222 protein-coding genes, 3 tRNA genes and 4 pseudogenes (1 of these 229 cut by a window edge) are annotated in these 225883 nt (G+C 56.8%); 140 read left to right on the forward strand and 89 right to left on the reverse strand.

From position 1 onward, the window contains the following. Positions 1-430, reverse strand: a pseudogene (locus tag ACR0L9_RS04340) (recombinase family protein); the annotation flags it as partial. Between the two features lie 19 nt (positions 431-449). Here ACR0L9_RS04340 and ACR0L9_RS04345 point away from each other — a divergent pair. Then, positions 450-638, forward strand: a pseudogene (locus tag ACR0L9_RS04345) (cupin domain-containing protein); the annotation flags it as partial. Positions 639-778: 140 nt separating this feature from the next. Here the strand turns inward: ACR0L9_RS04345 and ACR0L9_RS04350 are convergent. Next, the gene (locus ACR0L9_RS04350) at positions 779-2416 is read right to left on the reverse strand and encodes a GMC family oxidoreductase (protein WP_480894947.1); all 1638 of its coding nucleotides are present in this window, start codon (positions 2414-2416) and stop codon (positions 779-781) included. A 10-nt stretch (positions 2417-2426) separates the two neighbouring features. Next, complete coding sequence (locus ACR0L9_RS04355; protein WP_170396944.1) at positions 2427-3455, reverse strand: LacI family DNA-binding transcriptional regulator; 1029 nt, start codon at positions 3453-3455, stop codon at positions 2427-2429. A gap of 247 nt (positions 3456-3702) precedes the next feature. On the opposite strand from ACR0L9_RS04355, the gene ACR0L9_RS04360 reads away from it, so the two are divergent. The 8 genes from ACR0L9_RS04360 to ACR0L9_RS04395 all read left to right on the forward strand — a co-directional run bounded on the left by ACR0L9_RS04360 (position 3703) and on the right by ACR0L9_RS04395 (position 12657). Then, entirely contained in the window at positions 3703-5160 is a 1458-nt protein-coding gene (locus ACR0L9_RS04360; RefSeq protein ID WP_480895406.1) for an aldehyde dehydrogenase family protein, read from the forward strand. Positions 5161-5214: 54 nt separating this feature from the next. Continuing rightward, on the forward strand, positions 5215-6189 hold the full coding sequence (locus tag ACR0L9_RS04365) for an ABC transporter substrate-binding protein (protein WP_480894949.1): 975 nt from the start codon (positions 5215-5217) through the stop codon (positions 6187-6189). A 67-nt stretch (positions 6190-6256) separates the two neighbouring features. Continuing rightward, positions 6257-7792: a sugar ABC transporter ATP-binding protein gene (locus ACR0L9_RS04370; RefSeq protein ID WP_480453813.1), complete on the forward strand. Its 1536-nt coding sequence runs from the start codon at positions 6257-6259 to the stop codon at positions 7790-7792. Further along, positions 7777-8754, forward strand: a complete 978-nt coding sequence (locus ACR0L9_RS04375; protein ID WP_170512694.1) for an ABC transporter permease — start codon at positions 7777-7779, stop codon at positions 8752-8754. Before ACR0L9_RS04370 ends, ACR0L9_RS04375 begins: the two co-directional genes overlap by 16 nt. 3 nt (positions 8755-8757) lie before the next feature. Next, a complete protein-coding gene (locus tag ACR0L9_RS04380; RefSeq protein ID WP_170403549.1) occupies positions 8758-9753 on the forward strand; it encodes an ABC transporter permease in 996 nt (331 codons plus the stop codon). Further along, positions 9753-10853 carry a mandelate racemase/muconate lactonizing enzyme family protein gene (locus tag ACR0L9_RS04385; RefSeq protein ID WP_480762652.1) on the forward strand — a complete coding sequence of 367 codons (1101 nt, stop codon included), beginning with the start codon at positions 9753-9755 and terminating at the stop codon, positions 10851-10853. The genes ACR0L9_RS04380 and ACR0L9_RS04385 overlap by 1 nt, the downstream gene beginning before the upstream one ends. Further along, positions 10850-11890, forward strand: a complete 1041-nt coding sequence (locus tag ACR0L9_RS04390; RefSeq protein ID WP_170800148.1) for an alcohol dehydrogenase catalytic domain-containing protein — start codon at positions 10850-10852, stop codon at positions 11888-11890. Before ACR0L9_RS04385 ends, ACR0L9_RS04390 begins: the two co-directional genes overlap by 4 nt. After that, positions 11887-12657: an SDR family oxidoreductase gene (locus tag ACR0L9_RS04395; RefSeq protein ID WP_170663785.1), complete on the forward strand. Its 771-nt coding sequence runs from the start codon at positions 11887-11889 to the stop codon at positions 12655-12657. The genes ACR0L9_RS04390 and ACR0L9_RS04395 overlap by 4 nt, the downstream gene beginning before the upstream one ends. 30 nt (positions 12658-12687) lie before the next feature. Here the strand turns inward: ACR0L9_RS04395 and ACR0L9_RS04400 are convergent, their stop codons facing one another. The 7 genes from ACR0L9_RS04400 to ACR0L9_RS04430 form a co-directional block, all read right to left on the reverse strand. Then, complete coding sequence (locus ACR0L9_RS04400; protein WP_170466261.1) at positions 12688-13107, reverse strand: secondary thiamine-phosphate synthase enzyme YjbQ; 420 nt, start codon at positions 13105-13107, stop codon at positions 12688-12690. Positions 13108-13219: 112 nt separating this feature from the next. Continuing rightward, a complete protein-coding gene (locus ACR0L9_RS04405) occupies positions 13220-14083 on the reverse strand; it encodes a sugar phosphate isomerase/epimerase family protein (protein WP_480894953.1) in 864 nt (287 codons plus the stop codon). Between the two features lie 11 nt (positions 14084-14094). Next, the gene (locus ACR0L9_RS04410; RefSeq protein WP_480894955.1) at positions 14095-14985 is read right to left on the reverse strand and encodes an NAD(P)-dependent oxidoreductase; all 891 of its coding nucleotides are present in this window, start codon (positions 14983-14985) and stop codon (positions 14095-14097) included. Positions 14986-15209: 224 nt separating this feature from the next. Beyond that, the gene (uxuA, locus tag ACR0L9_RS04415; protein WP_480894957.1) at positions 15210-16391 is read right to left on the reverse strand and encodes a mannonate dehydratase; all 1182 of its coding nucleotides are present in this window, start codon (positions 16389-16391) and stop codon (positions 15210-15212) included. After that, complete coding sequence (locus ACR0L9_RS04420) at positions 16388-17440, reverse strand: Gfo/Idh/MocA family protein (RefSeq protein ID WP_170663782.1); 1053 nt, start codon at positions 17438-17440, stop codon at positions 16388-16390. Before ACR0L9_RS04420 ends, uxuA begins: the two co-directional genes overlap by 4 nt. Continuing rightward, positions 17437-18438 carry a Gfo/Idh/MocA family protein gene (locus tag ACR0L9_RS04425; RefSeq protein WP_480894960.1) on the reverse strand — a complete coding sequence of 334 codons (1002 nt, stop codon included), beginning with the start codon at positions 18436-18438 and terminating at the stop codon, positions 17437-17439. The genes ACR0L9_RS04420 and ACR0L9_RS04425 overlap by 4 nt, the downstream gene beginning before the upstream one ends. Then, on the reverse strand, positions 18435-19451 hold the full coding sequence (locus tag ACR0L9_RS04430) for a Gfo/Idh/MocA family protein (protein ID WP_480894962.1): 1017 nt from the start codon (positions 19449-19451) through the stop codon (positions 18435-18437). Before ACR0L9_RS04430 ends, ACR0L9_RS04425 begins: the two co-directional genes overlap by 4 nt. A 123-nt stretch (positions 19452-19574) precedes the next feature. Between ACR0L9_RS04430 and uxaC the strand changes: the two genes are divergently transcribed. Beyond that, entirely contained in the window at positions 19575-20918 is a 1344-nt protein-coding gene (gene uxaC / locus ACR0L9_RS04435; protein WP_480894964.1) for a glucuronate isomerase, read from the forward strand. Further along, positions 20919-22115 carry a mannitol dehydrogenase family protein gene (locus ACR0L9_RS04440; protein WP_480894966.1) on the forward strand — a complete coding sequence of 399 codons (1197 nt, stop codon included), beginning with the start codon at positions 20919-20921 and terminating at the stop codon, positions 22113-22115. Here the strand turns inward: ACR0L9_RS04440 and ACR0L9_RS04445 are convergent. The 10 genes and pseudogenes from ACR0L9_RS04445 to ACR0L9_RS04490 all read right to left on the reverse strand — a co-directional run bounded on the left by ACR0L9_RS04445 (position 22102) and on the right by ACR0L9_RS04490 (position 33106). Then, positions 22102-22965 (reverse strand): sugar kinase, encoded by an 864-nt coding sequence (locus ACR0L9_RS04445; RefSeq protein ID WP_170466274.1) that lies wholly within the window; start codon positions 22963-22965, stop codon positions 22102-22104. The genes ACR0L9_RS04440 and ACR0L9_RS04445 overlap by 14 nt on opposite strands. Beyond that, positions 22962-23843, reverse strand: a complete 882-nt coding sequence (locus tag ACR0L9_RS04450; RefSeq protein ID WP_480894968.1) for a DMT family transporter — start codon at positions 23841-23843, stop codon at positions 22962-22964. Before ACR0L9_RS04450 ends, ACR0L9_RS04445 begins: the two co-directional genes overlap by 4 nt. A gap of 3 nt (positions 23844-23846) precedes the next feature. After that, positions 23847-24767 (reverse strand): annotated as a pseudogene (locus ACR0L9_RS04455) (NAD(P)-dependent oxidoreductase); the annotation flags it as partial. 106 nt (positions 24768-24873) lie between these two features. After that, the gene (locus ACR0L9_RS04460; RefSeq protein ID WP_480894970.1) at positions 24874-25878 is read right to left on the reverse strand and encodes a Gfo/Idh/MocA family protein; all 1005 of its coding nucleotides are present in this window, start codon (positions 25876-25878) and stop codon (positions 24874-24876) included. Then, positions 25875-27377, reverse strand: coding sequence for a UxaA family hydrolase (locus tag ACR0L9_RS04465; protein WP_480894972.1), 1503 nt, complete (start codon positions 27375-27377; stop codon positions 25875-25877). The genes ACR0L9_RS04460 and ACR0L9_RS04465 overlap by 4 nt, the downstream gene beginning before the upstream one ends. 24 nt (positions 27378-27401) lie before the next feature. Next, positions 27402-28352 carry a phytanoyl-CoA dioxygenase family protein gene (locus ACR0L9_RS04470; RefSeq protein WP_170512728.1) on the reverse strand — a complete coding sequence of 317 codons (951 nt, stop codon included), beginning with the start codon at positions 28350-28352 and terminating at the stop codon, positions 27402-27404. Between the two features lie 10 nt (positions 28353-28362). Then, positions 28363-29985 (reverse strand): TRAP transporter large permease subunit, encoded by a 1623-nt coding sequence (locus tag ACR0L9_RS04475; RefSeq protein ID WP_170612546.1) that lies wholly within the window; start codon positions 29983-29985, stop codon positions 28363-28365. Continuing rightward, positions 29985-30827 carry a TRAP transporter small permease subunit gene (locus ACR0L9_RS04480; protein ID WP_255612041.1) on the reverse strand — a complete coding sequence of 281 codons (843 nt, stop codon included), beginning with the start codon at positions 30825-30827 and terminating at the stop codon, positions 29985-29987. Before ACR0L9_RS04480 ends, ACR0L9_RS04475 begins: the two co-directional genes overlap by 1 nt. Before the next feature lie 16 nt (positions 30828-30843). After that, positions 30844-32013, reverse strand: coding sequence for a mandelate racemase/muconate lactonizing enzyme family protein (locus ACR0L9_RS04485; RefSeq protein ID WP_480894975.1), 1170 nt, complete (start codon positions 32011-32013; stop codon positions 30844-30846). Positions 32014-32092: 79 nt separating this feature from the next. Continuing rightward, positions 32093-33106 (reverse strand): TRAP transporter substrate-binding protein, encoded by a 1014-nt coding sequence (locus ACR0L9_RS04490; RefSeq protein WP_170396175.1) that lies wholly within the window; start codon positions 33104-33106, stop codon positions 32093-32095. Positions 33107-33303: 197 nt separating this feature from the next. Here ACR0L9_RS04490 and ACR0L9_RS04495 point away from each other — a divergent pair, with 197 nt between their 5' ends. Further along, on the forward strand, positions 33304-33954 hold the full coding sequence (locus tag ACR0L9_RS04495; RefSeq protein WP_170396177.1) for a GntR family transcriptional regulator: 651 nt from the start codon (positions 33304-33306) through the stop codon (positions 33952-33954). On the opposite strand, the gene denD is transcribed toward ACR0L9_RS04495, so the two are convergent. Together denD and ACR0L9_RS04505 are read right to left on the reverse strand one after the other, a co-directional pair. Then, positions 33951-34919, reverse strand: a complete 969-nt coding sequence (gene denD, locus ACR0L9_RS04500) for a D-erythronate dehydrogenase (protein WP_170626582.1) — start codon at positions 34917-34919, stop codon at positions 33951-33953. The two genes, ACR0L9_RS04495 and denD, sit on opposite strands and share 4 nt — an antisense overlap. Then, positions 34916-35800 (reverse strand): NAD(P)-dependent oxidoreductase, encoded by an 885-nt coding sequence (locus ACR0L9_RS04505; protein ID WP_480894977.1) that lies wholly within the window; start codon positions 35798-35800, stop codon positions 34916-34918. The genes denD and ACR0L9_RS04505 overlap by 4 nt, the downstream gene beginning before the upstream one ends. 190 nt (positions 35801-35990) lie before the next feature. Here ACR0L9_RS04505 and ACR0L9_RS04510 point away from each other — a divergent pair, with 190 nt between their 5' ends. From ACR0L9_RS04510 to ACR0L9_RS04530, 5 genes are read left to right on the forward strand one after another with little or no spacing between them, the layout of a single operon-like run. Next, positions 35991-36749 (forward strand): SDR family oxidoreductase, encoded by a 759-nt coding sequence (locus tag ACR0L9_RS04510; protein ID WP_480894979.1) that lies wholly within the window; start codon positions 35991-35993, stop codon positions 36747-36749. Then, on the forward strand, positions 36746-38542 hold the full coding sequence (locus ACR0L9_RS04515) for an IlvD/Edd family dehydratase (protein ID WP_170612538.1): 1797 nt from the start codon (positions 36746-36748) through the stop codon (positions 38540-38542). Before ACR0L9_RS04510 ends, ACR0L9_RS04515 begins: the two co-directional genes overlap by 4 nt. Before the next feature lie 11 nt (positions 38543-38553). Continuing rightward, positions 38554-39402: a fumarylacetoacetate hydrolase family protein gene (locus tag ACR0L9_RS04520; protein WP_480894982.1), complete on the forward strand. Its 849-nt coding sequence runs from the start codon at positions 38554-38556 to the stop codon at positions 39400-39402. Beyond that, complete coding sequence (locus tag ACR0L9_RS04525; protein ID WP_480894985.1) at positions 39395-40318, forward strand: 2-hydroxyacid dehydrogenase; 924 nt, start codon at positions 39395-39397, stop codon at positions 40316-40318. The genes ACR0L9_RS04520 and ACR0L9_RS04525 overlap by 8 nt, the downstream gene beginning before the upstream one ends. Positions 40319-40334: 16 nt before the next feature. Continuing rightward, positions 40335-40925 (forward strand): LysE family transporter, encoded by a 591-nt coding sequence (locus ACR0L9_RS04530; RefSeq protein WP_170403474.1) that lies wholly within the window; start codon positions 40335-40337, stop codon positions 40923-40925. Between the two features lie 47 nt (positions 40926-40972). Here ACR0L9_RS04530 and ACR0L9_RS04535 read toward each other — a convergent pair whose 3' ends face one another. Then, entirely contained in the window at positions 40973-41740 is a 768-nt protein-coding gene (locus ACR0L9_RS04535; protein WP_170817980.1) for an SDR family oxidoreductase, read from the reverse strand. Positions 41741-41809: 69 nt separating this feature from the next. On the opposite strand from ACR0L9_RS04535, the gene ACR0L9_RS04540 reads away from it, so the two are divergent. Both ACR0L9_RS04540 and ACR0L9_RS04545 read left to right on the forward strand, forming a co-directional pair. Then, the gene (locus tag ACR0L9_RS04540; RefSeq protein ID WP_480894987.1) at positions 41810-42868 is read left to right on the forward strand and encodes an L-idonate 5-dehydrogenase; all 1059 of its coding nucleotides are present in this window, start codon (positions 41810-41812) and stop codon (positions 42866-42868) included. Next, positions 42861-43679 carry a phytanoyl-CoA dioxygenase family protein gene (locus ACR0L9_RS04545; protein WP_480589864.1) on the forward strand — a complete coding sequence of 273 codons (819 nt, stop codon included), beginning with the start codon at positions 42861-42863 and terminating at the stop codon, positions 43677-43679. Before ACR0L9_RS04540 ends, ACR0L9_RS04545 begins: the two co-directional genes overlap by 8 nt. A gap of 446 nt (positions 43680-44125) precedes the next feature. On the opposite strand, the gene ACR0L9_RS04550 is transcribed toward ACR0L9_RS04545, so the two are convergent. Together ACR0L9_RS04550 and ACR0L9_RS04555 are read right to left on the reverse strand one after the other, a co-directional pair. Further along, the gene (locus ACR0L9_RS04550; RefSeq protein WP_170663766.1) at positions 44126-44317 is read right to left on the reverse strand and encodes a hypothetical protein; all 192 of its coding nucleotides are present in this window, start codon (positions 44315-44317) and stop codon (positions 44126-44128) included. Between the two features lie 109 nt (positions 44318-44426). Continuing rightward, complete coding sequence (locus ACR0L9_RS04555; protein WP_480894989.1) at positions 44427-45206, reverse strand: MOSC domain-containing protein; 780 nt, start codon at positions 45204-45206, stop codon at positions 44427-44429. 401 nt (positions 45207-45607) lie between these two features. On the opposite strand from ACR0L9_RS04555, the gene ACR0L9_RS04560 reads away from it, so the two are divergent. The 13 genes from ACR0L9_RS04560 to ACR0L9_RS04620 all read left to right on the forward strand — a co-directional run bounded on the left by ACR0L9_RS04560 (position 45608) and on the right by ACR0L9_RS04620 (position 59875). Next, complete coding sequence (locus ACR0L9_RS04560; protein WP_480894991.1) at positions 45608-46927, forward strand: ABC transporter substrate-binding protein; 1320 nt, start codon at positions 45608-45610, stop codon at positions 46925-46927. 79 nt (positions 46928-47006) lie between these two features. Then, complete coding sequence (locus ACR0L9_RS04565) at positions 47007-47954, forward strand: carbohydrate ABC transporter permease (RefSeq protein WP_170403466.1); 948 nt, start codon at positions 47007-47009, stop codon at positions 47952-47954. Beyond that, positions 47951-48889, forward strand: coding sequence for a carbohydrate ABC transporter permease (locus ACR0L9_RS04570; protein ID WP_010442361.1), 939 nt, complete (start codon positions 47951-47953; stop codon positions 48887-48889). The genes ACR0L9_RS04565 and ACR0L9_RS04570 overlap by 4 nt, the downstream gene beginning before the upstream one ends. After that, entirely contained in the window at positions 48886-49074 is a 189-nt protein-coding gene (locus tag ACR0L9_RS04575; RefSeq protein WP_170399676.1) for a hypothetical protein, read from the forward strand. Before ACR0L9_RS04570 ends, ACR0L9_RS04575 begins: the two co-directional genes overlap by 4 nt. Before the next feature lie 2 nt (positions 49075-49076). Continuing rightward, positions 49077-50174 (forward strand): ABC transporter ATP-binding protein, encoded by a 1098-nt coding sequence (locus tag ACR0L9_RS04580; RefSeq protein ID WP_480894993.1) that lies wholly within the window; start codon positions 49077-49079, stop codon positions 50172-50174. Next, positions 50167-51159: an ABC transporter ATP-binding protein gene (locus ACR0L9_RS04585; RefSeq protein WP_170663763.1), complete on the forward strand. Its 993-nt coding sequence runs from the start codon at positions 50167-50169 to the stop codon at positions 51157-51159. Before ACR0L9_RS04580 ends, ACR0L9_RS04585 begins: the two co-directional genes overlap by 8 nt. Before the next feature lie 11 nt (positions 51160-51170). Beyond that, positions 51171-52793: a dihydroxyacetone kinase subunit DhaK gene (locus ACR0L9_RS04590; protein WP_170511813.1), complete on the forward strand. Its 1623-nt coding sequence runs from the start codon at positions 51171-51173 to the stop codon at positions 52791-52793. Between the two features lie 37 nt (positions 52794-52830). Next, positions 52831-53859, forward strand: a complete 1029-nt coding sequence (locus tag ACR0L9_RS04595) for a LacI family DNA-binding transcriptional regulator (protein ID WP_170511815.1) — start codon at positions 52831-52833, stop codon at positions 53857-53859. 28 nt (positions 53860-53887) lie between these two features. Further along, complete coding sequence (locus ACR0L9_RS04600; RefSeq protein ID WP_480894996.1) at positions 53888-54943, forward strand: sugar phosphate isomerase/epimerase family protein; 1056 nt, start codon at positions 53888-53890, stop codon at positions 54941-54943. Further along, the gene (locus ACR0L9_RS04605) at positions 54943-56097 is read left to right on the forward strand and encodes a Gfo/Idh/MocA family protein (RefSeq protein ID WP_170403456.1); all 1155 of its coding nucleotides are present in this window, start codon (positions 54943-54945) and stop codon (positions 56095-56097) included. The genes ACR0L9_RS04600 and ACR0L9_RS04605 overlap by 1 nt, the downstream gene beginning before the upstream one ends. 76 nt (positions 56098-56173) lie before the next feature. Further along, entirely contained in the window at positions 56174-57631 is a 1458-nt protein-coding gene (gene xylB / locus ACR0L9_RS04610) for a xylulokinase (protein WP_480771561.1), read from the forward strand. Positions 57632-57639: 8 nt separating this feature from the next. Beyond that, positions 57640-58587 carry an aldose epimerase family protein gene (locus tag ACR0L9_RS04615; protein WP_170511823.1) on the forward strand — a complete coding sequence of 316 codons (948 nt, stop codon included), beginning with the start codon at positions 57640-57642 and terminating at the stop codon, positions 58585-58587. Further along, positions 58577-59875 (forward strand): cytochrome-c peroxidase, encoded by a 1299-nt coding sequence (locus ACR0L9_RS04620; protein ID WP_480894998.1) that lies wholly within the window; start codon positions 58577-58579, stop codon positions 59873-59875. Before ACR0L9_RS04615 ends, ACR0L9_RS04620 begins: the two co-directional genes overlap by 11 nt. Here ACR0L9_RS04620 and ACR0L9_RS04625 read toward each other — a convergent pair whose 3' ends face one another. Beyond that, the gene (locus ACR0L9_RS04625; protein WP_480895000.1) at positions 59876-61384 is read right to left on the reverse strand and encodes a CRTAC1 family protein; all 1509 of its coding nucleotides are present in this window, start codon (positions 61382-61384) and stop codon (positions 59876-59878) included. Continuing rightward, entirely contained in the window at positions 61374-62591 is a 1218-nt protein-coding gene (locus tag ACR0L9_RS04630; RefSeq protein WP_480895002.1) for an ROK family protein, read from the reverse strand. Before ACR0L9_RS04630 ends, ACR0L9_RS04625 begins: the two co-directional genes overlap by 11 nt. Before the next feature lie 151 nt (positions 62592-62742). On the opposite strand from ACR0L9_RS04630, the gene xylF reads away from it, so the two are divergent. The 5 genes and pseudogenes from xylF to ACR0L9_RS04655 form a co-directional block, all read left to right on the forward strand. After that, complete coding sequence (xylF, locus tag ACR0L9_RS04635) at positions 62743-63762, forward strand: D-xylose ABC transporter substrate-binding protein (RefSeq protein ID WP_170512769.1); 1020 nt, start codon at positions 62743-62745, stop codon at positions 63760-63762. 63 nt (positions 63763-63825) lie between these two features. Next, the gene (locus ACR0L9_RS04640; protein ID WP_170396208.1) at positions 63826-65124 is read left to right on the forward strand and encodes a sugar ABC transporter permease; all 1299 of its coding nucleotides are present in this window, start codon (positions 63826-63828) and stop codon (positions 65122-65124) included. Next, positions 65124-65927 (forward strand): ATP-binding cassette domain-containing protein, encoded by an 804-nt coding sequence (locus ACR0L9_RS04645; protein WP_170403439.1) that lies wholly within the window; start codon positions 65124-65126, stop codon positions 65925-65927. The genes ACR0L9_RS04640 and ACR0L9_RS04645 overlap by 1 nt, the downstream gene beginning before the upstream one ends. Positions 65928-65936: 9 nt before the next feature. Then, positions 65937-67244 carry a xylose isomerase gene (gene xylA / locus ACR0L9_RS04650; protein WP_170512772.1) on the forward strand — a complete coding sequence of 436 codons (1308 nt, stop codon included), beginning with the start codon at positions 65937-65939 and terminating at the stop codon, positions 67242-67244. A gap of 91 nt (positions 67245-67335) precedes the next feature. Beyond that, positions 67336-67686, forward strand: a pseudogene (locus ACR0L9_RS04655) (DDE-type integrase/transposase/recombinase); the annotation flags it as partial. Positions 67687-67809: 123 nt separating this feature from the next. Here the strand turns inward: ACR0L9_RS04655 and ACR0L9_RS04660 are convergent. The 4 genes from ACR0L9_RS04660 to ACR0L9_RS04675 all read right to left on the reverse strand — a co-directional run bounded on the left by ACR0L9_RS04660 (position 67810) and on the right by ACR0L9_RS04675 (position 71020). Further along, a complete protein-coding gene (locus ACR0L9_RS04660) occupies positions 67810-68832 on the reverse strand; it encodes an adenylate/guanylate cyclase domain-containing protein (protein WP_170396212.1) in 1023 nt (340 codons plus the stop codon). A 3-nt stretch (positions 68833-68835) separates the two neighbouring features. Further along, complete coding sequence (locus ACR0L9_RS04665; RefSeq protein WP_170396214.1) at positions 68836-69195, reverse strand: group I truncated hemoglobin; 360 nt, start codon at positions 69193-69195, stop codon at positions 68836-68838. 117 nt (positions 69196-69312) lie between these two features. Continuing rightward, the gene (locus tag ACR0L9_RS04670; protein WP_480895004.1) at positions 69313-70143 is read right to left on the reverse strand and encodes a class I SAM-dependent methyltransferase; all 831 of its coding nucleotides are present in this window, start codon (positions 70141-70143) and stop codon (positions 69313-69315) included. 64 nt (positions 70144-70207) lie between these two features. Continuing rightward, positions 70208-71020 (reverse strand): alpha/beta fold hydrolase, encoded by an 813-nt coding sequence (locus ACR0L9_RS04675; protein WP_255612043.1) that lies wholly within the window; start codon positions 71018-71020, stop codon positions 70208-70210. 287 nt (positions 71021-71307) lie between these two features. Here ACR0L9_RS04675 and ACR0L9_RS04680 point away from each other — a divergent pair, with 287 nt between their 5' ends. From ACR0L9_RS04680 to ACR0L9_RS04700, 5 genes are all read left to right on the forward strand, one after another. Beyond that, the gene (locus ACR0L9_RS04680) at positions 71308-73539 is read left to right on the forward strand and encodes an ATP-binding protein (RefSeq protein ID WP_480895006.1); all 2232 of its coding nucleotides are present in this window, start codon (positions 71308-71310) and stop codon (positions 73537-73539) included. Continuing rightward, entirely contained in the window at positions 73532-74245 is a 714-nt protein-coding gene (locus ACR0L9_RS04685) for a response regulator (protein WP_170396223.1), read from the forward strand. Before ACR0L9_RS04680 ends, ACR0L9_RS04685 begins: the two co-directional genes overlap by 8 nt. 38 nt (positions 74246-74283) lie before the next feature. Continuing rightward, positions 74284-75174 (forward strand): adenylate/guanylate cyclase domain-containing protein, encoded by an 891-nt coding sequence (locus ACR0L9_RS04690; protein ID WP_480895008.1) that lies wholly within the window; start codon positions 74284-74286, stop codon positions 75172-75174. A gap of 113 nt (positions 75175-75287) precedes the next feature. Beyond that, on the forward strand, positions 75288-75752 hold the full coding sequence (locus ACR0L9_RS04695; protein WP_170396227.1) for a hypothetical protein: 465 nt from the start codon (positions 75288-75290) through the stop codon (positions 75750-75752). A 15-nt stretch (positions 75753-75767) separates the two neighbouring features. Continuing rightward, positions 75768-80186 carry a WD40 repeat domain-containing serine/threonine protein kinase gene (locus ACR0L9_RS04700; protein ID WP_480895010.1) on the forward strand — a complete coding sequence of 1473 codons (4419 nt, stop codon included), beginning with the start codon at positions 75768-75770 and terminating at the stop codon, positions 80184-80186. 71 nt (positions 80187-80257) lie between these two features. On the opposite strand, the gene ACR0L9_RS04705 is transcribed toward ACR0L9_RS04700, so the two are convergent. From ACR0L9_RS04705 to ACR0L9_RS04730, 6 genes are read right to left on the reverse strand one after another with little or no spacing between them, the layout of a single operon-like run. Next, positions 80258-81196 (reverse strand): HAD-IIA family hydrolase, encoded by a 939-nt coding sequence (locus ACR0L9_RS04705; RefSeq protein ID WP_480895012.1) that lies wholly within the window; start codon positions 81194-81196, stop codon positions 80258-80260. Next, positions 81160-81975 carry a phosphonate ABC transporter, permease protein PhnE gene (gene phnE / locus ACR0L9_RS04710; protein WP_170396234.1) on the reverse strand — a complete coding sequence of 272 codons (816 nt, stop codon included), beginning with the start codon at positions 81973-81975 and terminating at the stop codon, positions 81160-81162. The genes ACR0L9_RS04705 and phnE (ACR0L9_RS04710) overlap by 37 nt, the downstream gene beginning before the upstream one ends. Then, positions 81975-82790: a phosphonate ABC transporter, permease protein PhnE gene (gene phnE, locus ACR0L9_RS04715; protein WP_480895014.1), complete on the reverse strand. Its 816-nt coding sequence runs from the start codon at positions 82788-82790 to the stop codon at positions 81975-81977. The genes phnE (ACR0L9_RS04710) and phnE (ACR0L9_RS04715) overlap by 1 nt, the downstream gene beginning before the upstream one ends. Continuing rightward, entirely contained in the window at positions 82787-83581 is a 795-nt protein-coding gene (gene phnC / locus ACR0L9_RS04720) for a phosphonate ABC transporter ATP-binding protein (RefSeq protein WP_170396238.1), read from the reverse strand. Before phnC ends, phnE (ACR0L9_RS04715) begins: the two co-directional genes overlap by 4 nt. Positions 83582-83639: 58 nt before the next feature. Further along, complete coding sequence (phnD, locus tag ACR0L9_RS04725; protein WP_170396240.1) at positions 83640-84614, reverse strand: phosphate/phosphite/phosphonate ABC transporter substrate-binding protein; 975 nt, start codon at positions 84612-84614, stop codon at positions 83640-83642. Positions 84615-84627: 13 nt separating this feature from the next. Next, positions 84628-85482: a DeoR/GlpR family DNA-binding transcription regulator gene (locus ACR0L9_RS04730; protein ID WP_480895016.1), complete on the reverse strand. Its 855-nt coding sequence runs from the start codon at positions 85480-85482 to the stop codon at positions 84628-84630. 224 nt (positions 85483-85706) lie between these two features. Here ACR0L9_RS04730 and ACR0L9_RS04735 point away from each other — a divergent pair, with 224 nt between their 5' ends. The 5 genes from ACR0L9_RS04735 to ACR0L9_RS04755 are packed head-to-tail and all read left to right on the forward strand — an operon-like array spanning position 85707 to position 91110. Next, the gene (locus ACR0L9_RS04735) at positions 85707-86171 is read left to right on the forward strand and encodes an NUDIX hydrolase (protein WP_170396245.1); all 465 of its coding nucleotides are present in this window, start codon (positions 85707-85709) and stop codon (positions 86169-86171) included. A 59-nt stretch (positions 86172-86230) separates the two neighbouring features. Then, positions 86231-87256: an ABC transporter substrate-binding protein gene (locus ACR0L9_RS04740; RefSeq protein ID WP_170565762.1), complete on the forward strand. Its 1026-nt coding sequence runs from the start codon at positions 86231-86233 to the stop codon at positions 87254-87256. Continuing rightward, positions 87257-89470 carry an ABC transporter permease gene (locus tag ACR0L9_RS04745; protein ID WP_480895018.1) on the forward strand — a complete coding sequence of 738 codons (2214 nt, stop codon included), beginning with the start codon at positions 87257-87259 and terminating at the stop codon, positions 89468-89470. It abuts the gene before it with no gap. Between the two features lie 11 nt (positions 89471-89481). Next, complete coding sequence (locus tag ACR0L9_RS04750) at positions 89482-90543, forward strand: ABC transporter ATP-binding protein (RefSeq protein ID WP_170663744.1); 1062 nt, start codon at positions 89482-89484, stop codon at positions 90541-90543. After that, positions 90544-91110 (forward strand): histidine phosphatase family protein, encoded by a 567-nt coding sequence (locus tag ACR0L9_RS04755; protein ID WP_480895021.1) that lies wholly within the window; start codon positions 90544-90546, stop codon positions 91108-91110. Positions 91111-91114: 4 nt separating this feature from the next. Here the strand turns inward: ACR0L9_RS04755 and ACR0L9_RS04760 are convergent, their stop codons facing one another. The 7 genes from ACR0L9_RS04760 to ACR0L9_RS04790 all read right to left on the reverse strand — a co-directional run bounded on the left by ACR0L9_RS04760 (position 91115) and on the right by ACR0L9_RS04790 (position 96953). Beyond that, positions 91115-91906: an inositol monophosphatase family protein gene (locus ACR0L9_RS04760; protein ID WP_480895023.1), complete on the reverse strand. Its 792-nt coding sequence runs from the start codon at positions 91904-91906 to the stop codon at positions 91115-91117. 214 nt (positions 91907-92120) lie between these two features. Beyond that, positions 92121-92195 (reverse strand) — tRNA-Glu (locus tag ACR0L9_RS04765). Between the two features lie 22 nt (positions 92196-92217). After that, positions 92218-92292, reverse strand: a tRNA-Glu gene (locus tag ACR0L9_RS04770). 109 nt (positions 92293-92401) lie between these two features. Then, positions 92402-94144, reverse strand: a complete 1743-nt coding sequence (gene recJ / locus ACR0L9_RS04775; RefSeq protein WP_170817961.1) for a single-stranded-DNA-specific exonuclease RecJ — start codon at positions 94142-94144, stop codon at positions 92402-92404. A 90-nt stretch (positions 94145-94234) separates the two neighbouring features. Beyond that, on the reverse strand, positions 94235-95218 hold the full coding sequence (glpX, locus tag ACR0L9_RS04780; RefSeq protein ID WP_170422349.1) for a class II fructose-bisphosphatase: 984 nt from the start codon (positions 95216-95218) through the stop codon (positions 94235-94237). A 71-nt stretch (positions 95219-95289) separates the two neighbouring features. Next, complete coding sequence (locus ACR0L9_RS04785) at positions 95290-96576, reverse strand: homoserine dehydrogenase (RefSeq protein ID WP_170403375.1); 1287 nt, start codon at positions 96574-96576, stop codon at positions 95290-95292. A gap of 128 nt (positions 96577-96704) precedes the next feature. Then, complete coding sequence (locus tag ACR0L9_RS04790; RefSeq protein WP_170396262.1) at positions 96705-96953, reverse strand: hypothetical protein; 249 nt, start codon at positions 96951-96953, stop codon at positions 96705-96707. Between the two features lie 100 nt (positions 96954-97053). Here ACR0L9_RS04790 and ACR0L9_RS04795 point away from each other — a divergent pair, with 100 nt between their 5' ends. Continuing rightward, a complete protein-coding gene (locus ACR0L9_RS04795) occupies positions 97054-97641 on the forward strand; it encodes a TetR/AcrR family transcriptional regulator (protein ID WP_480895025.1) in 588 nt (195 codons plus the stop codon). Between the two features lie 7 nt (positions 97642-97648). Here the strand turns inward: ACR0L9_RS04795 and ACR0L9_RS04800 are convergent, their stop codons facing one another. Then, on the reverse strand, positions 97649-98560 hold the full coding sequence (locus ACR0L9_RS04800; protein WP_480895027.1) for a pirin family protein: 912 nt from the start codon (positions 98558-98560) through the stop codon (positions 97649-97651). Between the two features lie 159 nt (positions 98561-98719). Here ACR0L9_RS04800 and ACR0L9_RS04805 point away from each other — a divergent pair, with 159 nt between their 5' ends. Further along, positions 98720-99190 (forward strand): hypothetical protein, encoded by a 471-nt coding sequence (locus ACR0L9_RS04805; RefSeq protein WP_170396268.1) that lies wholly within the window; start codon positions 98720-98722, stop codon positions 99188-99190. Here the strand turns inward: ACR0L9_RS04805 and ACR0L9_RS04810 are convergent. The 3 genes from ACR0L9_RS04810 to ACR0L9_RS04820 are packed head-to-tail and all read right to left on the reverse strand — an operon-like array spanning position 99187 to position 102111. Next, positions 99187-99783: a TadE/TadG family type IV pilus assembly protein gene (locus tag ACR0L9_RS04810; protein WP_480895029.1), complete on the reverse strand. Its 597-nt coding sequence runs from the start codon at positions 99781-99783 to the stop codon at positions 99187-99189. The two genes, ACR0L9_RS04805 and ACR0L9_RS04810, sit on opposite strands and share 4 nt — an antisense overlap. Further along, positions 99770-100387, reverse strand: coding sequence for a hypothetical protein (locus tag ACR0L9_RS04815; protein WP_170512803.1), 618 nt, complete (start codon positions 100385-100387; stop codon positions 99770-99772). The genes ACR0L9_RS04810 and ACR0L9_RS04815 overlap by 14 nt, the downstream gene beginning before the upstream one ends. Then, positions 100384-102111 carry a Tad domain-containing protein gene (locus tag ACR0L9_RS04820; protein ID WP_480895030.1) on the reverse strand — a complete coding sequence of 576 codons (1728 nt, stop codon included), beginning with the start codon at positions 102109-102111 and terminating at the stop codon, positions 100384-100386. The genes ACR0L9_RS04815 and ACR0L9_RS04820 overlap by 4 nt, the downstream gene beginning before the upstream one ends. A 129-nt stretch (positions 102112-102240) precedes the next feature. Between ACR0L9_RS04820 and ACR0L9_RS04825 the strand changes: the two genes are divergently transcribed. The 9 genes from ACR0L9_RS04825 (at position 102241) to rpoD (ending at position 113668) form a co-directional block, all read left to right on the forward strand. Then, positions 102241-102549 (forward strand): hypothetical protein, encoded by a 309-nt coding sequence (locus tag ACR0L9_RS04825; RefSeq protein WP_170396276.1) that lies wholly within the window; start codon positions 102241-102243, stop codon positions 102547-102549. Then, entirely contained in the window at positions 102536-103966 is a 1431-nt protein-coding gene (locus ACR0L9_RS04830) for a Glu/Leu/Phe/Val family dehydrogenase (RefSeq protein ID WP_170396277.1), read from the forward strand. Before ACR0L9_RS04825 ends, ACR0L9_RS04830 begins: the two co-directional genes overlap by 14 nt. Before the next feature lie 196 nt (positions 103967-104162). Then, a complete protein-coding gene (locus ACR0L9_RS04835) occupies positions 104163-105416 on the forward strand; it encodes a sarcosine oxidase subunit beta family protein (protein ID WP_480895032.1) in 1254 nt (417 codons plus the stop codon). Positions 105417-105471: 55 nt separating this feature from the next. Further along, complete coding sequence (locus tag ACR0L9_RS04840) at positions 105472-105735, forward strand: sarcosine oxidase subunit delta (RefSeq protein ID WP_170396281.1); 264 nt, start codon at positions 105472-105474, stop codon at positions 105733-105735. Beyond that, positions 105732-108665, forward strand: a complete 2934-nt coding sequence (locus ACR0L9_RS04845; protein WP_480895034.1) for a sarcosine oxidase subunit alpha family protein — start codon at positions 105732-105734, stop codon at positions 108663-108665. Before ACR0L9_RS04840 ends, ACR0L9_RS04845 begins: the two co-directional genes overlap by 4 nt. Beyond that, positions 108658-109203, forward strand: a complete 546-nt coding sequence (locus ACR0L9_RS04850; RefSeq protein WP_480895036.1) for a sarcosine oxidase subunit gamma — start codon at positions 108658-108660, stop codon at positions 109201-109203. The genes ACR0L9_RS04845 and ACR0L9_RS04850 overlap by 8 nt, the downstream gene beginning before the upstream one ends. 35 nt (positions 109204-109238) lie before the next feature. Further along, positions 109239-109535 carry a hypothetical protein gene (locus ACR0L9_RS04855; RefSeq protein ID WP_170396287.1) on the forward strand — a complete coding sequence of 99 codons (297 nt, stop codon included), beginning with the start codon at positions 109239-109241 and terminating at the stop codon, positions 109533-109535. 80 nt (positions 109536-109615) lie between these two features. Continuing rightward, complete coding sequence (dnaG, locus tag ACR0L9_RS04860; protein ID WP_480895038.1) at positions 109616-111565, forward strand: DNA primase; 1950 nt, start codon at positions 109616-109618, stop codon at positions 111563-111565. Between the two features lie 114 nt (positions 111566-111679). Continuing rightward, complete coding sequence (gene rpoD, locus ACR0L9_RS04865; protein WP_170396291.1) at positions 111680-113668, forward strand: RNA polymerase sigma factor RpoD; 1989 nt, start codon at positions 111680-111682, stop codon at positions 113666-113668. A gap of 177 nt (positions 113669-113845) precedes the next feature. Here rpoD and ACR0L9_RS04870 read toward each other — a convergent pair whose 3' ends face one another. Continuing rightward, the gene (locus ACR0L9_RS04870; RefSeq protein ID WP_480895040.1) at positions 113846-114859 is read right to left on the reverse strand and encodes a helix-turn-helix domain-containing protein; all 1014 of its coding nucleotides are present in this window, start codon (positions 114857-114859) and stop codon (positions 113846-113848) included. Positions 114860-115007: 148 nt separating this feature from the next. Further along, positions 115008-115130: a hypothetical protein gene (locus ACR0L9_RS04875; protein ID WP_255612047.1), complete on the reverse strand. Its 123-nt coding sequence runs from the start codon at positions 115128-115130 to the stop codon at positions 115008-115010. Between the two features lie 68 nt (positions 115131-115198). Between ACR0L9_RS04875 and ACR0L9_RS04880 the strand changes: the two genes are divergently transcribed. The 6 genes from ACR0L9_RS04880 (at position 115199) to ribD (ending at position 118751) form a co-directional block, all read left to right on the forward strand. Then, positions 115199-115624, forward strand: coding sequence for a DCC1-like thiol-disulfide oxidoreductase family protein (locus ACR0L9_RS04880; protein WP_170396296.1), 426 nt, complete (start codon positions 115199-115201; stop codon positions 115622-115624). Continuing rightward, entirely contained in the window at positions 115614-116168 is a 555-nt protein-coding gene (locus ACR0L9_RS04885; protein WP_480895042.1) for a DUF4166 domain-containing protein, read from the forward strand. Before ACR0L9_RS04880 ends, ACR0L9_RS04885 begins: the two co-directional genes overlap by 11 nt. A gap of 77 nt (positions 116169-116245) precedes the next feature. Beyond that, positions 116246-116647, forward strand: coding sequence for a hypothetical protein (locus ACR0L9_RS04890; protein WP_255612048.1), 402 nt, complete (start codon positions 116246-116248; stop codon positions 116645-116647). Positions 116648-116653: 6 nt separating this feature from the next. Continuing rightward, on the forward strand, positions 116654-117064 hold the full coding sequence (locus tag ACR0L9_RS04895) for a secondary thiamine-phosphate synthase enzyme YjbQ (RefSeq protein ID WP_480895044.1): 411 nt from the start codon (positions 116654-116656) through the stop codon (positions 117062-117064). A 119-nt stretch (positions 117065-117183) separates the two neighbouring features. Then, on the forward strand, positions 117184-117654 hold the full coding sequence (gene nrdR, locus ACR0L9_RS04900; RefSeq protein WP_039534475.1) for a transcriptional regulator NrdR: 471 nt from the start codon (positions 117184-117186) through the stop codon (positions 117652-117654). After that, the gene (gene ribD, locus ACR0L9_RS04905) at positions 117651-118751 is read left to right on the forward strand and encodes a bifunctional diaminohydroxyphosphoribosylaminopyrimidine deaminase/5-amino-6-(5-phosphoribosylamino)uracil reductase RibD (protein ID WP_480759046.1); all 1101 of its coding nucleotides are present in this window, start codon (positions 117651-117653) and stop codon (positions 118749-118751) included. The genes nrdR and ribD overlap by 4 nt, the downstream gene beginning before the upstream one ends. A 3-nt stretch (positions 118752-118754) precedes the next feature. On the opposite strand, the gene ACR0L9_RS04910 is transcribed toward ribD, so the two are convergent. From ACR0L9_RS04910 to ACR0L9_RS04920, 3 genes are all read right to left on the reverse strand, one after another. Continuing rightward, positions 118755-120752 carry a capsular polysaccharide biosynthesis protein gene (locus ACR0L9_RS04910; protein WP_480895046.1) on the reverse strand — a complete coding sequence of 666 codons (1998 nt, stop codon included), beginning with the start codon at positions 120750-120752 and terminating at the stop codon, positions 118755-118757. Positions 120753-120755: 3 nt separating this feature from the next. Then, positions 120756-121889, reverse strand: coding sequence for a polysaccharide biosynthesis/export family protein (locus tag ACR0L9_RS04915; RefSeq protein WP_170663731.1), 1134 nt, complete (start codon positions 121887-121889; stop codon positions 120756-120758). 80 nt (positions 121890-121969) lie between these two features. Continuing rightward, positions 121970-123268 (reverse strand): capsule biosynthesis protein, encoded by a 1299-nt coding sequence (locus tag ACR0L9_RS04920; protein WP_480895048.1) that lies wholly within the window; start codon positions 123266-123268, stop codon positions 121970-121972. 141 nt (positions 123269-123409) lie between these two features. Here ACR0L9_RS04920 and ACR0L9_RS04925 point away from each other — a divergent pair, with 141 nt between their 5' ends. Next, positions 123410-123997 (forward strand): riboflavin synthase, encoded by a 588-nt coding sequence (locus tag ACR0L9_RS04925; protein WP_480895050.1) that lies wholly within the window; start codon positions 123410-123412, stop codon positions 123995-123997. A 3-nt stretch (positions 123998-124000) separates the two neighbouring features. Here the strand turns inward: ACR0L9_RS04925 and ACR0L9_RS04930 are convergent, their stop codons facing one another. Beyond that, a complete protein-coding gene (locus tag ACR0L9_RS04930) occupies positions 124001-124888 on the reverse strand; it encodes a phosphatase PAP2 family protein (RefSeq protein WP_480895052.1) in 888 nt (295 codons plus the stop codon). 500 nt (positions 124889-125388) lie between these two features. Here ACR0L9_RS04930 and ribB point away from each other — a divergent pair, with 500 nt between their 5' ends. The 4 genes from ribB to ACR0L9_RS04950 are packed head-to-tail and all read left to right on the forward strand — an operon-like array spanning position 125389 to position 127908. Continuing rightward, on the forward strand, positions 125389-126510 hold the full coding sequence (gene ribB, locus ACR0L9_RS04935; RefSeq protein ID WP_480895054.1) for a 3,4-dihydroxy-2-butanone-4-phosphate synthase: 1122 nt from the start codon (positions 125389-125391) through the stop codon (positions 126508-126510). Positions 126511-126512: 2 nt separating this feature from the next. Beyond that, positions 126513-127064, forward strand: coding sequence for a 6,7-dimethyl-8-ribityllumazine synthase (locus tag ACR0L9_RS04940; protein ID WP_170396313.1), 552 nt, complete (start codon positions 126513-126515; stop codon positions 127062-127064). Then, positions 127061-127543, forward strand: coding sequence for a transcription antitermination factor NusB (gene nusB / locus ACR0L9_RS04945; RefSeq protein ID WP_170396315.1), 483 nt, complete (start codon positions 127061-127063; stop codon positions 127541-127543). The genes ACR0L9_RS04940 and nusB overlap by 4 nt, the downstream gene beginning before the upstream one ends. A 59-nt stretch (positions 127544-127602) precedes the next feature. After that, entirely contained in the window at positions 127603-127908 is a 306-nt protein-coding gene (locus tag ACR0L9_RS04950; RefSeq protein WP_480895056.1) for a hypothetical protein, read from the forward strand. Between the two features lie 215 nt (positions 127909-128123). Here ACR0L9_RS04950 and ACR0L9_RS04955 read toward each other — a convergent pair whose 3' ends face one another. Together ACR0L9_RS04955 and ACR0L9_RS04960 are read right to left on the reverse strand one after the other, a co-directional pair. Beyond that, complete coding sequence (locus ACR0L9_RS04955; protein WP_170396319.1) at positions 128124-128549, reverse strand: SRPBCC family protein; 426 nt, start codon at positions 128547-128549, stop codon at positions 128124-128126. After that, positions 128546-128866, reverse strand: coding sequence for an ArsR/SmtB family transcription factor (locus ACR0L9_RS04960; RefSeq protein ID WP_480895058.1), 321 nt, complete (start codon positions 128864-128866; stop codon positions 128546-128548). The genes ACR0L9_RS04955 and ACR0L9_RS04960 overlap by 4 nt, the downstream gene beginning before the upstream one ends. A gap of 105 nt (positions 128867-128971) precedes the next feature. On the opposite strand from ACR0L9_RS04960, the gene ACR0L9_RS04965 reads away from it, so the two are divergent. Then, positions 128972-129403: an MmcB family DNA repair protein gene (locus ACR0L9_RS04965; RefSeq protein WP_480752738.1), complete on the forward strand. Its 432-nt coding sequence runs from the start codon at positions 128972-128974 to the stop codon at positions 129401-129403. Here ACR0L9_RS04965 and ACR0L9_RS04970 read toward each other — a convergent pair. After that, on the reverse strand, positions 129400-129588 hold the full coding sequence (locus tag ACR0L9_RS04970; protein ID WP_170396325.1) for a DUF6324 family protein: 189 nt from the start codon (positions 129586-129588) through the stop codon (positions 129400-129402). The two genes, ACR0L9_RS04965 and ACR0L9_RS04970, sit on opposite strands and share 4 nt — an antisense overlap. A 78-nt stretch (positions 129589-129666) precedes the next feature. Here ACR0L9_RS04970 and ACR0L9_RS04975 point away from each other — a divergent pair, with 78 nt between their 5' ends. The 7 genes from ACR0L9_RS04975 to ACR0L9_RS05005 all read left to right on the forward strand — a co-directional run bounded on the left by ACR0L9_RS04975 (position 129667) and on the right by ACR0L9_RS05005 (position 134264). After that, on the forward strand, positions 129667-130149 hold the full coding sequence (locus ACR0L9_RS04975; protein WP_170403306.1) for a GNAT family N-acetyltransferase: 483 nt from the start codon (positions 129667-129669) through the stop codon (positions 130147-130149). Between the two features lie 47 nt (positions 130150-130196). Beyond that, positions 130197-130273, forward strand: a tRNA-His gene (locus tag ACR0L9_RS04980). A gap of 92 nt (positions 130274-130365) precedes the next feature. Next, positions 130366-131385, forward strand: coding sequence for a tRNA dihydrouridine(20/20a) synthase DusA (gene dusA / locus ACR0L9_RS04985; protein ID WP_170403303.1), 1020 nt, complete (start codon positions 130366-130368; stop codon positions 131383-131385). 28 nt (positions 131386-131413) lie between these two features. After that, entirely contained in the window at positions 131414-132238 is an 825-nt protein-coding gene (locus ACR0L9_RS04990) for a sulfite exporter TauE/SafE family protein (protein ID WP_480895060.1), read from the forward strand. Beyond that, positions 132232-133017, forward strand: coding sequence for a hypothetical protein (locus tag ACR0L9_RS04995; protein ID WP_480895062.1), 786 nt, complete (start codon positions 132232-132234; stop codon positions 133015-133017). The genes ACR0L9_RS04990 and ACR0L9_RS04995 overlap by 7 nt, the downstream gene beginning before the upstream one ends. A gap of 36 nt (positions 133018-133053) precedes the next feature. Further along, positions 133054-133680, forward strand: coding sequence for a SpoIIAA family protein (locus tag ACR0L9_RS05000; RefSeq protein ID WP_480895064.1), 627 nt, complete (start codon positions 133054-133056; stop codon positions 133678-133680). 383 nt (positions 133681-134063) lie between these two features. Then, a complete protein-coding gene (locus ACR0L9_RS05005; RefSeq protein WP_480895066.1) occupies positions 134064-134264 on the forward strand; it encodes a hypothetical protein in 201 nt (66 codons plus the stop codon). 9 nt (positions 134265-134273) lie between these two features. Here the strand turns inward: ACR0L9_RS05005 and ACR0L9_RS05010 are convergent, their stop codons facing one another. Genes ACR0L9_RS05010 through ccmI form a run of 3 tightly spaced genes read right to left on the reverse strand, consistent with a single transcriptional unit; the run spans position 134274 to position 136206 of the window. Continuing rightward, positions 134274-134507, reverse strand: a complete 234-nt coding sequence (locus tag ACR0L9_RS05010) for a DUF1289 domain-containing protein (protein ID WP_170663723.1) — start codon at positions 134505-134507, stop codon at positions 134274-134276. Between the two features lie 17 nt (positions 134508-134524). Then, a complete protein-coding gene (gene ruvX, locus ACR0L9_RS05015; protein WP_170403288.1) occupies positions 134525-134989 on the reverse strand; it encodes a Holliday junction resolvase RuvX in 465 nt (154 codons plus the stop codon). Beyond that, complete coding sequence (gene ccmI, locus ACR0L9_RS05020; RefSeq protein WP_480895068.1) at positions 134986-136206, reverse strand: c-type cytochrome biogenesis protein CcmI; 1221 nt, start codon at positions 136204-136206, stop codon at positions 134986-134988. Before ccmI ends, ruvX begins: the two co-directional genes overlap by 4 nt. A gap of 178 nt (positions 136207-136384) precedes the next feature. Between ccmI and ACR0L9_RS05025 the strand changes: the two genes are divergently transcribed. From ACR0L9_RS05025 to ACR0L9_RS05040, 4 genes are all read left to right on the forward strand, one after another. After that, on the forward strand, positions 136385-137629 hold the full coding sequence (locus ACR0L9_RS05025; protein ID WP_480895070.1) for a sarcosine oxidase subunit beta family protein: 1245 nt from the start codon (positions 136385-136387) through the stop codon (positions 137627-137629). Between the two features lie 88 nt (positions 137630-137717). Further along, the gene (locus ACR0L9_RS05030; protein ID WP_170396347.1) at positions 137718-138047 is read left to right on the forward strand and encodes a sarcosine oxidase subunit delta; all 330 of its coding nucleotides are present in this window, start codon (positions 137718-137720) and stop codon (positions 138045-138047) included. A 43-nt stretch (positions 138048-138090) separates the two neighbouring features. Further along, entirely contained in the window at positions 138091-141105 is a 3015-nt protein-coding gene (locus ACR0L9_RS05035; protein ID WP_480895072.1) for a sarcosine oxidase subunit alpha family protein, read from the forward strand. Continuing rightward, positions 141098-141664, forward strand: coding sequence for a sarcosine oxidase subunit gamma family protein (locus ACR0L9_RS05040; protein ID WP_170422292.1), 567 nt, complete (start codon positions 141098-141100; stop codon positions 141662-141664). The genes ACR0L9_RS05035 and ACR0L9_RS05040 overlap by 8 nt, the downstream gene beginning before the upstream one ends. A 109-nt stretch (positions 141665-141773) precedes the next feature. Here ACR0L9_RS05040 and ACR0L9_RS05045 read toward each other — a convergent pair whose 3' ends face one another. Continuing rightward, on the reverse strand, positions 141774-142541 hold the full coding sequence (locus tag ACR0L9_RS05045; RefSeq protein ID WP_480895074.1) for an FkbM family methyltransferase: 768 nt from the start codon (positions 142539-142541) through the stop codon (positions 141774-141776). A gap of 101 nt (positions 142542-142642) precedes the next feature. On the opposite strand from ACR0L9_RS05045, the gene ACR0L9_RS05050 reads away from it, so the two are divergent. Together ACR0L9_RS05050 and ACR0L9_RS05055 are read left to right on the forward strand one after the other, a co-directional pair. Continuing rightward, positions 142643-143242, forward strand: coding sequence for a superoxide dismutase (locus tag ACR0L9_RS05050; RefSeq protein WP_113789565.1), 600 nt, complete (start codon positions 142643-142645; stop codon positions 143240-143242). A gap of 284 nt (positions 143243-143526) precedes the next feature. Further along, entirely contained in the window at positions 143527-143979 is a 453-nt protein-coding gene (locus ACR0L9_RS05055) for a baeRF12 domain-containing protein (RefSeq protein WP_170396355.1), read from the forward strand. Between the two features lie 49 nt (positions 143980-144028). Here the strand turns inward: ACR0L9_RS05055 and ACR0L9_RS05060 are convergent, their stop codons facing one another. Then, on the reverse strand, positions 144029-144580 hold the full coding sequence (locus ACR0L9_RS05060) for a TIGR00730 family Rossman fold protein (RefSeq protein WP_170626633.1): 552 nt from the start codon (positions 144578-144580) through the stop codon (positions 144029-144031). A gap of 126 nt (positions 144581-144706) precedes the next feature. Here ACR0L9_RS05060 and ACR0L9_RS05065 point away from each other — a divergent pair, with 126 nt between their 5' ends. The 3 genes from ACR0L9_RS05065 (at position 144707) to ACR0L9_RS05075 (ending at position 148378) form a co-directional block, all read left to right on the forward strand. Then, positions 144707-146047 carry a LysM peptidoglycan-binding domain-containing protein gene (locus tag ACR0L9_RS05065; protein WP_480895076.1) on the forward strand — a complete coding sequence of 447 codons (1341 nt, stop codon included), beginning with the start codon at positions 144707-144709 and terminating at the stop codon, positions 146045-146047. A 59-nt stretch (positions 146048-146106) separates the two neighbouring features. Beyond that, positions 146107-147918, forward strand: a complete 1812-nt coding sequence (locus ACR0L9_RS05070; protein ID WP_170565844.1) for an ABCB family ABC transporter ATP-binding protein/permease — start codon at positions 146107-146109, stop codon at positions 147916-147918. Between the two features lie 136 nt (positions 147919-148054). Beyond that, positions 148055-148378, forward strand: coding sequence for a hypothetical protein (locus ACR0L9_RS05075; RefSeq protein ID WP_170663717.1), 324 nt, complete (start codon positions 148055-148057; stop codon positions 148376-148378). A gap of 46 nt (positions 148379-148424) precedes the next feature. On the opposite strand, the gene ACR0L9_RS05080 is transcribed toward ACR0L9_RS05075, so the two are convergent. Next, the gene (locus ACR0L9_RS05080; protein ID WP_480895078.1) at positions 148425-152240 is read right to left on the reverse strand and encodes an efflux RND transporter permease subunit; all 3816 of its coding nucleotides are present in this window, start codon (positions 152238-152240) and stop codon (positions 148425-148427) included. Beyond that, a complete protein-coding gene (locus ACR0L9_RS05085; RefSeq protein ID WP_480585410.1) occupies positions 152237-153460 on the reverse strand; it encodes an efflux RND transporter periplasmic adaptor subunit in 1224 nt (407 codons plus the stop codon). Before ACR0L9_RS05085 ends, ACR0L9_RS05080 begins: the two co-directional genes overlap by 4 nt. Positions 153461-153686: 226 nt before the next feature. Here ACR0L9_RS05085 and ACR0L9_RS05090 point away from each other — a divergent pair, with 226 nt between their 5' ends. The 5 genes from ACR0L9_RS05090 (at position 153687) to ACR0L9_RS05110 (ending at position 159058) form a co-directional block, all read left to right on the forward strand. Further along, entirely contained in the window at positions 153687-154358 is a 672-nt protein-coding gene (locus ACR0L9_RS05090; protein WP_170396370.1) for a hypothetical protein, read from the forward strand. A 40-nt stretch (positions 154359-154398) separates the two neighbouring features. After that, positions 154399-155721: an outer membrane protein assembly factor BamB family protein gene (locus ACR0L9_RS05095; RefSeq protein ID WP_170396372.1), complete on the forward strand. Its 1323-nt coding sequence runs from the start codon at positions 154399-154401 to the stop codon at positions 155719-155721. A gap of 49 nt (positions 155722-155770) precedes the next feature. After that, positions 155771-157234: a ribosome biogenesis GTPase Der gene (gene der / locus ACR0L9_RS05100; protein ID WP_170597963.1), complete on the forward strand. Its 1464-nt coding sequence runs from the start codon at positions 155771-155773 to the stop codon at positions 157232-157234. A 164-nt stretch (positions 157235-157398) separates the two neighbouring features. Continuing rightward, positions 157399-158385, forward strand: coding sequence for a fatty acid desaturase (locus ACR0L9_RS05105; RefSeq protein WP_480895081.1), 987 nt, complete (start codon positions 157399-157401; stop codon positions 158383-158385). Between the two features lie 88 nt (positions 158386-158473). Further along, on the forward strand, positions 158474-159058 hold the full coding sequence (locus ACR0L9_RS05110; RefSeq protein ID WP_480895082.1) for a helix-hairpin-helix domain-containing protein: 585 nt from the start codon (positions 158474-158476) through the stop codon (positions 159056-159058). A 52-nt stretch (positions 159059-159110) separates the two neighbouring features. Here ACR0L9_RS05110 and serS read toward each other — a convergent pair whose 3' ends face one another. Both serS and ACR0L9_RS05120 read right to left on the reverse strand, forming a co-directional pair. Then, entirely contained in the window at positions 159111-160403 is a 1293-nt protein-coding gene (serS, locus tag ACR0L9_RS05115; RefSeq protein WP_170565858.1) for a serine--tRNA ligase, read from the reverse strand. A gap of 72 nt (positions 160404-160475) precedes the next feature. Further along, positions 160476-162140 (reverse strand): mechanosensitive ion channel domain-containing protein, encoded by a 1665-nt coding sequence (locus ACR0L9_RS05120; protein ID WP_170663713.1) that lies wholly within the window; start codon positions 162138-162140, stop codon positions 160476-160478. A gap of 192 nt (positions 162141-162332) precedes the next feature. On the opposite strand from ACR0L9_RS05120, the gene yajC reads away from it, so the two are divergent. From yajC to ACR0L9_RS05170, 10 genes are all read left to right on the forward strand, one after another. Beyond that, positions 162333-162620, forward strand: a complete 288-nt coding sequence (gene yajC, locus ACR0L9_RS05125) for a preprotein translocase subunit YajC (RefSeq protein ID WP_155151194.1) — start codon at positions 162333-162335, stop codon at positions 162618-162620. A gap of 33 nt (positions 162621-162653) precedes the next feature. After that, on the forward strand, positions 162654-164315 hold the full coding sequence (gene secD / locus ACR0L9_RS05130; protein ID WP_170403231.1) for a protein translocase subunit SecD: 1662 nt from the start codon (positions 162654-162656) through the stop codon (positions 164313-164315). Position 164316: 1 nt separating this feature from the next. Beyond that, a complete protein-coding gene (secF, locus tag ACR0L9_RS05135; protein WP_170396385.1) occupies positions 164317-165285 on the forward strand; it encodes a protein translocase subunit SecF in 969 nt (322 codons plus the stop codon). Beyond that, complete coding sequence (locus ACR0L9_RS05140) at positions 165278-166024, forward strand: TSUP family transporter (protein ID WP_170597973.1); 747 nt, start codon at positions 165278-165280, stop codon at positions 166022-166024. Before secF ends, ACR0L9_RS05140 begins: the two co-directional genes overlap by 8 nt. 10 nt (positions 166025-166034) lie before the next feature. After that, a complete protein-coding gene (locus tag ACR0L9_RS05145) occupies positions 166035-166388 on the forward strand; it encodes an Mth938-like domain-containing protein (RefSeq protein ID WP_170626639.1) in 354 nt (117 codons plus the stop codon). Between the two features lie 130 nt (positions 166389-166518). Beyond that, positions 166519-167133 carry a heme ABC exporter ATP-binding protein CcmA gene (ccmA, locus tag ACR0L9_RS05150; protein WP_480895085.1) on the forward strand — a complete coding sequence of 205 codons (615 nt, stop codon included), beginning with the start codon at positions 166519-166521 and terminating at the stop codon, positions 167131-167133. Next, positions 167130-167786, forward strand: coding sequence for a heme exporter protein CcmB (ccmB, locus tag ACR0L9_RS05155; RefSeq protein WP_170396393.1), 657 nt, complete (start codon positions 167130-167132; stop codon positions 167784-167786). Before ccmA ends, ccmB begins: the two co-directional genes overlap by 4 nt. Positions 167787-167847: 61 nt before the next feature. Beyond that, positions 167848-168621, forward strand: coding sequence for a heme ABC transporter permease (locus ACR0L9_RS05160; protein WP_170396395.1), 774 nt, complete (start codon positions 167848-167850; stop codon positions 168619-168621). Then, positions 168618-168776, forward strand: a complete 159-nt coding sequence (ccmD, locus tag ACR0L9_RS05165) for a heme exporter protein CcmD (RefSeq protein ID WP_170422269.1) — start codon at positions 168618-168620, stop codon at positions 168774-168776. The genes ACR0L9_RS05160 and ccmD overlap by 4 nt, the downstream gene beginning before the upstream one ends. Next, complete coding sequence (locus tag ACR0L9_RS05170; protein WP_170396396.1) at positions 168769-169311, forward strand: DsbE family thiol:disulfide interchange protein; 543 nt, start codon at positions 168769-168771, stop codon at positions 169309-169311. The genes ccmD and ACR0L9_RS05170 overlap by 8 nt, the downstream gene beginning before the upstream one ends. Here ACR0L9_RS05170 and ACR0L9_RS05175 read toward each other — a convergent pair. The 3 genes from ACR0L9_RS05175 to acnA form a co-directional block, all read right to left on the reverse strand. Further along, positions 169306-170007 (reverse strand): SDR family NAD(P)-dependent oxidoreductase, encoded by a 702-nt coding sequence (locus ACR0L9_RS05175; RefSeq protein WP_170422266.1) that lies wholly within the window; start codon positions 170005-170007, stop codon positions 169306-169308. The genes ACR0L9_RS05170 and ACR0L9_RS05175 overlap by 6 nt on opposite strands. Positions 170008-170122: 115 nt before the next feature. Continuing rightward, complete coding sequence (locus ACR0L9_RS05180; protein ID WP_170612401.1) at positions 170123-171625, reverse strand: BCCT family transporter; 1503 nt, start codon at positions 171623-171625, stop codon at positions 170123-170125. A gap of 117 nt (positions 171626-171742) precedes the next feature. Continuing rightward, positions 171743-174433 carry an aconitate hydratase AcnA gene (acnA, locus tag ACR0L9_RS05185; RefSeq protein ID WP_170626640.1) on the reverse strand — a complete coding sequence of 897 codons (2691 nt, stop codon included), beginning with the start codon at positions 174431-174433 and terminating at the stop codon, positions 171743-171745. A gap of 226 nt (positions 174434-174659) precedes the next feature. On the opposite strand from acnA, the gene ACR0L9_RS05190 reads away from it, so the two are divergent. After that, positions 174660-175361: a DUF1223 domain-containing protein gene (locus ACR0L9_RS05190; protein WP_170396404.1), complete on the forward strand. Its 702-nt coding sequence runs from the start codon at positions 174660-174662 to the stop codon at positions 175359-175361. Here the strand turns inward: ACR0L9_RS05190 and ACR0L9_RS05195 are convergent, their stop codons facing one another. The 4 genes from ACR0L9_RS05195 to purB all read right to left on the reverse strand — a co-directional run bounded on the left by ACR0L9_RS05195 (position 175362) and on the right by purB (position 179759). Next, a complete protein-coding gene (locus ACR0L9_RS05195; protein ID WP_170396406.1) occupies positions 175362-176285 on the reverse strand; it encodes a lysophospholipid acyltransferase family protein in 924 nt (307 codons plus the stop codon). It lies immediately after the preceding gene. 85 nt (positions 176286-176370) lie between these two features. Further along, complete coding sequence (locus ACR0L9_RS05200) at positions 176371-177438, reverse strand: flagellar motor switch protein FliG (RefSeq protein WP_480895407.1); 1068 nt, start codon at positions 177436-177438, stop codon at positions 176371-176373. A gap of 93 nt (positions 177439-177531) precedes the next feature. After that, entirely contained in the window at positions 177532-178074 is a 543-nt protein-coding gene (locus tag ACR0L9_RS05205) for a hypothetical protein (protein WP_170403198.1), read from the reverse strand. A gap of 380 nt (positions 178075-178454) precedes the next feature. Next, entirely contained in the window at positions 178455-179759 is a 1305-nt protein-coding gene (gene purB / locus ACR0L9_RS05210; protein WP_170396410.1) for an adenylosuccinate lyase, read from the reverse strand. A gap of 88 nt (positions 179760-179847) precedes the next feature. On the opposite strand from purB, the gene ACR0L9_RS05215 reads away from it, so the two are divergent. From ACR0L9_RS05215 to ACR0L9_RS05235, 5 genes are all read left to right on the forward strand, one after another. Continuing rightward, positions 179848-180180 carry a hypothetical protein gene (locus ACR0L9_RS05215; RefSeq protein WP_170396412.1) on the forward strand — a complete coding sequence of 111 codons (333 nt, stop codon included), beginning with the start codon at positions 179848-179850 and terminating at the stop codon, positions 180178-180180. Then, on the forward strand, positions 180177-180599 hold the full coding sequence (locus tag ACR0L9_RS05220) for a DUF6314 family protein (protein WP_170422260.1): 423 nt from the start codon (positions 180177-180179) through the stop codon (positions 180597-180599). The genes ACR0L9_RS05215 and ACR0L9_RS05220 overlap by 4 nt, the downstream gene beginning before the upstream one ends. A 75-nt stretch (positions 180600-180674) precedes the next feature. Continuing rightward, positions 180675-181262, forward strand: coding sequence for a biotin transporter BioY (locus tag ACR0L9_RS05225; protein ID WP_010442062.1), 588 nt, complete (start codon positions 180675-180677; stop codon positions 181260-181262). Between the two features lie 139 nt (positions 181263-181401). Further along, positions 181402-181959, forward strand: coding sequence for a hypothetical protein (locus ACR0L9_RS05230; RefSeq protein ID WP_170512898.1), 558 nt, complete (start codon positions 181402-181404; stop codon positions 181957-181959). A gap of 10 nt (positions 181960-181969) precedes the next feature. Next, positions 181970-182320, forward strand: coding sequence for a hypothetical protein (locus tag ACR0L9_RS05235; protein ID WP_170511970.1), 351 nt, complete (start codon positions 181970-181972; stop codon positions 182318-182320). 55 nt (positions 182321-182375) lie between these two features. On the opposite strand, the gene ACR0L9_RS05240 is transcribed toward ACR0L9_RS05235, so the two are convergent. Continuing rightward, a complete protein-coding gene (locus ACR0L9_RS05240; RefSeq protein ID WP_170663701.1) occupies positions 182376-183590 on the reverse strand; it encodes a bifunctional alpha/beta hydrolase/OsmC family protein in 1215 nt (404 codons plus the stop codon). Between the two features lie 255 nt (positions 183591-183845). On the opposite strand from ACR0L9_RS05240, the gene ACR0L9_RS05245 reads away from it, so the two are divergent. Next, complete coding sequence (locus tag ACR0L9_RS05245; RefSeq protein ID WP_170396424.1) at positions 183846-184040, forward strand: hypothetical protein; 195 nt, start codon at positions 183846-183848, stop codon at positions 184038-184040. Positions 184041-184050: 10 nt separating this feature from the next. Here ACR0L9_RS05245 and dddP read toward each other — a convergent pair whose 3' ends face one another. After that, complete coding sequence (dddP, locus tag ACR0L9_RS05250; protein ID WP_170422254.1) at positions 184051-185394, reverse strand: dimethylsulfonioproprionate lyase DddP; 1344 nt, start codon at positions 185392-185394, stop codon at positions 184051-184053. A 124-nt stretch (positions 185395-185518) separates the two neighbouring features. Here dddP and ACR0L9_RS05255 point away from each other — a divergent pair, with 124 nt between their 5' ends. Further along, positions 185519-186262 carry a heme-dependent oxidative N-demethylase family protein gene (locus tag ACR0L9_RS05255; protein WP_170612390.1) on the forward strand — a complete coding sequence of 248 codons (744 nt, stop codon included), beginning with the start codon at positions 185519-185521 and terminating at the stop codon, positions 186260-186262. Positions 186263-186298: 36 nt separating this feature from the next. On the opposite strand, the gene ACR0L9_RS05260 is transcribed toward ACR0L9_RS05255, so the two are convergent. From ACR0L9_RS05260 to ACR0L9_RS05280, 5 genes are all read right to left on the reverse strand, one after another. Further along, on the reverse strand, positions 186299-187228 hold the full coding sequence (locus ACR0L9_RS05260) for a hypothetical protein (protein ID WP_255612055.1): 930 nt from the start codon (positions 187226-187228) through the stop codon (positions 186299-186301). 176 nt (positions 187229-187404) lie between these two features. Next, positions 187405-188199 carry a lytic murein transglycosylase gene (locus ACR0L9_RS05265; RefSeq protein WP_480895089.1) on the reverse strand — a complete coding sequence of 265 codons (795 nt, stop codon included), beginning with the start codon at positions 188197-188199 and terminating at the stop codon, positions 187405-187407. Positions 188200-188267: 68 nt separating this feature from the next. Next, entirely contained in the window at positions 188268-188915 is a 648-nt protein-coding gene (locus tag ACR0L9_RS05270; protein ID WP_480895091.1) for an MSMEG_1061 family FMN-dependent PPOX-type flavoprotein, read from the reverse strand. A 128-nt stretch (positions 188916-189043) separates the two neighbouring features. Beyond that, complete coding sequence (glnA, locus tag ACR0L9_RS05275; RefSeq protein WP_170396436.1) at positions 189044-190450, reverse strand: type I glutamate--ammonia ligase; 1407 nt, start codon at positions 190448-190450, stop codon at positions 189044-189046. Positions 190451-190483: 33 nt separating this feature from the next. Then, entirely contained in the window at positions 190484-190822 is a 339-nt protein-coding gene (locus tag ACR0L9_RS05280; protein ID WP_170422248.1) for a P-II family nitrogen regulator, read from the reverse strand. A gap of 169 nt (positions 190823-190991) precedes the next feature. Between ACR0L9_RS05280 and ACR0L9_RS05285 the strand changes: the two genes are divergently transcribed. The 3 genes from ACR0L9_RS05285 (at position 190992) to tig (ending at position 195516) form a co-directional block, all read left to right on the forward strand. Further along, on the forward strand, positions 190992-192575 hold the full coding sequence (locus ACR0L9_RS05285; protein ID WP_480895093.1) for an NAD(P)H-hydrate dehydratase: 1584 nt from the start codon (positions 190992-190994) through the stop codon (positions 192573-192575). Between the two features lie 300 nt (positions 192576-192875). Further along, complete coding sequence (locus tag ACR0L9_RS05290) at positions 192876-194000, forward strand: porin (protein ID WP_170565895.1); 1125 nt, start codon at positions 192876-192878, stop codon at positions 193998-194000. A 184-nt stretch (positions 194001-194184) separates the two neighbouring features. Beyond that, positions 194185-195516, forward strand: a complete 1332-nt coding sequence (gene tig, locus ACR0L9_RS05295; RefSeq protein ID WP_170396960.1) for a trigger factor — start codon at positions 194185-194187, stop codon at positions 195514-195516. A gap of 94 nt (positions 195517-195610) precedes the next feature. On the opposite strand, the gene ACR0L9_RS05300 is transcribed toward tig, so the two are convergent. The 6 genes from ACR0L9_RS05300 to rpsF all read right to left on the reverse strand — a co-directional run bounded on the left by ACR0L9_RS05300 (position 195611) and on the right by rpsF (position 199445). Beyond that, positions 195611-196465 carry an acyl-homoserine-lactone synthase gene (locus ACR0L9_RS05300; protein WP_480895095.1) on the reverse strand — a complete coding sequence of 285 codons (855 nt, stop codon included), beginning with the start codon at positions 196463-196465 and terminating at the stop codon, positions 195611-195613. 119 nt (positions 196466-196584) lie between these two features. Continuing rightward, positions 196585-197286: an autoinducer binding domain-containing protein gene (locus ACR0L9_RS05305; RefSeq protein WP_170396446.1), complete on the reverse strand. Its 702-nt coding sequence runs from the start codon at positions 197284-197286 to the stop codon at positions 196585-196587. 278 nt (positions 197287-197564) lie between these two features. Continuing rightward, positions 197565-198050: a lytic transglycosylase domain-containing protein gene (locus ACR0L9_RS05310; protein WP_170511990.1), complete on the reverse strand. Its 486-nt coding sequence runs from the start codon at positions 198048-198050 to the stop codon at positions 197565-197567. Between the two features lie 153 nt (positions 198051-198203). Further along, positions 198204-198824, reverse strand: coding sequence for a 50S ribosomal protein L9 (gene rplI / locus ACR0L9_RS05315; protein WP_170396450.1), 621 nt, complete (start codon positions 198822-198824; stop codon positions 198204-198206). 12 nt (positions 198825-198836) lie between these two features. Continuing rightward, positions 198837-199064: a 30S ribosomal protein S18 gene (gene rpsR / locus ACR0L9_RS05320; RefSeq protein WP_005608650.1), complete on the reverse strand. Its 228-nt coding sequence runs from the start codon at positions 199062-199064 to the stop codon at positions 198837-198839. A gap of 27 nt (positions 199065-199091) precedes the next feature. Further along, on the reverse strand, positions 199092-199445 hold the full coding sequence (gene rpsF / locus ACR0L9_RS05325) for a 30S ribosomal protein S6 (protein WP_068332653.1): 354 nt from the start codon (positions 199443-199445) through the stop codon (positions 199092-199094). Between the two features lie 278 nt (positions 199446-199723). Between rpsF and ACR0L9_RS05330 the strand changes: the two genes are divergently transcribed. Beyond that, complete coding sequence (locus ACR0L9_RS05330) at positions 199724-200233, forward strand: hypothetical protein (RefSeq protein ID WP_480459283.1); 510 nt, start codon at positions 199724-199726, stop codon at positions 200231-200233. Positions 200234-200359: 126 nt separating this feature from the next. After that, positions 200360-200932 (forward strand): YceI family protein, encoded by a 573-nt coding sequence (locus tag ACR0L9_RS05335; RefSeq protein WP_170422240.1) that lies wholly within the window; start codon positions 200360-200362, stop codon positions 200930-200932. A 53-nt stretch (positions 200933-200985) separates the two neighbouring features. Here ACR0L9_RS05335 and ACR0L9_RS05340 read toward each other — a convergent pair whose 3' ends face one another. Further along, positions 200986-202215 (reverse strand): cytochrome b/b6 domain-containing protein, encoded by a 1230-nt coding sequence (locus ACR0L9_RS05340; RefSeq protein WP_170396455.1) that lies wholly within the window; start codon positions 202213-202215, stop codon positions 200986-200988. A gap of 172 nt (positions 202216-202387) precedes the next feature. Here ACR0L9_RS05340 and fabD point away from each other — a divergent pair, with 172 nt between their 5' ends. The 7 genes from fabD (at position 202388) to mltG (ending at position 208726) form a co-directional block, all read left to right on the forward strand. After that, the gene (fabD, locus tag ACR0L9_RS05345) at positions 202388-203326 is read left to right on the forward strand and encodes an ACP S-malonyltransferase (protein WP_480895097.1); all 939 of its coding nucleotides are present in this window, start codon (positions 202388-202390) and stop codon (positions 203324-203326) included. Positions 203327-203370: 44 nt separating this feature from the next. Further along, entirely contained in the window at positions 203371-204108 is a 738-nt protein-coding gene (gene fabG / locus ACR0L9_RS05350) for a 3-oxoacyl-[acyl-carrier-protein] reductase (protein WP_480895099.1), read from the forward strand. Positions 204109-204318: 210 nt separating this feature from the next. Then, complete coding sequence (locus tag ACR0L9_RS05355) at positions 204319-204552, forward strand: acyl carrier protein (protein WP_008756330.1); 234 nt, start codon at positions 204319-204321, stop codon at positions 204550-204552. Positions 204553-204692: 140 nt separating this feature from the next. Further along, positions 204693-205232 carry a GNAT family N-acetyltransferase gene (locus ACR0L9_RS05360; RefSeq protein ID WP_170403143.1) on the forward strand — a complete coding sequence of 180 codons (540 nt, stop codon included), beginning with the start codon at positions 204693-204695 and terminating at the stop codon, positions 205230-205232. 123 nt (positions 205233-205355) lie between these two features. After that, positions 205356-206099: a 1-(5-phosphoribosyl)-5-[(5-phosphoribosylamino)methylideneamino]imidazole-4-carboxamide isomerase gene (locus tag ACR0L9_RS05365; RefSeq protein ID WP_170396463.1), complete on the forward strand. Its 744-nt coding sequence runs from the start codon at positions 205356-205358 to the stop codon at positions 206097-206099. Positions 206100-206302: 203 nt separating this feature from the next. Further along, entirely contained in the window at positions 206303-207568 is a 1266-nt protein-coding gene (gene fabF, locus ACR0L9_RS05370; RefSeq protein ID WP_480895101.1) for a beta-ketoacyl-ACP synthase II, read from the forward strand. Beyond that, entirely contained in the window at positions 207569-208726 is a 1158-nt protein-coding gene (gene mltG, locus ACR0L9_RS05375) for an endolytic transglycosylase MltG (RefSeq protein ID WP_480895102.1), read from the forward strand. 113 nt (positions 208727-208839) lie between these two features. Here the strand turns inward: mltG and ACR0L9_RS05380 are convergent, their stop codons facing one another. Continuing rightward, entirely contained in the window at positions 208840-210099 is a 1260-nt protein-coding gene (locus tag ACR0L9_RS05380) for a DEAD/DEAH box helicase (RefSeq protein WP_480895104.1), read from the reverse strand. Between the two features lie 328 nt (positions 210100-210427). On the opposite strand from ACR0L9_RS05380, the gene ACR0L9_RS05385 reads away from it, so the two are divergent. The 3 genes from ACR0L9_RS05385 (at position 210428) to ACR0L9_RS05395 (ending at position 213119) form a co-directional block, all read left to right on the forward strand. Further along, a complete protein-coding gene (locus tag ACR0L9_RS05385) occupies positions 210428-211315 on the forward strand; it encodes a DMT family transporter (RefSeq protein ID WP_480895106.1) in 888 nt (295 codons plus the stop codon). Positions 211316-211495: 180 nt separating this feature from the next. Then, positions 211496-211840, forward strand: a complete 345-nt coding sequence (locus tag ACR0L9_RS05390) for a hypothetical protein (protein ID WP_039536221.1) — start codon at positions 211496-211498, stop codon at positions 211838-211840. Then, complete coding sequence (locus ACR0L9_RS05395; protein WP_480895108.1) at positions 211749-213119, forward strand: DNA-packaging protein; 1371 nt, start codon at positions 211749-211751, stop codon at positions 213117-213119. The genes ACR0L9_RS05390 and ACR0L9_RS05395 overlap by 92 nt, the downstream gene beginning before the upstream one ends. A gap of 32 nt (positions 213120-213151) precedes the next feature. On the opposite strand, the gene ACR0L9_RS05400 is transcribed toward ACR0L9_RS05395, so the two are convergent. Beyond that, complete coding sequence (locus ACR0L9_RS05400) at positions 213152-213403, reverse strand: hypothetical protein (RefSeq protein WP_480895110.1); 252 nt, start codon at positions 213401-213403, stop codon at positions 213152-213154. Between the two features lie 359 nt (positions 213404-213762). Between ACR0L9_RS05400 and ACR0L9_RS05405 the strand changes: the two genes are divergently transcribed. The 16 genes from ACR0L9_RS05405 to ACR0L9_RS05480 all read left to right on the forward strand — a co-directional run. Next, positions 213763-214566: a methyltransferase domain-containing protein gene (locus tag ACR0L9_RS05405; protein WP_170512008.1), complete on the forward strand. Its 804-nt coding sequence runs from the start codon at positions 213763-213765 to the stop codon at positions 214564-214566. Between the two features lie 120 nt (positions 214567-214686). After that, a complete protein-coding gene (locus ACR0L9_RS05410; protein ID WP_480895112.1) occupies positions 214687-215847 on the forward strand; it encodes a phage portal protein in 1161 nt (386 codons plus the stop codon). After that, the gene (locus tag ACR0L9_RS05415) at positions 215840-216058 is read left to right on the forward strand and encodes a GTA head formation protein, RCAP_rcc01685 family (protein ID WP_170635229.1); all 219 of its coding nucleotides are present in this window, start codon (positions 215840-215842) and stop codon (positions 216056-216058) included. Before ACR0L9_RS05410 ends, ACR0L9_RS05415 begins: the two co-directional genes overlap by 8 nt. Positions 216059-216084: 26 nt before the next feature. Then, positions 216085-216630 (forward strand): HK97 family phage prohead protease, encoded by a 546-nt coding sequence (locus tag ACR0L9_RS05420; RefSeq protein ID WP_480585373.1) that lies wholly within the window; start codon positions 216085-216087, stop codon positions 216628-216630. Between the two features lie 34 nt (positions 216631-216664). Next, positions 216665-217843 (forward strand): phage major capsid protein, encoded by a 1179-nt coding sequence (locus ACR0L9_RS05425; protein WP_170512014.1) that lies wholly within the window; start codon positions 216665-216667, stop codon positions 217841-217843. 172 nt (positions 217844-218015) lie between these two features. Next, complete coding sequence (locus ACR0L9_RS05430) at positions 218016-218615, forward strand: head-tail connector protein (protein ID WP_480895115.1); 600 nt, start codon at positions 218016-218018, stop codon at positions 218613-218615. Further along, on the forward strand, positions 218612-218950 hold the full coding sequence (locus ACR0L9_RS05435; protein WP_480895117.1) for a head-tail adaptor protein: 339 nt from the start codon (positions 218612-218614) through the stop codon (positions 218948-218950). Before ACR0L9_RS05430 ends, ACR0L9_RS05435 begins: the two co-directional genes overlap by 4 nt. After that, on the forward strand, positions 218947-219360 hold the full coding sequence (locus ACR0L9_RS05440) for a DUF3168 domain-containing protein (protein ID WP_170635226.1): 414 nt from the start codon (positions 218947-218949) through the stop codon (positions 219358-219360). Before ACR0L9_RS05435 ends, ACR0L9_RS05440 begins: the two co-directional genes overlap by 4 nt. 20 nt (positions 219361-219380) lie before the next feature. Next, positions 219381-219794, forward strand: coding sequence for a phage major tail protein, TP901-1 family (locus ACR0L9_RS05445; protein ID WP_039536206.1), 414 nt, complete (start codon positions 219381-219383; stop codon positions 219792-219794). After that, positions 219794-220108, forward strand: coding sequence for a gene transfer agent family protein (locus tag ACR0L9_RS05450; protein ID WP_480895119.1), 315 nt, complete (start codon positions 219794-219796; stop codon positions 220106-220108). The genes ACR0L9_RS05445 and ACR0L9_RS05450 overlap by 1 nt, the downstream gene beginning before the upstream one ends. Beyond that, entirely contained in the window at positions 220105-220314 is a 210-nt protein-coding gene (locus tag ACR0L9_RS05455) for a rcc01693 family protein (RefSeq protein WP_170374019.1), read from the forward strand. The genes ACR0L9_RS05450 and ACR0L9_RS05455 overlap by 4 nt, the downstream gene beginning before the upstream one ends. Next, positions 220301-220963 (forward strand): phage tail tape measure protein, encoded by a 663-nt coding sequence (locus ACR0L9_RS05460; protein WP_480895121.1) that lies wholly within the window; start codon positions 220301-220303, stop codon positions 220961-220963. Before ACR0L9_RS05455 ends, ACR0L9_RS05460 begins: the two co-directional genes overlap by 14 nt. Before the next feature lie 12 nt (positions 220964-220975). Then, positions 220976-221608 carry a phage distal tail protein, Rcc01695 family gene (locus ACR0L9_RS05465; RefSeq protein WP_480895123.1) on the forward strand — a complete coding sequence of 211 codons (633 nt, stop codon included), beginning with the start codon at positions 220976-220978 and terminating at the stop codon, positions 221606-221608. Beyond that, positions 221608-222492 (forward strand): DUF2163 domain-containing protein, encoded by an 885-nt coding sequence (locus ACR0L9_RS05470; protein ID WP_480895125.1) that lies wholly within the window; start codon positions 221608-221610, stop codon positions 222490-222492. Before ACR0L9_RS05465 ends, ACR0L9_RS05470 begins: the two co-directional genes overlap by 1 nt. Next, positions 222492-222932 (forward strand): NlpC/P60 family protein, encoded by a 441-nt coding sequence (locus ACR0L9_RS05475; RefSeq protein WP_480895126.1) that lies wholly within the window; start codon positions 222492-222494, stop codon positions 222930-222932. The genes ACR0L9_RS05470 and ACR0L9_RS05475 overlap by 1 nt, the downstream gene beginning before the upstream one ends. Next, a protein-coding gene (locus tag ACR0L9_RS05480) for a baseplate multidomain protein megatron (RefSeq protein WP_480895128.1) crosses the window boundary here: on the forward strand, positions 222932-225883 show its 5' portion. The gene runs 1029 nt beyond the window's last position; only the first 2952 of its 3981 coding nucleotides appear in the window; the start codon lies at positions 222932-222934; the stop codon falls past the right edge of the window. The genes ACR0L9_RS05475 and ACR0L9_RS05480 overlap by 1 nt, the downstream gene beginning before the upstream one ends.

Genomic DNA, 225883 nt, shown 5'->3' on the forward strand with positions numbered 1-225883 from the left:
TTCCCGTTCAAACTGAGCAAAGGACAACAGCACGTTCAGGGTCAGTCGGCCCTTGGATGAGGAGGTATGGTGCGGGCGAGGCCACAGAGACAAAGGAACAGTTCGCCTGTTCCAGCCGTTCGACCAGCTTCGAGAAGTCGGCGAGCGACCGGGTCAGCCGGTCGATCTTGTAGACCACAACCATGTCGATACGCCCTGCATCGATCTCTTCAATATGGCGCTTCAGGGCGGGTCGCTCGAGTGTGCCGCCCGACAGGCCGCCGTCATCGTAATGCTTGGCCAATAGGACCCAGCCTTCGTGTCGCTGGCTGGCGACATAGGCCGCGCAGGCCTCATGTTGCGCGTCCAAGGAATTGAAGTCCTGATCCAGCCCCTCGTCAGATGACTTGCGCGTGTAAATCGCGCATCGGATTTTGCGGCGCGGGCTCATTTGGCCACCTTTCCGGTGAGCCCATCCGCATGTGCAGTCGACATTTGTGCGGTCCGGGCGGTTCAACTTTGTCATCGGAGATCAGGAGCGAGCGTTGGAACCCGGTGACAGCCTGACTATTCCGTCCGGTGTAAGCCATGGTTGTGTTTGCCTGGCTGCCGGAGAGTTGATCGACTGCTTCACGCCCAGGCGGGACGATTTTCTGTAAGGCGTTTTCCGTCCGCGCCATGACCTTTGGCCACGTTCTGCGCATTGAGGCAGGGTAGTCTATTTTCGGTGGGTCGGGCAGGGCGACGCCATATTCTGCGTTAGAAGTCGGATCAATGACGGGCGACGCCGCAGCTCAGGTTAGGAATTGCGTATCTCGCGGGCTGATCCGATGCCGAGGATCAGGTCGGCGCATCGTTCGCCCAGCATCATGGCAGGTGCGTTTGTGTTGCCGGCGTTGATGTCGGGCACGGCTGACATGTCGCACACCCGCAAGCTCTCGATTCCGCGCACGCGCATCCTGGCGTCCAGCACGGCCATTCCGTCGCCGTCCCGGCCCATTTTGGCAGTGCCCGCCGGGTGATAGTTGGTTTTTACGAATCGCTTGCAATGTGCTCGTAGCGTCTGGTCGTCGTCCGCTGTGGGAATGACGATTTCGCGAACCCTTTGAGCAAGCGGGCCCGAAGTGAATGCCCGACGAAAGAACCGCTGCCCCCGGATCATCTCTTGCATGTCGTCTTCATGCTTCAGAAGGTTGGGCGAGACCACTGGCATGGTTTGAGGATCGGCCGAGCGAAGCCGGACCTCTCCGCGTGATTTCGGTTTGACCACGACGGTCGTAACGGTCAGGCCAAAGTCATCCTGCACCTCGTCCAGAGCGTCGCGATCCAGATAAACAATTGGCACGCAAAAAGCTTGAATGGTTGGTTCTCCATCAGGAATCGACGGATTGACAAACGCGCCGGCTTCGACTCCGGCGGAAGTCACCGGTCCGCTGCCGAACAGTTTGAACTGGATGCCGTTGCGAAGCATCCGCCAGCCCTCACCTTGTTTGAAGTATCCGTAGGGACCGTTGGCAAAGGCGGTAATTGGAACTTCGGGGTGGTCGATCAGGTTCTGGCCAACCCCAGGCAATGGGCAGATCACGGGAATACCGTGATCGGCAAGATGTGCATCAGGTCCGATGCCTGATAGCATTAGGATTTTTGGCGTCACCAGAGCGCCCGCCGCAACGACAACTTCACCATCGCACCGGACCGTGTGGGCTCCGCGTTTGTCTCGATACTGCACGCCGACGGCCTTATCGTTTTCGATGATGACTTTGTTGACCGTTGCGCCAAGCTGGATGGTCAAGTTCGGGTTCGTCTCGAGAGGGGCGAGAAACGCATAGGCTGACGAACTGCGCTTACCGGCGCGATTGGTGAACTGATAGAACCCGACACCGCGCTGCGTTGCGCCGTTAAAGTCCGTGTTGAATGGTTCGCCAAGGGCCTGCACCGACTGAACGAACCAACGTGACATGTCGTCGATATGCCCCGGATCCGAGACCTGCACCGGACCGTTGCTGCCATGCAGGTCATTGTGAAGCCTGTTATTGTCTTCCATTCTACGGAAGTAGGGCAGCACATCATCCCATCCCCAGCCGACCCCGTCGTTGGTCTGTCGTAGCAGGTCGTCCCACGCGTCATAATCAGAAGGGCGGCCGCGCATATAGACCTGGGCATTCACAGACGACCCGCCACCCAGCACGTTGGCCTGCGGAATGTCATGCACGCGACCGTCCAGGTGGTCCTGCGGTTCGGTCTGGTGGTAGGTCATGAACTTGGACCCGTTGATCATCTTGAAGATACCCGGCGGCATGTCCAGCAACGGATGGCGGTGCGAATGCCCGGCCTCCAGCACCAGAACCCTGCACTTGCCCTGGTTGACCAGTCGCGCTGCAGCGGCTGCGCCGGCAGAGCCGCCGCCGATGACGATATGATCGAAGGTTTCCGTCATGAGTTCGCCTTCAGGCCCGGCGTTTGGGTTCGCTGATCGAGTCGCGCTCCACCAGTTCGCATTCAAGCTTCACGAGAGGGTGTCGCTGACCATCCGTCGGACCGTGGAACAACTGTTCGATGACCCAGCGTCCCATCGCCCTAGTTGGAAGGATCATCGAGGTCAGGGGGGGCGACAGGTGTCGCGCGGTTTCGTCATCGTCAAATCCGATGACCGAGATGTCTTCGGGGATGGATAGGCCAAGTTCCTTGAGCGCCTCATAGCAGCCGATTGCCATTCGGTCATTCTGACAGAAAATGGCGGTTGGCGGAGAGGGCAGGTCCATCAATTCGCGCGTGGCAGCATAGCCTGCGCTGGGCAGCCAGTTGCCCTCGATGACCAAATCCTCGTCAAATGGGATGTCGGCGGAAGCAAGGGCGTTTCTGTACCCGGTCGTTCGCCCTGCGGCGCATTCCATGAACGGCTCGCCGGTGATGGTGGCGATTCGTTTGTGCCCCGCCTTGATCAGGGCGTTGGTCGCCGTATGTCCAGCAGCGACTTCGCCGGGGATCACCGCAGGAAAAGAGAGGTCGTCGCAAAAGCAGTTCAGCAGCAGAACCGGGGTTGCGGTCTGCCTGAGTATTTCCGGAACGACCACCCGCCGGGTGAAAACGGTTGCGTAAATGATGCCCGCAACCTGTTGGTCGAGGAAATACCTAAGCGTTCTGGGTTCGACCTCGGGGTCGTTTTGGGTTTCTGCCAGCAATACAAGATTTCCCGTGTCCCGAACGGCCTGTTTCACGCCATTAAACGCGTTTACCATTTCGGGGCTCGACGCCAGATCGTCCACGACAAAAGCGATGGTGCCGTCTAACGCCGAGGGTCGAGGCGCGCTGTCCTGGGGTTTCCTGAGTTGAGAGGGCATGGCGTATCCAAGCGTGTTGGCGGCATCCAAGACTCTTTGCTTTGTGTCCTCGGAGATTTTGACGGAATCGTTCTTGTTTAGAACCAGCGATACTGTCGTCTGTGAGCACCCGGCGACGCGTGCAATATCATGCATCGTTATGCGCTGCCGGCCCGCGACTCGTCCCACGCCCCTGTGCTGCCCGGTCTTGTTCGCTTGATCGTTCATCGCTCAACCTTTTTGTTCGCTTCCTTTTTATCGACTATGCGAAGGACACGCAACTAATATTAGTGAATAGTAATTAATATTAGTGTTGACGAAATAATATTATTAGTGTTTTGATCGGCAGTGCGGTCGCCAATGTGGTCTGACCGAGCAAACGCGGGAGGCGAAATTGCGGTCTGTGGTGGGGGAGTTGGGTCAGGTGGTTCGGCATTCGATGTTCATCGATGGCCGCTTTACCGACTCTGACGCGGACACGGTTGGTGTCGAGAACCCTGCAAATGAAGAGATCGTTGCGCAAGTTCCAGATGGCGGTGCCGCTCATGCGGATGCGGCCGTCGAGGCGGCCCATCGTGCTTTTGGCTCGTGGTCCTCGCGCCCGGCGATCGAGCGGGCGCGACTGGTTCAGCGGTTGGCCGAGGCCATTCGGATTGACGCCGGGCGTCTGGCAGCCTTGATCACGGTCGAGCAGGGCAAGCCGATCACGCAGGCCCGAAGTGAAGTTGATGCTGCTGTTACCTTTCTTTGCCATGCGGCTGAAGAGGCCCGGAGGATTTCGGGTGACATAGTGGCATCGGACAACAAGTCCGAGGAAATCCAGATCCGGCGTCATCCTTATGGCGTTGTTGTTGCGTTGACGGCCTGGAACTATCCGCTGGCATTGGCCGCCAGGAAAGTCGGGCCTGCGCTGGTCGCGGGCAATACTGTTGTTCTGTTGGGGCACGAAATCACGCCGCTGTCCGGTCTCGCGATCGCCGAGCTTGCCGAAAAGGTCGGGTTTCCGGCCGGTGTTCTGAATGTTCTGACAGGCAAGGGGCCGGTGGTAGGGCAGCGGTTGGTCGAACACCCCGATACCTCACTGATCACAATGACCGGCAGCACACGAGCCGGTAAAGAGATTTTTCGCGCCGCGGCCGACCGGATCAAGGTTGTCCGGCTCGAGCTTGGCGGTAAGGCTCCGTTCATCGTGATGGAGGATGCGGATATTGACGCTGCTGTTTCGGCCGCCATTGCCGCCCGGTTTGCCAATTGCGGCCAGATTTGCACCTGCAACGAGCGTATGTATCTACATCGCAGCATTGCGGATCAGTTTCTTGAAAAATTCGTGTCTGCGACCCGCGCTTTGTCGATCGGGGATCCGATGGAGGACTGCGATCTGGGTCCCAAAGTAAGCAAGGCCGAGGTGTCCAAGGTCGCCGAAATCATCCAGCGCAGCATCACAGAAGGTGCCACGGTTCATCTGGAAGGCGGGCCCCTTTTGGACAGCGCGCACCGCAAAGGACACTGGATGTCCCCGACGGTTCTTGAGGTCTCCGACAACGGCAATGCCGCGATGCAAGAGGAGGTCTTTGGACCCGTGGCGACAGCCATGCGAGTCGATGATTTTGATCAGGCGATAGACGTAGCGAATGACACATCATTCGGGCTGTCTGCCTATCTCTTTACGGCATCGCACCGGCGATTGATGGAGGCCCCGAGCCGTTTGAAGTTCGGCGAATTGTACCTGAACCGCTCCAATGGTGAGGCCGTACAGGGATTTCACACCGGTTGGGGTTTGTCCGGGGTTGGGGGCGAAGACGGCGCGTATGGCTTTGATGGCTATCTGAGGAAACAGACGACTTACATGAATTGGGCATGACCTAAAACTCGCGGTCAAAACGGAGGCGACCGCACCAATGGAGGAGGAATAACCATGAAACGCAGAACTCTTTTGATCTCGACGGTTGTCGCGGGTGCGCTGTTGGGCACGACTGCGATAGCGCAGGATCTGCCACCGCTTAAGCAGAAAGATCGCTACAAGGTCGGCTTTGCGCAGATGGAGTCGAACAATCCGTGGCGCATTGCCGAGACAAAATCGTTCCATGATACGGCCGAGGCCTGCGGCTGGGACCTTATCGCGACGGATGCAGCCGGATCTGCGGCAAAGCAGGTTGCGGATGTGGACAGCATGATCGCCCAAGGCATCGACGTTCTGTTCCTGCCCCCGCGGGAAGAAAAGCCGTTGATCCCAGCCGTTATGAAGGCCCGTGCAGCGGGAATCCCGACCTTTTTGGTGGACCGCTCGGTTGATCCGGCGGTTGCCAAGCCGGGCGAGCATTTTGTGGCGTTCCTTGGGTCGGATTTCATTGATCAAGGCAACCGGGCCGCACAGTGGCTGATGGAGAATTTCGACGGCGACAATGGCGTCATCGTCCAGTTGGAGGGCACGACTGGTTCTTCACCTGCAAATGACCGCAAAAAAGGTTTCGACGACGCGATTGCAGCGGATGACCGCTTTGAGATCGTGGCTTCTCAGACCGGTGACTTTGCGCGCGACCTGGGTCGTCAGGTGATGGAAACCCTGCTGCAGGCGCACCCCGATGTGAACGTGGTCTACGCCCACAATGACGAGATGGCGATCGGTGCGATCCAGGCTCTGGAACTGGCCGGCCGCAAGCCCGGCGAGGACGTGACCATCGTTTCGATCGACGGGACACGCGATGCACTTCAGGCTATTATCGATGGCAAGATGGGGGTGACGGTGGAAAGCTCGCCCTTCTTCGGCCCTCTGGCTTGTGAAGTCATGAATAAATACGCAGCTGGCGAGACGATCCCGGAATGGGTGAAAGTCGAAGATCGCATCTTTACCAAGGACAATGCGGCCGATCACATCGACGAAGCCTATTGATTCTCCCTGGTGGGTGGTGCTGGCCTGTGGTCGGCGCCGCCTGCAAGCAATCGGAGGAAGACATCTCATGAATGCGCTCGTCTCGATGTCGGGAATTGAAAAGTCGTTTGCCGGCGTACCGGCACTTAGCCAGGCCAACCTGGAAATCGCGCCCGGCGAGGTTCATGCGCTGATCGGCCAGAACGGTGCCGGAAAATCGACGATGATCAAGGTTCTGACCGGAGTTTACGATCGGGATGCCGGCGACGTTCATCTGGCGGGTGTGCCGAGCCGCATCTCCACTCCGCGCGAAGCGCAGGAATCCGGAATTGCCACCATCTATCAAGAGCTCAACCTGGTACCGCTGCGGTCAGTGACTGAAAACATCATCATGGGGTACGAGCCCAAACGTCTCGGCTTTCTGGTCGACTGGCGCGAGGGCAACAGGCGCGCACGCGAGGTGCTTACGCGCTTTGGCATAGATATCGACGTGACCGAGCCGTTAGGAAATTTCTCGACAGCGATCCAGCAGTTGGTTGCAATTGCGCGGGCTGTTTCGTTGGATGCGAAACTTGTCATCATGGACGAACCCACGTCGTCGCTGGATGCCAGCGAAGTCGAGGTGCTGTTCGGTGTTGTGCGCGAGTTGAAGAAACAGGGCGTGTCTGTTCTTTATGTTTCGCATTTCCTCGATGAGCTGTTCCAAATATGCGATCGAGTCACAACGATGCGAGATGGGCGCACCGTCAGCACGCGTAACGTCCAGGACACGACCAAACTGGAAATGATCGCGGACATGCTGGGCCGCAACAAGGATGAGATCGCGGCAGACGGTTTGACGGACTTCGCAGGTGCCAAGGCCAAGAAAGGCGATATCGTTTTACGGGCGGACTCTGTTTCAACAGGCCCGCGGCTGACGCATTTCGACCTCACGCTCCACCGCGGGGAAATCGTCGGGTTGGGCGGATTGCTGGGCTCTGGCCGGACCGAGGCGGCGCGCGCTTTGTTCGGAGTGGACGGGAAACGCAGCGGCGCAATCGAGTTGCATGGCACGGTCGGTCAACCGTCCGGACCGGGTGACGCGATCGCGAACGGCGTCGGCTTTCTGACCGAAGATCGCAAGGCCGAAGGGATCATTCCAGACATGTCCGTGCGCGAGAACATGACGCTGGCCCTGCTGCCGAAACTGGCCAGTCGTGGTCAAATCGACTTTGCCCGCGAGCGCGAGATTGTTCAGGCGTTCATCGACGATCTGGGCATCAAGGCAGCGCATATGGACCAGCCCATTCGCGAATTGTCCGGCGGCAACCAGCAAAAGGTGTTGCTTGCCCGTTGGCTGGCGACGCAGCCCGACATCCTGATACTCGACGAGCCGACCCGAGGCGTGGATGTTGGCGCCAAGCGAGAGATCCAATCGTTCATTCGGTCTTATGTCGAGAAGGGGTTTGGTGTCGTCCTCATTAGTTCGGAATTCGAAGAACTGGTGGAAGGCGCTGACCGCATCGTTGTCATGCACGAGGGACGCTCGGTCAAGGAACTGACCAACCCCGGGGTCACCGAGAACATACTGGTGCGCGCGCTTGCGCATCATGAAGAAGGAACTGGTTCATGGACCGCGCAATGAAGTTGCCGCAACGGGTCGCATCAATGCCCTTCCGCTTTCACGGCGGCATCGCCGCGTTGGTCGCCCTATTGGTATTCAACGCGTTTTTCACACCTAATTTCCTGCAACTGCAAACCCTGTTCGTAAATATCAGCCAGGTCGCTACGATCGCCATCGTGGCCATGGGGATGACGCTGGTAATCGCCACGGGTGGGATCGATCTGTCGGTTGGGGCGGTCATGGCGCTGGCGGGGGCGCTTGCTCCGCTGATCTTTCTGTCGGATCTGGGTGCTGCCAATCCGATGCTAGGCGTCACTTTGGCCATTGTCCTGCCGCTGTTCATTGCGGGGCTATGCGGGGTATTCAACGGCGTGATGGTTGCCGTGTTGAACGTGCAGCCCATCGTTGCAACGCTCATTCTATTCATCTCTGGTCGCGGTATTGCCCAAGTCTTGACGAACGGGAACCTGCAGACGTTTTCAAACCCTTCATTCAGTTATCTTGGAACTGGTAAAGTGCTTGGTTTGCCGTTCCAGGGCTGGCTGGCGCTGGCCATTGCCTGTGTGCTGTTTTGGGTGATCACCAGAACCACATGGGGCCGTTACTTGCTGGCCATAGGGGGCAATGAACGCGCGGCCTATCTGTCGGGTGGTCCCGTTCGACGGGTCAAGATCGGGGCCTATGTCATCTGCGCGGTGCTTGCGGGCCTAGCCGGTTTGATCGTGGTTGCAATCAACTCGGCCTCGGACGCCGCGCGCAACGGCAATCTGATGGAGCTTGATGCCATTGCGGCCGCGGTTGTTGGCGGGGCTCTTTTGCAAGGCGGGCGAGCGCCGATCTTTGGTGCCATACTGGGTGCCGTCATCATCCAGTTGGTCAAATATACATTGTTGGCCAACGGGGTAGAGGACGAAGTTGCACTGATCGCCAAGGCCGTCATCATTATCCTGGCCGTTTGGGTCCAGCAGTTTCGGAGGGCTTAAACGATGTTGGATGAAACGGCTTTTGACCTGCGAAAATACCTTCGACGTAATTCGGCCTCGGTGACGGTGTGGATCGCACTGCTGGCTTTGATTCTGTTCGGGCTGATGCGCTATGACAACTTTGGCAGCGCCTACAATTTCTCGTCTTTCCTGAATTACAACGCGATGTTCATCGCGATTGCGCTGGGCATGTGTTTTGTGATCATGACCGGCGGGATTGATCTGTCGGTCGGATCAGTGGCGGCCTTTACCTCGGTTGTTGCGGCCTATCTCAGCCCGTATGGGATTCAGGTTGCGTTGCCGGGGGCCGTTCTTGCCGGGGTTGGTTTCGGGGCGATCAACGCCTTTTGCATAATCATCCTTCGGATCCCGCCCTTCATCGCCACGCTGGCCACCATGCTGGCCGCAAAAGGCGGCGCATTGGTGATTTCGGGCGCCCAGACAATTTCGGTCGATTGGGGGTCGAACTTCACCAAGCTTGGCATGGGGCAGGCGTTTGGCCTGTTTCCATGGGCGATCGTCATCGTGGCCGGACTGACTCTGGCACTTTGGCTGGTGCTGGAAAGAACAACCATCGGGCGGACCGTCTTGGCGATCGGTGGCAGCGAGGATGCCTCGAACCTCATGGGTCTCAAGGTCAATCGCGCCAAGGCTTTTGTCTACCTGCTGTCGGGGGGCTGTGCGGGGCTGGCCGGAGTCTTTCTGGCCTCGGGTTTTGGAGCTGGGCAACCCCTTGAAGGCATCGGATGGGAATTGTCAGCCATCGCTTCCGTGGTTGTAGGCGGCACTTTGTTGACGGGTGGGATGGGATCGATCCCTGCGACGGTCGCTGGCGCGCTGTTGCTGGGACTGGTCTTCAACGTTCTAAACTTTGAAAACGGTCAGGGCACCATCAGTTTCAGTGCCTATTGGCAAATGGTCATACGTGGAGGCTTTCTATTTGCGGTCATCCTTTTACAGTCTCGGGTTATTGCCAGGCAGCAGAAGGTCTTAGGTTAGTGAATCGCATAGAAAGTGTATCAGCGCGGCTGTTCAACGTTCCGCTCGCAGAGGTCCTGGTCGATGCCAAACATGGGGATCACACTTTTTTTCAATTGATCACTGTCACCATTCAAACCTCTGATGGGGTCGAGGGGGTCGGGTATACCTATACCGGGGGCAAGGGTGGTCATGCCATCTTAGCGATGATCCAGCATGACCTGGCACCGTTCCTTGTTGGACAAGACGCCGAACAGATCGAAAGCCTGTACGATGCCATGCAGTGGCACGTGCACTACGTCGCACGGGGTGGGATCGCCTCGTTTGCCATCTCGGCCGTAGATATTGCACTGTGGGATATTCGCGGCAGAACGCAGAATGCGCCATTGTGGCAGATGGCCGGTGGAGCGTCCAAACGGTGCAAGGCCTATGCCGGCGGGATCGACCTGAATTTCTCGTTGGAGAAACTGCTGCGTCAGACCGAAGGGTACCTTGCGCGTGGGTTCAACGCAGTCAAGATCAAGGTCGGTCAACCAGACCTGGCCGACGATCTTGCACGTGCCCGGGCGGTACGCGAGATGCTGGGGCCGGACCGGTTCTTCATGGTCGATGCGAATTACTCTATGAGTGTCGAACAGGCCATCGTCGCTGCTAGAGGGTTCGCCGACTGCGATATCCTGTGGTTCGAGGAACCGACAATTCCAGACGACTACAAAGGTTATAGCCGAATTGTCGAAGCGACGGGCGTTCCCCTTGCCATGGGTGAAAACCTGCACACCATACACGAATTTGAATACGCCTTTGATGACGCGAAACTGAGTTTTATCCAGCCCGATGCCTCAAACTGCGGCGGAATCACCGGCTGGCTGCGCGTGGCCGCGCTAAGCGCACAGCACGGCATTCCGGTTTGCAGTCATGGGATGCAGGAGCTTCACGTCAGCCTTGTTTCTGCGCAACCCAACGCAGGCTGGCTAGAAGTACACTCATTCCCGATAGACCAGTACACGACCCGTCCACTAGTTGTCGAAGACTGTCTGGCCGTGGCCCCGGATGCCCCGGGAACCGGAGTGGAATTCGACTGGGACAAATTGAATGCGGAACACAAGGAGATGCATAGATGACGACCCAGACGATCACTGCCGCATACTACAGGGGCGATAAGAGCTTTGCAGTAGAGCAAGCCCAAGCGACAGATCCGGGTCCCGGCGAGGCTGCCATTCGTGTTGCCTATTGTGGGATTTGTGGGACGGATATGCACGTCTACCACGGCAACATGGATGCCCGCGTCGGCCTGAACCGGGTTATTGGGCATGAGATGTCAGGTGTGGTCGAAGCGGTGGGCGAGGGCGTCGATACGGTCGAACCCGGCCAGAAGGTCGTTGTCCGACCGCTTGATCATTGCGGAGAATGCCCAGCTTGCAAGCGGGGGCATCAGCATATCTGTCAGAATCTCAAGTTTCTCGGCCTCGACACCGATGGCGCGATGCAAGAGATCTGGAGTGTTCCGGCCCACACGTTGCACGTTCTGCCGGATGACTTGCGCATGGATCACGCGGCGCTGATCGAGCCGGTTGCCGTTGCCTGCCACGATGTGCGGCTGTCTGACCTGCAACCTGGAGAGGACGTTGTCGTTATCGGCGGCGGCCCGATTGGCATCCTGGTTGCCATGGTTGCGCGGGACGCGGGTGGAAATGTCGTGATTTCCGAAGTGAATCCGAACCGTCTTGCGATTGCTGAAAAACTTGGCTTTGACACGATCAACCCAATCGAAACCGATCTGGTGTCCACAATCAACGCGCGCACGGGCGACAAAGGGGCAGATGTGGTTTTCGAGGTGTCAGGAACGCAGCCCGGTGTCGATGCAATGACCGCCGTTGCCGCGACTCGGGCCCGGATCGTAATGGTCGCGATCCATGCTCAAAAGCCCCAGATCGACCTGTTCCAGTTCTTCTGGCGAGAGCTGCGACTGATCGGTGCTCGGGTCTATGAGCCAGAGGATTACGAGAAAGCCATTGCAGTTGTCGCCTCGGGCGGAGTGGACGCGGATGTTGTGATCACGGACGTCAGCCCTCTGGCAGACATCCAGGCCGCGTTCGAAGCACTGGATCGCAGCCCAACCGCAATGAAAAGCCTGATCGAAGTAGGACCGCGTTCATGAGTGTTTTGCAAAGTTTCGACCTGACGGGAAAGACGGCCCTTGTGACCGGGTGCAAACGCGGTATCGGGCGCGGTATGGCCGAAGCATTGGCATCGGCCGGAGCCAATATCATCGGAGTGTCCGCCTCGCTCGAGCTGTCTGGCTCGGATGTCGAAAAAGCCGTGACGGCGATGGGACGCAATTTCCGGGCCTACCAATGTGACTTCTCGGATCGCGCCGCGCTGCATGGGTTCATTGATCAGTTGAGGGCCGACGGACAAACCCCTGATATACTTGTCAACAATGCCGGCACGATCAAACGCAAACCCGCCGCCGAACACCCGGACGACTGGTGGGACGAAGTGATGGAGGTGAACCTGTCCTCGCAGTTCGTTCTGTCACGCGAGATCGGCAAGGACATGCTGGCGCGCGGCTCGGGGAAGATCATCTTCACTGCATCGCTGCTTACTTTTCAGGGCGGCATCACCGTTCCGGGCTATGCGGCCTCGAAAGGCGGGATTGGACAGCTGACCAAAGCCTTGGCCAACGAATGGGCCGGGCAGGGCGTAAACGTGAATGCGATCGCGCCTGGCTACATCGCGACCGACAACACCCAAGCCCTGCGGGATGATCCGATCCGGTCGAAGTCGATCCTGGAACGAACACCCCAAGGCCGTTGGGGTACGCCTGTTGATTTTGCGGGACCGGTGGTCTTTCTGGCCTCGGCTGCGTCGGACTTCGTCAACGGTGAAATCCTTGTAGTCGACGGGGGCTGGATGGGGCGTTAGCACTGCCAACGCTCCATGTGATCCAAGGCATCACGTCCCGATGTAGTGCACCTTCAATCGGCGTGCCTTGGGTGCTTCCCGATGTTCGAACAGGTACAGGCTTTGTACGCGACCCAGCGGAAGCTGCCCCTGTTCGACCGGGATCGATACCTGAGTTTGCGTCAACAGCGCCCGCAGATGCGATGGAGCGTTGTCGTCCTCGGTCGGGCGGTGGTGATACTTGCCTGGTGACTTGGGTACGAGTTTCTCGAAGAACGTCTCGATATCCTTGAGCACTTCGGGATCGGCATTGGCCTGCACCAACAGCGCGGCACCGGTGTGGACGCACCAAAGGGTCAGCAGGCCCGAGACAAATTCGTGTTCGGACACCGCACGCTGAACGATCCCGCTGATGTCGATGAGGGATTTGCCCGGCGTTTCAATGGACAGGTCAAAAAACTCTTGCTTCATCCAGCAGGCCCTTTCCTTGATTTCACGCGATCGCGACCAGTCTCGTATACCCCATTCGGCATTCAGCTGCGGGGCTCAAATATCTGATTTATAGGGTATATTGACTGTAAGTTCATGCAAACAGGCTTTTGAACCTGTCCACACACAGACGAAAACCATCTTCGAAATTCCCGTTGCCGGGGTGATAAACACTCTCGAAGGAAATGACGCCATCATAGCCGTCGGATCTGAGCGCGTCCGCGATGGGTTGGAACAATGGCGCAAGCTGACCTTCCCCCATGCGGCGCACTTCCAGTGTTGCCCGCGGCGTGTCGATCTTTACGTCCTTGATATGAATGTGACCCAGATAGCCGCCGCGCAGTTCTTCATAACCGTCCGGGTATGCCAGTTCATGGCACCAGCAGTTGTTTCCGGGGTCCCACAGCACTTTCAAAGAGTCTTTGGCGTCCAACTCGTCAATCAGCTTTCGGGCTGTATAGTTGGAATTGACCAGCGTGCCGTTTCCGGTTTCCACGACAAGCGTCACGCCCTCAGCTCTTGCCAGTTCAACCGCCGGCGCGATCAGCGGCGGCATCGAGTCCCATACCCCATGCGCTACGTTCCACTTCTCGGCGCCGTTTTTTCCCCACAGTATCTGCTCTTTTCGTTGGGTCATGATCCGAACCAGCGGAGACCCAACAACATGCGCCATGTCGATTACGCGTTTCAAGGCGTCCATATGCCGAGTGTGCAGGTCGTCGCCGGGCCTATTGGCAGCTGTCATCCCAGCAAAGATATGGCGCGACAGACATGACACAGGCTTGCCTCGGTCGCGCAAGAGCGCGTTGATCTCGGCAATTTCCTGCGGGGAATGATCCCCGACCTCCGCATCGCCAACGAATTGAAGCTCTGCATAGTCCAGGCCGAACTCGTCCATCACGTCCACGGCATGCCGCAGATCGCGGGAAATGCCGTCGCAAATTACACCTAATTTCATGTCCAGTCCCCTCAGCGATGCAATTCTGCGCCAACGATCTCTTCGATGACGCGAGTACACACCCAGTTGTCGCCATTCGGGTATTTAGTTTTTCCTGCGTGAAAGATCTGCATTGCGGATGATGCTGTGTGCATTGGAACGCCCAACGCACCGGCCAGTGCCAGCGAGATCGTCAGGTCCTTATGCATGGTTGCGATATGGCTGCCGGTGGCCTCGAACTTGCGATCAATGATGTTTTCAAGGGCGGTATTCACGACGCCGCACCCCGCGCTGGAGGACGAGAACACATCAAGCAATGCCTGACCGCTGACACCGGCTTTGGCCGCCAGGGCCGCAGCCTCGAATGTGGCGGAAAAGATCGATCCGATCAGGGATTGCAGGCAGGCTTTCACGGTTTGCCCGTCGCCAGCGTTTTCGCCGACCCGATGAATTGTTGCCGACACTGCCTTCATGACTTCTGAATTTCGGTCCAGCACATCCGCAGCACCGGCAGCCATCATCGTCAATGTGCCGTTCTGCGCGCCGGGAAACCCACCTGAGACCGGCGTGTCGATTAAGTTAATCTCCGAGCCTTCCATATCCTGCCCGATGGCGCGGGCTTCGGCCGGGGTAATGGTCGCCGACAGGATGACCGTTCCGCCTTTGGCCATGTTCGCAACCAGACCGTTTTCACCCAAAATGACATCGCGGGCCTGATCTCCGTTCATTACCATGACAAACACACTGGCTGCGTGTTGACCGACTCGTCCCACGCTGTCCTTGGGCCGGCCGCCCATGTCAGAAAATGCCGTCATGCGCGTCTCGCTCAGGTCGAAACCTGATGTTTCGAAGCCATTCTTGATCAGGTTCTTGGCAAGGCCGCTGCCCATGTCGCCAAGACCTATTACGCCTGCAGTATTCATTTGGGCTCCTCCCGATATTTCGCCGTTGCCGTATGGCAGGCGTTTCGAAAAATGATGCCTAATCGCATCGGTTTTCGCGGGAGTTTCACGCGTCTTGAACAGACGTCGGGCGAGTCCGGAAGACACCCCGCTGCCCGTTTACGTACCGTAAGTAAACGAAGAATGCGGCGCTCAGGCAAGCAAAGAAGTGTTGCGGGCGAAAAGAAACCGCCTGATCCGACGCGTTAGGAGAACGCCGCCATGATGCCGCGCAGTTCCGCAAGCCCGCGCATACGCCCGATCAACGGATAGCCGGGAGTACTGTGTCCGCCCAGATCGCTCAGCAGTTCTTGTCCGTGGTCGGGCCGCATCGGAATTTGCCAGTCGCGACGCCCTTGGGATTTGCGGCGGCGCTGTTCGTTCATCAGTTCGCGAATTGTGCCGACCATGTCGGTGTCGCCCTCCAGATGCGAGGCCTCAAAGAAGTCCGGCTTCTGGCTGTCTGACCCGGCGATGCGTTGGGTATTCCGCAGATGGACAAAGTGAATTCGGTCGCCATGCCTGCGCACGAAGTCCGGCCCATCAAATTCGGGAGACACTCCCAGCGATCCGGTACACAACGTTGCGCCGTTCGCCAACAAATCAACCGCATCCAGAACGGCGCCGTAGTCATCGGTACTGGACATGATCCGCGGCAGACCAAGCAACGAGAACGGCGGATCATCCGGATGACAGCACAAGCGTAGTTCCAGTTCTTGGGCGACTGGGGCGACTTCTGACAGGAAGTCGATCAGGTTTGCGCGAAGCCGGTCACGGTCGATATGTGCATAGGTCTGCAACAAAGCGCGCACGTCCTGCACGCTCCACTGATCGTTGGCGCCGGGCAACCCCGCTGTGACATTATGCTGCAACTGGGCCTTGGATTTATCCGACATGCGCAAGAAGCGATCCTTGGCCGTTTGCTGGACGTCGCTGGAATAGTCTTCGGACGCGCCCGGACGTTCAAGAATATGTATGTCGAAAACAGCAAAATCGTTCAGGTCGAACAGCATGGCCGTTCCGCCGTGCGGCTGCGGTGCGCGAAGGGCGGTGCGCGTCCAATCCAGGATTGGCATGAAGTTGTAGCAAACGACTTTGATGCCACGGGCGGACAGGGACCTGAGGCTGGACTTATACGCCTGCAGATGTTCAGCCATGTCTGCGGACTGTGTTTTGATCGCCTCGGAGACGGGCAGGCTTTCGACAACGTCCCAACTGTACCCGGCAGTAGCCAGAACTGTTTGCCGATCGGCGATGCTTGGTTCGTCCCAGGGCTGTCCCGGCGGGATGTGATGCAGCGCGGTGACGATGCCCTGAACCCCGACTTGATGGAGAGCGGCCAAGGCGATCGGATCATCGGGTCCGAACCAACGCCAGCATTGTTTCATGGCAGCCATCCTTCATGCAGCGGGTGATCGGACCTGATGGGAAGAGCAACGCGCTGCCCGGTGCGCGCCGCGTGATAAATCGCTGTCACAAGGCCGATGGATGCAACGCCATCCTTCAGCGTAACGGCCGAATTTGCCTCGGACCGCAGCGCCCTGCCGACTTCGGTAAAGAACCCTTCGAAACCTGTTGGCTCGTCAGTGGCGGCTGCAAGGGCCTCGTCGATAGCGGCTTGATTCACAGGGTCCCGCGCGACGAATGTCCAGGGCGTTTGACCCGGGGCATAGGGTTCGGTGCCAGAGGTAGCGGTCACCTTTTCAAAGACGAACCGCAGGCGGGTTTCGTCCGTGGCGGCGCCCAAGGTGATATTGCTTGTGCACAAAGCACCGGAAGTCATGCCAAAACAGATCGCGGCGCAGTCTTCGGTCTCGATCGGGTTGACCCGCGTTGTGGCCATTGCAGACACCCAGGCGATATCACCCGCAATATGAGTCAGCAGATCATGGTTGTGGATGGCATGGCCCAGCACTGCGCCGCCGCGTTCACCGGCCCATGTTCCCCGCCACGGCACTGCGTAATAGTCAGCCCCTCGGGACCAATGGGTCTCAAGCGCGGCAGTTTGGACCGCTCCGGTCAGGCCTGCGCGTTGCAAGTGGCGCAATTGGGCAAGTGACGGGCCCCACCGGTATTGAAACACCGGAAACACCTGCTTGCCTGCGCTGCGTGTGGCTGCCGTGATCCGATCCACATCTTGCATCGAGGTCGCAAGAGGCTTTTCGCAGACAACGTGTTTTCCTGCGGCCAGTGCTGCAAGGGTGGTCGGTACATGCAGATGGGGCGGCAGGCAGATGTCGATGACATCAATCGCCGGATCATCCAGAGCGTCCTGAATGTTGGTTAGTGCTCGAAAATCCGAGTTCTGCCGTATCTGTTCGATCCGGTCCGTATTCTGGTCGACCACGGCGGCTACGCGAAAGGTGCGGTCAAGCCGTTCCAGAGCGTCCAGATGTTGCGCACCGATACCAGCGCCAAGGATCGCAACGTTGATCATCTGCGTTCCGCCATTTCCTGCGCGTGCAGTGCCAGCTCCATGACCGTAAAGCAGTGGGTCTGTGTCATCGCGGTTTCGGTCCGGTTGCGGATGTCATCGGCCAGGCGCGCGAAGTAGGGAAGGCCGGCGTCGGCTGCGTCGATCTTTTGGCAGGTTTCACCATTGACGAGGATCAGATGGTCTGTCCCTGAGGCCCCACCCACATCGACGTATTTCCGCAACTCGATATATCCTTCGGTTCCGAGGATCGTCAGACGACCATCCCCCCAGTTTGGCAAGGCATCCGGCGTGAACCAGTCAACCCGGATGTACCCGGTGCCATTCTCGCTTCTTAGATTGAGTTCTCCGAAATCCTGCAATCCGGAATCTTTGGGGTTTGCGTAGTTCGCCACATAAGCGTTCGTGATTTCTGCGGTTTTCGAACCTGTGTAATGCAAGAACTGATCGATTTGATGCGAGGCGATGTCGGTCAGAATGCCGCCATAGCGGTCACGCTGAAAAAACCAATCCGGCCGGGTTGCCCGGTTCAATCGGTGCGGGCCAAGCCCAACCGTCTGGATCACGCGCCCGATGGCACCGGACTCGACCAACTCGGTCGCCCGGGTGCTGACGGGCGTTTCAAATCGTTCGGAAAAATTCACCGACCAGATTCGACCGGTGTCGGCGACAGCTCGCTTGATCTGGTCGAGTTGCTCGAACGTCGTGCAGCCCGGCTTGTCGCTCATGACATCCATGCCGTTTTGCATGGCGCGGATCGTCAACGCGACCCTATCTGCCGGTATTGCCGAAATCAGCGCCAGATCCGCCCCACAGGTTAGGGCGTCTTCCAGTCGGGCCAGCCGCGGAATATCGGGAAACCTTTTGACGTAGCCCGGTAGCGTTTCCGGATCGCCTTGTGTCCAGTAGCCAACGCAGTCCACGCCGATTTTACGCATGTTTTCCGTCATGCCATAGATATGGCGGTGGTCCAGGCCAAGGGCGACGCAGGTCAGGCTCATGAGATGACTCGTGTTTTCTGGCCGGTTCGATTGGCGATCTGCATCGCGTCTATGACGGCGTGGGTCAAAAGGGCACTGCGTCCGGTGGCCATGGGCAGCGTGCCATCGGCAACAGCCTTGGCAAAATCCTCGATGACCGCCTGATGCCAAGTATGGGTGAACGCCATGGGATCGGCCCCTCCGCCTGTGGCGGACGTTTCGCCAACCGTGGATTTATGACCATCGAAAGTCGTTAAGGTCAGGACACCTGACTCCAGATGCGCTTTGGCGCGTGTGCCTTGGATGGTAATGGACTCAGCGGCCCCGGGATATTCGGCAGTAGTCGCCATCATAGTGCCCACGGCGCCTCTATCCGTTTCAAAGACTGCACCTGCCCAATCCTCAGCTTCGAGATCGTGTAACGGAGTTTTTCTCATCACGGCTTGAATGTCCGAGATCGGCCCCAGCAGCCACATCGCAAGATCAAGCGTGTGGATTGCCTGCGAGATCATGACACCGCCTCCGTCGCGCGCATAAGTGCCGCGACCCGGCTCGTCATAGTAGCTCTGATCGCGCCACCAGGGGACACGGATCTCCACCGTGGCGATCGCGCCCAGCTCACCCTGTTCAATGGCTGATTTCAGCGCCTGCGAGGCGGCGCGGGCGCGGTGCTGAAAGATTATGCCCAGCGGCACACCGGATACCTCGCACTGCTCGACGATGGCTGTCGCGGCGCCCAGCGTTCTCTCGATGGGCTTTTCCATCAGGATCGGTTTCGAAGCGCTCGAAAGAACCCGAACCAACTCTGTGCGCTGATCGGGCGGTGTTGCGATGATCGCAAAGTCGACGTTTGGGTCGTCTGCGATTTCCTCGATCGAGCCGAATGCGCGGGTGCCGTATCGCCGCGCGAACTCAGCTGCTTTTTCAGAGTTGCGCCCGAGGACGCCGGCAAGACTGAGGCCTTGATCCGATGCTTGAATGGCAGCGACATGCGTGCCCGAAACCATCCCCAAACCAATCAGCGCAATATTCATTCATTCCCCCGGATCACTCGGTCAGTCTGCGGGTTCGAACGGGAAAGATGCAACCATTAAAAACTGTGTTAACAATTGCGGGCAGCAGTATCGGAGGCAGAATTGACTGGCAATTTGAATGGCATGGCAGAAAACCTGTACTTGGGCATCAAGGACCTGCCAATCGTGTCTCCGCATGGTCACTGCGATCCGGGGTGGTTTGCAACCGATGAGCCGTTTCCCAACCCGGCAGAGCTGCTTGTGGTTCCCGACCATTACGTGTTCCGTATGCTCTATTCGCAGGGCGTTCCTTTGTCCGAACTTGGCGTTGGGGAAGAGGGGCGAAAGAAGGATCCCCGCGCCGTTTTTCGCACCTTTGCCGAACACTGGCATCTGTTTCTGGGAACGCCATCCCGGATCTGGATGAGCTACGTGCTGCACGAAACGCTGGGTGTGTTTGAGGCGTTGTCTTCTCGCACGGCTGACCTGATTTATGATGAGATCTCAGAAAAGCTGGCGCGACCCGAATTTCGTCCGAGGGCTTTGTTCGACAGGTTTGGGATCGAGGTTCTGGCGACCACGGATTCCGCTCTTGACGCACTCGTGGAGCATCGGGAGATCCGTACAAGCGGTTGGGGCGGGCGGGTTGTTCCGACGTTCCGCCCAGACGGGGTTTTGGATGGAGCGGACCCGGAGTTCGTACAGAACCTGAACAAGTTGGCCGAGCTGACAGGCTGCGATCTGGATAGCTATGATGGCTACCTCAACGCGCTGCGAATGCGGCGGGCTTATTTCATCCAGCTGGGATGTACTGCCACCGACCACGGTATCGAACGCGTAAAGACCGAGTGGCTGGACGACCCGGAAGCGCTGTACCAGCGGCTGAGACGGCGGGAAGGTACCGAACAGGATGCTCGCCGGTTCTATGGGCATATGCTGATCGAAATGGCGCAGATGTCTGTCGATGATGGCCTGACAATGCAGATACATGCTGGCAGCAAGCGCAACACGAACCACGCGGTACTGCGGGACTTCGGACGGGACAAGGGGGCCGACATTCCAATCGCGATGGATTGGGCCACGGGCCTTGAGGCGCTATTGAACCGGGTCGGTAACTCGGCGGAACTGCGCATCATACTTTTCACATTGGACGAAAGCACCTATGCCCGTGAATTGGCCCCGATGGCGGGACATTGGCCGTGCCTTAGGATCGGGCCGCCTTGGTGGTTCCACGACAGCCCAGCCGGGATTGCGCGGTATTTCGATCAGGTCGTTGAAACGGCCGGATATTACAATCTGGCCGGATTCAATGACGACACGCGGGCTTTTCTGTCCATTCCTGCACGTCACGACCTGTGGCGACGGGGTGTGGCGTTTCATCTGGCGGAGCAGGTTGCGCGCGGCTATTTCGGTCGGGACAGTGCCGAGCATCTGGCGAGATTGCTGGCGGTCGATCTGGCGAAACAGGTTTACGGGTTGCAAAGCTAGATGGGTACAATTCTTCACTTCGGTCTTGGAAACTTCGCCCGGGCGCATTTGCTGGACTACACCGATCAAGCGGGCGGATGGGACGTTGTCGGCGTCAGCCTGCGTTCATCCTCGGTTCGGGATGGATTGGCCCGACAGGGTTTCGAGTACGATTTGTGCGTACAGGGGCAGGGAGTCCGGCGCATCAAAGCTCTGCGTGACGTTCTGGTCGCGCCCAAGGATCGCGCAGAGATATTCGATGTGATGGCGGATGCCGAGATCATTTCGGCAACCGTTACCGAGAAAGGTTATCACTTGGACGCCGCGGGCAAGCTGAACCTTCAGGACCCGGCGATTGCCGCCGATCTGGCAGGGCAAGGGCCTGCGACGCTGATCGGGTTTTTAGCTTATGGCCTTGCTGAACGGCGCAGGCCAGTAACGGTACTAAGTTGTGACAATCGCATGGAAAACGGCAAGACGCTCGAAACGGCAGTTGCCGATTTTGCGGAAGCAGCCGGTCTGGACGTGAATTGGGACTCTGTTCGCTTTCCCAACGCGATGGTCGACCGGATCACCCCGGCTACCACGGACGCCGTTCGCGCAATCAGCGGCGATCCTATGGCTGTTCCGACCGAGGCGTTCTCGGAGTGGGTGATCGAAGACAGCTTCTCCGGTCCGCACCCGGATTGGCCGGGAGTGCAACTGGTCGATGACGTAGCCCCGCACGAGATGCGAAAGCTGCGCATGTTGAACGGTGCCCATTCCCTGTTGGCTTATGCCGGGTTGGAGCGGGGCATGACCTACGTCCACGAAGCGGTTCGAGACCCGGTTTTGCGCCCGCTGGTTTCTGAGTTGATGAAGGATGCGGGCGCAACGCTGCCCGCTGCACTGCAAGCACAGGTTCCGGATTATGCCGAGGCTTTGTTGCGCCGCTTTGAAAACCCCGAGCTGGCGCATCGTCTGGACCAAATCGCGATGGATGGCAGCCAGAAGCTGCCGTATCGGTTTGTTCCCACACTCCGTGAGACCGGCTCTCAGGCGGTGATTGCAGGGATGCGGGCCTGGATCTCTTTTTGCATGTCCGAGATCGCAAAGGGCAGGGCGCTGAACGATCCTTGCGCGTCGGAAATTGCCAAGGCCGTCAAGCAGCCGGACCCGGTAGCGCTGCTTTTGGGTCTCGTTGGCGCTGAGGATCTCGCGCCACTTATCCGGGAATGATCGCGCCGCGGAACTGAACAACGGTGGAAGCCAGATTGTGTCCAGCCATCAGGGCGTCGGCCTGTGATTTCCCCATCAGCAAGGCCGCGAGGTACCCACCGTTGAAACTGTCGCCCGCCGCTGTCGTATCCAGTACGTTTTTGGCAGGTTCATAGGTTTGGTCAGTGTTCTGACCGATGGACAAAGGGCCATTCTCTCCGCGTTTCAACGCACCGACACCGTGATGATCGGCAAAGCGTGCAGCCACCTGGTCCGCGCTTTCCCCGAACAATGCCATCTCGTCGTCAATGGACGGCAGGGCAATGTCCGCACGTTGCCAAAGCCGTTGGTTAATCTGCCGAGCGTGTTGGACGCTGTCCCAAAGACGCGGACGAAAGTTGCTGTCATATACCAACCGGACGGAAGAGCCTTCGAGCCAGTCCAGAAGCGCAAGCCTGACTGCATGCGGAAGAATGGCCACGGAAATCCCTGACAAGTACAGCACGTCGTAACCGTTGAGCGGGCTGAAGTCGTGATCGGCAAAAAGCTGACGGGCGGCCGCCTCGCTGCGCCAATAGGTAAAGCTGCGTTCACCGTCCGCAGATGTCGTGATCGCGTATAGTCCCGGAGAGGCGTTCGGAATGATACGGATGCCGGATGTTCCGATACCATGACTGGCGATGAAGTCCACGATACGCCTTGAGAACGGATCGTCGCCTAGACATGTCACATACTCCACCTGCAGGTCAGGCGCGGCACGGTGCATGTAGATGGCCGTGTTCAGCGTATCCCCCGCGACGCCCACCTTTGCGCCGGTTTCCAGCATGGACAATTCGATCATTGCTTCGCCGATGCAGGCAATTCGCGTCATTTCTTTTCTCTTTTCCAGATGATGAGACCGGCAGCCATGATCAGCGCAGCCCCCGCCAACGTGAATGCGTCCGGTACTGTGTCAAAGAACAGATAACCCCAGATTGCCACGTAGATTAGGAACGAATAGGTGAATGGCATCAACTGGTTCGCCGTTCCAAACCGATGCGCGTTCGTCAGCAGCTGATGCCCGCACCAGCCAAACACACCAAGGCCGATCAGTACAATCAGGCTCCACGTGTTTTCTGGCTGGACCCAAAACCAGACGGCGAACGGCAACAGGACCACCGTACCGGTAAGCCCGAGGTAGAACTGCATAGTGTCCACGGCAACAACCCCGGACAGCCTGCGCGTCATAATCGAGTACAAAGCCAAAGCGGTGGCATTGTATACGATCAGCAGCATGGTCGGATGAAAGGCCGAACCAAACGGCCGTACGACAACCAACACCCCCAGAAAGCCCAGGATGATAGCCGCCCAACGCCATGGGCCCACGCTTTCTTTCAATACAAAGACGGACAGAAAGCACACGATGACCGGGCTTGAGAACATGATTGCCGACACAACGGTCAGTGGCAAAAACCGTAGGGCATAAAAATTGAAAACGGTCGCCGAGATCAGCAGCAAGGCCCGGCTTATCACCTGCCACGGATGGTCAGTCTTGAACCGACCGGCCTCTATCCCGCCCTTGGCGATCACGCCCACTGAGATCACGAAGTGCCCCGCATAGCGCATGAACGCCAACTGAAATGCTGGCACTCCGGCCAACGCCAACCACTTGGCCCCAAGGTCAACCAACGAAAAGAACAGCCACGCCATCAGCATCAGCACAATGCCAAGGCGCGGCAGGTCAACGGTGGGGTTGGCGGAGACGGCCATCGATCAGGTGTTGAAACGCTTGACGTAGTAGTCAACCATCTGGCTTACCATGTCATCCGCCTGACCGTGGTCGCGGGCGTCATTCAGCGCCGAAAGCGCGCCCTGCGACATCACGCTGGTAACGCCTGCCTCGCGCGCCATTCGGTCATAATACCCGAGGTCTTTTGCCGCGTTCTTGATGGCAAAGGCCAGCTGATTTGGGTCGCTCTCAACGCCGTAGGCTTTGACGAAATCCATCATTCCGGAATGCAGCGGCCCTGCGGCCATCACATCATATAGCTGCTTGCGGTCAACACCGGTGATGTCAGCCATGGCAAAGGCTTCGGCCATCGCGTTCGCAACGGTCATTCCGAAGAAGTTGTTGATCAGCTTGATCGTGTGCCCGGACCCAACGGGGCCAAGGTAAAAAACGTTTTCGCCCAAATCTTTCAGTGTCGGCTCGGCCTTGTCAAAGGCAGCCTTGTCTCCAGACGTCATGATGTTGAGCTTGCCTTCTAGCGCGTGTGAAGGTGTCCGGCCAAGCGGTGCATCAAGATAGCTTCCGTCGGCTGCGGCAACCTCCTCGGCCAATGCGCGTGTGCTGCCAGGAAGCGAGGTGCCAAAGTCGATGACAATCGCGCCGGACTTCAATCCCGCAATCACTCCATCTGCACCGTGCATTCGGCTCTCGACCTGTTCGGAGGTGCCCATGCACAGCATCACGATGTCGCTGGCCTGAGCCAGTTCTTGGGCGTTTCGCATCTCGCGGGCGCCTCGGTCAATCGCGGCGTCCAGGTACGTGCGGTCGCGGTTTCCCAATACAGCGACCGAATATCCTTGGTCCAACAGTCGGCTAACCATGGCTCCGCCCATTAATCCCAAGCCGATAAACCCGATTGATGGTTTGCTCATTGGTTTCCCTTTCCGTGAATGTGTCTGGTTTTTGTTCTTGTGTTTGTTGCGGGCGGCTTTGCTTTTTTAATGCTCATATTGCCCGGAGGATAATCATTGGTTTTTGGGTGGTCCGGCATTTGGCCGGGCCGCATGTCCATCAGGCCGGCGCCCGCGCTCGAGTCGTTCGCGCCTTTAGCCCCTGTTCAATCCGTGATGTGACCTCGAGCGTTCGGGCTGCATCCTCGACGTCAATCAGTGGAGGAGCGCCATCGATCACGTCAAGGAAGTGATCCAGCTGCACCTCTAGCGGTGCGCGTTGTTGTTCCGGTCGTGTAAGTTGGTCTTTTTGGGCCGCAGTGCCCCAATCCTGTCCGCGCCACAGGGTCATGGAGGGAAAACTCACAGCGCCGCTGGTTCCCGTGATCCAGATCATGTCCTGATGGGTCGTGCCGATGTTCGGGTTTTCGCCGGTTCCGGCCTCAAACCCCCAGGGGCTGGGTGCGGTATCGGCGAAGCTGATAGTGCCCGTCGCGCCGTTTTCGAATGCGATCGCGACAGCCCCGCTTTCTATCCGTTCCGATCCGCGGATGGGCGCTCCGGGCAGGGCGACGACATCCGAGATTTCTCCGATCACAAAGCGCAGGACATCGATATCATGCACCAGATTGATCATGACTGGGCTGCCATCGGAAGTCCGCCAGTTCTGTTCAAAATAGCTGTCGGGTTTGCGCATGGCCCACAGCAACGAGACATTGATGACTTGTCCGATCGTACCTTGCGCGATCACCTCCTTCAGGTGTTGCAAGATTGTATGATACCGCCGATGGTGGCCTACAAGACTGCGGACATTGGCCTGGCGAACGGCCGTCTTCAGGCGCAGTGCATCATCGACCGACGCGGCAACCGGCTTTTCGATCAGCATGTGCCAACCGCGGGATGCGGCCAGAATGCCATGTTCGGCATGCAGGCGGGTCGGAGTGGCGATGATGACGCCATCTACCGGGTCCTGCACCTCGTCCATACTAGCAAAACGCGGCGCGTCGATCTGGATCGAGCCATCTGGATCGGCCAACCCGACCAACATGCAGCCGGGATGCTCAATCACGGCGCGGACGTGGCGGATACCGATTAATCCGCCGCCGGCTACAAGGATCCGTTTCACATCACCGCTCCGATTTGCCAGGGAACAAATTCGTAGTCACCCAAGCCCTGCGCCTCGGACTTGGTCCGCGCGCCAGAGGCGACTTGGAGCAGCCGTCGGTATATTTCCTGTCCTTTTTCTTCGACGCTGGCGCCTTTGGTCAGAATGTCGCCCGCATCCACGTCCATGTCTTCGGGCATGCGTGCTGCCAATACAGAGTTGGTAGCGATTTTCAGCGTGGGTGCCGGCTTGGACCCAAATGCAGAGCCGCGTCCCGTGGTGAAGCACACAAGGTTGCACCCAGCCGCGATCTGCCCGGTCACCGAGGCCGGGTCATATCCGGGGCTGTCCATGAAGGTGAAGCCTTTGGCGGTGATGGGTTCGGCGTATTTGAATACACCGGTCAAAGGGGTGGTGCCGCCCTTCGCCGCTGCCCCCAGCGACTTCTCTAGGATGGTCGTCAGACCCCCTTGCTTGTTGCCGGGGCTTGGGTTGTTGTCCATCGAACCGTGATTGCGAGCGGTATAGTCCTGCCACCAATCGATCAGTCCGATCAGTTTTTCCCCAGTTGTGCGACTAAGGGCGCGGCGGGTCAAAAGGTGTTCGGCTCCGTAAATTTCGGGTGTTTCCGCAAGGACACCTGTGCCGCCTTGCGCAACCAACAAGTCGCAGGCATGTCCGAGCGCCGGGTTCGCGGTCACGCCGGACCAAGCGTCCGAGCCACCGCATTGCAGCGCAACCATCAGTTCGGACGCCGGGGCTTCGCTGCGCCTCGCCTCATTGGCAATGGGAAGCATCTTTTTGATCTTGTTGATGCCCATTTCCACGGTCCGACGCAATCCGGCGACGTTCTGGATGTTCATCGTCTGGAAGATGGGACTTTGCTTCAGCCCATACGCGTCCAGCAGCCAGTCGATCTGGTTCATCTCGCAGCCTAGACCGACCATCAGAACGGCAGCGTGGTTGGGGTGTTTTGCAAACCCCCACATGACCCGTTGAAGGGCTTCAAAACCGTCGCCGGAATCGGCCATTCCGCAGCCCGTTCCATGGACAAAGGCCACCACGCCGTCGATGTTCGGAAACTCGGCCAGCTTGTCCGGCGTGAAGTGATTGGCGATCATGCGGGCCGCAGTCGCCGAACAGTTCACTGTGGTCAGAACCGCGATGTAATTGCGCGTGCCGACCCGACCGCTGTCCCGGTGGTAGCCCATGAATGTATCGACCGAGGTGGCAGGTTTGGTGGGCCTGTGATCCGTCGCAAACTCGTAGTCCACACTGGTGTTCCGGAACTCGACATTATGGGTGTGCACATGGTCACCGGGTTCGATCGGTTGGGTGGCGTAACCGATGATCTGGGCGTATTTTCTGACCGGATCGCCGAGCGCAAGATTCCGCGTGGCGACCTTGTGCCCCGAGGGGATGCGCGCATTGGTCGTGACATCCTCGACCATACTGCCGGCCTCCAGGTGCCGAGTTGCAACTACCACGCTATCCGTTCGATCTAAACGTACAAAAGTCATAATCAGCTTTCCTGGCGGCAGCAGCTAGGCGCAGAACGGTGAGTCCGATGTCCACCGGTGAATATCTATATGCGGCTTGCCGGACAGTCTTGCTCGCGCCGCCTCCCAATTGGACTTGCAGACGCGCCAATCTCGCAGCTCGGTTTCGGGGCGCGATCTGGACCTCGCGATGAAGCTGGGGAAATGATCTCGACCGGTCGGCTGGCCTGCCGCGCTAAAGCGGATGTCGAACGACCAGCGGAACCGGTCCGTTTTATTGATCAGCGAAGCGTGTGGCGTCAAAGGGTGAAACAGGATGATCCCGCCGGCCTTGACAGGAAGGGGCACGGCGCGGCCTTCATCAATGAACCCGTCGGCAATGCCTGTCTGCGTCCGGGCACAATGTGGCAGGATAGATTGGTCTTGTGCCATTGGCAGCACTTGCAGGCAGCCGTTTTCAACCGTTGCATCGTTGACGGCAATCCAAACCGTGACCATGTCGGTCTGATCAGCATCCTCCAGCGCAACCGCTCGGTCCTGATGCCAGTCCGTTGCGGTGATGTGCGCGCGCACCTCGTCCTTGGACAGCTTCAGGGCAGGTGGCTTCAGCCGAACGTGCTGGATTGGATTGCTCACCAACTCTGGCCCGATCAGCTGCTCGACAATGTCAAGCATGGGACGGGCCGTCAGCAAGTCGAACACTGCGGGCCCAATATGGAACGGTGTGTCCGCCATGATCCGATCGCCGGGCAGCGAGATGTCCAGCGGCTGGAAATAGTCGCATCCGGCCTGATAGGCGGACAGAAGTTTGTCCCAGAAGGTCATTCCGGACGGCTCGTCCTTGACCAGTCCTTTTTTGTACCAACAGTCATAGAGCCGGTTCAGGACATCTGAGTATTCCGCTTGCACCCGACCCAGGACATCGCGGGGAATTACATCCTCAACCACGAGGTATCCATCGGTCTGGAACTTGCCAATCGCATCTTGTGTCAGCATGGGTGCAACCTCACAACAGCAGCGCGATGATACCCGGCCAGATCAGAAGAACGGAAAGCGCCAGCAACTGGATCCCGATGAATGGCAGGAAGCCGCGGAAGATATCCGTTAGGCTAATATGCGGCGGGGCCACCGACTTCAGGTAGAACGCGGCCGGGCCGAAAGGGGGCGAGAGGAAGCTGACCTGCATGTTCATACAGAACACGACGCCGAACCAGATGGCGACATGACTCGGCTCCAACTGGCCAAAGACTCCGATTTCCTCGATAGGAAGGCGCAGGACGATCGGCAGAAAGACCGGAATGATCAACAGTACGATGCCGACCCAATCCATGAATGCGCCCATGAACAGCAAGATCAGCATCATTACCAGAATGACCAACATGGTTGGCAGCTCCTGGCCGACGATCAGGTCGGCCACGTATTGGGGCCCTCCAGCAATGGTGTAGGCACCCGCCAGCGCGGCGGCACCGATCGTAACCCAGATGATGGTGCCTGTGGATTTTAGTGTCCGCATCAAGCTGTCCCAAACCAGCTCGAACGATCCTTCGCCCCGTAGGATGGCGATGATCAGGACGGCGAAGGCGCCCATACCAGCAGCCTCAGTGATCCCTGTGATCCCGCCATAGATCGAGCCGAGCACGACGCCGATTACGACCAGCGGCGCGACGAGACCCTTGCCCATTTCCCAACCGATTTTTGCGCGTTGTCTGCCAAAGACGAAGAAAATCAGCAGAAGGGCGACGATCGTGATACCGGCAAACCAGGGCAGGTAGTCAGCTGTCCCCAATCGCGCTGGTTCGCCCTGGCTGGCAGCGTTGGAGCCTGACAGCTCGAAAAAAGCGGCCCGGATAAACAGAACGGTGGAAAATCCGGCGACGACGATGCTCATGAAGGCACCAAACAGTTTGCGTTTCTCGGCTGGTTCGGGGTCGCTTGGGTCCGGTTCCGGCAGCGGAGCGTGATGAGGATTCAACCGCGTGCGGATGATGATGTACAGGATGATCATCGAGGCCAGCATGAAGCCGGGAATGAAAGACGCGGTGAACAGTGACTTGATCGAGGTTTCGGTGATCAGCCCGTAGATGATCAGAACGATCGAAGGAGGGATCATGGTGCCCAGAGACCCTGAGGCGCAGATGACGCCGATCGCGAGATTCTGATCGTAGCCCAGGCGCAGCATCTGGGGCAGGGCGATAAGGCCCAGCAGGACAACCTCACCGCCGATGATGCCGGACATGGCAGCCATGATCACCGCCATGATCGAGGTCACGATCGCGATGCCGCCGCGTGTTCTGGACAGCCAGACATTCAGCGACGAATACATGTCGCGCGCGATCCCGGACCGCTCTAGCAGCGACGCCATGAAGATAAACAATGGCACGGATATGAGCACGTAGTCCGTTAAGAGCCCGTATATCTTCTGCGCCAGGATATAGAGCGGCCCAGTCCCTGGCCGACCGGTGAGAATCCCGTCGCCGAATGAAAACGGGTTTAAAAGCAGTGTCGGTTCGAACTTGAGCACAAGAACCAGAACCGCAAGCGAAGCCGAGGCCAGACCCAAGGGCATCCCGATCGCCAGAAGCACAATCAGGGCGACCATCAGGATGAGTGAGATTGTTCCAATGTCCATCAGTCTTGTCCCACCGCCCGTTTGATCATTTCAATTTCGTCTTCGTCCGGTTCATCTGTGTGGATTTCCGGTTCTTTGTTCCAATCCGCGACCAAGTTCAAAATTGCTTGCATTGCGACGAGCGTAATCACGATCAGCACCATCGGCTGCAACGTCGCCGGGATAGGAGGATTGAAGGCAGAGCCATAAAGCTCCCATTTGTAGAGCTTGTTGACGAACACCTGTTTGTAGCTGCCGTAGACAAGAAAGAAGGCAAATAGCACGATCAGTATAGTCGAAACCGTATCAAAAACGCGCTGAAGCCAACGTGGAACTGCGTCGTACATCAGGAATATTCGAATGTGACTGCGTTGCTGCATGGCGTAGTAGCCAGACATCAAAAACACAAAGCTGGCGAACCAGAGTGTCATTTCGTTCGCCCACTCGGTCGGCTTCTCCAGGATATAACGCATGAAGACTTCGTAGAGCATCACGACAGTCATGATTGCGATCATCATCATCGTCACTCGACCTATGAACAGGGCGAAACGGTCCATAACCGTCGAGCCTTCGAACTCCATCGTCGCCGGGCGCACGGTCTTGGTACCAATCACTGCAAGAAACGGTAGAAGGACGAGCGCGGCCATGTCGATGATGTCGACATACCCCCCGAATACGCCAGACAATTCGGGCGTAACGTCGCTGCGCAGATATATTTCAGTTACCTGACTTTTGAGGGATTCAGAGGTGTAAGGCAGCCAGTCCAATAGGAATGCGGGAAGATGCCAAACAAGCCAGCTGGCTGTTGCGACGAAGGCCAACGGTATGAGCCATTCAATTAGTCCGCCTGAGTTCTTGTGCATCGCGTAACCCTCGTCCTTATCCTTCGATCCTGTAGTGATCGATAAAGTCTCGGTCCGGCTCGGCACCCAATCCGGGGCCAGTCGGTATCATGACTCGGCCGTTGTTGGCCTTGACCTGATTTTGAATTTCCAGCGGTTCGGTCAGCAGATCGTCCCGAAACTTGTTGTCCGTTGTGTCGAACTCCAGCATCGGCTCCCATGGATGCAAGCCGCCTGGAATTGCGGGCATGGCCGCTAGTAAATGCAGATTAGTTGCGACGGCGATGGCGCTACCCCAGACGTGATTTACGACCGGAGTGAAATGTGCGTGGCATAGAGACAGTACCCTGAGATACTCTGAAACACCGCCCAAAGCACAAACCTCTGGCTGCGCGATATCGATGCCACGGTTTTCAAGAAGATTGCGCCATGCCCAGCGATTGAATACCGCCTCTCCGCCTGAGATGTTTACTTTAAGCGAAGTGCGCAGTTCGCGGTATCCGTCAATGTCTTCTGGCGCGACCGGTTCTTCGAACCAATATGCGTCCAGTTCTTCCAGCGCCCGACCGACAAAGAACGCGTCTGAAGTCGTATAGGCATGGTTTGCATCGACCATAAAAGGAAAGTCCTCACCAACTCCGCGTCTAACTGCTTCGCACAGTTTCACATCAGGCTTCGGGCCAAAGCCCGTTTTCATTTTGGTGGCGGTAAATCCCATTGACTTGATCTTAGCGGCTTCATCCTCAAAACGGCTTGCAAGACTAGAAATCGGTTCATCCCGGAGCATCATGCCGTAGCCGTAGCAAGGAACGCTTGCGCGATGAGCCCCGCCGACAAGCTTATGGAGGGGGAGGCCAGAGATTTTGCCGGTGATGTCCCAAAGTGCGATGTCCACCCCGGACAAAGCCTGTATTGGCATTCCGCTTTGGCCATGGTCTCGCAAAAGATTGTACACCTTGTGCCAGATCACGTCTTTGTCCAAAGGGTCCATGCCAAGGACCATTGGTTGGATAACCTTTTCCACGATGGATTTGTTCGCAATGGCTACGTTTCCGGGACCAAAGCACTCCCCCCAACCGGTTACCCCTTCATCTGTCTGAATCTCGACCAGATGGGTTGTACGCTTGTCATAATACTGTTGCGAGTAGCCCAGAATTTCCGGCATGTCGTACTGCAGTACATGACTTATTATTCTGGTGATTTTCATGAAGTTCTGGATCCCGGCGCCGATCCGGAGAGGCCGCAAGTGCGGCCTTTCCGTGTGTCGTAGTTCGATCGAAGCCTGATTATTGCATTGCGCCCAGGTCACGCAGGAAATTGATGTGGCTTTCCAAAAGTGCCTGTGCTTCAGGTGTCGTTGCGAACTCAGTCCAACCGACCTGAACGGCCGCGCGATACGCTGCCAGGTCTTCAGGCGACCATTCGTACAACTGAACGCCTTTTGCCTTCAGGTCTTTTGCAGTCTGAGCGTTCTGCACCTCATTGATTGTGGCATTGTGCAATGCCAGGCTATCCATTGCGACTTCCATGATCTTCTTGTGATGCGCGGGCATCGCTTCCCAGACGTCTTTGCGACAAGCTAGGTGATCTGCAGGCATCGAGTGGAAACCGGGATAGTTTGTGTGGCCTGCGATCTCGTACAGACCGAGGCCCACATTGTTCGTCAGGTTCGCAGCATCCGCACCATCAATGATGCCGGTTTCCAAAGCCGTGAAAATTTCGTTGAAATCCATCACGATCGGAGAAGCACCAAGTTCCGCGAACACCTTGGTTGCAAGGCCTGGAGGCGAGCGGAACTTCCAATCCTTGAAGTCTTCCACTTTTGCAATCGGCTTGGTCGAAGACAGCGACTCTGGCCCGGGAATCCACCATCCGATGAATTCCATGTCGTAGCCGTTGTATAGATCATTTACAGCTTCTCTTCCGCCGCCATGAAGAAGCCAAGCCATTTGCTGATATGGGTTCTGATATCCGCCGAGCAGGTCGCCCGCAAACTGGAAGGCCGGGTTTTTACCGGTCTGATAGCCGCCGCCCGTCATGTCGCAATCTAGAATTCCTGTAGCTGCGGCATCGAAGGTTTCAACTGATTTGACCACCGAAGAGGAATAGAACATTTCAACTTCGATTTCGCCGTTCGACATTTCTTGAATGTCTTCAACGAATTTTGCAGCCATTTGGCCTGACAGAGTTTCGGGCGAAAAATGGGTTTGAATTCTAAGCTTCGTTGTTTCAGCCATCGCGAAACCGGCTGCCATTGTCGTGGCTACGGCCGCCAGGGCCGCTGTCTTGACTATTTTCATATTGTCCTCCCAGACGTTGAGCGTGCGCGGTGTGGAAGATCTTGCCGCCTCCTTTGCTGTCGCGCAGGTAAACGTTAAGCCGAAGAATCGAATGCAACAAGAAAAAATTGAAATTTCTAAAAATTTCGAGATTCTTGCGATAATTCGAAAATAAGGTTAGGACGCTACTTGGACAAAACTTGAAGGTGCATACTGGAATGAACGACGAAATAGATATTTATCAAGATCTTAAGATGCGCCTGATCTCTAATGGATTCGAGCATGGAGCGAAGGTGCGGGCTGAAGAACTTCGTAAAGTGTATGGCTGTTCTGCGAGCGCCGTTCGTGAAGTCCTTTTTCGTTTGGCCGCTGTTGGTTTGGTGGACTTTCAGGAACAAAAAGGTTTCCGCGTGCCAATGCGTTCGCCGCAGAAGCTTATCGAATTGACGCACGTCCGTGTTCTGTTGGAGGCCGAAGGCACCGCAATGTCGATCCGTAATGGCGGGGTGGATTGGGAAGCAAGATTGACGGCCGCACATCACAAACTCAGCCATATCGAAAAACGCATTCACGCCACAGACGACCCGAGCGGCCTTATCGAGATATGGTTTGCCTCGGAAAAGGAATTTCACCAAACACTTATTTCTGCCTGTGGCTCGGAAACTTTAAAACAAATGCATAGCCGAGTTTACGCGCAGTTCAGGCAGCAGTTGATGGTTGCAGACCGGAACTTTGAATTCATTTCTCAGAACATAAGACACCATGCCGATATACTTGAAGCAGCATTGTCAGGGGATGAGCAGTTAACACGAGAGAAAATTCACGATCATCTGGAACGCCACCTAACTGGAAAGACGATGGGCGACTAAAGCCGAAAATCGTCTTCCAAATACACCTGAATGATTTCGTCGAAGCTTGATTCCGCCTTGAACCCCAACTCCAGAGCGCGATCTGTTTGAAAGTCTCGCGGCCAATTCTTGACTATTCGTTCGATTGTCTCGTCGGGTTCTTGCCTGATTAGGCCAACCGCTTCTTGGCCGGCCACTTTGCGCAGAGCTTCGATTTGTTCGGCGACGGTGCAACTTACGCCAGGCATGTTCAATGCGCGTCTGTCATTCAAAAGCTGCGTGTCCATTGTTGCTGCGTGGGTCAAAAAAGTCGCAGCGGCGCGGGGGCTGGCGTGCCAATGGCGAACGGTTTCGGCAACTGGCAAGACAGCCTCATCCCCATTCAATGGCTCTCGGATTATACCCGAAAAGAAGGACGAAGCGGCAGCGTTGGCTTTGCCCGGGCGCACACACAAAGTGGGCAAGCGCAAGGAAATACCGTCGATATATCCTTTCCTGCTGAAATCCGTGATCATCAATTCAGCGGCCGCTTTCTGCGCTCCGTAACTTGTCAAAGGTGCCGAGAGGAACTCATCGCTTATCTTTTCGGGGAATGGTGACCCGAAAACTGCTATGGACGAGGCAAAAACCAGACGAGGTGTGTACTCGTTTCCTGATGCCTCGTGTTCATCCTTAAGTTCGTTCAGCAGTGCCCACGTTGCCATAAGGTTTACATCCCAACCCAACGCAAAGTCTGTTTCAGCGTGGCCTGAAACGATAGCTGCAAGATGAAAAATGACGTCTGGCCGCTGCGTAGCAAAAGACTTAGCTATGCCTGACGCAGTCAAGTTCCCCACAATTTGATTACCTGCCGCACTGTCGGGCGGGAACGAGAGATCGAACAGTGAGACTTGGGCATCGGCTCCGAAGGTTTCTTGGGTCGACACGCGATGGGCCAGTTTCTGACCCAGCATTCCTCCGCCGCCTATAATCAGGATCCGCGTCACAGCATTCCGTTCCGTTTTTTGAGTTCTAGATACAAAGCCGAATGATCCAGTTCGGCCCCATCCATTTCGTCTATCAGATATTCGAAACGGTCGCGCACAGATCGGGTGCTAGGTAGCTCAACGCCAAGGCTTCCCGCTTCCTCCAGCGTGTTGTCCAAATCCTTTAGTTGAAACTTAGACAAACCTCCGGGTGCAAAATTTCCATCAGACATGCGTTCGCCATGTTGTTGCAAGATAATACTATCCGCAAAGCCCCCCTTCAGTGCGGCCCTCAACGCGGTGGGGTCCGCACCACCTTGCTGAGCCAGCAGAGTCGCTTCGGCGACAGCCGATATTGTTACGGCGACAATTGTTTGATTGGCCAATTTGCACAATTGACCAGAACCACTTGGGCCAACATGTACAGGCCGGCCCATTGCTGTCAGAACTGGTCGCACGCGCTCCATAACGTCCTGATCACCACCGACCATGATCGCAAGGGTGCCAGCTTCGGCACCCTTGGTGCCACCGGAAACCGGGGCGTCTAGATGCAGTACCCCCATCAAGGAAAGCTGCGCGGATTGCTCTCTTGCGTGTTCGGGTTTGGCGCTCGACATATCAATCCAGATCATCCCCGGTTTGAGTCGCTCGCGGAAAGCCTCGTCAGCAAGTAGCGCGCCGGTCGCATATCCATCCGAGAGCATGGTTATTATTACGTCTGCACCCGAAACCGCCAGCGGGGCAGTTTCCACCAATGTCGCGCCTTCTGCTGTCAACGGTTTTGCCTTTTTCAAGCTGCGGTTCCATACAGTGAGCGGAAACTCGGCGCGCAAAATATTCCGCGCCATAGGAGCTCCCATCAGGCCGGTTCCCAACAGAGCCACTTTGAACTGCTTGCTCATCATCTACTGTCCTTCCGAAGGTGCGCCACGCATGGTTATGGCCAAACCAAAATCTCTGTCATACGCTAACGGCTCTGTGCCCACATGCCAGAAGTCGTTGCAAATCCGCCAAGGTTTCTTTGCTTCTCGGTTGATCTGTGGGGCGACGTAACACTTGTCCAATCGCCACTTTTGAGGTCGGAATATTTATATGTCAGAAAGACTTAAGGGAAAAAGCGTCCTGGTCACAGCCGCCGCACAGGGGATCGGACTTGCAAGCGCAATTGCAATGGCAAGAGAGGGTGCAAAAGTCTATGCGACGGATATTAGCCCCAAAAAACTAAATTTGATTCGCGGTCAGAATCTCGAAAATCTCGAAATATTCGAGATGGATGTGACGAATAATGACAGCATTCATCATGGGGTCGCGCGAGCGAAGCCGGACGTTTTGTTCAACTGCGCAGGGTTCGTGCATCACGGATCTATTCTGGATGCAACCGATGAAGAGTGGGATTTCGCCATGGACCTTAATGTGCGCTCAATGGTGCGCACGACAAAGGCTGTATTGCCGGGAATGCTAGAGCGCGGAGGAGGCTCGATAATCAATATGTCTTCCGCGCTGGGTTCCATAATCGGTGCGCCAAATCGTTTTGTATATGGAACGACAAAAGCCGCTGTTGTCGGGCTGACGAAATCGGTGGCCGTGGACTTCATAACAAATGGAATCCGGTGCAATTGCATTTGTCCGGGAACAGTCGACAGTCCCAGTTGGCGTGACCGCGTAGATGCGTTGGGAGAGCAATTGGGCAGCAGAGAAGAGGCCCTTGCACAATTTGTGGCGCGTCAGCCTATGGGGCGTGTAGCGAAAGCAGAAGAGATTGCTGCATTGGTCGTCTATCTGGCGAGCGATGAAAGTGCATTCACCACAGGACACACGCACATAATTGACGGGGGTTGGTCAGGCCAATGACAAAAGTATCAAAAAACGATTTGCGATCTCGCAAGTGGTTCATGAATTCTGAGAACCTTGAGATGACTGCATTGTATCTGGAAAGATACCTGAATTACGGATTGACCCGTGAGGAACTGCAATCAGGCAAACCGATCATTGGCATTGCTCAGACCGGCAGTGATTTGAGCCCCTGTAATCGGCATCATATCGAATTGTCCAAACGTGTTCGCGATGGAATCATCGCCGCCGGGGGAACGTGCATCGAAATACCGGTCCACCCGATACAAGAGACAGGTAAACGGCCAACGGCCTCACTCGACCGCAACCTGGCTTATCTGTCCTTGGTTGAGAGTCTATTTGGGTATCCGATTGATGGCGTTGTTCTGAACATTGGTTGCGACAAGACCACGCCCGCGCTTCTTATGGCCGCTGCGACCGTCAACATCCCAGCGATTGCCCTGTCGGTCGGCCCCATGCTCAACGGTTGGTGGAAAGGTGAACGCGCCGGATCGGGAACGGTTATTTGGAAAGCGCGCGAAGACCTTGCGGCTGACGAAATTGACACCGATGAGTTCATGGAAATCGCAGCCGCCGCAGCACCTTCGGTGGGTTATTGCAATACGATGGGAACAGCAACGACCATGAATTCGCTTGCTGAGGCCTTGGGTATGCAATTGCCCGGATCAGCCGCCATACCAGCCCCGTACAGAGAGCGCGGTCAAATCAGTTATGAAACGGGTAAACGCATTGTGGACATGGTCTGGGAGGATCTACGCCCCAGCGATGTGATGACACGTCAGGCTTTTGAGAATGCGATTGTTATCAACTCTGCGATTGGTGGATCGACGAACGCGCCGATCCACCTGAATGCAATCGCCCGGCATCTTGGTGTTCCGTTGACCAACGATGACTGGCAGAAACTTGGCCACGACGTTCCACTGTTGGTTAACATGCAGCCTGCGGGTGAGTATCTGGGCGAAGATTACCAACAGGCCGGAGGTGTACCCGCCGTTGTCGGAGAGCTTCTTGATGCTGGATTGATGCCGCATCCCGATGCGATAACGGTGAACGGTAAGACGATGGGCGACAATTGCTCGGCACGCCGGTCTCAGAATAGCGACGTAATCAAGCCCGTCAGTAACCCGGTTAAGCAACAGGCGGGGTTCATCAATCTCTCGGGCAACCTGTTCGAGAGTGCGATTATGAAAACATCTGTGATCTCAAAGGCATTTCGAGAGACCTACCTGTCGAACCCGGATGATCCTGATGCATTTGAGGGCAGGGCGGTTGTGTTTGATGGGCCTGAGGACTTTCACCATCGGATCGATGATCCTGCAGAAAACATCGACGCAAACTGTATTCTGATTATGCGCGGAGCGGGACCAAAAGGATACCCTGGTGCTGCAGAGGTCGTGAACATGCGGCCGCCCGCATATTTGTTGAAACAGGGCGTCGAAGCCCTTCCTTGCATCGGTGATGGACGGCAATCCGGTACATCAGGAAGTCCGTCTATCCTGAATGCCTCACCCGAAGCTGCAGAGGGTGGTGGGTTGGCCTTGGTGCGAAATGGCGATCGACTGCGCATCGATCTTGGAAAAGGCACAGCAGATATGCTGGTTTCGCTTGAAGAACTGCATGAACGCGCCCGCGATCTGGAGGCAAAGGGTGGTTATTCAACCCCGCCCAACCAATCCCCATGGCAGGAATTATTCCGCGAAAAAGTAGATCGGTTGGATCGCGGTATGACGCTCAAGGGTGCAGAAAACTACCGCGATATCGCGCGAGGCTTCATGCCACGCGATAACCACTAAAAGGAACAGAAATGAAACTTGTTCGTTACGGAGCCAAGGGCTCGGAAAAACCGGCCCTGGTCGACTCTGAGGGTCAATTGCGGGATCTGTCCGCTCATATCAATGATATCACGGGGGATATGTTGGATGACGAAACGCTTGATAACCTGCGGTCATTGGATCCGAACATCCTGTCAATTGTAGAGGGCGACCCTCGTATCGCGCCGTGTGTCGGTGACATCGGTAAATTTCTTTGCATCGGTTTGAACTACTCGGACCATGCTGCAGAAACCGGCGCAGATATTCCCGAGCATCCGATACTTTTTTTCAAGGCGAACTCGGCTGTCATAGGTGCCTATGATGATGTTGTTATGCCGCGGGGGTCTACACATACCGACTGGGAATGCGAACTGGGGGTCGTCATTGGTAAGACGGCCAAATACGTTTCCAAGGCCGACGCACTCGAATATGTTGCGGGCTATTGCATCGTAAACGACGTGTCGGAAAGGCATTTTCAAACGCAACTGACCGGTCAATGGACCAAAGGAAAATCCTGCGACACATATGGCCCTACCGGCCCGTGGTTAGTGACCCGGGATGAGGTGCCGGATCCCCAGAATCTTGGTATGTCACTGTATGTAAACGGTCAGCGCATGCAAACCGGGAATACCGCCACGATGATCTTTTCCGTTGCCGAGATCATTGAGCATCTAAGCCAACTTTTTACACTGCACCCCGGTGACGTCATTTCAACCGGAACACCGCCCGGTGTTGGAATGGGGATCAAACCGGAACCAGTTTATCTGAAAAAGGGCGACGTCATGGAGCTTCGTATCGATGGGCTTGGTGTTCAGCGGCAAAAGGTCGGCCAAGATGACTGAATTGTTGCAAATCGGAGGGATCACTGAACGGATGCGAGAACGCCTGTCCTCAGTGTTCAATATTCAACAATTGGACGATTTCAACGCGGAAGGTATTACGCATATCGTAACGAACGGGCATGATGGCGTTCCGCATGACCTAATGATTTCACTCAGTAATCTGAAGATGATCAGCGTCTATGGAGTCGGCTACGACGCCGTCGACGCTAATGCTGCGGCTGAGCGTGGGATTGTTGTGACGCACACGCCCAATGTGTTGAACAAAGAAGTCGCAACCACCGCCGTTCTGCTGTTGCTGTCATGTTATCGAGAGCTCATACGTGACGATGATTACGTCCGGTCCGGGCGATGGGAAGTTGAAGGTAATGCCCCTTTGACGCGATCAGCGGACAATCAAAAAATAGGCATTCTTGGTCTTGGTCGCATTGGTCAGGCGATTGTTGATAAGTTGGAGCCGTGGGCACCCGAAATCTCATATCACACCCGCAATCAAAAGGATGTCCCGTACCGATATTTCGACAATTTGGTTGAAATGGCAGAGCATGTGAACGTTCTCATATGCATCACGCCTGGCGGCCCGTCGACCAATAGGCTGGTCAACGCTGAGGTGTTGCGCGCGTTGGGGGCAGGCGGCACTCTGATAAACGTTAGTCGAGGTTCGGTTGTCGACGAAACTGCCTTAATTACTGCATTGCAAAATGGTGAGCTCGGGTGGGCAGGGCTTGATGTCTTCGAGGACGAACCGCGCGTTCCAAAAGCATTGCGCGAGTTGTCCAATGTCGTTCTGCTCCCTCACGCTGGTAGCGCGACTTTTGAGACGCGTGCAGCAATGGGTGACCTGACTGTCGACAATCTGCTGCAACACCATAAGGACGGATCGGTGATCACAGCTGTGCCGGAATGCAGAGATCTGTAATAGGCCAATCTGAAAAGTGTTTGAGTTTGCTGTCGCGGTTTTCTTTCTGCTGATTACGCCGGGCCCGGGTGTTCTAACAACCGCGGGTATTGGATCAGCATTTGGTTTTCGAGCTGGACTCGCCTTTGTGGCTGGTCTGATGCTGGGCGGGTTCATCAACATGATGTTAGTTGTCTCTGGAGTCGCTGCGGTTGCTTTGGCTGTACCGGTGCTTAGAACTTTGTTGCTATTCGCCTCTGTCGGGTATCTGGTATTTCTCGCCTGGCGTATTGCCAGCGCCGGCTCAAAGGTCGGATTTTCTCCTGCGGTTTCGCCGCTTGGTTTTGCGAACGGTCTGACACTTCAGTTCATCAATCCCAAGGCTTACGTGGTCGGCACAGCATTGTTTTCAGGGTTTGCCTTTTTGCCCGATGCGCCCGTTTGGGAGGTCGTCATAAAAATCGTAGTATTCAATATGATTTGGGTTCCAGTGCACATGATCTGGCTGGGTGCTGGCGCAAAGCTGGGTAGCCTTGATTTAAGCGAGAGATCGCATCAAAGGATCAATATTGCGATGGCCGCTTCATTAATGGTGGTTGTGGTGATTGCCTTGGGGTCGGCGCTATGAACGATATCTAAGTCGGTCTTACTTAGCAGGCGATTGGAAGCTGCAGATCAAAGTGACGCCGTTATTCCACCATCGACATAGAGAGTATGACCATTGACGAAACTGGATGCAGGGGAAGCAAGGAAAATGGCGGCGCCGACAAGTTCTTCTACACTGCCCCAGCGACCGGCCGGGGTACGTTTCTCAAGCCATGAGCTAAACTCTGGGTCGGCAACCAAGGCGGCGTTCAAAGGCGTATCGAAATATCCAGGCGCAATGGCATTGCAGTTTAGACCATACTTAGCCCAATCAGTTGCCATTCCCTTTGTAAGATTGGTCACGGCGCCTTTTGTCGCTGTGTAAGGCGCAATACCCGGTCTTGCTAATGCGGATTGAACCGACGCGATGTTAATTATCTTACCAGACTTTCTTTCAATCATGTGCCGTGCCACAGCCTGACCGACGTGAAAGACGGACGCTACATTTGTCTGTAGCAGGCGCTCGAAGGCATCAGCGGGGAAATCCTGTAACTCCGTCCTGTGTTGCATTCCGGCGTTGTTTATCAGGATGTCTATCGGGCCGACCTTTGCTTCAAAGTCGTCGACGGCAGATCGGACACCTTCATGATCGGTTGCATCGAACGAAAGTTCGTGTACCGAAGCACCTGTTTCGCTCAGCTCGGATGCTGCTGACGCTAGTTTAGTGGCATCGCGCCCGTTCAAAACGACCTGCGCACCGGCGGCAGCCAAACCACAAGCCAACGCAAATCCGATGCCTTGGCTAGAGCCTGTTACGAGCGCGCGTGTTCCCTCTAGGCTAAACATTTCAAGCGTCATGCAAAAATCCCTTGGTTGTCAGCACCGACTATCCGTATCTTTTGGCAATCTGTATAGGGAGTCCGTGCAATGTCTTCGGCCAGTGTTGCTGTTGTTATCCATGCCGCAAAAGATTTGAGGTTGGAAAACCGGGATGTTCACGACGTGGGGCCAGACGAAGTCTTGATTGCCATGCGCGCGGGAGGGATTTGCGGCTCTGACCTGCATTATTATAACCACGGTGGTTTCGGCGCGATCAAGTTGCGTCAGCCGATGGTGCTTGGACACGAAATCGCCGGGGAAATAGTGAAAGTTGGATCAAGTGTGCGGGGGCTACACCTAGGTCAGCTGGTTGCAGTTTCTCCATCCCGACCTTGCCAATCCTGCAGTTATTGTCTGAACGGGCAGCAAAACCACTGTCTTGATATGAAGTTCTATGGCAGCGCGATGCCGTTCCCGCATATCCAAGGCGCTTTTCAAAGCAAACTCGTAGCGAAAGCCAGTCAATGCGTTCCAGCAGATGGGTTAAGTCCTGCGCAGGCCGCTATGGCCGAACCTTTGGCGGTCTGTTTGCACGCGATTAAACAAGCCGGGAGCCTCTTAGGTAAAACGGTTCTTATCACGGGATGCGGTCCAATCGGCTGCCTAACGATCTTGGCGGCGCGTCGTTCTGGGGCTGCCAGAATATTGGCGACGGATATCTCGGACCAGCCCCTCGCTCTGGCGCGTGAATGCGGGGCAGACGATGTCATCAACACCTACGCCGATCCGCAAAAACTGGAGCAGTTTGAAAACGGCAAGGGCCAGGTTGATGTACAACTGGAGTGTTCCGGGGCTCAATCGGCTCTGGCTTCTGGCGTCGCATGCTTGCGCCCGGGTGGAACATTGGTTCAGCTTGGTCTAGGCGGAGACATGACAGTGCCGATGCAGGCGTTGACTGCAAAAGAGATATTGCTTCGCGGGTCTTTCCGTTTCCATTCCGAGTTCTCAGTCGCGGTCGAGATGATGCGAAGCGGACTAATTAACGTCGACCAGTTGGTAACGCATTCCTTCGAAGTTGGCGAGGCTGTCACTGCCTTTGAGGTCGCGTCTGATCGAACCCAATCAATGAAGGTGCAGTTAACTTTTCCGGATAATGACAATGGATAAACGAACGCGTGATATTGCAAAGACTTATGAAAGAGATGGTTTCGTAGCTCCGCTGGATATCCTGACAGCTTCTGAGGTCCAAACGCTGCGCGATGATTTTGAGAAAGCTGAGCGCATTCTCAGAGACGACCCAGATAAACTCAAGCTTCTATATTCTTATCCGGACAGGCTGATACCATCATTCGATGCACTACTTCGCCATCCGAAGCTGATTGAGGCTGCTTCAACGGTGTTAGGGCCGGACCTCATGGTTTGGAGCGGTGCACTTTTCGTAAAAGAAGCGCGATCATCGAAGATAGTCTCGTGGCACCAAGACTTGACCTATTGGGGATTGGATGATGCTGAAGAGGTTACCTGTTGGGTTGCGATTTCAGAAGCGTCTGAGCAAAGCGGGTGTATGAAGTTTGTTCCTGGCAGCCACAAAAGCCGTATCGTGCCTCACGTGGACACCTTCAGCGAAAACAATCTTTTGTCACGCGGGCAGGAAATCGCAGTCGATGTGAACGAAAAAGATGCAGTTGCTGCCGAATTGCGTGCGGGGCAGGCATCCATGCATCACGGGCATCTCTTTCACGCATCCGGGCCCAATAACACAGACGATAGACGCATTGGTGCGGCGTTGCGTTTCATAAAGCCTTCAATGAAACAGCAGAATGGCGTGAAAACTTTGGTTGCGCTAGTCGCAGGGCGAGATGATTTTGGGCATTTCTTACTTGCGTCCTCCCCTCAGGGCTTTTTGCATGAGAACGATTTCGTTTTGTGTCAAAGGGATGCAGACCGCAAGAAACAAATACTCTTCGCCGGAGTGTAATTGTTCCCTTAGCAAGTTCAGAACCATTGTTATTTCGACCCGACAGCCGACCTGAAGCGCGAAAACTGGTGGACCTACAAGTGTTATCATCGTCGCTCAGCTTTTCTTCCATCGGGTAAAAAGCTGAAGAGGTAGTCTACGGCAAGCTCGAAATCAGACTATTCATCGCTAGCTCATAAGGCATTCTGTTTGGTCTTGTCAGAAGAACTTTGCTTAAGCGGGGTCGCTTTGGGCGGGATTTCCCTGATACCCGGCAGATTACAGGGAAATTTCGCGAAAGGGGTCTGAGTTCCGTCACTTCTCGGGTCAGAATTACATATTTTACAGAGGTTTATCCTGCAAATTCGCTAAAACGTGAAACAGAGAATCCTCTTGAGCGAACAGGGAGATGTTTTATCGGATCAGGGAGGGCGAACCCTGTATCAGGGACTCCGGATCTGGAGGTGTCAGAAGCCGAACAGGCGCTCCTGTTCAGTCCAATCAAGTGGATGGATCACACTGACCAGACGCTTGAGTGTGAGTTCGGGCGGCTGGGTCCCGTCGAGAATCGCGGCTTGTATCTTCGGTGAGAGAAACGCGAGCTGGGCGCGGGTGCGGATGAAGGCGCCGGGGACGCTTTCGCGGCGTGCAATCTTCATCAATTGAACTCCGGCTTTCAGATCACGGGCCCAGCCATGGGCGCGGACCAGCGTGGACCGGAGGTGGAGATCGGTTTCCACGTCAATCTGAGATTGGTTCGTATTTGTGCTACTGCGTTATCTTTCCATGTTGGCCCAAGTTTAGGGTTCCCTTCTCCTGCACCTCTGCGTACACGCCCATATCCATGTGGCCCAAGTGTTTTCGAATAAGGAACGGGATTTTCAGGTCTCGTTCGGCTGTTTGTGGGTTAACTTCGGTAGCGGCACATCTTTTTGTTCGCGAAATTATCTTTAGCTTCACATCGCCAAAGGCCAAGATTGAGCCGACAGAGTCCAACTCGGAAAATGGAGGTGGTCCGTCCAATTCAATATTCGCACGAAACCTTGCCGGGTGTATTTCCACATTGAGCTCTCTACTAAGTGCATCAACAGACGCTAGGTTGAGAACGGAAATTGCGTTCATCATTTTTGGCGACACGACCGAAACGTCTGTGAATCGATGCGGATGGGAAGAGACAAACACTGGCGGTTCGGGGTCTCTTAATTCGAGTGTGGTATTGAGGAAACTCGCCGCGTCCAATTGCCCGTTTGGCTCACTCATATCGAAGTGGAGAGTTTTCCTACCGTGCTTAATTTCCAGCAATTGAGTTTGAGCGTCGAATTTAGTTTGCAGTCCAGCCAGTCTTGCTTCGTTCAAAAGTACAACAAAGCGGTCTTTTCTCAATGGTTTTGGATCTCGAGGGTCGAAACCGGAGTTGTAGCGGGCAAAGCCGAAAAGGCGGTCACCAGGAATGCCGTCACCCGCTCGCAGGTTTATGGTGCTTAGTGGTTCCGGGCTCAAACCTTTGATTGGGTAGCGGTTCATCCGGACAATGGTGAGTTTACTCATAATTGGGGTCCTGGCTTGTCGAGATATCCGTGTGGTGAGGCTAGCTAGCGCTCTCCTAGCGATCCTACATTGGATTCTTGGTTGAACGGCAAGAATTGGGCTTCGGCATAATCATGGATAAGCTCGGGTTGGAAATGCAATACCGTCGATGCCTTGATTTGAAGAATCAGCGCGTTTGATTTCGAATTCCTTCTTCCTTTGCGCTTGATGAACCTGAGTGATCGAGAAGAAGAAATATATAGTAAAAGCATATTATTACTGGGATACGTTGATGTTTTGGCGGTGATTTTGAGGTACGAACCTCAAAATTTTCTGGACTTGAGGTGCGTACCTCAAATAGCCTTATAGACATGCCGCGATTCGCACATCCTCGAATGACGGCGCAAAAAAGGGAGGAATGGATGACTTACTCAAAACTGGCCTCGGCCAGCGCAATAGTCCTTGCCGCTACTACTCTTTCTACAAGGGCATATGCCGAAGACCTGACACTGTGTTGGGCAGCATGGGACCCGGCCAACGCTCTAGTTGAGCTTTCAAAAGAATTCGAAGCTGAGTCCGGCCATACTATGAACTTCGAGTTTGTGCCGTGGCCAAATTTTGCGGACCGGATGCTGAATGAGCTGAACTCTGGGGGTAAGCTCTGTGACCTGTTGATCGGAGATAGTCAGTGGATCGGCGGGGGCGCTGAAAACGGCCATTATGTAAAACTGAATGATTTCTTCGATGCCGAGAGCATCAGCATGGACGATTTCGCGCCGGCAACGGTTTACGCCTATTCGACATGGCCTAAAGGTACTCCGAACTACTACGCATTGCCCGCAATGGGGGATGCAAACGGCTGGTTCTATCGCAAGGACTGGTTCGAGAATCCGGACATCCAAGCTGCGTACAAGGAAGCAACAGGGCAAGAATTGCGTGAACCTCAGTCTCAGAAAGAATTGCTGCAAATCGCGCAGTTTTTCCAGGGCCGTGAGATCGATGGAAAGACGGTCTACGGTGCGGCGATCTTTACAGAGCGTGGGTCCGAAGGGATCACCATGGGTGTGACCGGAGCGCTCTATCCGTGGGGCTTCAAATATGAAAACACACCAGGATCCTACGATATGGAGGGTGCCGTAAACTCGCCCGAAGCAGTCGAAGCGCTAGAGTTTTACAAAGAATTCTACAAAACAGCGACACCCCCAGGATACACAAACTCCTACATGGGCGAGAGCTTGGACGCCTTTAAGTCCGGTCAGGTCGCCATGGCTATGAACTGGTTTGCGTTCTTCCCGGGTCTCTATGCCGATCCCAATACCGGTGGTGACAAGATCGACTTCTTCGTCAACCCACCACAAAATCAGGCAGGCTCGACACTGGGCGGACAAGGTATCTCTGTTGTCAGCTACTCTGACAAACAGGACGCCGCGCTTGAGTACATTAAGTGGTTCGCGCAGCCAGAAGTTCAGGCCAAATGGTGGGAACTAGGCGGCTACTCGGCACATAATTCGGTGCTGGAAGATCCTGGTTTCGTAGACAGCCAACCGTTCGCCGGTGACTTCCTGGAAGCAATGGCCGGGGTGCAGGATTTCTGGCAAGAGCCTGCCTACGCGGAACTGCTGCTGGCAATGCAGAAGCGCATCCACGACTACGTGGTTGCCGACCAAGGCACAGCTCAAGAAGCGCTTGATCTTCTGATCGAAGATTGGACGGAAGTCTTCGAAGACGAAGGCAAGCTTTAGTCCGGACACAGGCAGGAGCGGGTGCAAACCCGCTCTACCTTCACCCGTGAGTGCTAAACCAACAAGAACTGGCAAAGAGATGTCTGACAGGACCGTAGATCGCGTTGCGCAGGCAACGCCCGAGCGAGTTGCGCGAAAAATTCGGGGGTTATCCGACCGCGCGATCGCCTGGATATTCATCTCCCCAACGATATTTCTACTGCTGGCGATCAATATCTTCCCTTTGATCTGGACCATCCAACTGAGCTTTACCAACTACAAGGCCAACCGGATCGGGCGCGAGGTCAAAGATGTCGGGTTCAGGAATTACGAGCGCATCCTGACAGACTCGGACACATGGCTGAACATGCAGGCGACGGCGCATTTCCTGTTCTGGACGATTTTTTTTCAAGTCCTGATCGGATTTACTCTGGCGTGGTTGATCAACAAGAAATTCAAGGGCAATGATCTTTGGACCACGATCATCGTGCTGCCGATGATGTTGTCGCCTGCCGTCGTCGGGAACTTCTGGAAGTTTCTCTATCAGCCCCAGATCGGTCTGTTTAACTACATCGTATCGTGGTTTACCGGCAAAGACCCGTCGAGCTTTGAGATGCTCGGGTCCGTAACGCTGGCGCCCTGGTCCATCGTGATTGTCGACACCTGGATGTGGACCCCCTTCGTGATGCTCATCTGTCTGGCCGGGCTGCGCAGTATTCCCGATTACATCTACGAGGCAGCTGAGATCGACAGGGCCAGCAAGCTGCGCCAGTTCTTTACGATTACCATCCCGATGGTCCTGCCATTCCTCATGTTGGCGGTGCTGTTTAGAGGGATCGAGAACTTCAAGATGTTCGATCTGGTGGTGCAACTGACGGGCGGCGGGCCAGGGTCTGTTACGGAGCTGACCTCCATCAATTTGAAGCGCGAAGCCTTTGAGAAATGGCGCACGGGTTATGCCTCGGCCTATGCGATCATCCTTTTCGTCACCGTGTTCGGCCTTGCGTCGATCTACGTCAAAGCCCTGAACAAGGTGAAACAGAGATGAGCAGTTTTTCCGTCACCGAACCTTCGAACCGTTCAAAGTGGATCGCCGGGTTTCTGGTTATCACCTATGCGCTGATCACGATGATCCCGCTGGTTTGGATTTTGCTAACTGGCTTCAAGTCTCCAGCCGACGCGATCAGCTATCCGCCCAAGGTTGTCTTTGACCCAACGCTAGAAGGCTATGTCAATCTCTTCACCACTCGCACACGGCAGACGCAGGAGTTCCTGGAAGCCAACCCCCCACAGAACTGGGCCGATGAGATCGTGCGCCAATATGACATGGTGATTGTCGGACCATCCAAATTCGGTGAGCGCTTTATGAATTCGGTTATCATCGGATTTGGCTCGACGTTCCTAAGCATCTTCCTTGGCACCTTGGCTGCTTATGCATTCAGCCGTTTCAAGGTGCCGCTCAAGGATGACCTTCTGTTCTTCATCCTCAGTACGAGAATGATGCCCCCGGTTGCCGTTGCGATCCCAATCTTCCTGATGTTCAGAAACCTCGGTCTAAGCGACACGCATTTGGGGATGATCCTTCTCTATACGGGTGTGAACATCTCGTTGGCTGTTTGGCTGCTGAAAGGGTTCATCGACGAAATCCCGCGAGAGTACGAGGAAGCGGCACTAATAGACGGCTACACCCGGTTTCAGGCGTTTTACAAAGTTGTACTGCCGCAGGCTGCGACGGGTATCGCTTCGACAGCGATCTTCTGCCTTATCTTTGCATGGAACGAGTATGCGTTTGCCGTGTTGCTGACATCCGCGAATGCGCAGACCGCGCCGCCCTTTATTCCCACCATCATCGGGATCGGTGGGCTGGATTGGCCTGCAGTTGCGGCTGGTGCCACGATATTCCTGATTCCGGTCATGATTTTCACCATCCTGATGCGCAAACACCTGCTGCGCGGGATCACATTCGGAGCGGTGCGCAAATGAGCGAGTTTCTATCAGGATTAATGCGTTTTCGCCGAGGCCCATGGGAGATGGTCGCGACCATCCTCATCGCGGTCGGCGTATTTATGCTGATGCAACCGTTCGTCCTTTGGGCGTTCACTTATTCCTTCATCGTTACGCTGATCGGAACTGTCATGTTCATCATCGTCAGCCATTTTCCGGAGTAGAAATGGCCCAGATCGTTGTCAAAAACGTAAAGAAGATGTTCGGCGATTTCACCGCTGTGCGGGAAAGCTCGTTCACGATTGAAGATGGTGAATTCTTCATGCTGCTTGGTCCATCGGGCTGCGGCAAAACAACGACGCTGAGGATGATCGCAGGCTTGGAACTTCCAACGTCGGGTGAAATCTACCTAGACCGCGAAGAGATCAGCCAGCGACCCCCATCAGAGCGAGACATTGCATTCGTGTTCCAGATGTTTGCGCTGTATCCCCACATGAACGTGCGCAAAAATATCAGCTACCCCCTGATATCGCAGGGGATGCCGCGCTCAGCTGTTAAAGCCAAAGTGGAAGAAGTTTCCGAAATTCTGGGGATAACAGACATTCTGGACAACCCTGTCGGCGGGCTTTCTGGTGGGGACAGACAGCGCGTCGCGCTTGGACGCGCGATTGTGCGTGAACCCAAAGCATTCATGATGGACGAGCCTCTAGGCGCATTGGATGCTGAGTTTCGCGAGCATATGGCTGAGGAACTGCGTGCACTTCATGATCGCATGGGTGCGACCACGGTGTATGTCACGCACGATCAGCTGGAAGCCATGCAGATGGGCGACAAGATCGTCGTGATGAACAACGCCGAAATAGAGCAGTTTGGCACGCCTCAGGAAATCTACGACAAGCCCTCGACAATGTTCGTCGCAGACTTCATTGGGTCTCCGTCAATGAATTTTTTGCCGTTTCGGGGCAAGGTCGCACCCGGCTCTGAGTTGGTCCGGTTGAACGGACACGATGAGGCTGTTCCCAAACTGATGGAAGGGGCAGAGGGAGATCTGGTGTTTGGTGTTCGCCCCGAGCACGTGTTTCTGTCCGACACAAGCGACTATAGGGCCAAAGTTCTGGCGGCAGAATACCTTGGGACAACTCAAATCGTAACGCTACAGAGTCCGAATGGAGAGCTGAAAGCCCGTATTGATGCGCGCGAGACGGTAAATCCCGGCGAAACTGTGGGTCTGGAGTTTAGGTCTCCGACCATCACGCTGTTCAAAGAGTCCACGGGCAAAGCTCTCAGGTCGGTTCTGAACGATGAGGTATTGGGTCATGGCTGAAGTCGTTCTGGAAAGCATCTCAAAGTCCTTCGGCAGCCTGAAGGCAGTCGATGATATCTCGGTTACGATCCCCGACGGCGCTTTTGTCGTGCTGCTGGGCCCGACTGGCGCCGGAAAGACGACTACACTAAGGTTGATTTCCGGGCTTGAAAAACTCGATTCCGGCTCAATTCACATAGCTGGTCGGGATGTGGGGTTTGAAACACCCGCTCAACGTGATGTTGCGATGGTTTTCCAGCAGTACTCACTTTACCCGCATATGACGGTGCGCGAAAACCTGTCTTTTCCGCTACGATCTCCGATCCTAAAGACACCAGAAGACGAAATCACAAAGAAAGTGAATGAAGTCGCAGAGATACTGCAAATCCCGCATAAGCTGGACAACAAAGCTACCGAACTGTCCGGCGGCGAAATGCAACGGGTGTCGATTGGGCGAGCGCTGGTGCGCAATCCACAGATTTTTTTGATGGACGAGCCGCTTAGTTCGTTAGATGCAAAGCTGCGTGCGGACTTACGAGTTGAGTTGAAGAGAATTCAGGCGGATTTGGGGTCCACGCTTCTGTACGTGACCCACGACCAGGTTGAAGCGATGACCATGGCAACGCATATCGGCGTGCTGGAAGAGGGCAGATTGGTTCAGTACGGCACGCCTCGGGACATCTATGAAAACCCGCGCAGCGTCTATGTCGCCAGCCGTTTGGGATTGCCGCGGATCAATATTCTGCCATCTCACTTGTTTGGCGGGAACCATAAAGGCCCTCAGATTGGCTTACGTCCCGAGCATATCGTGGAAGGCGAGGGCAGTGATGCTCGTGTCATCCGGGCCGAACATCTGGGTGACCAAACGCGATTGCATCTGGATTTGAACGGCCACTCGGTCGTGACCTTGATCGATGTTCATCAGGATTACCCCGCTGGGCAAACGATAAAAATAAGCCCGCACAACCCATTGTATTTTGACGCCTCTGGCGCACGCGTGACTTAAGGAGCAAAAGCATGGCCCAGTTCCTCAACACCAAAGAAACCCTTGTAACAGAGGCGATTGACGGTCTTTTGGCCGCTTCTGGCGGCGCATTGACCCGATTGGACGGCTACCCGCATATCAAGGTGGTTTACCGCTCTGATTGGGACAAATCCAAGGTGGCATTGGTGTCTGGTGGCGGGTCTGGTCACGAACCTGCTCATGCTGGGTTTGTCGGGGCTGGCATGCTGACTGCGGCTGTGTGTGGAGAGGTGTTTGCATCGCCTTCAGTTGAGGCGGTTCTTGCGGGCATTCTGGCCGTGACCGGTGAGGCGGGGTGTTTGCTAATTGTGAAAAATTACACTGGTGATCGGTTGAACTTTGGGCTTGCGGCGGAACGCGCCCGCGCCTTGGGGCGCAAGGTTGAGATGGTGGTAGTCGATGATGACATCGCCTTGCCGGATCTGCCGCAGCCGCGTGGTGTGGCCGGGACCTTGTTCGTACACAAAATTGCAGGCGCGCTTGCGGAAGATGGCGCTGACCTGGACACAGTGACCAAGGCTGCAAAAAGCGTCATCGGTAAAGTGGTCAGTATCGGGATGAGCCTCGATACCTGCACCGTTCCGGGATCTCCGAAAGAGGACAGGATTGCACCGGGCAAAGCCGAGTTGGGCTTGGGAATCCATGGCGAACCGGGTGTCGAGCAGGTGGATTTTGCCAACGCGGTCACGGCTATGTCCACCGTCGTAGGAAAGTTAAAACAACGGATTAGCTCGGGGGAATGTGTTGCGTTGGTTAACAACCTCGGGTCTACAACCCCACTGGAAATGTCCGTGTTGACGCACGCGTTATCCGAAACAGGGATGGCGCGTCACATTATCGGTCCTTCGCCAATGATGACATCTCTGGACATGCACGGATTCTCTGTTTCTGTCTTGCCCGTGAGCGAAGGCGAACTGTCGGCGCTTGAAGCTCCGGTCGCTCTCGTGGCATGGCCAGGCGTCAATTCTATTGATCCAATTCAAGTCGCGCCTTTGCCTGATGGCTTGACACCGATTGATCCTATTCCATCCAACAATCCCGCGACGAAGGAAACGATCACGCGATTGTCCGAATTGATGATAAATGCTGAGAAGGACCTGAATGAGTTAGATGCCAAGTCCGGCGATGGAGATACCGGCAGCACATTGGCAACTGCGGCCAGGGCTCTGCAGGGTAGTCTGGACCGAATGCCACTTGCGGACCTGACGCAACTTTTTCCGGCTTTGGGCAACGAACTCAGCCAAACAATGGGTGGTTCTTCAGGGGTCATTCTTGCCATCTTTTTCAATGCAGCAGGAGACGCCTGCGCCAGTGGCGCGTCGATCCCGAAGTCTTTGGCGGAAGGTTTGAACCGCGTCAGCCAGGTTGGGGGCGCGAAGGTCGGCGACAGGACAATGATCGACGCGTTGGCACCCGCTTTGGACGCTCTGCCTTTGGGATTGGTCCAAGCTGCACATGCAGCGCGCGAAGGCGCGGACAGCACTGCAAATATTCACCGTGCCAAGGCCGGTCGGGCCGCTTATGTTCCCGAGGAAAACCTGATGGGAAACAACGACCCTGGCGCTGAAGCCGTCGCCTTGCTGTTCGAGGGGTTGGCGCAGGAGATTAAAGGCTGAACGACACGTGAAAGAGCAAAAACACAAACTAGAATTGGTGAACAAACCAACTGTGAATGACATTGCGCGTGTTGCGGGTGTCAGTCTGGCAACCGTTGATCGTGTCCTGAACAGACGGCCGGGCGTTCGTGCAGTGACTGTACAAAAGGTTCAACAGGCAATTAATGAGCTTGGCTATGTCCGCGACACCGCTGCAGCCAACCTTGCGAGAAAGCGTGTCTATAACTTCTTGTTTGTGCTGCCCGATAGTGACAACGAGTTTGTCGAAGCGCTTAGCAAGCAAATCGTAGAACAGTCGCGCGATCAGTTCATCGAGCGGACTCGTATGAAAATCCAACGTGTCGCTCCATTTGATCCCCAGGAAATTGTCGAAATCCTAGACGCCTTGGACATTCGGGAAGTCGATGGCGTCGCCGTCTTCGGTCCGGAAACACCGTCGGTACGTGATGCGGTGAAACGGGCCCGGGACAAAGGCGTTCCAGTCGTCGCGTTGGTGTCTGACCTGCCCAGCTCGGAGCGCGACCACTTCGTCGGAGTTGACAACGTGTCGGCTGGTCGGACTGCGGCACAGTTGATGGGGCGCTTTGTGCATCGCAAGGGAAAGTTGTTGGTCTTGACAGGCTCGCGCTTGGCACGGGATCATTTGGAACGACGGCAGGGTTTCGATCTGGTGATTGCCGAAGATTTTCCGCATCTCGAAGTTGTGGCGTCGGTCGAAGGTCGCGATGACCCTGAGCTGATTTACAAGATGATGCCCGAGATTTTTGAGACCTATCCAGATCTTGTCGGTATCTATTCTTCCGCTGCTGGCAACGCCGGTTTGATCCAGTTTCTGTCCGACAGCAAAATCAGCAAAGATCTGGTGATCATAGCCCATGAACTCACGCCGCTCAGCCGTGACGCACTAAGCCGTGGAACATTTGATGCGTTAATCTCGCAGGATTCAGGTCACTTGGTCCGATCCGCGGTCCGTCTGTTGCGCGCAACATCAGACAAGGTTCCGTTCAACAAGGCACAAGAACGTATTCGCATCGATATCTATCTGAAGGAAAATTTACCGCCATAGAGGCATCGGTTTTTGGGGAGGAGACATTATGGAAACGATTAAAGGCCCAGCGTTGTTTCTGGCACAGTTCGCCGGAGATGAAGCGCCTTTCAACTCGTGGGACACCATTACCAAATGGGCGGCGGATTGTGGGTACAGAGGCGTTCAGGTGCCCAGTTGGGACGGCCGGTTGTTTGATCTTGAAACCGCTGCCTCAAGCACGGATTACTGCGATGAATTCAAGGGCAAGGCCAAAGAGAACGGCGTGGAAGTGACGGAGTTGTCCACGCATCTTCAGGGCCAACTTGTTGCCGTGCATCCCGCATACGACGCAGCATTCGACGGCTTTGCTGCCGAAAGCGTCAGGGGAAACCCAAAAGCCCGGCAGGAGTGGGCCGTTGATCAGGTTAAGAAGGCGCTGTCAGCTTCCAAAAATTTAGGGATATCAGCGCACGCGACATTCTCTGGCGCGCTCGCATGGCCTTATGTTTACCCTTGGCCGCAACGTCCTGCTGGCCTTGTCGAAACAGCATTTGATGAGCTTGCCAGCCGTTGGGTCCCGATCCTGGATCACGCAGAAGACTGCGGAGTCGATGTTTGTTATGAAATCCATCCAGGCGAGGATCTGCATGATGGCGTGACCTATGAAATGTTCCTCGAACGGGCGGGCAATCATGCTCGGGCTTGTATGCTGTACGACCCGTCGCATTACGTTCTGCAGTGTCTCGACTACCTTGATAATATCGACATCTACAAAGACCGAATCCGGATGTTCCATGTCAAAGACGCCGAGTTCAACCCGACCGGTCGGCAGGGCGTCTATTCTGGTTATCAAAGCTGGGTTAACCGGGCAGGGCGTTTCCGCTCGCTTGGTGATGGTCAGGTCGACTTTGGAGCCGTTTTTTCGAAAATGGCTGCAAACGATTTTGACGGCTGGGCCGTGGTCGAGTGGGAGTGCTGCTTGAAACACCCAGAAGACGGAGCGCGCGAAGGTGCGCAATTCGTTTCTGACCACATTATCCGTGTCACAGAGAAAGCATTCGACGACTTTGCGGATGGCGGCAGCGATATGGCGGCCAATCGAAAAATGCTGGGGATAGACTGATGGTAACTGGACGCAGTGAAGTAAAATCAGGCCGCATTCGCCTTGGCATGGTTGGTGGCGGCACTGATGCTTTCATAGGAGGTGTGCATCGAATTGCGGCGCGCTTGGATGACAAGTTCGAGTTGGTCGCAGGTGCCTTGTCTTCAACGCCAGAAAAATCTCGAGAAAGCGGAGAAGCGTTGGGGCTCGAACGGGTCTATGACGACTTTAAGCAGATGGCGATCAGAGAAGCGCGTTTGAAATCGGGGATCGAAGCAGTCTCGATCGTCACGCCTAATCACGTTCATTACGCCGCAGCGCGAGAGTTCTTGAAGCGCGGTATTCACGTGATTTGCGACAAGCCCCTCACTTCGACCCTTGCGGATGCCAAGAAGCTCGTGAAGGCGGCGGAGAGTTCAGGCGCGCTGTTCATTCTAACCCATAACTACACCGGTTATCCAATGGTCAGGCAGGCGCGTGAGATGGTCGCCAACGGAGAGATTGGCAATATCCGCGTGGTTCAGGTTGAATATCCGCAGGACTGGTTGACCGAGCAGCAAGACTTTAAGCAAGCCGAATGGCGAACCGATCCTGAGCGTTCCGGAGCAGGGGGATCGACGGGTGACATCGGAACCCACGCCTACAATATCGCCTGCTTTGTGACAGGCTTGAAGGCGGAAAGCCTTGCGGCTGACTTGCAGGCCTTTGTGCCGGGGCGCAGGGTCGACGATAACGCACATGTCCTGCTGCGGTTCGACGGTGGCGCGCGCGGGATGCTGTGGTCGTCCCAAGTTGCCCCCGGCAACGAAAACGCACTGCGATTGCGTGTCTATGGTGAAAAAGGTGGGATCGAGTGGGCGCAGGAAGATCCAAACTATCTTTGGTTTACGCCCTATGGTGAGCCAAAACGACTGATCACCCGCAATGGGGCCGGAGCCGGGGACGCCGCCAACCGTCTGAGCAGGGTGCCTCCGGGCCATCCGGAAGGGTATCTGGAAGGTTTTGCAAATGTCTATAGTGAAGCTGCGGACGCCATAACAGCGTTTCGAAGTGGCAATTCAGCTGATCCATCGGTGATCTATCCCACTGTTCAGGATGGATTGAATGGTGTCAGGTTCGTTGCAGCTTGCGTGCAAAGTTCTGCAAGAAATGCGGCTTGGGTAAAGTTGGAGTAGCGCGACAGTCACCTTGACACTGCGTCTTCCATGATTAATTTTATCAACTAAAATAAAACTCAAAGGATGGCGCCGAATGTATCTTGGATTGGATTTGGGAACGTCGGGACTCAGAGGCATTCTGATCGATGAATCCGGTCTCGTCGTCAGCGACGCAGAAGCTGGCATTTCTACATCGACGCCAAAACCCGGCTGGTCCGAGCAAAATCCGTCAGATTGGATTAGCGCTTGCTTAGAAGTCGTCGCGAATCTCCGTGCGGACAACGAACCGGCATTCGCAAAACTTCGCGGCATTGGTCTGAGCGGACACATGCATGGTGCCACTTTATTGGATGCCAGTGGAAGGGTTCTTAGGCCCTGCATTCTATGGAATGATACACGCTCGGCGGACGAGGCAAGTACACTCGACCAGATTCCACAGATGCGCACCATATCAGGAAACATCGTTTTTCCTGGCTTCACGGCCCCGAAACTGGAATGGGTGCGATCGCACGAGCCCGAGGTGTTCTCAAAAACAGCCAAGGTTCTATTGCCTAAAGACTATCTGCGGTTTTGGCTGACGGGTGAGTACATATCGGACATGTCAGACAGTGCCGGCACATCATGGTTGGACGTAGACAATCGTCAATGGTCGGAAACGGCTTTGGGTTTGGGTCACATGCATGCCTCGCAGATGCCGCGTCTTGTCGAAGGGAACGAACCGGCTGGTGAGTTGAAAACTGAGCTGCGGCGGGCGTGGGGGCTTTCCAATCCTGTCGTTGTGGCAGGTGGCGCAGGTGACAATGCGGCCGCCGCGTGTGGCATCGGGAGCATTCGGGACGGCGCGGGTTTTGTATCTTTGGGAACGTCCGGAGTTCTTCTTGTTGCTCGGGATGCATATGCTCCGGCACCTGAAACTGCAGTACATTGCTTTTGCCACGCTGTTCCCGAAATGTGGATACAAATGGGGGTCATACTCTCGGCAACAAACAGTATGAATTGGTTGTCTCGCAATCTAAGTCAATCTGTGGAAAAACTGGCGTCGATGGTACCCGACAGTATAACCGGACCCTCCTCGATTGCGTTCCTACCGTATCTTTCAGGCGAGCGAACGCCGCATAACAACAGCCGTATCCGAGCAGCTTTCTTAGGCGTAGATGTCGCGTCGGGCCCCGCTGAACTGACACAATCTGTGATGGAAGGCGTTGCCTTCGCGATGCGTGACTGTCTTGAAGCCTTAAAAAGCACAGGAACCGTACCGACCAACTTGATGGCTGTTGGAGGAGGCGCACGATCCAGGTTCTGGTTGGAAACAATGGCGACCGTTTTGCAAGTGCCGTTGGGCTTGCCAAAAGGCAGTGATTTCGGAGCGGCGATGGGCGCAGCGCGCCTCGCTATCTGCGCGGCCAACAACGCAAACCTTGGGGACATCATGACACCACCCAAAATTCAGGAAGTTATCGATCCACGTAACGATCTGGCCGAACACTATGAAAGGGAATATGGGCGATATCGACAGTATTACATGGCGCTGGCGCCCTTGGCGGCAGGATGACGCCTGCAATGGAATATTCTTCTCGGGTCGAGACGGTTATGCTGACCGATGGCGATATGCGGGCATCGGTACTGAACTACGGGGCAATCACTCAAAGTTGGTGGTTCAAGGATATACCGCTTATTTTGGGGTTTGATGATCCAATCAAGTACTTACTCGATACAAGTTATGTGGGCGCAGTTGTAGGTCGTGTTGCGAACCGGATCGGCGGCGCGCGGTTCGAGTTGGCAGGCACACGTTTTGGGCTTAGCGCCAATGAGGGTAAGAATACTCTGCATGGCGGGGCTGAGGGGCTTTCCAAACAATTCTGGAACCTTAGACAGACCGCACCGAACGAAGTGGTATTGCACTACCTTTCACACGACGGGGAAAGCGGTTTTCCTGCGAATGTCCGGTTCGAGGTCAGCGTCACGCTGCGGTACCCACGGTTGACCTATATATTAAAAGGTTATCCTGACCGTCCTACGCCGATCAGCCTAACGCAGCATAACTATTATTCGTTGGGCAGCTCAAAAGGTGTCGACGCACACAAGCTGGAACTGGCTTCTGTCCGCTACTTGGAACTAGACGAACAAGGAGTTCCGTCCGGTGCGATGTGTTCGACCAAGAACGGCGAACTTGATTTCTCTGCGCCCAGATCGATCGGGCATGTTCCAAAGGCCATCGACCACTATTTCTGCTTTGACCTGAATCGCGATCCAACTGGTCCGGTCGCGAAGTTCACCGCACCGTCCGGTCTTTCTCTGACCGCTTATTCTGACCAACCCGGTGTACAGGTCTATTCGGGTGCCCAATTGGCGAAGCCGCTAAGCGGTTCGGCTGGTTTGTGCATCGAACCCTCTGGATATCCGAATGCGCCCAACATATCCTCGTTTCCTTCGATCATATGCACCTACGAGAAACCGTACAGGCAGGTGCTCACGCTCGAGATTTCGGAAGATGGCAATGAGAGCTAGGTTAGTCATTTCCACCATTGGCTTTTTGATTGCCGGCAATGGCGCCAACGCTCAGGAGCTTGGGCCACCCCCAACTTTCCTAGAACCTGATTTCGACCGAGTTGAACTAGGACAGTTGCTATTCTACGACCCGATTTTGTCCGGCAACAAGAACATCAGTTGCGCGACCTGCCATCACCCGAGGTTTGGCACTTCGGACGGCCTTTCGTTAGGGATCGGGGAAGGCGGGATTGGCCTGGCTGCTGAACGCAGGCTGGATCCCCAGAATACGCCGGAGCAACGCATCCCCCGTAATTCACCGGCGCTTTGGAATCTTGGTGCGACAGAGTTTACGACGTTTTTTCATGATGGGCGCCTCGAGGCCGATCCATCACAACCCAACGGGATTAGAACACCTTTGGGGACACATATGCGGTCCGGTTTCCAATCGGCATTAGCGGCGCAGGCGATGTTCCCGGTTCTTTCACCAGACGAAATGGCTGGTCATTACTCGGAAAATGACGTCAGCAAGGCAGTTCGACTCGGGCTTTTGACACAGCAAGGCGGCGCGTGGGATCTGATTGCAGCACGTGTTGCCGCTATCCCAGAATACAAGCAGCGGTTTGAAGCCATTACGCCGGGTGGTGAGATATCTTTTACGGCCATAGCAAATGTGATCGCAGATTTCATCGCGTTCGAATGGCGCGCAGATAACAGTCCTTTTGATCGCGCGATGCGAGGCGAGGGCACACTATCCGAAGACGCCGAACGTGGCATGAACCTGTTTTATGGAGAGGCGGGGTGTAGCGCATGCCACGTGGGATGGCTCCAAACAGATCACAAGTTTCATTCGATCGCCCTTCCGCAAATCGGGCCCGGAAAGGCCGCTCGATTTGAGAACCATGTCAGAGATGATGGTCGTCTTCGCGTCACGGGTAACCCCGAGGACGCGTTTGCCTTTCGTACGCCATCGCTCCGCAATGTGACGCTGACCGCTCCTTACGGGCACAATGGAGCATTTGCACGGCTTGAGGATATCGTACGCCACCATCTGGACTCGGTTTCTTCTTTGCGAAGCTACACTACTGAAATGGCTTATTTGCCAGATTTTCCGGGTTCTGAAGACGAAACTCCGCTGCTGGATCAGCAACATCTAGATGCCATAGCCAAAAGCAATAGTTTACCGAAGGTTGTTCTAACAGATAATGAGGTCGACGCGTTATTGAGCTTTCTGGCAAGTCTTGAAGACCCTGCGCAGAGGTTGGGCGTTCCTGCCTATGTTCCAAGCGGTCTGCCGGTAGATCAATAGTCACCTATGCATTTCAACGATCTGGTTCGGCACGACCTCCTGCCACGCACCGACTTCTCCGTCCGGCCATATTACCCGTAACTGTACTTGAGTTTCAGCCCCCAAGCCGAAATGGTGATAGCCAGCCGTGCCTCCTAAATGTCCGCCGCCAATGGTTATTTCGCGGGTCTGTAAGCCCCGCCTGGTTCGAACCTCGACAAATCCGCCTACCGCTGCCCAATTGAATTTGTCCTGAGTAACTTCTACCAACAGCCAATTGCCACCTGCTGACATATTCTGGTTGACCTCAAGTTTTGATCCACGGTTTACGACCACCAGATCGAGCCGCCCATCGTTGTTCAGATCCGCAAGCGCTGCGCCGCGAGACTTCGCTATCGACGCAACACCTGCCTCTCCCGAAGCTTCCATAAACTGACCTTCCGAATCCTGAACCAAAAGGTTGTTCGGGTCGTTCAGTGCTGCATCGGGCATTTGCTCGACATTGCCTTTGGCGACGAAGATGTCGTCTCTGCCGTCATTGTTGACGTCTCCAAACTGCGCGTGCCAACCGGTCGACGGCCTTCCGTCATTGCCGACATGCGGCCTGTGGGCAGTCGTGCCTTTTTCATAAGTTGCATCGCGCCACGTCGGGCCGCCGGTATCGGGGTCAAAAATTTGGAGTTTTTGGTCACCCATCGAAGTCAAGTAAACCTCAGGAAAGCCGTCTCCGGTCAGATCGCGAGAGGCAATTCCCATGCCCCAGATCGAATAGGGCAGCCATCCGTCTTCGGGCGAATACAATCGGGGCTCTGGCTCCATGGCCCATAGTTGCTCTTGCCCACCACGAACATAATAGTGGCGGTCGTTGCTGATACGGAGGTCAGCACGTCCGGTTCGCGCCCAGTCTGAAAACAAAATGGAAAGCGAGCAATATCCCGGTTTCAGATGCTGGGGTTGGCCATAACTGTTCCCGTTCGGGCGATAGAGCAGGGTTGGCCCGCAGGATTCAAACGGACCTTCTGGATCGAAGCGATCCACGTAAGTTCCAAACGCCAGAGTCGGCATAGACTGGCCTTCTTCCCAAGTCGCTGAAAACCCTGTGGTCCAGTGATCTTCGGATTGGAACTCGATGTTATCGAAGGGACGGAACTGACAATCCGACTGCCCTTGAAGCAGCACATCTTCGCCAACGCGCAAAATGGCCAGGTCAGTCAAGCCATCGCCGTTAATGTCTAATGGGTAAGCACCGGTTACTCCCGTCAAGAACAGTGGATCCGGCGTTTCAATCCGAAAAGAAATCTCGCCCTGAGAGGTGTTTTTGAACAGCTGAGATCGATTGGATCCGCCCGCGACGAACAATTCGGGAAACGTGTCGCCGTCACAGTCGAAAACTGCTACGCCACCACCCACAAAATGCTCCCAACCGCCGTCGTAGATATGTGCAGGTACATCTATTACTTTGAATTGCGGTTGAGTGCCCGCTTCGGCAGCCGTGGCAAGAAAGAGTAATGCCGCAAGTTCAGGACGCATTCGCCGCAAGCTCCTTCACCTTCAGGATCGAGACTTGTTCGATCCCATAGGCGGCCGCACCTTTGGCCCACATCAGATCACCCCAGTGATGCACTTTGATTTCAGGCAAGGGTGCGTCGACATTCACAACACCATTTCGAATGCGCGTCATAACTTCGGCTGAGCAAAGGTGTTCAAAACTCATTTGCGCGCCCGATACAATAATGCACTGGGGATCGAACAGATTAATCAGATTGGATATTCCAAGCCCGAACATCTGTCCTGCACGCGCTAGAACCGAGGCGGCTCTATCATCACCGGAATTGGCGCGAGCGTGGATATCCGAGACCGTTTGCATATTATCGGCGTGACCTGTGACAGTCATTTCCCGGATCAGGGCGTAGTCCCCCACATAGGCTTCCAGACACCCCCGTTGTCCACATTGGCATAATGCGCCATCGAGTTGCACCTTAGTATGCCCAAATTCGGCCCCGCACCCTCTTTCCCCGCGATAAAGTCGGCCGTCCAGAACGATGCCAAGCCCAACACCATGTTCAATCGTGACGACAAGGAAATTCTTCAACCCGTTGCCTAGCCCAGAAAGCTGTTCAGCCTTTGCGACAAGGTTCGCGTCGTTTTCCACGAATGCAGGGCAGGGTAGTTCTTTCGCAAGTAAAGGGCTGAAGTCAATGTTTCTTTCAGTTACCGAGGATGACCAGTGGACAAAGTTCTTTGCCGCATCAATCTGCCCGGCCAATCCGATTGAAACGCCAGCCAAGTGTCCGATTGAAAGACCGACCCGTTGGCACGTATCTTCAAGGGCTTCGCGAATAGTCGATATAAGGTTCGTCGGCGACATTCGGGCGTCTTCAAGCGGGACGTTGTGCGACGTCACCTCGTTGCCTTCAAAATCCACCAAAATGACCGAGATCACCTGACGAGCAATCTTCAGGCCCGCAACAAGGATGGATTGGCCATCCAATTGCAGCAAAACTCTGGGCCGCCCTCTTTTTCCAGACTTTGACTGAGCTTCGCCTTCGGTTTCCTTAATCAGCCCTGCCGAGATCAGATCAGCCGTCGCTGAAGTGATCGTGGCAGGACTGGTCTCCAAGGCGGATGCGATATCAATCCGCGATACGGATCCATTGCTTCTGATCTGTTCCAACACCCGCAGGCGGGTCGCGTTTCGTTGGTCCAAAGAAACTACAGACGATTTGCTTTTCAGCATCTTGCCCTCGCGAATCTTACCTTTGGTTCAATCTATTTGAATTTTGGTGTGTCTTATAGACTAAATATTTTACCGACTGAAATAAATGTGTTATTTAAAACTGTAAGAGCCGCGAATCGAGTTGAGATGGCTCTGCATATGGGAGGAAATCATGAAAAAAATTCTCAGCTTCTCAGCTGTAGCCACGCTGCTGGCCTCGACTGCGTTCGCAGAGCCGGTAGTCGGCGTAAGCTGGTCCAACTTTCAGGAAGAGCGCTGGAAGACAGACGAAGCCGCGATCAAATCGGCGCTAGAAGCCGGCGGTGCCGAGTATATCTCGGCCGATGCGCAATCATCCTCGGCCAAACAGCTTTCGGATATCGAAAGCCTGATTGCGCAAGGTGTGGACGCGCTTATCATCCTAGCGCAGGACGCGCAGGCCATTGGTCCTGCGGTTCAGGCCGCGGCGGACGAAGGTATTCCTGTGATAGCCTATGACCGTCTGATCGAGGACGACCGAGCATTTTATCTGACCTTCGACAACGTGGAAGTCGGCAGAATGCAGGCTCGGGCTGTCTTTGAGGCCATGCCCAAAGGCAACTACGTGATGATCAAAGGCTCTCCTACTGATCCGAACGCAGATTTCCTGCGCGGTGGTCAGCAAGAGATCATCGGAGCAGCCGTCGACAGCGGTGACATTGTAATTGTTGGTGAAGCCTACACAGATGGTTGGTTGCCCGCGAACGCGCAGCGGAACATGGAACAAATCCTGACCGCGAACGAGAACAACGTGGATGCAGTCGTTGCGTCGAATGACGGTACTGCAGGCGGTGTTGTTGCGGCCCTAACAGCACAGGGTATGGAAGGCATTCCAGTGTCAGGTCAGGATGGCGACCACGCAGCGTTGAATCGTGTCGCACTTGGAACGCAGACGGTTTCAGTTTGGAAGGATGCTCGCGAACTTGGAAAGGCCGCTGGCGAAATCGCTGTCGCATTGAGCGGAGGGACAAGCCCTGCGGATGTCGAAGGCGCAGTTAGCTGGACATCACCGGGTGGGACCGAGATGAACTCGGTTTTCCTAGCGCCTGTTCCAATCACTAAGGACAACTTGTCCGTGGTTGTTGATGCCGGATGGATCCCGCTGGAAGATCTTTGCCAAGGCGTTGAAAACGGACCTGCCCCTTGTAACTAAACCACTCAGCCCTGGGCCCTTTAGTCCGGGCCTGGGGCAAATGCTGAATATGAAAGATCGGAAATGACCGAAACTTCGTCTCAGCCGGTACCTGAAAAAGCGAAACCCAGCCTGTTCCAGCAACTGGAACTGGATATGCGGCTTTTGGGAATGATCGGCGCGTTTGTCATCCTGTGCATCGGGTTCAACATCTTCACAGATGGAAGGTTCCTGACGCCGCGCAATCTATTCAACCTGTCCATCCAGACAGTTTCGGTCGCCATTATGGCATGTGGGATGGTGTTCATTATCGTCACGCGACACATCGACTTGTCGGTAGGAGCGCTGCTGGCAACTACCTCGGCTGTGATGGCAATGACGCAAACCGAGCTTTTGCCACAAGTACTTGGTATGGGTTTGAACAATCCAGCAACCTGGGCGATCACCATTGTTGTCGGGCTGTTTGTCGGCACGCTGATTGGTGCGTTTCATGGCTGGATGGTCGGATACCTGACGATACCAGCCTTCATCGTCACGCTTGGTGGATTTCTGGTTTGGAGAAATGTGGCGTGGTATTTGACCAGCGGTCAGACGATTGGTCCTTTGGATAGTACATTCCTAATGTTTGGCGGGACCAACGGGACATTGGGAACGACGACAAGCTGGCTGTTCGGCTTGTTTGCTACCGCAATCGCGATCTGGGCTTTGTGGAGCAGTCGTCGCGCAAAGGCGGCACATGGATTCCCCGTCAAACCTGTCTGGGCCGAAGCCACTCTGGCCGGGATAATCGCAATCGCCATCCTTGGGTACGTTTACATCGTAAACAGTTACGCCATACCAACGCGGCGGCTGCAACGTATGTTCGAAGCGCGCGGAGAGACAATGCCAGAGGGGCTAGTTGTAGGATACGGCATACCGATTTCTGTACTCATCCTAATCATCGTGGCTGTCACGCTGACAATTGTGGCGCGAAAAACCCGGTTTGGTCGGTACATCTTTGCCACTGGCGGCAACCCGGATGCGGCAGAGCTTTCGGGTATCAACACTCGGCTGCTGACCGTGAAAATCTTTGCTTTGATGGGTTTCTTGTGCGCGGTGTCCGCGGTGGTCGCCTCGGCTCGCTTGGCGAACCATTCGAACGACATTGGTACGCTCGACGAACTTCGGGTCATAGCAGCTGCAGTGATTGGAGGAACCGCATTGTCGGGCGGCATCGGCACCATCTATGGCGCGATCTTGGGTGCATTGATCATGCAGGCGCTGCAATCGGGCATGGCAATGGTTGGCGTTGACGCGCCGTTTCAGAACATCGTCGTCGGCAGCGTCCTCGTGTTGGCCGTCTATATCGACATCGTTTACCGCAAGCGACTGGGGGCAAAGTGATGCAAGCTCAGGATACGCAGAAAAAACCTTCTGGCACTGGGCGCGGTTCAGGCGCGCCGCCATTGGTCGAGATGCGCGACATCTCGATTTCCTTCGGTGGGATCAAGGCCGTCGACCATGTGTCGGTCGATCTCTATCCGGGTGAAGTCGTTGGCCTGCTTGGCCACAACGGGGCCGGAAAGTCCACGTTGATCAAGGTATTGTCCGGCGCCTATCAGATGGACCACGGCGAGATTCTGATCGATGGCAAGCCGGTCGAGATTGGCAATCCCCGTGACGCCCGGGCGAACAATATCGAAACGATATATCAGACGCTCGCCTTGGCCGACAATCTGGACGCGACCTCGAACCTTTTTCTTGGGCGCGAGATGACGACGCCGTTTGGGTTGGTCAACGACGCAGCCATGGAGGCCGAGTGCCGAAAGATCATGGCGCAGCTCAACCCAAACTTTCAGAAGTTCAATGACCCGGTCTCCGCCTTATCGGGTGGGCAAAGACAGTCAGTGGCGATCGCGCGCGCGGTCTATTTCAACGCCCGTATCCTGATCATGGATGAACCCACAGCAGCGCTTGGGCCGCATGAAACTCAGATGGTGGCGGATCTGATCCACCAGCTAAAGGCGCAAGGCATCGGGATATTTCTGATCGATCACGACGTGCATGCCGTCATGGAACTGTGCGACCGCGCATCGGTCATGAAGAACGGAAAACTGGTTGGGACGGTCGATATCTCAGACGTGACTGACGACGATCTTTTGTCGATGATCATTCTCGGCAAGCAGCCAGCACAAAAAGCAGAGTAGGGGGCAGAAATGCCAAGTGGATTTTTTGAAGGGATCGAGAAGGTCCAGTTTGAAGGCGTGGACAGCAAGAACCCGTTGGCCTTTCGTCACTACGACCCGGATGAAATCATTATGGGCAAGCGTATGGAGGACCATCTGCGGTTTGCTGTGGCCTGGTGGCATTCATTCGCGTGGGAGGGCGGAGACCCCTTTGGTGGACCTACGTTCGAACGCCCATGGTATCCTCAGGACGATATGGACCGGGCCCGTCAGAAGGCAGATATTGCGTTCGAATTGTTTGAGCTTTTGGGGCAGCCATTCTTTTGCTGGCACGACGCTGACATCCGGCCCGAACAGGGAAATTTTGCCGATAACCTGCGCACATTGGAAGATATCACCGATTATATCGGTGAAAAGATGCAGGTGTCTGGCACCAAGCTGCTTTGGGGCACGGCCAATATGTTCAGCCATCGTCGCTGGATGTCTGGTGCCAGTACCAATCCTGATCCCGACGTTTTTGCGTTTGCAGCTGCGACAGTGAAATCCTGCATGGATGCGACCCATAAGCTCGGCGGAGAAAACTACGTTCTATGGGGTGGCCGAGAAGGCTATGAAACCCTATTGAACACGGATTTGAAATCCGAATTGGACCACATGGGCCGTTTTTTGAACATGGTCGTTGAATACAAACACAAGATTGGGTTCAAAGGAACTATTCTCGTGGAGCCCAAGCCTCAGGAGCCGTCCAAACACCAATACGACTACGACGCCGCGACTTGTATTGGATTTCTCAGGAAGTACGGGTTGGAGGACGAGGTCAAGTTGAACCTGGAGCAGGGGCATGCGATCCTGGCCGGACACAGTTTCGAGCATGAAATTGCGGTTGCCGCTGCCGAAGGGATGCTTGGCTCGATCGACATGAACCGAAACGATTACCAATCCGGGTGGGATACGGACCAGTTCCCGAATAACACGCCAGAGGTTGCTTTGGCATATTACTACATCCTGAAAGCTGGTGGCTTTACAACTGGGGGCACAAATTTTGACGCCAAAATTCGTCGGCAATCGCTTGATGCAAAAGATCTTGTTGCAGCCCATGTCGGCGGAATGGACATTTGTGCACGAGGCTTGAAAGCTGCGGCTGCTATGATTGAAGACGGTGGCTTGGAGGACGCGCTGACGGAACGGTATTCCGGTTGGAACACGCCGAAAGCAGTTTCTATGTTGGGTAGCAGTCTGGAAGAGATTTCTGCCCGGGTTCTGCAGGAAAATACCAACCCGAAACCACAATCTGGGCGTCAGGAGATTCTGGAGAATTATGTGAACAGGTTTGTGTGACCAAGGAAAACTGCAATTGGGGAACTGTCAAAAGAATCTTGTCAGAAGAGCTTTGCTTGGGCGGGGTAGGGGTGTTGCGTAGCTTTTGCCCATGACCAGACCTGCATCTTTCAAATACTATAACAACCGGTTCTGAGATCATCCGCTTGACCGTGATGCTGTACATCCGATTCCCGCTCTCGCTTCGGAATGCCGTAGATCTGTTGCACGAGCGAGGCATCGACCTGAGTCAAGAAACCGACTGCTACTGTTGGGACAGGTTCGGTCCGATGTTTGCCTCTGAGATCCGAAGAATGCGGATGCAACAACTGCGCGCACTCTCGATATGGAAGTGGCACGCCGACGAGATTTTGTGGAGGTGAATGGCAAGAGACATTGCCTCTGGCGGGTTGTTGATCACGAAGGCGAGGTGCTGGAAACCGTTGTCACCAAACGCCCAAACGAGTAGCCGCTTATTTCGGGATCAAGATCAGTGGTTTTGGGACTGGGTAAACAGCCTACTGTATTCACTGCAGTGATCAGTCACCATTTAGTGCGAACAAAGGATTACAGCGGGCATTGACGCTTAGCTATCGTCGGACAAGCGCCAGATGTCTTGCTCTCCAAACCCACGGATTGTTCGCGCGCCGACATTCTCAAGGTCAAACTGATCTTTGAGGACCTGCGCGACTTCGTCCTGGACTGAAATCTGCATCGGGTCAGAGAATTCCTGAAGTCTGGAGGCCAGATTCACAGCCGGACCAAAGATATCGTACACATACTTCTGGATGCCAACGACCGACCCGACTACCGATCCCGTGGCCAGTCCAATTCTGCACCGCCACTGATGCGGATGGCTCAGGTTTCGGCGGGTCAAATAGCGTACGAAACGAATGGCTGTGTTTGCGATTGCCTTGGCGTGATCCGGAGTCGGATCGGGCAGACCAGCAACGGTGATATATGCGTCTCCGATCGTCTTGATCCGTTCGCAACCGAATTGCTCACCAATGCGATCAAACGCGCTGTAAATATCGTTCAGTTCAGTGACGGTGACGCTTGGGTCCTGCGAGGCGACCATATCCGTGAACCCAACGAAATCGAGCATCAGGACGGAGACGGGATCATAGAGTTGTGGCGTAACCACGCCGAAAGTCTTGTACTCTTCGTAGACCGACCGGGGCATCAGATTTAGCAGCAGTTTTTCAACCTGCTCCTTTTCCCGCTTCAACTCGCGCGTGTTCCGTTCCACCATCATCGAATAGGAGTCGATCATGGACTCCAGCTCTTTGATACGGGTGATGTTCTGACATACCAGAACCAGCACATCGTCGTGCGCGACCGTGAAATCGAGTGCGATCACTAGTGTGCGGCGTTTCTTTTTGAAGGTGATTTCTGATGTATGTCGCCCGGTGCCGGACAGGCTTGTTTGCACTGTGTCGATATCCAGATCAGGAAAGAGCTGCTGCAATTGGTCTGAAGGGCCATCGGCACTGAACCACTCGTCAAACGTATCATTGCGGAACCCAAACTTCAGCGATTGACGGTCCAGTAGGGCAACGCCCACACCAATCGCGCGAAGGAGCTGTTCATTGATGGCTTCGATGGTCATGATTTATCCAACAATCAAGGGACGACGTTTACTGAATTCCGCGACAACGATATCGATGTCCTCGGCATCCACGCCGTGTCTTTGCAAAGCGTCACGGAGCACGACCTCCAATTCGTCGAAATGGTCATCGGTAATTTCGAGATGAGAGTGTAACTGGCGCAGTTGATTGTCGGTGTAGGAGGCCGGACCACCAAGGAGCGACGCTATGAACTTGGTCTGATGGTCGACCATGCGGCTCATATCCACGTTGTCGAAGAAGGGGCCAACCTCGTCGTTGTCCAGCAGGATGTCATAGAACGAGAACACGATCTTGCTGATCTGTGAAAACCCACCGTATTTTTCATAAAGTGTGCGCTCGGCCATAACAAAATCCCCCTTAAACAAACTAATACCAAGAAAATGGTGGATCGACTACACCGGGTGATCTTCATCGTTCTTTGACGGTTGGGTCAAAGAACGATGAGCCAGTGATTCACGATCTCAGCCGCGCTGCATGACAATTTCAGCGTACTCGGATGAGATGCAAAGTGTGTCATTGCCTGAGATATCGAACTTCTCGATCAGCGCCATGATATCGCGCTGCAGCGCCTCTTGTCCCGATGCGTCCAGTGCATCGAAGGCCTTTTGCATCGGGCCATAGAACGTCCGAAAATACTCTAGGAAGTGTTCGGCTGAACGGTAGCGGAACATGAAGTTCTTGCGTCGGAATGAAACGATGGTGCTGTACGATCCGAAGGCTTCTTCAATCCAGTCCCGGCTGCCCCACATAGCCGGAGAGCTTACGCCAGCAGGCGGAGGAACATGTTTACCGATCGTTTTGAACAGAAGGCCGATGAAGCTGTCCGGCGTCCAGTTGGCCAGACCAATCTTGCCGCCGCGTTTGACGACCCGTTGCAGCTCTGCTGCTGATTGTTGTTGGTTCGGTGTGAACATCACGCCGAACGTCGAAACCACCGCGTCGCAGGATTGATCATCGAAAGGCAGGTTTTCGGCGTCGGCAACCTTGTAGGTCACGAACAGACCTTCCGCTTTGGCGCGCTGGCTGCTGGCGTCCAGTAGGGCTTCTACATAGTCGGTCGATGTAACATCACAAAAGCGCCGGGCGAAGGCCAGGGTGGCATTACCATTCCCGGCGGCAACATCCAGTACCTTGGAACCAGGCATCATATCCATGGTTTCAGCCAGTTCTTCTCCCGTAATTTGAAGGGTGACACCCACTTTGCTGTAGTCGCCGGAGCCCCAGGCGACGTTTTGCTTTGCTTTGATGGCCGCAAAGTCTGTGGCTGCATTGATCGATGTTTGAATACCCATGATATTGCTCCTTTTTGATGTGGCAGTGGTTTGATGAAGGCCGCATTGCTAAATGCGGCCCCGGTCAGGCAGCTTGACGTTCTGGCCAGCTGACAGTTTCAACGGGCCGCTCCACATTGGCCACGTGTTCGAAAATCCTTGAGTTGATCCATTCGGGCAGGAAGACCGGCGCCATATGGCCCAGCTCGGGCAGCAACGCGATCCGCGCATTGGGCAAAGCCTTCGCGATCTCAACCGAGACGTGCTGCGCAATCTCAGGTGACTCCAAACCAGTCATTACCAACGTCGGTATTTCAAGCTTGGACAGGTCCTTCAGTTGCCAGGTTTCAGCAAAACCATTTGCAAAATCAGACATGACTGATGGGATCATCCCAATGAACCGATCCCGGGCCTGCGCGGGCAGCGAGTTCCAAAACCCCTTCTCGTTCCAGAAATCCAAAAAGTGATGCATACCAGCAGCGGCATCGCCATCCGCTGCTGCGGCGCTCACCACACCCGCGAGAAGCTGGATTTGCCCGAACAGTTTCTTGCTGACCTCATTGCCAGCCTTCAGAAAATGAAAGGCTGCAGGCTCATATACCGTCAGGCTTTTGACAAGATCAGGACGCATCAACGCGATCTTGATGGCAATACCTCCGCCGTTGGAATGTCCAACAAGATGAACGGGGCGTCCCAGCGCTTCGATTTCGCGGATTACCGGTATGGCAGAAAACGCCGCACCGTTTTGAGAGTTATCTCCAGTCAACGGGCTACGACCGTACCCGGGAAGATCAACAGCGTGAACACTAAAGCGACCTTCCAGATCCGCCGCCAGTTGGTTCCATTGCCCACTATTGGACGCCGAAGAATGCAACGCAAAAATAGGTGCGTTAATCATTTCAGTAGTTCTAAAGGAAATAGTCATCGTTCTTACCCAATCGCACTTAAGATGGGCAATAACTGACCTTTCTATGTTTCATTGTGATGTCTGGAAGCGGTGCCAAGTGTTTCAGTTGTTGCTCTGTGAAGCAGGTCACACAACTTGCTATCTGGCTCAAAAACAAACAGGTTTATCGGCCTGTACTTGGCTGAGTTGGCACCTATTGAAACAATTGAAACACGCGATGCTGATTTTGAAATGGCATTGAAACAATGGTATCCTAAAAATTCAGGATGACGATGGGCATGGCGAACGAATTTGAAGAAATCGAGAAGGCGCGGGACCTTCTTCGTGATGCGATCGAATCTCTCAAAGAAGGGTTCGCCCTCTATGATGATGATCGCCGCCTTGTCCTGTTCAATCAACGATATGCCGAGATGAACAAGGGGGTTGCCGACCTGCTGCAACCCGGACTGGACTGGGAAATCCTGATGCGCGAGACAGCGCGCCGGGGAATTTACGCCGAGGCCATCGGCAATGAACAGCAGTGGGTTTCGGACCGGTTGGCTAATGGGGTCGAGTTCATCCAAGACTTTGAGCTGATGGAAACGGATGGGCGCACCTACCTGGTTTCTGTTCATCCCACCAAGTTCGGCGGATTTGTCGTCACGCGTGAGGATATCACCGAACGCAAACAAGCCGAGGTCGAAGAGCGCGACGGCGATCTATTGATCCGAAAGGTGCTGGATGCCAGTTCGGCAATCGTAACTATGGCGCGGATTGGTGATGGTCAGATACTGTATCGCACGCCTGCTGCGCTGCAGATGTTTGGACCTTCCAAATCTGCAAAACAGCATTATCAAAAGCCGGAAGAGCGCGCGGATTTTGTAACCCAGCTTCTGGCCGATGGTCGTGTCGATGACTACAAGCTCGACTTGATTAATGCGGCTGGCAAAACCTTCCCTGCGTCGATTTCGTCTCAATTGATCGATTACAAAGGCGAAGAAGTCATCGTGACCAGCGTGATCGATCTAACCGTCCAGAAAGAGGCTGATGCCTTGATCCGTCAGGTCATGGAGGCTTATCCAGCAGCCATCAACATGACGCATGCCGACACCGGCGAGGTGCTGTTTGCTACGCCCGAGATAAAGGCGCTGTTTGGTGAAGCAGAAAGTTCGAAATCCTACTATGCGGACCCGAATGAGCGCGAACGGTACCTGAAAGACCTCCGGCAAGCGGGGGCGCTTAAGGATCGGCGTATGGAGTTCGTCGATGCAAGCGGGCGAAAGTTCTGGGGGGCGGATTCTTCACGGCTGATCGAGTTCAATGGTGAAGAAGTAATCGTTTCCAATACCCGCGATCTGACCGATGAATTGGCCATTGAGGCTGAGCTTGAAAAGCAACGAGAGCTGCTGTTCCAGAACGAAAAGATGTCTGCGCTTGGCGAACTACTCGCGGGTGTGGCGCACGAGCTTAACAATCCGTTGTCGGTTGTTGTGGGTCATTCGTTGATGTTGAAGGAAGAAATTTCCGACCCCGATCTCGGTGTCAGGATTGAAAAAATCGGCAATGCTGCAGAACGCTGCGCGAAGATTGTAAAGACCTTTCTGGCGATGGCGCGTCAGCAGCCCAGCAAGATCGAGCAGGTTGATGTTCCCAGCATGATCGAAACAGCTGCGGATGTCGCCGGGTACGGTAGCTCATCAGGCGAAATTCGCATTGAGCAAAGTGTGCCAGCAGACCTGCCTGCAGTTGCCGGGGATGCGGACCAGCTTACGCAAGTCGTCTTGAATCTTATCATCAATGCCGAGCAGGCCATGACCGCATCCGGCATCGGCGACCAGATCATGCTGTCTGCCGAGGTCAAGCCTGCCATCGGAATGGTTGAGATCACGGTTCAGGACAATGGCCCCGGTATCCCCAAAGCCATACGCGCACGTATCTTCGAGCCGTTCTTCACCACAAAAGAAGTGGGTGACGGCACCGGGATTGGGCTTGCTTTCTGTCACCGGATCATTCTGTCCCATGGCGGTCAGATCAGGCTTGATCAGGCCGCTATCTCCGGCACCTGCTTCCGGATAACTCTGCCCGTCGCAAAGATGCAAAATGATGTGGCTGAAGAAAAACCCGAACCCGCCGCGAATTTTGCCAAGCACCGTGCATTGGTCGTGGATGATGAGGTCGAAGTGGGTGAGATCAATGCCGAGATACTGCGGAAGGACGGCTTTCACGTTGATTTCGTTACCTCAGGGGAAGAGGCGCTCAGGCAACTGCAGTCCGCCAACTACGATGTATTCCTAAGTGATATGAACATGCCCGGTGTTGACGGACGCAAGATTTATGAGGCGCTGGTGGCGCGTTTTCCGAAAATGCTGACCCGGACAGCATACATCACCGGGGACACCATGGGTGAAAGCTCATTGGGACTGCTGAAGGAATCCGGTCTGCCCTATCTGGAAAAACCCGTCTCGCCTTCGGAACTGAGAATACTTGTCGGAAAGCTGCTCGCCGATCAGAAGGATCAAACGGATGAATGACCAGAAAACCCATATCCTGGTTTGCGATGACGAGATCGACGTGCGCGAGATGCTTCAGGAATATCTGAGCAAACGCGGGTACGAGGTTTCTGCAGCCGCTGGCGGAGAAGAGCTCCGGTCTGTCATCTCCTCTCGTGCTGTTGATGTCATGATCATGGATATCAATATGCCAAAGGAAGACGGTCTTTCGATCCTCAGATCGCTTCGCCCTGAAAACACGACGCCCGTGATCATGTTAACTGCAGCAGGCGATGTAGTGGACCGGATCATCGGGCTTGAGATGGGGGCAGATGACTATCTTGGAAAGCCGGTTGATCTTCGGGAACTGGAAGCGCGGATCAAGGCCCTATTGCGCCGAGGGGCCATAAACGAAAGTCTGCCCGCAGATGCCTCCGAAGGCAATTTGGCCCTTTTTGGCGACTACACGCTGGATAAAGAGGCAGCCAAACTTCTTGCGCCGGATGGATCCGAGGTCCCGCTAACCGCGATGGAGTATAGTTTGCTCAAGGTGTTTGCTGAAAACAAAGGGCGTGTTTTGAACCGTGATCAGTTGCTAGAACAAGCGCATGACCGGTCCTGGGATCCGTTCGATCGCAGCATTGATATCAGAATATCCAGACTGCGCCGGAAGCTTGAAACCAACCCGGAAAAGCCGGAAATCATCAGAACCGTGCGGGGTATAGGTTATGTTTATGATCCCAAATAGGGTTTGCCGTTCCGGACAAACACATTGCGAGTAGCACCGTGGAAACCAAGCTCGTCACGACCATAATTGCTGACATTTCTGACAGCACTCCGTTCTACGAAGAAATGGGGGACGATCAGGCGCAGCAGTTGATTCAGTTTGAAATCGATCGATTGCGTGAGGTTCTACTTGGGTTTGGCGGAGTTCCTGTGGGGCAAAAAGGCGATGATGTCTTGTCCTATTTCAAGGAACCCGAGGCCGCCGTAAACGCGGTTGTAGAGATGATTCAGAAACCGCCCGGAACATTACTGTCGGTCCACGCGGGTGTTCATCAAGGTCCCGTTGTTATTGGCGATAATGGGATATTTGGCGAAACAGTAAATCTGACCGCACGTTTGGCGGCCGCGGCCAATCCGGGTGAAGCTTGTGTCAGCGAAAGCGTCGCCAAGGATCTAAGCCCCGAAAGTCTCCAGATGCTCACCCCAATCGGATCGCTTCGCCTGAAAGGTGTGAGTGACCCGGTCAAAGCCTATTCAATCGTGGCCTCAACGGACGGGTTAAGCACCGTGATGCATCTGCCGACGCAGACGGCCAGCGGATCTGAGGGCATTCAGCAGAATGAAAGCTTTGCGCTCATTCTTTATCACGACGATCATACCTGGCGGTGTCGGGAAGGCGGGGAGCTAACGATCGGCAGATCCAGTCAATGCGATGTCATCCTGCCTGAGCCGTGGGTTTCGCGACTGCATGCGGTACTCAGCATGAAAGGCGGGAAGCTGATGCTGGCGGATCGCAGTTCGTCGGGAACTTACGTACAATTCGAGAATGCGCGTGAAATCCAGCTTAAGCGCGAGAACATAATGCTGGCCGATAGCGGGCTGATATCGCCTGCACTATCAATTTTGCACTCTGATGCGCGCCCATTAGAGTTTGAGGTCGTCCGCCGATAAACGACGTGGCACGCCTGAATTCTGGCTTCTGTGGTGAAAGTCTCAGAAAGAAACTCGCGATTGTGCTAGAATCGGCACCAATTGCGTATTTCAACCAAGATTGGGAGGGAATGATGTCATTGAATACTTCAGGAAACCAGCTTCGTCAGGGCGCTCTGATCCTGGGTGCAGCTACACTCTTGTTTGGTGCTGATGCAACTGCCCAGTCAGCGATGCCCAATGCCTGCCCTGTGGATGGATGTGAGGTGCAGATTGTATCGGTCGCCAAAGAGGGTGACGAACTGCTTGTAAACTATGACGCGAATTTCACTCCGGACGTATCGAAGAACCATTTCCATACATGGTGGGGCGAAAGCTATTCCGTTGAGCAAGTCGGCAGAAATGCCCAAAGCGAATTCAATGCCGTTCAGGGCAGGTGGCATCGGCACGATGATTACCCAAGCTATGTGACGAAGGAGGCGGCCTCGACATCGGCGCGCGAGGGAGGGACGACACTGTGCGTTACTGCTGCCGATAGGGACCACAACATATTGGATGCGACCAAGTATCATTGCGTGGATGTGCAAGAGCACCTCTGAAGCGCCAAGAATATCATGACTTTTCCTGCGTTCATCGGCCGTTACGCTGTTGACCGTGAAATCGCGAGCGGTGGGTTCGCGGCGGTTGTCCTTGCGCGGGATGACGAGTTGGAGGTACCGGTAACCCTCAAGATTCTGCATGCCAACCTTGCGACAAATGACAAAGTCATCACCCATTTTCTCGAAGAAGCCCGTCTGTTGCGGCGCATTCGATCTCCGCGCGTTGTCTCCGTGCATGACGTGGGGCGTTTGGAGGACGGGCGGCCCTATTTTGTCATGGACTACGCGGATCGCGGCACATTGGCCGACCGACTAAAGCGTCTAAGCCCCGCTGCTTTGGCCAAACGCGAAGGTGTGGAAATACTGATTGATGCAATGGCAGATGGCTTGTCTGCGGTTCACGACGCGAATGTCGTGCATCGGGACGTCAAACCCGCAAATGTCCTTCTGCAACGAGTGAAGCGGTCCAAAGACGATAACAGCACGACGGTTTCTGATGCTTTGGTCGGCCTAGACGAGAGGGTTTTTCTGGCGGATCTCGGTATTGCAAAGGATTTAGCGATCGGTGTGACCGGCGCGACCATGATGGCTGGGACACCGCTCTACCAAGCGCCAGAACAAGCTGAGCACGGGCAACCCGTGACGCCGATGACCGACATTTATTCGGCCAGCGCGCTGATGTGGCATGTCCTGACGGGAAAGGCGCCGCCGCCATTCCATCGCGTTACCGAGTATCTTTCCAGCCTGCCGGAAATGTGGCGCGATTGCATTGAGCACGGGATGGCAATGGACCCGCAGGCGCGTTTTTTGGATATGGTGTCCTGGCGCAGTGCAATGAATGATGCGTTGGATCGTGACCGGCGAGAGGCCGCATCCGAAGCGGTGACGCAGATATCGGAAAGTAGGGTGGAATGCCCCTACAAAGGGCTCGCCGCGTTCCAGCCAGAGGATTCCGACTATTTCTTTGGTCGCGAGGATCTTGTTGAGGAACTTGTGACCCGGCTTCAACAGAGCCGGATATTGGTTCTGGGTGGCTCATCCGGCAGTGGTAAATCATCCGTTCTGCGAGCAGGGCTGCTGCCAGCGATCGCTGCCAACGCGATATCCGGTAGCGAAAACTGGCGCGTTTGTGTTTTTACCCCCGGGCGCGATCCAATGACCGATTTGTACTTTCAACTCATCGGCGACAATTCTCACCTTACGGCTCAGGTCTCGCTCAACGACTTCATCGCCTATCCGAGTGCGGCGCGCCGTTTGGCCACCGCGAATGAAGGAGAGTTGTTGATCTGCATTGATCAGTTCGAAGAATTGTTCACGCTGGTCAAACAGGAACGCAGAAGCAAGTTCATCGAAGCTTTGTCAGCTATGACAGACCCCGCAGATAGCCGTGTTCGTATCGTGCTGACAATCCGTGCGGACTTTTATGCATCCTGTGCAGAGATACCGTGGCTTGCGGATCGAATCTCGGAAAACCAGTTTTTGGTCGGGCCGATGACACGGCCCGAGCTGCGCCGCGCAATCAGCGAACCGGCACATGCAGCTGGTTTGCACATGGACAGGTCCCTTATTGATGCGATCGTTGATGAGGCCGGGCGCGAAGCGGGTTCGCTCCCGCTGGTGGCGCATTCTCTGTATGAAACATGGAGCCGACGTAAAGGTGCGGTCATGTCTCTGGACGGCTACCGTCAGTCCGGTGGTGTCACAGGGGCAATCAGCCAGACAGCAGAGACACTTTTTACAGACGTTTTTGACAAAGTTCAGCAAGAAGCAACCCGGCGGCTATTCTTGCGTCTGGTTACGCCCGGCGAGGGGACACCGGACACACGGCGGTTGTTGCCGATCGATGAGATCGAGCGCGACTCGGACCCGGACACAACGCGGCGGGTCGTTGAAGCTTTGACAGATGCGCGGTTGCTGACGCTGGATGACAAAAATGTTCAGATTGCGCATGAGGCGCTGCTGCGTACATGGCCGCGACTTAATTCATGGATCGAAGAAAGCCGCGATGATCTGCGCATGCGTCAGCGTATTCAGCATGACGCTGCAGAGTGGGATGTTGAAAATCGCGAGCCCGATTTACTTTATCGCGGCACAAGGTTGTTGTCGGCTGAAGAATGGTCGGTGAAGAACCAGAATATCCTCGGTGCGTTAGAGCGGGAATTTCTGGGCGCTGCACGAGATGCGCGTGACCAAGCGCAGGCTGCATCCAAAATGCGCCGGCGTCGGCGTCGACGTATCAATCAAGTTGCCGTTGCTGCCCTTGCCTTGCTGGCCATTGGCGCAACGGTTTCGTCTTTCTTGGCTATCCGCGCGTCCAACCTTGCCGAAAGCAACAGACAGATGGCCGTTGCCGCAACAGCTGAAGCCAATGAAAGGTTCGCAAGGGCGCTAGGCGCTGCGGCGAACGGGTTATCGGATACAGATCCCTTGCTTGCCCTGTCACTCAGCGCCGAAGCGATTGTCCGAGCCGAAACTGCTGGTTCGACATCAGAAGCGAGGGCGGCGATGCTGATGGCTCGGCAAAATCTGGGTGAGGGTGGGCTTGTCCCACTGGGCAGCCCGTTTACGGTTGGTGACGCGCAGACGATGGCTATTGATGCATCCGGTACGCGTGTTGCGGTTGGATTGCGTGATGGGCGCATCGTGGTTCATAGGGCTGAATCCGGCGGAGCGGTTATTGCTGAACTGGTGGGGCATTCCGGCGGGATAAGGGATGTTGCATTCTCTCCCGATGGAGAGTTGCTGGTTTCAGCGGCAACGGATGGGGATGTCCGCCTTTGGAATGTTGGTTCGGCCAGATACGGCCCGATCACGACACTGTTCTCTGGCAATGACGTCGCATTTGGCGTGGCCTTTGATTCCACCGGCAAGCGTATCGCGTCGGCGACCGGTGACGGGACCGTTCGCCTCTGGAACGTTTCCAATGGAATGCAAATTGGAGAGCCATTGGCGAAAATGCCGCTGGGCTTCAAAAAGGTCGCGTTTTCGCCCGTTTCAGAAGGACTTGTAGCCGGAAATGTCGATGGTGGCATATTCGGCTGGGTCGACGCAAAGGCTACGCCTGCATTTCCGCCGATACCGGGCGGTCCGCTGGGGCCTGACCCCGATCACCTGTCCTTCAGCCGCGACGGGAGAACATTCGCGGTATCCCATACGAACGGGAAGGTCACGACGATTGGTTTTCCGGATGGTTCTCCAATTGTTGATCGTTTTTCAGATAGTACCGACATCGTAGCAGCAGCATTTACCGCGCCGGACAATCTGCTGGTAGGGGCAGGGGCAGACGGAACGCTGCGATTGGAAAATTCAAACATGGAAAGTGTTGGCGACGTGGTGCAAGCGCACAGTCAGAGGGTTGTGGACCTTGAAGTCGCCCAAAATGCCCCGTTGCTGGCGACTTTGGGCCGGGATCAGCAGGTACGTCTCTGGCGGATTGGGATCGACCCCGGCGGCAAAGACACGCTTGTTTTGCAGAACGGGGCAAAGGCGCTGGGCATCGCTTATACGCCGGATGCAAAGTCTATAGCCATCGGTGACAGTGAGGGGAATATCTGGGTCTGGAAGATGGGGGCTTCCATGAAACCCATGCAGCTGAAGGGGCATGAAAGCCAGGTGTGGGCGATCTCTTTCTCGCTGGATGGCAAAACCATGGTGACTGGTGATCGCGAAGGCGGCTTGAAAATCTGGGACACGGCTGCCATGCGGCTGAAAAATCAACTCGATCTGGGGCAGGCTCCCGTCTGGTCGATCATGCCGGGGTCAGGTCCCGAGGTCTTTGTGGCGACAGGAGATGGAGTGCTGCAAATCGATATCTCAGACGCTGATTTGGTCAAGAGCTTTGCGCCAGCTGACATTCAGGCAAATCGTGTCGCCGTCTCTGAAGATGGCGGTATGCTGGCAGCGGCCTCGGTGGATGGTAAGGTCTATATTTGGTCGATTGGCGGCGGTCAGTTGATCAGAGTGATTGAAGCTGATGACAACACGCTTTGGAGTGTTGCTTTCAGTCGTGATGGCGCACAGGCTGCAACTGCTTCCAGCGATGAGGTGGTCAAGGTGTGGGATGTTGAAACCGGCGAAGAGCTTGCCGCTTATGGCGGTCATAAGGGTGGGGCGACAGATGTTGCCTTTTTGGCGGATGAGGCAACCTTGGTGGCAATCGACCGATCTGGGGAACTGCATTGGTGGGATACCGCGACGCACCGTCGGCTCATGCCTGTCGAAAAGATTCATGCAGGCCCGACCTGGCGTATTGCGCTGGCACCAGACGGAAATTCTTTTGCGACAACCAGCGAAGCTGGTGATGTTCGGGTTTGGGACAGGTTGAGCTTAGAGGTCGCATGTGCGTTGGGCAGTCCAACCTTCGATGAAGGGCGCAGGGTTCAGTATTTGGGAAGCGATGAGCCAACAACGACCTGTGATGCCTTCGCGAATTGATCACATGGCGAGTATTGAAAAGCACGGGCGGGCGCTTGGATTTGAAGCGGAACTAAGCAGGCGTGATCAGATTATGGTCGGTTCACAACGAAATCCGGCATGATCTGCGCCTGTGTGATTGCGTCATCGACGTCATGCCCTGCGAAAAAACCGTACCCCGAAATCAGGGCCGAGGCGATTCCGGCAGCATGGGCCCCCAATATGTCGGTATGCAAGCTGTCACCAACCATAAGCACGCGAGTTTTATCGACCCGGCCAAGTCGCTTAAAAGCCAAGTCAAAAATATTCTCAAATGGTTTGCCGAAGAATTCGGGTACAACGCCGGTTCGATCGGCAAGACGATGCGCGAACAGACCGGGTTCGTCTGAAAACCCGTGCTCGCGTGGTGCGACTATGTCCGGATTTCCAACCAATACCGGACGCGGGCGTTTTAGCAGGGCTGCTTCCAAATGAGCCTGACGTGCCTCGGACCAGACGGCTGAGCCGATCATCAGAAACCCCTCAACCGAGTCATAGGGCTCGGGATCGTCATCGAGATAAGTCAGGTTCAAATCTTCCAGATCGCGAAGGCCGGTGCTGGGTGTTGCCATCAAACCCCAATGCAGCGCGCGTTGACCGCCCAGCTCTGCCAGCAGTGTTGCGCGGCTTGTGATGATATCCTCTGACGCAAAATCATATCCCAGCCGGGCGTATTTCTCGACGAGCGCCGCATGAGGGTGACCAGCTGCATTCGAGACGACCAGAACGCGTTTACCCATGGCTTTGAGCTGATCAATCCGCGCGGCTGTACCGGGAATTGCAGTCTCGCCGATATTGAGGACACCGAACGCATCCAGAAGGAATACATCGAAGCCTTCAGCAATATCCATCAAAGTGTTCGCATGCTGATAGGATTGAACAGCCGGTTCAGCAGCCGGAAGCCGATGCCGAACGGCCTCGTAGGCGTCGAAAGCCTCTTGGGTCGTGAAGCGGCTCAAATAATTGCCCCTCGTACTTTGGCAGACACCCATTCGCTGATCATGACGGCAATCAGAATGACGATCAGGATAAGGCTGACCTGCGGCCATGCCAGAACGTTCAGCGACGCCGACAATTGCAGCCCGATGCCGCCTGCGCCCACAAGGCCAAGAACCGTAGACTCGCGAATATTGATGTCCCAGCGGAATACGGCGATCCCGGCAAAGGCGGGCAATATTTGCGGGACGATTCCATATGCCATGACCTGCCAGCGGGATGCGCCGGTGGCGGTGATGGCTTCGACTTGGGTGTGATCAATTTCCTCGATGGCTTCATAGAGAAGCTTGGCGCAGAAGCCGATCGAACGAATGGCTATGGCGATAACACCTGCGAACACTCCGGGACCAATGATTGCGATTAACAAAAGCGCCCAGATCAACGAGTTGATCGAGCGGGTTGAGACGATGATCAGTAACGCGATGGGGCGGATGAACACGGCCGACGGCGTGGTGTTGCGGGCGGCCAGAAAGGCGACCGGTACGGCAAGGAACAGCGCAATGATCGTACCAAGTGTGGCGATGTTCAGCGTGTCCCAGATCGGGCGGCCTAGCTGCGTGATGTAATCCCACTTTGGTGGTGTCGCGCGGGTCCAGATATCGTTCGCGATCCGGGGTGCGTCCCACACAAAGAACCATGTCGTCGAGGCCGAGATGATCTGCCAGCAGTAGACAAAGACCGCCACACCCAACAGCCAGCAAAACCAACGCACAAGGCTTTGACCGGTCGTGCGTCTGCGCCAGATTTGCGTACCTTCATGTTCAAGCACTGGCATTACTGGACCCTCGCGCGGATGATACCCGAGAGGTATTCGAGCGCCATGACGATCCCGATGATCAGGATCAGAATGGCTGCCGCAGTGTCATACTCATAACGGTCAAACGCCGTATTCAGCGTTGCCCCAATGCCACCGGCCCCCACAAGCCCAAGAATTGCACTTTCGCGAAAGTTGATATCGATCCTGTACATCGACAGCCCGACCAGTCGCGGCATGACCTGTGGCTGCACGCCGTAGTTGATCCATTGCATCCATCGCGCGCCCGAGGCTTTGATCGCCTCGGCCTGCACTTTGTCCATGGCCTCGATGTCTTCAGCCAAGAGCTTGGACAGGAAACCGATAGTGGCGAAGGACAGTGTCAGGAAGCCGGCCAAAGGTCCGAACCCAAAGATGGCAACCAGAAGAATGGCGACGATAATCTCTTGCAGGGCGCGGCTGATCGCAACAATGCCTCGGCAGATCACATAGACCGGGAGAGGCGCAATATTGCGTGCAGCGCCCAGTCCGATCGGGATCGATATCAGGATGCCCACCACCGACGCTGCAACGGTCATCACGATGCTCTCAAGAAGACCGCTCCAGATATCGCTCCAGCGCGATATGAAATCCGGGCTTGTGAAAGCAAGGACAAAAGCCCAACCGCGATCCAAGCCTTCATAAACCCGGCCCCAATCCACCTCGATGGTCATAAATGCCGCAATCAGATAGGCGACGAATCCAACGATCAAGGTCCAGCGCAGTAAGGCGTTTTTGACGAAGGCCGGTTTCCGCCAGCCTTTGCCCAGCTGGTCATCAAGTTCGGGATGGCTCATTCCGCGGCCTCGATCTCTTCGTCGTCTTCAACTTTCTCTATGGTCGCTTCCCAGTCTTCTTCGCCATAGATTTCGGTCAACTTGTCAGGCGTAAGCCCAGAGGGGAGGCCGTCAAATACGATTTCACCAAAGCGTAGGCCAACGACGCGCGGTACGAACATTTGCGCAAGGGCCACGTCATGAATGTTGATTATCGCGGCTAATCCGCGTTCCTGACACAGCTCGGTAATCAAGCGCATGATCTGACGGCTGGTTTTTGGGTCCAGTGAGGCGGTCGGTTCATCGACCAGCAGAAGCTTGGGATTTTGGATTAGCGCCCGGCATATTCCAACCCGCTGACGCTGACCACCTGACAGTTCGTCCGCGCGTTTGTCGGCCATATGCAACAGACCCACGCGATCCAGCAGGCGGAATGCATCATCCACGTCAGACTGGGGGTAACGTCGCAGGAAGCTCCGCCAAAACCCAACATATCCCAGCCGTCCCGACAGTACATTTTCCATGACAGTCAGGCGTTCAACCAGTGCGTATTCCTGAAAGATCATCCCCATTTCACGACGTGCTTTCCGCAGCGCGCCCGAGCCGAGTTTGACCAGGTCCACGTCGTCCAGCAGAACCTCGCCACTTGTGGGTTCAACCAAACGGTTAATGCAGCGGATCATGGTGGATTTGCCAGCACCAGAAGGCCCGATCAGCGCCAGAACCTGGCCCTTTGGCACATCTAGATCGATCGCCTTCAGGGCCTGATCGCCGGTTTTATAAGTTTTTGTAAGCTTTTGAAGCCGCAGCATTTATGCCCCCGGTTCGGGTGGTAACGGGCCCCGCAGGGCCCGTTGGATGTAGTATCGATTACTGGCAGGCGTAGGAAACGCCGTTGGCCGCGTCGATCTTGCGGATGACGTCCCAGAACTCCTGATAGGTCATCTCAAGGAACTGACCTTCATTCGATTTCGAGAACTCAGCCTCAAGCGTCGTTCCCTCCCAGTCGAAGCTGAAGAAGGCATTGCGGATTTTCTCCTGTAGCTCCGGCGTCAGGTTGTACACGGTTCCAAAGCCTGTCGTCGGGAAGGTCTGCGACTTGTAGATCGTGATGACGTCGTCTTCGTTGATCACATCGCGCGAGATCATCCGCGATTTGACCGAATTAGCGATCGAGGCAGCCAGATAGTCCTTATTGGCGACACCCAAGATCGAGTTGTCATGCTTGCCCGAATAAACCGGCTCAAAATCGCGTTCGGGTAGCAGATCAAAGTCGCTTTTCAGGATCGCTGACGGCGCTTTGAAGCCCGAGTTCGAAGTAGGAGAAGTAAAGGCCAATTGCTTGCCCTTGATATCCTCAACCTTTTCGATGCCTGAACCGGGATAGGTGATGATCTCCATCTCGTATCCGAAGTTTCCGTCTTTCGACGCCATGATCGTGAAGGGCCTGAATCCGGCGCAGTTCACGGCCAACGGGTTTGAACCGGTATTGAAGCCCGCAATATGCAGACGCCCCGAACGCATGGCCTCAATCTGGGCCGCGTTGTTCTGAACTGGAAAGAAAACAACGTCTTTGCCAGTTTCCGCTTTCAGATGATCAAGAAAGTCTGACCAAGCAGTTTTGTATACGGCAGGGTCTTCAACCGGGGTGTAGGCAAAGATCAGAGTATCAGGATCAATCTGATCGGCAGGATCAGCGGGGATATCCGCGATCAGATCGCCATCGGCATCGCAGAACCGCGCATCCAGATCACCGCGCGGGCAGTCTTGCGCCGAAGCCGTGCCCGACAGTGACAAGAGCGCGATTGCGGAAGCTCCGATCAGTAGTTTGATATCAAATTTCATTTCTTCCTCCCAGTCATGCGTGGCTTTTCTGTCCACGGTTTGTCGTTCTTTGTAAGGACTGCTCAGCGACAAGAATCTTCACCCCGGCGTCGTTGATCGCGCCAAGCAAATCCCCTGTTGGTTTGGTATCAGTTACGATTGAATTCAACCCGTCAAGGTCGCCCACACGGGTCAAACCTTTGCGGTCGAATTTCTCGGACCCGATCAGAAGATGTCGCGTCGCGGCGCGTGCCAGCATCATCCGTTTGACGGTTGCGAAACCGCGCACGGTCTCTGACGGCCCTTCTTCTGACAGGCCGGACGCGCCAATCATGCAACGATCGACGTTGAAACGAGACAGGAAATCCAGTGTATCTGTCCCGATCGTGGCGGACTCGGCGGTCAGATATTCGCCTGGGCATAGAATGACTTCAACTGGTGCGTGACCAAGGGTCATGGCCACCGGTATCGAATTCGTAATTGCCGTGCAGTGAATGCCCCGATACGCCAACATACGGGCCATCTCGATCGTGGTTGAGCCGGAATCGATCATCACCGTCTCGCCTTCCTGAACCAGGTCAGCTGCGCATTTGCCGATCTTTTCACGCTCATCAAGGCGGGCGTGGGTGCGCTCATCCAGACTTGGATAACGTCCTTGTATCGGGGCAGAGGCACCGCCATGCGCCCGCGAGATCAGCCCATCATCGGCCAGGGCATCAAAATCCCTGCGCACCGTTTCCGCCGAAACATTGAAACGCTGCGCCAATTCGCTGATCCGGACGTGCGGGCGAAGCTTCAACTCCAACAATATCTCACGGCGACGGTCGGATTTCTTGAACCGACTCTGGCCCTTGTTGGTTTTCTTATCGCGCGTTTCCGCTTTGGGCATCTGGCAATCCGACTCGGTTTCAATCTCACTTTTGTGGCGTTTCAGTCGTTTTGCAACAATTTCTGTTGCAAAGCCCACGATTCATTGTGAGACTTCAAAGAACTGTTTCTATTTCGAGGCGTAGCAATCGAAGTGCACCGGCGTTCTGGATGTAGCCACCTTGTTCAACAGCACGTATGTGTTGCCATTGCCCTTTGCGTAGTGCCAGAGCCAAGAGCGCGCGCATGAGCAAGACCGAATTCACAGATCAGATCGGTGCGCTTCCAGTGCGATGGGACAAGTCCGACAAGCTGCGGGTTCTCATGGTCACTTCGCGTGACCGGGGGCGGTGGGTCATCCCCAAAGGTTGGATGATGGATGGTAAGAAGCCTTGGCATGCCGCTGAAATCGAAGCTTTGGAAGAGGCCGGAGCGGTTGGCTTTATCTCCAAGAAATCGATCGGGTGCTTTCACTATGACAAGCGATACGAGGGTAAAAGCAGCGTGCCTTGCCGCGTAACGCTTTATCCGTTGATTGTGGAACGGCTCAAACGCCGTTGGAAGGAACGCGACGAACGCAAGCGCCACTGGTTCTCACCTGCCAAGGCCGCAAAGCTTGTCGAAGAGAAAGAACTGGCGCGTTTGTTAAAGAGCCTGTCAGATAATCAAGAGACGTTGGCTGTTATCGAAAAATTGCGAAAGGCCGCATGAGGAAGGGCATATAAGAGCCGGGAAATCCGGACGCAGTGAACTTAAAGGGAGAGAAATCAATGAAGAAATTTACATCCACAACGTTGGGATCGCTTATTGCCCTTGCCGCATCGATGTCAGCGGCACAGGCTGACAAGTTGACACTTTATTGTTCTGCGCAAGAGGATTGGTGCCAGCTTATGGCGCGCAGTTTTGAGGACGCGACCGGCATCGACGTTAATATGACCCGTAAATCCTCGGGTGAGACATTTGCTCAGATCCGTGCAGAAAGCTCCAACCCAAAGGGTGACGTTTGGTGGGGCGGAACGGGGGATCCGCATCTGCAGGCCGCAGAAGAGGGCCTGACGATGGAATACATGTCGCCGATGCGTGACCAGCTTCATGATTGGGCGATTTCTCAGGCGGAAAGCGCGGGTAACAAGACCATCGGCATCTATTCAGGTGCGCTTGGTTACGGCTACAATGCCGATCTTGTCGCCGCGAACAACCTTCCCGAACCTGCTTGCTGGAAGGACCTTCTGAAGCCCGAGTACAAGGGGCACGTTCAGATGGCGAACCCGAACTCATCAGGTACGGCCTACACGACCCTGGCCTCGATGGTGCAAATCTTCGGCGAGGACGAAGGATTTGAGTTCATGAAGGGGCTGCATTCGAACATCAACCAATACACCAAGTCGGGCTCGGCACCGATCAAGGCTGCTGGTCGAGGCGAGAATACAATTGGTATCGTTTTCATGCATGACGCAGTAAAGCAGGCGGTATCGGGTTTCCCGATCAAAGTCGTCGCGCCATGTGAAGGTACTGGTTACGAAATCGGTTCGATGTCGATCATCGAAGGCGCGCGCAACGAAGAAGAGGCCAAGAAGTTCTATGACTGGGCATTGTCGCCCGAGGCGCAGAACCTCGCCCTTCAGGTAAATGCCTTCCAAGTGCCGTCAAACAAAGGTGCTGAAACTTCGGAAAGCGCGCCTGACATGAGCCAGATCAAGCTGATCGACTATGACTTCAAGAAATACGGCTCGTCGGATGAGCGCAAGCGCTTGCTGCAGAAATGGGACGAAGAGGTTTCGGTACTGCCGCAGTAAATGACTGACGACACGACAAAAACGACCCATCCGGTTCTGATCTTCTGGGTCATCGCCGGGTGGGTCGGATTCTGCCTGCTGCCGTGGTACATGGTTGACGGTGGCCTGTGGTCGTTCGAGTGGCTTTTGGACGGCTACCCGTTTGACGAAGATTATGCGCCTGCTGCCTTTCTGATCGGTCAGGGCGAAAAACTGTGGCTTGCGCCGCTTCTTATCGCTCTACTATTGCCGCTTTCGGTACTAAGGCGCGCCAAATCAGATCCGCTGTATGCGCGCATTCTGATCCTGTCAGGGGCACTGGGCTTCGGCTGGCTGATCGCGCAAGGGTTCAGCATCGGAATCCGAGGCTACAATTTCGATTGGCTGGAAGCCTTGTTCGGAGAGCTCGGTGATCGGCAATTCGGCATGGGCTATGGCGCGATGATCTGCGCGTCGAGTTTTCTGTTCCTTCTGACCCAGGGTGTCGCCGCACGTGGGGCGATTAACGGAGACGTCTTCGTGGTCAGCGCCATCGGCGGTGTGATCACCATCGTCACCGCGTTTGTGTTCTTTCCCATCGCCAAGATGCTGTTCGCTGCCTTTGTGACGGAAGAGGGCGCGTACTCCATCGCAGTGTTCTTCTCGAAGTTCTTTGACGACCGGCTTTGGGGGCTGGGATGTTTCTGGGGCGCACGATGCGGGGCGGCATGGAACTCACTGTTTCTGGCCATCCTCGTCGGCTTCATCACCACTGCGCTCGGCTTGTGCTTTGCGCTTGTCGTGACCCGCTCGGGCTTTCGGTACAAGCGCGCGTTGCGCGCACTGACGGTTCTGCCGATTATCACGCCACCGTTCGTGATCGGCCTAGCGCTGATCCTGCTGTTTGGATTGTCGGGTTCAGTAACGCAGTTCTTTGCCGAATTGTTCGGCACCCAACCCACTCGCTGGCTGTATGGCATGCCGGGTGTTCTGATTGCGCAGACGTTGGCATTTACACCCATCGCCTTCCTTGTGCTGATTGGCGTCGTTGAAGGGGTGTCTCCCTCGATGGAAGAAGCGGCCCAGACATTGCGCGCGAATAGATGGCAGACGTTCAAAACCGTGTCCCTACCGTTAATGCGCCCTGGCCTTGCCAATGCTTTCCTTCTGGGCTTCATCGAAAGCATGGCCGATTTCGGCAACCCACTTGTGCTAGGTGGCAATTTCGATGTGCTGTCGACCGAGATTTTCTTTGCAATTGTTGGTGCGCAATATGATCAAGGCCGCGCTGCGGTTCTGGCCATGGTGCTTCTGTTCTTCACGCTTTCAGCCTTCTACGCGCAGCGAGCCTGGCTGGGTAAGAAAAGCTACACCACAGTCACGGGCAAAGGTGACGCTGGCGTACATCCATTGATGCCAACCGGCCTTTCCATCCCGGTGCTAACCGTCGCCCTTGGCTGGGCGGTGTTTACCATCGTCGTCTACGCCATGATCGTCTACGGCAGCGTGGTTGAACTGTGGGGAGTCAATAATTCCCTGACGTTCAAGCACTACGTCACTGCCTTCTCGGTTCGGTTTGAAGCAGAGGGTATTCGCTGGACAGGAGCCGCATGGGACAGTTTCTGGACGACTATCACCATCGCCGCAATTGCTGCTCCACTGACGGCTGCCGTGGGGCTCGTGACGGCCTACCTTCTGACCCGACAGAGTTTCGCGGGTAAAGATGCCTTTGAGTTCGGCACCATGCTGTCCTTTGCCATCCCTGGCACGGTGATCGGTGTCAGCTACATTCTCGCCTTCAACGTGCCACCGATCGAGATTACGGGCACGGGTGTCATCCTTGTTGTCAGCTTCATCTTCCGCAATATGCCGGTCGGTGTCCGAGCCGGCATCGCCAGCATGTCGCAACTGGATCGCAGTCTTGACGAGTCATCTCTGACCCTCGGGGCAAATTCCTGGCAGACTTTCCGCCGGATCATCCTGCCTCTGCTACGCCCGGCAATTCTTGCCGCCCTTGTCTACAGTTTCGTGCGGGCCATGACGGCGATTTCGGCCGTGATCTTTCTGGTCAGCGCGGAATATGACATGGCGACCAGCTATATCATCGGGCGGGTCGAGAATAACGACTATGGTCTCGCCATCGCCTATTCCACCAATCTGATCTTTGTGATGCTGTCAGTGGTTGCCCTTATGCAGTTGATCGTGGGCCGGACCAAGATCGGGCGACGAATGACGCAGTCGCGGACCAATGTTTAGGAGAGTTTGACATGAGCCTGCAGTCCAAAGCCGCGCCGGTTCGGTTCGAGTCCGTCACAAAGATGTTTGGCAAGGATGTCGTTGCCGTCGACAATATTGACCTGAATGTCGATGCAGGAAAACTGGTCACGCTGTTGGGCCCGTCAGGCTGCGGCAAGACGACGACGCTGAGGATGATCGCAGGGCTCGAAATGGCCACCTCAGGAAAGATCACCATCGGGGATCGCGATGTGACCAAACTGCCCGCGACGGATCGCGACGTATCTATGGTGTTCCAGTCCTATGCGCTGTTTCCTCATATGAGCGTGCTTGAGAACGTGATGTATGGCCTCACGTTCTCGGGCTTTGCTAAAGACGAGGCCCGCCGCCGCGCGCTGGACGGTTTGGAGCTGGTTGGCCTGAAAGGTTTTGACGGCCGTCTCCCGTCAGAACTGTCTGGTGGCCAACAGCAGCGCGTCGCTGTAGCGCGGGCTTTAGTGTTGGAACCACAGGTGCTGTTGTTTGATGAACCGCTTTCGAACCTCGACGCGAAATTACGCCGCCAGGTGCGCGAGGACATCCGGGCCATTCAGCAAGACCTTGGCCTGACCGTCGTCTACGTGACACACGATCAGGAAGAGGCTCTGGCGGTGTCCGACGAAATCGTCGTGATGCGGAATGCCGCGATTGCCCAGATTGGCACGCCTCGCCAGCTTTATGACGCCCCAAATGATCGCTTCGTTGCGGATTTTATTGGTGAGGCCAATCTGCTTGCCTGCCAGATCATCTCGGTCGACGGCGACATGGCCACCATCGAGATCGAAGGCTACCGCCATACCTTGGCATCCCGTGGCTTGACCGAAGGGCCTGCGACCGTCGCCATCCGGCCTTCTCGACTTGTGATCGGAGCCGCGCAAGGGGTTGCAGCGACCGTCTCCAAAGCCACCTATGTGGGTGTCCGAATGGAGTACACTCTGACCGGTGCGTTCGGACAGGTCTTTGCAGTCCATGACGATGTCGATGCGCCGCTAGAGCCGGGTACAGAAGTACAGATGGCCTTCGCCGAGAAAGGTCCGGTGCTTTTGCCCGAATAGATGCCCTGTCTTCTAATCATCACGCACCCCGAGGTCATCATTGACCCGAACATCCCCATTCAGGACTGGGGGCTTAGCGCGGAAGGCCGCCGCCGCGCTGCGGCCTTCGCAACCAGCGGAATTTTTGCAGAAGTTACCCACCTATGGGCCAGCACCGAGCAAAAGGCCCGCGAGACGGCCGACATCCTGGCCGCGCCCCGAAGCCTGCGGATAAAACAAGATGCCGCACTTGGCGAGAATGATCGAAGCGCCACCGGTTTTCTGCCGCGTGACCGGTTCGAAGCTGCCGCTGACGCATTCTTTGCCGACCCCAACACCAGTTTTCGCGGCTGGGAAACTGCCGTTGCCGCCCAGCGGCGTATAAACCAAGCAGTAACTTCAATTATCGAAACGCATGATGGCAGTGACCTCGCCATCGTTACCCATGGGGCCGTCGGGACCCTTCTGTGGTGCTCCTTGTCGGGCTGCCCCATTGATCGGAGGTATGATCAGCCCGGGCAAGGCCATTATTGGCAAGCCGATCTAACGGACCTTAAACCGCTGAGCGGATGGCGCTCAATCGACTAGATTGTCAGGCCTGCCACGCGTTCTCCGAGATTTCACACAAAGTATCAAACACATCCGGAGTACCAGCGATCACCCGACCGCCGTTGCGGATCATTACACCTGCGTCCTGATCTTCGACCACGCCGCCTGCTTCCGCGATCATCAATTGACCAGCCAGACAATCCCAGGCGTTCATATGTTCTTCGACATAGCCAAGCAGCCGGCCCGCTGCGACATAGGCCAATGACAGCGCGCCACTGGCGTTTCTGTGAAACATGGCCCCACGCTCGATCAGGTTCGCGACGATTGGAACAATGTTACGGTTATCCACCCGGTTCGAATAACCCACTGCCACCGTTCCTTGATGCAGCGCAACACCCGAAGCGACCCTCATTGGCGCATCATTCAGTGTTGCCCCACCTCCGCGCGAGGCTACGAAGGTCTCATTGATATTTGGGTCATGGATTACTCCGATCTCGGTATTTTCCTCAGCGACGCCCGCCAGAACGATGGTCCAGGCCGGAATGCCATTGACGAAATTCGTGGTGCCATCGATTGGATCGATCACCCAGTCAAATCCACTTGAACCTTGTGTTTCACCATGCTCTTCGCCAAATATGCCATCGTTGGGCCAAGCCTCGGCGATCCTCTGGCGGATGAAGGTTTCGACATTCCGGTCTGCCTCGCTGACCCAATCCTGTGCGCCTTTTTGATCGACGATCAAACCGCCCCGGTCGGAGAAATATCTGAAGGCGATTGTGCCAGCTTCCTTGCAGATCGCGATCGCGAAGTCTTTGCGTTCTTTGAGGTAATCCATTGGGAATCCAAATCATATCTGTTGTTGGCCAAAACTGTGCAGGCTTGGTGATGGAATGGCAAATACCAAATGCTGGTGAACTCGGTCCGAGGCAGCCATTGACAGGCGTGCCTTCAACCGCATTTCGCGTCTTCAAAACGGGGCGCGCAGGTTTCGTGCTAAACACGATGCTGTAAGAATACGTCGCCGGGAACGATTTTAGCATTGAAGAAAATGGTAGCCCGTAGGGGAATCGAACCCCTCTTTCCAGGTTGAAAACCTGGCGTCCTAACCGATAGACGAACGGGCCATTTAGACCAGACAAGCACAAGTGGTAGCCCGTAGGGGAATCGAACCCCTCTTTCCAGGTTGAAAACCTGGCGTCCTAACCGATAGACGAACGGGCCACGCTGGCTTGTGGAGGGCCTTTTACGGTTTACCTTCCCCCCCCGCAAGACGAAAAACGCAAGGCTGTGAAACTTTTTTGGCCGTTCCTGAGCGGCGTTGAAACGGTTGTCAGACAGCTTCTGCCGCGTCTTCCAGCCGCAGCTGCACGCTCTGTCGTCCGCCCCAGGTATTCACCTCAAGCCGACCCGCGAAATGGAACCGCGCACCGCCGTGATTAGACAGGCGATCCCCCAACGGGCCGTCGAACGCGCCAAAGGCGATGGCATCCAGTCCGCCAGACATTCCATCCGAAAGTGACAGCTTCAAATGTGTTTCGCCCACGCGTTTAGCAAAGCGCACTTGCAGATCAGGCAGCGCATAGCGCGGGGCAGGGGCACCGGCCCCGAAAGGACCCGCTTTCTCTACCTGTTCGATCAGATCGACTGTCGCGGCCCCGGGCATCAGCGCCCCGTCCAGTTTCAAGTCGGCGGGACCGCCTTGGCCTGCACCCTGCTTGGCCAGAAGCTCGGACAGGCGCGACATTGCAGGCTCCAACTGATCACGCATCACCGTGAGACCGGCCGCCATCTTGTGGCCACCACCCTTGACCAGCAGCCCTTCGGCAGCCAGTCGCTGGATCGACGCGCCCAGATCAACGCCCGAGATCGATCTGCCTGAACCTTTGCCCTCATCCCCGTCGAACCCGATCACGATAGCGGGCCGGTTTGCCGACTCTTTCAGCCGCGAAGCAACGATACCTACCACCCCGGGATGCCAACCGTCGCCTGCGGCCCAGACCAGCGGCGCATCCAACCCACGGTCCTCGGCTTGCGCCAAAGCCGCCGCGCGGACCGCGTTTTCGATCTCGCGCCGTTCCGAATTCAGGGCATCCAGCCGCTCGGATAAGGCTTCGGCCTCAGTGATCGAGTCCGTGCTCAGCAGCCGCGCGCCAAGATCAGCCTGACCAATGCGACCGCCAGCATTGACGCGCGGCCCCAGCAGAAACCCCAGATGATAGCTGTTGGGCGCGGTATCCATGCGCGCCACGTCTGACAACGCGACCAAGCCGGGCCTTTGCCTTTGGGTCATCACTTTCAGGCCCTGTCGAACCAGCGCCCGGTTGGCGTCGATCAACGGCGCAACGTCCGCCACCGTGGCCAGCGCCACCAGATCGAGCATTGCCATCAGATCCGGCCCCTTGGCCCCGGCCTCACGCAACTGACGACCCGCCTCGACCAGCATCAGGAACACCACCGCAGCAGCGCAGAGATAGCCCAGATCGCCGCTTTCGTCCTGTCGGTTCGGGTTCACCACGGCGACGCAATCCGGCAGGGTTTCTGCACCCAAATGGTGATCCAAAACGATCACATCCGCACCCTTCGCCGCCGCGATAGGTTCGTGGCTCAGCGTTCCGCAATCCACGCAGATGATCAGGTCATGGCTAGCCGCAAGTTCCTGCATTGCAGGCACATTTGGCCCATAGCCTTCATCAATCCGGTCGGGCACATAAAGCGTCGCGTCAAGCCCCATCTGGCGCAGCCACACCAACAACAACGCAGCCGAACTGCCCCCGTCCACATCATAGTCAGCAAACACTGCGATCTTTTGGCGCTTGCGCACAGCCTGTAGAAACCGGGCCGCAGCGACGTCCATATCTTTCATCGATCGCGGGTCGGGCAGCAGTTCCTTCAACTTGGGTTCCAGGAAACCGGCGGCCTCCATCACCGGTACACCGCGCCGTGCCAAAACCTGACAGACGGCGCGAGGCAGATCTGTCTGCTGCGCCATCATTTCTGCTGACCGCTCGACCTCAATCCCCGGTCCGATCCAGCGTCGCCCCGTCAGAGATTGCTCTACGCCCAGAAATGCCACATCTCACCTCATGCACTAAGGCCGGACCCCTGCGGATCCGGCCTCTTGGTCTTTTATGAATACTCTTGCTGAAGGCGCTGGCGCAAGCCGCTATGCTTCGTTGTGTGGCCACATCGGCGTGCGGTAGGACATCCGCCGCACCGAGCCCGTTTTTGATCGCATGAGCAGCGTCGTTGTTTCAACCCAACCCGGTTCCCGCTTGATGCGCGGCAGCAGTGAACCTCCGGTGACCCCAGTAGCAGCAAAGATTACATCCGCCGTTACCATCTCGTCGCGCGCATAAACACGGTCCAGATCTGTGATGCCCGCCTTGGCCGCCCGGCCACGTTCGTCGTCATTACGGAACAACAGGCGGCCAAAGATCTGACCGCCCATGCATTTCAGCGCGGCTGCGGCAAGCACACCCTCGGGCGCGCCACCTTGACCCATATACATGTCGATGCCGGTCACTTCGCTTTCGGCGCAATGCATCACACCTGCGACGTCGCCATCTGTGATCAGGCGGATCGACGCACCGGTATCGCGGACTTCAGCAATCATCGCTTCGTGGCGAGGACGCTCCAATATGCATACGGTAATATCCGCAGGCTCGCAGCCTTTGGCCTTGGCCAGCGCTTCAACTCGCTCGCGCGGGCTCATGTCCAAGCTTACGACACCTTCGGGAAAGCCCGGACCAATGGCCAGTTTGTCCATGTATACGTCCGGAGCGTGTAGCATTGAGCCGCGCGGGCCCATGGCAATGACGGTCAGCGCGTTGGGCATATCCTTGGCGGTCAGGGTTGTGCCTTCAAGCGGGTCCAGCGCAATGTCTACGCCTGGGCCGTTACCAGTGCCAACCTCTTCGCCGATATAGAGCATTGGCGCTTCATCACGCTCGCCCTCACCAATGACAACGACACCCTCAATGTCCAGAAGGTTCAGTTGTTCACGCATAGCGTTGACGGCAGCCTGATCGGCAGCTTTCTCATCACCCCGGCCAACCAGAGAGGCGGACGCCAGCGCGGCCTGTTCTGCCACCCGTGCAAGGCCCAGAGACAGCAGGCGGTCGTTGAAATCGATCTTGGCAGCGTTCATCTTCGCATATCCTTTGGTCAGCTAAGGCGTTTTATCCGGCATAGCCTGCGCGCAGCATAGGCCGCAAGGGGTCAGACTTGTTCGATACGCAGGGCGACGGGTTCTCCGGCCACCACATCGGTGGCGCGCAGGCCATCCAGTGCATGGTCCAGCGTCGCCCGCGTGGTTTTGTGGGTCACGATCAGCACGGGCGCTGTGCTTTCTGTGTGCCCATACTGCCGCATCCGGTCGATCGAGACGCCAGCATCGCCCAGAATCGCCGCGACCTTTGCCAGAGCGCCGGGTTTGTCCAGAAGACCGAGCCGCAGATAGTAGGGTGCAGGTAAGCCAGTAACGGCGGAGGCTGCGTCTTGCAGGGTCGTCGCGGGGCGGCCAAATGTCGGTATATGCAAGCCTCGCGCCAGATCGCAAACGTCGCCCATCACCGCGCTTGCAGTGGGACCTTCACCGGCACCGGGGCCGCGCAGAACGATTTGTTCAACTGCGTCCCCATCCAGCACAACCATGTTTGTTCCGCCTTCCAACTGACCTAGCGGAGAATTGCTCGGCACTAGACAGGGTTGCATCCGCTGTTCCAGTCCGCGCGCCGTTCGCTGTGCTACACCCAACAGCTTGATGCGATACCCCATGTCGTGGGCCTGATGGATGTCATCGAGGCTAATATGCTGAATGCCCTCGATCTCGATCCCATCGAAATTCGGCTTGGTGCCAAAGGCAATCGAAGACAGCAGCGCCAGTTTGTGCGCCGCGTCGATGCCGCCAACATCCAGATTGGGATCAGCTTCAAGATAGCCAAGCTGCGCGCATTCCTCGAACAGGGCGTTATAGCCCAACTCCTGCGATTGCATCCGGGTCAGAATATAGTTGCAGGTACCGTTCATGACGCCCATGACACGCGTGATCTCGTTACCCGCCAGTCCTTCGGTCAGAGATTTGATTACCGGGATACCACCCGCGACAGCCGCTTCGAAGCGAATTACACGCCCTGCGGCCTCAGCCAATTCCGCCAATTCCTGCCCGTGAATCGCCAGCAGCGCCTTGTTTGCGGTGACGACATCCTTGCCACTGTTCAGCGCCGCCTCGACCGAAGCTTTCGCGGGGCCGTTCTCGCCGCCCATCAGTTCGACAAAAACATCGATGTCTTCGCGTTTGGCCAATGCAACGGGATCGGTTTCCCATGCATAATCCGAGAGGTTTACGCCACGGTCCTTGCTGGCATCACGGGCCGAAACTGCGGTGATCTCAATGCGACGCCCGGTGCGGGCGTGCAACAAATCGGCATGACGACGCACAATTTTGACCACACCCACGCCAACGGTTCCCAATCCGGCAATTCCAAGCCTCAGCGCCTGTGTCATTCCCTTGGGTCCTTTCTGCTCGCAATACCGCCCGCGATGGCGAAGTGTCCTTTGCGGGCTGCCTTAGCGGGTTCGAGGCAGGGGTGCAATCCGTCTAATCTTTTGGAGCTAGTGGCGTGGCCGAAATCCTAGTTAATCTCGGCATTCTGCAGCGCTTCGGCTTTTTCCGCCAACGCTTCGCTGCGTGCTGTCAGGTCTTCTTCTACCTCTTCCGCTTCGCTGATTGGATCGGTCGGAGGGCCGAGGGCGGGATCTAAAGCAATAAGCTTGGGGTAGGGTGCCTTGCGCAATGCGGCGGTTTCGCTGCCTTCCAACTCAGGGATATTTGCGCAGCCGGCGGTGGCCAGCACAAAGAGAATGGGCAGCAAAAGCTTCATCGCAGTCCTTCGGGTCGCAGCGTGTATCCCGTGATGCACGTTTTGTCGGAATGGTTCAAGCGGGGTTCTATCTGAACGTCTGTTCAGATACGATCGAAGCATGGCGCGTACACAAGGTTCTCATTCCGATATAACCGGCCCCCGCATTCGCGAGGCCGCACTGGGGCTGTTTGCCCGTCATGGCTATGCTGCGGTTTCAATGAGGCAGATCGCAGGCGAGGTGGGGGTGCAGGCTGGGGCACTCTATAATTACACGCCCGACAAGCAGAGCCTGCTGTTTCGGCTGATGCGCGATCACATGCAGGATCTGATGGCCGCCTATGACGATCTCGACCGGTTTGATGATCCACAAGATGCTTTGCGTCAGTTTGTCGGGTTCCACATCCGTTTTCACCTGCAGCGTCCCGACGAGGTGTTCATCGCTTATATGGAGCTGCGCAATCTGAACCCCGAAAATTTTGCCGAAATCGAGGCCCTGCGCCGCCGTTACGAGGACTCGTTAGAGCATATTCTGCGTAACGGGCAGCAATCGGGTCAATTTTCGGTCACCGATACCAAGATCGCCACATTAGCGGTGATTGCCATGCTGAATGGTGTGATCACTTGGTATCGCAGCGGTGGCCGCCTGTCGCTGGATGAGGTCGAGCAGGTGTATTGGGACATGGTCCGCAAAGCAGTCACCGCCTGAATCGTGCCTAGTGCGCTGGCCGGATGAACGTGCCGTTTCGCAATTCCCGAAACGCTTGCTGCAATTCTGCCTGCGTATTCATCACGATCGGGCCATGCCACGCCACGGGTTCATCGATCGGAGCGCCCGAGATCAAAAGAAACCGCACACCCTCGGGCCCGGCCTGAACCGTGATTTCGTCTCCGGTCCCGAACCGAACCAACGTCCTGTCTCCTGACATGTCGCGGATGTTGACCTCTTGCCCGGCGACCTCTTTCTCTAGAAGAATTCCAGTTGGCCGAGACGCATCCGCAAAGGCAGCGCTGCCTTCAAAGATATAGGCGAAGGCCCGGCGGTATGTGTCGATCGGAATGGTTTTTTTCACCCCTGCCGGTATGCTGATATCCAGGTATTGCGGATCGGCAGCGATACCGTCCACTGGGCCCGTACGTCCCCAGAATGTACCGACAATCACACGGACCTTTGTCCCATCATCATCGATGATTTCTGGAATATCAGTGCTTTGAACGTCCTGATAGCGCGGGGCGGCCATTTTCTGATCTGATGGCAGATTGCCCCACAGCTGGAACCCATGCATCTGACCGCTGGCCGACCCATTGGGCATTTCCTGATGTAGGATACCCGACCCGGCGGTCATCCACTGGACATCTCCGGCACCCAGCGTGCCGCTATTGCCCAGCGAGTCGCTGTGTTCGACTGTGCCGGACAGGACATAAGTGATCGTTTCGATGCCCCGATGCGGATGCCACGGAAAACCGGCCATATAGTCCAATGGGTTGTCATTCCGGAAATCATCGAACAGCAGAAACGGGTCCAGTTCCGACGGGTCCTGAAACCCAAACGCCCGGTGCAATTTGACGCCCGCGCCTTCCATTGTCGGGACCGCCTTGCGGAATTCCAAAGTTGGTCTGAGTGACATAAACGCCTCCTGATCCTTTGACCGGAACTTATGCGTCGGCCTCAGGCAGTCAATTTGCGCAGGAACACTGAAGCTGTGCGAAGATGCTCAGACAGGTGACGCGGTGCTGTCCTTTGCGTATCAAAGCGGTTAAAGCGGGCGGACAATCAGGAGAACAATATGCAAGAAGAAGTGCTGGCTACGGTCGCGGCCTCGGCACCGCGGCGCTGGACTGGGGTAGGGATGCTGGTCACGGTCGGGGCGTTGGTCATTTACGTCGCGTTGGCATCGCCGCCTGAGTTAGGCTGGCAGGTCTTCTTACTGGTTTCCGGGGCAGCCGCGTTCTGGTTAGCCCGTCGCATGTGGTACGCGACCGAAGACAGGATCGAGCTGACCCAATCCCAATTGCGCACAGGCTCGGGGCAGGTGATCTGCAATATCGAGGATGTCGAAGGCGTAGACCGGGGCGTGTTCGCATTTAAGCCATCAAATGGCTTCTTGGTAACCACTCATGCACGAAGCTCAAACCAGTGGGCGCCCGGTCTTTGGTGGCGTGTCGGACGAAGGATTGGCATAGGCGGCATGACAGCCGCCGCCGAGACCAAATACATGTCGGAAATGCTGTCGGCGATGCTTGCTGAAAAGAGTTAGACACCCAAGCAAGCAGGGTCGGTATTGACGATCTGGTCGAAAACACGAGGGTGTGTGAAGACCAGATTATCCATTTCAAAGTCAGCAAATTTGAATGCCATCTGGAATGGCGCTTTGTATGTATTGTTGGTTTCGACCAGTATCATTGAGCCGTTATCAGGCATTACCGGAAGCCGTTGTTTGATTTTCACGATCTCTGCGTCGGTCCATTTCTGATATCCAGTGCCCCGCACGCAGGACCATAGAACATCGTGGAGATCGTTATCACCATCATAGGTCAGATAGGTCACACGCATCGAGACCGGTGCCCTGGTATCAACCATGTTTTCCAGAAGGTCGTACATAGTGTTGATATACGCGGCGTTAACATCTTCAGCTTCGCGTGAGAGCACATCCGCAACTGCGTAGGCTCCTTTGATGTTGATCGCGCTTTGGCGATAGCTGTCATAATAGGTGTAAGACGCAAACATTGACCAGAACAGCAGCGGCAATATCAGCATTGCCTCGACCGATAAGGCGCCGTCTTCTCGTTTGAGAAAGCGGTTCAGCAGTGCATTGGGAAGGTTGCGATTTTCTTTGTTAATTCGAGGCATCGGCCACATCCACTGTTGTGTCAGATGAATCGTCAGGATCAGCTGATGAACCACCAAATGGTTCATGAACAAATACGGTCGTCGCCTGCAATTCCCATTGGCCGTCGTTGTCCTGCTTCGCAATGCCGCTCAGCATCGAAAGCCCAAAAACAGGTGAAACCTCAAGACAGGCGCGGATAATCATAAGCTCATTTGAAGTCCCTTGTTCAAAAACAACTTCGTCCGGCTTACGAATTGTCTCCGGAGTGTCGACGCAATAGGGGGTTGGATCCAACTGATTGCCGACCCGCGGATCAATAGACTTCATCTCGAGCGCAAGGTTTTCCGAGCAATTGGTTATCAGCGCTTCGTCACAGATCATTTTCTTCAGCAGCGCGTGATCCCATTCATCTTCCCCGTCAGGAAGGCGATTAAGCCGGACTTCCCGAATTGTCATATCCAGAGATCGTTCAAGATCGGCATGGTGGAAGGACTGCAATCCCAGATCCATGCCTGAATAAGCGACATACAGGAAGAATGGAAACCAGAAGATAAACTCGATAGACGAGTTTCCATCCTCATTCTTTCGAAATCTCCGAAGCCGATTCCGCAGTGTCTTTGTCATTGGGTCAGCCTCAGGTTTTGAATGGAGGTGCTGATTGAATCGAAGACGCGTTCAATCTGATTGCCGGTCGCTTCATAGTAACGGGCAGGTTTGATCGCGCAGTCTTTCAGCATCTGCTTAACACCGTAGGGTGCCTCAAAAGCGATCGAGAAGATGATGACATTATCTTCTTCAGCTTCTTCGCAGAGATCTACAACATTTGGATTTTTGGTCGAAGGACCAATTTCGGTCGTGGAGTCAGCTGCAAATTCTTCGCCGCGATCCCAGCCATAAGCGTGACGCAACATATTCCGAATTGCGTATTTTTCAGTATGCGCCCAGACATCGGGCCATTCCAGTTCTACCGGATCGGAATCTGTTGAAAGCCCTTCGGAGTCCTCGCGTGTTTGCGATCGATCCATCGAATAGCAGGTGCCGTTGTAGTAATCCGTACAGCGGTAGCGCATATAAGTCCCATTGCCATGGGCATGATCTTGGTATTTGTCGCGGGTCCAGCGCCTGTACGAACTGTCCCGTACAGTTGTGGCGACATTAGGCCAAGCCCAGCGGTCATACTCTTCATCGTAGATAGAATAAGTTTCGGCATCTTCATTCCAATAGATGTCCGAGGGGCCGTCATTATAAGGCGGATTCACTTTGTGCTGATAAGTGTTTTCACCATCCGTCATCAGCACCAGAACCTTGAGGGTGTCCGTGGTCTTGTTAGGGGCTGGCCGAATTGCGAACGAGTCCGGAATTTCTGAACTGTCCGCAATCTGAGCGATCAGCGGTTGGATACTATCGTCAAGCAAAGTTAGACCCCACTTGAGGCCCACATCGATCGAAGTCCAGCCGCTTGCCACAAGATTCTGGATCTGACCTTTCAGAATGTCAGGATCATTCTGGATTACCGTCATCTCTCGCCGATCTGTGGTGGTTTCAAGACGGCACGTATTGCTGGTTACCAACGTGTCGTTGAACCTTTTGTCGCTGGAGCCATTATCCTTGAAATGAAGAGTTTGCGGGACATAATCCCCTTTTGTGATGATGTTTCCTTCGTCGTCCACGATGTCGTAATAGTTGAAATCGGTCGTTGTGTAGTCCGAAGCCTGGAAATCGATGCAATTGGCCCTTTCGTTAGCCCCGATCGTGTTCAAAGCATTCATAAGATAGTCAGGCACCGACACCTGTTCCGAGTAGGGCACGATTGAGATCGACAATCTACCATCCTCAGATTTCAGGATCATCTCATCGATAAAGTCCTCAGCGGCACTTTTGAGGTTGGTCAGCTTTGTCCCGCGCATCGAACCCGAGACGTCCAGAACCAATGAAATTTCGACGTTACCAATCGATTCTTCGGCGATGCTGGTGGCGGTTGTATCAATGTAATCGACGCCACTCCATTTCATGAAGTGTGTCTCAATGCTCATGTCGGCGCTGGCTTCGACTTTCCGTTTTCCTTCAAGTTCTGCAACCTGAGTCACGGTTCCGTCGTCGTTTGTCGTGCATGTCTCGGGCTCGACCTTGATATTTTTGATGATATTCGTATCGAAACCTTCTTTGCGAATGTAATCATTCACCACGACCCGTGGGCAAAGCTCTTGGTCCAGGTCAGCTGCGGCAAGGACCGCGCGGTCCAGGGCGTATTGTAGCCTTACCCTTTCGCGATCATACCTCATGACGTCGACCGCGAACCCGGCCACGGTGAAGACAATCATGATCAGGAAAAGCGCAAGGATCGTCATCGTGCCTTCTGTCGAAGAAACAAAGTGCCGCAAGTGCCGCGAACAACTGTTTTCGCGGCAGAGACGGTTGAATTGGGCCTTCAAATCAAACTTGCGCATAATTGGTTCCTCGGTCGATCAGACACACTGATGCCAGCACTTCGCAACTTTAATAATTTACCCACGGATCGTGGCGAGATTTGGGCGCAGTGGACACTATGCTGCTCGTTTTTAACGAGATTCAGCTTTATTCCCGGTGTTATTGGTGGTTTTGTTTCGCGCCTTTGGACAATCGCGCGGCTTTCGTTAACGCCCGACTCACCAATGGAGCTGAAAAGTAAAGTTCACAAACTGATGAAAATACGTGCAGTTACTGATTGCGGTATTTGGCAAGCAGTGCGACAAAAAGTCATGACGTATCTCGTCTACCGGCACGGAGGATTTTATGACCGGCATTAAAGAACCCAGCTTTCGTGAGAGTGTTGATTTGATGTTCAACAGAGCGGCGTCTCTGATGGATTTGCCGCCCGGGCTAGAAGAGAAGATACGGGTTTGTAATGCCACCTACACCGTTCGGTTCGGGGTTCGTCTGCGGGGGCAGATCCACACCTTTACCGGATATCGTTCGGTTCATTCGGAACATATGGAGCCGGTAAAGGGTGGCATTCGCTATGCCTTGGCGGTGAACCAGGATGAGGTCGAAGCGCTCGCTGCGCTCATGACTTACAAGTGTGCACTGGTCGAAGCGCCCTTTGGTGGCTCGAAAGGGGGCCTTTGCATTGATCCTCGCCAGTATGAAGAACATGAGATGGAACAGATCACGCGTCGTTTTGCCTATGAGCTGGCAAAGCGCGATCTGATCAACCCATCTCAGAACGTCCCTGCGCCCGATATGGGAACCGGCGAGCGCGAAATGGCGTGGATGGCTGACCAATATGCGCGGATGAATACGACCGATATCAACGCGCGAGCCTGTGTGACAGGTAAACCGCTGAACGCGGGGGGCATCGCGGGCAGGGTCGAAGCAACCGGGCGCGGCATCCAATACGCGTTGCGCGAATTCTTCCGAAACCCGGAAGACGTCAAGAAGGCGAACTTGTCAGGCACGCTGGACGGAAAGCGCGTCGTCGTGCAGGGATTGGGTAACGTGGGCTATCACGCAGCCAAGTTCCTCAGCGAGGAAGACGGGTCGCGTGTGGTCGGCATCATCGAATGGGATGGCGCACTGTACAATCCCGACGGCATTGACGTAGAAGCCGTGCGGCAGTGGATCGTCAAGCATGGCGGCGTGAAAGACTATCCTGACGCCACGCATTCCGCCGAGGGTGGCGCTGTGCTTGAGGCAGAGTGTGACATCCTGATCCCGGCGGCGCTGGAGGGGGTAATAAACCTATCCAACGCCGAACGTATTAAGGCACCACTGATCATCGAGGCCGCCAACGGGCCTGTCACGGCGGGTGCTGATGAGATCATGCGCAAGAAAGGCACGGTGATCATTCCTGACATGTATGCAAACGCGGGTGGTGTGACCGTGTCCTATTTTGAATGGGTCAAAAACCTCAGCCACATCCGTTTTGGCCGGATGCAGCGGCGTCAGGAAGAAGCTCGGCATGAGTTGATCGTCAGCGAACTGGAACGGTTGGATCGGTATCTGGGTGACGCTTGGTCGATGTCTCCGGATTTCAAGGCCAAGTACCTAAAGGGCGCTGGCGAGTTGGAGCTGGTGCGTTCTGGTCTCGATGACACGATGCGCATTGCCTATCAGTCGATGAGCGAAGTCTGGCATGATCGCGCAGATGTCGACGATCTGCGCACGGCGGCCTATATCGTTGCGATCGACCGCGTCTCAAAAAGCTATCGCGCCAAGGGCCTCTGAGCGCACAGACAACAGAAGATTCTTGAGTGGCCAACCATCGGGTTGGCCATTTTTCATTTAGGTCGAAGTCGTCAGAGTGTGTGGATTGGTCGCCCAGCGACAAGTTTTCGTCGAAAACAGGAGTGGAACCGGATTCCGGCGTTGTTACTGCTGGGTGAAGTTGGTTTGATGCCGACACACCTGTAGGGAGTTCTGAATGCGTTTCTCCGGCTTACGTGTCCTGAAAGAGGGCCTGACCGGCAACAAAGGCTGGACGCCGCACTGGCGCGAGCCTGAACCGAAATCCGAATATGACATCGTCATTATCGGCGGCGGAGGTCATGGGTTGAGCACGGCCTATTATCTGGCCAAGGAACATGGTCTGACCAATATCGCTGTTCTGGAAAAGGGCTATATCGGTGGGGGCAATGTCGGGCGCAACACCACCATTGTGCGCGCGAACTACTTTTTGCAGGGCAATTCCGAGTTCTACTCGCACTCATTGAAGCTGTGGGAAGGTCTTGAGCAAGATCTGAACTACAATGTCATGCATTCGCAACGCGGGATCATCAACCTGTTCCATTCGGACGGGCAGCGTGATGCCGCTGCGCGCCGGGGCAACATGATGATCAGTCAGGGTGACGATGCTATCCTGCTCAATCGCGATGAATTGAGGCGGATGGTGCCCTATCTGAATTTCGATGACCTTAGGTTCCCTCTGTATGGCGGTCTCTACCACCCGCGCGGAGGTACAGCGCGACACGATGCAGTGGCCTGGGGCTATGCGCGCGGAGCGGACCAGCGCGGCGTGGATCTGATCCAGAACTGCGAAGTGACTGGTATTGATATCGAGAATGGCGTGGTGCGCGGTGTTCAGACCTCGCGTGGGCCGATCCGGGCCAAGAAGGTGGCGATGGTTGCTGCCGGGCGTTCAGGTCAGGTGGCGGCGATGGCTGGAATGAGGCTGCCGATTGAAAGCCATGTCTTGCAGGCCTTCGTGACCGAAGGTCTGAAGCCCTGCATCGATCATGTGGTGACGTTTGGCATGGGGCATTTCTATATCAGCCAGTCAGATAAGGGCGGTCTGGTCTTTGGCGGTGATCTGGATTTTTACGCCTCCTATGCGGCGCGAGGTAACTTGCCCACCGTCGAAAGCGTGATGGAGGCCGGGATGGCGCTGATGCCGATGATCGGCAAGGCGCGGGTGCTGCGATCCTGGGGCGGGATCATGGATATGTCGCCCGATGGCTCTCCGATCATAGACCGGACGGATATCGACGGGCTCTATCTGAATTCCGGCTGGAACTATGGCGGGTTCAAGGCGGTTCCGGGTTCGGGGAATGTGTTTGCGCATCTGATTGCGACGGATCGGTATCACGAGAATGCCACCGGCTTCCGACTGGATCGTTTCCGCACCGGGCGCGGGATTATCGATGAAGAGGGCAAGGGCTCTCAGCACAATCTGCATTGAGGGGCGCGATGTTGGATTTGGGTATTATTGAAAAGATCAAGAAGGGCGCGCGGCTATGAGGATCACCTGTCCATATTGCGGCGAGCGGGATCGGCGCGAATTCTACTATCGCGGGGCGGCAGTGGATCTGGACCGACCGGCCCCGGATGCCGGTGAGGCGGCTTGGGATGATTTTGTCTACCAACGGGAAAACCCGGCAGGGCCGACACGAGAGCTTTGGTATCACGAAGGCGGGTGCGGTGCATGGATCGTGGTCACACGAAACACGGTCACGCATGAGATGATCGACGCGCAGCCGGCATCGGAGGAGCGGGCATGAGGATCGATGGAAAGGGTCTTATCGATCGTACGCAGTCGATTCCGTTTGTTTTCGATGGTGCCAGCTATAGCGGCTATGCGGGCGACACCCTGACTTCAGCGCTTTTGGCGAATGGCGTGCGACTGATGGGGCGTTCGTTCAAGTACCACCGGCCTAGGGGTGTGCTGAGCGCAGGCAGCGAAGAGCCGAATGCGCTGATGACCTTGGGGGCAGGCGCAGGTCAAGAACCAAATATTCGCGCCACGATGCAAGAGATCTATCCGGGACTTGAAGCGCGCAGCCAGAATCGCTGGCCCAGCCTGAGTTTCGATTTGATGGGGATCAACGATCTGGCTTCGCCGTTTTTGGGCGCGGGTTTTTACTACAAAACCTTCATGTGGCCAAAAAGCTTTTGGGAAAAGCTATACGAGCCGATCATTCGGCGTGCCGCCGGGTTGGGCGCGCTGTCGGGCGAAGACAATGCCGACAAGTACGAAAGCGCTTATGCCTTTTGCGATCTGCTGATTATCGGGGCAGGGCCTGCGGGGCTGATGGCCGCACTGGTCGCTGGTCGTGCCGGCGCGGACGTCATTCTGGCCGACGAAAACAGTCGCGTGGGTGGGCGTCTGCTGGCCGAGACCTATGAGGTCGACGGAAAACCGGGTCCCGTTTGGGTTGACGAAATGCTGGCCGAATTAGCCGCGATGGACAATGTCCGCATCATGACCCGGACCACTATCGCAGGTGCCTATGACCAAGGTACCTTTGCGGCGTTGGAACGCGTTTTTCACCATACGGATCACCGCCCCAACGGGGCGCCGTTGGAAACCTATTGGCGGATCGTGGCCAAGCGGTCAGTTCTGGCGGCAGGCGCGCTGGAGCGCCCGGTCGCATTCCGCAACAATGATCGCCCGGGGATCATGACCGCTGGCGCGGTGCGGGCGTATCTAAACCGATGGGGTGTCAGCCCGGGCCGCAATGTGACGATCTTCGGAAATACTGACGATATCCATCGCACTGCTCGTGATTTGTTGGATGCTGGTGTCCATGTGGCGGCTGTGATCGATAGCCGCCATGACGCGCCCTTGTCTGACGACTACGAGGTTCTACGCGGGGCGCAAGTTTGTAACAGTTCGGGCCGTAAGGGGCTGGAGGCGATTACAGTGCGCCGCGCCAGTGGAGAAGAACGGATACACACGGATTGCCTTGCCATGACAGGGGGCTGGAATCCTTCGGTTCATCTAACGTGTCACATGAATAGCCGCCCGATCTGGAAGCGTGAGATCGAGGCCTTTGTGCCAACGCCGGGGGCCGTGCCGGGCATGGTGACAGCGGGTGCGTGCAACGGATCTTTCTCAATTACAGCCTGCCTTCGTGAAGGGATTGAGGCAGCCAAAGGCGTGCTCGGCGATCTTGGCTACAAGGCCTCGAAGACTGTGCCACCGCAGGCCGAGGATACGCCATACGAGATCACGCAGCTTTGGGCCGTTCCCGGCAAAGGGCGCGCGTGGCTGGATTTCCAGAACGATGTTACAGTAAAAGACGTCAAACAGGCCGCGACTGAGAACTTCCGGTCAGTCGAGCACATGAAGCGCTATACGACGCAAGGTATGGCGACGGATCAGGGCAAGAATTCGAACGTGGCGGCGTTGGCCATTCTAGCGGACGTCACCGGGCGCGCGATACCCGAAACCGGAACCACGACGTTCCGCCCTCCGTATTCTCCTATCGCCATTGCCGCGCTGGGCGCTGGGGCTGAAGGCAAGGGTTTCAAACCGCAACGCTTTATCACTTCGCACAAAGCGACCGTAGCGCGGAAAGCTCCGTTGGTTGAGGCCGGGCTGTGGTATCGCCCCAGCTATTTCCCAAAGGATGAAGAAACCACGTGGCGGCAATCCTGTGACCGTGAGGTCAATATGGTGCGTCAGGCCGTCGGGGTGTGCGATGTCTCGACGCTTGGCAAGATTGACATACAGGGGCCGGATGCGGGGGCGTTTCTGGACTTCGTTTATTCGAACATGTTCTCGACCCTCAAAGTTGGCCGAACGCGATATGGCCTGATGTTGCGTGAGGATGGATTCGTCATGGATGATGGCACCACCGCGCGGCTGGGAGAGACGCATTACCTGATGACCACCACCACAGCAGGTGCTGGCGATGTAATGAAGCATCTGGAGTTCGTTCATCAGGGACTGCGCCCTGATCTGGATGTCTCGTGCATCTCGGTCACTGAACAGTGGGCACAGTTTGCCGTGGCCGGACCAAAATCGCGTGAATTGTTGAACGATCTGCTGGACACACCTCTTGATGAAGAAAGCTGGCCCTTCATGGCTTGCGGATCGATCTCGGTGCTGGGTGTGCAGGGGCGTTTGTTCCGGATCTCGTTCTCGGGCGAGCATGCATATGAAATCGCTGTGCCTGCGCGCTATGGCGCGACCCTGTTCGATATTTTGACCGAGCGGGCTGAGACACTGGGCGGTGGTCTTTATGGGATGGAAGCGCTGAACGTTCTTCGCATCGAAAAGGGCTTTATTACGCATTCCGAGATCCACGGACGGACAACTGCCTATGATATCGGCATGGGTCGGATGGTGTCGCAGAAGAAGGATTGCATCGGCAAAACCATGTCGCAACGTCCAGGGCTTGAAGAGCCGGGGCGCGAGCGGTTGGTCGGGCTCAAACCCATTGGCGAAAGCAAGGAATTGCTGGCGGGTGCGCATCTTTACCGGGAAGAGGCCGAGCCGGTGCGCATCAATGATCAGGGCTATCTGACCTCCGTGTGTTATTCCCCGACGCTGGAAACGATGTTGGGCTTGGGCTTCCTGGCGGACGGGCCTGAGAGGTATGGAGAAATCGTGAAAATGGTCGATCATCTGCGCGGCGTGACAACCCTGTGTGAAGTGGTGAACCCGGTTTTCTTTGACCCCGAAGGAGGGCGCGTCCGTGGATAATCTGACCGCCAAAACACCCTGCGACGGGTTGCTGCCTTTGACCTTCGGCTCTGTAACGCTCAGCGAAGAGGATGCGGGCGCGATCCATTCGATCTCACCTTTCAAGGGTAAGCAAAAGGCGCTATCCGAAGCTTTGAAAGCAGCGCACGGGATGGCCTATCCATCGGCCAATCGCGCAACGGGTAAGGCTGGCGCGCGGGCGATCTGGTTCGGCCCGGCGCATGCGATGCTGATCGGGCCGTCTCCTGATGCGACCCTGACCAAGAATGCGGCCATTGTGGACCAATCAGATGCCTGGGCTGTGGTCCGGTTAGAGGGTGCTGATGTCGAAGACGTACTGGCGCGCGTAGTGCCTATTGATCTGCGTAAGGCGAACTTCAAGCGCGGCCACTCCGCCCGGACCCTGCTGTGCCACATGACCGCTTCGATCACGCGCGTTGGGGAGAACACGTTTCAGATCATGGTCTTCCGATCCATGGCTGAGACACTGGTTCACGATTTGAAAAGGGCGATGGAAGGCATCGCCGCGCGCGGGTAAGCTGCGCTGAAAGAAACGAATCTTCGGAGATCCCCATGTTGCGTATCGCTATCGTTGCGGCCGTGCTGGCCACGCCAGTGGTTGCACAGGAAACCAAGGAACAGAGCTGCAAGTATCAGGCCGACGTTGTTGCAGCGATACAGAAAGCACGACTTGACCGGGTCAAGGAACGCGATGTGGCGCAGGCGGTGGCCGACAGTGGTCCTACCTGGCCCGAGAACTACAATGCCGCTGTTCCGCTGATCACGCCTTGGGTATATGAGCAGAAGATGCGCGACGTGCGTAAGAAGGATCTCGGAGCTGCGTGGCTGGAGTTGTGTTTACAACAATAATCCACAGTCAGATCATTTCTCTGTGGACAACCGCGCGCCATCCCCTTGGCGCGCGTTTTCATTTCTGGCAGGTTTGACCCATGTCTTTGCCCCCCGGATTTCTGGATGAACTGCGAACGCGCCTCAGCCTGTCTCAGGTTGTTGGGCGTAAGGTCATGTGGGACCAGCGCAAATCCAATCAGGGCAAGGGGGATATGTGGGCGCCTTGTCCCTTTCATCACGAAAAGACCGCCTCGTTCCACGTCGATGACCAAAAGGGATTCTATTATTGCTTTGGCTGCCACGCCAAAGGGGACGCGATCAGTTTTGTGAAAGAGACCGAGAATGTCTCTTTCATAGAAGCCGTGGAAATTCTGGCGCGCGAGGCCGGGATGCCGATGCCCGCGCGTGATCCCAAGGCGCAGGAAAAGCATGACCGCCGTTCACAGCTGGCCGAGGTGATGGAACAGGCTGTGCAGTTCTTTCGTTTGCAACTCAAGACTGGGGCAGGGGCGGCGGCACGTGATTATTTGACACGTCGCGGTCTTGACGCGAAGGCGCTGGACCGTTGGGAAATCGGTTTCGCACCCGAGGGCTGGCAGGCTCTGTGGGATCATCTAACCGGTAAGAATGTCTCCGAGGACCTGATCCTTGGGGCCGGGCTGGCCAAGCCGTCGAACAAAGGTAAGAAACCCTATGATACGTTCCGCAACCGCATCATGTACCCGATCCGCGACCCGCGCGGGCGGTGCATTGCGTTTGGTGGCCGGGCGATGGATCCCAATGACAACGCCAAATACCTGAACTCGCCCGAGACCGATCTGTTCGACAAAGGCCGCAGCCTCTACAACCATGGCCCCGCACGACAGGCGGCAGGCAAGGGGCAGCCTTTGGTTGTGGCCGAGGGCTATATGGACGTGATCGCTTTGGCTGAGGCCGGGTTTGGCGCGTCGGTTGCGCCATTGGGGACTGCGATTACCGAGCATCAGTTGCAACTACTTTGGCGCATCTCTGACGAGCCGATCATCGCTTTGGATGGCGATACGGCAGGGCTGCGTGCGGCGATGCGAGCGGTCGATTTGGCACTGCCGTTGCTGGAAGCGGGCAAATCCTTGCGTTTTGCCTTGATGCCCGAAGGCAAAGATCCCGACGATTTGCTGCGCGCCGAAGGTTCGGGGGCGGTGCAGGGTGTGCTGGATGCTGCAATCCCGATGGTCAAACTGCTCTGGCAACGCGAGACGGAAGGCAAGGTCTTTGACAGCCCCGAACGCAAAGCGGCGCTGGATAAATCCCTGCGAGAGAAGATCAAGCTGATCCGCGACCCCTCGATCCGATCGCACTACGGGCAGGAAATTAAGGACCTGCGCTGGCAATTGTTTCGCCCACAGCGACAATCGCAAAATCGCCCGTGGCAACCGCGCGGAAAATGGCAGCCGCAGGCACAGCCTGCCACGCCAGGCGCACGGGCGTCATTTCTGGCCTCGGCTGAGAATGCGGATATTCAACTGCGCGAAGCGGCAATTCTCGCGATTGCCATCCTGAATCCACAAGTTGTCGTGCAATTCGAAACTCAGCTGGAAGAAATGGTTTGCCACGACCCTGATCATGCGGCCTTGCGGGGAGCAATCCTGCGCCATGCCATCGACGATCCGGACAATCTGCAGGATCACATCATGCAAACTTTGGGACCGGAACCCCTTGAAAACCTGCTGGCCCTTCGCCATGTCGCAGTGATCCCCTGTGTGTACAAACCGGGCGACGTTGAAAAGGCCGAGATGACGCTGGCCGAGGAACTCGCAAAGATCAAAGCGCTCCAGGGGTTGGATGCTGAGATTGCCGAAGCGGCAGAGGAATTGTCTGATCTGGCCGATGAGGCGCTGACATATCGGCTGGCGCAAGCCGCCGAAGAGCGCAACCGTACAAGCCGCAGCCAGAACGAAGACAGGGCCGTTTTCGACATCGCCGACAATGGTGCGCGAATCAACCGCGATGAGAAAGACGCGTTTGAGGCCATCACGTCTGGCATCAAATTCGAACGGAAACATCGATGAAGTGGTGTTTTCGTAAGGCACTGGAAAAGAAAAACGGGTAAACGGGTGGCCGAATCACTTCTACGCGCTAATGATTCGGTTCAAACGAATCACCCATCCCTGCAGGAGCATTGAATGGCCGCCAAGGATACGAACGAAGACCGCAAATCCGACGAGCAGGAACAGGAAATCTCGCTGGACATGAGCCAGGCCCAGGTCAAGAAGATGATCGCCGAGGCTCGCGAGAAAGGTTACATCACCTACGACCAGCTCAATCAGGTTCTGCCGCCTGATCAGGTCAGCTCGGAACAGATCGAAGATGTTATGTCGATGCTGTCCGAGATGGGCATCAACATCATCGAAGATGAAGAAGCCGAAGAAGAAGAAAACAAAGGTTCGACCGAACTGGTCACCACCGAAGGCCCGCGCGAGGTTGCGCTGGCTGGTGCCGCAACCGAAAAGCTGGATCGCACCGATGACCCCGTACGCATGTATCTGCGCGAGATGGGTTCAGTCGAACTGCTGAGCCGCGAGGGCGAGATTGCTATCGCCAAGCGGATCGAAGCCGGTCGGAACACCATGATCGCTGGTCTGTGCGAAAGCCCGCTGACCTTCCAAGCGATCACCATCTGGCATGACGAACTTTTGTCCGAAGACATTCTGCTGCGGGACGTCATCGATCTGGAAACCACTTTCGGCAACCAGATGGATGAAGACGGCGAGGTTGAAGAGCCGGTTGTCGATACCTCATCGGTGCAGGCGGCCAAGCCTGCCAAGGATGAGGGGCCGGAGCTTGACGCTGACGGCAACCCGATTGCCAATGATGATGACGATGATGACGACGATCAGGCCAACATGTCCCTGGCCGCGATGGAAGCAGCGCTGAAGGATCAGGTTCTTACCACGCTGGAACGCATCTCGACCGACTTCGCTATGCTGTCCGAAATGCAGGACAGCCGGATTTCTGCGACGCTGAATGAGGATGGCACTTTCAGCGCGAAGGACGAAGAAACCTATCAGAAGCTGCGCGCTGAGATTGTTGAACTGGTGAATGGTCTTCACCTGCACAACAACCGGATCGAAGCTCTGATCGACCAGCTTTATGGCATCAATCGCCGGATTATGTCACTGGACAGCTCGATGGTGAAGCTGGCTGACCAGGCTCGCATCAACCGTCGCGAGTTCATTGATGCTTATCGTGGGCGCGAGCTGGATCCGAACTGGTTGGCTGAAATGGCTGAAAAGCCGGGTCGGGGTTGGCAGATGTTCATCGAACGCTCGACCGAGAAGGTCGAGGAACTGCGCAACGACATGGCCCAAGTCGGTCAGTATGTCGGTCTGGATATCCCTGAATTCCGCCGCATCGTGCAACAGGTTCAAAAGGGTGAGAAAGAGGCGCGGCAAGCCAAGAAAGAAATGGTCGAGGCCAACCTGCGTCTGGTGATCTCGATTGCCAAAAAGTACACGAACCGCGGCCTGCAATTCCTTGATCTTATTCAGGAAGGTAACATCGGCCTGATGAAGGCGGTGGACAAGTTCGAATACCGCCGCGGCTACAAGTTCTCGACCTATGCGACCTGGTGGATCCGTCAGGCGATCACGCGTTCGATCGCGGATCAGGCCCGCACGATTCGTATTCCGGTTCACATGATCGAAACGATCAACAAGCTGGTCCGGACAGGTCGTCAGATGCTGCATGAGATCGGCCGCGAGCCGACGCCCGAAGAATTGGCCGAAAAGCTGCAGATGCCGCTTGAGAAGGTTCGCAAGGTGATGAAAATCGCCAAGGAACCGATCAGCCTCGAAACGCCCATTGGCGACGAGGAAGACAGCCAGTTGGGCGATTTCATCGAGGACAAGAACGCCGTGCTGCCACTGGACAGCGCCATTCAGGAAAACCTCAAGGAAACCACCACACGGGTTCTGGCCTCGCTCACGCCGCGTGAGGAACGGGTACTGCGGATGCGTTTCGGCATCGGCATGAACACTGACCACACGCTGGAGGAGGTGGGCCAGCAGTTCAGCGTGACCCGCGAACGTATCCGTCAGATTGAGGCGAAAGCCCTGCGGAAACTGAAACACCCCAGTCGGTCACGAAAATTGCGATCCTTCCTGGATCAGTAAGTCAAAGGCGCCCCGGGGCGCCTTTTTCTTTGGCCCGCTCACAATGGCCGATCTTCAATTCAATTTGGCGAGATATCACAAGGTTTCCGGCGGTGTCATCTTTATATCGCCGCTGTCCACTCATGGGCAGGCCGGGGCGAGGCTATGGGGCTGATGACCCCCGGCTACTTTTCAGATTCATGAAAGTGGATGCGAGACCCGTTTGCGGAACGCAGTCGGGGCCTGACCTGTCCAGCGTTTGAAGGCAGTGGAAAACGCGGCCTGATCGGAATAGCCCAATGAGTACGAGATTTCAGATAGATGCATGCCGTTCTTGATGAAGGTCTGCGCCAGATCACATCGCAAATCTTCGACAACTTCACGATATGAGGTGCCTTCGTCTGCCAAACGGCGGGCCAGCGTGCGGGGGCTGAGGCCGAGCTGTGAGGCGGCGTCTTCCACCTGAACAATGCCCCCCGGCATCGCACCTGTGATCAGTCCTTCGATCTGTGACCGGGTTTTCTGTTTTGGGGATTGTCTTTCGGCCAGCAAACGTTCGCCATATTCAACCAGATGCGCGCGCAGGCTTGGATCGTAGGTTGGGATCGGTGTTTCCAGCGAGGGCAGCGACAGGATGATTTCCAGACGCTCGGCCCCGAAGGTCACCGGGAAACCTCCAATCTTCTGGTATGTGGCTTCATGTTGCCCTACCGTGTGTTGAAACCGCATCTCAATCGGATTCAGATTGAGTTGAGTCAACGCCCGCATCCGGGCGACCGCGCCAAACAGGAGAAACTCGGTCCGCCGATGATAGCGGGAAAAGCTCGGGTCTTTCCAATCGGCCTCAAGCGAGGCGGCGTTACCTGAAACGCGCAGACTGAAGGCCAGGGCAGGGTCGATGATGCCATGAAACCGCGCCGTATTCTCGATCACCTGCTTCAGATCACGAGAGTATTTGCTGATATAGGCCGTGATACTGGAAGAAGAACTGTATTCCAGACCTGCGCGCGCACCAAAGCTGATATCGCCAAGTGCATCGCAGGCGTGCCGGACAAACAGCGCTTCTTTGTGGGCGCTGTACCTTTTGGCAGGCGGTTCAATATCGCTGCGGGTCAATGCGCAGTCACTCAGGACCTGTTCCACCACGGTCGCGCTTGCGTGATCCTCAAGGGTCCGTGTCAGCAATTGAATGCGTGAAATGTCGACGTCCATCACCCAGCCCAAAAAACGCGTTACTGTAATACCGTTACCCTAGCGGCAAACCGTGGCAATGCGCCAGCCTCGGTGCTGATACCCAGGAATTGACCGCAACTCACAAAGATATGGCAGAAATGGCCATGTCCGTAGCCTTGGCCAATAGCTACATGACCGGTGTTGTCGGGTCAGCGCCTTTTGGGGAAAAGGTCAGAGCCTGAGCGAGCGGTCCACCAAGCCGTTTCAACGGGTTCCCCGGCACGCCCCTCTCATTCTTCTGGTCAGTCATGTCGCATTGCTGCGGCGCATTCGACGTGACAGCATCACGGGGAACCTTTTGTTATTTCTTGATCTCTCGTGGCTGATGATCTTTCCATCGATACAGATTTGATCGTCTTCGACGGTGAATGCGTGCTGTGTTCAGGGTTTTTTCACTTCATGTTGCGCCATGATCGAGATCAGAAATTTCTATTTGCAACTGCGCAGTCACCGCTTGGGCAGCAGCTTTATACTCTCCTGAACCTGCCGACAGACGAATTTGAAACCAATTTGGTGATCGTCAAAGGAAAGGTGCACCAAAATCTCGACGCATTTGCCGCTGCGATGCGTGCATTATATGTTCCGTGGCGGGTATTGTCCTTGTGTCGATACCTGCCGAGGTTTCTGAAGAACCCGCTGTACCGGATGATTGCCCGTAACAGATATGCGCTATTTGGGCGGCGGGATGAGTGCCTAGTTCCTGATCCTTCTCTCAGATCGCGGTTTGCCCAAGATGGATTCTGATCGTGATCCATTCCTGCAGGCGCTGGGTATAGATGAAGCTGTGCCTGGATTGGTCAGGGATTTGCACAGCGGGGAAGGTCGCTACTCTGGTCGATGCAGCATTCAGCGTGGCCGAGGCGTTTTGGTCGCTCTGGCACTTCGCATCGGGCGATTTCCACCTGCGGGCGAAGATTTGCCGGTCACCCTTACGATCCGAAAGTCCGGCGCATATTGGCAATGGGAACGGGATTTCGCAGGCCACAAAACGCGTTCACGGATCACTTTTGATCCGCTGTGTGGCATGGTGCGGGAACAGATCGGCGGGCTGACAATATGGTTGCAGCCGGTGAGAACTGATAAGGGGCTGACCATTGAGATCCGCCGCCTCGCTTTATTTGGCATTCCGTGTCCGGGGTTTCTTTTGCCACGTTCCGGATCGACCGAGGCTGAGGACGTACAATTGAGGTTTCGCTTTGACATTTCGGCGAAAGCACCGGGATTGGGACACCTGATCCGCTATCAGGGATGGTTAGAGCCTGTTCACGAACCACGTGGGTCAAGCTGACATGATCGTTAGTTCGCTGTGCTGACGATGGCGACGCACTAGTCTATATTTCACATGGAAACAGGAAGATGGTCACGATGAAACAGACAATACTTTGCGCATTTGCAGCACTGCTTATGACCAGCTCTGCGGGCGTTGTCGATGCAGCGCCGAACGGTTATCGAACAGAACCGATGAGCGGCACAGACTTCGAGGTCATTCCAAGGACACGTCAGGATACTGATGGATATTGGTGCGCCGCTGCTGATTTTGCCCGCCGGAAATTGGGTGCTGGGTGGCAGCAACAAATCTACGTTCTGCGCGGCTACGGCCCCAGCGTGACAACGGGACGCCGGACGGCGGTACAGTTCACACTGAAACAACCCGCCAATGTCCCGCAGAAAGGCAGCTTTTCGGTCACAGCCGGGTTCCAGCCGGGTGACAGCATGTCGGTACAGGGCGCAAATGCACGGTGCGGCGTCCGTCCGTTTATCAATTGACCTGCGATGCAGACAGAATTCTCGATCCAGACACAGGGCGTGGGGCTCTATGAGATTACCGCCTCTGTGCGCAGTTGGCTGAGGCCGGTTTCGGACGGTTTGCTGACGCTCTTTGTGCGCCACACTTCTTGTTCGCTGCTTATTCAGGAAAACGCCGACCCCGAGGTGCAGACTGATCTGCGCGCATTCTTTGATCGGCTGGTGCCGCAATCGGATCATCCGTCGATGGCTTATCTGCGCCACACCTATGAGGGGCCGGACGACATGCCAGCCCATATCAAGGCCGCGATGATGCCTGTTTCGCTGTCGATACCGGTGTCAGATGGGGTACCTGCGCTGGGCACATGGCAGGGGATATATCTGTTTGAACACCGCAACGCGCCGCATGAAAGAAAGGTCGCTGCGCATTTTGGGTGACGCTTTATATTGGGGTGGAAAATTCCGACTACCCAAACTCTAGAGGCTGTCCTATAGTTGTGGATAAGTAAGCCGCAGCGCTTACAAAAAGTGGCCAGCTAGGGACGAGGAGACGGCGGATGCGCTGCCCGTTTTGCGGAAATATCGATACTCAGGTCAAAGATTCACGCCCGGCAGAGGATCACGTCGCGATCCGTAGACGACGGTTCTGCCCGGCCTGCGGCGGACGGTTCACCACCTATGAACGCGTGCAACTGCGTGATCTGGTCGTCATCAAAACCAACGGTAAGCGCGAAGACTTCGACCGCGACAAGCTGGAACGCTCGATCCGTATTTCGATGCAGAAGCGGCCCATTGATCCCGATCGGATTGATCAGATGATCTCCGGTATCGTGCGCCGTCTTGAAAGCATGGGGGAAACCGATATCCCTTCGAATAAAATCGGTGAAATTGTAATGGAAGCGCTGGCCCGGATTGATACGGTCGCATATGTTCGCTTTGCGAGTGTGTACAAGAATTTCCAGGCGGCCGATGATTTCGAGGAGTTTGTCCACGAGTTGCGCCCGCCGCAACCTTCGACGGATGAGTGAGCGATACAGATAAGCGATATATGGCGCTGGCCCTATCATTGGGGCGGCGCGGCCAAGGCACCTGCTGGCCGAACCCGTCCGTCGGGTGTGTCGTCGTGCGCGATGGACGCATCGTTGGTCGCGGCTGGACGCAGCCCGGGGGTCGTCCGCATGCAGAACCTATGGCTCTGACGCAGGCGGGTGAGGCCGCGCGAGGTGCCACCGCTTATGTCTCGCTTGAACCCTGTTCACACTACGGAAAGACGCCGCCCTGTGCCGAGGCATTGATTGAGGCCGGTGTTGCCCGTGTGGTTTCGGCGATCGAAGACAGCGATCCTCGGGTCGCTGGGCAAGGGTTTGCCATGTTGCGCGAGGCCGGGATTGAGGTCACCACCGGTATTCTGGCGGAACAGGCGGCACGCGACCACGCAGGGTTTTTCCTGAAAACCGAGCAGGGCCGCCCGTTTGTGACTTTGAAACTGGCCAGCAGCTTTGATGGACGGATTGCTACGGAAACCGGGCACAGTCAGTGGATCACAGGTCCAAATGCTCGCCGCGCAGTGCATGCGATGCGTGCGCGCCACGATGCGGTGATGGTTGGGGCAGGGACAGCGCGCGCCGATGACCCGTCGCTGACAGTTCGTGATCTGGGCGTGCAGCATCAGCCGGTGCGCGTGGTGGTCTCGCGCCATCTAGATCTGCCCTTGATGGGGCAACTTGCGCGAACCGCGTCCGATATCCCTGTCTGGCTCTGTCACGGCCCCCACCCAGACCCCGAGCGTGCGCGCGCATGGGAGGGGTTGGATGCCCGTCTGATCCCTTGTGCGCTGGATGGTCATCACGTGGATGCGGCTGATCTGTTGCAGCAGCTTGGGCAGGCCGGATTGACGCGTGTCTTTTGCGAAGGCGGATCAGCATTGGCTGCATCTTTGCTAAAGGGCGATCTGGTCGATGAGTTGGTCGGTTTTACAGCGGGGCTGACCATCGGGGCCGAAGGTCTGTCCGCGATCGGGGCACTGAGGCTTGATACTCTGGATACTGCCCCCCGATTTGATCTGATCGAAACACGGGTCGTAGGCGGCGATATCCTACATCGCTGGGCGCGCGTGACGCACTAGCCTTCAGCGCCACCAATGCGCATGCGTCGCCAGTGCGCCCTGAAATTTGGACAAGATGCGATTTACGGGTCCGGTAAGGGATGGCGTACCCTGCGCAAGCCGTTCGACCGCGATTTCGACGGGGCAGGTCTGTCCCGTCACCGGATCGAGATAGCGGGGGTAGTCAATCAGCGTTGCGTGCACCAATCCCATCAGCGAAGGCCGCGCGCCACGTCGCGCAGGCACTGCCCCCAGATCACTCGTCAGCCCCCAACCGGCATAGAAAGGCGCACCGAGAGTGGTGACCCGGACGCCACGCAGCAAAGCCTCGAACCCCAGCAGAGAGGTCATAGTCCAGACCTCATCCACCTGTCCAAGCAGGGTGGCAGGATCGGTGCCTTCTACGATGACATCGGCCAGATCGGTTTCGATCTTGCCGTCGCGCAGACCTGCTTCGACATCCGGGTGCGGTTTATAGATCAACACAGCGTCGGGATTGGCCTCGCGCGCCGCGCGCAGCAGATCGAGATTGGTGCGGTTATTGCTTGTTCCCAGCCGGATTGAGGCGTCATCTTCTACCTGACCTGGCACCAGAATACGATGCCCCGTCGGTAGGTCCGGGGCGGGGTGGCCGATGTTGTACTTGCTTAGGCCCTCGGTCAGCAGCCGGGCTGTCAGCCGCTCGGCGCGGAGCCTCTGATCAGGGCGCAAGGTTTCGCGCGTGGTGATCCATTCTTCCAGGCGGCTGGGATGCGTTGGATCGTAGTAGATGCCGATATCATCGGTCACCAGCGACAGCGGTGGAACCAGCTCCGCGCCCAACCCGCGGGATCGTAAAAAGCCATCCTCAATCCGGGTTGCATTCAGCGTCTCACCGGCTCGGCTGGCCCAGACCATATGGGGTTGTTTGGTGTTCTCTGGCTGCTCGGCCACGAAACGCACCTTATGGTGCTGGCCGAAAATGCGTTGCAGGTGGCGGCGTTTCCATACCCGCATCCCGGAGGCGGTCCAGCCTTTGTGGTCCTGCCGCCAGGCCCGGGTTTGCGCCTCAAGCGTATCGAGCACGCATTCCAATTCGCACAGGCGATCATGGTAGGGATCGTACCAACGCGGATACAAGATCATCGCAGCTGCAAAAAGCTGCGCCCGCGTAAGATTCCGTTGGCGACGGAGCAGGGGTGCATCATCTTGCGTCAGCCCCCACCCAGCGTAGAATGGTTGCCCGAACACGCGAGGTTTGTGCCCGGCCAATATCGCCTCAAATCCCATCTGCGAGGACAGCGTGTAAACCCCGATGGCCCCTTCAAGCAGCGACCATGGACTTATCGGGCTGTCGAGGATCGATATTCTGTGACTCAGATCCTGATCGGAAAAGTATCCCTTGCGGTGGCCTGCCGTGGTTTCGGGGTGGCTTTTGATGAGGATGCGTGCGCCGGGGTTTTCCTCTTGCGCGATTACCAGCATCTCGCGGAACCGTGCATAGTCGCCGTTGCTTGCGGTGACGGCAGCATCTCCCTGCGTCTGGTCGATCACTAGAACGTAGCCAGGATCGGGAGGCGTCAGATCAAGGTCAAAGGCCGAGTATTTGCTCAGATGCAGCTCTCGGATGCGCGCGATTGCGCCTCGCGCGCGATCCAGCAGGGCGGTGTCATCCAGCGGATGCGTGGCTAACAGAGTTTCCAGATCCGAAGGCACACTCGGATCAAAATGCAGACCCGATCGATCCAACAACAGACCCATGGGTGCCTCACCGCTTCGTCCAGGGTGCAGAGACCGCAGGAACGCGTCTTCGACCCTCAGGACGGGCACATCGCGTTTCTGCGCGATACCCATGCCCCGATGGGCTGTCGGGCTGTTGCCCCAGACCCCGACCAGATCGTCTGGCTGTGGCAGACCAAGCCGGATGTCATACCCGGCCAGAGACAATATACGACGCAGCCGCGACTGTGACAGGAACCCACCGTTGTAAACAAAAAGCCGGGAGCGTTCGCCCCCGGCCGTGTTCTCCGATTCAGAGAGCATTCATCAGTTACCCGTAAGCGTCGCCACATTCGCAAATGGCGTCAGACCTCCAGCAATCAGCGAGACAGATTTGCTCCACTGTGCATATGGGGCCTCGGTGACGTATATCGTGTCATCGTCTCGGATCACGAAATCGCGGGCGATGAACAGGCCATTGGGCGCGGTCAGGTTCAGCAAATAGATCATGCGCTGATCACCCTGTAGCTCGGGACGTCCCATGACATTGCGCGCCACATCCTGCCGTTCCTCACGCAGAACAAAAATACCGGTCGGGTCTGAAGATAGCGGCTGTAGGCCTCCGACCTGAGCCAGCGCCTCAAGGGCAGATAAGTCCTGACTTTCAAAGGCCACGCGGGATTGCCCGCCGGTCGAGCCCAGCGCGATGTATGAGCGGCTGTCCTGTTCGACCAGAATGCGATCGCCGCCGCGCAGGGCGATATCGGTTTCCGGGTTGCGGAACAGATCGTCGTACCAGATGGTTCCTCTTTGCTTGCCCCTGATCACAGTGACCAATGCGATATCGGATGCAACTGCCACCCCGCCTGCTTGCGCGAGCATGGTCGACAACGAGCCAGTTGGTCGCTCAATCGGATAGATTCCCGGCGCGCCGATAGTTCCGGTCAGAGAAACGGTCGACCCATCGCCCGGAGTACGCGACACTTGGACCTGCGGATCCGGAGTCTGTTCTTCCAGCTTCGAGGAAATCAACGTGCGGAGCTGTTCGGGCGTATTGCCCGCTGCACGCAGCCGCCCTGCATAAGGAACAAATATGTAACCTTCGCTGTCGACCTGCACCTGATCCAGAACGGTTGCGCCACCGGCTGCGGAACTTAGCAACCCATCCTCGACATTTTCCCAGATGCTGAGACTCAGAATATCGCCGGGGCGTACGGTATCGGATGCGACGCTTTGCGCGCTGCGGAAGGATTTCGAAAACCCGTATTGCGGAATCACCGATGTGGCCCGCGCAACACGGTCGTCGACCTCAACCACAAAGGCGTTACCCCCGTTTTCGACCGACCCGGCTAGAATTTCGTTTTTGTTCGGTCCGGATTTGGGAAGCTGGCATGCTGCCAGCAGGCCAAGGGCCGCCACAAGGGAAACCCCCCGGATCCATCGGGTAGGAAAGCGCTGCACTGCCGATTTACCTCAATCGTCTTTGTTTTGGGAAGGTTACCCGCATCGCTTCGAAACATCCAGCAGCAGGTTGCCCGCGATCATTCAACAACGCGCAACTGTGGCGCTGTGGCCTCTTTATCGGAGAGCAACCCTTGATAGGGGTCCTGAGCCGATAGCATCATATCAGCCGCTCGCCGCAGCAATTGACGACGCCCTTGGCGAGAATAGAACCCCCCGGGGACTTGGCAGGTTTCCAGAAGAAATTGGCGATAAGCCCGATAGGCCTTGCCGCCCGGGGCATCTGGCTGGGCAAAGAATGCCTCAATCGATTGCCGAGATACGAATTCGGGCTTGTCATAAACCGACTGCCCAAAAATCCGCAAAGGAATGCCACGCCACAGAACCTGCTGGCCTGCCGTGGAATTCACCGTCACGGCGGATTTTGCATCGTCTAGCAACCTGGCCAGCTTACCACCGGGCACATAGTGAATTCGGTTTGTGATGCCGTGCTGTGCTGCAAGCTGGCGCGCCCGCAGCCGCAGCGGTTCGCGGTGGTTCTCAAGCGGATGTTCCTTGATGACAAGGTGGTGATGCGCAGGGGCGCCTTTGGCGAATCCGGCGATCACTTGTTCGAGAAAATCGGACATACCGGAAAAATCCGAGTGATATTGGACCGAGCTGTCATGCCCCAATTGCAACAGCACAAGATGGTATGGAAAACCGCTCCACCTGACCTGTGCTGTGGCCCAACCCCGCTGTAGCCTGTGAATGGGCATCAGACTCAGACGTTTGAAGTACAAACGAAACTCTTTCGAAACCGGCAGCTCTCGATGTGGTCGGAATTTCTGATATCTGCGGTTCAGAAACAGCACAAACCAGTGATAGAGCGCACCGTAAAAGATGTGCTGGCGCATATCCCCCCAATGGGAAGGCGGTGGGGGCGCATGCCCTTCGGACTGTTCCAGCGCCGTCTGCATCTGCGCCACATCCAGTTCCATCAGGCGTGAGTTTCCGTTCGATCCGTTTCGTTCATAGGTCACCCACCATGGGCGCAGGTAACCTTCTTCAAACACATGAACCGTGATCCCGCGTGCTTTGGCAATCTCAACTGCCCGTGCATGGATGGGCCGGGTGTCGCCATAGAGCACGATATCGGTCACACCATTGTGGGCGAGCAATTCGCTTAAGGTCTCCGGCCAATCATCTGGCGCTCCGCGATATGGAATGTAACTGGATTTGTCGCCCCAGAAAGCCTGATCGCCCGCGTTGAAGCCGACTCGCCAGACCTGAGCACCCGCAGCCCGCAGCATCCGACCAAGCGCGTTAAAGAACGGACCATGCGGTCCCTGCAGAAACAGGAACACACGCCGGTCGGGGCAAGCGGTCAAGGGTGCCATGCTATCTGCTCGTCTAGTGGCCTTGTGGTGCGTTTGTATAAAATTATGCCTCTTTGTCGTTTTCACGGCAAGGCAGGGCTTGCCGGTAGAGCTGCGTGCCTTTACCTCGGCTATTGAAGCTAGGTTCAGAGGGTTAATGACATGTTCACAGGGATCGTCACCGATATTGGCACCGTTGCCGAACTGGACCAGCAGGGAGACCTGCGGGCACGGATCAAGACAAGCTATGAAACGGCGGGCATTGATATTGGCGCTTCAATCGCAAGTGACGGCGTCTGCCTAACCGTCATCGCGTTGGGCGATGATTGGTATGATGTGCAGATCAGCGCTGAGACGGTTTCGAAAACCAATCTGGACAGTTGGCAGGTGGGCAAGCGCGTCAATCTGGAACGTGCCTTGAAAGTCGGGGATGAATTGGGAGGGCACATCGTCTCGGGCCACGTGGATGGCGTGGCAGAGGTGGTCTCTGTGATAGACGAGGGTGACAGCACGCGGGTGACATTGCGGGCGCCTGCCAATCTGGCCCGGTTTATCGCTCCGAAAGGGTCCGTTGCACTGAACGGCACATCGCTGACGGTTAATGATGTGGACGGGTGTGACTTTGGTATCAACTTCATTCCTCACACCAAAGAGGTCACCACATGGGGTGACGTCTCGGTTGGTGATCGCGTGAACCTTGAGATCGATACTCTGGCCCGATACGTCGCGCGACTGGCCGAGATGTCCTGACCTTCAGGTGGAAGGTCCAAATTTGGCCGTCAGCCTCTTGGACAGCCACCACAGGGCAAGCGCAAGTATGATCGAAGCATAGCCGTCGATCGCATAATGCCAGGCAAGATGGATCGACCCAAGCATGATGATCGCGGTAAAGGCCGTCATGGCCCAACCCAGCCAGCGTGAGTAGGTGAAACCATACAACGCCAGCAATACGCTGGTGCCGACATGCATGCTGGGCATCGCCGATATACCACGAACGGGTCCATTATTGAAATGACCGTCGAGCAAGAGTTGATGCCATTCCAGCGCCCAGACAGGACTAATTTGATGTGATTGATTAAGGAGCGCGACCTGCTCGGTAAATGTGTCCCCGAATCCGAACACTTCGTAATAGACTGGCCCTACCGAAGCGAATGCCATCGCAAGGAGATTGCCGCCAATTGCCCAGCATAGCGCGAAGGCTACCAAAAAAACGGTGCTGCGAACCGGGTCTCGGCGGTCGATACAGGCAAGGCAAACTGCCATATAGATAAAGACAAACCATGCATTGTATGCCGCATTGATTGCAGTGGTGACATAGGGCGATCCCAATACTGGCCAGAGCAGCGTCCATACATCTTGGCCGCCATGGAGCGCTCTGTCTAACTCGACAAAAATCGGATCCCACGAGTAGGAGGCAACGTTCGGTATTTCGCCTTTAAGATATGTAAATGTGACAATCAGGGGCATGATGCTAAGAAAACCAACGATCGCATCAGAGGTTTTGATCCGATCTGAAAGTGTCGAGCGCATGTCTGAAAGCATCCAGTGAATTGGCTTATCGGGCTTGACCTTGAAAATTGCCACGGACAATCGCCACAAAAAGTAGTTTGCCGCAATAAATGCCGACAACGTGGTGAACACACTTAGGATTCTTGGTGCTGTGGAAGCCCAGAAAGAATTTCCAGTGTAGAAGCTTACGGCGAACCCAGCAGCGACGTGTAGTGCCACGATAGAAAGAAGCAGCCTATTCCGTCGCAGAACACCTGTAAAAAAGGAAGTTTGTTGGGGTAAATCAGTCGAGTATAACAAGGCCATTGTATCTCATGCGTTCAATGCAATGCTGCATTCTCACTGAGATAAAGCTTGGGCGATCCCGAGGCCTGAATGAGGCAATTTGTAGACAAAGTGCCCAGAAATGATCCGAACGTTCGAGAATTGCAGACAATAAAAGAGATGCACACGCGCTGAGTTTTGGAGCAAAACTTTGGGTCACATCATGAGCCAATCCATCGCAACATTTCAACACAACAAGACTTGCAATAATATCAGATCGCCCCACGCTCAGTTGGCTCAGAGGTCTGGTCTTTGCGTCCACTCTGGTCTATCCCGCCATTCAAACCCGTTGTGCGAAAGGCTGCCCTATGAGTTTTGAAACCCCCGGACCGGTAGAGGCCCAATTGCGCGAGGCGATCAGTCCGATTGAAGAGATCATCGAAGAGGCCCGTAAGGGCCGGATGTACATTCTTGTGGATCACGAGGACCGCGAGAATGAGGGTGATCTGGTGATCGCGGCTGAGTTCGCTGACGCGGAGGCGATCAATTTCATGGCGACCCATGGGCGCGGGTTGATCTGCCTGCCAATGACGGCGGAACGGATCGACAGTCTGGGCCTGCCGATGATGGCGGTGAACAACTCGTCGCGTCATGAGACAGCCTTCACCGTGTCGATAGAAGCCCGCGAGGGAGTTTCGACGGGAATATCGGCCGCTGATCGCGCGCTGACTGTGGCGACGGCAATCAATGAGCAGAACACAATGGCGCATATCGCGACACCTGGCCATATCTTCCCTCTGCGCGCCAAAAGGGGCGGTGTATTGGTGCGTGCAGGGCATACCGAAGCCGCCGTTGATATCTCGCGTCTTGCCGGGCTGAACCCCTCGGGCGTGATCTGCGAGATCATGAAGCCCGATGGCACAATGGCGCGCCTGCCTGATCTGGTCGCCTTCGCCAAAGAGCATGACATGAAGATCGGCACGATCAGTGATCTGATCGCCTATCGCTCACGCAATGACAATCTGGTTGTGGAAACTTCGCGCGAGATGGTGACATCAGAATATGGTGGCGCGTGGGAGATGCGGATTTTCACCGATCAGACCCACGGTATCGAACACGTTGTCATGATCAAGGGCGACATCACTACACCCGAACCAGTCCTGACGCGGACCCACGCCCTGCATGAAGCGCCCGATATTCTGGGTCTCGGCCCGAAATCGTCACGAGAGCTGCCCCGCGCGATGGAAAAGATCGCCGAAGAGGGGCGCGGCGTCGTTTGCCTTTTCCGTCAGCCGCGAAATTCGCTGTATGCCGCAGACGACGAAGGCCCGCGCACGATCAAGCAAACCGGTCTGGGTGCGCAGATCCTGTCCAAGATGGGTATTCAGGAACTGGTGCTGCTGACAGACTCGCCTGAAACCGTGTATCTGGGGCTCGACGCGTTTGGACTGTCAATCGTCGGCACACGCTCGATCCTCAAGGAAGACTGATAATGGCTGAAAAAGACAAACATGGCATTCTGCCGACTCCCAGCTTCGACAAGCCGGTGAAACTGCTGCTGGTGGTGGCTCCGTTCTACCGTGCCATCGCTGACAACATGGTCGCTGGTGCCAAGGCCGAGATCGAGGCCGCAGGCGGAACCTGCGACGTGGTCGAAGTGCCCGGTGCGCTGGAAATCCCGACCACAATCGCCATGGCCGACCGCCAGTGCAACTACGACGGCTATGTCGCGTTGGGCTGTGTCATTCGGGGCGAGACGACGCATTATGAAACCGTCTGCAACGACTCTAGCCGTGCAATCCAGTTGATGGGCCTGCAGGGCCTGCTGATCGGCAATGGCATCCTGACTGTCGAAAACGACGAACAGGCCGAGGTACGTGCAAACCCCGAAAAGATGAATAAAGGCGGTGGAGCGGCGGCTGCGGCCTTGCATCTGATCGCGCTCAGCCGTAAGTGGGGCTCTTCCAAAAAGGGCGTGGGCTTCAAGCCACCGTCCGAGTCCATCCTTGTGGCGGGCGACAGCAACGGACCCACGACAGCATGACCCAGACAGACGCGCCGAAACCGGCCAACCAGAAACGCCTGATGAAATCCGCCGCCCGGCTTTATGCCGTGCAGGCGCTGTTCCAGATGGAGCAGTCGGGCCAGACGACTGAACAGGTTGTGAATGAGTTTCTGGATCATCGGTTTGGCGCGGTCTACGAGGGGGATGAGATGCTGGATGGCGATATTAGTGTCTTCCGTAAGTTGGTGGATGACGCCGTGAACTATCAGGCCACCATCGACCAGATGACCGATCGTGCATTGGTCGCCAAATGGCCCATTGCGCGCATCGATCCGACCCTGCGCGCTGTGTTTCGCGCGGCCGGGGCTGAGTTGACCCAGAGCGACACGCCGCCAAAGGTCGTGATCACCGAATTCGTCGATGTCGCACGTGCGTTCTTCCCGGAAGGCAAAGAGCCAAAATTCGTGAACGCTGTGTTGGATCACATGGCGCGCGAAGCCCAGCCCGAGGCGTTCTGACGCCTTTACCGCGACCCTGCATGCGCTAGACTCACCATCACAGCGCAAGGAGGTTCGCCATGCCCAAACTGGTCCGTCTCTACATTACGCAAGTCATCTGGGGCTTTGTGATCTCGGCCGTCTTTGTCGGGGTGCTGCTGGCGCTCAACGTGGCCAATCTACGGCATCTAATCACCAGTTCGGAAATTGGTCTGATCGCGTTGGCCATGATCTGGTTCATGAACGGGATCGTCTTTGCGGGTGTGCAGTTCGCCTATGCGATCATGAGCATGGCTGAGAAGCCGAACAAACCACGTGGTGGAACACCGATTGCTCATGGTTTGAAGCCTGCACCGATCAAACAGGAAGTGCGCGTAGGGCGCTGATTTATTAGGTAAATATGTGGCGGGACCACCAGTCAACCGTGCGGTTTGATTCCCGAGGACCTGTATGTACAGGTGGGCGCCAGGTAATCAGGCCAGGACCTGAACAGAGCCAGCCCCCTCGGAATTGCTTAAGGCCACCAGAATGCTACCTGTCACAAGAAGGGCAGAACCCGCCACGGGCCTAAGTAGGGCCTGAAGCAGGTTCGCACAAGGGGTTAAGCATCAACAGTTTCGTGCAATGCGGTGCGCATCTTGCCGAAATGTTCATCCCATCCGTCATCCAGCGAAAGGATCAGGCCAAAGGCGTCAGCCCCTTGAGGTAAGCCCTCGTGCAGCAGTCCAAGGCGTGTGCCGCCGGCGACGGGTTCCAGCGTCCACTTGACCACACTTTCGGCGCCGCCCATCGGTTTAATGGTGAATGTATATTCAAGATACTCTGGACGTCTCGCTTCACGCACTTCACCCCAAATCAGAAGGTCGCCGCTGGTCGTCCCGAACATCTCAAGCTTTTGTCCAGCGGCCAGGGGACGTTCGGGTTTGTGAAACCACTCGGCCAACCGGTCGGGATCAGTCAAATAGTCCCAAACGATTTCTGGCGTAGCGCGGAGAAAGATTGTTTTCTGCAAAACTGCGTCTGTCATTTCTTATTCCCTTCGATAGCTTTCTTCAGATTTGCGAGGCGATCATCCCAGAACCGGTCGAAGTAGCTGAGCCAGTCCAGAACCGGAGCCATTCCTTTGGGTTCAAGGCGATTGATGCGTTCGCGTCCACGAGCTTCGACCGTGATCAATCCTCCGTCGGACAAAACGGTCAGATGCTTTTTGACGGCCGCGCGGCTCATGTCGAAACGTTCGGTTAGTTGAGCGATCGTCATATCCTGTGCTGCCAGCATCTGAACGATGTCGCGGCGGGTCGGGTCCGCCAGGGCGCGAAATGCGTTTTGGGTCTGTGTATTCATCGGGCACCTCTTATTGGATACCATTTGGTTTCATATTATTGCGATACCAAATGGTACTATGTCAAGCTGCTTGATTTTTGTTCATGAATTGTTCACATTCTCGGAATGACACTAACTATGCAGCCTGGACAGAAGCTGGCCCGTGGTGTTTCGCGTCACTTGTTGACCCACGGCTATGTTTCGATTGAAGAATTTGTCCCCACCCGAGGGTTGCGTGTCGATGTGATGGGGCTGGGCCCTAAGGGTGAGATATGGGTGGTCGAGTGTAAATCCAGCCGTGCCGATTATCAGTCGGATTCCAAATGGCAGGGCTATCTTGACTGGTGTGACCGATTCTTTTGGGCGGTTGATACGGATTTCCCGACCGAGCTTCTACCTGCGGAAACAGGCTTGATCATCGCTGATGCCTATGATGCCGAAATCATCCGTATGGGGCCAGAAAGCAAGCTGGCCCCGGCGCGGCGCAAAAAGATGGTTCAGAAATTCGCGATGGATTCTGCACGTCGGTTGCAGGCCTTGCGCGACCCCAGGGTTTAGCTTTTGATGGCGCGCGCGGCTTGGGCTGCGGCGCGGATTTCCTCGGCGATTTCTTCGGCCTCTTCGGGGTCGAAATCCATTGGAATCTCAATACCGGCACCTTCAATGAACAGCCGCACCATACCATGATCGGTGGGGCCGATCTGCAGGTTCGCTTCGATATCGCGTTCGGTATTGATGCTCATGTTCGCCTCCGGGAAATGCGCTTTGGTGCTAACGCGCGATGGGTTGAGAATCAAGCCGACTATGGGTTCAGATAGGGCATGGAGACGGCAACGCTCAGACCTTTCCGCGCCGAGGATGCGCCGTGGCTGGTAGAACAGCATGGAGTGCTTTATTCCCGCGACGAGGGGTTTGATGACAGTTTCGGCCCGCTGGTTGCCCGCATTCTGACGGAATTCATCGCGGATCATGATCCAACTTGTGAACAAGGCTGGATCGCCGAGTGCGACGGGGATCGTTTGGGTAGTATTTTCTGTGTCAGGCTGGATGATCAAACCGCCAAGCTGCGGTTGTTTCTGCTGCTGCCCGAGGCTCGTGGACAGGGGCTGGGCAAGCGGCTACTGACCGCCTGCATGGGTTTCGCCCGCGACGCAGGATATCGCCAGATGGTGCTGTGGACCCATGAGAGTCACGCCGCCGCTTGCGGGCTGTATCGTGCGTTTGGGTGGGAGCTTGTCGACAGCAAGCCGGTGCATTCCTTCGGTGTCGATCTGGTCGAACAAAGCTGGCGAATTCAGCTTTAATCCCCTTGCAATCCCCGTACGCCTTCGCTAAATCGCCCCTCACAAGTGCCGCCTTAGCTCAGTTGGTTAGAGCGCTGGATTGTGGATCCAGAGGTCCCCTGTTCAAGCCAGGGAGGCGGTACCATCTCCCAAAACCCAAGAACGGTTTGCCGGTTGCAGGTCTTTCTGTATACCCGGTACTTGGCGAAAGCTGCGTTCCGATGACATGAGCAAGATATGCCGGATAAGAAACCTGTAGACATCCGTAGAAGTGCGAGACTGTCTGTCGCGCCGATGATGGATTGGACCGACAAGAATTGCCGGTTTCTGCATCGTTTGCTGAGTTCTGAGACCTTGCTTTATACTGAAATGGTCACAGCGCCTGCTTTGGTGCGCGGCGGCGCGCTGCATCTGCTGGACTTTAATCCTCAGGAGCACCCGGTTGCGTTGCAGCTAGGGGGTTCTGACCCGCAGGAATTGGCGCAGGCGGCCATGCTGGGCGCTGAAGCCGGATATGACGAGATCAACTTGAACTGTGGGTGTCCGTCTGACCGGGTGCAATCAGGGACATTTGGTGCGATATTGATGCGCGCACCCGAAAAGGTCGCGGAATGCGTTGCGGCGATGCGCGAGGCAGTGAAGGTCGAAGTCACGGTGAAATGCCGTATCGGTGTTGACGAACAGGAACCTTCAGAAGTGCTACCTGCTTTCCTCGACCAAATTCGCGAGGCCGGATGCCAACGTGTCACGATCCATGCGCGCAAAGCTTGGTTGCAGGGGTTAAGCCCGAAGGAAAACAGGGATATTCCACCGTTGGACTATGGTCTTGTGCACCGGATGAAGGCTGATTTTTCGGACATGCACATCTCGATCAATGGTGGCATTACGTCGCTTGCTCAGGCGCAACAGCATCTGGAGGCTGGGCTTGATGGTGTCATGATCGGTCGTGCCGCCTATCACCAACCGACAGATATTCTGGCGGCTGCGGACCCGTTGATCTTTGGAACGGGCAGTGTCGCGGATCCCATTGAAGTGGTGCAAAATATGCTGCCCTATGTCGAGGCGCATCTTGTCGACGGTGGTCGATTGCACCAGATCACGCGGCACATGCTGGGCCTGTTCGCGGGGCGTCCCGGTGCGCGGGGATGGCGGCGGATGCTCTCCGAAGGTGCTGTGCGCGAGAATGCCGGCCCAGAAGTGATCCTGCAGGCTCTGGACTCTGTCGCTGCGCTATCGCAGGTGGAACAGGTAGGCTAAGACGGCTTCGAGCCGCTATGGGGGAATGATGCCCGAGACGATGTTGCTGGCCCAGATGCTGGGCCTTTTGCTTGTGATCGGCGCTTTGGCCGGGGTGTTGGCTGGGCTTTTGGGCGTTGGTGGTGGAATCGTTCTGGTGCCCGCGTTTTTCTATGCGTTTCAGACACTTGGATATGGCGGGCCTCAGCTGATGCAGCTATGCCTAGCAACTTCGCTGGCGACGATCATTGTAACGTCGATCCGATCGGTTCTTAGCCATAACAAGAAAGGCGCGGTGGATTGGGGCATCCTGCGCGGCTGGGGGCCAGGCATAGCGGTGGGTGCGGTGATCGGTGTTCTGGTGGCTTCAGCTCTGAGGACAGAGTTTTTGCAGGCACTGTTCGGCATGCTTGGCATGATTATCGGCATCTATCTTGGATTGGGTAAATCCGAGTGGCGGTTGGGGGATGCAATGCCCAAGGGATTGCGCCGCGCTGTGCTTTCGCCTTCGGTCGGGTTTCTGTCGGTACTGATGGGAATTGGCGGGGGCAGTTTCGGTGTTCCGCTCATGAGCCTTTATAACACTCCGATCCACCGGGCGGTTGCGACCGCAGCGGGCTTTGGCGTGATCATCGCTGTACCGTCGGTGCTGGGTTTTTTATTTCTCAACATCGCTCCGGAGCATCGCCCGCCGCTGACCATTGGCGCGGTCAATCTGGTGGCTTTCGGTATCGTCGTTGCGATGACTATGATCACCGCCCCGTGGGGCGTTAAGCTGGCGCATGCGATGGATCCGAAGCCGCTCAGGCGGGTCTTCGCGGTATTCCTTACCCTGGTTGCTCTGAATATGCTGAGAAAGGCGTTGGGGTGGTAGCGTCGTTTTATGAGCTAGGTTGGGTAAAGTTTCCTTATGATGGAGCGTTGGCGGATTGGGTGGCGCACGCTCTTCCCACTGCGCGTGCGTCCGTCAGCGATCCGGCTCATGCAGCTTGGCACGATTGCGATGGCACGTGGTTCATTGGCGTTGATGCACTGGACAATGATGCGCAGGGCAGGGTCGCGGGTTCGCCTGCACTGGCGGGCGCGGCCATCGAACTGGCACACCAGCAGTTTGGATCGATTGATCTGCACAAAGGGCAGGTGTCGGTAATATATCCGGGCTACCCTCAACCCCGGCGTGGCGAAAGCGAGGCTGCGGCGCGGTATCGTGCGCGGCGAGATGCGGCGCATGTGGACGGGCTCAAGCCAGCTGGCCCTGATCGACGACGGCGGGTGGATGAACCTCATGCCTGGATATTGGGTATCCCACTTACCGAGGCCAGTGTGGACGCAGCACCAATGGTGCTGTGGGAGGGAAGCCACAAAATCCTCGGCGATGCTTTTCGGGCCGCGATGAAGAAGGTGCCGCGGCATGAATTGAGCGAGGCCGATATCACAGATGTCTATCAGGCTGCGCGTCGCGAAGTGTTCGAGACCTGTCCGCGCCTCGAGCTACCGGCGCGCCCGGGCGAAGCCTATCTGTTGCACCGCCACTGTCTGCATGGTGTTGCACCATGGGATCCGAATGCCAGCGCTGGACCGGATGGACGGATGATCGCCTATTTCCGCCCTCAGTTGCCTGGTGGTGTAGCGCAATGGCTCGAATCCCCGTAACCTCCTGCCATTGTTTGGCTTTGGAGAGTTGGTTCGATGATTACGGTTCACACGAATGCAGATGGTGCCCTTATTGAGGTCGAGCTTTCGGGCGAGGTCACTAGCGCAGATTACGCGAGCACGCTTGTTCCCGCTATTGAGGCCGCATTGGAAGAGCACGACGCCATACGTCTGCTGGCGATCGTTGGGTCCGAGTTCAAGGGATATGATCTGGGTGCCGCATGGTCCGATACCAAGCTGGGGCTCAGCCATTGGCGCGGATTCGACCGGATTGGCGTTGTGGCGGACCAGGGATGGGTGCAAACAAGCGTCCGCCTGGCTGCCCCGATCCTGCCTTGCCCGGTGCACGTTTTTGGAATGGATGAGGTGGAGGAAGCGCGTCGCTGGATGCGCGAATCTCTCGGGGCGATCCACGTGACGGATCTGGGCGGACCTTGCGTGCAGATCCGCCTGATGGGCAAACTGGATTCACAGGAATACGGTCAGGCTCAATCCGATCTTGATGCGCTGTTGCGCGAACGTGACGGGTTTCGCCTGTTGATCGATCTGCGCGAGTTCGATGGTTGGCAGGGTCTGACTGCAATGGCAGCCCATTTCAGACTGGCGGCTGGTCATATTGGGATGCTGGATCGTGCAGCGATTGTCGGTGACAAGACATGGTAAAAAAATGGCGCAACGCATGGCCAGTCATGTTCTGGGAACGCGGACCCAGTATTTCCCGGCGGAGGAATACGAGAATGCAATAACCTGGCTTGCGACTGGCTAAATGCTCTAAAAATGTTTCAGAAACAATGCCTTGTAATCATAGGTATTGTTCTTTTTTGCGTTGACGTTACGGAATGCAACTTTAAGTTAGCGCTATTATTGACTGGTTGGTCAAATAACTTAAAAAGTCCTTACCTGTCCCGGATTTAGAGGGAGAGGCAACAAGCTGTTTCGCGTCGCTGTGGGCCACCACTCACTCAAACACAGCTTCCGGACTCTTCCCCCTCGGTGTTCGGAACGGTCCCGCAGTGGCGCGTCGTTTATTACATATTGGAAGAGCAATGATTTTTCGCTCAGCACTAAAGCGCATTCTTTCGAAGGACATTCCGGAACAGGCTGAAAGCCACGAGTTGGAAGCTGAGTTGCGCCCGCGACCTGCCAAGACGACAACCCAGAACGAGCTGGTTAAACTGTTCGGTTCTGAATTGCGGGATCACGAATCTCTGAGTGATCTTAAGCCTACGCGGAGACCAAAATACTAGGCTTGCGGATCAGGACCCATGCAGCCGGGCGGCACGGCCACCACGGCGCTTTGCCAGACGGGGTTTGCGTTCCGGCAGATCCTGCATGATTTCGGCCCGTTCGGTGCTGTCCATCTTTGACCAGCGCGTGATCTCGTCAATGGTGCGGTAGCAGCCGGTGCAGATACGTTCGGTCGGATGAACGACGCAGATTTGGATGCAAGGGCTTTCGACCTCGTCCCGTTTCCAAACCATATTCGTCATGGGCGTTTTCCGATCCGTCAAAGAAAGCGCAGTCTATCCAGTGCGCCTTGCAGAATATAACCTGCTGCGACGTGATCAATAACCTGTCCGCGACGTTTTCGTGTCGTATCCGCCTCAAGCAGTGCCTTTTCTGCCGCAACGGTGCTTAGTCGTTCGTCCCAGAAACCGATGGGCAGATCGGTCAAACGGGTCATGTTTCGTGCGAAGGCGCGGGTTGACTGGCAGCGCGGCCCTTCGCTGCCATCCATGTTGCGCGGCAGTCCGAGGATGATTCCGCCGATCTCACGTTCGGTCACAATCTCAATCAAACGCGCGGAATCCAGTGTGAATTTCTTGCGTCGCACCGTCTCAAGCGGGGTGGCCACGCCGCGCATCCGGTCCGAGACGGAAACGCCGATGGTCTTTTCTCCCAGATCCAGCCCCATCAGGGCTGACATTGGGGGCAGGGATGCTGCGAAGTCTTCGAACGCGTCGTGGATCATTGAGCGATTCCGGCCTGCAGCGCGGCAGCGTCGATCATCTCCAACGCTTCGGCGTTACCCGCAAATACTTCCTTGGCTTCGTTCCTGATTTTGATGGCGCGTTGGCCTTCGCCCAGCACGCCCAAGGCGGCAATCAGGCGTGCCCACTCCTCGGGTGTCCCGCCCTCGGTCGCAAGGCGGTCCGAAAGGCCATCGACCATACCGCGGATCATTTCTTGTCGTTCTTCTGGCGACATCTCGGCAGCGGCATTTACATCGTCTTGGCTGGGGCCGGATGCAGCAGAAAAGTCGGGTGTGTTGAACACGCCTGCGCGGAATGCCAATTCATCGATCTGTGACCGGATGGCATTCGCCCATGGCGCGCCGGCCGGGGCGTCATTCAGGGTTTCGACCCAAACGCGATAAGCCATATCAGGCCGCCCGGTCTGTGCCAGCATCTGCCCCCAATAATACCGGGCAGGACCCAAGCGCTGATTGCGCTCAAGCGCCTGTCGCAAGGCGGCTTCCGCTTCTGGTGAGACGTAGCCGCCAGCGGCCAAAATCATCATCTCTGCCTGATCCGAATAGGCCTGAGCCGAGGCATTGTCACCCGACAGTTCGATCACACGGGTTTGTGCCTCATACCCTGCTTTGAAGTTCCCCGCGTTGGTTTCATGCTGTGCCAGCAGGGTATGGCCTTGCAGATCATCGGGGCGTTCGGCCACAGTTTCGCGCAGCCGGTTCAGCAAAGTTGCATAGCTTTCGTCCAGCGGAGGCGTCTGGAGCGGTGTGGCAATGCCCTCGGCCTCAGCCTGGCTGGGTCGATTTTCGCGCAGGTCTTCTGCCATTTCCAGACGAACTGAAAGGGGCATGTCAGGGAAACCGGCGGCACCCAACTGACGATACATCGCCAACCCGCCACCAACCAGAACGGCGGCCATGGCGAGGAACGCTATTATGGTAACCAAGCGTGATGGCCCGGCGCCTTTGTCTTCATTGCGCATCTGCGCGTCTGCGGCCAGGATACGGCGCGAGATTTCCGTGCGTACACGCTCGGCATCAGCTTTCGCGATCACGCCGCGCGCCAAGTCTTTGTCGACGCCTGCTAGCTGTTCACGATAGACTCGCAGATCATAAGCAGCTGTCGGGCCGGTGCCGCGACGACCGCGCAGCATCGTGTAACCCAGGAAAATCGCGATCAGCAGCGCGATCAAAAAGATGAGAACCCAGAACGTCATGGTCCCTCCAAAATGGTTGCCCTGACTTAGACCTGTCGGCGCATGGAAAAAAGGGACAAATAGCCGCGAAGGGCGCTCATGTCGCAATAGTGCATTATTGCGGCGTTGCGCGGCAGGGTTAAAATGCATGGGCACGGCATACCTGCGCCCAATCATCGAAGACCGGACGGATTCGCACATGAAACACTACTCAGCCTTTGCTGTAGCGCGCGAAGCGCTGCGCTATCACACCGGATGGGAGCGCGCATGGCGTTCGCCGGAGCCTAAGAAGCGCTATGACGTCATTATCGTCGGGGCCGGCGGTCACGGCCTGGCAACAGCTTACTATCTTGGCAAGAACTACGGCATCCAGAACGTTGCCGTAATAGAAAAAGGCTGGTTGGGCGGTGGCAACACCGGTCGGAACACGACCATCATCCGATCGAACTATCTGCAGGATCCGTCAGCGGCGATTTACGAAAAGGCGCGCGGTCTCTACGAAGATCTGAGCCAGGAGCTGAACTATAACATCATGTTCAGCCCGCGTGGCGTAATCATGCTGGCGCAGACCCAGCACGAGATTCGCGGCTATCAGCGTACTGCGCATGCGAATGCGCTGCAGGGTGTTCAGACCGAATGGATTGGGCCCGAGCGTGTGAAAGAACTGGTGCCGATCATTAATCTGGAAGGTCCGCGCTATCCGGTTCTGGGCGGGCTTTGGCAGGAACGTGGTGGGACCGCGCGCCATGATGCGGTGGCATGGGGCTATGCCCGCGCGTGCTCGGCCATGGGTATGGACATTATCCAGAGATGCGAAGTTACCGGCGTCCGGTCTGAAAACGGTCGTGTTGTCGGGGTCGATACCACAAAAGGGGCCATCGATTGTGACAAGCTGGGCATCGTGGTTGCGGGGCATTCCGGCCAGTTGGCTGAGATGGCGGGCTTCCGTCTGCCGCTTGAGGCCGTCGCGCTGCAGGCGCTGGTGTCCGAGCCGATCAAACCCTGCATGGATGTCGTTGTGATGGCGAACACCGTACACGGCTATATGTCTCAGTCCGACAAGGGCGAGATGGTGATTGGTGGTGGCACGGACGGGTTCAACAACTATACCCAGCGCGGCAGCTTCCATCATATCGAGGAAACGGTACGCGCATTGGTCGAAACTTTCCCGATGATCTCGCGCCTGAAAATGCTGCGCCAGTGGGGCGGTATTGTGGATATGACCGGCGACCGTTCACCCATCCTGTCGAAAACACCGCTTAGTGGCTGCTTTATCAACGCAGGCTGGGGCACCGGCGGCTTCAAGGCCATTCCGGGATCGGGCTGGGGCATGGCACAGCTGATGGCCACGGGGCATTCACCACTGACCGAAGCCTTCTCGCTGGATCGTTTCAAAGAAGGCCGCTTCATCGACGAAAGCGTCGCGGCCGGGGTGGCGCACTGATGAAGATTTTTCGTCGAAAAATCTCGCACGCCCGTCACGCAGAATCTGCAGGCAGATACGTCTCGCCTGCTGCCAAGAGGATGATCACATGCTGATCTTGAAATGCCCCTATTGCGGCGTCGAAGCCGAAGAAACTGAACTGGCTGCAGGTGGCGAGGCGCATTTGAAGCGTTATGGCCCGGGCTCGTCAGATGATGAGTTCCACGACTACCTGTTCATGCGCGAAAACCCCAAAGGCGTTCATTTCGAACGCTGGCGCCATGCCAATGGGTGCGGCAAGTGGTTCCACGCCGCGCGCTGTACGAACACGCTTGAGGTCTTTGGCACCTATCCGGCGCAGACAACCGAGCCGCCCCAAGAGATCAAGGACGCCATCACCGCCAAGCGTCCCGGCTGGACGTGGAGAGAGTACAAATGATCTGTACAGCCATCCAAAATACCGCCTGCGAAAGGTCCGCATCATGAGCACCCGTCTCGCAAAACATGGCCGTTTGATTGATCGGTCGAAAAAGGTCAACTTCACCTTCAACGGCACCTCGATGCAGGGCTACGAGGGCGATACGCTCGCGTCTGCCTTGCTGGCCAATGATCAGATGATGATGGGCCGGTCGTTCAAGTATCACCGCCCGCGCGGCGTGGTCGCCAGTGGCGCGGAAGAGCCAAACGCTCTGGTCGGTCTGGGTGAGGGCAACCGGTTCGAGCCGAACCAGCGCGCCACCACGACAGAGCTGTTCAATGGTCTGACATCCGCATCACAGAACCACTGGCCGAACCTCGAGTTCGACATCGGCGCGATCAATACGCATCTGTCGCGGTTTCTGCCAGCCGGATTCTATTACAAGATGTTCATCCATCCGAAACCGTTCTGGAAACATGTTTACGAGCCGTTTATTCGCCAGTCGGCGGGTTTGGGCAAAGCGCCCGACAAGGACAACCGTGACGCGGACACATACGAGCATTTTTACGCCTTCACTGATGTCTTGGTGATTGGTGGTGGTATCGCGGGTTTGCAGGCCGCCAAGGTGGCAGCCCAAACCGGTGCCAAGGTGATGCTGATCGAGCAGACTGCGCACTGGGGTGGTCGTGCTCCGGTTGATGGCGGAACCATCAATGGTGAGCCTGTGGATAAGTTCGTGGAACAATTGGTTTCCGAAATCGAAACAATGGACAACGTCACCATGCGCAATCGCTGCATGGGTGCGGGGGTCTATGACCATGGTTATGTACTGGGTTATGAGCGTCTGACAGACCACAAACCGGGTGTTCAGGGGCCGCGTCACCGCCTGTGGCGCATTCGTGCGAAGCAGGTCGTGACCGCGACTGGTGCGATTGAGCGTCCGCTGTCATTCGCAGGCAATGATGTGCCTGGCGTCATGCTGGCCTCTGCCATGCGCGACTATGTGGTCAACTGGGGCGTGACGCCGGGCGAGCGTGTGATTGTCGCCACCAACAATGATGACGCCTACCGGACTGCAATTACCTTGAAGCAGGCCGGTGTCGATGTCCTGCGCGTGGTTGATGCGCGCGACACCGCCGGACCTCTGGCCGAAGAGGCGCGTCAGCTGGGTATCCGCGTCGATCCGGGCAAGGCGATCGCAAAGGTCAAAGGCGGCAAGCGGGTCAAGAAAGTTGCGATCTGCAATCAAGAGGGGATCGGAGGCGCCCGGGAAGAGGTCGAATGCGATGCGATTGCCATGTCAGGTGGCTGGTCTCCGGTCGTGCATATGTGGTCGCATTGCGGCGGTAAGCTGATCTGGGACGAGGCGAACGCGCATTTCCGCCCCGATCCTTCGCGTCCTCCGCTGGGGGCCGACGGTGCAGGTTTTGTTCTAGCGGCAGGGGCTTCGAACGGCCCGCTGGCGCTAGGGGATGTCCTGAAGGATGCAGATACTGCCGGCAAAGCGGCAGCGAAGGCGGCCGGGTTCGCCGCGAAGCGCACCAAAGCGCCAGTTGGTGAGACTACGGCCGAGGCCCCAATGGCCGCTGTCTGGCTGATGCCTTCTAATGCCGAGATTGATCTGCGCATGAAATCGTGGCTGGACTTCCAGAACGACGTCAAGGTCTCGGACGTGCAACTGGCTGCGCGCGAGGGCTATGAAAGTGTCGAGCACACCAAGCGTTACACCACGCTGGGCATGGCAACGGATCAGGGTAAGTTGAGTAATATCAACGGTCTGGCAATCCTTGCTGATGCGCTGGATTCAGAGATCCCGAAGGTCGGTACCACCACCTTCCGCCCGCCATATACTCCAATCTCGATGGCTTCGATTGGTGGTGAAGCGCGTGGTGAGGTGTTCCAGCCGATCCGTCAAACGCCGATGCATAACTGGCACGATAAGAACGGGGCCGATTGGGAGCCGGTCGGCCATTGGCGTCGAACCTATGCCTATGTGCGACCCGGAGAATCCGTGCATGATGCGGTGAATCGCGAGGTTAAAAACACCCGCGAAAACCTCGGGCTGTTGGACGCTTCGACGCTCGGCAAGCTGATCGTCAAAGGCCCCGACGCAGGCAAGTTCCTGGACATGATGTACACCAACATGATGTCCACGCTGAAGGTCGGCAAATGCCGCTATGGCCTGATGTGTTCCGAGAATGGCTTCCTGATCGACGACGGCGTTGTTGCCCGCATCGATGAGGACACGTGGCTGTGCCACACCACCACCGGCGGGGCCGAGCGTATCCATGGCCACATGGAAGAATGGCTGCAGACCGAGTGGTGGGACTGGAAAGTCTACGTCGCGAACGTCACCGAGCAATATGCGCAGGTCGCCGTGGTAGGTCCGAACGCCCGCAAGGTACTTGAGAAGCTAGGCGGCATGGATCTGTCGAAAGAGGCGCTGCCCTTCATGGAATGGCGCGATGGCAAGATCGGCGCGTTTGACGCGCGGGCCTACCGTATTTCGTTCTCGGGTGAGCTGTCCTATGAGATCGCGGTCCCTGCAAGCCAAGGTCAGGCGTTCTGGGACGCTCTGATTGACGCAGGGCAGGAGTTCGGGGTGATGCCTTACGGCACTGAATGTCTGCACATCCTGCGAGCCGAGAAGGGCTTTATCATGATCGGCGATGAGACCGACGGCACCGTGATCCCGCAGGATCTGGGGCTGCACTGGGCGCTGTCCAAAAAGAAAGAGGATTACCTCGGAAAACGCGCCCATTCGCGGACCTATATGGCCGATCCTGAGCGCTGGAAACTGGTTGGTCTTGAGACTGTGGATGGATCGGTTCTGCCGGACGGTGCCTATGCGGTGGGCGAGGGCGTGAATGCGAACGGTCAGCGCAACATGATCGGGCGCGTAACTTCGACCTACTACTCGGCCAATCTGGGCAAAGGCATCGCCATGGGCCTGATCAAACACGGCCCCGACCGGATGGGCGAAGTGGTCGAGTTCCCGGGCACTGACGGCAAAACCTACAAGGCCAAGATCGTGGACCCGATCTTCTATGACAAGGACGGGGAGAAGCAGAATGTCTGAACCCATCAGCGCACTGAACCACGCCTCATATGATGGCATCGCCAAGATCGAGGAATGCGGCCTACAGGGCATGATCACACTGCGCGGTGATCTGTCGGATAAGGTACTGGCTAAGGCTGTCAAAGACGCCACCGGGCAGAAAGTGCCCGGTCAGCGTGAAGCGTTTGTGAATGGCGACACCGGTGTTTGCTGGATGTCCACCGACGAATTGCTGGTGCTTGTGCCTTATGCCGAGGTCGAGGCCAAACTGGCCGCGATGACCAACGCGCTAAGTGGTACGCACGCGCTGGCGGTCAACGTCTCCGACGCGCGGGCCGTATTCCGCGTTTCGGGCGCGAACGCACGCGAGGTATTGGGCAAGCTGGCTCCGGTTGAGCTGTCGGCCGAGGCATTCCAACCCGGCCAGATCCGCCGTTCGCGTTTGGCGCAGGTGGCAGGTGCCTTCTGGATGGACGACGCTGAGACTTTCCGCATCGTCTGCTTCCGCTCTGCGGCGGACTATGCGTTCAAATTGCTGAAGGTTGCGGCGCAGCCCGGCAGCGAGGTCGGGGTTTATTAAGCCCTGATCGCCTGATGATATGTGGGTGAGGGGGCTTTGCCCCCTCGGCCTGCGGCCTCACTCCCAAGGTATTTCTGTCGAGATGAAGGCCGGATCTCTGGTTCGGGTGTCAGGGGTTCGCGCTGAACAGGAATGTCGGGAATTGAGTGAGTGCACGCTTGCCCGTGAGGGCTGACTTGCCGGTTTCGCCTGCGTGTGGGTCGTGGCAATGGCTATAGAAAGCCAGGTCTTCTGATAGTTTTTTCATGGCCGCGCTGCGGTTGTCTGCGCTCAGATAAGGTGCGTGCGTTGAGAGAAACAGCGCAGGGTTATCTTTTTCTAACCAAGGCAGCATAGAAGGCAGGACCGAAAATTCAGCGCCTTCGATATCCATTTTGACCAAAGAGACATCAGTCAGGTCGACGGATTCAGAAAATTGATCCCAACCGATGGTAAGTGCGTCGGTGCCATGGCTTCCTTCGTGGAGCAATGATGACGTTGAATCGCCTGCCTCTCCGTGCGCTGAAGCCATTCGTGTCACTCCAAACCCATCTGACAAGGCGATGCTGAAGGCTGATACGTTTCGGATGTCGTTCAGCTCTAGGTTCCAGACCAAATGGCGGTAAGCCACTGGGTCAGGCTCAAAACACCACACATGGCGAGCGCGGCGCGCGGCATAGAGGACCGTGGGGCCGATCCATGCACCGATATCAAGATAGTCCTTTTCGGGCGACAGATAGTGGTCCAGCACCGAAAATGTCTCAGGTTCCCACTCCCCGGCTGATACCTTGCGCCAGAATTTCGAGTGATAGGGGTCCAGGCGAAAGGGTTCACCGTTCAAGTTGCCCGCATAGTATCCGCGGGCGCGATAGAACATTTTGCGCGCCTGTGTCAGCATCGCGGACCTCCGGGTTTTTGTGTTGCGGCCCTTGACCTGCGGCGGCTGTCAAAGCATTTAACCTTTGGAACCGCAACATTCATTTTCAACAGGGGGCCGAGATGGCTTTTGAACTTCCTGATCTTCCTTATGCACATGACGCGCTGGCAGCCAAGGGTATGTCCGCGGAAACGCTGGAATATCACCATGACCTGCACCACAAGGCCTATGTCGACAACGGCAACAAGCTGATCGCCGGCACCGAGTGGGACGGCAAGTCACTGGAAGAGATCATCGTTGGCACATACGACGCAAATGCCGTCGCGCAGAACGGTATCTTCAACAACATCAGCCAGCTGTGGAACCACAACCAGTTCTGGGAGATGATGGGCCCCGGTGGCAACGCGATGCCCGGTGAGCTGGAGAAGGCTCTGACCGAAAGCTTCGGTTCGGTTGACGAATTCAAGTCGCAGTTCAGCGCTGCCGGTGCCGGTCAGTTCGGTTCCGGCTGGGCGTGGCTGGTCAAGAATGCCGACGGTTCGTTGGCAGTGACGAAAACTGAAAACGGCGTGAACCCGCTGTGCTTCGGTCAAACCGCACTGCTTGGCTGTGATGTGTGGGAGCACTCGTATTACATCGATTTCCGCAACAAGCGTCCGGCGTATCTGTCGAACTTCCTCGACAATCTTGTAAATTGGGAAAACGTCGCCTCGCGGATGTGATTTCCACTTGGTAGAACTTAATGAATGGCCCGCTGGCAGTGATGCTGGCGGGCTTTTTGTTATGAATTGATGGGTGGCCGGTAAAAACCTGCCGGTACGTCAACTTTCATTATTCCACCTATTGTGCACGGCCTTTCAGCACCTACGTAAAGTAGGCGGAGGGAGAGTACCGCCAATCAACCAAAAACCTATCAAAATGCGAGCGAAACACCAACGCCGCATCGTTAAACAGGTGTGTCTAAGGGACAGGCGAAGGCCAACCTAAGCGATACAGGAGATCACGAATGGCTGCACTTGAACAGGGAACATGGGTTATCATCGCCGATGGGGAAAAAGCGCTGGTGATGGAGAATATCACGGACGCACAGGACCCCAACTTGGTCGTCGTGTCGGTCGAAGAACAGGACGCAGCACCGACCAAGCCAAGTGACAGGGCAGGGCGGCGACCCGATACGGGACCGAACCAGAAATCTGCAGTTGAAGAGGAGACATGGAAGTCCCACGCAAAATCTCTGTTCGTTCAGGATGTGGCGAACCTTCTGAATCGCAAGGGGCTGAAAGGGGCCTATAAACGATTGGTGTTGGTTGCCAGTCCGCATGTTCTGGGCCTGTTGCGCCGTCGGCTGCACAGTGAAGTGCTGGCAAAGGTTGTGGCCGAAGTCGACAAAACACTCACAAACCACCCGTTGCACAAGGTCGAACGGATACTGAAGACTCGGTTGGCGAAACCTGCCTAAACGAATACTGAGACTCGGGCGGTTTGCGCCGCCCGATTGCCAGTTTTTCTTAGTTCAGTAATTTGCGAAGCGCGGACATGGTCGCATCCGGTGTGTCGACCCAGGTGATGAATTCTGCCAGAGAACCATCTGCAAACCCCTGACCGATCAGTTGATTCAGCAGCGTGTGCAGCGTGTCCCAGTACCCGTCAACATTCATCACCAGAATGGGTTTGTTATGAAGCCCCAGTTGCCGCCATGTCAGTGCTTCGAAAAGTTCGTCCAATGATCCGGGGCCGCCGGGCAGGACAACTACGGCATCCGCGTTCATGATCATCACTTTTTTACGCTCGTGCATCGTCTCGGTCACGATGAACCGGGTAAGGTCGGTCTTGCCGACCTCGCGCTGAAGCAAGTGCACCGGGATCACCCCAAATGTATCGCCGCCGGACGATTGCGCTGCACGCGCGACCTCGCCCATAAGACCCACATCTCCGGCCCCGTAAACCAGCCGCCAGCCTTCGTTGGCCAACAAGGTTCCAAAGCTGTGGGCAGCGGCGGAGTAGGCAGGATTCACACCATTGCGTGACCCGCAATACACACAGACGGATTTCTGGGACATAGGTAGGGCTTTCTGCTCTTGTGTTAGGGGTTTTGACCCCTGATAGCGGGATTGATAGGTTGGCTCAACCGCTCCATGAAATGCGCGCCAAACTGGGCATTTCCCGGGCGGAGTGAAAGGAAAAGAATGAACGCCAAATCGGGAAGCGGAGGTTCTGGTACCTTCATATGGGGGCTGGTTGCCGGGATCGTTGTGGTGCTCGTTGCGGGCGGGTTGTACCTGTCCGGTCTGTTCGGCGAGCCGGAACAGCAGGCTGAGCAGGAAGCAACCGAAACATCCGAGCCGATTGCGGAGGTCGCCGAGCCGGAAACCCAGCCAGCGGAGGCGCAGCCCGAAAGCCAGGCGGCGGAAGCCGGCGAATCTGTTGCTGAAGACACACCGCCCGAGATTTCCGATCAAACTCCGGATAGCGAAGAAGCGGATGTTCCGGTTGTGGCCGCGCCGGTTCTGGATCAGATATTCGTTGAGTCCGATGGAAACGCGGTACTGTCCGGCAATGCCGAACCGGGGTCCGAGGTCAGTGTTCTGCTGGACGGTGAGACTGTTCACAGCTTCACCGTCGATGACAGCGGCCAGTTCGCCGAGTTTGTATCGATCCCGTTTGCAGACGACGCTCGCGGGCTTGTTCTTGAGACCCGAAAAGGCGAAGACACCAGCCGTTCAGATGATTATCTGATCGCGGCGCTGCCCGAACCGGCCCCACCGGCCGTGTCGGAGCCCGCTGCCGATGAGCCGGTCGAAGAGGTTGCCGAGGCACAGACGACGGATACGGAAACAACCGATCAGCAAGCAGCCAACCAAGCTGAAACCGAAGAGAATGAACCAGAAGTTGCAGGTGCCGCAACGCCACCTGTGAATGAGACCGCGCCTGCGACTGAAACTCAGCCGGAATCAGGCGACGCGCCTGACCAGCAGGTTGCGATCCTGCGCTCGGGCGAAGAAGGGGTTGAACTTTTGCAAGCACCCACTGTTCAGGATACGCCGCCAGAGCAGATTGCCCTGGACACGATTGGCTATTCGGACGCGGGTGATGTGGAATTGACCGGGCGGGCGCAGGATGGATCGGCCGTACGCTTGTATCTGGACAACCAGCTTGTGGCCGACATTGCACCAGCGACTGACGGGCAATGGCGCGGCGAGGTCGAGGGCATTGACCCCGGAGTGTACACTCTGAGGGTGGATGAAGTTGCCCCTGATGGCACTGTGGTCAGCAGGCTTGAGACACCGTTCAAACGCGAACCTGTTGAGGTCCTGCGCGCGACCGAAGCCACGGAACCGGGTGAGAATTCAACCGACGTTCCGGCCATCCGCTCGGTCACGGTTCAAAAGGGTGATACGCTTTGGGCGATCTCGCGCGACCGGTTTGGTGACGGTGTGCTGTATGTCAAACTATTCGAGGCTAACAAAGATTCGATCCGTGATCCTGACCTGATCTATCCAGGGCAGATTTTCACCATTCCTGAATAAACATGACCACTGGCCCAACCCGGGCCAGGGCTTTTCTCTGACCGCAGTTAAGGTACGTGATGAGACAACCATCCGCGATCAAAACCGACACGGACGAGCATCGTTCGGGCTGGCGAACCATCCGCAAGGTTTCGCCCTATCTTTGGCCCGAGGACGAGCCATGGGTGAAACGGCGTGTCATTTTGGCGATGGCGATGCTGGTGCTGGCCAAGCTGATCGCTGTGTATACTCCCATCCTGTACAAAGGTGCCGTGGATGGTTTGGCGGGCGAAGGTGTACCGCCGCTTGCGTTGGGTGCGATCGGATTGACCGTTGCCTATGGTGTGGCCCGCATGATGACTGTTGGCTTCCAGCAATTGCGGGATGCGTTCTTTGCACCGGTTGGGCAACGCGCGCTGCGAGCGCTGGCGCTTGAGACGTTCCAGCACATTCACCAGCTCTCGATGCGCTATCACGTGACCCGGCGCACGGGTGGTCTCAGCCGGATTATCGAGCGGGGCGTGAAAGGCGTAGAGTTTCTGTTGCGGTTTCTGCTGTTTTCAATCGGGCCGCTGATTCTGGAATTGCTTCTGGTGTCGATCATCCTGCTATGGTTATTCGACGTCTGGTATCTGGTCGTCGTTGCGGTGACGATTGCGCTTTACATATGGTTCACCTTTGCGGTGACCGAGTGGCGCGTGAAGCTGCGGCGCGAGATGAACGATCAGGATACCGAGGCCAACCAGCGCGCCATCGACAGCCTGCTGAACTTCGAAACAGTCAAGTATTTCAATGCCGAAACCCGCGAAGCCGAACGGTATGATGTTTCGATGAAAGGTTACGCGAAGGCCGCGCTGAAGACGGCCTATTCGCTGGCATTCCTGAATTTTGGTCAGTCGTTCCTGATCACATGTGGCCTGATTGGCGTGATGGTTCTGGCTGCAATGGGCGTGCAGAAGGGGGCGCTGACCGTCGGCGATTTCGTGATGGTTAATGCTTACATGATCCAGATAACCGTACCGCTGAATTTTCTTGGCACGGTGTACCGCGAAATTCGTCAATCACTGGTGGATATGGGGCAGATGTTTGATCTGTTGGAACAGCCAGCAGAAGTGATGGACAAACCCTGCGCCCCGAACCTGAAGGTAAATGGTGGGGAGGTCACGCTTGAAGATGTCCGCTTTGGATACGAGCCTGATCGCGAAATCCTCAAGGGCGTTTCCTTGGCCGTACCAGCCGGTCAGACCGTTGCGATTGTCGGCGCCACCGGGTCTGGGAAATCCACAATCGGGCGGCTCCTGTTTCGGTTCTACGATGTCACCGGCGGGTCGCTGAAAATCGACGGGCAGGATGTGCGCGATGTTAGCCAGTCAAGCCTGCATGCCTCGATCGGTGTCGTTCCGCAGGATACGGTCCTGTTCAATGACACGATTCGATACAATATCGCTTATGGGCGCGAAGGCGCGACCCAGCAGGATGTAGAGACCGCCGCCAAATCCGCGCAGATTCATGATTTCATCGTCAGCCTGCCAGAAGGATACGATACCAAGGTCGGCGAACGCGGCCTGAAACTATCAGGCGGTGAAAAGCAACGCGTCGGCATCGCCCGAACCTTGCTAAAAAACCCGCCGATCCTGTTGTTGGACGAAGCGACGTCAGCCTTGGATACGGATACCGAGCAGGACATCAAAGATGCTTTGGCCCGAGCGGGTGAGGGGCGGACGGTGATCACCATCGCACACCGCCTTAGCACCATTGCCGAGGCCGATCGGATCGTCGTTCTGGAACGTGGTGAGATCATCGAGCAGGGAACGCATGATGAGCTGCTCAGCCGCGAAGGGCGATATGCCCAGCTATGGAACCGTCAACAGGCCGACAGCGAAGCGGCCTAGGCCTGACAGCCTTGATTGCCTATGATTGTGCGGATCGGTTCGAAAAGAAAATCGACTGCTGTGGTACGGTTTCCATTTGACGCGGACCCGCCGCCGCGACACTTTGCAGACCGAAATACAGACAAGGAAAAACTTCATGAAAATGCGAGCAGCAGCAGCGTTGACTGCAACACTGTTGATGGCGACTTCGGCGGCAGCCGAGGATCTGGAATTCTTGATTATCAATGAAACCAGCTATGATCTGGTCGAGTTCAACGTGTCTCCGGCCTCATCCGGCAGCTGGGAAGGCAACCTGCTTGAGGGTGGTTATCTGGGCGCGGATTACGAAGTAGACGTCCTTATTGCGGACGGGCTGACCACCTGTGTCTATGACATCCGTGGTATTTTCAGCGACGGAGAATCGATTGAAGACTATGGTCTGAACCTGTGTGATCTGGGCGAATACGCGTTCGTCGAGTAACGCGTCTGCCAGAATTGAAAAGGCGAGCCCGAAGGCTCGCCTTTTTTTATTCCGCCGCCTTCAGCGGTGTTGTCGGGGGATGATCGGGGCGGTCGTCCTGAGCGCTCTGATCAGGGGCAGCTTTGTCCTGTTCATCGGTCCAGATCATTTCGGCTGCTTGCACATCTCGCGCGCTTTGGCCGATTGCCATGTCCTGCGCGATTTGGCTGGATCGACCCGCCGTGGCGCGTGCCAGCGCCTTACCCAGCCATACCGCGTAGGTTGTGACCCACACTCGCAGCGCCAGGAATGAAGGCGTGACGATCAGTGTCAACACCGTGGCGGTACCCAAGCCAAAGACCACCGCCGTGGCCAGCTGTTTCCACCACAGTGCCGTGGGGCTGTCGATCGAATACCCTCCGCCGATGAAATCCAGCGACAGGCCGAACATCATCGGGGTCAGACCCGCCATTGTTGTCAGCGTAGTCAGCAGAACCGGACGGATGCGCGCCTCAGCCGTGCGGACAATTGCATCAATGCGAGACATGTAGCCGCTATATTCCTGATAGGTGTCGATCAGAACAATGTTGTTGTTCACCACGATACCGGCCAACGCCACGATCCCGGTCCCGGTCATGATGATCGAGAACGGTTGTTGCATTACCATCATGCCCAGCAACACGCCGGTCGTAGACAGAACCACGGCCAGCAGCACCAGCACCGAGTTGTAGAACGAGTTGAACTGCGCCAGCAGGATCACGAACATCAGACCCAGTGCTGCCAGGAATGCGCTGGACAGGAACGCCTGGCTTTCAGCCTGATCCTCCTGATCGCCGGTCCATTCCCAAGTGATGGTGCGACCAAAAGGATCGGTTTCCAGCCACTCGGTCAGCACGGCAATCCGTTCGTTCGGATTTATCAGGGCAAACCGAGCGTCACCACTTTCGATGGCGGACCGCACTTCACCCACATTCTCGGCACCCGTTAGTTGAACGAGTTCGAACTCTGCTCCGTCCGCGCTGGTAATCGTGGTGCCAGTTGGTGTGGCACCTTCGCCAATCGCGCGCACGGTTGCCAAACGCAGCTCTGCACCGTCAGGACCGGTGGTCACGATCTTGCTCAGCCCAGGCTCGACATCCGCTTTAACGTCATAGTAGCGCTGTTGATCCGCGCGATTGATCTCGGCGAGCTTCGCCACGGGTTTGCGGGTGACGAAGTTCGACAGGGGGACCAACCCGTCCGGTGTGCGAACTTTCAGCGTATCCAGCGTTGACAGGACGCGATCCTGATCAGGTAGGCGGACGCGGATTTCTACCTCTTCATCGGTTGAATCCGGCCGCATTTCACCCAGCAAGATGCCACGCGTCACAAGCTGTACCATCGCGCCAACGGTTGCGACGTCCGCGCCGAATCGACCCGCCTTGGCCACGTCCACGTCGATCTGCCAGTCGATGCCGGGCAGGGGCAGGGTGTCCTCGATCTTGATCAAGCCGGGTGTGGTGTCAAAGGCTTCTCGTGCTGTGACGGTCGCGGCCGTCAGATCCTCCCAGCTATCGCCTTTGATGCGCAGATGAACGGGCTTGGCGGAAGCGGGACCTTGTTCCAGCGCCTGAAGATCAACGATAAAGCCAGGAAGGGTTGCCAGCTCTGCGGTTAGTTCGTCCAGAACAAAATTACCGTCATATTCCGCCGCGACTTCTTCCTTTGCAAAGCCAAGTAGACCTGCAATCGGTCCCCAGAACCAACCGGTAATCTGTTCAGAGCTGATTGGGCGATCTTCCCAAGGAATGAGCTCGAACTGGACGCGACCAATTGTGTCGGCAGGGGCTTCTGCACCGCCATTGTTCTGATTGAGCCCACCTTCGCCCGCAAAGGCAAATACGTTGATCACCGCCGGGTGTTCGCTGATTACGCGCTCGGCCTCAAGAACCATTTCGTCCTTTTCAGCCAGAGACAGGTTGCCGCGCGCCCGGACATAGGCCGTGGCCTGTTCTGGTTCGCTTTCCACGAAGAATTCAACGCCGCGAGAGTTTTGCGGGAATATGATGAATGCGACCCAAAACACCGCCGCAAAGACGACTGCGATGGACACCACCGGCATGACCGGATTGCCGACCAGGAACTTGATCACATAACCGAAGGGCGTGTGCTCTTTAGCGGTATGAACATGTTCATCCGGGGCGCGTTCGATCTTGGCAGCACTCAGCGTGACCGACCCAGCAAAGGCGCCGAACAGAAACAGTAGCACGCCAGAAAGTGAACCGCCGGGCAGCAGATAGTTGGGGTTCAAGACCTGCATTGCGCCGAGGAAGATCATATACAGTGAAGGCGGTACCAGAAGCACTCGCAGCCACCAAGGCGTGTGGGCCCGCAGCCAGTTCGAGCTGCGCTCGAAACTGCGGCTCATACGGCCCGAGACACCGCCCACGACCGGCAGGTAGATCAGTGCCACGATCAGCGAGGCCGACAGAACGAAGATCAGCGTGATGGGCAGCATCTTCATGAACTCGCCGGGAATACCGGGCCAGAACAACATCGGAAGAAATGCACACAGTGTAGTGGCCGTCGACGAAACAATCGGCCAGAACATCCGTTGCGCCGCCTCGACATAGGCGTGCATCGGACCAACGCCTTCTTTAATGCGCTTGTCGGCATATTCCACAACAACGATGGCGCCATCGACCAGCATGCCTACGGCAAGGATCAGGCCAAACATCACCATATTCGAGATGGTGACCCCGATCATCGCGAGGAAGGCGAAGCACAACAGAAACGAGGTTGGAATGGCAAAACCCACCAACAACGCGGCGCGTGTTCCCAACGAAGCCAGCACCACGATCATCACCAGCGCGACAGCGGTCAGAACCGATCCTTCAAGCTGGCGCACCATTGAATCGACGATGCGGCTTTGGTCGTTTGAGGTGCCCACATCAACAGCGGCCTGCAGTTCGGCTGGCCACTTGATTTGTTCTTCGGCGACAGTGGCTTTGATCAGCGCAACGGTGTCGATCAAATTGAAGCCCTTGCGCTTGACGACCTGCAGCGCGACGGTGGGTTCGCCGTTGAACCGGGCCGTGCCCGCGCGGTCTTCAAACGTATAGTTGATTTCGGCCAGTTCGCCTAAGGTGACCACGCGGTCTCCGTTGACCTTTACGGGCAGGCCATAGACGTCCTGAGCAGTCTTAAATGACGACGGGATCTTGACCGAGAACGTGCCCTGTTCGGTCTCGACCTCACCTGCAGCGATCAGTTGGTTGTTGTTTTGCACAACGTTGATCAGTTCGGCGGCCGTGACGTTGTAGGCTTCGAGCCGCAGCGGATCGATCACGACCTCAAGCATTTCATCGCGGTTTCCGGCAATGCCAGCTTCCAGCACTGCGTCCAACGCCTCAAGTTCGTCCTGCAGATCTTTGGCAACGCGTGCCATCGTACGCTCTGGTACCGGGCCGGTCAGGTTAACAATGACGATGGGAAACTCGGAGAAGTTGACCTCGGTAATCGTGTATTGCTCAGCCCCATCAGGGAAATCAGCTTGCGCGGTGTTCATGGCATCGCGAACATCCGCGATGGTGGCGGATTTGTCCCAACCGAACTCGAACTCCAGCAGAATACCTGCATAGCCCTCGGCGGCGGTGGCTGTCATCGTGTCCAACCCGTCGAGATCGGCCATCTCGGTTTCCATCGGCCTGATCAGCAGGCTTTCGCTGTCCTCGGCTGAAATCCCTGGAAACTGCACCGACACAAAGAGCATCGGGATATCGATGTCGGGTTCACCCTCTTTTGGGAGCCCGACATAAGCATACCCGCCGATGACCAGCGAAATCGCGATGAAAGCCAGCACCATTCTGGCACGGCTTGCGGCCCAACTGACGATACCCGTCATTGCGATGCTTCCTTGTATGTCGGCGCGACCGTCACACCACGTGTGACGAATTCCTGCCCGATCACGATGATATCAGCAGTTTCCGGCAGGCCACCAACCCATACACCATCAGCGGTGTCACGCAGAAGGCGGATCGGAACAAAATCAACGACATTGTCGGCTACCACGGTGCGAACACCAAGCTCACCTTCATTGTTCAAGGTCAGTGCGGATTGGGGCAGCAGATGCGCCTTGACCCCTTCGGCCGCGATCTGAATGTTGGCGGTTTGGCCGTCACGGATCAGCAGTTCCGGGTTTGGCACTGTGATCTCGACCTCGAATGTCCGCGTGGTTTCATCAGCCGAACGGCTGAGGAAGGTCACGCGCCCCTCGACCTGCAGCCCCGTAACCAACTGCGCAGTTGCCATCGATCCGACAATGATCCGATTCACTTCGGATTCAGGCACAAAGCCCACCAGCTTGATCGGATCGAGCTGGATGACGGTTGCGCAGAGCGAGCCGGGCTGCATCAGGCTGCCCAATTCCGCAGTATCACTTTCAAGCAGACCCTTGAACGGTGCGCTGATGGTCAGGCGATCAATCTCGCGCTGGGCGGCTGCTACTGCTGCGGTGGCGGCTTCAATCCCGGCTTGCGTAGCTTCCAGACCGGCCTCGGCGGATTTGATTCCGGCCTCGGCAGTGCTCATTTCGGCTTCGCTTGAGATACGGCGCGTTTCTGATCCAAACCCGGTTTCCGACAGCTTGCGGGCTGCTTTCAGATTGATTTCGGCTTCAGCCAAACGGGCGTGAGCTTCTTCCAGGCGCGCTTCGGCCTCGGGAACGCGGCTTTCGGCCTCAAGCTTGGCTGCCATGGCTTCGGCCAGGCTCGCGGGCCGGGTTCCGGGGTCAAGCTCGCACAGCAGATCTCCTGCTTCGACAAATGCTCCTTTGCGCTTGGGCTCGGACAGGACTGTCGAAATGGTTTCGGCAAGGACTTCGACCTGGCGGTTTGCCTTGGTCTGACCCCGTAATTGAACGGCGCTGCCGATCTCGCGTGCGGTTGAGCGCAGCACAACAACGCCGATCGAGTCCGGTGATTGCACCGATTCCGAGGCCTCGGTCGCGGTCTCGGATGGCTCGTCTCCGCGTCCTGCAAAAGCAAACAGCGCGTCGCGCTCGAAAACAAGAAAATACAACGCAACAATAACCAAAATGGCGTTAACGAATGAAATCAATCGCATGCGGTAGAATCTCCAGATCTGTTCGCGCGGTCGGCTTTAGCCGCTATCCCTTAAAATGGGGCTGTGGCCATGTCTTTTCCATACTGAACTGAATAGTTCGGTTTAGTTTTTTACGCAAGGGTCACCCACATGGTGGCAAATGTATGAATTCGGGCACTTGGCTTGGCCTGATCGCCGGGGTATGACATGGCGCTAGAAAACCGGACACTTAAGCCTGGGGGCAGGGATGAGCGACGCCGACAGTTTTATTGAAGAGGTCACCGAAGAGGTGCGCCGCGATCGCATGTACCTTCTTTTGCGCCGTTGGGGCTGGGTTGGTGTGCTGGCTGTCGTGGCCATTGTCGGGGGCGCTGCGTTCAACGAATACCGAAAAGCACGTGATACCAACCAGGCCGAGGCTCTGGGTGATGCGATTCTGTCGGCGCTGGCTGAAAACGGATCTGCCGAGCGGGCACAAAGCCTGCAGGCGATCGATGCTGCATCTGTCGGCGGTGACGCGGTTTTGAACATGTTGCTGTCCGCCTCTCAGGCCGAGGCCGGATCGGCGCAAGATGCGGTGAACAGTCTGAACGCGATCGCCACGCAGGGGGATTTGCCCGAAATCTATCGCGCGATTGCAAGTTTCAAGGCATTGCTACTGCAAACTGACACGATGCCAGTGGCGGATCGTCGTCAACAGTTCGAAGCGCTGGCCATACCTGGTGCTCCTTTGCGTCTGCTCGCCGAAGAACAATTGGCCCTGATCGATGTGGCCGAGGGCAATACACAAGCCGCTTTGGACCGTTTGCAGGCGTTGCGCCAGGACGCCGAGGCCAGCGTCGATCTGCAACAGCGCGCGGCTCAACTGATCGTCGCGCTTGGGGGCGAACCCGAGCCCGTGGCGAACCAGCAGGGTTAACCGGCAGCGAAACGGAACATCACAGGCGAGTTTGTAGATTATGCTATCACGTTATTTCTCAGGCTTCGGATTGCCGGTTGCGGCAGCCGCGCTCACCGTTCTCAGCGCCTGTCAGGAACCCGAAGTCATTCTGCCGGGTGAGCGTGAGGATATTCGTGCCTCCATCGACAACGAAACCGTTGAAACCCGTGGCGCCAAACCGATCAGTATTCCGGCTCAAAGCCGCAACGCCAACTGGTCGCAAAGCGCGGGTACACCCGCCTTCCGCACTACCAACGCAGCGCTGAGTGCCACACCGCAGCGTATTTGGTCTGCTAACATTGGGTCCGGCGATAGCCGAAAACAGCGGATCACCGCAGACCCTGTTGTTGCTGGTGGCCTGATATATACGCTCGATTCCGGGGCAAATGTCTCGGCTGTTACGCCCCAAGGGCAGGTCGCCTGGAGTACAAACCTTATCCCGCCGAATGAAAAGGACGGGGATGCCACAGGCGGAGGGCTCGCCTATGCCGACGGTGTGCTTTATGTCTCGTCGGGTTTCGGTAGGTTGACCGCGCTCGATGCGAAATCCGGGGCGCAAAGGTGGCAGAAACGTCTGAATGCAACTGGCAGCGGTGCTCCTTTGGTTAGCGGCGGCATACTCTATCTGGTGGCCGGGGACGAAACCGGTTGGGCGGTGAATACCAAGGATGGGCGGATCATCTGGCAAATCGAAGGCACGCCGAGCGTCGGCAACGTTCTGGGTGCACCTGCTCCCGTGATTGCCTCGGACCTGTCAGTCTTTGCCTTTGGATCGGGTGATGTCGCGGCAACATTCCGCCGGGGCGGTATTTTACGCTGGAACGCGTCCGTTGCAGGCGGGCGTCGGGGTCGAGCGGCAGCTCAGATCGTGGATGTGACCGCCGGGCCCATGGTGTCGGGTAGTTCGGTCATAATCGGCAACCATTCGGGGCGCACGGTCTCGTTCGACGGGAATTCGGGTGAGCGGAACTGGACCGCACCGGAAGGCGCCGTTGATACAGTCTGGCCGGCGGGGAACAGTGTTTTTCTGATCAGTGATCGCAGTCAATTGGTACGGTTGGATGCCGCCGATGGCTCGACTGTCTGGGCAATCGATCTGCCGGGCTTCGTCAAGAACAAGCCGGGCCGCCGGGGTCCGATCTTTGCCCATTACGGCCCGATCATGGCCGGTGGACGCCTTGTCGTGGCTTCGAACGACGGCTATCTGCGCTTCTTCAATCCCGTCGACGGAGCGCTGGTGCATCAGGTCGAAGTGCCGGGTGGCGCGACCACGGCACCGGTTGTGGCGGGTCAGACGCTGTATGTTGTGTCGACCAAGGGCGAACTGCACGCTTTCCGTTGACGACAAGATGCGTTAAAGGGCGCATCTTGAGTCTTGAAAGTTGAATATCATGTCGCTGACCCTCGCCATCGTGGGGCGCCCGAATGTGGGCAAATCCACTCTGTTCAATCGCCTTGTGGGCAAACGCCTGGCATTGGTCGACGACCAGCCCGGCGTAACGCGTGACCTGCGCGAAGGTGAAGGGCGGCTGGGCGACTTGCGTTTTACCGTGATCGACACGGCGGGTCTTGAGGACGCAACCGATGACAGCTTGCAAGGTCGGATGCGCCGCCTGACCGAGCGTGCAGTGGACATGGCCGATGTCTGCCTGTTCATGATTGACGCGCGGGTGGGCTTGACGCCCACGGACGAAATGTTCGCCGAGATTCTGCGTAAGCGCTCCAAACACGTGATCCTGGCAGCGAACAAGGCCGAAGGGAACGCGGCTGATGCGGGCGTGCTTGAAGCATACAACCTAGGCCTTGGCGAGCCGGTGCGTCTGTCGGGCGAACATGGCGAGGGGATGACGGACCTCTATGCGCAGTTGATGCCACTGGCTGACGCGGCTGAAGAGGCGCGCGTAGAAGAGACACCGCAAACCGATATCGAGCTGGACGAAGACGGGGAAGGCGAAGCCCCGCTGATCACCGCTGACAAACCCCTGCAAGTCGCTGTAGTTGGCCGTCCGAATGCCGGTAAATCCACCCTGATCAACAAGATCATCGGCGAGGATCGATTGCTGACCGGCCCCGAGGCCGGGATCACGCGCGACGCGATCAGCTTGCGGATCGACTGGGCCGACCCTGATGGGGACAGCACCCCAATGCGGATATTTGATACCGCCGGTATGCGGAAGAAGGCCAAGGTGCAGGAGAAGCTTGAGAGACTCTCGGTTTCTGACGGGCTGCGCGCAGTCAAGTTTGCCGAGGTCGTCGTCGTGTTGCTGGATGCGGCTATCCCATTCGAGCAACAGGACCTGCGCATTGCCGATCTGGCCGAACGTGAGGGTCGTGCTGTGGTCGTCGCCGTCAACAAATGGGACATCGAAGAAGACAAACAGGAAAAGCTGCGCGACCTAAAAGAATCCTTCGAACGTCTGCTGCCGCAGTTGCGTGGTGCTCCTTTGATCACCGTGTCGGCAAAAACAGGCCGCGGTCTGGAACGTCTGCGCGCCGCGATCCTGCGTGCCCATGATGTTTGGAACCGCCGGGTGCCGACCGCAGCGCTGAACCGTTGGCTGACCGCCATGCTGGAACAGCACCCGCCGCCCGCGCCGCAGGGGCGCCGGATCAAGCTGCGTTACATGACGCAGGCCAAGACCCGTCCGCCGGGGTTTGTGGTCATGTGCTCGCACCCTGACAAGATGCCTGACAGCTATTCGCGTTATCTGGTCAATGGCCTGCGCGAGGATTTTGATATGCCGGGCACTCCGATCCGCCTGACTTTGCGCGGGCAAGGGGACAAGAACCCCTACAAAGGGCGGCGCAAGAAAAACGCAGGCGCACTGGCCAAGCATCTCAAGGGACGAGCGTAACTGCGCTAATTTCAAGCATTTTCAGAGAGGGGGCGTGACAGCCCCGTTTCTGCGCGTTAGCATTCAAGCACGTGCATTTGTTTTGCACGTGCTGCTTGTTTGCGGGATCTCCGCACTTAATTTTGAATTTGTGATTGGTCGGACCTCCGTGGGGAGCGGGCGTGATGGATCTGAGAGAATATACAAGACAATACGCGGTACAGGACAACAAGCTTGCCGCGCTAAGTTATTTCGGAACATTCGCGGTGTATTTCGCATCGCTTACATTGGCGATCACCTATGTCGACCGCTGGTACATCATGATCCCGGCCGGGATCGTTTTTGCCTTCTCTGCCGTGCGTCTCTATGTCCTGCAGCATGATTGCGGGCACCATTCGTTGTTTGAAACGCGCGAGCAGAACGAATGGGCTGGCCATGGGTTGTCGCCCTTCACATTTGCCCCGTTCGAGGTGATGAAGCAGAACCACAATCTGCATCACGCCGGAATCGGCAACCTCGAGCATCGCGAGACCGGTGAAATCCACACCATGACGCTGCGCGAATGGAACGAGGCGGATTGGAAAAAGCGTTTGTTTTACCGACTGTATCGGAATCCCTTCATTCTGGTGCCGGTTGGCGCGCTATTCACATACTTCATCCGCTATCGCTGGCCCAAGAACACCGTGCGGTTCGGTGTGATGGGCGTGGTGCTGCACAACCTCTCGATTGTTGTGTTTTTGGGACTGCTGTATTTGATCGCCGGTGCCACCGGCATTCTGGTCTGGCTGGTGTTTTCGCTCCTGGGCGGGATGCTTGGGGTGTTCCTGGTGTATTTGCAGCACAATTTCGAAGACACCTACTGGGATCGCCGCCCCGAGCTGGATCCAAAGCTGGCTGCGTTGGAGGGGTCCTCGGCGCTGGATTTCGGCTGGTGGTTCGATAATGCGGTGGCCTGCATCACATTGCATGACATCCACCATTTCAATGCCCGCATCCCATCTTACCGGCTGCGCGCGTGCCACTATAACCTGCCGCCAGAATACACACCGCGACGGATTAAGTTTCCCGAGGCAGTGGCGGCGCTGAATCTGAAACTATGGGATGAAGACGCCAAAAGACTTGTCCCATTTCCCAGCCGAACTGCACGCCATCGCCTGGCCGAAAGCGGGTAACCTCCTATCTAATTCTTGAATTGGCGCTCTCTCAGGAACGTATGTGCTGTGCATTTACAATCTGGGGGAGTTAACGAAAGGAAACGAAATGACCGCAGTTACCGAGGTGCGTGGCGTAGGGCCAGCGCTGGCTAAGGCCTTGAATGCAAAGGGCTACAAAACAGCAGAAGCCATTGCCAAGGCCAAACCGGAAGATTTGTCCGGCACCCCTCGCGTCGGTTCCACCCGCGCAGCTAAGCTGATCGCGGCTGCGAAAGAAGTCGTCGGTGCCAAGCCCAAGCCCGCGCGCAGCGCTGCCACCCGTAAGCCTGCCGAGCGGAAATCGGCTGTGCAGCGCGCGACAGCCAAAAGCAATGCGGCTGCGAACAAGGCCGAGGCCGAGCGTAAGGCGGCAAAGGAGCGCGCGGCGGCAGAACAGGCCGCTGCCGAGGCCAAGGCAAAGAAAAAGGCGAAAGCCAAGGCCAAGGCTGAAAAGGCGGCCAAGAAGAAGTCTGAAATGGAGGCGGTGTTTTCCAAAGCCAAGGAAAAGGTCAAGGAAAAGACCAAGAAGGGTAAGAAAAACAAGAGGCCCAAAAAAGACGTTAAGAAAAAGGACGCCAAAAAGAGGGACGACAAGAAGAAGTCCGACAAGAAGCCCGGAAAGAAGAAAGATAAGAAAAAGGCGAAGAAGTGATACTTCTCCGCCTTATCCGATCGGGAACCGGCGCCTGAATGCGCCGGTTTTTTTAAGTCAGCGTGCCGTTGGTTTGAAGGGTTAGCTTGCCGCCCAGATAGGGTGCCAGAACCTCGGGCAGGGTGACCGTCCCATCCGTGTTCTGACCATTTTCCAACACAGCTATCAGGCAGCGCCCCACGGCCAGGCCCGAACCATTCAAGGTATGGACATATTCTGGCTTGCCCCCGGCCTCTGGCCGGAAGCGCGCATTCATGCGGCGCGCCTGAAAATCCCCGCATGTCGAGACCGAGCTGATCTCGCGATAAGTATTCTGGCCCGGCAGCCACGCCTCGATGTCGTAAGTGCGCCGTGCACCAAAGCCCATGTCGCCGGTGCACAAGATCACGGTGCGATAGGGGATGCCCAGCTTTTCGAGAATGCCTTCGGCGCAGCGCAGCATACGTTTCTGTTCATCATCCGACTTGTCCGGATGGGTGACCGAGACCATCTCGACCTTTTCGAACTGGTGCTGCCGCAGCATCCCGCGTGTGTCCTTGCCCGCACTGCCAGCCTCGGACCGGAAGCACAGCGAATGCGCGGTATAGCGGCGAGGCAGGTAACTCTCCTCGATCATCGTGTCGTTGACGATGTTGGTCAGCGACACTTCGGAGGTTGGAATCAACCACCAGCCTTCGCGGGTTTGATAGCTGTCTTCTCCAAACTTCGGCAACTGGCCGGTGCCCTGCATCATTTCCGATAGAACCAGAACCGGGCCGTTGACCTCGGTCAGATCATTCTCGTTGATATGGGTGTCCAGCATGAACTGCGCCAAAGCGCGGTGGATGCGCGCGACGCCGCCCGAAAGCAGCACAAAGCGCGAGCCGGAGAGTTTGGCAGCCGTCTCAAAATCCATGCCATTCTGAACGGCATCGATTTCAAAATGCTCTTTCGGCGCGAAATCCAATTCGCGTGGTGTGCCCCAGCGGTTGATCTCGACATTGTCGTTCTCATCCGCGCCTTCGGGCACATCCTCGGCGGGCAGGTTCGCGATGCGGATCAGCTGGTCGGCCAGCAGAGCGTCCAGATCCTTGGCTTCGGTCTGCATCCGGGCCACTTCGGCCTTTTTCTCGGCGACCAGAGCGCGCAGGCGTTCGAATTCAGCTTCATCCCCGCGCCCTTTGGCAGCGCCAACCTCTTTGGAGGCCTTGTTCTGCTCGGCCTGAGCTGTCTCAGCAGCCAGAATCTTGGCGCGGCGGCTTTCGTCCAGCCTCAGCAGGTCTGACGACACCGGCGCGTCCCCGCGGCGCGCAAGGGCGGCGTCGAAGGCGGCTGGGTTTTCGCGTATGGCGCGGATGTCGTGCATGGTTCAGATCCTTAACTGCGTGAATCACTGAATCCGCTTATGCACCATCTGAATGGCAGGGTGTAGCACCGGTTACGACTTATCCGATTCCTCGTGGGATTCATGCGCCAAATGGCCATCCCACTCTTCGGTTGGGATTTTCGGCTCGGGCGGGTCGGCCATGTACGAAGGTGTCATGATCTGCACGTTATTCTCATTGAACACGGCCACAATGTTGCGATGCAGGTCCGAGCGAATCTTCGGAATGATGCTGCCCCGCGTGGTGTATCCGTTGATCTGATAGTTTATCGCGTAATCGGCCAGGGCTGTCCACAAAACAAAAGGTTCGGGCTTGGCCTTGATTCCCTTGGTGCGATGGGCGGCCTCGATCAGCATCGCTTCGATCTTTTCGGGCGGCTCTTCATAGCCAATCCCGACGGTCGTATGCAGCAGCAACCCGCTACCGTCGGTTCTCTTCGAGAAATTCACCACGTCCGAATTCATCAATTGGGCGTTCGGGATCGAGATCAGTTCATTCTTGATGGACTTCAGATGCGTCTCCATCAACTTGATCTGCACCACATCGCCAATATGGTCTCCGATCTGGATCCGATCCCCAATCGAGGTTGAGCGGCGATAGATCACGAAGAGCCCCGCCAGCATGTTCGACACGACCGAGTTTGCGCCCAGCGACAGCATGGCACCAACCAGAATCGTCAGCCCCTGAAACGCCGCCGAGTCTGACCCGGGGATGTAAGGGACAGCAAAGACCAGAGCGATCAGGATAACGACGACGCGGGCGATGTTGAAGGTCGGGTTCACCCAGTGGCTTTCAAAATCGCCCATGTCAAAGGTTCCCGCCTCGACGGCGTCAAAGAACACACGCATGCCCCGGATAATATACAGCGTTATCCATGCGATCAGTATCAACATGATCAGGTTTGGGATGTAGCTGAGGATGCCTTTGAAGATTAGCAGGACCGGCTCGGTCAAGTAGGTCAGCAGGAGTTGCGCGAAATAGCGCGTCTCGGCAAAGGCAAGCAGAACGAAGGAAAGGTAGTAGTAGAAGCCGAGGAAAAAGATCACCAGCAGGACAAAATTCAGAGCATACCGGATCAACGCGGCGATGGCCTCGGCCTGAACGCTTTTTGCGGTCGCGGTTTCGACATCCTTGAGGTAACGCTTGACCAGTTTCAGCGTACGGCGGCGAATGCGCCGGTGCAGCCACAGGATAACGACGACAAAAAGCGCGAATCCAGCTGTCCATGCCAAGGCTTCGATGGCACCCGAAACACGCGCCTGTTCGGTGCGGTTTGCGCGATAGCTTTCAATGGATTGTTTAATAGCGTCGCCGTGCAACAAACTGAGAACGTTCAAGTCCATCTGCTCAAGCTCGGAATCGGCATCGGTCACGATCGAAACTTGAACACCATCAGCAAAGATTCGAATGCCGAACTCTGAGTCCTCGAAGGTTATAGAGACCTGCTCGGCGTCTGAGGCCTCGGCGATTTCGATGATCTTGTTCTGTACACTCGCGGCACGTTCCGGAGCGGGCAGCGCGCTGGAGCCGCGCAGGTGAAACAAGGTGTCGCCGTCAACGATAACCGGGGCCTGAAAAATCTCTGATTCAGTGTCTTCTATCGCAGGCTCTTCGCTAGTGGCGTTCTGTGCCCATACGGGCGACGCCAGAAGACCTATACAGGTTGTCACGAGCATCAGGCGAACAAACGCGCCAAGGGTCTGGATTGATTGAATCATTAGGCCTCCTGCCACAGGACTATATCTGACTGGAAGGGTCTGCCTAGAACATATCTGCAACGTCCGGCAGCAAACCTTTGAACCCGATGGTCGAAATGGGGCCAGGTTTGCTTGCAAACCCATGTTTCAAAGCATAGGTTCCCGCAAACTTTGCAGAGAGCTCTCTGCATCATCAGAACAAAGGAATATCCCATGGAAGGTGGCGCAATCGCCCAGTTTCTCCCGTTGATCCTGATCTTCGCGATTATGTATTTCCTGCTGATCCGTCCACAGCAGAAAAAGATGAAGGAACATCAGGCCATGGTCGAAGCCGTGCGCCGGGGCGATCAGGTTGTCACCCAAGGCGGGCTGATCGGCAAGGTGTCGAAGGTCAAGGAAGGCGACAACGAGATCGAAGTCGAGATCGCCGAGGGCGTTAAGGTTCGCGTGGTGAAATCGACCATCGCTCAGGTTCTGAACAAGACCGAACCTGCGAAGTAACTTCGCGCGACAATTCCTTGAAAAGGCAGGGTAATGCTGCAAATTGATTCCTGGAAGCGGGTTCTGATCTGGTCGGTCTGTGTGATCGGTCTGTTCCTTGCCCTGCCGAATGCGTTTTATACGCGCGTAGAACAATCTAACGATGCCAAGGCTGCGATTGAGCTGGGCATTGATACACCTGAAATGCAGGCCGAGGCCGCGCAATGGCCGAACTGGCTGCCGTCGTCTCTGGTCAATCTCGGGCTCGACTTGCGCGGCGGCGCGCATTTGCTTGCCGAGGTCAAGGTTGATGATGTCTACGAATCCCGGATGGAGGCGATGTGGCCCGAAATCCGCGACGCGCTGCGTGATGAACGCGCGACGGTCGGCACGATCCGTCGTCAGGATTCGGCGCCTGACGAGATTCGCGTGCGCATCAGCCAACCCGAGGGCATGTCCCGCGCATTAGAGGTTGTGCGCGGTCTGGCCCGACAGGTGCAGACGCTGACCGGGGCAGGGGCAACTGATATAGAGGCTCGCGCTGAGGGGGACACTATCGTTGTCCAACTGTCCGAGGCCGAAAAGCTTGCTTCGGATGATCGTACTGTGCGCCAGTCCCTTGAGATCATCCGCCGTCGGATCGACGAGGTTGGCACACGCGAACCAACGATCCAGCGTCAGGGCGCTGATCGTATCCTGATTCAGGTGCCCGGCATCGGCAGCGCCGGGGAGCTCAAAGAGATTATCGGCACGACGGCACAGTTGACGTTCAATCCTGTCGTTGGACGCGGGACTGACCCGGATGCCATTCCGGGAGTTGGCGAGAAGCTTGTGCCATCGATCGATGAAGATGGTGTGTATTACACTCTGGACGCCGCACCCGTCGTGACCGGTGAAGAATTGGTCGACGCGCAGCCATCCTTCGACCAGAACGGCCGCCCTGCGGTCAGCTTCCGGTTCAACACCTCTGGCGCGCGCAAATTCGGCGATTACACGCTGGAAAACATTGGCGCACCCTTTGCTATCGTCCTGGATGACGAGGTGATCTCGGCCCCTGTAATCCAAAGCCATATCCCAGGTGGTTCGGGCATCATCACTGGCAACTTCACAGTTGAAGAAAGCACCAATTTGGCCGTTCTGCTGCGCGCAGGTGCCTTGCCTGCAGGTCTGGATTTCCTGGAAGAGCGCACCATCGGCCCTGAGCTGGGTCAGGACAGTATCGACGCAGGTAAAGTCGCGACAATCGTGGCCTTTGTCGCCGTGTTGGTATTCATGGCTCTAAGCTACGGCCTGTTCGGCATCTTCGCCAATATTGCGCTGATCCTGAACGTGGGGCTTTTGTTTGGCCTGCTCTCACTGATCGGCGCCACGCTGACCTTGCCCGGGATCGCGGGTATCGTGCTGACCGTCGGCATGGCAGTTGACGCCAACGTGCTGATCTTCGAGCGTATCCGCGAAGAGCTGAAATCTGCCAAAGGTCCGGCGCGTGCCATCGAGCTGGGATACGAAAAAGCGCTTTCGGCCATTCTGGACGCAAACGTGACCACATTCATTACCGCAACCATCCTGTTTGCCATGGGCAGTGGTCCCGTGCGCGGCTTCTCCATTACGCTTGGTCTGGGTATTCTGACCTCGGTCTTCACCGCGATCTTTGTGACGCGTCTGATGATCGTGATGTGGTTCGAACGCCGCCGTCCGAAAACGATCGAGGTTTGACATGAGACTGAAACTCGTACCCCAAAACACCTCGTTCGATTTCTTTAGCCGTTGGAAGGTCTGGCTGGGCATCTCGGGTTTGATGATGGTGATCGCATTCACGTCATTCCTGCTGCAAGGGCTGAACTTCGGCATCGACTTTCGCGGCGGCACCACGATCCGGACCCAAAGCGCGCAAGAGATCGACGTCGGCGCCTATCGCGACGCCATCGCGCCGCTTGAGCTTGGCGATGTGACCATCACCGAGATTTTTGATCCCACCTTTGGCGAGGATGAAAACGTCGCGATGATCCGCATTCAGGCACAGGACGGGGCCGAAGCTGTGGCGGCCGCAACCGTCACAGCCGTCGAAGAAGCGCTGACCGTCGCCGCGCCGGATATCCAGTTCGTCTCAGTCGAATCGGTTGGCCCCAAGGTTTCGGGTGAGTTGATCCAGACCGCGGTCATTGCGGTCGCCTTGGCGATTGGCGCAGTGCTTGTCTATATCTGGCTTAGGTTCGAATGGCAGTTCGCACTCGGGGCGGTCGCCGCGTTGGTGCATGACGTGATCCTGACCATCGGCATCTTCTCGGAACTACAAATCCGTTTTGACCTGGCGATCATCGCCGCTCTTCTGACTATCGTCGGCTATTCGCTGAACGACACCGTGGTCGTCTTCGACCGGGTTCGCGAAAACCTGCGGAAGTACAAGAAGAAAGACCTCAAAGAGGTGCTGAACATCTCGATCAACGAAACGCTCAGCCGGACGGTGATGACCTCTGTGACCACGCTGCTGGCGCTGATCTCGCTCTATGTACTGGGCGGAGACGTGATCCGAGGCTTTGTCTTCGCGATGATCTGGGGCGTGATCGTCGGGACCTATTCGTCGGTCTTCGTGGCCTCGACCATCCTGCTGTGGCTGGGGGTCAAGCGCGACTGGTCGAAGCCGTCGAATACGGCGGGCAACCAGTTTGCCAACATTGATGCCTGAGTATTTCGGCCAGACCCCAACCGGTCTGGCCGTTATTATTTTCGCCGCCTTTGTTGGGGGCATCGTGCGCGGGTTCTCCGGCTTTGGGACGGCCCTGATCTTCCTGCCCATCGCCAGCCCGTATCTTGGCCCCTTCGGTGCCATCATCGCGCTGACGGTCATGGACATATTTGGCCCGATTCCGAACCTGCGCCGCGCATGGACGGTTGTTGACAAGGCAGATCTGATGCGCCTTTTGGTCGGGTGCGCGCTACTTCTACCGGTTGGCTTATGGCTGCTGACCCGGACCGATCCCGAAGTGTTCCGCTATATCGTCAGCCTGATTTCATTGTCGATGCTGGCCGTTCTGGTTTTTGGTCTGCGCTACCGGGGAGCGGTATCGCGTGGCATGGTTGCTGCGATCGGCGGGGCTGCAGGGCTACTTGGCGGGGTAGCCGGGATACCGGGGCCTGCTGTCATCCTGTTTTATATGTCACGGCCCTTACCGGTTGAGATCATCCGCGCGACGATCCTGCTGTTCCTGTTTGCTTTCGATTTGCTGATCCTCGGATATCTTGGCGGGATGGGGCGTCTCTCGATCGCGAGCATCGGATTGGGCCTTGCGCTTGCGGTTCCCAACATCGCGGGCAACTGGCTGGGGGGCTGGATGTTCCGACCCGAGTACGAGAACCTCTACCGCGCCGCAGCCTATCTGGTGATTGCAACAGCGGCCTTGTCCGGCCTGCCGCTTTGGGGCTAGAACCCTGCACATGCGCCTGAACGAGATCACATATACAAACGCTCAGCCGGTTGATGGCTATGGCCCCGGGTTCTTTCGGATAGGCGGGGAAGTTCATGATGGGGCAGTCCTGACCGGCCCCACCGGTACATCGGCTTGGGCGGGTTACTCCGACGCCCAGACCCTGCTGGCCTTGTCCGAACATGTCGATGTTCTGTTCATCGGTACGGGCAAAGAACTGACCCACATCCCAGCCGACTTGCGCACCACCTTGGAAGAGGCAGGTCTGGGTGTCGAAATCATGAACTCTCCGGCGGCCTGCCGCACCTACAACGTGCTGCTTTCCGAAGGCCGCCGCATTGCGCTTGCGCTGATCCCGGTCTGAGGATCTGTTCTTCCACTGGCTAAAAATATCCCGGGGAGTGTGAGGGGCTGGCCCCTCACTGCGATCCAACCAGCCGCTCTGCGGCAATTCCGACCTTTTGCCCACACGCACAATCCGCTAAGCGGGCTTCATGACTTTAAAGGTAACCGATCTGGCCATCGCACGCGGCGGAGTTCCCGTGCTCGAAGGGCTGAGCTTCTCGCTTGAGGCAGGAAGGGCGCTGATTCTGCGGGGACCGAATGGGATCGGAAAGACAACATTACTGCGTACGCTTGCGGGCCTGCAACCGCCGCTGGCAGGGCAAATCGTCGGGGCAGAAGACCAGATCGCATACGCGTCTCATTCCGACGGGTTAAAACCGACCCTGACCGTTGTCGAAAACCTCAACTTCTGGGCGTCGGTCTTTGGCACCCGTGATATCCAGCACGCCCTTGATGCGTTTGAGCTGAACGAGTTGGCTGACCGCCATGCGGGCAACCTTTCGGCGGGGCAGAAACGGCGTCTGGGATTGGCGCGTATGTTGGTTACTGGCCGCCCGATCTGGATGCTGGACGAGCCGACGGTCTCGCTGGATCGTCACGCCGTGCAGATGTTTGCGGATGCGGTGCGCGCGCATCTGGGGAAGGGTGGTTCGGCCCTGATCGCGACCCATATTGATCTTGGCTTGGACGGAGAGGTTCTGGACGTTGGCCCCAACAAGGCCAAGCCCAAGCCCATCGACGATTTCGACGGAGGTTTCTTGTGATCGCCTTATTGCTGCGTGATCTGAAATTGGCTTTCCGTGCGGGGGGTGGCTTTGGTCTCGGTCTTGCTTTCTTCCTGATCGTCACCGTTCTGGTGCCATTCTCGGTTGGCCCGCAATCTTCGCTGCTTTCGACCATCGCACCGGGCGTTCTTTGGCTGGGCGCGCTTTTGGCGTGTCTGCTGTCACTTGATCGCCTTCTGGCGCTGGATTGGGAAGACGGCTCGCTTGATCTGCTCGCGACCGCGCCACTTCCGTTGGAATCAGTTGTTACCGTCAAAGCGCTAGCCCATTGGCTAACCACCGGATTGCCGCTGGTTCTGGCCGCGCCGTTCCTAGGCGTGTTGCTAAACCTGCCTGTACCCGGGTTTTCGTGGCTAGTGATCTCACTGCTCCTCGGTACTCCGGCGATGAGCGTTATCGGCACCTTTGGCGCGGCCCTTACTGTTGGTCTAAAACGGGGCGGTCTGCTACTGTCGCTTCTGGTTTTGCCGCTCTACGTGCCGACTTTGATTTTCGGAGCCGAGGTCGCCCGACGCGGTGCTACAGGCATGGAGACGCAAACGCCCCTGCTAATGCTGGCAGGGATTACCGCCGCAACGGTCGCACTTTTACCCTTTGCCAGCGCAGCGGTACTGCGCATCAATCTTAGGTGATGGCCACAAAGCTTGACTGAGGTCAATTGAGAACCACGCCGACTCGGACTAGATAGAGCCCATGACAATCGCAGCCAAAGCCAATGCCCTTTGGGAATACGCCAACCCGCGTAAGTTCCTCGCGACCAGCGAACGGGTCCTTCCGTTCTTCTGGATCAGCTCAGGTCTTTGTCTGGTCGTCGGATTGATCTGGGGCTTTTTCTTCACCCCGGATGACTACAAGCAAGGCTCGACCGTAAAGATCATCTACCTGCATGTACCTGCCGCGTTGATGGCGATCAATTGCTGGCTGATGATGCTGGCAACTTCGCTGGTCTGGTTGGTGCGTCGCCACCATGTCAGTGCGCTGGCTGCTCGCGCCGCTGCGCCCATTGGCATCGTGATGACGCTGATCGCATTGGCCACCGGAGCGATCTGGGGGCAGCCTATGTGGGGGACATGGTGGGCCTGGGACCCGCGCCTGACATCGTTCCTGATCCTGTTCCTGTTCTATCTAGGTTATGTCGCGCTTTGGGAAGCGATCGAAGATCCGGATACAGCGGCGGACCTGACCTCGGTCCTTTGCCTCGTGGGTTCTGTCTTTGCGTTCCTCAGCCGGTATGCGGTGAACTTCTGGAATCAGGGGCTGCATCAGGGGGCTTCGGTGATGCGCGCCGGGGCGATCACAGGCACGGATACTGAAGAGAAGGTAAGCAATATCTACTTCTATCCACTGCTGCTTTGCATCATCGGCTTTGTACTGCTGTTCATTGCGCTGGTCTTCTATCGTACGGGCACAGAAATTCGCGCCCGCCGGACCAAGGCGCTTATGGCGCGTGAAAGGGTGAGCGGATGATGCCTGATCTTGGAAAATATGCCGATACCGTCTTGTGGTCCTATGTCGTGTCAATCGGACTTCTGATCGCATTGGTGGGTTTCAGCGTGATCCGGGGCCGTAAAGTACGGGCCGAGATGGAGAAGGTTGAACAAAGGATGTCACGCAATGGCTAAGATTTCGCCCCTGATGATCGCGCCTCCGCTGATTTTCGGCGCCTTCGCTGTGCTCGCGGGCATCGGCATGTTCCGTGACGATCCCAACGCCTTGCCCTCGGCGCGCGAGGGTCAGCCAGCGCCGCCGGTTGTACTGACCGAGTTCGCGGGCAAACCGGGCTTCGATGATGCCACATTGCGTGATGGCGAGGTCAAGCTGGTCAACTACTGGGCCAGTTGGTGTGCACCATGCCGCGTCGAACACCCCAATCTGCAGGCTCTGTCTGACGAGGGTATCCCCGTCTATGGTATCAACTACAAAGATCAACTGGACAACGCCGAAGGATTTCTTGCTGAACTGGGCGATCCCTATGCCGGTATCGGTCGGGATGAACAGGGCCGAATGGGGCTGGACTGGGGCGTCTACGGTGTGCCCGAAACCTATGTGATCGACGGTGAGGGCACGATCATCCTGCGCTGGGCTGGTCCGGTCACTCAGCGGGTGATCGAAAGCACGATCCGCCCAGCGCTTGAGAAAGCCGCAGGTGGCTCATAAGCGATAGCCACCGGTGACGCCCAGAACCTCACCAGTGATGAAGGATGCGGCATCGGACGCCAGAAACCTGACGACTTTGGCGATATCCTCGGGCTTTCCCGCGCGACCTAAAGCGGTTTCTTTGACAAACAGCGCGGTCAACTCCTCGGACCGGGGCGCTTCGGGGATGTTGATCGCACCCGGCGCGACTGCATTAACGCGTATCCCCTTTGGCCCAAGCTCCTTTGCCATGGCGTGGGTCCATAGATTCAGGGCGGCTTTGCTGGCCCCATAGGTCACCGCATCCCGAGGCGGCAAGACCGCGTTCATAGATGAGATACTGACGATTGAGGCGTCGCGTTTCAAATGTGGTAGCGCAGCAGCCAACAATGCGGCGGGGGCCAGCAGGTTCAAATCCAGAATGGCGCGGTGGTCCTCGGCTCGAAATTCCTCTTTGGGGGTAGATTTCACAAGGCCGGCATTGTTGACGATCACATCCAGCCGTCCAAACCTCTCGATCACCTGCGAAATCACGCTAGCCGGCTGGTCGGGCGCAGATAGATCAGAGCGTATGGCCAGAACATCCCCACCCAGTAGCTCGGGCGTGGGTTTGCTCGACAACCAAGTAAACGCGACGCGGTGATCACGGCTGAGGTCTTCGACGATTGCACGCCCAATTCCGCGTGCACCGCCGGTTATCAATGCGACTTTGTCCATAATCGTAGGAAATCGGTAAAATGGCCGGGATTCAAGCCGTTACTTACGGACCAAAATCCAGATCATCGCGCCGATGAATGCAAAGGTGGTCAGATTCATAAGCGTATCCGTCAGATCACCGATCAGCATGGCTCAGCCCCTCTTCTCGTAGCCCTCGGAACAGGCAGACCATCAGCAGAACCGAGATGAACACAAAGGGCAGCGCCCCGAGTGAGATCAGGACTTTGACCGATTCCACCGAGCCCGACAGGATCATCGCGACACTCAACAAGCCCAGCAATGCACCCCAGATCAGCCGCACGCGCGGGGGCGGGTTTTCATCCCCCTGGGATGAGAATGTACCCAGCACAAAGGCCGCGCTTACAACGCTGGTTACGATGAACAGAAACGCCGCTGCTACGGTTGCAAGTATTGTGATCTGCGATAAGGGCAAACGGTCGAGCAGGGCGAAGGTCACACGCTCGATGTTTGTTTGCGTATAGGCCAGCAGTTCACCGGCACCGTTGAGCGCCTCGAACAGACCGATGCCGCCAAAGGCACCGAACCAAAGGATCGAGAACAGCGTGGGCGCAAAGAGTACTCCGATCACGAATTCCCGGATCGTGCGACCGCGAGAGATACGCGCGACAAACACACCAACAAAAGGTCCCCAGGCGATCCACCAGACCATATAGGTGAGGGTCCAGTCGCTGAACCATTTGGTGACGTCATCGCCGAAGAAGGTGAAGGTCTGAAAGCCCCGAGGGATGACATTGGTGACGTAATCGCCGAACCCTTGAACCACGGTATTCAATAGATACTCGGTGGGGCCGAGGACCACTGTATAGGCCACAAGGCAGATCGCGATCAGCATTGCCGCATTTGACAAGCGCGCCATGCCTTGGCCAAGGTCGATCAACAGAGCAGGGATGTAGGCTGCGACCATCGCCAGGAAAACAACGCCGATCAGAAGGGCACCAACCGTTTCCCGGCCACCCAGAACCGCAATCCCGTCCGCAACCTGGAACACGCCCATGGCCATTGAACCGCCAACACCGATAGAGATTGCAACAATGGCCATGAAATCCGACAGCCACCCGACCCGCTCGGCCCAGCGTTCTCCTGGGAACAGGCTTTTGATCGGTGCACTGACCATCATGCCTGTCCCGCGCCGAAAGCTGAAATAAGCGATGGTCAGCGCGGTCGAACCGTAAATCGCCCATGCGTGCAGGCCCCAATGGAAGTTTGTTGCCAGCATGGCCTGCTGCGCGGCGACATAGTCGGGTGCCATGCCCGAGATGAAGTTGAAATGGGTCAGGGGCTCGGCGACCGCCCAGAACAGCAGTCCAACGCCCATTCCTGCGGAGAACAGCATTGAGATCCAAGTTGCGGTCGAGAACTCCGGCTCTTCATCATCCCGGCCCAAACGAATGTTGCCATAGGGCGAAAATGCCAGAACCAAACACCCGATCAACATGCCCGAGGCCGCGAGCATCACGAACCAACCGCGACTGTGGAAGGTTTGTTGCACGATGCTATTGGCCCAAGTCACCAAGCTTTCGATATCGATGACGCCCCAGATCCCGATCACGGCGATGACGCTAAGCGAGCAAACCAGTAGGGCGTTGGGCTTTTTCATGGTGACGGAATTCCGAAGACTGTCTTGCCCAACAGTTTCAGATTTTTGAATAAATGGCCAGAAAACAAAACCCCCGGCGCAGGGCCGGGGGCTGAGGTTGGATATCAACCTGCTGATTTATGACGCTTTTGCGAGATTGCGCAGCACGTATTGCAGCACACCGCCGTTTTCGATGTATTCGATCTCGGGCGCGGTATCGATGCGGCACTTCAGGGTGATCGTCTTTTCGGTACCATCTCCGTAAATGATGGTGCAGGGCACTTCCTGCAGGGGCTCAACTGAATCCAACCCGTGGATCGAAACGGTCTCATCACCTTTCAGACCCAGTGTCTTGCGGGTATCACCATCGGTGAATTCGAACGGTATGACGCCCATGCCCACCAAGTTTGAACGGTGGATGCGCTCAAAACTCTCGGCGATCACTGCCTTGACGCCAAGCAGAGCTGTGCCCTTGGCCGCCCAGTCGCGCGACGAACCTGCACCGTACTGTTCGCCGCCAAAGACGACCAGCGGGGTGCCTTGCTCCTGATAGGCCATCGATGCTTCGTAGACCGAGGTTTGTTCACCATCCGGGCCTTTTGTATAACCGCCTTCGACGCCATCCAGCATCTCGTTCTTGACGCGGATATTGGCGAAGGTGCCGCGCATCATGATCTCGTGGTTGCCACGGCGTGAGCCATACGAGTTGAATTCGCGCGGCTGAACCTGACGATCGGTCAGATACTTCCCGGCAGGTGTCGTTGTCGCAAACGAACCGGCGGGCGAGATATGGTCGGTGGTGATCATGTCACCCAGGATCAGCAGAACCTTTGCACCATCGATATTCGAGATTGTGCCCGGCTCAGGCCCCATGCCTTGGAAATAGGGAGGGTTTTGAATGTAGGTTGACGTCGGTGGCCAATCATAGGTTTCCTGTTGTGGAACCTCGACCTCCTGCCATTTCTCGTCGCCTTTGAAGACATCGGCATATTTCGACTGGAACGCCTCGCGGGTCACGGTTGCCTCAACCAATTCGGCGATTTCGCTTTGGGTCGGCCAGATGTCTTTCATGTAGACATCGTTGCCGGCCTGATCCTGTCCAATCGGTTCCGAGGTCAGGTCGATGTCCAACGTACCAGCCAAAGCATAAACCACCACCAGCGGCGGTGAAGCCAGATAGTTGGCGCGCACGTCGGGCGAGATGCGGCCTTCAAAGTTGCGGTTGCCTGACAGCACCGAAGTGGCAACAAGATCGCCTTCGGCAATCGCTTCGCTGATTTCTCTTTGGATCGGACCCGAGTTGCCAATACAGGTGGTGCAGCCATAGCCAACAAGGTTGAAGCCGATCTTGTCCAGATCTTCCTGAAGACCTGCAGCCTCCAAGTAGGCGGACACAACCTGCGAGCCGGGCGCCAATGAGGTCTTTACCCACGGTTTGCGATCCAATCCCAGCGCGGCGGCTTTACGTGCAACGAGGCCCGCGCCGATCATCACATACGGGTTCGACGTGTTGGTGCAGGAGGTGATCGAGGCGATCACGACTTTGCCCGATTCCATGCCGTAGTTTTCGCCTTTGACCTCTACTTGTTTGCCCATCGGGCGTTTGAAGGTCTCGGCCATTTCCTTGGTGAATGCGGCCTTGGCGTCGGTTAGTGCGACGTAATCCTGCGGCCGTTTCGGGCCCGAGATCGCAGGAACAATTGTGCCCATATCCAGCGACAGAGTGTCGGTGTAGATCGGCGCGTAATCGGCATCGCGCCAGAAGCCGTTTTCCTTGGCGTAGGCCTCGACCAATGCGATGCGGTCTTCGTCGCGTCCAGTATTGCGCATATAGCGCAAGGTCTCGCCGTCAATCGGGAAGAAACCACAGGTCGCGCCGTATTCGGGGGCCATGTTGGCGATGGTTGCGCGATCGGCCAAGGGCAAGCGGTCCAGACCTTCGCCGTAGAATTCAACGAATTTACCAACCACGCCTTTCTCGCGCAGCATCTCGACGACTTTCAGGACAAGGTCAGTTCCCGTTGTGCCTTCGACCATCGAACCGGTCAGTTCAAAGCCCACAACCTCGGGGATCAGCATCGAGATCGGTTGACCCAGCATCGCTGCCTCGGCCTCGATCCCACCAACGCCCCAACCCAGAACGGCCATGCCGTTGACCATGGTGGTGTGGCTGTCAGTACCAACAAGTGTATCGGGATAAGCGACTTCTTCGCCGCTTTGGTCCGTGTCCGTCCAGACGGTCTGCGCCAGGTATTCCAGGTTTACTTGGTGGCAGATTCCGGTGCCGGGAGGCACGACGCGGAAATTGTTGAACGCGTTCTGACCCCATTTCAGGAACTGATAGCGTTCCATGTTGCGCTCATATTCGCGGTCCACGTTCATCTGAAACGCGCGTGGGTTGCCGAACTCATCAATCATGACCGAGTGGTCGATGACCAGATCGACCGGGTTCAGCGGGTTAATCTTTTGCGCGTCCCCACCAAGGCCCTTGATGCCGTCGCGCATCGCTGCCAGATCCACCACGGCCGGAACTCCGGTAAAGTCTTGCATCAGAACCCGGGCAGGGCGATAGGCGATCTCACGTGGGTTCTTGCCACCGTTGGCACCCCATTCGGCAAAGGCTTTGATGTCATCGACGGAAACCGAGAACCCGTCATCTTCGAACCGCAGCATGTTTTCCAGAACCACTTTCAACGCGGCAGGCAGATTCGAAAAATCGCCTAAGCCTGCTTCTTGCGCGGCTGGAATCGAATAATAGGAAATGGATTTGCCATTCACGTTCAGGCTGCGGCGTGTCTTGGCGGTGTCCTGTCCGACCTTGATGGGCATCTGTGGCCTCCCTCTCAAATGACTTGGAATACGGGCTTCGCTAAGGGTTATCTGCATTACCGCACCAGTTGTTTCAAGGTGCAACGGGCAGTTTGGGTGGTTTTTTGTATACCATTGCACACATTTTGTCGAAAGCTTGTGTCTGAGGTCTCAAGAAACCTTGATTGGCAGTTTATTCGGTTCCGACTTAAACCTTTCAGGCAATCATCCTCTATCGAGAGAAAACATGCTCAGATCAGTCGCTGCGACCGCGTTTGTTTCACTCTTTCTTGCTGCCCCGGCTCAGGCGCAGGATGATCCGGTGGTGGTCGAACTGTTCACCTCGCAGGGGTGCTCGTCCTGCCCGCCAGCAGACCGGATCATGCATGAATTGGCCAAGCGGGATGATGTAATCGGTCTGGCGTTGCATGTGGATTATTGGGACTACATTGGCTGGAAAGATGAATACGCCAATCCCGACCACACCGATCGTCAGCGCGCCTATGCACGTGAAGGCGGGCGGACGATGATCTATACGCCGCAGATGGTTGTGAATGGGCAGCAGGATGTGGTTGGGGCCAAGTCAATTGAACTGAACCGGCTAATCGATGCACACCTGACTGCGCCGCCGGAGGCCGAGGTCAGTGCCACGCGTACCGCGAACGAAGTATCCATGAATGTCGTTCCGATCGAGTTACCAGACGACGAAACCTATGATGTTCGGATTGTGCAGTATTCGCCGATGCGTCGCACCTCGATCCGGCGTGGCGAATTGGCCGGACATGATCTGGATTATGCAAACGTGGTCGAGAATTGGCAGATTGCCGGTCGCTGGGATGGCCAAACACCGCAGAGTTTCACCGCAACATTGTCATCGGAATTGCCTGCCGTTGTTCTGATCCAGCGCAGTGGCCATGGTCCGATCGTGGCCGCAGCGCGGGTTAAGTGATCAGGGCATATCCTTTGGCTGGACCCCCAGTCCCCTCCAGGACTTCCAGCGCCGATGAATCCAGAACCATTGTCCCATGTGCTGACGCACCATCGCTTCCAGGTCGTCATTGGTGAACTGGGTCATGGTTTTGGCATCAGTATGCGGGACCGGGTCGTGTAGGACGATCTCAAAATCGATCCCGTTGGGTTGGCGCACTGCATAGCAGGGGATCAGCACAGCCTTGTATTTGATCGCAAGTTCCGCGTTCAGCACCGAGGTGACGGCGGGTTTGCCGAAAAAGGTCAGCTCCTCACCACCATGCGCATGCAGGTCGGATACAATGGCAATGATGCCTCCGCTTTTCAGTGAACGGACCATTTCGACCATACCTCGGCGGCCCTGTTCGAACATGGGCGACCCGGTCTGATAGAATGCCTCGACATACATGTCGTTGAAATATGGATTTGCCATGCGGCGATAGAGGCTGCCGATGGGTTTACCGCTACGCGCCTGCAGCGCGACCCGCGCGGCCAGATAGTGCCCGAAATGCGCAGTGATCATCATCACTGGACGCCCTTCCGCCACGGCGGCATCAAATGCTTCGACACCCGAGCCCGATACTTTGGCCTTGCTTTGTCGCTCGATGAAACCGTCGGCTGAAAAATGCTCCATGATCGCGCGCCCGGCATTGTCAGGCACGGCGCGGCAGATGCGTTTGACCTCGGCCTCGGGCAGGTCTGGGCAGGTGAGTTTCAGGTTGCGGCGCACGCGGGTTCGAAAGCCGACAATGGGGGCAAGCCAGCGCACAATCGCGCCCATCGCTCCGATGCGGCGCTCATATGGCAGCAGGCGCATGCCGCGGATTACGCCGGTCAGAAACAGGTTGGCGACGTAGTATTTTCCAAGCTCAAATCGGCTTAGTTCCGACTTTTCGACGGGCATGGGGAGAGACACCTGAGCGTTGTGAACTGCGCGACGAGACATACAGGCCCCATCGTGCGATCACAAGTGGTCGCGCCTTGCCGGACTATTCTGCATTCTCCTCCGCCTCGACCAATGCGATCGCGCCCTCGTCCAAAAGCGCGCGGATGGCTGCAACGATCTGCGACATCGCATCTTCACTGTCTGATTGTTTGACCTTGCCACGTTCGGCCATTTCTTCCCGTAAGTTTTCCGCCATGCGAGAGGACATGTTGGCTAGGAAGAACTCGACCGTGGCGAGGTCTTCGTCGCTATTGGCTCCGGCCAACGCCGTGATGAGAACGGGTTGATCCACACCGCGCAGAATCGCTGGAACATCGCGGGGTTCGATGCGCGAGGGCACATGCGAAAAGATGAAGATCGATTGCCGGACGGTATCGGCAAAATCGGAGTCTTCTTCGTCCAGCGCGGTCAGCAAACCATCACGCGTCGCCGCGGCCGACTGGTTGAGGATCGCGCCCACACGCTCACCCGGCCCATCCCGAAAGGCGGGCTCGGGGCGTTGATCCAGCTGAGCGGCCAAGGACCATCCGATCCGCTCTACCGCCTCGGGCGTCACGTTGGCCGTTTTCGATACAGCATAGGTTATCCGTCGCGCTGTGGGGCCGGGCAGGTGGCCCAACAACTGGGCAGCCTTGGCGGTTTCGAGTTTCGACAGCATAACGGCGGCGACTTCGGTGCTTTCAGCTTTGGCCATCTCGGCCAGATCTTCTGAGGGTACTTCGCGCAAACGCTGCCATGGGTCACCGATCTGCCTCACGCCAGCTACCTTGCGCAGCCGGGCGGCGGTGGCTGGGGCGATCTTGCCGTTCACCGCGTCCAGAGCACCGGCTAGCCCATGGGGAAATGCAAGCCCTACGCCATCCAGCGCATCGGCAAATTCCTGCGCGACGGCGGCCAGCGTTACCCGGTCAACCAACCCCATCTGTCCAAGTTGGTGGGTAAGTTGTTCCTGCAGTGAATCGGGAAGCTCTTCCAACGGGATATCCGCCCCCTCGTTCAGCAGCAGCCGAACCACAACTGCGGCTTTCTCTCGGTTGCTGAGGGCGCGCGGCACAACACGTGGCGCATCATCGTCCTGTTCAACGACCGGGGGTTGCGCGCCCGGCGTCATCTGCACCATTAGTTTCGTGTCCTGCATCTGCCTGCAATGCCTCATTCGCGTTGCAGGCAGAATATAGAGAGTCGGGTAAAGAAACCCTGAAACTCAGTAGCTATATGTCAGCCCTGTTCTGATCGCTTCGCGCAGCGATGTCTCAGCCCATGTGCCTTCGCCACCACGCGCCTTGATCTCGCGCCATTGTGCGATGGCCAACTCGGTCTTGCCCTGGGTAACAAATCCCTGACCCATATAGCTGCGGGCGAGGATGTTGTCGGGGTTGGATTCAATTGCTTTCTGGTAAAATGCGTCAGCCAGTTTCAGCTCACCCATCTTGCGATAGGTGAATCCCCAATAGGTCTGCACCCGATCATCATCTTGATCCATGATACGCAGAATGCCCTGAGCATTTTCGTACTGCCCGTCGTAAGCCAACTCGCGCACGGCATCATACAGTTGGTCTTCGGTGAAATTTGTCTTGTTGGGTTTGACGCAGCGCCCGGCTGCCTCGTCATAAACGCGGCCAAACAGGCATTTCTTGGTGGTGTTGGTGGGCTTGGGCGGGCTGCTGTCCCCACCACCCGCAGCGATGGCCATGGGCGCGAAGGTAAAGGCCTGAAGAGCGATGGCCGAGGCTAGTACAAGACGCATTTTCCTACTCCGTTGTCAAAGAGACTTGTTACAATCATAGCTTGATCTTCAAAAAAGCTAACGATTGACTGATCGCTTTTATTCACAAGCAGGAAATAAAAATGTCAGCTATTGACGATTTTCATGCAGCTTTGGCTTTCGCTGTCCCAAATTGTGCCTTCAGCACAGGACTGGGTTTGCTTGGTGTTACCGTTACAGGCAAATCCGGCGGTGCCCGCACAGATAAGAGCAATTGCGCATAGAGCAGTTCGTAGCATCGAGTTTTCCTTTCGCGGAAACTGTGCCAACAGATTAACCGATTTTTGCCAATCTGGCAAAGACACAAGGCCCGGCTGCATTGAGCAAGCCGGGCCAAGTTTTTAGCACTGTTTGAGTTTGAATTATTCGCCGAATACGCGGGCGAAAATCGTATCTACATGTTTGGTATGGTAGCCGAGATCGAATTTCTCTTCGATTTCTTTCGGGCTCAGCGCGGCGGTGACATCGGCGTCGGCCAACAGTTCCTCTTTGAAGTCGGTGCGATGCTCCCAGACTTTCAGCGCGTTGCGCTGAACCATGGCATAGGCATCCTCGCGGCTTACACCGGCTTGGGTCAACGCCAACAGCACTCGTTGGCTCATGACAAGACCGGGGAACTTGTTCATGTTCTCGATCATGTTCTCGGGGAAGATCAGCATCTTGTCGATTACACCGGTCAATCGCGCGAGTGCAAAGTCCAGCGTGATAGTGGCATCCGGCCCGATCATGCGTTCGACCGAGGAATGCGAGATATCGCGCTCGTGCCACAGCGCCACGTTCTCCATCGCCGGGATCACGGCCGCACGCACCATGCGCGCAAGACCGGTCAGGTTCTCGGTCAGGACCGGGTTCTTCTTGTGCGGCATCGCCGAGGAACCTTTCTGTCCCATCGAGAAGAACTCGGCACCTTCCAACACCTCTGTCCGCTGCATATGGCGGATTTCGATAGCGATGTTTTCGATGCTGCTGGCGATAACACCCAGTGTGGCGAAGAATGCGGCGTGACGGTCGCGGGGAATGACCTGCGTGCTGATCGGTTCAGGCACCAGACCCAGCTTGTCGCAGACATGCTCTTCAACCTGCGGGTCGATATTCGCAAACGTCCCGACCGCGCCGCTGATCGCTCCGGTGGCGATTTCCGCGCGGGCATCGCGCATCCGGGACAAGTTGCGGTCCATCTCGGCATAGAAGCGGGCAAAGGTCAGGCCCATCGTGGTGGGTTCGGCATGGATACCGTGGCTGCGACCGATGCGAACGGTGTCTTTATGCTCGATCGCGCGGCGTTTCAGGGCAGCCAACAGACCTTCGAGGTCTGCAATCAGCAGGTCGGCGGCGCGGGTCAGTTGCACATTGAAGCAAGTGTCCAGCACGTCCGAGGAGGTCATGCCCTGATGCACGAAACGAGCTTCCTCGCTACCCACATGTTCGGCCAGATGGGTCAGGAAGGCGATGACGTCGTGTTTGGTGACGGCTTCGATCTCGTCGATACGGGCGACATCAAACTCCACATCCTTGGCTTTCCACACGGCCTCGGCGTTTTCACGCGGGATCACGCCTAGATCGGCCATGGCGTCGCAGGCGTGCGCCTCGATCTCGTACCAAATGCGGAACTTGCTCTCGGGTGACCAGATGGCGACCATGTCGGGGCGTGAATAGCGGGGAATCATTGGCGGCAGCACCTTTTTATGATTGGGATGAGGCGTTGGCGCGGGGTTTAGCCGCGCATTGACCAAGGAACAAGGCGCGAGTGCTGGGATGAGACGGTTTGCCCTGATTTTATTGCTTTGGCCCGGATTTGTGGCCGCCGACGAGTTTCAGCAACTGACGGGTGATGAGATTCTGATGGCGCTTGCTGGCAAGAAGCTCGACTATGGCGAGGGGATCACCCAGACCTTCGATAGCAATATGCAAACGCAGTACTTTTCAGGCCGCCCAAGTTCGGGACGATGGGCCGTTCGTGATGATCGCTATTGCTCGGTCTGGCCGCCTTCGGATTTCTGGGCTTGTTATGATGTTGAGCAAAGCGGTGAAACCATCCGGTTTGTGGATGATTCAGGTAATACAACTGACGGAATCTATTTGAAGTGAGCCTGCCCAGAAATATTTATGATTTCCAGGGGGTTTGGGACCTGAGCCGCCTCATCCGGGACGAGCGTGCAGGCCAGATCATTCAGGCCGAGGGTAAGGCAGAGCTACGGCAAGATACCCAAGGGTTGGTCTATGATGAGACGGTCACGCTGCGTGTTCCGGGGCAGCCTGCAATGACGGGAACGCGTCGATACCTTTGGCGCGACGCCGGTGATCGGATCGCCATTCACTTTGATGATGATCGGTTTTTTCACGCACTTAAACTTGGCCAAACCCGCGTCAAGGATCATCACGATTGCCCGCCGGACAGCTATGATGCAGACTATGATTTCTCGGGATGGCCGCGCTGGACAGTCCGCTGGACTGTATCAGGACCGCGAAAATCCTATGAAATGGAGACCAAATACGCGCTGCGATAGCGTAATCATCTTGCAGCAACGGCCCGGAACGGGCATTGCTGCATGTGCAAATAAGTCCGAATGTGGAGAAATGAGATGAACGCAAACGTACTGGCCAATGCTTTTGGCCCGCGTGAGGGGACGGCGCTGCGCGTCAAGCAGGTGGCTCTGGTTGCCCTGGGTATCGTTGCTCTGGCTGTTGCAGCCAAAATCAAAGTGCCGATGTGGCCGGTTCCGATCACCATGGGCACATTCGCCGTTCTGACCATCGGCACCGCCTATGGCGCGCGCCTTGGCCTGATCACGATGCTGGGTTACCTGCTGGTTGGTGCTCTGGGCTTTGACGTGTTTGCGGGTTCCTCGGCCGAAAAATTCGGCCTGACCTACATGATGGGTGGCACCGGTGGCTATCTGGTCGGTTACCTGATGGCGACCATTCTGCTGGGCGCACTGGCCGCGCGCGGCTGGGATCGTTCGGTCGGCAAGCTGGCGCTGGCGCTGGTGCTGGCCAATGTCCTGATCTATGTGCCGGGCCTGCTGTGGCTGGGTCAGCTGTATGGCTGGGACAAGCCGATCCTGGAATGGGGTCTGACACCGTTCCTGCTGGGTGACGCAATCAAGCTGGCGCTGGCCGCTCTGCTGATCCCTGGCCTGTGGAAGCTGCTGGGCGACGCACGCACCTGATAGCGCGCTCTTGCGCAAGACACACCCGCGTTCGGAGCTTTCCGGACGCGGGTTTTTTATTGTCTGCAGAACAGGATACTGGACAAAGTCAAACTGCATGGGCAACCTGACATCAGAAAACTGATCAGGTTATTGAGATATGCGTATTTTGTTAAGCTTGGCGCTTGCTGCAAGTGCCGTGACTTGGTTGGCTGTAACGCCTGTGCAAGCTGACACACCGGTGACCTACACCGATGAAGGGCGCGCCCTGTTCCGCTTTGAGGTTCCCGACTTTTGGGCATTGCGTACCGGTGGCCCGCGTGAAATCGAGGATACCAATCTGGGCGATGCCCGTGCGGTTTCGCGCGTCATGGGGATCAGACCGGTGACCGACGATAATGTCTGGATGGGCTTCGTCTCACCATCTCGGGTTTCCAGCATTCAGGGCGGGCTGAGCTATCTTGAGGATATCGACAAATTCCTCGTCAAAGACCCGACCGTGACCAGCACCAGCAATACAAGGATTGGTGGGCGGCCAGCCCACGTTATTCGAGGCACCGGCAATCGGGATGGGCGAGGCGTAAACTTTACCGCCACCGTGATTGACCTGCCGCGTGACCGTGTTGCGATAGGGGTTGCGATCCTGCGTGACGGGGCCGACCCGTCTTATGTTGATGCCTTGAACGCCGTTTTCGCGTCGTTCCGGTCTTTGCAGTAAGGAGGCTCGGATGACTCGCAAACTGTTAAAACGGTCTGTTCTGGCGCTGGGGTTGGGTACTGCAACGTTTACATTGTCCGCCTGCGATGGCGTGTCCGTCGGGGTAGGGTATGGCGTTGGGTATGACCCGTTCTACGACTCGATGCTGTGGAATGATTACTACCACGACCGTAACGTGAATGTAGATGTTGACATAAACCGCCCAGACCGGCCCGACCGCCCCGATCGACCGGTTCGTCCGACCCCTCCACCGCGGCCAAAGCCACCGATCGCCAAACCGCCATCGCGCCCGCATCCCCCGGTGGCGCGTCCTCCGACGGCACGGCCACCAATTCACCGACCCTCACCGAGGCGCCGTTAGAAAAAGGGGGCAAAAGCCCCCTTCAATCATTATCATAAGCTGACAAAGGTGGTTTTCAGTCCAGCAGCTCAGTCGTGATATGGGCCGAGCCTTCAAGGGTTCGGTGCACGGGACATTTATCTGCGATCTCCAATAGCTTAGCACGTTGCGCGGCATCCAGCGGCCCTTGTAGCCGTATCTTGCGGCGGAACTGATCGACCTTACCATCGCTGGCCAGTCCAGCGTCCTGGGCGTGTACCTTGTCGTGGCAGACATCGACGGTGATACCTGTCAGCGGCCATTTCTTGCGCCGCGCATACATGCGAATGGTCATCGAGGTACAGGCGCCCAATCCCGAGGACACAAATCCATAAGGGGACATGCCTCGGTCCGTTCCTCCGTACGAGGCGGGCTCGTCAGCGACCGCATGGTGGCGCGGGCCGGACTGGATGTCTTGCAGGAACCCTGCCGGGTCTGCCTCGGTTACGCGAACAACACCTTCCGGGGCGCCGGGTGGTGGGGCGGGCGGGCACAGTTTGACGTATCGCGACACCCAAGCCGCAATGACATCCGCCGCGTAATCCGCATCAGCGGCGCGTGTGATCAGATGGTCGGCATCGTCCAGCGTGACAAAACTTTTTGGATGCTTCGCAGCCAGAAAGATGGTGCTGGCGTTGTCAATGCTGACCGTGTCATCGCGCGGTGCGTGCAGGATCAGAAGCGCTGCTTTCAAATCTGAAACGGCAGGGCTAAGCGCGGCCTCTGAAATGTCATCAACAAAAGCTTTGCCAATGCGGAACGGGCGACCGCCAAGCGAAACCTCTGCGCTGCCTTGCGCCTGAATCTGGGGCAGGGCGGCCTCGAAATGGTGTGATACGTGGCCCGGGTCAGCAGGCGCACCCAATGTGACGACCGCCTTGACCGACGGTATGCCAGCGCGTGCGCGCAGTACCGCAGCGCCGCCAAGTGAATGGCCAATCAGCAGGGCGGGGGCCATGTTGCGGCCGGACAGGTAGTGCGCTGCAGCGATCAGATCTTCGACATTTGAGGTGAATGTCGTATTCGCAAACTCTCCATCCGAGTGGCCAAGGCCTGTAAAATCAAACCTGAGCACGGCGATGCCCATCGCCGCCAAACGCGCCGAAATGCGCCGTGCGGCAGGTATGTCCTTAGAGCAGGTAAAGCAATGCGCAAACAAAGCCGTTGCCAGTACCGGCCCGTCCGGCAGATCAAGGCGCGCGGCCAATTGGCTGCCGTCGTGACCGGCGAAAGTAATGCGTTCGGTGGGCATGATGAATCCTTGGTGGTCCAGGTTTCGACAATACTGTGTGCTGTGTGCGGTTCTCTCAACCCCTGTGTCAGTGGCGTAACAGGAAGGTGAGAGGGTGGGACCACGTAGCCCTTGGCGCGTCGCATCAATGCATTGTTGGGGTTGGTATTTGAACAATCAAAAAATGTGATGATAATTCGGATAAACATTCATTTTACTTATTTATACTTGGACCCCAACTTGCAATCATCCTTCTTATCCAAAGCAGAGGTCAAAATGGCACATACAACATCTGCACCGCTAAGCCCGACACTCCACGCCGGAGTTCTGTTGGCAATTCTCGTGACTGGCGCAATTGGTTTTGCACTGGGACAAAGCTGGCCGCTGACCAATACGTCTGAGGACACGCCAACTCTCACCGCGCCTGAAGATTGGCACGGTAATGTCAGACGGTCCCACTGGTCGAACTAGGCCATAGCGCTTAGCCAGACCCCATCAACTGTGCGTCGAACGGATACTTCGTTAGGTTTTCATAGCCGTCTTCAGTGATCAGAACCTGATCTTCCAGCTTGATCGAGAAATCGCCGCCAACCTCGCCAACTGCCGCTTCGACGCACAACACCATTCCGGGTTCAAGTGGATAATCATAGGATCCCTCGACCGCCTTGTCGGGATAGGCTACCAAGGGCCATTCATCGCACAATCCAACTCCATGCATCAGGCAGCCGTATTTCTGTGCCTGAAACTTGTCATCCAGCCGATGGGCATTCGCAGTTAGTTCCGGGATCATGACGCCGGGCTTCAGCATTTCCATATTGGTCATGATATGTTCATGCGCGTGCTGCATGGCATAGATCATGTCGGGGCGCGGTTTTTGATCGCCGATCCACCAGGTTCGTGAGATGTCGACGCAAATGCCGTAAGACCCGATCAGGTCGGTATCGAACGCGATGATTTCATTTTGCCGCGTGATGCGCGGGCCGCATTCCTGAAACCAGGGATTGGTGCGCTGGCCCGAGGCAAGCAAGCGGGTCTCGATCCATTCACCACCGCGCCGGATGTTTTCAGCATGTAGCACTGCCCAAATGTCATCCTCGGATGTCTTCCCGTCTCCGACATTGACACGTGCGAAGCGCTCCATTTCGGCCACTGCGGTCTCGCAGGCGTGGCTGGCGCAGCGCATGGCGAGGATTTCGTCTGGGCCTTTGATGGCACGGGTTTTCTCGGTAAGCTCTTCGCCCTCCATCACCTCGAACCCCTGAGCCTCAAGCGCGCGCAGGCCGTGCAGCATGATCTTGTCGACACCCAGCCGCATGTTGCCGCCGCCGTGTTCTTCGATCAGGGCGCGCACCTCGTTTGAGAACACATCTGCGGCAACGTCAATCTTGTCGCCCCGGTCGAAATAGAACAGATCGGCGCCCGAGCGCTGCTCGCGCACCAGCGGGTTGAATTTCGACAAGAACGGAGAGTTCTTGTAGTCCCAGATCACCATATACCCGTCAGCGCAAACCAAAACGGCCCGGAACGGGTTATGGGTATTCCAGAGCTGCATGTTGGTGCTGTCAGTCGCGTAGCGGATATTCAGGGGGTCAAACAGCAGGATCCCGCCCCAATCGCGTTGCACGATGGCCTGAGTGAGGCGTTTCCAGCGGTATTTACGCATCTGTTCTAGATTGGGCAGGCTAAGCCCGGCAGCGGCCCATTCGTCGAAGGCAAGCTGTGTCGGTCCGATCTCGATCCTGTCATTGTCGTTCGGTGTCCCGTCCCCGAGGGTGGCGCCCCGGGTCGGGTCAATCTTACGGGTGTCACGATATGGTGTGTTCACGGTTGGACCTTTCTGCTTGCCTGCCCAACCTGCAAATCCAGATGCGCTGCGTCTTCTAGGTTTGCGACCGTCTTCTGGTCGCTTTTTGACCGACAGCGCCAGAGCAGGGTGTTATGCCTCGACTATGACCGTGATATTACAGCAAGCCATTCCCTATGATCCACTCGCCCAAAACCCGCTGCCTGGCATTAAGCCTGCGGACCCCAGGGCCTGGTTGCATCGCGACGATGCGTTTTCTGCCCAGATGCAACGACGCGCCGCGCTGTTGGCGCAGCAAAAACTGGACGTCTTGGCGCAAAGCCCCGAGGCGTTGGCACCCGCGCAGGAGTTGCTGGAACTGGTCATTCAGCAAGTTTATCCGAATGTCTCCGATCACGTTGTGCGGCCCGACGGTGTGCGGGTTGAGGTTGACCGGGAACGCCCGTTGGAAACGCTATGCCATTTGGTGCAAGAGGATTTCTGCATTCTGCAGAAACACGATGACGAGCATGTTTTGACTGGCGCGATCCTGTGCTTTCCCGCAAGCTGGATGCTGTCGGAAAAGTTCATGCGCCCGTTGATTGGGATCCATGAGCCGGTTGACGCCTACGACGCCAATATTGCCCGCAGAGTTCAACGTTTGTTTGACGGCATTCAACCCAACCGGCCACTCTGGCGGTTCAATGCGCTTTGGTACAATGACGCCGAATTGTTCCAACCGCGCAGTCTCATGCAGCGACGCACACCGCGGGACGAAAATTCGGCCCGATATCTGCGTAGTGAACGTCAGACTCTCTTGCGTTTACCTGAGACAAACGCAGTGGTGTTCGCGATCCACACTTATGTAATGGCCGCTGATCAGGTCCTTAAAATGGAAAACCCCGCCTGACGGCGGGGCCTCCAAGGAGGGTCTTGGGTAATTTGATTACATGCCAATCGCGCTGGCGACCTCGGCAAAAGCATTCGTAGCGTTCAGGCCAAAAATCGCTGTGGTAAAAGCCAGAACCTGAGTGTTGAGGCGGAAATCCTCACCCCGGATCAAATTGACTGCTGCCAGGGATATGGCAATCGGTGTCGATATGCTTGCCACAGCACCAGTCATGCCCCAGCTGGTCAGTCGCAGAATATCGCTTGGGCGTTCCGTTTCGTCCTCGGACTGGTGAATGTTGCCGGCGGGCAGGGGAGCATCAGCCTCGGTCCGGAAGGCGATACTGAGCAGTTGGTCGTCACTTAGCTTGATCGGACGCGGCTTGGCGTGTTTGGTCTGTGTATCTTCCGCATCAGGATCGGGCAGATCAAGCCCCGCAAATGGGCCGCTGACTGCTTCGAATATCTGCTTTCGGTTCCGGGCGTTGCGCGGCGCAATTGAATCAAAGGCACTCATGAATTGTTCGATGGTCAGAACCGTTTTGGGCGACAACCATTCGACACGACGGGTCGTGCAGATGTCGACCATTCGGTACAGGATCACCACAAGCATCAACTCGGATATTTCACTGTCATCGAGCAGTTTTGACACCGGACAAATCGAGATCGTCAGCCGGTTTCCCGGCAGCGTAACCGCAGCACGCGGCATAGTTTTGAGACCAGCGGTTCGATCCATCCGCTCATGGTGATTGTGATCTACTTGGGTTGGTTCCGAGTCCAATGTCAGACGCACGAGATATTGGCTGCTGACGATACTGGCCTCCGATGCGCTAAGAAGCGTCTTGCGCTCGACCAGATGGCCATAGTCACCCAGCGTCGTTGAGACGACCTCGCACAGACGCTCAAGCGCGCCATCTGCCGACCCGTCAAACTGGAGGCCACCGTGGTAACTATGCTTTGCAGTCACAGCATGTTCCTTTGCTGTCATAATCTTCACAACAAATTAACAGGCGAAATGGCGCAAATTTTGACCAAAATGGAAAAAAGTCGAAATATTCCAAGATTGATTACGCTTTGGAAACCAAGAAAATCGGGGTTTCCTTAAATCTATGTGGCAACAATGTGGCCGAATTCAGGTGCTCTGACGTCAAGCCTATGACTGCCCTAGTTGTCGATTCGCGCCGCCATGATTGCAATGGATTGCTGGTAGACCGAGGCCGCATTCCATTGCTGTATGACCGCAAAATTCGGCTCTCCGGGTTGATAGCCGCGACCGGGCTTCCACCCTTTCTTACGTAGAAAACTCGCGGTCGAGGCGAGCGCGTCGGTCATGTTATAAAAATCGACCCGACCGTCACCGGTGGCGTCCACACCATAGGTCAGGGCGTTGCCGGGCAGGAACTGTGTATGCCCCAGCTCGCCATGTTTTGCCCCTTTTGTCGCCATCGTAAGGGTACCTTGGTCAACCAGTTTTAAGGCGCCGATAGCGTGCGGGATGAAGAATTCGGATCGGCGACAATCATAGGCTAATGTCGTGATTGCGGAAACAACCTGACTATCTCCCATGAAACCTCCAAAGCCGGTTTCCATGCCGTGAATGGCAATCAGCACACCCGCCGGTACGCCATATTGACGCTCGAGCGCGGCGTAAAACTGCGGATTGCGAGCTTTGCGCTTGCGCCCTTGCGCAACGATGGTGTTTGCCCCGCGCACCTGCATGAATTTGTCTAATGAGTATTTAAAGCTCTTCTGATTGCGATCCGCGGCAATCGTACGTGTTGCATATTGCGTCTGCGCGAGCGCTTGCAGACCCTTCTTTTTCACACCCGCCCGTTTGGCGGTTTTGGCAAAGTCGGCTTTCCAGGCCTCAAACCCGCTGCTGGTATTCCCACAAGGGGCGGACAGTGCCACTGAGGGCAGAAGGAACGCGAGTGCAGCGTAAAGGCGAAGACGAGGCATAGAGGAAATCCGAGTGCAAAAAAAATCTACGCTTAGCCTAAGCCGAGTTCGACCTACCGCAAAGTGGTTTAATAGAGATCAAGCTCGTCTGTGCCTTTCAGGGATTCGAACCATTCATCCGGGGTTTTGTCGATCTTGGCATGTTTGACCATCATCGCGTTCATATTTGGCAGACTGGATGAGTCCGGCCATTCATCGGGGTGCCACAGGTTTGATCGAATGATGCATTTGGGACAGTGCGCAAAGACGGTTTCGACATGGATTAACAGGGCCAGCTTGGGCACGCGTCCACCGACGGCCATGTTTGAAAGAAGTTCGGGATCTGCGCTAATTCTCGCGGATCCCCGCAGGCGCAGAGTTTCCAATTTTCCGGGGACAAAGAATATCACGCTGACGCGCTGATCTTTCAGCAAATTATGAAACGTATCCACGCGCTTGTTCCCAGGCCGGTCCGGGATCGCAATCATCAAGTTCGAGAGCACCTGCACAAACCCCGCAGGATCGCCACGAGGCGAAATATCAAGATACCCATCGGGATTGGCCGAAGCGATCAGGCAGAACGAGGACATGCCGATGAAGTCTCGACACATCTCATCAAGTGCAGGCAATTCCTTTGCAATGATCTGCGGCAAGGGTTGCCCGCAAATGCGTTCCAGATCTTTCTCCGAGGTTACAAGTCCTGAATACTCAGAAAAGGGTTTGTCGCTTGCGGGCATGTGCTCTCTCCGCCTGATGTTGAGCTCAAATTTTGAAAGATCATCATCGATCCGTCAAATCTCGCAGAGATACAGAAAAAGGGGCGCCCGATGGGCGCCCCCTGAGAATTTTCGTCGAAAATTCTTAATCAGCAGCTGTAGTACATGCCGTACTCAACCGGGTGAGGTGTGTGCTCGTAGGTTTCTACCTCTTCCATTTTCAGCGCGATGTAGCCGTCGATCTGGTCTTTGGTGAACACGTCGCCTTGCAGCAGGAAGTCGTGATCAGATGCCAGCGCTTCCAGAGCTTCGCGCAGGCTGCCGCAGACGGTCGGGATGTCGGCCAGTTCTTCGGCAGGAAGATCGTACAGGTTCTTGTCCATGGCTTCGCCCGGATCGATCTTGTTCTTGATGCCGTCCAGACCGGCCATCAGCAGCGCGGCGAACGCCAGATAGGGGTTTGCGGCCGGATCGGGGAAGCGGGCCTCGACGCGCTTGGCTTTCGGGCTTTCGGTCCACGGAATACGCACGCAGCCTGAACGGTTGCGGGCCGAATAGGCGCGCAAGACGGGGGCTTCGAAACCTGGGATCAGACGCTTGTAGCTGTTGGTCGCCGGGTTGGTGAAGGCGTTCAGCGTTTTGGCGTGCTTCAGGATGCCGCCGATGAAGTACAGCGCCTCATCAGACAGGTCGGCGTATTTGTCGCCGGCGAACAGCGGCTTGCCGTCTTTCCAGATCGACATGTTCACGTGCATGCCGGTGCCGTTGTCACCTGCGATTGGCTTCGGCATAAAGGTCGCCGATTTGCCATAGGCATGTGCAACGTTGTGGATCACGTACTTGTATTTCTGCAGCTCATCGGCCTGCTTGGTCAGGCTGTCGAATATCAGGCCCAGTTCGTGCTGACACGATGCAACTTCATGGTGGTGCTTGTCGACCTTCATGCCCAGACGCTTCATGGTCGACAGCATTTCCGAGCGCAGGTCCTGCGCTTCGTCAACGGGGTTTACGGGGAAGTAACCACCTTTGACGCCCGGACGATGGCCCATGTTGCCCATCTCGTATTCGGTGTCGGTGTTCCACGATGCATCAGTCGCATCAACTTCGTAGGATACCTTGTTGATACTGTTCGAGAAACGAACGTCATCAAAGAGGAAAAATTCGGCCTCAGGACCCATGTAGGCCACATCACCAATACCGGAAGCCTTCAGGTACGCTTCGGCTTTCTGAGCGGTGCCTCGCGGGTCACGTTCATAGGCTTCACCAGTGTCAGGCTCCACAACCGAGCAGTGCAGGCAGATGGTCTTTTCCGCATAGAACGGATCGACATAGGCGCTGTCGGTGTCGGGCATCAATTTCATGTCGGAAGCTTCAATCGACTTCCAGCCCGCGATGGACGAACCGTCGAACATAAAGCCCTCTTCCAGGAAGTCCTCATCGACCTGATCGGACATGATGGTGACGTGCTGAAGTTTGCCGCGCGGGTCGGTAAAGCGGATGTCGACGTATTCGGCGTCTTCATCACGGATCAGCTGAAGAACTGCGTCCTTGCTCATACTATTTGTTCCTCTGATTTGAAGATTGCTGTGTTACAGGGCTTCCGAACCGGTTTCGCCGGTGCGGATACGAATGGCTTGTTCGATAGGTGAAACAAAGATTTTTCCGTCCCCGATCTTGTCGGTCTTTGCGGCGCCAACGATGGCTTCGATCGCAGCGTCAACCTGATCATCATCCAGGACGACCTCGACCTTTACCTTGGGTAGAAAGTCGACAACATATTCTGCGCCGCGATAAAGTTCGGTGTGACCTTTCTGGCGACCAAAGCCTTTCACCTCGACCACGCTGAGGCCCTGGACTCCCACGTCCTGCAGCGCCTCTTTCACTTCGTCCAGTTTGAACGGCTTGATGATCGCTTCGATCTTTTTCATTCCGGCTCACCTTGTATGGTTGTCTTGATGGCAATGATCACGTCTAAGATCGGGCGGCAATGGAACCGCGAATTTGGTCGCCTTGTGGTGCTGCAAAATCGTGCAACGGGTTAAATTTTGATCGATGTGCACAAAATGTAATCAGAATTGAATCGCGTGAGGGCGCAATATGGCAGAGTTGCTGACAGCGGCACAGATGCGGACGATCGAAAAGTCCGCGATTGAGTCCGGTGATGTGAGCGGACTGGAGCTGATGGAGCGGGCGGGGCGCGGTGTTCTTCAAGCCGTATTTGAAGAATGGCCAGAGCTGCAGCGGGGGCCAGCCCCCGCACCCCCGAGGTATTTGGGGCCAGATGAAGAGGATCCGCCGCGTGCGGTAATTCTTTGCGGGCCAGGAAATAACGGGGGGGATGGATTTGTTGTTGCACGCTTGCTGCGGGAGCGCGGATGGGAGGTGGCGGCATTTCTTCTTGGTGAACCGACGAAGCTGCCACCAGATGCGCGTGTGAATCATGACAGATGGGGCGAATTGGGGGAGGTTCACCCATTTTCCGAAGTGTTTGCCGCGCATCAAGGGGCTGACCTTTATGTCGATGCGTTATTCGGGACGGGCTTACAGCGACCGCTTGAGGGTGATGTTCTAAAATGGGCAGAAATGACTGCCTCGGATCCAGCCATCGCCGAAAAGACAGTATCCGTTGATATGCCGTCTGGCCTGTGTTCCGATAGTGGGCGTGAGCTGGCCCCGGGGACCGCGACGGTTCAGGCCAGGCTCACGGTATCGTTTCATACTGCAAAGCTGGGGCATTATCTGGGGCTGGGGCCGGTCAGAAGTGGCCGATTGGTCGTCAAGGACATTGGTTTGGAGGAGGGAGTTCAGGGCGCGGTCAAACTGGTGACCACCCCTGATGCTGATTTTTCGAAGGCAACTGCCTTACACAAATATGCGCATGGGCATGCCTTGATTATTAGCGGAGGTGCGGGGGCAACCGGCGCGGCAAGGCTGGCGGCACGTGGTGCATTACGCATCGGGGCCGGATTGGTGACGCTGGGTGTTCCACCCTCGGCTCAGATGGAGGTTGCCAGTCACATCACTGCGCTGATGCTGCAGCGGGTCCAGAGCGGCGATGATCTGATGGAAGTCCTGATGGATGCGCGGTTGAATGCACTATGCCTCGGTCCTGGTTTGGGGCTGGCGCGTGCGCAGGAGCTGGTTCCTGCGGCGCTGGCCTCGGGGCGTCCCGCAGTGCTGGACGCGGATGCTTTGACGGCGTTTGCTGATGCGCCAGAGGTGCTGTTGGACATGCTCCATGACAGATGTGTTCTGACACCGCACGGGGGCGAGTTTGCGCGATTGTTCCCGGAGATCTCCGAAAAGCTCTCGATCAAGCCGGGCAAAGGGCCGGCTTATTCCAAAGTGGATGCCGTGCGTGAGGCGGCCAAGCAGGCTGGCTGTGTGGTACTATACAAGGGCCCTGACACGGTGATTGCTGCACCGGATGGGCAATGTGCGATCAATGCGGCGCTGTTTGACCGGGCCGCGCCCTGGCTGGCGACAGCAGGGTCGGGCGATGTGCTTGCCGGGTTCATAACGGGACTACTGGCGCGGAGCTTCAACCCGATGGCTGCAGCCAAGACCGCAGCTTGGTTACATGTGGAATGCGCCAGGCAATTTGGGCCGGGGTTGATTGCTGAAGATCTGCCGGAACAAGTGCCAGCGGTATTCGCACGGCTTGAAATCAATGGGTCATAGGCAAATATTGGCCGATCGCGGGTCAAAGCGGCAATGTTTCGCCTTATGATTTACCTGTGCGCATAACGGGTGTTTGCAAGCTGCAACACGCAGCGCAAGAATTGTCTTGCAGGTTAGCTGGGTGCTGCTTTCGAACTAGGTCAAAATATTGATTATAAAACGCTTTCCCTGAAGGTCCCCGCTTCCGCCTGTTGCAGAAATGCAATGCCGGGCTAATAAGCTTTAGCAATCATTGGAACCGTTAATCCAGGTGCGCATATCGGCAATATCAAAAAAACTGACCCATCTATGGTGAATGACATGACAGTGAATTTTAAGCTGACTTCGATAGCAGCGGCGCTTGTCGCAACAACGGCAATCCCCGCCGCCGCCGAACTGAAATACGAAAACAACACGGGCGGTTATGTCCTGCTTTATGGTCAGTTGCACCCGGCCTTAATCTCGGTTGACGACGGTGAAGAGACCGAAACGCGCGTTCTGGACAATGACCTGTCAAACAGCCGCGTCGGTTTGGAACTGTTGCAGCCCTTCGGCAACAACGATTTCACCTTCCGTTTTGAAACCGGGCTTGGTCTGCCAAGCTCGAGCGAGTGGAACCAGCTGGGCACAGATTTCAGCGGCTGGACGCGTGAAGATATCCGTCACGCGGATTTCGCACTTGCCGGTGACTGGGGTAAATTCTCGGCCGGTCAGGGCAGCATGGTGGCCGATGGCGCTGCCGAAGTGGATCTGTCTTACGTTGGAACCGCGCTGTATTCCTTTACCAACGATGAGAATGGCGGGTTCTTCTATCGCGGTACTGACGGTTTTCTGAGCGACATCACCGTTGGCGATTCCAGCAGCAACTTTGACGGTGCGCGCCGTGGCCGCGTTCGGTATGACACGCCGGAGTTCAGCGGTTTTAAGGCCGGCATCGCCTATGGTCAGAACATTCTGTCCAGCAGCGATGACGATGACTATTACGATATCGGCCTTCGCTATAACAACACCTTCGGCGGCGGGGTTGAATTTGCAGCGGCGGTTGCATACTCGGTGCGCTCGGCTGACGATGGATCGGGGGACCGCAAGGATACGATCGGGTCGGCCTCGGTTATGCTGCAAAACGGCCTGAGCTTCACCGTAGCCGCCGGTACGCGGGACAATGACGCGGATGGTGCGTCTGACCCGAACTACTTCTACGGCAAGATTGCCTATGAGGATCAGTGGGTATCCTGGGGTAAAACCGGTATCGGGATCGACTATTACTCGGGCTCGGACTTCGTAAATGACGGCTCCAGCACCGATGCTTGGGGCATCGCTGTTGTTCAGCGTATCGACAGCATCAATACAGATGCATATCTGAAATACCGCAATCACGATTTCGAAGATGGCGCTTCGTTCGACAACAACGAGGCGTGGGTGCTGGGGGCCCGCTGGAGGTTCTGATTTCTCAGCTTTCGATGATCGAACGCTCCGGCCTGTGCCGGGGCGTTTTTTCGTCTTTAATAGGGGTAAAACCAGCCTGAAAGGGCCTTTGCCTCTTGCACGCAGGCGGCTGTGCAAATAGAAGGCGTCAAATTTGCCCGGCGCGCCCGTTTTGCGCGCCCCGAATCCTATGGGGACTACCAAAATGCAGGTTACCGAGACGCTGAACGAAGGTCTGAAGCGCGGCTACAACATCGTTGTGACCGCAGCCGAGCTGGACGACAAGGTCAACGAGAAACTGACCGAAGCGCAGCCCGAGGTTGAAATGAAGGGTTTCCGCAAAGGCAAGGTGCCGATGGCTCTGCTGAAAAAGCAGTTCGGCCAGCGCCTGCTTGGCGAAGCGATGCAAGAAACCATCGACGGTGCGATGAACAAGCACTTTGAGGACAGCGGCGAACGTCCTGCATTGCAGCCCGAGGTCAAGATGACCAACGAGGACTGGAAAGAAGGCGACGACGTAGAAGTTGCGATGTCCTACGAAGCGCTGCCCGAGATTCCGGAAGTTGACCTGAAATCGGTCGAACTGGAGAAGCTGGTTGTCAAAGCGGACGACGCAGCCGTGGAAGAAGCGCTGAACAACCTGGCTGAGACCGCGCAGAACTTCAAAGCGCGTCGCAAAGGTTCGAAAGCCAAAGACGGTGACCAGATCGTGTTCGACTTTGTTGGTAAGGTTGACGGCGAAGAGTTCGAAGGCGGTTCGGCTGAAGATTACCCGCTGGTTCTGGGCTCGAACAGCTTCATCCCCGGCTTTGAAGAGCAGTTGGTTGGTGTGAAGGCCGAGGAAGAAAAAGACGTCAACGTCACCTTCCCCGAAGAATACGGTGCTGAGCATCTGGCCGGCAAAGACGCCGTTTTCACCTGCACCATCAAAGAGGTGAAAGAGCCGGTCGCGGCTGAGGTCGACGACGAGTTGGCCAAGAAATTTGGTGCCGAAGATCTGGCTGGGTTGAAGGCACAGATCGCTGAGCGTCTGGAAGCCGAATATGCTGGTGCGTCCCGTGCAGTTATGAAGCGCGCTTTGTTGGACGTGCTGGACGAGAAAGTCTCGTTCGACCTGCCGCCGTCACTGGTAGAAGCCGAAGCCAAGCAGATCGCACACCAGCTGTGGCACGAGGAAAACCCTGACGTTGAAGGTCACGATCACGATCCGATCGAACCAACCGACGAGCATAACAAGCTTGCCGAACGCCGCGTGCGTCTGGGCCTGCTGCTTGCCGAACTGGGCCAGAAGGCCGAGGTTGAAGTGACCGACTCGGAAATGACACAGGCGATCATGAACCAGGCGCGTCAGTACCCGGGCCAGGAGCGCCAGTTCTTTGAATTTGTGCAGCAGAACGCCCAAATGCAGCAGCAGCTGCGTGCGCCTATCTTTGAAGACAAGGTTGTCGACTACGTCTTCGAACTGGCTCAGGTTGCGGACAAAGAAGTCAGCAAGGACGATCTGCAAAAAGCCGTTGAGGCACTGGAAGAGGAATAATCCTCTTCCTTCCCCCTTTAGGGGTCAAAAAAAGCGGAGCCGTCTCGAATTAGACGGCTCCGCATGGGTGGCTTTGTACTATGAGGTGAGGGGGTCAGGCCTCATGAGCAAAAGCACGGGGGGTCTGTAACAGAGCGGTCTTCTGCTCTGGAGTGAATGTGTCGGACAGCGCTTCGATCAGTTTCAGCACTGCCTGCCTTTCTTCTTCCGTCTTGGCCGCACTCATCTGTTCGACAAAGTACTTCTCAAGATCGGTGAGCGGCTTGTGGTCACGATTTGCCGGGCTGAGTTTGGAGGCCTTTTTGGCCTCGAAGAACTCCAGCGCCTTTTCTTCTTCGATAAAGACATCGTGGTGAATGTCTGCGAATTCGCGAAGACCCGAAATCCTCTCTTCTGTGCAATCCAGCAACGCCGCCATGGCCGGTACCTTGCCCATCGGAACGGTTTCGCCCACATAGTCGTAAGGCGCACAGTTCGAGCGTTTGAGAACGCGGTTCATAACCGGGTCAATCACGGTGATGATGTCCTGGATACCCGCGCTGCGGCAGTATTCCAGAGATCCGATCATCAGCTCACAGGTCGCGTAAGAAACCGAGTTCTTCTCTTTCCCTCGGGTCAGTCGCTGCGTGTCGACGCAGAAGCGGGTGGATTCCCACATGGTCGCGCTGCGCATTGGCGCTTCGCCGCATAAGATATCCGAGAACACATCTGAAAGCATGTGCGGGCCGGTTGTCTGGAGTGCACGTACTGCGGCTACGACGTTCCCCTCATCGTCGAGACCAATTACGTATGCAGGATCCAGATGATCGAACTGATCGATTTCTTTGCCGTCTTCGATGTGGACGTCCCATCCAAGTCGCCCGCCAAAAACCCGAGCGCGCAGTTCGAACATATCGTCAAGAACTTCGGTGAACAGATGTCTGTTCAGCCCATCAACTACCAAAATCATGTTAACCCCCTTCGAGTGATCTGTCTGTGGATAAGACGTTACCCGGTTTCCACAGCGAATCTATTGGGGGTTTCCCGTAATATTGGCTTTTTTTAGCCCAATTTCGGCAAAATTTGGCTTTATCCTGGGTAGATTAAGCCGATTCCGATGGCCCGGCCGACAGCCTGCGGAGTCGTCAGTGCATTAAGCTTTTCGCGAGAAGAGCGCAAGTGCACCTCAACCGTGCGGTGCGAAATCGACAGTATATCGCCGATATCTTGTTGCGATTTACCCGCTGCGGCCCATTGCAAAATCTCCAATTCTCGGCTGGAGAGGGTCGGGTGGTACAGCATCCGGCTGATCGTATCCGATGTCATGACATTGTCATGGATGTGTACGGCCAATGATTGCAGGTCACTTATCACGTTGGGCACCAGTTTCTTCCACTCATCCCGGCTGCACTCGCGCACTGCGCTAAGCAAGCCGATATCTCCGTACGGCCCGCGAACCGGAATCGTAATGCCTTGATCTGGAATGCCAAAATCATGTGCATCGCGAAAAACGCGCTGGAAATCTTTACCGCGTTCCAGACGGCTCCAGTCGACCGGAGCGATACTGCGCTGGCTCATGTGCAGCGTCGGATCGATCAGGTGCAGGCCTTGCTCTTGATAGTGGGTTTTCCAGTCGTCCCCATAGGTCACATGGCCGTGAATCGTACCTGCAGCAGGATTCATACCCGCATAGGCTGCGTGGTCCATTTCATATTTGTCACAGACCTGACGCAGGAACTCGTCATACCGAGTATCCTGTTCGGGAAGAGTGCTGAGATCAACAATATCCATACGGTAACGACCAGTTAGACCCGAGTGAGCGGGCGGATCCCCTTGGCCAGGAAAATGATACTGTCTTCCCTGACGTCAAGCAGGACACCACATTTCGCTTGTCAAGACAAGAAGATGTGGGAAATGTCTGCCTTTTAGAGGTAAATGTGCCTTTCGGGCACACAATTACGCACCTTTAAAAGATTTAACGTCAGAGTTGTGCAGTAGGTCATGGGATTCGCCGTGGCATTTCGAAGGTTATGTATGTGCATTACAATCGAAATGCGAATTAAACATGCCTATTCTGTGGCAGAAACCAGACCCGTCTCGACGAGCATGCCCCTGGCCTTTGCTTCGGGCCAATATCCTTTGGCATAAAGAAAGATGGCACGTTGTTGATCTCCATCAGACAAAAGCCAGGCGCCTCGCAGGTATTTTCCGGCAAACTCCAGATTGGTATCGGCGTCCAGCAGGCCTTCGGCGTTTCCAGTGTAACCCATTGATCGCGCAGTGGCCGGGAGGATTTGCAGAAGCCCATAATAGGGCCGGTTCACCGCCCACGGTCGATGTGTGCTTTCACGGATGGCCAGCTTGTGCACCAACTCCCGCGGGAGCTCGTAGTGGTCAGCCCATTTATTGATCGAGGCGCGAAGCTCGGGTGTTTCATTGGGGTAGAGGGGGGGATCGAACGTATCGCCGGAACCCGAGCTGCCAGGACTGCCACAAGCTGCAAGCGGTGCCATAAGCAACAAGGTTAAGACGCGGCGACGAAGGAGGGGGGTCATCAAAATACTCCTGATTGCGAATGGCGATGATATGAAACCCTCGCCGGTCTGCAAGGCCAGGCGAACAATCGGGCCGAATTTTGCTTGCGATGTAACAAAAAGAAAAAGGGCCGCATAAAAGCGCGGCCCTTTGAAATTGGATATGCAGCCAGATCAGGCTTTTGCTTCGTCTTCTTCGACCGGAGCTTCTTCGGCAACCAGATCTTCGTCTTCCGAAGCGGCAGAGCCTATGTCGTCGAACAGTTCGGCGATTTCGAATTCGGCAGCGGCTTCTTCTTCAGCAGCCAGTTCCTGGATCGATTTGCCCGATGCCTGCAGTTCGGCTTCTTCTTCCGAACGTGCGACGTTCATCTTGATCTCGACTTCTACCTCGGGGTGCAGGTTGACTGCGACCGAGTGCAGACCCAGTTCCTTAATCGGAGCGATCAGGGCAATCTGTTTCTTGTCGACGGTGAAGCCAGCTTCGGTTGCGGCGTCTGCGGCATCACGCGGGGTGACCGAACCGTACAGAGCGCCGGCATCCGATGCCGAACGAATCACGATGAACTGCTGACCGTCCAGCTTTTCAGCCAGCGCTTCAGCTTCTTTCTTGGTTTCCAGGTTGCGTGCCTCAAGCTGGGCTTTCTGGGCTTCGAATGACGCGATGTTGGCGTTCGATGCGCTCAGCGCTTTGCCTTGGGGCAGCAGGAAGTTGCGGGCGTAGCCGGGCTTGACGTCAACGACGTCGCCCATCTGACCCAGTTTCGCAACGCGTTCCAGAAGGATAACTTGCATGTCAGTCTCTCCTTACTTCACGGCGTAGGGCAGCAGGGCGAGGAAGCGGGCGCGCTTGATAGCACGGGCCAGTTCACGCTGCTTTTTCGCCGAAACGGCGGTGATGCGCGAAGGTACGATCTTGCCACGCTCAGAGATGTAGCGCTGCAGCAGACGAGTGTCTTTGTAGTCGATTTTCGGCGCGTTCTCACCCGAGAACGGGCAGACCTTGCGGCGGCGGAAAAATGGTTTTGCGGCCATGGTTTATGTCCTTTCGTCAGGCGTTGATCAGCGGCGCTCGCGGCGGCCTTCGCGCTCATCGCGCTTCTGCATCTGGACCGAGGGGCCCTCGGCATGCTCGTCGACCTTGATGGTCAGAACGCGCATCACGTCATCATGCAGGCGCATCAGGCGTTCCATTTCCTGAACCGCACCCGAAGGGGCATCGGTTTTCAGGAAGGCATAGTGGCCTTTGCGGTTCTTGTTGATCTTGTAAGCCATCGTCTTGACGCCCCAGTACTCGCTTTCGACGACGTTGCCGCCGTTGTCAGCCAGAACGGTGCCGAAATGTTCGACAAGGCTTTCTGCCTGCGCGTTGGACAAATCCTGACGCGCGATCATTACATGCTCATACAGTGGCATGTGCACTCCTGTTTATATCAAGGCGCATTTCAAAGGCGGGGCCATATGGTCCTTCGCGACCCTGCCACGAGAGGCTGCGCGATTCATAACTCCTGCGAAGGATGGCCCCGTATACACGTTTGAGCGGGCGGGGCAAGCCCTGCCACATATGCCTTTGTGAAGTCGCCCTATTTCCACTGGTGCGCCCAATTCCTGACGCTTTTCGCCCCGAGGTTGTTCATGAAGCCGGGAGAACCCGGTAGATTGGAAAACATAGACAGGGCAAGACAATGGCCGTCATGAACACAAACACTTTTGAACAATCGACGCCTGCTGCGGTATTTGATAAATCCGTCCCCGTTCTGATTACGTTTGCGCCGAATTGGCGGGCTCGGATGTTTCTTCTGCGTGCCGTTGGTGTCTTTCTGATCGTGTCGGCCTTTTCGATGTGGTTGATGCCGGGTTCGGTTATGGGAGCCGAGGTTTGGCCTATCAAGTTGGTCGCTTCGCTGATGTTCCTGATTGTTGGCGTCAGCCTGCTGACCATCGAGGTGATGGATGCGCGCCCAGACGCCTATTTTGACCCAATCCGCCGCGAGGTTCGCATTCTTCAGAAAAACGAAAACGGTCGGCCGCAAACGGTATTGCGCCGCAGCTACGACTCGCTGGGAGGCGCGCGTTTCGCTGACGACCAGGTCGAACTGTACGATGTAGACGGAAGCCTGCTGATGAAGCTGCCACTGGAATCGGCGGATGTTGGCTCAGCGCTCAAAGGTCAACTCAGCCAAAACGTAACAATTTTCGCCTGATTTTTATTCTGTTCAAAAAGGAACAGAAGTTGTGAATCAAAAAAACTTGTGTGCCGCCCTTGGGCGGCACATTTTCGTAGGTGAGCAACCCACCCGGTTTGCAACAACACCATTGCGGAGATTGTTATGAAATCCACCCTTATTGCTGCTGCTTTGGCCGTATCGGCGACCACAGCATTCGCCAGTGCTGAAAAATACGTTTTGGACTCCAGCCATAGCCAGGTCATCTTCAGTTGGAACCACCTTGGCTTTTCGACCACCACGGGCATGTTTTCGGGCTTTGAGGGCGAAATCATGTTTGATCAGGAAGACCCGGCAGCATCAAGCGTGACTGTTTCGATGCCGGTCGTTGAGATGATCACCGGTTGGAAGCCGCGCGAAGATCACTTCATGACCGAAGATTTCTTTGGCGCAGCCGAAGGTGATCTGGTGACCTTCACTTCAACTGGTATTGAGGTCACTGGCGAGAACACAGCCAACATCACCGGTGATCTGACCATGAATGGTGTCACCAAATCCGTGGTTCTGGATGCCAAGCTGAACCAAGTGGGTGAACACCCGATGGCGGGCAAGCCATGGGCCGGATTTGACGCCACCACAACGCTGGTGCGCAGCGATTTTGATTTGGGCCAATTCGCTCCATTCGTGGGTGATGAGGTCGAGGTCAAGATTTCGATCGAGGCACAGAAGGCCGACTAATCCCTTCATGATCCCAAAAAGAAACCGTCGGGGTTATGCGCCCCGGCGGTTTTTTATTTGTTGTCGCGTTCTGCCGTCAATTCGACTGCCACGATAACCGTGAACCCCAACGAGTCTTCGGTGGGTTGCGATGTTCCAACGTCGAAATCCATTCGGTTGAGTTCCAGATTCCCCGACATCGTCGCTGCATCGTCGGCCAGTTCCAGCGTAAATGGCAGGACGACATCGATAGATTTGTCCCGGATTGTCAGAGGTCCTCGCGCCTCATAACCCGCATCCGTTTTGAACAGGTCGGCCTTAAATTGAGCCGTAGGAAACTGCGCACTGTCAAAGAAATCCGCACCCATCGCTTGGTCGGTGACTGTGCCGAGGCTGAGTGAACCAATGGCAATCGTTACATCGACGGAACCGGCCAACCCCGGCTCGGCGGGATCCTCAAACGCTATCGCTGCAGTCCAGTCTGCAAACTCGCCGCTTACGGGACTGCCCAATTGCGAGATAGTAATCGACAGGGATCCGTCTTCGACCTCCCATTCCGATTGAACTTGCGCAAGTTCGGCCGTGTCTTCGGTTGCTTTGGACTGGTCGTCAAAGACACCGGTGGACCAACCTCCGACCAGCACCGCGCCCCAGATTGCCAAGGCGGCGAAGGCGGGAACAATGGAATGGTGCTGCGCCGGGGGTTCCGGCGCGTCCGATTGGCCGGGCAGCATACGGCGCAGGGTACTGTCTTTGTCCACGACATGGTGTTTCAGCGCGCCCGCTATGTGCAGCACGAGCGCCACACCCAGGGCCCAGACGAAAAGCCAATGCAGGCTGGCGCTGATGTCGGCAAGGAAAGCTGACTTCGGAATAAGCGGCAGGTTCTGACCAAGGGGCCATAGGATCGGCGCGAAGCCGTCGGTGGCGGCGTGGTGGATCCAGCCGCTGAGCGGAGCCAGTACAAGCGAGCCGTACAGCAGCCAGTGCACAGTTTCGGCGGCGAAGGCCTCGGGTTTGTTTTCAGCGTTCAGCAAGCCCGGCTTCGTCTGGGTAACAGCCCAAAGGATTCGGGCCAGTGCGACGAAGAACACGGTAACACCAATGGTTTTGTGCAGTGAAAACAGCTGGGCGGCGCGGGCGATGTCATCCTCGGTCGTGGGAATGCTCGGATCGTAAATCGCATGGGCCAATTGGTTCGCGAACCAGCCCAGCGGCAGAGCCGTCAGGATCAATAGCGCGGTCAGCCAGTGAAATGCTTTGGTTACACCACCATAGCTGGACCGGGTGTTGGTAAGGGGCATCGATTGGCTCTCCGAGTTTCTGAATTGAGGGTAAGTTAAATGGATGCCGTGTGGACACAAGACAGAGAAATGCACAGTAAAGGTGTCCTGATGCAGAACGCAGGCAATGCTTGTGCCGCGCCGATTGTCAGTTTAAACCCCGCCGAAATCTGACGTCACGCAAGAGGCACCAATGACACGCGCGTTTGTTTTCCCCGGGCAGGGCGCCCAGACCATCGGAATGGGCAAGGCCTTGGCTGAGACATATCCAGCCGCCCGCGCCGTTTTCGATGAGGTCGATGAGGCCTTGGGCGAAAAACTGAGCGATCTGATCTGGGACGGCGATATCGCAGAGCTGACCCTGACTCAGAATGCACAGCCCGCGCTGATGGCAACCTCGATGGCCGCAATGCGCGCACTTGAAGCCGAAGGCGTTTCGATTTCAATGGCATCTTATGTGGCGGGTCACTCGCTGGGTGAATACTCGGCGCTGGCTGCGGCCGGAGCCTTGACGGTTACCGATACTGCCCGCCTGCTGCGGACGCGCGGGCAGGCGATGCAAAGTGCAGTGCCGGTGGGCGAGGGCGCAATGGCTGCCATTCTGGGGCTCGATCTTGAAGCGGTGCGCGCCGTTGCGGAAGAGGCCGCGCAAGATGAGGTCTGTCAGGCTGCCAATGACAATGACCCAACCCAGGTAGTCGTTTCTGGTTCAAAAGCCGCTGTTGAGCGCGCAGCCGAGATCGCCAAGGAAAAAGGTGCCAAGCGTGCAATTATGTTGCCGGTAAGTGCTCCATTTCACTGTGCGCTGATGCAGCCTGCGGCAGATGTAATGGCAGAGGCATTGGCTTCGGTTGAAATCAAAGCGCCTGCCGTGCCTTTGGTTGCGAATGTTCGCGCCGAAGCTGCGGCTGACCCAGATATGATCCGTCAGTTGCTTGTGGAACAGGTAACCGGATCGGTCCGGTGGCGCGAAAGTGTACAGTACATGGTCGCGCAGGGTGTGACCGAAGCGTGGGAGATCGGCGCGGGCAAAGCTTTGTCGGGCATGATCCGCAAGATCGACCGAGCATTGGCGTGCACAGCGGTCGGGACGCCTGAAGATGTACAAAAAGCCGTTAACCCCGGCGCATGAACAAGGGACAGCCGCCGGATTCGGCGGCCAGAGAGGAAACATAGATGTTTGATTTGACAGGTAAGAATGCGTTAATCACCGGTGCTTCGGGTGGTATTGGCGGCGATATCGCCCGCGCGCTTTACGACGCTGGTGCAACTGTTGGCCTTTCCGGAACGCGCGTGGAGCCTCTGCAAGCTCTGGCCGACAGCCTTGGCGATCGTGCGCATGTCTTGCCGTGTAACCTGAGCGATCCCGAAGCCGTCGAGGCCCTGCCGAAACAAGCGGCTGAGGCGATGGGCTCGGTTGATATTCTGGTGAACAACGCAGGCATCACACGCGACAACCTGTTCATGCGCATGTCGGATGAAGAATGGCATAGCGTGATCGACGTGAACATGACCGCAACGATGAAGCTGTGCAAAGGCGTGATCAGGGGCATGATGAAGGCGCGCTGGGGTCGGATCGTCAATGTCTCGTCCGTTGTGGCCGCGATCGGAAACCCAGGGCAGGCGAACTATGCTGCCTCCAAGGCCGGCATGATCGGCTTTTCCAAGGCGCTGGCGCATGAGGTTGCGACCCGTGGCATTACCGTTAATGCGGTTGCGCCGGGCTTTATCACCACCGCGATGACCGAGAAGCTGACGGATGAGCAAAAGAAGGGTCTGCTGCTCAAGGTTCCGGCCGGTCGTATGGGTGATCCGCAGGAAATCGCAGCCGCTGTGCTGTATCTGGCAAGCCCTGAAGCAGGTTATGTTACCGGAAGCACCTTGCATGTGAATGGCGGTATGGCCATGTTGTAATCGCAATTCAGGGTGGGCGCGAAAGCGTTTGCCTTGTGCGTTGTCTGTGCTATAGGCGGCGCATATGCGCAGGAACCGGTCCAAGGGCCGGTTCTCTGATTTCCCGGGGACCCGGGACCCAAACCGCCCGGAAAGGGCAAAACAAGTCCACCCCGAACGGGCAAGGGCAGAACCGGGCGGACAGCCCTGAAATTGAAATGAGGAATAGACATGAGCGACGTCGCAGATCGCGTAAAGAAGATCGTTGTTGAGCACCTGGGTGTTGAAGAGGACAAGGTTGCCGAAAACGCCTCGTTCATCGACGATCTGGGCGCAGACAGCCTGGACACCGTTGAGCTGGTAATGGCGTTCGAAGAAGAGTTCGGCATCGAGATTCCGGACGACGCAGCCGAGACCATCCAGACCTTTGGCGACGCGGTCAAATTCATCAGCGAAGCTTCCTAAGCTGACCTGACTGAGACAAAAACGGCGCTTCCGGGCAACGGAAGCGCCGTTTTTTTTGCTCTGCCACATTTCGCGCTTGCTTTGAGGCGTTGAGGCTCCGCACTGTGACACCTGAGGCAAGTTTCTGAGCGGGCAAGGGCATGATAAGATCCACCCCGATGATCAACACGGCGCGTCTGACCTTGTGTGCAATGCGCCCCGAGGATTTCAACCGGTTCGCCGAAATCTGGCGCGACCCCGAAGTTGTACGCCATATCGGAGGCACCCCAAAAACGCGCGGCGAGGCGTGGGATTCTTTCCTGCGCAACGCTGGACATTGGCAGATGACCGGGTTCGGTCAATGGGGTGTGATGCTGCAGTCGAATCGTACTCTGATCGGGCAAGCCGGGTTCTTCTATGGCAACCGGTCTCTGGGCGATGATTTCGATGGTTTTCCCGAAGCCGGGTGGGTTCTGGCCCCGGACATGCAGGGGCAAGGATACGGGTGTGAGGCCGCACAGGCGGCGCACGACTGGTTCGACCGGATCATTCCGGGCCCGTTGGTTGCGCTGATCGACGCGGACCATGCAGCCTCACAGCGATTGGCTGAAAAGCTGGGCTATAAGCTGTTGCGCGAAGCTGAATACCGCGACACCCCCGTTCATCTGTTTCGCCGTGATGGACCTCCTACACGGGTGTGAAACGCATTAGGCAGTGCGATGCCGCAAAATGGACGAGCTTTGCCGATCTTGTGAAATAAAGCGGCAAACTGAGACTCTATGCTATCGTGGAATTACGGAATGATTCAGCGGAGGATATGAATCATGATGATTTACCCCACGATGGAGTTGCAGAACGGTCGGTGCGTTACGCTGGACAAGGGGCGTCTGGATGAAGCGATGATCTGGCATGTAGATCCGGTCGAGACCGCGCGCGGCTGGTCTGCGGCTGGAGCGGAATGGATGCAGCTTACGGATTTTGACGCGATCGAAGGCCGGGATACCAATTCCGAGCTGATCGAAGAAATCATTCGCTCCTCTGAAATGTCAGTACAGTTGGCAGGGGGGATGCGGACCCGCGAGCATGTTGAACATTGGATCAACAAAGGGGCTGGCCGAATCGTGATTGGCACACTTGCGGCTTGGGACCCGCAGTTGGTTAAGGAATTGGCTAAGCTTTATCCCGATCAGATCGTGTTGGCGGTCGATGTTTGGCAAGGGCAAGTGATGACCGAAGGTTGGCGCAGCCAAAGTGCGTTTACCCCGGAAGCCTTCATCGAAGCTTTCGCGGATACGCCTCTTGCAGCCATTCTGGTGACCGATATCGATAGCGATATGGAAGATGTCGAGGCGCAGCTGGGTCTGATTTCAGGACTGGCCGAAAAATCGCGTACACCGATCATAGCCAGTGGTGTCGTGCGTACCAGCGACGATATCTCTCGTCTCGCCTATATCTCGAATATTTCGGGTGCGATCGTTGGCCGGGCACTGTTCCGCAAGTCCGTCGATCTGTCCGAAGCATTGGAGGTCGCCCAATCGGCACACGAGCCAGTCGCCGAGTTCCAGTAAACTTCGGTACCAGACCACCCGCCTTTCCCGTTGAAGGAAGGGCGGGTTTTTGCCTTTCAGGCATCGTTCAACTCAATTGACAGAGGATTTGAACAGGTTACGGCACAAGGATGCCGGTTCAGAATATGCCGTTGCTCTTGCCCCCGCACCCCGGGCCGGGGTATGAGCGGTTCTCATAACAGGAAGCAGGCAAGAGGCACTTCATGCGCAGAGTCGTTGTAACCGGTCTTGGATTGGTCACTCCTTTGGCCAGTGGGGTCGAGGAAACATGGTCACGGCTGCTGGATGGAGAATCCGGCGCAGGACCAATCACGCAGTTTGATGCCGAGGCAAGCGGGGTCACCACGACCTATGCCTGCGAAGTGCCGCGCGGAGATGGCACCAACGGGACATTCAACCCCGACGACTGGATGCCGCCGAAAGAACAGCGCAAGATCGAGGATTTCATCCTATATTCCATCGCTGCAGCCGAGATGGCTTGCAAGGATGCCAATTGGCTGCCCGAAGACGAAGAAGACCGCCTGCGCACTGGCGTTCTGATTGGGTCCGGTATCGGTGGGCTGGGATCAATTGCCAACACGGCCAACCTGATCCGCGACAAAGGTCCCCGTAGGGTTTCTCCGTTCTTTATCCCGGGCGCGCTAATCAATCTGGCCTCGGGGCAGGTTTCGATCCGTCATGGGTTCAAGGGGCCGAACCACTCGGTCGTGACTGCTTGCTCGACCGGTGCCCATGCGATCGGTGATGCCAGCCGCATCATCCGCGCCGGGGATGCAGACGTGATGATCGCAGGTGGCGGCGAGGGCTGTATTTGCGAAATCGGTATCGCCGGCTTCAACGCCTGCAAGGCGCTGTCGACCAAATACGCCGATGATCCAAAGAAAGCGAGCCGCCCCTATGACATCGACCGCGACGGTTTCGTCATGGGCGAAGGTGCAGGCATTGTAGTTCTTGAGGATTACGAACACGCCAAATCGCGCGGTGCCAAGATTTATGCCGAGGTTCTGGGCTATGGGATGTCGGGTGACGCTTATCACATAACCGCGCCGTCCGAGGATGGCGACGGGGCCGAACGCTCGATGAAAGCAGCGCTGCGTAGTGCGGGGCTTGAGCCGAAGGATCTGGATTACATTAACGCGCATGGGACCTCGACCATGGCGGATACGATTGAGCTGGGCGCGGTAGAACGCCTGCTGGGGGATCACGCCAGCAACGCGACGATGACTTCGACCAAATCGGCCACTGGTCACCTGCTGGGCGCCGCTGGCGCGATTGAGGCGATTTTCTCAATCCTTGCGATCCGCGATCAGGTTGCACCACCGACGATCAATCTGGACAATCCAGCAGTTGAAACTCCGATCGATTTGGCCCCGAATGCCAAGCGCGAGCGTGAGATCAACGTGGCCTTGTCAAATTCGTTCGGCTTCGGCGGCACCAATGCAAGTGTGATCTTCGGAAAGGTCAACTAAATGTGGCGAGCGCTCGCTTCGAACGCGTTGACAATACTGATCGTTGGGCTGTTCCTGATGGGCGGTGTCGTCCTGTGGGGGCAGTCGCAATACAAGTCCGAAGGACCGCTGGAAACCGCGATCTGCCTGCAGGTAAAGCCAGGCTCCAACATGACACGGGTCAGCCGTGACCTCGAGGATCAGGGTGCGATCAGCAGTGGGTTGATTTTCCGCTTAGCTGCTGATTACGCAGACAAATCTCAGCAATTGAAAGCGGGCAGCTTCTTGGTGCGTGAAGGCACGTCGATGGAGCAAATCGTCGACGACATTACCCGTAGCGGCGCCAGCACCTGCGGGACCGAGATCGAATACCGTATCGGCGTGACACGTATGCAGACGCGCGTGCGCGAACTGAACCCGGCGACGCTGGATTTTGATGAGGTGGCTTCCTTTGTGATCGGCGAAGAGGACGCCCCGGAAGTTTATGCAGAAAAACGCGGTGAGGCGGATACGCGTTATCGCATCTCGTTAGCTGAAGGCGTCACCAGTTGGCAGATTGTCGAGTCGCTGAAAGCGATGGATTTGCTAACCGGCGAAGTAGCCGAATTGCCAGCTGAAGGGATGTTGGCCCCTGACAGTTATGAGGTCAGACCCGGTGAAGATCGGAATGCAATACTTGCTGAAATGCAGGAAAAACAGCAGCTTAGAATCAATGCGGCGTGGGAGGGGCGACAGGACGGTTTGCCTCTGAACAGCGCCGAAGAGATGCTGATCCTGGCGTCGATCATCGAAAAAGAAACGGGTCAGCCGGAAGAGCGTGGCCAGGTAGCCAGCGTTTTCGTTAACCGTTTGAACCAAGGTATGAGGCTGCAGACAGACCCGACGGTGATCTATGGTGTAACCAAAGGGCAGGGTACTTTGGGTCGGGGCTTGCGGCAAAGCGAACTGCGCCGTGCGACGCCTTGGAACACCTATGTCATCGAAGGGCTGCCGCCGACCCCGATTGCTAATCCGGGTCTTGCGAGCCTTGAGGCTGCGGTGGCACCTGACAACACGGATTTCATCTTCTTTGTTGCGGACGGAACCGGTGGTCATGCCTTTGCCGAGACCCTGCAAGAGCACAATCGCAACGTCGCAAAGTGGCGTGAGATCGAGGCTGAGCGGAATTCCGGGAACTGATTCAATCGTCCGTGTTGTACAGGTTTGAAACGGCCCTTTGTCCGACTTGTACAACACGAACCTCTGACCCCGATAAAGCAACGGCCCGGTCAATCGACCGGGCCGTTTCTTATTCAGGCCGCTTTCGCGCGACGCGGTCGGCGGCGTTTCTGACCGCCCGGTTTGGGCGCACCAGAGTGCTGAGGTTTCGGGCCGCGACGGCGGTTGCTTGGGCGGCGCGGGGTTTTCTTTGGTGAGATTGCTTCAGGCATCTCACCGCTGGCGACCGGGATTTCGATCTTCATCAGTTTCTGAATCTGACGCAGCAGGTCGACCTCTTCCGCCGAGCAGAAGGCAATGGCCTCGCCCTCGCGGCCTGCACGAGCGGTGCGGCCGATGCGGTGGACATAGTTGTCCGGTACCTCGGGCAGGTCGTAGTTGATCACATAGGCCACGCCCGGAATATCGATGCCGCGCGCGGCGACGTCGGTAGCGACGAGGACGTTCACCTCACCGGCGCGGAAGGCCTTGATGGCGCGGTCACGCTGGCCCTGGCTTTTGTTGCCGTGGATCGAAGCAGCGTTGAACCCATCCGCGACCAGCCCCTTCATCAGCTTTTCGGCCCCGTGTTTGGTGCGCGAAAAGACCAACGTCAGCGCGTCCATATCTGCCGTGAGAATCTCGCGCAGCTTGGCAGGCTTTGCAGGTTTTTCAACGAAGTGGATCGATTGGGTAATCTTGTCGGCTGCTTTGCCGGGGGGCGAGACCTGCACCCGTTGCGGGTTGGTGAGGTAAGCGCGGCTGAGCTCTTCCATTTGCTTCGGCATGGTGGCCGAGAACAGCATGGTCTGGCGTGGTGTGCCAAGTTCTGGTGCGATGCGGCGTAGAGCGTGGATGAAGCCCATGTCGAGCATCTGGTCGGCTTCATCCAGCACGAGGTGCTTGACCGAACCCAGATTAACCGCGCCACGCTCCATCAGGTCGATCAGGCGGCCCGGTGTAGCAACAAGAATGTCGGTCCCGCGCGACAGGAACATGACCTGCTTGTTGATCGACTGCCCGCCGACCACAGTAGCGACACGGATCTTGGTCTTTTTGGTCAGGTTGCGCAGGCTGTCCGCGATCTGGTTCACCAGCTCACGCGTGGGCGCAAGGATCAGGGCCTTGGCCGTTTTTGGCGCAGGCTTGCCAGGTTGGGCCAACAGGTGGTCGATCAGCGGCAGACCGAAAGCCAGCGTTTTGCCGGTGCCGGTTTGCGCGAGGCCAAGAATGTCGTGGCCGTTCAGGGCCAGCGGGATGGCCTGGTTCTGGATCGGGGTCGGTTGGGTGAAATTGGCGCGTTGCAGCGCATCGTTGAGGGCAGGCGCAAGGCCCAGCATATCGAAGTCGAACAAATAACTATCCTTTGCAGCCCGGGGCAATGGCCCACGGGCAAGTCGTGATAGGCCGCATCCGCGACCAACAGGGTTATGCGAGACCTCGGGAAGCGCAGGCGTTTCCTGCATCATCCGGTCGTCGCTTTAAGAACCCTGCGTGATGGGGAACTATGGGTGAATCGGGCGCTGTGGGGGCGGGGTGGACCCGCCAATGCTCACGCGTCAGCGCTGTGTTTGAGCGGCACATGCGCCTTGTGGTCGCGATTGTCAAGCGCCGTGTCGGGCAAGAGCTTGCGGAGGTTGCGCGATTGCCAGATACGGTTCGGAAGGTTTTATGAGTCGGACCATGACATTCAGAGCATTACATGGGGCGGATTTAAAGACCGCCAGCATCGCCCTTGTCATCGGCGGGATGATGTGGGGGCTGTACTGGATTCCGGTTCGGTATTTCGTCGATCAGGGGCTGGACGGTCCCTGGCCGGGGATCGTGATGTATACCGCCGCGCTGATCGTGCTGACGCCGTTTCTGATGCGCGAACGGCACGCGCTTTTGAAAGACTGGCGCGGGCTCATCCTGAGCGGGATGTTCACCGGAGCCGCGTTCAGCCTGTTTACCATCAGCCTAGTTTACACGGATGTCGTCCGATCAATCCTGTTGTTTTATCTGACACCGGTCTGGGGAACGATCCTTGGGATGGTGTTTCTGGGTGAGCGCCTGAGCCCTGCGCGCCTGTTGGGCTTGCTGTGCGGTTTGGGTGGCATGTTCATTGTGCTTGGCGGAGAGCAGGGGATTCCCTGGCCTCGCAATACTGGCGATTGGCTGGCTTTGATCTCGGGGATCACATGGGCAATGGGCTCGCTGGGGCTTTATCGGGCGTCCGGCATTTCTGTTTCAGGGCAGGTCTTTGCCTTTATATCGGGCGCACTGGTGCTGTCTTTGCTGAGCCTTCCTTTCGGCGGGGGATTGGCAACTTCGGAGATGGTCGGCGATATGGTGGTGCGCATCGGTCCGTTGGCTTTGCTGTCTGTTCTGTACACATTGCCGATGTTCTTTCTGACGATTTGGCCCGCAACCAAGCTGACGCCCGCACGCGTGGGTCTGCTGCTGATGAGCGAAGTTGTGGTTGGCCTGATCTCGGCTGCGCTCTTCTCGGGCGAGCCGTTTGGGGTGCGGGAGGCACTGGGTGCAACGCTGATCGTGAGTGCAGCGTTTTTGGAGGTCATGCGGGGCTGATCGTTAACGAACCGAACGCTGGGCGTTGCGGGAATGTTGCGTAACATATTGACTTTGCGCGCTATTATTGGTACGCATTGTGTCATGCTAGAAGAAGTGGGCAACGGCCCCGGGGCGACCCGGTGGCCGTTTTTCGTTTCTCTCGTGCGGAAAAACTCACGCATGAGGTCACAGGCAAACATGACTTTGATTACCCCGGAAGAGCGGATTTCTCAGACGGCTGATTTGTTGCAGTCGCTCGAAAGGTCCATTCGCGATCTGCGCCAAGCAGCGGAAGAACTGCGAAAACAGATCGGTGCCGGGGAGGATGCAGACCTTGCCGGAACAGGCAAGCAACTGGGTCAGCTAGAGGGGCTGATCCGAAGTTGCCAGAAAGTGGAGACAAGCTTTGTCGAACAACATCACAGACAAGCCGGAATTGCCCAAGGGGGCTATGCGCTCGACCTTGATCGGGCACGATCTGAGATCGGGTGCAGGCTGGCTCGCCTCCGCGCCTGCTGCGGTGCAGGACAGATTTCTGAGTGAGATCGGGGAGGGGGGGCTGTGTGCCCTCCCTTTCCTGTTCGAGTTCTGGGCGCTGCCGCATCAGTTGCCGCCCGAGGGCGACTGGCGGTCATGGGTGATCATGGGCGGGCGCGGGGCTGGCAAAACGCGGGCCGGGGCTGAATGGGTGCGGTCGGTGGTCGAGGGGTCTTTGCCTTTGGATAAGGGTGAGGCCAGTCGCGTGGCTTTGGTCGGCGAGACCTTTGATCAGGTGCGCGATGTGATGATTTTCGGGGATAGTGGGATATTGCAGTGCTCGCCGCCGGACCGTCGGCCTGTGTGGAAGGCATCGGAACGCAAACTGATCTGGCCCAACGGGGCCGAGGCGCAGGCGTTTTCGGCGCATGATCCGGAGGGGTTGCGCGGGCCGCAATTCGATGCGGCCTGGGTGGATGAGCTGGCCAAGTGGAAGAAGGCTGGAGAGACCTGGGATATGCTGCAGTTTGCACTGCGTTTGGGGGATCAACCCCGGGTCTGTGTGACGACGACGCCGCGCAATGTGAAGGTTTTGAAGGATTTGCTGGCGTCACCGTCTACGGTGCAGACCCATGCACCGACCGAGGCGAACCGGGCCAATCTGGCGGGTTCCTTTTTGGAAGAAGTACGCGCGCGCTATGCAGGCACGCGGCTGGGGCGACAGGAATTAGACGGGGTGTTGCTGTCGGATGCCGAAGGCGCGTTGTGGACGGGTTCGATGCTGGAGGCGGCGCGCTGTACGCGGGTGCCTACGCTGGACCGCATCGTCGTGGCACTGGACCCGGCAGTAACGGCGGGGGCGGATGCAGATGCTTGCGGGATCGTGGTCGCGGGGGCCCAGCTACAGGGGCCGCCCGAGGAGTGGCGCGCCTATGTGCTGGCCGACCGGACGGTTCAGGGCGTTGGCCCGGCGGGCTGGGCGCAGGCGGCGATTGACGCGATGGACGAGTTTGGGGCCGAACGACTGGTGGCCGAGGTCAATCAGGGCGGGCAACTGGTGGAAGAGGTCGTGCGGCAGGTGGACCCTCTGGTGCCTTATCGCGCGGTGCGGGCGTCACGCGGCAAGGTCGCGCGGGCCGAGCCTGTGGCGGCGTTGTACGAACAGGGGCGGGTGGCCCATGTGGCCGGGTTGGATGCGCTGGAGGAGCAGATGTGCCAGATGACCGCACGCGGGTTCGAGGGGCAGGGCTCGCCCGACCGGGTTGATGCGCTGGTCTGGGCGCTGCATGAGTTGGTTGTGGGGCCTGCGGGGGCGTTTAGAAGGCCTAGGGTGCGGAGTTTGTGACGACCATGAGGGTTGATAGATCGCTGGCGCAATCAGGTTCTGGATGTTGGTTGGTTTTGACTCCAACTATCCTCGAATTCGCCGAGCAAACGAGACAGGGCCAGAAGAGACGAAAACAGTCTTTCGTAGACATCCGGTGACATCATTGTTTTGTAGTCATCAAGCAGCTGTACAAGAACGACTACACTGGAGGCAAACACCTCGTAGACGTGTTTGTCGGCAGCAGTAGGTTCACTATTGTGCGCATCGGGGTGTCCGGTCGGCGCAGGTTCGTTTTCAGTCATCGGGTGGCCTCTTCTATTTGAAGCACACGTGGGGGCATGTGAAACGCAGACAATTGCCGTGGCACAAAATCACAAGAACTTGGCGGCGATTGCGAAGGAATTGGGTTATACGTCGAGTGTGCCGCCACTCTTGCAATAGAACATGCTGGATGGGGCTTGCCCGACCGGCTCGACGCGATGGTCTGGTCGGTGCGTGAGGTATGGCGCGTCTGCGGGGCGTATCGGCCGCCGAGGGCGCAGAGTTTGTAGAGCGATCTGAGCAACGAAGGGCCAAAAGGTCGATGACCTCGTTTCGAATCGAGAGAAAGTGTAAGCTCGCAGCTGTCGGGGATTTTTGAGAACTGACCCGGAGTGACACTATGGATTATTCAGTTTCGCAAGAGGAATTGGACGCGGGGCGCGGCTATGAGAACCTTTTTGTTCCAGCGCTGTTTGCGCCATGGCCCCCACATTTGGTGAAGTGCGCCAAAGTTCAAACTGGACAATCAGTTCTGGATGTTGCTTGCGGCAGCGGCGTTTTGGCACGTCATATCCTATCGGTGGTCGGCGATTCAGGCCATGTAACCGGGCTTGACCCCGCTCCCGGAATGATCGCGGCTGCGCGTGAGGTTGAGCCACGCATTGACTGGGTTTTGGCCGGCGCGGAGGATACTGGTTTAGAAAACGAGGCTTATGATGCCGTGCTTTCACAGTTCGGGATGATGTTTTTTCGGGACCGTGATGCGGCAGCGCAGGAAATGCATCGCGTCCTCAGGCCGGGCGGCGCGCTGGCCGTAGCGGTCTGGAACGATCTGGATCACAATCCGGCCTATCACGCCATTATCAAGCTCTTGGAGACCGAGATCAGCACCGCGGCGGGGAATGCACTGAGATTGCCATATTCACTTGGGAATCCTGCTGAGGTTGTTTCAATCTACGAAAAGGCTGGATTTTTGGACATTGAGGTGGTGACCGACACTGAACCGGCACGCTTTCCAAATGCCCGGACGATGGTTGAGGCTGATTTGCGCGGCTGGCTTCCACTCTTTGATATTCACTTGAGCGAAGAGAAAATCGCGAGTGTCTTAGCCTGTGCTGACGACGCGCTAGAAACGTTCCGCACTGCCGCTGGTGAGGTCGTATTTCAGGCATCAGCCTATATTGTGAGTGGCAGGAAGTCCTGAGTTGTTGGTGACGCCCTCGCGTTGCCCAACTCCCGTACGCCCTGTTCCCAAGCCCTAAACTTCTTTCCGCCATAACTCCTTTCAACAAGCCGGGCAGTGCGGCGGCAGAAAGGAGCACAGATGGTATTCGATTTCTTGCGTCGTGGATCGGCTGGCGAGGCACCTGAGGCGAAGGCAAGCGCGGCGGGGCCTGTGGTGGCGTGGCAGACGGGCGGGCGCGTGGCGTGGAGCCCTCGGGATGCGGTGTCGCTGACGCGGACGGGATTTTCGGGGAACCCGGTGGGGTTTCGCTCGGTAAAACTGATTGCCGAGGCGGCGGCGGCCTTGCCACTGGTGCTGCAGGATCAGGCGCAGCGCTATGATACCCATCCGATCCTGTCTCTGATGCGCCGTCCGAATGCGGCGCAGGGGCGGGCGGAGTTGATGGAAGCTCTGTTTGGGCAGTTGTTGCTGTCGGGCAATGCTTATGTTGAGGCGGTGCAGGCCGAGGAAGGGCTGCCGGTTGAGCTGCATGTCTTGCGCTCGGACCGGATGAGCGTGGTGCCGGGGGCTGATGGGTGGCCCAAGGCCTATGACTATGCGGTGGGCGGCAAGAAGCACCGGTTTGAGGCGGAAAATATCTGCCATATCAAGTCGTTCCATCCGCAGGATGACCATTACGGATTTTCGCCCATGCAAGCGGCGGCGATGGCGATTGATGTGCATAACAGCGCGTCTCGCTGGTCGAAATCGCTGTTGGACAATGCGGCGCGGCCTTCGGGGGCGTTGGTGTGGAAGGGTGATGGTCATGGGGTGATGGCCGAAGATCAGTTCCGGCGACTGTCGGATGAGATCGAGCAGAACTATCGCGGGGCGCGGAATGCGGGCCGTCCGATGGTTCTGGAAGGGGGCTTGGATTGGAAGCCGATGGGGTTCTCTCCGTCCGATATGGAGTTTCAAAAGACCAAGGAAGCCGCCGCCCGCGAGATCGCGCTGGCATTTGGGGTCCCGCCGATGCTGCTGGGGATACAAGGCGACGCGACCTATTCGAACTATCAGGAGGCCAACCGGGCGTTTTATCGCCTGACCGTATTGCCTCTGGTGACGCGGGTGGCGGCGGCGATGTCCGAGTGGCTGGCGGGCTTTTCGGGTGAGGATTTGGTGCTGAAGCCGGATCTGGATCAGGTGCCCGCGCTGTCGGCGGAACGCGATGCGCAATGGGCGCGGGTCAACGGTGCCGATTTCCTGACGGATGCGGAAAAACGTGCGTTGCTGGGGCTGCCGGAGCGTGGCGATGGGTGACGGGTATCCTCCGTTCGACTGCGCGCCGGGCCTGCGTCTGGCCGCGCATGAGCGGGTGGCCGAGATCCAGCACGCCCACCTGTGTCGGCGGCTGGATCAGATCGAAGAGATGATGGAGCGACTGGAGAAGCGGTTGTGGCTGACGGTTTACGGCGTGGCGGCGGTGATTTTGGCGCAGGCGTTTCAGTCGTTACTGGTGGTAGCGCCGTAATGTCAGTGGGTTACATGGAGAAGTTCATGGATTTGGAGCATAAATTCGCACAGTTCGGAGACAGCTTGTCGGTGACCGACGATGCGGTGATCGAAGGGTATGCCAGCCTGTTCGGGCAGGTCGATCAGGGCAGCGATGTGGTGCAGCGCGGGGCGTATAGGGGCTCGCTTGACGGGCTGTCCAAGGCGGGTCAGCGGGTCAAGATGCTGTGGCAGCACGATCCGGCGCAGCCAATCGGCGTCTGGGACGAGGTGCGCGAGGACGACAAGGGCCTGTGGGTCAAGGGGCGTCTGCTGGAGAGCACGCAAAAGGGCCGTGAGGCGGCCGAGTTGATCCGGGCGGGCGCTATGGATGGCCTGTCGATAGGCTATCGCACCAAGCGGGCCGTGAAGAATGACAAGGGCCAGCGGGTCCTGACGGAACTGGAGCTATGGGAGGTGTCGCTGGTGACCTTCCCGATGCTGCCCAGTGCGCGGGTGGCGGCGAAGGGCGTTGAGCCCGACGTTGAAAACACCTGGCGCAGTATTGCCGAGGTGTTCAACGACGCCCGGCAGGAGCTGGCGCGGACCTAGCGCGCCTCAATACCCACCCAAAAAGGAAGTGCTGATGAGCAAGACCGAGACCCCGGCCTTGACCGGAGAGGGTGCGCCCCTGGTTCAGGAGGTGAAGCAGGCGATGGCTGGCTTCGTGAATGAATTCAAGGGCCTGAAGGCTGAAGTTAAAATCAAACTGCAACAGACAGAAGAGCGACTGACCATGCTGGATCGTAAATCAACCATCGCGGCGCGTCCGCACCTTGCGGCATCGATCGAAGAAGGCGCCCCGCATCAGAAGGCATTCGATGCCTATGTGCGTTCGGGCGAAGATGATGGGCTGCGCGGGCTGGAGATCGAGGCCAAGTCGCTTTCGACGGCGGTGAACAGCGACGGTGGCTATCTGGTCGATCCGCAGACGGCTGAGATGATCAAGTCGGTGTTGAATTCGACCGCTTCGATCCGTTCGATTGCGTCAGTTGTGAATGTCGAGGCGAACTCGTTCGATGTGCTGATCGACCACACCGATGTGGGCGCGGGTTGGGCGGATGAGAACTCGGCCACGGCTGAGACCTCGGCCCCATCGATTGATCGGATTTCGATCCCGCTGCACGAGCTGAGCGCGCTGCCCAAGGCGTCGCAGCGTCTGTTGGATGACAGTGCGTTTGACGTCGAAGGCTGGCTGGCCGGTCGCATCGCTGACAAGTTTGCGCGCGCCGAGGCGGCTGCGTTCATCAACGGTGATGGTGTGGACAAGCCCAAGGGTATCCTGACCCACCGCACGATGGAAAACGGCAGTTGGGGCTGGGATAGCCTGGGTTATGTCGCGTCGGGCATTGATGGTGGCGTCGATGCGGATGCGATTGTGGACGTGGTCTATGCGCTGGGCGCGCAGTACCGGGTGAACGGCACTTTCGTGATGAACTCGAAAACCGCGGGTCTGATCCGCAAGCTGAAGGACAGCGATGGCCGCTTCCTTTGGTCGGATGGCCTAGCCGCTGGTGAGCCTGCGCGTCTGATGGGCTATCCGGTGCTGATTGCCGAGGACATGCCGGATGCGGCAACCGACAGCTACTCGATCGCCTTCGGTGACTTCCAGTCGGGCTACACCATAGCCGAACGTCCCGATCTGCGGGTGCTGCGCGATCCGTTCAGCGCCAAGCCGCATGTCCTGTTCTACGCGACCAAGCGCGTGGGCGGTGATGTGAGCGATTTTGCTGCAATCAAACTGCTGAAATTCGGCATCGCCTAAGCGGTGGCGGATCCGGGGGGCTGCAAGGCCCCTCGGGCGGCGGGCGCGGGCCGGGGTGAGATCCCCCGCGTTGTCTAGCTGCTCCCCTCCGTCCGAGCAACGTGGGGCGGCGCGTGCCCGTCATTTTCCAAGGATACGGCCCCGGAGGGGTCCGAGATTGCGGAGTGAATGGATGATGTTGATCGAAGAAACCGCCATCGCGGATGCGGCGCTGCCGGTGGATCAGTTCAAGGCGCATCTGCGGCTGGGCACGGGCTTTGCCGAGGGCAATGTGCAAGACGAGGTGTTGAATGGCTTTCTGCGTGCGGCCATTGCAGCGATTGAGGCGCGCACCGGTAAGGTGCTGATCGAACGGGATTTCTCGTGGAGCCTGAACGGTTGGCGCGACACGGCGGGCGAGGTGCTGCCAGTGGCACCTGTGGGTGCAATTGGCGCTGTGACGCTGACGGATGCGGCTGGGGCCGAGACCGCGTTGGATTCGGCGACCTTCCGGCTGGAGCGCGATGCGCAGCGCCCTCGGTTGCGTCCGGCGGGGTCTTGTTTGCCCAAGGTGCAGATCGGTGGTTCGGCTAAGATTGTTTTCACGGCTGGAATGGCTGCGGATTGGGGCGGGCTGCCCGCTGATCTGGGGCAAGCGGTGCTGCTGCTGGCGGCGCATTACTACGAGTATCGCGATGAGACGGCGCTGGGCGCGGGGTGCATGCCCTTTGGCGTGACCAGCCTGATCCAACGTTATCGCACGGTGCGCTTCGGTGCAGGGGTGACGCAATGAGCGCGCCGCGACTGAACCGCAAGCTGGTGCTGGAGGCTCCGATCCGTAGTGCCGATGGTGCGGGCGGCTATACCGAGACATGGGCTGCGCTGGGTTTGCTTTGGGCCGAGGTGACGGCACGCAGCGGTGCGGAACGCGCGGTCGGTGGCGCCTCGGTGTCGCGGGTTGGGTATCGGATCGTGGTGCGCGGCGCGCCCGAGGGGTCCTCGTTGCGGCCTGCGCCGGATCAGCGGTTTGCAGAAGGAGCGCGCCGGTTTGTCATCCGCGCGGTGGCCGAGCGTGATGGACGCGGCCAGTACCTGACCTGTTTCGCAGATGAAGAGGTGGCGGCATGAGCTATGGCGTTGCAGCCGCGTTGCAGGCGGCCGTGTTTCAACAGCTTTTGGGGGATGCGCAGGTAAGCACCCTGTCAGGCGGTGCGATCTATGACGCGGTGCCATCGGGAGTGCTGCCTCAGACCTATGTGACGCTGGGACCGGAGGAGGTGCGGGACGCCTCGGACCGATCCGGGGCGGGCGCATTGCACCGGTTCACGGTTTCGGTGGTGTCCGAGGCGGCGGGCTTCAGTGCGGCCAAGACATTGGCGGGCGCGGTGTGTGACGCGCTGGAAGGTGCGGCGCTGAGCTTGGACCGGGGCCATCTGGTGGGGCTGTGGTTCGAACGCGCTAGCGCCCGGCGCACGGGAACTGGCGGCGCGATCCGCCAGATCGATCTGAGATTCCGCGCCCGCGTGGAAGACGACTAAGCAATCAACGGAGAGAGCATATGGCTGCCCAGAACGGAAAAGACCTTTTGGTCAAAGTGGATATGAACGGCACCGGCCTGTTCGAGACCATCGCGGGCCTGCGCGCCACGCGGATCAGTTTCAACGCGGAAAGTGTGGATGTGACCAGCCTGGAAAGTCAGGGCGGGTGGCGCGAGTTGCTGTCGGGGGCCGGGGTCAAATCGGCCGCGATTTCGGGCTCGGGCGTGTTCAAGGATGAAGGCACAGATGAGCGCGCGCGTCAGCTGTTCTTTGACGGCGAGACGCCTGGTTTTCAGGTGATCATCCCCGATTTCGGCATCGTCGAAGGCCCGTTTCAGGTCAGCAGCATCGAATATGCGGGTTCGCATAACGGTGAGGCGACCTATGAGATGAGCATGGCAAGCGCCGGTGCGCTGAGCTTTACGGCGCTCTGATGGCCAATCCGTGGACGGGCGAGGTGGCGCTGACCATCGATGGGGAGCAGCGGGTGCTCAAGCTGACATTGGGTGCTTTGGCGGAATTGGAACAAGAGCTGCAGGCCGGGTCTCTGGTGGAATTGGTGCAGCGGTTTGAGGGCGGGGCCTATTCCAGCAGCGATGTGCTGGCCTTGCTTGTTGCCGGGCTGCGCGGCGGTGGGGCCGAGGTCACCCGCGATGATCTGCTGCACGCCGAGATCGCGGGCGGGCCGATGGCGGGGGCCAAGGCAGCGGCAGAACTGCTGGCGCGCGCCTTCATGGTGCCTGAGTGAGCGGGTTCGACTGGCCCGTGTTGATGCGGGCCGGGTTTCTCGGCCTGCGCCTGACGCCGGATCAGTTCTGGCGTCTGACCCCGGCCGAGCTGCGGCTGATGCTGGGGCAGGGAGCGGGGATGCCTGCGATGAACCGGGCGGGCCTGGATGCCTTGCTGGCGGCCTATCCGGACAAGACACAAGGAGAGCGTGATGACGGATCGTGAAGGTTTTGACGACCTGCAGGAGCGGGGGGAGGCGCTGGGCGACGCGCTTGGGGATGCCGCCACGATGGCTTCGGCCTTTGATGGTCAGATGCGGCGGATCAAGGCAGCGTTTGAAGAGACCAGCAAAGATGTGGCCACGCTGGAGCGCGGTATGTCCGGCGGTTTGCGTAAAGCTTTTGATGGCGTGGTGCTGGATGGGATGAACCTGTCGGGCGCGCTGGATGTGCTGAAGAATTCGATGATCCGCACGGCCTATTCGGCGGCGATCAAGCCGGTAACGGATCACTTTGGCGGGATGCTTGCCAATGGGGTGGGCGGTTTGGTGCAGGGTATTTTGCCGTTTGCCGATGGCGGCAGTTTTTCCCAAGGCAGGGTGATGCCGTTTGCCAATGGTGGCATTGTCAGCAGCCCGACTATGTTCCCGATGCGCGGTGGCACCGGGCTGATGGGTGAGGCGGGGCCTGAGGCGATCATGCCGCTGGCGCGCGGCGCCGATGGCAAGCTGGGCGTGCGGACACAAGGCGGGGGCCGGGCGGTGAATGTGGTGATGAATATCTCCACACCCGATGTGCAGGGATTCCGCCGCTCGCAGGGTCAGATCGCGGCGCAGATGAGCCGCGCCTTGGGCCGTGGCAATCGCAACAGATAAGGGGAGCAGGCGATGAATTTCCACGAGGTGAGATTTCCGGCCAGCCTGAGCTTCGGCTCGGTCGGTGGGCCGGAACGGCGCACGGATATCGTGACGCTGGCCAACGGGTTTGAGGAACGCAACACGCCCTGGGCGCATTCGCGCAGGCGCTATGATGCGGGTCTGGGGATGCGGTCGCTGGACGATATCGAGACGCTGATCTCGTTTTTTGAGGCGCGGCAGGGGCAGATGTTCGGGTTCCGCTGGAAGGACTGGTCGGATTTCAAGTCGGGCGCGGCAACGGCAGAGGTCGACAAGGGCGATCAGGTGATTGCGCGCGGAGATGGTGAGACGACCGGGTTTCAACTGGTCAAGACCTACAGCTCGGGCGGGTTCAGCTATGTGCGACCAATCCTGAAGCCGGTACTGGGCACTGTGACACTGGGGCTGGATCAGGACGCGCAGCGTGAGGGCGTGGATTTCGAGGTTGATCTTGCGACCGGGCGCGTGATGTTCTCGGCCCCGCCGCCTGAGCAGGTCGAGATTACAGCCGGGTTTGAGTTCGACGTTCCGGTACGGTTCGACGCCGACAAGATCCAGACCAGCGTGGCCAGCTTTCAGGCCGGTGACGTCCCGAACGTACCGGTGGTCGAGGTGCGGGTCTGATGAGCGGGGACAAACAGGCGCTGCAGGCGCATTTGCAAAGCGGACTGACCACCACCTGTCGTTGCTGGGCAATCACGCGCAGCGACGGGCAGGTCTATGGCTTCACGGATCACGATATGGAGTTGCGCTTTGACGGGCTGGTGTTCAAAGCCAGCACCGGTCTGACCGCTGCGGCCATCGAGCAGGCAACCGGCCTATCGATCGATAATACCGAGGCGATGGGCGCGCTGTCTGATGCCTCGGTCCGGGAAGAGGATATTGAGGCGGGGCGCTTTGATGGGGCCGAGGTGCGGGCCTGGCTGGTCAATTGGGCTGATCCTGAGCAGCGGATGCTGCAGTTTCGTGGTTCGATTGGTGAGTTGCGTCGCGCTGGCGGGGCGTTTCATGCGGAATTGCGCGGGTTGACAGATCTGCTGAACCGGCCTTTAGGGCGGATTTATCAGAAGCCCTGTACGGCAGTGTTGGGGGATAAGGCGTGCCGCTTTGCCCTGGAGACGCCGGGTTATCGCGCTGAGGCTGAAATTGTAGCGCTGGACGGCGCGGCTTTGCGTTTGCAGGGCGCGGAGAGTTCTGATGCGGGTTGGTTTGAACGCGGCAGGCTGGATGTGCTGGACGGGGCTACGCAGGGCCTGTGGGCCTCGATCAAGCTGGATGAACAGGTCAGAGATGGCCGCGATGTCACGCTGTGGTCGGCGATTGGCGGCGGGCTGGCGGTTGGGGATCGGGTCCAGCTGACCGCCGGGTGTGACAAGCGTATGACCACTTGCCGACTGAAGTTCAACAACATGCTGAATTTTCAGGGCTTCCCTGACCTGCCGCACGAGGATTGGGTCATGGCCGTACCCAAGCGCAGTAGTCAACACAAAGGGGGAAGCAGGCGGTGATGCGGACAAAACAAGATATCGTGGACGAAGCGCGCGGATGGCTGGGCACACCTTATGTTCATCAGGCCTCTGTTCGGGGTGCAGGCGCCGATTGTCTCGGCTTACTGCGGGGCGTTTGGCGCGCGGTGATGGGGCATGAGCCCGAGGCGGTGCCGGTCTACAGCATGGATTGGTCCGAGCCGCAGGGTGAGGAACGCATGTGGGCCGCAGCCCGTCGCCATCTAGTCGAGAAATCGCCCGATGATTTGGCCCCGGGGGATGTATTGCTGTTTCGGATGCGGGATGCGGCAGTGGCAAAGCATCTGGGCATCGTCAGCGCCCAAGACCCGATGCGATTCATCCACGCCTATTCCGGGCATGGTGTTGTTGAAAACACGCTGAGCGAGCCTTGGCGTCGCCGCGTGGTCGCTTGTTTCGAATTCCCGCTGGAGGATTTCTGATGGCCACAATAGTTCTGTCTGCTGCAGGTGCGGCAATAGGTGGTTCGATCGGGGGCTCGGTTGCGGGCCTGTCAACGGCGGTGATTGGCCGCGCGGTCGGGGCGACGCTGGGGCGGGTGATCGACAACCGGTTGATGGCCAGCCAATCCGTAATGGGCGGCGGCAGCGAGGTGGTCGAGACCGGGCGTCTGGATCGTTTCCGTCTCACCGAAACCGGTGAGGGTGCGACCGTCGCGACGGTCTACGGCCGGATGCGAGTTGGAGGACAGGTCATCTGGGCCTCGGACTTTCTGGAAACCCGATCGACCTCGACGACGACGCAAACATCAGGCGGTGGCGGTGGAGGCAAGGGGAAACCCAAGCCCGTTGAAGTGACGACAACAACAACCACGCATAGCTACAGCTATTCGGTGTCTCTGGCGATTGCGGTGGGCGCGGGACAGGTTGCGGATATCACGCGTGTCTGGGCCGATGGTGAAGAGGTCGAGCGCCGAACGCTGAACATGCGGATATATCGCGGCGATCACGAGCAATTGCCCGACCCGCTGATTGAAGCGGTGGAAGGGGCAGGCACGGTGCCCGCCTATCGCGGCACGGCTTATGTGGTGATCGAAGATCTGGCGCTGGGCCCCTTTGGCAACCGCGTGCCGCAATTCTCGTTCGAGGTGGTGCGGCAGGAACAAGACGAGATGCCGGATGCCGAGGACGGGCTGTCACGGATCATCAAGGGGGTGGCCTTGATGCCGGGTACGGGTGAATACGCACTGGCTTCATCTCAGGTTAATTACACCAAGGGCCGGGGGCGCAGTTGGGCGGCGAATGTCAATTCACCATCGGGCAAGTCCGATCTGGTGACCTCGACGCGGGCGCTCAGCCAGGAATTGCCGGGCTGCGAGGCGGCTTCGTTGATCGTGTCGTGGTTCGGCGATGATTTGCGCTGCGGAGAATGCCAGATCCGCCCCAAGGTTGAACGCAAGAATATCGAGGGCGCAAACATGCCCTGGAGTGTTTCAGGTCTGTCCCGAACTGCGGCGGGGCAGGTGAAATGGCAGGATGGGCGTCCGGTTTATGGCGGCACACCGGCCGATGCGGCCGTAGTGCAGGCGATCCGGCACCTGAAGAACTCGGGCAAACGGGTTATGTTTTATCCGTTTATTTTGATGGAGCAATCAGAGGGCAACGGCCTGCCTGATCCGTGGTCCGATGCGCCGGATCAGCCGCATTTGCCTTGGCGTGGGCGGATCACTTTGGATGTTGCTCCGGGGCGGCCAGGCTCGCCGGATCAAACTGCCTATGCGGATGCGCAGGTGGCGGCGTTCTTTGGTACGGCGCGCGCGTCACATTTCTCGACCAGCGGCAGCAAAGTGACCTATCGCGGCCCAAGTGAATGGGGATTACGGCGGTTCATTCTGCACTATGCGGCCCTTTGCAAGGCGGCGGGCGGCGTGGAGTCCTTCTGCATCGGGTCCGAGATGCGCGGGCTAACGCAAATCCGCGGCGCGTCTGGCTTCGCTGCAGTTGCGGAGCTGCGGTCTCTGGCCGCGGAAGTGCGCGCGATATTGGGGCCGGAAACTAAGGTCGGCTATGCCGCAGACTGGACCGAGTATTTCGGGTATCAGCCGCAAGACGGCACCGGAGACCGGTATTTCCACCTCGACCCGCTTTGGGCCGATGAGAACATAGATTTTGTCGGCATCGACAACTATATGCCGCTGTCCGACTGGCGGGATGGGGGCTCGCATCTGGACGCTGAGGTGTCGAATGGGTCGATCTACGATCTGGACTATCTGCGCGGCAATATCGAAGGTGGCGAGGGGTATGATTGGTACTATGCGTCACCCGAGGAAGCCGAAGCGCAGATCCGAAGCCCGATCACTGATGACGATCATGGCGAGCCGTGGGTCTGGCGGTACAAGGACCTGCGCAACTGGTGGGCGAACCGACATCATGAGCGGATCGGGGGCGTGCGGCAGCAAACACCCACGGGTTGGGTTCCGGGGTCCAAGCCAATCTGGTTCACCGAACTGGGCTGCGCGGCTATCGACAAGGGCACGAACCAGCCGAACAAATTCTTGGACCCAAAGTCGTCTGAATCAAATTTGCCGCGGTATTCCAACGGGGTACGGGATGATTTTATCATGGTTCAGTACCTTCGGGCCGTCCTTGGCTATTGGGGTGATGCTGAGATCAACCCGGTTTCAGATATCTATGACGGCCCGATGGTGGACCTGTCGAACGCCTTTGTCTGGGCTTGGGATGCGCGTCCGTTCCCGACTTTCCCGAACCTGCGGTCGCAGTGGTCGGACGGCGATAACTATGCACGTGGGCATTGGCTGAACGGGCGATCCGGGTCGCGGACTCTGGCCTCGGTCGTGACAGAAATCTGCCATGAGGCAGGGGTGACGGCGATTGATGTGTCCGAGCTCTACGGCGTGGTACGCGGTTACGCGGTTGAGGACGTAATGAATGCTCGGCAGGCCTTGCAGCCGCTGATGCTGCGCTATGGGTTCGACGCGATCGAGCGGGACGGGGTGCTGAAGTTCAGAACCCGCGACGGGCGTCGGGCCGTTGACATTGACCCCGAGCAGATCGCCATCAGCGCGGATATCGACGGGCCAGTGGAACATCGCCGCGAGGCTGAGGCCGAGATGACCGGGCGTGTGCGTCTGCGGTTCGTCCAGTCGGATGCGGACCATGATGTTGTCGCGGAAGAGGCCGTCTTGCCTGATGACAGAACCCATTCGGTCGCCGTCAACGAAATGCCATTGTCGATGACTCGCGCCGAAGGGCGTCAGACGGTCGAGCGCTGGCTAAGCGAGTCCCGCATCTCGCGCGAGACTGTGCGATTTGCTCTGCCGCCCTCGCTGCTGCATGTCGGGGCCGGCGATGTGGTGCGTTTGCCGGATGGCGGGGACGGAACGCTATATCGGATCGACCGGCTGGAACAGGCC

The organism is Ruegeria sp. I3 (assembly GCF_056532525.1).

Bases quoted from the DNA above. Each gene is read 5' to 3' on its own strand.
- ACR0L9_RS04350 (WP_480894947.1), bottom strand. From the start codon at position 2,416: ATGACGGAAACCTTCGATCATATCGTCATCGGCGGCGGCTCTGCCGGC.
- ACR0L9_RS04355 (WP_170396944.1), bottom strand. From the start codon at position 3,455: ATGCATGATATTGCACGCGTCGCCGGGTGCTCACAGACGACAGTATCG.
- ACR0L9_RS04365 (WP_480894949.1), top strand. From the start codon at position 5,215: ATGAAACGCAGAACTCTTTTGATCTCGACGGTTGTCGCGGGTGCGCTG.
- ACR0L9_RS04370 (WP_480453813.1), top strand. From the start codon at position 6,257: ATGAATGCGCTCGTCTCGATGTCGGGAATTGAAAAGTCGTTTGCCGGC.
- ACR0L9_RS04375 (WP_170512694.1), top strand. From the start codon at position 7,777: ATGGACCGCGCAATGAAGTTGCCGCAACGGGTCGCATCAATGCCCTTC.
- ACR0L9_RS04380 (WP_170403549.1), top strand. From the start codon at position 8,758: ATGTTGGATGAAACGGCTTTTGACCTGCGAAAATACCTTCGACGTAAT.
- ACR0L9_RS04390 (WP_170800148.1), top strand. From the start codon at position 10,850: ATGACGACCCAGACGATCACTGCCGCATACTACAGGGGCGATAAGAGC.
- ACR0L9_RS04395 (WP_170663785.1), top strand. From the start codon at position 11,887: ATGAGTGTTTTGCAAAGTTTCGACCTGACGGGAAAGACGGCCCTTGTG.
- ACR0L9_RS04400 (WP_170466261.1), bottom strand. From the start codon at position 13,107: ATGAAGCAAGAGTTTTTTGACCTGTCCATTGAAACGCCGGGCAAATCC.
- ACR0L9_RS04405 (WP_480894953.1), bottom strand. From the start codon at position 14,083: ATGAAATTAGGTGTAATTTGCGACGGCATTTCCCGCGATCTGCGGCAT.
- ACR0L9_RS04410 (WP_480894955.1), bottom strand. From the start codon at position 14,985: ATGAATACTGCAGGCGTAATAGGTCTTGGCGACATGGGCAGCGGCCTT.
- uxuA (WP_480894957.1), bottom strand. From the start codon at position 16,391: ATGAAACAATGCTGGCGTTGGTTCGGACCCGATGATCCGATCGCCTTG.
- ACR0L9_RS04420 (WP_170663782.1), bottom strand. From the start codon at position 17,440: ATGATCAACGTTGCGATCCTTGGCGCTGGTATCGGTGCGCAACATCTG.
- ACR0L9_RS04425 (WP_480894960.1), bottom strand. From the start codon at position 18,438: ATGAGCCTGACCTGCGTCGCCCTTGGCCTGGACCACCGCCATATCTAT.
- ACR0L9_RS04430 (WP_480894962.1), bottom strand. From the start codon at position 19,451: ATGAATATTGCGCTGATTGGTTTGGGGATGGTTTCGGGCACGCATGTC.
- uxaC (WP_480894964.1), top strand. From the start codon at position 19,575: ATGGCAGAAAACCTGTACTTGGGCATCAAGGACCTGCCAATCGTGTCT.
- ACR0L9_RS04440 (WP_480894966.1), top strand. From the start codon at position 20,919: ATGGGTACAATTCTTCACTTCGGTCTTGGAAACTTCGCCCGGGCGCAT.
- ACR0L9_RS04445 (WP_170466274.1), bottom strand. From the start codon at position 22,965: ATGACGCGAATTGCCTGCATCGGCGAAGCAATGATCGAATTGTCCATG.
- ACR0L9_RS04450 (WP_480894968.1), bottom strand. From the start codon at position 23,843: ATGGCCGTCTCCGCCAACCCCACCGTTGACCTGCCGCGCCTTGGCATT.
- ACR0L9_RS04465 (WP_480894972.1), bottom strand. From the start codon at position 27,377: ATGACTTTTGTACGTTTAGATCGAACGGATAGCGTGGTAGTTGCAACT.
- ACR0L9_RS04470 (WP_170512728.1), bottom strand. From the start codon at position 28,352: ATGCTGACACAAGATGCGATTGGCAAGTTCCAGACCGATGGATACCTC.
- ACR0L9_RS04475 (WP_170612546.1), bottom strand. From the start codon at position 29,985: ATGGACATTGGAACAATCTCACTCATCCTGATGGTCGCCCTGATTGTG.
- ACR0L9_RS04480 (WP_255612041.1), bottom strand. From the start codon at position 30,827: ATGCACAAGAACTCAGGCGGACTAATTGAATGGCTCATACCGTTGGCC.
- ACR0L9_RS04485 (WP_480894975.1), bottom strand. From the start codon at position 32,013: ATGAAAATCACCAGAATAATAAGTCATGTACTGCAGTACGACATGCCG.
- ACR0L9_RS04490 (WP_170396175.1), bottom strand. From the start codon at position 33,106: ATGAAAATAGTCAAGACAGCGGCCCTGGCGGCCGTAGCCACGACAATG.
- ACR0L9_RS04495 (WP_170396177.1), top strand. From the start codon at position 33,304: ATGAACGACGAAATAGATATTTATCAAGATCTTAAGATGCGCCTGATC.
- ACR0L9_RS04505 (WP_480894977.1), bottom strand. From the start codon at position 35,800: ATGAGCAAGCAGTTCAAAGTGGCTCTGTTGGGAACCGGCCTGATGGGA.
- ACR0L9_RS04510 (WP_480894979.1), top strand. From the start codon at position 35,991: ATGTCAGAAAGACTTAAGGGAAAAAGCGTCCTGGTCACAGCCGCCGCA.
- ACR0L9_RS04515 (WP_170612538.1), top strand. From the start codon at position 36,746: ATGACAAAAGTATCAAAAAACGATTTGCGATCTCGCAAGTGGTTCATG.
- ACR0L9_RS04520 (WP_480894982.1), top strand. From the start codon at position 38,554: ATGAAACTTGTTCGTTACGGAGCCAAGGGCTCGGAAAAACCGGCCCTG.
- ACR0L9_RS04525 (WP_480894985.1), top strand. From the start codon at position 39,395: ATGACTGAATTGTTGCAAATCGGAGGGATCACTGAACGGATGCGAGAA.
- ACR0L9_RS04535 (WP_170817980.1), bottom strand. From the start codon at position 41,740: ATGACGCTTGAAATGTTTAGCCTAGAGGGAACACGCGCGCTCGTAACA.
- ACR0L9_RS04540 (WP_480894987.1), top strand. From the start codon at position 41,810: ATGTCTTCGGCCAGTGTTGCTGTTGTTATCCATGCCGCAAAAGATTTG.
- ACR0L9_RS04545 (WP_480589864.1), top strand. From the start codon at position 42,861: ATGGATAAACGAACGCGTGATATTGCAAAGACTTATGAAAGAGATGGT.
- ACR0L9_RS04550 (WP_170663766.1), bottom strand. From the start codon at position 44,317: ATGAAGATTGCACGCCGCGAAAGCGTCCCCGGCGCCTTCATCCGCACC.
- ACR0L9_RS04555 (WP_480894989.1), bottom strand. From the start codon at position 45,206: ATGAGTAAACTCACCATTGTCCGGATGAACCGCTACCCAATCAAAGGT.
- ACR0L9_RS04560 (WP_480894991.1), top strand. From the start codon at position 45,608: ATGACTTACTCAAAACTGGCCTCGGCCAGCGCAATAGTCCTTGCCGCT.
- ACR0L9_RS04565 (WP_170403466.1), top strand. From the start codon at position 47,007: ATGTCTGACAGGACCGTAGATCGCGTTGCGCAGGCAACGCCCGAGCGA.
- ACR0L9_RS04570 (WP_010442361.1), top strand. From the start codon at position 47,951: ATGAGCAGTTTTTCCGTCACCGAACCTTCGAACCGTTCAAAGTGGATC.
- ACR0L9_RS04575 (WP_170399676.1), top strand. From the start codon at position 48,886: ATGAGCGAGTTTCTATCAGGATTAATGCGTTTTCGCCGAGGCCCATGG.
- ACR0L9_RS04580 (WP_480894993.1), top strand. From the start codon at position 49,077: ATGGCCCAGATCGTTGTCAAAAACGTAAAGAAGATGTTCGGCGATTTC.
- ACR0L9_RS04585 (WP_170663763.1), top strand. From the start codon at position 50,167: ATGGCTGAAGTCGTTCTGGAAAGCATCTCAAAGTCCTTCGGCAGCCTG.
- ACR0L9_RS04590 (WP_170511813.1), top strand. From the start codon at position 51,171: ATGGCCCAGTTCCTCAACACCAAAGAAACCCTTGTAACAGAGGCGATT.
- ACR0L9_RS04600 (WP_480894996.1), top strand. From the start codon at position 53,888: ATGGAAACGATTAAAGGCCCAGCGTTGTTTCTGGCACAGTTCGCCGGA.
- ACR0L9_RS04605 (WP_170403456.1), top strand. From the start codon at position 54,943: ATGGTAACTGGACGCAGTGAAGTAAAATCAGGCCGCATTCGCCTTGGC.
- xylB (WP_480771561.1), top strand. From the start codon at position 56,174: ATGTATCTTGGATTGGATTTGGGAACGTCGGGACTCAGAGGCATTCTG.
- ACR0L9_RS04615 (WP_170511823.1), top strand. From the start codon at position 57,640: ATGGAATATTCTTCTCGGGTCGAGACGGTTATGCTGACCGATGGCGAT.
- ACR0L9_RS04620 (WP_480894998.1), top strand. From the start codon at position 58,577: ATGAGAGCTAGGTTAGTCATTTCCACCATTGGCTTTTTGATTGCCGGC.
- ACR0L9_RS04625 (WP_480895000.1), bottom strand. From the start codon at position 61,384: ATGCGTCCTGAACTTGCGGCATTACTCTTTCTTGCCACGGCTGCCGAA.
- ACR0L9_RS04630 (WP_480895002.1), bottom strand. From the start codon at position 62,591: ATGCTGAAAAGCAAATCGTCTGTAGTTTCTTTGGACCAACGAAACGCG.
- xylF (WP_170512769.1), top strand. From the start codon at position 62,743: ATGAAAAAAATTCTCAGCTTCTCAGCTGTAGCCACGCTGCTGGCCTCG.
- ACR0L9_RS04640 (WP_170396208.1), top strand. From the start codon at position 63,826: ATGACCGAAACTTCGTCTCAGCCGGTACCTGAAAAAGCGAAACCCAGC.
- ACR0L9_RS04645 (WP_170403439.1), top strand. From the start codon at position 65,124: ATGCAAGCTCAGGATACGCAGAAAAAACCTTCTGGCACTGGGCGCGGT.
- xylA (WP_170512772.1), top strand. From the start codon at position 65,937: ATGCCAAGTGGATTTTTTGAAGGGATCGAGAAGGTCCAGTTTGAAGGC.
- ACR0L9_RS04660 (WP_170396212.1), bottom strand. From the start codon at position 68,832: ATGACCATCGAAGCCATCAATGAACAGCTCCTTCGCGCGATTGGTGTG.
- ACR0L9_RS04665 (WP_170396214.1), bottom strand. From the start codon at position 69,195: ATGGCCGAGCGCACACTTTATGAAAAATACGGTGGGTTTTCACAGATC.
- ACR0L9_RS04670 (WP_480895004.1), bottom strand. From the start codon at position 70,143: ATGGGTATTCAAACATCGATCAATGCAGCCACAGACTTTGCGGCCATC.
- ACR0L9_RS04675 (WP_255612043.1), bottom strand. From the start codon at position 71,020: ATGATTAACGCACCTATTTTTGCGTTGCATTCTTCGGCGTCCAATAGT.
- ACR0L9_RS04680 (WP_480895006.1), top strand. From the start codon at position 71,308: ATGGCGAACGAATTTGAAGAAATCGAGAAGGCGCGGGACCTTCTTCGT.
- ACR0L9_RS04685 (WP_170396223.1), top strand. From the start codon at position 73,532: ATGAATGACCAGAAAACCCATATCCTGGTTTGCGATGACGAGATCGAC.
- ACR0L9_RS04695 (WP_170396227.1), top strand. From the start codon at position 75,288: ATGTCATTGAATACTTCAGGAAACCAGCTTCGTCAGGGCGCTCTGATC.
- ACR0L9_RS04700 (WP_480895010.1), top strand. From the start codon at position 75,768: ATGACTTTTCCTGCGTTCATCGGCCGTTACGCTGTTGACCGTGAAATC.
- ACR0L9_RS04705 (WP_480895012.1), bottom strand. From the start codon at position 81,196: ATGGGTGTCTGCCAAAGTACGAGGGGCAATTATTTGAGCCGCTTCACG.
- phnE (WP_170396234.1), bottom strand. From the start codon at position 81,975: ATGCCAGTGCTTGAACATGAAGGTACGCAAATCTGGCGCAGACGCACG.
- phnE (WP_480895014.1), bottom strand. From the start codon at position 82,790: ATGAGCCATCCCGAACTTGATGACCAGCTGGGCAAAGGCTGGCGGAAA.
- phnC (WP_170396238.1), bottom strand. From the start codon at position 83,581: ATGCTGCGGCTTCAAAAGCTTACAAAAACTTATAAAACCGGCGATCAG.
- phnD (WP_170396240.1), bottom strand. From the start codon at position 84,614: ATGAAATTTGATATCAAACTACTGATCGGAGCTTCCGCAATCGCGCTC.
- ACR0L9_RS04730 (WP_480895016.1), bottom strand. From the start codon at position 85,482: ATGCCCAAAGCGGAAACGCGCGATAAGAAAACCAACAAGGGCCAGAGT.
- ACR0L9_RS04735 (WP_170396245.1), top strand. From the start codon at position 85,707: ATGAGCAAGACCGAATTCACAGATCAGATCGGTGCGCTTCCAGTGCGA.
- ACR0L9_RS04740 (WP_170565762.1), top strand. From the start codon at position 86,231: ATGAAGAAATTTACATCCACAACGTTGGGATCGCTTATTGCCCTTGCC.
- ACR0L9_RS04745 (WP_480895018.1), top strand. From the start codon at position 87,257: ATGACTGACGACACGACAAAAACGACCCATCCGGTTCTGATCTTCTGG.
- ACR0L9_RS04750 (WP_170663744.1), top strand. From the start codon at position 89,482: ATGAGCCTGCAGTCCAAAGCCGCGCCGGTTCGGTTCGAGTCCGTCACA.
- ACR0L9_RS04755 (WP_480895021.1), top strand. From the start codon at position 90,544: ATGCCCTGTCTTCTAATCATCACGCACCCCGAGGTCATCATTGACCCG.
- ACR0L9_RS04760 (WP_480895023.1), bottom strand. From the start codon at position 91,906: ATGGATTACCTCAAAGAACGCAAAGACTTCGCGATCGCGATCTGCAAG.
- glpX (WP_170422349.1), bottom strand. From the start codon at position 95,218: ATGAACGCTGCCAAGATCGATTTCAACGACCGCCTGCTGTCTCTGGGC.
- ACR0L9_RS04785 (WP_170403375.1), bottom strand. From the start codon at position 96,576: ATGACACAGGCGCTGAGGCTTGGAATTGCCGGATTGGGAACCGTTGGC.
- ACR0L9_RS04790 (WP_170396262.1), bottom strand. From the start codon at position 96,953: ATGAAGCTTTTGCTGCCCATTCTCTTTGTGCTGGCCACCGCCGGCTGC.
- ACR0L9_RS04795 (WP_480895025.1), top strand. From the start codon at position 97,054: ATGGCGCGTACACAAGGTTCTCATTCCGATATAACCGGCCCCCGCATT.
- ACR0L9_RS04800 (WP_480895027.1), bottom strand. From the start codon at position 98,560: ATGTCACTCAGACCAACTTTGGAATTCCGCAAGGCGGTCCCGACAATG.
- ACR0L9_RS04805 (WP_170396268.1), top strand. From the start codon at position 98,720: ATGCAAGAAGAAGTGCTGGCTACGGTCGCGGCCTCGGCACCGCGGCGC.
- ACR0L9_RS04810 (WP_480895029.1), bottom strand. From the start codon at position 99,783: ATGCCTCGAATTAACAAAGAAAATCGCAACCTTCCCAATGCACTGCTG.
- ACR0L9_RS04815 (WP_170512803.1), bottom strand. From the start codon at position 100,387: ATGACAAAGACACTGCGGAATCGGCTTCGGAGATTTCGAAAGAATGAG.
- ACR0L9_RS04820 (WP_480895030.1), bottom strand. From the start codon at position 102,111: ATGACGATCCTTGCGCTTTTCCTGATCATGATTGTCTTCACCGTGGCC.
- ACR0L9_RS04825 (WP_170396276.1), top strand. From the start codon at position 102,241: ATGCCAGCACTTCGCAACTTTAATAATTTACCCACGGATCGTGGCGAG.
- ACR0L9_RS04830 (WP_170396277.1), top strand. From the start codon at position 102,536: ATGACCGGCATTAAAGAACCCAGCTTTCGTGAGAGTGTTGATTTGATG.
- ACR0L9_RS04835 (WP_480895032.1), top strand. From the start codon at position 104,163: ATGCGTTTCTCCGGCTTACGTGTCCTGAAAGAGGGCCTGACCGGCAAC.
- ACR0L9_RS04840 (WP_170396281.1), top strand. From the start codon at position 105,472: ATGAGGATCACCTGTCCATATTGCGGCGAGCGGGATCGGCGCGAATTC.
- ACR0L9_RS04845 (WP_480895034.1), top strand. From the start codon at position 105,732: ATGAGGATCGATGGAAAGGGTCTTATCGATCGTACGCAGTCGATTCCG.
- ACR0L9_RS04855 (WP_170396287.1), top strand. From the start codon at position 109,239: ATGTTGCGTATCGCTATCGTTGCGGCCGTGCTGGCCACGCCAGTGGTT.
- dnaG (WP_480895038.1), top strand. From the start codon at position 109,616: ATGTCTTTGCCCCCCGGATTTCTGGATGAACTGCGAACGCGCCTCAGC.
- rpoD (WP_170396291.1), top strand. From the start codon at position 111,680: ATGGCCGCCAAGGATACGAACGAAGACCGCAAATCCGACGAGCAGGAA.
- ACR0L9_RS04870 (WP_480895040.1), bottom strand. From the start codon at position 114,859: ATGGACGTCGACATTTCACGCATTCAATTGCTGACACGGACCCTTGAG.
- ACR0L9_RS04875 (WP_255612047.1), bottom strand. From the start codon at position 115,130: ATGACTGACCAGAAGAATGAGAGGGGCGTGCCGGGGAACCCGTTGAAA.
- ACR0L9_RS04885 (WP_480895042.1), top strand. From the start codon at position 115,614: ATGGATTCTGATCGTGATCCATTCCTGCAGGCGCTGGGTATAGATGAA.
- ACR0L9_RS04890 (WP_255612048.1), top strand. From the start codon at position 116,246: ATGAAACAGACAATACTTTGCGCATTTGCAGCACTGCTTATGACCAGC.
- ACR0L9_RS04895 (WP_480895044.1), top strand. From the start codon at position 116,654: ATGCAGACAGAATTCTCGATCCAGACACAGGGCGTGGGGCTCTATGAG.
- nrdR (WP_039534475.1), top strand. From the start codon at position 117,184: ATGCGCTGCCCGTTTTGCGGAAATATCGATACTCAGGTCAAAGATTCA.
- ACR0L9_RS04910 (WP_480895046.1), bottom strand. From the start codon at position 120,752: ATGCTCTCTGAATCGGAGAACACGGCCGGGGGCGAACGCTCCCGGCTT.
- ACR0L9_RS04920 (WP_480895048.1), bottom strand. From the start codon at position 123,268: ATGGCACCCTTGACCGCTTGCCCCGACCGGCGTGTGTTCCTGTTTCTG.
- ACR0L9_RS04925 (WP_480895050.1), top strand. From the start codon at position 123,410: ATGTTCACAGGGATCGTCACCGATATTGGCACCGTTGCCGAACTGGAC.
- ribB (WP_480895054.1), top strand. From the start codon at position 125,389: ATGAGTTTTGAAACCCCCGGACCGGTAGAGGCCCAATTGCGCGAGGCG.
- ACR0L9_RS04940 (WP_170396313.1), top strand. From the start codon at position 126,513: ATGGCTGAAAAAGACAAACATGGCATTCTGCCGACTCCCAGCTTCGAC.
- nusB (WP_170396315.1), top strand. From the start codon at position 127,061: ATGACCCAGACAGACGCGCCGAAACCGGCCAACCAGAAACGCCTGATG.
- ACR0L9_RS04950 (WP_480895056.1), top strand. From the start codon at position 127,603: ATGCCCAAACTGGTCCGTCTCTACATTACGCAAGTCATCTGGGGCTTT.
- ACR0L9_RS04955 (WP_170396319.1), bottom strand. From the start codon at position 128,549: ATGACAGACGCAGTTTTGCAGAAAACAATCTTTCTCCGCGCTACGCCA.
- ACR0L9_RS04960 (WP_480895058.1), bottom strand. From the start codon at position 128,866: ATGAATACACAGACCCAAAACGCATTTCGCGCCCTGGCGGACCCGACC.
- ACR0L9_RS04965 (WP_480752738.1), top strand. From the start codon at position 128,972: ATGACACTAACTATGCAGCCTGGACAGAAGCTGGCCCGTGGTGTTTCG.
- ACR0L9_RS04970 (WP_170396325.1), bottom strand. From the start codon at position 129,588: ATGAGCATCAATACCGAACGCGATATCGAAGCGAACCTGCAGATCGGC.
- ACR0L9_RS04975 (WP_170403306.1), top strand. From the start codon at position 129,667: ATGGAGACGGCAACGCTCAGACCTTTCCGCGCCGAGGATGCGCCGTGG.
- dusA (WP_170403303.1), top strand. From the start codon at position 130,366: ATGCCGGATAAGAAACCTGTAGACATCCGTAGAAGTGCGAGACTGTCT.
- ACR0L9_RS04990 (WP_480895060.1), top strand. From the start codon at position 131,414: ATGCCCGAGACGATGTTGCTGGCCCAGATGCTGGGCCTTTTGCTTGTG.
- ACR0L9_RS05000 (WP_480895064.1), top strand. From the start codon at position 133,054: ATGATTACGGTTCACACGAATGCAGATGGTGCCCTTATTGAGGTCGAG.
- ACR0L9_RS05005 (WP_480895066.1), top strand. From the start codon at position 134,064: ATGATTTTTCGCTCAGCACTAAAGCGCATTCTTTCGAAGGACATTCCG.
- ACR0L9_RS05010 (WP_170663723.1), bottom strand. From the start codon at position 134,507: ATGACGAATATGGTTTGGAAACGGGACGAGGTCGAAAGCCCTTGCATC.
- ruvX (WP_170403288.1), bottom strand. From the start codon at position 134,989: ATGATCCACGACGCGTTCGAAGACTTCGCAGCATCCCTGCCCCCAATG.
- ccmI (WP_480895068.1), bottom strand. From the start codon at position 136,206: ATGACGTTCTGGGTTCTCATCTTTTTGATCGCGCTGCTGATCGCGATT.
- ACR0L9_RS05025 (WP_480895070.1), top strand. From the start codon at position 136,385: ATGAAACACTACTCAGCCTTTGCTGTAGCGCGCGAAGCGCTGCGCTAT.
- ACR0L9_RS05030 (WP_170396347.1), top strand. From the start codon at position 137,718: ATGCTGATCTTGAAATGCCCCTATTGCGGCGTCGAAGCCGAAGAAACT.
- ACR0L9_RS05035 (WP_480895072.1), top strand. From the start codon at position 138,091: ATGAGCACCCGTCTCGCAAAACATGGCCGTTTGATTGATCGGTCGAAA.
- ACR0L9_RS05040 (WP_170422292.1), top strand. From the start codon at position 141,098: ATGTCTGAACCCATCAGCGCACTGAACCACGCCTCATATGATGGCATC.
- ACR0L9_RS05045 (WP_480895074.1), bottom strand. From the start codon at position 142,541: ATGCTGACACAGGCGCGCAAAATGTTCTATCGCGCCCGCGGATACTAT.
- ACR0L9_RS05050 (WP_113789565.1), top strand. From the start codon at position 142,643: ATGGCTTTTGAACTTCCTGATCTTCCTTATGCACATGACGCGCTGGCA.
- ACR0L9_RS05055 (WP_170396355.1), top strand. From the start codon at position 143,527: ATGGCTGCACTTGAACAGGGAACATGGGTTATCATCGCCGATGGGGAA.
- ACR0L9_RS05060 (WP_170626633.1), bottom strand. From the start codon at position 144,580: ATGTCCCAGAAATCCGTCTGTGTGTATTGCGGGTCACGCAATGGTGTG.
- ACR0L9_RS05065 (WP_480895076.1), top strand. From the start codon at position 144,707: ATGAACGCCAAATCGGGAAGCGGAGGTTCTGGTACCTTCATATGGGGG.
- ACR0L9_RS05070 (WP_170565844.1), top strand. From the start codon at position 146,107: ATGAGACAACCATCCGCGATCAAAACCGACACGGACGAGCATCGTTCG.
- ACR0L9_RS05075 (WP_170663717.1), top strand. From the start codon at position 148,055: ATGAAAATGCGAGCAGCAGCAGCGTTGACTGCAACACTGTTGATGGCG.
- ACR0L9_RS05080 (WP_480895078.1), bottom strand. From the start codon at position 152,240: ATGACGGGTATCGTCAGTTGGGCCGCAAGCCGTGCCAGAATGGTGCTG.
- ACR0L9_RS05085 (WP_480585410.1), bottom strand. From the start codon at position 153,460: ATGCGATTGATTTCATTCGTTAACGCCATTTTGGTTATTGTTGCGTTG.
- ACR0L9_RS05090 (WP_170396370.1), top strand. From the start codon at position 153,687: ATGAGCGACGCCGACAGTTTTATTGAAGAGGTCACCGAAGAGGTGCGC.
- ACR0L9_RS05095 (WP_170396372.1), top strand. From the start codon at position 154,399: ATGCTATCACGTTATTTCTCAGGCTTCGGATTGCCGGTTGCGGCAGCC.
- der (WP_170597963.1), top strand. From the start codon at position 155,771: ATGTCGCTGACCCTCGCCATCGTGGGGCGCCCGAATGTGGGCAAATCC.
- ACR0L9_RS05105 (WP_480895081.1), top strand. From the start codon at position 157,399: ATGGATCTGAGAGAATATACAAGACAATACGCGGTACAGGACAACAAG.
- ACR0L9_RS05110 (WP_480895082.1), top strand. From the start codon at position 158,474: ATGACCGCAGTTACCGAGGTGCGTGGCGTAGGGCCAGCGCTGGCTAAG.
- serS (WP_170565858.1), bottom strand. From the start codon at position 160,403: ATGCACGACATCCGCGCCATACGCGAAAACCCAGCCGCCTTCGACGCC.
- ACR0L9_RS05120 (WP_170663713.1), bottom strand. From the start codon at position 162,140: ATGATTCAATCAATCCAGACCCTTGGCGCGTTTGTTCGCCTGATGCTC.
- yajC (WP_155151194.1), top strand. From the start codon at position 162,333: ATGGAAGGTGGCGCAATCGCCCAGTTTCTCCCGTTGATCCTGATCTTC.
- secD (WP_170403231.1), top strand. From the start codon at position 162,654: ATGCTGCAAATTGATTCCTGGAAGCGGGTTCTGATCTGGTCGGTCTGT.
- secF (WP_170396385.1), top strand. From the start codon at position 164,317: ATGAGACTGAAACTCGTACCCCAAAACACCTCGTTCGATTTCTTTAGC.
- ACR0L9_RS05140 (WP_170597973.1), top strand. From the start codon at position 165,278: ATGCCTGAGTATTTCGGCCAGACCCCAACCGGTCTGGCCGTTATTATT.
- ACR0L9_RS05145 (WP_170626639.1), top strand. From the start codon at position 166,035: ATGCGCCTGAACGAGATCACATATACAAACGCTCAGCCGGTTGATGGC.
- ccmA (WP_480895085.1), top strand. From the start codon at position 166,519: ATGACTTTAAAGGTAACCGATCTGGCCATCGCACGCGGCGGAGTTCCC.
- ACR0L9_RS05160 (WP_170396395.1), top strand. From the start codon at position 167,848: ATGACAATCGCAGCCAAAGCCAATGCCCTTTGGGAATACGCCAACCCG.
- ccmD (WP_170422269.1), top strand. From the start codon at position 168,618: ATGATGCCTGATCTTGGAAAATATGCCGATACCGTCTTGTGGTCCTAT.
- ACR0L9_RS05170 (WP_170396396.1), top strand. From the start codon at position 168,769: ATGGCTAAGATTTCGCCCCTGATGATCGCGCCTCCGCTGATTTTCGGC.
- ACR0L9_RS05175 (WP_170422266.1), bottom strand. From the start codon at position 170,007: ATGGACAAAGTCGCATTGATAACCGGCGGTGCACGCGGAATTGGGCGT.
- ACR0L9_RS05180 (WP_170612401.1), bottom strand. From the start codon at position 171,625: ATGAAAAAGCCCAACGCCCTACTGGTTTGCTCGCTTAGCGTCATCGCC.
- acnA (WP_170626640.1), bottom strand. From the start codon at position 174,433: ATGCCCATCAAGGTCGGACAGGACACCGCCAAGACACGCCGCAGCCTG.
- ACR0L9_RS05190 (WP_170396404.1), top strand. From the start codon at position 174,660: ATGCTCAGATCAGTCGCTGCGACCGCGTTTGTTTCACTCTTTCTTGCT.
- ACR0L9_RS05195 (WP_170396406.1), bottom strand. From the start codon at position 176,285: ATGCCCGTCGAAAAGTCGGAACTAAGCCGATTTGAGCTTGGAAAATAC.
- ACR0L9_RS05200 (WP_480895407.1), bottom strand. From the start codon at position 177,438: ATGACGCCGGGCGCGCAACCCCCGGTCGTTGAACAGGACGATGATGCG.
- ACR0L9_RS05205 (WP_170403198.1), bottom strand. From the start codon at position 178,074: ATGCGTCTTGTACTAGCCTCGGCCATCGCTCTTCAGGCCTTTACCTTC.
- purB (WP_170396410.1), bottom strand. From the start codon at position 179,759: ATGATTCCCCGCTATTCACGCCCCGACATGGTCGCCATCTGGTCACCC.
- ACR0L9_RS05215 (WP_170396412.1), top strand. From the start codon at position 179,848: ATGAGACGGTTTGCCCTGATTTTATTGCTTTGGCCCGGATTTGTGGCC.
- ACR0L9_RS05225 (WP_010442062.1), top strand. From the start codon at position 180,675: ATGAACGCAAACGTACTGGCCAATGCTTTTGGCCCGCGTGAGGGGACG.
- ACR0L9_RS05230 (WP_170512898.1), top strand. From the start codon at position 181,402: ATGCGTATTTTGTTAAGCTTGGCGCTTGCTGCAAGTGCCGTGACTTGG.
- ACR0L9_RS05235 (WP_170511970.1), top strand. From the start codon at position 181,970: ATGACTCGCAAACTGTTAAAACGGTCTGTTCTGGCGCTGGGGTTGGGT.
- ACR0L9_RS05240 (WP_170663701.1), bottom strand. From the start codon at position 183,590: ATGCCCACCGAACGCATTACTTTCGCCGGTCACGACGGCAGCCAATTG.
- ACR0L9_RS05245 (WP_170396424.1), top strand. From the start codon at position 183,846: ATGGCACATACAACATCTGCACCGCTAAGCCCGACACTCCACGCCGGA.
- ACR0L9_RS05255 (WP_170612390.1), top strand. From the start codon at position 185,519: ATGACCGTGATATTACAGCAAGCCATTCCCTATGATCCACTCGCCCAA.
- ACR0L9_RS05260 (WP_255612055.1), bottom strand. From the start codon at position 187,228: ATGACAGCAAAGGAACATGCTGTGACTGCAAAGCATAGTTACCACGGT.
- ACR0L9_RS05265 (WP_480895089.1), bottom strand. From the start codon at position 188,199: ATGCCTCGTCTTCGCCTTTACGCTGCACTCGCGTTCCTTCTGCCCTCA.
- ACR0L9_RS05270 (WP_480895091.1), bottom strand. From the start codon at position 188,915: ATGCCCGCAAGCGACAAACCCTTTTCTGAGTATTCAGGACTTGTAACC.
- glnA (WP_170396436.1), bottom strand. From the start codon at position 190,450: ATGAGCAAGGACGCAGTTCTTCAGCTGATCCGTGATGAAGACGCCGAA.
- ACR0L9_RS05280 (WP_170422248.1), bottom strand. From the start codon at position 190,822: ATGAAAAAGATCGAAGCGATCATCAAGCCGTTCAAACTGGACGAAGTG.
- ACR0L9_RS05285 (WP_480895093.1), top strand. From the start codon at position 190,992: ATGGCAGAGTTGCTGACAGCGGCACAGATGCGGACGATCGAAAAGTCC.
- ACR0L9_RS05290 (WP_170565895.1), top strand. From the start codon at position 192,876: ATGACAGTGAATTTTAAGCTGACTTCGATAGCAGCGGCGCTTGTCGCA.
- tig (WP_170396960.1), top strand. From the start codon at position 194,185: ATGCAGGTTACCGAGACGCTGAACGAAGGTCTGAAGCGCGGCTACAAC.
- ACR0L9_RS05300 (WP_480895095.1), bottom strand. From the start codon at position 196,465: ATGATTTTGGTAGTTGATGGGCTGAACAGACATCTGTTCACCGAAGTT.
- ACR0L9_RS05305 (WP_170396446.1), bottom strand. From the start codon at position 197,286: ATGGATATTGTTGATCTCAGCACTCTTCCCGAACAGGATACTCGGTAT.
- ACR0L9_RS05310 (WP_170511990.1), bottom strand. From the start codon at position 198,050: ATGACCCCCCTCCTTCGTCGCCGCGTCTTAACCTTGTTGCTTATGGCA.
- rplI (WP_170396450.1), bottom strand. From the start codon at position 198,824: ATGCAAGTTATCCTTCTGGAACGCGTTGCGAAACTGGGTCAGATGGGC.
- rpsR (WP_005608650.1), bottom strand. From the start codon at position 199,064: ATGGCCGCAAAACCATTTTTCCGCCGCCGCAAGGTCTGCCCGTTCTCG.
- rpsF (WP_068332653.1), bottom strand. From the start codon at position 199,445: ATGCCACTGTATGAGCATGTAATGATCGCGCGTCAGGATTTGTCCAAC.
- ACR0L9_RS05330 (WP_480459283.1), top strand. From the start codon at position 199,724: ATGAACACAAACACTTTTGAACAATCGACGCCTGCTGCGGTATTTGAT.
- ACR0L9_RS05335 (WP_170422240.1), top strand. From the start codon at position 200,360: ATGAAATCCACCCTTATTGCTGCTGCTTTGGCCGTATCGGCGACCACA.
- ACR0L9_RS05340 (WP_170396455.1), bottom strand. From the start codon at position 202,215: ATGCCCCTTACCAACACCCGGTCCAGCTATGGTGGTGTAACCAAAGCA.
- fabD (WP_480895097.1), top strand. From the start codon at position 202,388: ATGACACGCGCGTTTGTTTTCCCCGGGCAGGGCGCCCAGACCATCGGA.
- fabG (WP_480895099.1), top strand. From the start codon at position 203,371: ATGTTTGATTTGACAGGTAAGAATGCGTTAATCACCGGTGCTTCGGGT.
- ACR0L9_RS05355 (WP_008756330.1), top strand. From the start codon at position 204,319: ATGAGCGACGTCGCAGATCGCGTAAAGAAGATCGTTGTTGAGCACCTG.
- ACR0L9_RS05360 (WP_170403143.1), top strand. From the start codon at position 204,693: ATGATAAGATCCACCCCGATGATCAACACGGCGCGTCTGACCTTGTGT.
- ACR0L9_RS05365 (WP_170396463.1), top strand. From the start codon at position 205,356: ATGATGATTTACCCCACGATGGAGTTGCAGAACGGTCGGTGCGTTACG.
- fabF (WP_480895101.1), top strand. From the start codon at position 206,303: ATGCGCAGAGTCGTTGTAACCGGTCTTGGATTGGTCACTCCTTTGGCC.
- mltG (WP_480895102.1), top strand. From the start codon at position 207,569: ATGTGGCGAGCGCTCGCTTCGAACGCGTTGACAATACTGATCGTTGGG.
- ACR0L9_RS05385 (WP_480895106.1), top strand. From the start codon at position 210,428: ATGACATTCAGAGCATTACATGGGGCGGATTTAAAGACCGCCAGCATC.
- ACR0L9_RS05390 (WP_039536221.1), top strand. From the start codon at position 211,496: ATGACTTTGATTACCCCGGAAGAGCGGATTTCTCAGACGGCTGATTTG.
- ACR0L9_RS05395 (WP_480895108.1), top strand. From the start codon at position 211,749: ATGCGCTCGACCTTGATCGGGCACGATCTGAGATCGGGTGCAGGCTGG.
- ACR0L9_RS05400 (WP_480895110.1), bottom strand. From the start codon at position 213,403: ATGACTGAAAACGAACCTGCGCCGACCGGACACCCCGATGCGCACAAT.
- ACR0L9_RS05405 (WP_170512008.1), top strand. From the start codon at position 213,763: ATGGATTATTCAGTTTCGCAAGAGGAATTGGACGCGGGGCGCGGCTAT.
- ACR0L9_RS05410 (WP_480895112.1), top strand. From the start codon at position 214,687: ATGGTATTCGATTTCTTGCGTCGTGGATCGGCTGGCGAGGCACCTGAG.
- ACR0L9_RS05415 (WP_170635229.1), top strand. From the start codon at position 215,840: ATGGGTGACGGGTATCCTCCGTTCGACTGCGCGCCGGGCCTGCGTCTG.
- ACR0L9_RS05420 (WP_480585373.1), top strand. From the start codon at position 216,085: ATGGATTTGGAGCATAAATTCGCACAGTTCGGAGACAGCTTGTCGGTG.
- ACR0L9_RS05425 (WP_170512014.1), top strand. From the start codon at position 216,665: ATGAGCAAGACCGAGACCCCGGCCTTGACCGGAGAGGGTGCGCCCCTG.
- ACR0L9_RS05430 (WP_480895115.1), top strand. From the start codon at position 218,016: ATGATGTTGATCGAAGAAACCGCCATCGCGGATGCGGCGCTGCCGGTG.
- ACR0L9_RS05435 (WP_480895117.1), top strand. From the start codon at position 218,612: ATGAGCGCGCCGCGACTGAACCGCAAGCTGGTGCTGGAGGCTCCGATC.
- ACR0L9_RS05440 (WP_170635226.1), top strand. From the start codon at position 218,947: ATGAGCTATGGCGTTGCAGCCGCGTTGCAGGCGGCCGTGTTTCAACAG.
- ACR0L9_RS05445 (WP_039536206.1), top strand. From the start codon at position 219,381: ATGGCTGCCCAGAACGGAAAAGACCTTTTGGTCAAAGTGGATATGAAC.
- ACR0L9_RS05450 (WP_480895119.1), top strand. From the start codon at position 219,794: ATGGCCAATCCGTGGACGGGCGAGGTGGCGCTGACCATCGATGGGGAG.
- ACR0L9_RS05460 (WP_480895121.1), top strand. From the start codon at position 220,301: ATGACGGATCGTGAAGGTTTTGACGACCTGCAGGAGCGGGGGGAGGCG.
- ACR0L9_RS05465 (WP_480895123.1), top strand. From the start codon at position 220,976: ATGAATTTCCACGAGGTGAGATTTCCGGCCAGCCTGAGCTTCGGCTCG.
- ACR0L9_RS05470 (WP_480895125.1), top strand. From the start codon at position 221,608: ATGAGCGGGGACAAACAGGCGCTGCAGGCGCATTTGCAAAGCGGACTG.
- ACR0L9_RS05475 (WP_480895126.1), top strand. From the start codon at position 222,492: ATGCGGACAAAACAAGATATCGTGGACGAAGCGCGCGGATGGCTGGGC.